Annotated in this window: 213 protein-coding genes and 2 pseudogenes (2 of these 215 only partly in view); 124 read left to right on the forward strand and 91 right to left on the reverse strand. The window is 59.3% G+C overall.

What is annotated here, in order from left to right; genetic code table 11:
• A protein-coding gene (gene pobA / locus C4J91_RS07590; protein WP_177412849.1) for a 4-hydroxybenzoate 3-monooxygenase crosses the window boundary here: on the forward strand, positions 1-349 show its 3' end. Its footprint begins 836 nt before the window's first position; the window shows 349 of its 1185 coding nt (coding positions 837-1185); its start codon lies beyond the left edge, outside the window; it ends in the stop codon at positions 347-349.
• A gap of 66 nt (positions 350-415) precedes the next feature.
• Positions 416-1930 carry an MDR family MFS transporter gene (locus C4J91_RS07595; RefSeq protein WP_256681667.1) on the forward strand — a complete coding sequence of 505 codons (1515 nt, stop codon included), beginning with the start codon at positions 416-418 and terminating at the stop codon, positions 1928-1930.
• Between the two features lie 134 nt (positions 1931-2064).
• On the opposite strand, the gene C4J91_RS07600 is transcribed toward C4J91_RS07595, so the two are convergent.
• The 3 genes from C4J91_RS07600 to C4J91_RS07615 all read right to left on the reverse strand — a co-directional run bounded on the left by C4J91_RS07600 (position 2065) and on the right by C4J91_RS07615 (position 5851).
• Positions 2065-3428, reverse strand: a protein-coding gene (locus tag C4J91_RS07600) for an IS3 family transposase (RefSeq protein ID WP_124361758.1) whose coding sequence is annotated in 2 segments (ribosomal slippage) — positions 2065-2963 and positions 2963-3428 — 1365 coding nt in all. Because the reading frame shifts where the segments join, the coding sequence is not laid out codon by codon here.
• A gap of 737 nt (positions 3429-4165) precedes the next feature.
• Positions 4166-5005 (reverse strand): cache domain-containing protein, encoded by an 840-nt coding sequence (locus C4J91_RS07610; protein ID WP_124361759.1) that lies wholly within the window; start codon positions 5003-5005, stop codon positions 4166-4168.
• 72 nt (positions 5006-5077) lie between these two features.
• Positions 5078-5851, reverse strand: coding sequence for a transporter substrate-binding domain-containing protein (locus tag C4J91_RS07615; RefSeq protein WP_124361760.1), 774 nt, complete (start codon positions 5849-5851; stop codon positions 5078-5080).
• Between the two features lie 206 nt (positions 5852-6057).
• On the opposite strand from C4J91_RS07615, the gene C4J91_RS07620 reads away from it, so the two are divergent.
• From C4J91_RS07620 to C4J91_RS07635, 4 genes are all read left to right on the forward strand, one after another.
• Positions 6058-6657, forward strand: coding sequence for a class I SAM-dependent methyltransferase (locus C4J91_RS07620; protein ID WP_124361761.1), 600 nt, complete (start codon positions 6058-6060; stop codon positions 6655-6657).
• A 122-nt stretch (positions 6658-6779) separates the two neighbouring features.
• A complete protein-coding gene (rnd, locus tag C4J91_RS07625) occupies positions 6780-7913 on the forward strand; it encodes a ribonuclease D (protein ID WP_124361762.1) in 1134 nt (377 codons plus the stop codon).
• Complete coding sequence (locus tag C4J91_RS07630) at positions 7910-8203, forward strand: YcgL domain-containing protein (protein ID WP_124361763.1); 294 nt, start codon at positions 7910-7912, stop codon at positions 8201-8203. The genes rnd and C4J91_RS07630 overlap by 4 nt, the downstream gene beginning before the upstream one ends.
• Before the next feature lie 108 nt (positions 8204-8311).
• Positions 8312-9244: a D-2-hydroxyacid dehydrogenase gene (locus tag C4J91_RS07635; protein WP_124361764.1), complete on the forward strand. Its 933-nt coding sequence runs from the start codon at positions 8312-8314 to the stop codon at positions 9242-9244.
• Positions 9245-9352: 108 nt separating this feature from the next.
• On the opposite strand, the gene C4J91_RS07640 is transcribed toward C4J91_RS07635, so the two are convergent.
• Entirely contained in the window at positions 9353-9937 is a 585-nt protein-coding gene (locus tag C4J91_RS07640) for a nitroreductase family protein (RefSeq protein WP_124361765.1), read from the reverse strand.
• Between the two features lie 153 nt (positions 9938-10090).
• On the opposite strand from C4J91_RS07640, the gene C4J91_RS07645 reads away from it, so the two are divergent.
• Together C4J91_RS07645 and C4J91_RS07650 are read left to right on the forward strand one after the other, a co-directional pair.
• Positions 10091-10540, forward strand: a complete 450-nt coding sequence (locus C4J91_RS07645) for a YcgN family cysteine cluster protein (protein WP_003172524.1) — start codon at positions 10091-10093, stop codon at positions 10538-10540.
• A gap of 13 nt (positions 10541-10553) precedes the next feature.
• The gene (locus tag C4J91_RS07650; RefSeq protein ID WP_124361766.1) at positions 10554-11774 is read left to right on the forward strand and encodes a hypothetical protein; all 1221 of its coding nucleotides are present in this window, start codon (positions 10554-10556) and stop codon (positions 11772-11774) included.
• A gap of 144 nt (positions 11775-11918) precedes the next feature.
• On the opposite strand, the gene C4J91_RS07655 is transcribed toward C4J91_RS07650, so the two are convergent.
• The 4 genes from C4J91_RS07655 to C4J91_RS07670 all read right to left on the reverse strand — a co-directional run bounded on the left by C4J91_RS07655 (position 11919) and on the right by C4J91_RS07670 (position 14019).
• Positions 11919-12269 carry a DUF2892 domain-containing protein gene (locus tag C4J91_RS07655; protein ID WP_124361767.1) on the reverse strand — a complete coding sequence of 117 codons (351 nt, stop codon included), beginning with the start codon at positions 12267-12269 and terminating at the stop codon, positions 11919-11921.
• A 67-nt stretch (positions 12270-12336) separates the two neighbouring features.
• On the reverse strand, positions 12337-12804 hold the full coding sequence (locus tag C4J91_RS07660; RefSeq protein WP_124361768.1) for an RNA methyltransferase: 468 nt from the start codon (positions 12802-12804) through the stop codon (positions 12337-12339).
• A 94-nt stretch (positions 12805-12898) separates the two neighbouring features.
• Entirely contained in the window at positions 12899-13273 is a 375-nt protein-coding gene (locus tag C4J91_RS07665) for a YajD family HNH nuclease (protein ID WP_124361769.1), read from the reverse strand.
• A 59-nt stretch (positions 13274-13332) separates the two neighbouring features.
• Positions 13333-14019: a spermidine synthase gene (locus C4J91_RS07670; protein ID WP_058419598.1), complete on the reverse strand. Its 687-nt coding sequence runs from the start codon at positions 14017-14019 to the stop codon at positions 13333-13335.
• Between the two features lie 78 nt (positions 14020-14097).
• Between C4J91_RS07670 and C4J91_RS07675 the strand changes: the two genes are divergently transcribed.
• Positions 14098-14376, forward strand: coding sequence for a hypothetical protein (locus C4J91_RS07675; protein WP_124361770.1), 279 nt, complete (start codon positions 14098-14100; stop codon positions 14374-14376).
• Here the strand turns inward: C4J91_RS07675 and C4J91_RS07680 are convergent.
• Together C4J91_RS07680 and C4J91_RS07685 are read right to left on the reverse strand one after the other, a co-directional pair.
• Complete coding sequence (locus C4J91_RS07680) at positions 14373-14846, reverse strand: cyclic nucleotide-binding domain-containing protein (RefSeq protein ID WP_124361771.1); 474 nt, start codon at positions 14844-14846, stop codon at positions 14373-14375. The two genes, C4J91_RS07675 and C4J91_RS07680, sit on opposite strands and share 4 nt — an antisense overlap.
• Positions 14847-14958: 112 nt before the next feature.
• Positions 14959-17001, reverse strand: a complete 2043-nt coding sequence (locus tag C4J91_RS07685; protein ID WP_124361772.1) for a S9 family peptidase — start codon at positions 16999-17001, stop codon at positions 14959-14961.
• Positions 17002-17025: 24 nt separating this feature from the next.
• Between C4J91_RS07685 and C4J91_RS07690 the strand changes: the two genes are divergently transcribed.
• From C4J91_RS07690 to C4J91_RS07700, 3 genes are read left to right on the forward strand one after another with little or no spacing between them, the layout of a single operon-like run.
• Positions 17026-17553 carry an MFS transporter gene (locus tag C4J91_RS07690; RefSeq protein WP_124361773.1) on the forward strand — a complete coding sequence of 176 codons (528 nt, stop codon included), beginning with the start codon at positions 17026-17028 and terminating at the stop codon, positions 17551-17553.
• 30 nt (positions 17554-17583) lie between these two features.
• Positions 17584-18360, forward strand: coding sequence for a class II glutamine amidotransferase (locus C4J91_RS07695; RefSeq protein ID WP_124361774.1), 777 nt, complete (start codon positions 17584-17586; stop codon positions 18358-18360).
• A gap of 10 nt (positions 18361-18370) precedes the next feature.
• Complete coding sequence (locus C4J91_RS07700) at positions 18371-18913, forward strand: DUF2937 family protein (RefSeq protein WP_005786113.1); 543 nt, start codon at positions 18371-18373, stop codon at positions 18911-18913.
• 107 nt (positions 18914-19020) lie between these two features.
• On the opposite strand, the gene C4J91_RS07705 is transcribed toward C4J91_RS07700, so the two are convergent.
• Positions 19021-19935, reverse strand: a complete 915-nt coding sequence (locus C4J91_RS07705) for a LysR family transcriptional regulator (protein WP_124361775.1) — start codon at positions 19933-19935, stop codon at positions 19021-19023.
• A gap of 177 nt (positions 19936-20112) precedes the next feature.
• Here C4J91_RS07705 and C4J91_RS07710 point away from each other — a divergent pair, with 177 nt between their 5' ends.
• Genes C4J91_RS07710 through C4J91_RS07720 form a run of 3 tightly spaced genes read left to right on the forward strand, consistent with a single transcriptional unit; the run spans position 20113 to position 22459 of the window.
• Positions 20113-20853: a 5-oxoprolinase subunit PxpA gene (locus C4J91_RS07710; RefSeq protein WP_124361776.1), complete on the forward strand. Its 741-nt coding sequence runs from the start codon at positions 20113-20115 to the stop codon at positions 20851-20853.
• The gene (gene pxpB / locus C4J91_RS07715; protein ID WP_124361777.1) at positions 20850-21554 is read left to right on the forward strand and encodes a 5-oxoprolinase subunit PxpB; all 705 of its coding nucleotides are present in this window, start codon (positions 20850-20852) and stop codon (positions 21552-21554) included. Before C4J91_RS07710 ends, pxpB begins: the two co-directional genes overlap by 4 nt.
• Positions 21551-22459, forward strand: a complete 909-nt coding sequence (locus C4J91_RS07720; protein ID WP_124361778.1) for a biotin-dependent carboxyltransferase family protein — start codon at positions 21551-21553, stop codon at positions 22457-22459. Before pxpB ends, C4J91_RS07720 begins: the two co-directional genes overlap by 4 nt.
• 133 nt (positions 22460-22592) lie before the next feature.
• Here C4J91_RS07720 and C4J91_RS07725 read toward each other — a convergent pair whose 3' ends face one another.
• The 3 genes from C4J91_RS07725 to C4J91_RS07735 form a co-directional block, all read right to left on the reverse strand.
• Positions 22593-23771, reverse strand: coding sequence for a VWA domain-containing protein (locus C4J91_RS07725; RefSeq protein WP_124361779.1), 1179 nt, complete (start codon positions 23769-23771; stop codon positions 22593-22595).
• A complete protein-coding gene (locus tag C4J91_RS07730) occupies positions 23771-24616 on the reverse strand; it encodes a MoxR family ATPase (protein WP_003189627.1) in 846 nt (281 codons plus the stop codon). Before C4J91_RS07730 ends, C4J91_RS07725 begins: the two co-directional genes overlap by 1 nt.
• A 211-nt stretch (positions 24617-24827) precedes the next feature.
• Positions 24828-25904, reverse strand: a complete 1077-nt coding sequence (locus C4J91_RS07735) for a DUF748 domain-containing protein (RefSeq protein ID WP_124361780.1) — start codon at positions 25902-25904, stop codon at positions 24828-24830.
• A gap of 126 nt (positions 25905-26030) precedes the next feature.
• Here C4J91_RS07735 and cysK point away from each other — a divergent pair, with 126 nt between their 5' ends.
• Together cysK and C4J91_RS07745 are read left to right on the forward strand one after the other, a co-directional pair.
• Entirely contained in the window at positions 26031-27005 is a 975-nt protein-coding gene (cysK, locus tag C4J91_RS07740) for a cysteine synthase A (RefSeq protein WP_124361781.1), read from the forward strand.
• Positions 27006-27144: 139 nt separating this feature from the next.
• Positions 27145-28080 carry an aspartyl/asparaginyl beta-hydroxylase domain-containing protein gene (locus C4J91_RS07745; RefSeq protein WP_124361782.1) on the forward strand — a complete coding sequence of 312 codons (936 nt, stop codon included), beginning with the start codon at positions 27145-27147 and terminating at the stop codon, positions 28078-28080.
• 125 nt (positions 28081-28205) lie between these two features.
• Here the strand turns inward: C4J91_RS07745 and acnA are convergent, their stop codons facing one another.
• Positions 28206-30947 (reverse strand): aconitate hydratase AcnA, encoded by a 2742-nt coding sequence (gene acnA, locus C4J91_RS07750; protein ID WP_124361783.1) that lies wholly within the window; start codon positions 30945-30947, stop codon positions 28206-28208.
• Positions 30948-31138: 191 nt separating this feature from the next.
• Between acnA and rlmM the strand changes: the two genes are divergently transcribed.
• A complete protein-coding gene (gene rlmM / locus C4J91_RS07755) occupies positions 31139-32215 on the forward strand; it encodes a 23S rRNA (cytidine(2498)-2'-O)-methyltransferase RlmM (RefSeq protein ID WP_124361784.1) in 1077 nt (358 codons plus the stop codon).
• Positions 32216-32341: 126 nt separating this feature from the next.
• Positions 32342-32587 carry a sulfurtransferase TusA gene (tusA, locus tag C4J91_RS07760; RefSeq protein WP_124361785.1) on the forward strand — a complete coding sequence of 82 codons (246 nt, stop codon included), beginning with the start codon at positions 32342-32344 and terminating at the stop codon, positions 32585-32587.
• A 107-nt stretch (positions 32588-32694) separates the two neighbouring features.
• Here the strand turns inward: tusA and C4J91_RS07765 are convergent, their stop codons facing one another.
• Positions 32695-34098, reverse strand: a complete 1404-nt coding sequence (locus tag C4J91_RS07765) for an MATE family efflux transporter (RefSeq protein ID WP_124361786.1) — start codon at positions 34096-34098, stop codon at positions 32695-32697.
• A 196-nt stretch (positions 34099-34294) separates the two neighbouring features.
• Between C4J91_RS07765 and pdxB the strand changes: the two genes are divergently transcribed.
• The gene (gene pdxB / locus C4J91_RS07770) at positions 34295-35437 is read left to right on the forward strand and encodes a 4-phosphoerythronate dehydrogenase PdxB (RefSeq protein WP_124361787.1); all 1143 of its coding nucleotides are present in this window, start codon (positions 34295-34297) and stop codon (positions 35435-35437) included.
• A gap of 58 nt (positions 35438-35495) precedes the next feature.
• On the opposite strand, the gene C4J91_RS27520 is transcribed toward pdxB, so the two are convergent.
• Positions 35496-35663 (reverse strand): PA1571 family protein, encoded by a 168-nt coding sequence (locus tag C4J91_RS27520; RefSeq protein WP_164484516.1) that lies wholly within the window; start codon positions 35661-35663, stop codon positions 35496-35498.
• Positions 35664-35908: 245 nt separating this feature from the next.
• On the opposite strand from C4J91_RS27520, the gene C4J91_RS07775 reads away from it, so the two are divergent.
• Positions 35909-37675 (forward strand): ABC transporter transmembrane domain-containing protein, encoded by a 1767-nt coding sequence (locus tag C4J91_RS07775; RefSeq protein ID WP_124361788.1) that lies wholly within the window; start codon positions 35909-35911, stop codon positions 37673-37675.
• A gap of 132 nt (positions 37676-37807) precedes the next feature.
• On the opposite strand, the gene C4J91_RS07780 is transcribed toward C4J91_RS07775, so the two are convergent.
• Complete coding sequence (locus C4J91_RS07780; protein ID WP_124361789.1) at positions 37808-39736, reverse strand: transglycosylase SLT domain-containing protein; 1929 nt, start codon at positions 39734-39736, stop codon at positions 37808-37810.
• A 213-nt stretch (positions 39737-39949) separates the two neighbouring features.
• Between C4J91_RS07780 and C4J91_RS07785 the strand changes: the two genes are divergently transcribed.
• Entirely contained in the window at positions 39950-41869 is a 1920-nt protein-coding gene (locus tag C4J91_RS07785) for an ATP-binding cassette domain-containing protein (RefSeq protein WP_124361790.1), read from the forward strand.
• 118 nt (positions 41870-41987) lie between these two features.
• Here the strand turns inward: C4J91_RS07785 and C4J91_RS07790 are convergent, their stop codons facing one another.
• Positions 41988-42428, reverse strand: coding sequence for a universal stress protein (locus C4J91_RS07790; protein WP_104502144.1), 441 nt, complete (start codon positions 42426-42428; stop codon positions 41988-41990).
• Positions 42429-42533: 105 nt separating this feature from the next.
• On the opposite strand from C4J91_RS07790, the gene C4J91_RS07795 reads away from it, so the two are divergent.
• The 7 genes from C4J91_RS07795 to C4J91_RS07825 all read left to right on the forward strand — a co-directional run bounded on the left by C4J91_RS07795 (position 42534) and on the right by C4J91_RS07825 (position 51018).
• Positions 42534-42971 carry a hypothetical protein gene (locus tag C4J91_RS07795; RefSeq protein ID WP_124361791.1) on the forward strand — a complete coding sequence of 146 codons (438 nt, stop codon included), beginning with the start codon at positions 42534-42536 and terminating at the stop codon, positions 42969-42971.
• 572 nt (positions 42972-43543) lie between these two features.
• On the forward strand, positions 43544-45691 hold the full coding sequence (fadB, locus tag C4J91_RS07800) for a fatty acid oxidation complex subunit alpha FadB (RefSeq protein ID WP_124361792.1): 2148 nt from the start codon (positions 43544-43546) through the stop codon (positions 45689-45691).
• A gap of 29 nt (positions 45692-45720) precedes the next feature.
• A complete protein-coding gene (gene fadA / locus C4J91_RS07805) occupies positions 45721-46896 on the forward strand; it encodes an acetyl-CoA C-acyltransferase FadA (protein ID WP_124361793.1) in 1176 nt (391 codons plus the stop codon).
• Between the two features lie 95 nt (positions 46897-46991).
• Positions 46992-47228, forward strand: a complete 237-nt coding sequence (locus C4J91_RS07810; RefSeq protein ID WP_124361794.1) for a DUF1653 domain-containing protein — start codon at positions 46992-46994, stop codon at positions 47226-47228.
• Between the two features lie 114 nt (positions 47229-47342).
• Entirely contained in the window at positions 47343-49964 is a 2622-nt protein-coding gene (topA, locus tag C4J91_RS07815) for a type I DNA topoisomerase (RefSeq protein WP_124361795.1), read from the forward strand.
• A 235-nt stretch (positions 49965-50199) separates the two neighbouring features.
• On the forward strand, positions 50200-50721 hold the full coding sequence (locus C4J91_RS07820; RefSeq protein ID WP_124361796.1) for a DUF6586 family protein: 522 nt from the start codon (positions 50200-50202) through the stop codon (positions 50719-50721).
• Positions 50722-50784: 63 nt separating this feature from the next.
• Positions 50785-51018, forward strand: coding sequence for a hypothetical protein (locus C4J91_RS07825; RefSeq protein ID WP_124361797.1), 234 nt, complete (start codon positions 50785-50787; stop codon positions 51016-51018).
• Between the two features lie 23 nt (positions 51019-51041).
• Here C4J91_RS07825 and sulA read toward each other — a convergent pair whose 3' ends face one another.
• Both sulA and lexA read right to left on the reverse strand, forming a co-directional pair.
• On the reverse strand, positions 51042-51515 hold the full coding sequence (gene sulA / locus C4J91_RS07830) for an SOS-induced cell division inhibitor SulA (protein ID WP_124361798.1): 474 nt from the start codon (positions 51513-51515) through the stop codon (positions 51042-51044).
• Between the two features lie 10 nt (positions 51516-51525).
• Positions 51526-52134, reverse strand: a complete 609-nt coding sequence (gene lexA, locus C4J91_RS07835; RefSeq protein WP_003172575.1) for a transcriptional repressor LexA — start codon at positions 52132-52134, stop codon at positions 51526-51528.
• Between the two features lie 263 nt (positions 52135-52397).
• On the opposite strand from lexA, the gene C4J91_RS07840 reads away from it, so the two are divergent.
• The 3 genes from C4J91_RS07840 (at position 52398) to C4J91_RS07850 (ending at position 57648) form a co-directional block, all read left to right on the forward strand.
• Entirely contained in the window at positions 52398-53105 is a 708-nt protein-coding gene (locus C4J91_RS07840) for a TetR/AcrR family transcriptional regulator (RefSeq protein ID WP_124361799.1), read from the forward strand.
• 135 nt (positions 53106-53240) lie between these two features.
• Positions 53241-54251, forward strand: a complete 1011-nt coding sequence (gene nagZ, locus C4J91_RS07845; RefSeq protein WP_124361800.1) for a beta-N-acetylhexosaminidase — start codon at positions 53241-53243, stop codon at positions 54249-54251.
• 109 nt (positions 54252-54360) lie between these two features.
• A complete protein-coding gene (locus tag C4J91_RS07850) occupies positions 54361-57648 on the forward strand; it encodes a DEAD/DEAH box helicase (protein WP_124361801.1) in 3288 nt (1095 codons plus the stop codon).
• Between the two features lie 278 nt (positions 57649-57926).
• Here C4J91_RS07850 and C4J91_RS07855 read toward each other — a convergent pair whose 3' ends face one another.
• The 3 genes from C4J91_RS07855 to mfd are packed head-to-tail and all read right to left on the reverse strand — an operon-like array spanning position 57927 to position 64654.
• The gene (locus C4J91_RS07855; RefSeq protein ID WP_124361802.1) at positions 57927-60617 is read right to left on the reverse strand and encodes a DEAD/DEAH box helicase; all 2691 of its coding nucleotides are present in this window, start codon (positions 60615-60617) and stop codon (positions 57927-57929) included.
• Between the two features lie 9 nt (positions 60618-60626).
• On the reverse strand, positions 60627-61193 hold the full coding sequence (locus tag C4J91_RS07860; RefSeq protein WP_124361803.1) for a CsiV family protein: 567 nt from the start codon (positions 61191-61193) through the stop codon (positions 60627-60629).
• Positions 61194-61204: 11 nt separating this feature from the next.
• A complete protein-coding gene (mfd, locus tag C4J91_RS07865) occupies positions 61205-64654 on the reverse strand; it encodes a transcription-repair coupling factor (RefSeq protein WP_124361804.1) in 3450 nt (1149 codons plus the stop codon).
• 340 nt (positions 64655-64994) lie between these two features.
• Here mfd and C4J91_RS07870 point away from each other — a divergent pair, with 340 nt between their 5' ends.
• Both C4J91_RS07870 and sthA read left to right on the forward strand, forming a co-directional pair.
• Positions 64995-66458 (forward strand): glyceraldehyde-3-phosphate dehydrogenase, encoded by a 1464-nt coding sequence (locus C4J91_RS07870; protein WP_124361805.1) that lies wholly within the window; start codon positions 64995-64997, stop codon positions 66456-66458.
• A 426-nt stretch (positions 66459-66884) separates the two neighbouring features.
• Positions 66885-68279 (forward strand): Si-specific NAD(P)(+) transhydrogenase, encoded by a 1395-nt coding sequence (sthA, locus tag C4J91_RS07875; RefSeq protein WP_003189670.1) that lies wholly within the window; start codon positions 66885-66887, stop codon positions 68277-68279.
• Positions 68280-68321: 42 nt separating this feature from the next.
• On the opposite strand, the gene C4J91_RS07880 is transcribed toward sthA, so the two are convergent.
• Together C4J91_RS07880 and C4J91_RS07885 are read right to left on the reverse strand one after the other, a co-directional pair.
• Positions 68322-69044 carry a glycerophosphodiester phosphodiesterase family protein gene (locus tag C4J91_RS07880; protein ID WP_124361806.1) on the reverse strand — a complete coding sequence of 241 codons (723 nt, stop codon included), beginning with the start codon at positions 69042-69044 and terminating at the stop codon, positions 68322-68324.
• Between the two features lie 44 nt (positions 69045-69088).
• Positions 69089-69667: a PilZ domain-containing protein gene (locus C4J91_RS07885; RefSeq protein WP_124361807.1), complete on the reverse strand. Its 579-nt coding sequence runs from the start codon at positions 69665-69667 to the stop codon at positions 69089-69091.
• Between the two features lie 94 nt (positions 69668-69761).
• On the opposite strand from C4J91_RS07885, the gene C4J91_RS07890 reads away from it, so the two are divergent.
• From C4J91_RS07890 to C4J91_RS07900, 3 genes are read left to right on the forward strand one after another with little or no spacing between them, the layout of a single operon-like run.
• Positions 69762-71012 (forward strand): lipoprotein-releasing ABC transporter permease subunit, encoded by a 1251-nt coding sequence (locus tag C4J91_RS07890; RefSeq protein ID WP_124361808.1) that lies wholly within the window; start codon positions 69762-69764, stop codon positions 71010-71012.
• 7 nt (positions 71013-71019) lie between these two features.
• Positions 71020-71703: a lipoprotein-releasing ABC transporter ATP-binding protein LolD gene (gene lolD / locus C4J91_RS07895; protein WP_164484517.1), complete on the forward strand. Its 684-nt coding sequence runs from the start codon at positions 71020-71022 to the stop codon at positions 71701-71703.
• Between the two features lie 60 nt (positions 71704-71763).
• Positions 71764-73008, forward strand: coding sequence for a lipoprotein-releasing ABC transporter permease subunit (locus C4J91_RS07900; protein WP_124361809.1), 1245 nt, complete (start codon positions 71764-71766; stop codon positions 73006-73008).
• Between the two features lie 115 nt (positions 73009-73123).
• Here C4J91_RS07900 and C4J91_RS07905 read toward each other — a convergent pair whose 3' ends face one another.
• Complete coding sequence (locus C4J91_RS07905; protein WP_124361810.1) at positions 73124-74470, reverse strand: heavy metal sensor histidine kinase; 1347 nt, start codon at positions 74468-74470, stop codon at positions 73124-73126.
• Positions 74467-75147, reverse strand: a complete 681-nt coding sequence (locus C4J91_RS07910) for a heavy metal response regulator transcription factor (protein WP_124361811.1) — start codon at positions 75145-75147, stop codon at positions 74467-74469. Before C4J91_RS07910 ends, C4J91_RS07905 begins: the two co-directional genes overlap by 4 nt.
• 156 nt (positions 75148-75303) lie before the next feature.
• Between C4J91_RS07910 and C4J91_RS07915 the strand changes: the two genes are divergently transcribed.
• Entirely contained in the window at positions 75304-75816 is a 513-nt protein-coding gene (locus C4J91_RS07915; RefSeq protein WP_124361812.1) for a plastocyanin/azurin family copper-binding protein, read from the forward strand.
• Between the two features lie 67 nt (positions 75817-75883).
• A complete protein-coding gene (gene queF / locus C4J91_RS07920; protein WP_124361813.1) occupies positions 75884-76714 on the forward strand; it encodes an NADPH-dependent 7-cyano-7-deazaguanine reductase QueF in 831 nt (276 codons plus the stop codon).
• A gap of 132 nt (positions 76715-76846) precedes the next feature.
• On the opposite strand, the gene C4J91_RS07925 is transcribed toward queF, so the two are convergent.
• Both C4J91_RS07925 and C4J91_RS07930 read right to left on the reverse strand, forming a co-directional pair.
• Positions 76847-77113, reverse strand: a complete 267-nt coding sequence (locus tag C4J91_RS07925; protein ID WP_124361814.1) for a DUF4404 family protein — start codon at positions 77111-77113, stop codon at positions 76847-76849.
• Between the two features lie 111 nt (positions 77114-77224).
• On the reverse strand, positions 77225-77833 hold the full coding sequence (locus C4J91_RS07930) for an HAD family phosphatase (RefSeq protein ID WP_124361815.1): 609 nt from the start codon (positions 77831-77833) through the stop codon (positions 77225-77227).
• A 196-nt stretch (positions 77834-78029) separates the two neighbouring features.
• On the opposite strand from C4J91_RS07930, the gene C4J91_RS07935 reads away from it, so the two are divergent.
• Entirely contained in the window at positions 78030-78719 is a 690-nt protein-coding gene (locus tag C4J91_RS07935) for a VacJ family lipoprotein (protein ID WP_057722960.1), read from the forward strand.
• Between the two features lie 62 nt (positions 78720-78781).
• Here C4J91_RS07935 and C4J91_RS07940 read toward each other — a convergent pair whose 3' ends face one another.
• Complete coding sequence (locus C4J91_RS07940; RefSeq protein WP_124361816.1) at positions 78782-79078, reverse strand: PilZ domain-containing protein; 297 nt, start codon at positions 79076-79078, stop codon at positions 78782-78784.
• Positions 79079-79354: 276 nt separating this feature from the next.
• Between C4J91_RS07940 and rssB the strand changes: the two genes are divergently transcribed.
• Positions 79355-80536, forward strand: a complete 1182-nt coding sequence (gene rssB, locus C4J91_RS07950) for a two-component system response regulator RssB (RefSeq protein ID WP_124361818.1) — start codon at positions 79355-79357, stop codon at positions 80534-80536.
• Entirely contained in the window at positions 80536-81018 is a 483-nt protein-coding gene (gene rssC, locus C4J91_RS07955) for an anti-sigma factor antagonist RssC (protein ID WP_003172602.1), read from the forward strand. The genes rssB and rssC overlap by 1 nt, the downstream gene beginning before the upstream one ends.
• Before the next feature lie 197 nt (positions 81019-81215).
• Here rssC and tal read toward each other — a convergent pair whose 3' ends face one another.
• The 4 genes from tal to C4J91_RS07975 all read right to left on the reverse strand — a co-directional run bounded on the left by tal (position 81216) and on the right by C4J91_RS07975 (position 85653).
• Positions 81216-82142 carry a transaldolase gene (gene tal, locus C4J91_RS07960; protein ID WP_124361819.1) on the reverse strand — a complete coding sequence of 309 codons (927 nt, stop codon included), beginning with the start codon at positions 82140-82142 and terminating at the stop codon, positions 81216-81218.
• A 331-nt stretch (positions 82143-82473) separates the two neighbouring features.
• A complete protein-coding gene (gene dusA / locus C4J91_RS07965; protein WP_124361820.1) occupies positions 82474-83460 on the reverse strand; it encodes a tRNA dihydrouridine(20/20a) synthase DusA in 987 nt (328 codons plus the stop codon).
• A 351-nt stretch (positions 83461-83811) separates the two neighbouring features.
• Complete coding sequence (locus C4J91_RS07970; RefSeq protein ID WP_124361821.1) at positions 83812-84753, reverse strand: HEPN domain-containing protein; 942 nt, start codon at positions 84751-84753, stop codon at positions 83812-83814.
• A gap of 405 nt (positions 84754-85158) precedes the next feature.
• Complete coding sequence (locus C4J91_RS07975; RefSeq protein ID WP_124361822.1) at positions 85159-85653, reverse strand: hypothetical protein; 495 nt, start codon at positions 85651-85653, stop codon at positions 85159-85161.
• A gap of 449 nt (positions 85654-86102) precedes the next feature.
• On the opposite strand from C4J91_RS07975, the gene C4J91_RS07980 reads away from it, so the two are divergent.
• Together C4J91_RS07980 and C4J91_RS07985 are read left to right on the forward strand one after the other, a co-directional pair.
• The gene (locus C4J91_RS07980) at positions 86103-86468 is read left to right on the forward strand and encodes a DUF6124 family protein (protein ID WP_124361823.1); all 366 of its coding nucleotides are present in this window, start codon (positions 86103-86105) and stop codon (positions 86466-86468) included.
• Between the two features lie 146 nt (positions 86469-86614).
• Complete coding sequence (locus C4J91_RS07985; protein ID WP_124361824.1) at positions 86615-86833, forward strand: hypothetical protein; 219 nt, start codon at positions 86615-86617, stop codon at positions 86831-86833.
• 100 nt (positions 86834-86933) lie between these two features.
• On the opposite strand, the gene C4J91_RS07990 is transcribed toward C4J91_RS07985, so the two are convergent.
• Entirely contained in the window at positions 86934-88121 is a 1188-nt protein-coding gene (locus C4J91_RS07990) for an MFS transporter (RefSeq protein ID WP_124361825.1), read from the reverse strand.
• 482 nt (positions 88122-88603) lie between these two features.
• Between C4J91_RS07990 and mqo the strand changes: the two genes are divergently transcribed.
• Positions 88604-90250, forward strand: a complete 1647-nt coding sequence (gene mqo, locus C4J91_RS07995; protein WP_124361826.1) for a malate dehydrogenase (quinone) — start codon at positions 88604-88606, stop codon at positions 90248-90250.
• 63 nt (positions 90251-90313) lie between these two features.
• On the opposite strand, the gene C4J91_RS08000 is transcribed toward mqo, so the two are convergent.
• The gene (locus C4J91_RS08000) at positions 90314-91150 is read right to left on the reverse strand and encodes a LysR family transcriptional regulator (RefSeq protein WP_124361827.1); all 837 of its coding nucleotides are present in this window, start codon (positions 91148-91150) and stop codon (positions 90314-90316) included.
• A gap of 97 nt (positions 91151-91247) precedes the next feature.
• Between C4J91_RS08000 and C4J91_RS08005 the strand changes: the two genes are divergently transcribed.
• Both C4J91_RS08005 and C4J91_RS08010 read left to right on the forward strand, forming a co-directional pair.
• Entirely contained in the window at positions 91248-92147 is a 900-nt protein-coding gene (locus tag C4J91_RS08005) for a DMT family transporter (RefSeq protein WP_124361828.1), read from the forward strand.
• A gap of 132 nt (positions 92148-92279) precedes the next feature.
• Positions 92280-92609: a YXWGXW repeat-containing protein gene (locus C4J91_RS08010; protein ID WP_124361829.1), complete on the forward strand. Its 330-nt coding sequence runs from the start codon at positions 92280-92282 to the stop codon at positions 92607-92609.
• 27 nt (positions 92610-92636) lie between these two features.
• Here C4J91_RS08010 and C4J91_RS08015 read toward each other — a convergent pair whose 3' ends face one another.
• The 4 genes from C4J91_RS08015 to C4J91_RS08030 all read right to left on the reverse strand — a co-directional run bounded on the left by C4J91_RS08015 (position 92637) and on the right by C4J91_RS08030 (position 95803).
• Positions 92637-93032, reverse strand: a complete 396-nt coding sequence (locus C4J91_RS08015) for a PIN domain-containing protein (RefSeq protein WP_124361830.1) — start codon at positions 93030-93032, stop codon at positions 92637-92639.
• On the reverse strand, positions 93029-93286 hold the full coding sequence (locus C4J91_RS08020) for an AbrB/MazE/SpoVT family DNA-binding domain-containing protein (protein ID WP_124361831.1): 258 nt from the start codon (positions 93284-93286) through the stop codon (positions 93029-93031). Before C4J91_RS08020 ends, C4J91_RS08015 begins: the two co-directional genes overlap by 4 nt.
• Before the next feature lie 170 nt (positions 93287-93456).
• Positions 93457-94830, reverse strand: a complete 1374-nt coding sequence (ppnN, locus tag C4J91_RS08025; protein WP_124361832.1) for a nucleotide 5'-monophosphate nucleosidase PpnN — start codon at positions 94828-94830, stop codon at positions 93457-93459.
• Between the two features lie 148 nt (positions 94831-94978).
• Positions 94979-95803 carry an aspartyl/asparaginyl beta-hydroxylase domain-containing protein gene (locus C4J91_RS08030; protein WP_124361833.1) on the reverse strand — a complete coding sequence of 275 codons (825 nt, stop codon included), beginning with the start codon at positions 95801-95803 and terminating at the stop codon, positions 94979-94981.
• A 273-nt stretch (positions 95804-96076) separates the two neighbouring features.
• On the opposite strand from C4J91_RS08030, the gene fabV reads away from it, so the two are divergent.
• Positions 96077-97270 carry an enoyl-ACP reductase FabV gene (gene fabV, locus C4J91_RS08035; RefSeq protein ID WP_124361834.1) on the forward strand — a complete coding sequence of 398 codons (1194 nt, stop codon included), beginning with the start codon at positions 96077-96079 and terminating at the stop codon, positions 97268-97270.
• Between the two features lie 60 nt (positions 97271-97330).
• Here fabV and C4J91_RS08040 read toward each other — a convergent pair whose 3' ends face one another.
• Positions 97331-98533, reverse strand: coding sequence for an anthrax toxin-like adenylyl cyclase domain-containing protein (locus tag C4J91_RS08040; protein WP_124361835.1), 1203 nt, complete (start codon positions 98531-98533; stop codon positions 97331-97333).
• 210 nt (positions 98534-98743) lie between these two features.
• Between C4J91_RS08040 and C4J91_RS08045 the strand changes: the two genes are divergently transcribed.
• Positions 98744-99367: an HAD family phosphatase gene (locus C4J91_RS08045; protein ID WP_124361836.1), complete on the forward strand. Its 624-nt coding sequence runs from the start codon at positions 98744-98746 to the stop codon at positions 99365-99367.
• On the opposite strand, the gene C4J91_RS08050 is transcribed toward C4J91_RS08045, so the two are convergent.
• Positions 99364-100269 (reverse strand): LysR family transcriptional regulator, encoded by a 906-nt coding sequence (locus tag C4J91_RS08050; protein WP_124361837.1) that lies wholly within the window; start codon positions 100267-100269, stop codon positions 99364-99366. The two genes, C4J91_RS08045 and C4J91_RS08050, sit on opposite strands and share 4 nt — an antisense overlap.
• Before the next feature lie 103 nt (positions 100270-100372).
• Here C4J91_RS08050 and C4J91_RS08055 point away from each other — a divergent pair, with 103 nt between their 5' ends.
• Positions 100373-101542 (forward strand): aspartate aminotransferase family protein, encoded by a 1170-nt coding sequence (locus C4J91_RS08055; RefSeq protein WP_124361838.1) that lies wholly within the window; start codon positions 100373-100375, stop codon positions 101540-101542.
• 134 nt (positions 101543-101676) lie between these two features.
• Here the strand turns inward: C4J91_RS08055 and punR are convergent, their stop codons facing one another.
• Positions 101677-102591 carry a DNA-binding transcriptional activator PunR gene (punR, locus tag C4J91_RS08060; RefSeq protein WP_124361839.1) on the reverse strand — a complete coding sequence of 305 codons (915 nt, stop codon included), beginning with the start codon at positions 102589-102591 and terminating at the stop codon, positions 101677-101679.
• 122 nt (positions 102592-102713) lie between these two features.
• Between punR and punC the strand changes: the two genes are divergently transcribed.
• A complete protein-coding gene (gene punC / locus C4J91_RS08065; protein WP_124361840.1) occupies positions 102714-103892 on the forward strand; it encodes a purine nucleoside transporter PunC in 1179 nt (392 codons plus the stop codon).
• 129 nt (positions 103893-104021) lie between these two features.
• Here the strand turns inward: punC and C4J91_RS08070 are convergent, their stop codons facing one another.
• Positions 104022-104855, reverse strand: coding sequence for a nucleoside-binding protein (locus C4J91_RS08070; RefSeq protein WP_124361841.1), 834 nt, complete (start codon positions 104853-104855; stop codon positions 104022-104024).
• Positions 104856-105012: 157 nt separating this feature from the next.
• Here C4J91_RS08070 and C4J91_RS08075 point away from each other — a divergent pair, with 157 nt between their 5' ends.
• Complete coding sequence (locus C4J91_RS08075; RefSeq protein WP_124361842.1) at positions 105013-106515, forward strand: nucleobase:cation symporter-2 family protein; 1503 nt, start codon at positions 105013-105015, stop codon at positions 106513-106515.
• A 37-nt stretch (positions 106516-106552) separates the two neighbouring features.
• On the opposite strand, the gene C4J91_RS08080 is transcribed toward C4J91_RS08075, so the two are convergent.
• Positions 106553-107485 (reverse strand): proline iminopeptidase-family hydrolase, encoded by a 933-nt coding sequence (locus C4J91_RS08080; protein ID WP_124361843.1) that lies wholly within the window; start codon positions 107483-107485, stop codon positions 106553-106555.
• 93 nt (positions 107486-107578) lie between these two features.
• Complete coding sequence (locus C4J91_RS08085) at positions 107579-108343, reverse strand: LuxR family transcriptional regulator (protein ID WP_124361844.1); 765 nt, start codon at positions 108341-108343, stop codon at positions 107579-107581.
• Positions 108344-108526: 183 nt separating this feature from the next.
• Here C4J91_RS08085 and C4J91_RS08090 point away from each other — a divergent pair, with 183 nt between their 5' ends.
• The 6 genes from C4J91_RS08090 to C4J91_RS08115 are packed head-to-tail and all read left to right on the forward strand — an operon-like array spanning position 108527 to position 114678.
• A complete protein-coding gene (locus C4J91_RS08090; RefSeq protein WP_124361845.1) occupies positions 108527-109414 on the forward strand; it encodes a proline iminopeptidase-family hydrolase in 888 nt (295 codons plus the stop codon).
• Positions 109415-109417: 3 nt separating this feature from the next.
• Positions 109418-110365, forward strand: a complete 948-nt coding sequence (locus tag C4J91_RS08095; protein WP_124361846.1) for an ABC transporter permease — start codon at positions 109418-109420, stop codon at positions 110363-110365.
• Positions 110362-111213: an ABC transporter permease gene (locus tag C4J91_RS08100; RefSeq protein ID WP_124361847.1), complete on the forward strand. Its 852-nt coding sequence runs from the start codon at positions 110362-110364 to the stop codon at positions 111211-111213. Before C4J91_RS08095 ends, C4J91_RS08100 begins: the two co-directional genes overlap by 4 nt.
• Positions 111210-112166 (forward strand): ABC transporter ATP-binding protein, encoded by a 957-nt coding sequence (locus tag C4J91_RS08105; RefSeq protein WP_124361848.1) that lies wholly within the window; start codon positions 111210-111212, stop codon positions 112164-112166. The genes C4J91_RS08100 and C4J91_RS08105 overlap by 4 nt, the downstream gene beginning before the upstream one ends.
• Positions 112163-113182, forward strand: coding sequence for an ABC transporter ATP-binding protein (locus tag C4J91_RS08110; protein ID WP_124361849.1), 1020 nt, complete (start codon positions 112163-112165; stop codon positions 113180-113182). The genes C4J91_RS08105 and C4J91_RS08110 overlap by 4 nt, the downstream gene beginning before the upstream one ends.
• Positions 113164-114678: an ABC transporter substrate-binding protein gene (locus C4J91_RS08115; RefSeq protein ID WP_124361850.1), complete on the forward strand. Its 1515-nt coding sequence runs from the start codon at positions 113164-113166 to the stop codon at positions 114676-114678. The genes C4J91_RS08110 and C4J91_RS08115 overlap by 19 nt, the downstream gene beginning before the upstream one ends.
• 139 nt (positions 114679-114817) lie before the next feature.
• Here C4J91_RS08115 and C4J91_RS08120 read toward each other — a convergent pair whose 3' ends face one another.
• The 4 genes from C4J91_RS08120 to C4J91_RS08135 form a co-directional block, all read right to left on the reverse strand.
• Positions 114818-115558 (reverse strand): YciK family oxidoreductase, encoded by a 741-nt coding sequence (locus tag C4J91_RS08120; protein WP_124361851.1) that lies wholly within the window; start codon positions 115556-115558, stop codon positions 114818-114820.
• A 186-nt stretch (positions 115559-115744) separates the two neighbouring features.
• Entirely contained in the window at positions 115745-116416 is a 672-nt protein-coding gene (gene mupP / locus C4J91_RS08125) for an N-acetylmuramic acid 6-phosphate phosphatase MupP (protein WP_124361852.1), read from the reverse strand.
• A 4-nt stretch (positions 116417-116420) separates the two neighbouring features.
• Entirely contained in the window at positions 116421-117119 is a 699-nt protein-coding gene (gene ubiG / locus C4J91_RS08130) for a bifunctional 2-polyprenyl-6-hydroxyphenol methylase/3-demethylubiquinol 3-O-methyltransferase UbiG (RefSeq protein WP_124361853.1), read from the reverse strand.
• Between the two features lie 29 nt (positions 117120-117148).
• On the reverse strand, positions 117149-118480 hold the full coding sequence (locus tag C4J91_RS08135; RefSeq protein WP_124361854.1) for a TRZ/ATZ family hydrolase: 1332 nt from the start codon (positions 118478-118480) through the stop codon (positions 117149-117151).
• A gap of 109 nt (positions 118481-118589) precedes the next feature.
• Between C4J91_RS08135 and mtnA the strand changes: the two genes are divergently transcribed.
• The 23 genes and pseudogenes from mtnA to C4J91_RS08250 all read left to right on the forward strand — a co-directional run bounded on the left by mtnA (position 118590) and on the right by C4J91_RS08250 (position 146777).
• Positions 118590-119660 carry an S-methyl-5-thioribose-1-phosphate isomerase gene (gene mtnA / locus C4J91_RS08140; RefSeq protein ID WP_124361855.1) on the forward strand — a complete coding sequence of 357 codons (1071 nt, stop codon included), beginning with the start codon at positions 118590-118592 and terminating at the stop codon, positions 119658-119660.
• 424 nt (positions 119661-120084) lie between these two features.
• Positions 120085-122739, forward strand: coding sequence for a DNA gyrase subunit A (gyrA, locus tag C4J91_RS08145; protein WP_124361856.1), 2655 nt, complete (start codon positions 120085-120087; stop codon positions 122737-122739).
• 231 nt (positions 122740-122970) lie between these two features.
• Complete coding sequence (gene serC, locus C4J91_RS08150; protein WP_124361857.1) at positions 122971-124056, forward strand: 3-phosphoserine/phosphohydroxythreonine transaminase; 1086 nt, start codon at positions 122971-122973, stop codon at positions 124054-124056.
• The gene (gene pheA, locus C4J91_RS08155) at positions 124056-125150 is read left to right on the forward strand and encodes a prephenate dehydratase (protein WP_094952927.1); all 1095 of its coding nucleotides are present in this window, start codon (positions 124056-124058) and stop codon (positions 125148-125150) included. The genes serC and pheA overlap by 1 nt, the downstream gene beginning before the upstream one ends.
• Before the next feature lie 9 nt (positions 125151-125159).
• Positions 125160-126272 (forward strand): histidinol-phosphate transaminase, encoded by a 1113-nt coding sequence (gene hisC / locus C4J91_RS08160; protein WP_124361858.1) that lies wholly within the window; start codon positions 125160-125162, stop codon positions 126270-126272.
• A 28-nt stretch (positions 126273-126300) separates the two neighbouring features.
• Positions 126301-128511: a bifunctional prephenate dehydrogenase/3-phosphoshikimate 1-carboxyvinyltransferase gene (locus C4J91_RS08165; RefSeq protein WP_256681686.1), complete on the forward strand. Its 2211-nt coding sequence runs from the start codon at positions 126301-126303 to the stop codon at positions 128509-128511.
• Positions 128508-129197: a (d)CMP kinase gene (gene cmk, locus C4J91_RS08170; protein ID WP_005786302.1), complete on the forward strand. Its 690-nt coding sequence runs from the start codon at positions 128508-128510 to the stop codon at positions 129195-129197. Before C4J91_RS08165 ends, cmk begins: the two co-directional genes overlap by 4 nt.
• A 119-nt stretch (positions 129198-129316) precedes the next feature.
• The gene (rpsA, locus tag C4J91_RS08175; RefSeq protein ID WP_124361860.1) at positions 129317-131002 is read left to right on the forward strand and encodes a 30S ribosomal protein S1; all 1686 of its coding nucleotides are present in this window, start codon (positions 129317-129319) and stop codon (positions 131000-131002) included.
• 158 nt (positions 131003-131160) lie between these two features.
• Positions 131161-131445, forward strand: coding sequence for a hypothetical protein (locus tag C4J91_RS08180; RefSeq protein WP_124361861.1), 285 nt, complete (start codon positions 131161-131163; stop codon positions 131443-131445).
• A 132-nt stretch (positions 131446-131577) separates the two neighbouring features.
• On the forward strand, positions 131578-131874 hold the full coding sequence (gene ihfB, locus C4J91_RS08185; protein WP_003189779.1) for an integration host factor subunit beta: 297 nt from the start codon (positions 131578-131580) through the stop codon (positions 131872-131874).
• Positions 131875-131898: 24 nt separating this feature from the next.
• Complete coding sequence (locus C4J91_RS08190; protein WP_124361862.1) at positions 131899-132135, forward strand: LapA family protein; 237 nt, start codon at positions 131899-131901, stop codon at positions 132133-132135.
• Between the two features lie 419 nt (positions 132136-132554).
• The gene (locus C4J91_RS08195; RefSeq protein WP_124361863.1) at positions 132555-133835 is read left to right on the forward strand and encodes a Wzz/FepE/Etk N-terminal domain-containing protein; all 1281 of its coding nucleotides are present in this window, start codon (positions 132555-132557) and stop codon (positions 133833-133835) included.
• A gap of 294 nt (positions 133836-134129) precedes the next feature.
• Positions 134130-135350, forward strand: a complete 1221-nt coding sequence (locus C4J91_RS08200; protein WP_124361864.1) for a hypothetical protein — start codon at positions 134130-134132, stop codon at positions 135348-135350.
• Between the two features lies 1 nt (position 135351).
• Positions 135352-136599 (forward strand): oligosaccharide flippase family protein, encoded by a 1248-nt coding sequence (locus tag C4J91_RS08205; protein WP_124361865.1) that lies wholly within the window; start codon positions 135352-135354, stop codon positions 136597-136599.
• On the forward strand, positions 136596-137381 hold the full coding sequence (locus tag C4J91_RS08210) for a glycosyltransferase family A protein (RefSeq protein ID WP_124361866.1): 786 nt from the start codon (positions 136596-136598) through the stop codon (positions 137379-137381). Before C4J91_RS08205 ends, C4J91_RS08210 begins: the two co-directional genes overlap by 4 nt.
• A complete protein-coding gene (locus C4J91_RS08215; protein ID WP_124361867.1) occupies positions 137381-138481 on the forward strand; it encodes a glycosyltransferase in 1101 nt (366 codons plus the stop codon). Before C4J91_RS08210 ends, C4J91_RS08215 begins: the two co-directional genes overlap by 1 nt.
• 115 nt (positions 138482-138596) lie before the next feature.
• On the forward strand, positions 138597-139703 hold the full coding sequence (locus tag C4J91_RS08220; RefSeq protein WP_124361868.1) for a glycosyltransferase family 4 protein: 1107 nt from the start codon (positions 138597-138599) through the stop codon (positions 139701-139703).
• On the forward strand, positions 139700-140647 hold the full coding sequence (locus C4J91_RS08225) for an NAD-dependent epimerase/dehydratase family protein (RefSeq protein WP_124361869.1): 948 nt from the start codon (positions 139700-139702) through the stop codon (positions 140645-140647). Before C4J91_RS08220 ends, C4J91_RS08225 begins: the two co-directional genes overlap by 4 nt.
• A 38-nt stretch (positions 140648-140685) precedes the next feature.
• Positions 140686-141702 (forward strand): glycosyltransferase family 4 protein, encoded by a 1017-nt coding sequence (locus C4J91_RS08230; RefSeq protein WP_124361870.1) that lies wholly within the window; start codon positions 140686-140688, stop codon positions 141700-141702.
• 76 nt (positions 141703-141778) lie between these two features.
• A pseudogene (locus C4J91_RS08235) lies at positions 141779-143766 on the forward strand (polysaccharide biosynthesis protein).
• Between the two features lie 233 nt (positions 143767-143999).
• A complete protein-coding gene (locus C4J91_RS08240; RefSeq protein ID WP_124361871.1) occupies positions 144000-145181 on the forward strand; it encodes an acyltransferase in 1182 nt (393 codons plus the stop codon).
• Between the two features lie 285 nt (positions 145182-145466).
• Entirely contained in the window at positions 145467-145799 is a 333-nt protein-coding gene (locus C4J91_RS08245; protein ID WP_124361872.1) for a ComEA family DNA-binding protein, read from the forward strand.
• A gap of 129 nt (positions 145800-145928) precedes the next feature.
• Positions 145929-146777 (forward strand): DUF1989 domain-containing protein, encoded by an 849-nt coding sequence (locus tag C4J91_RS08250; protein WP_124361873.1) that lies wholly within the window; start codon positions 145929-145931, stop codon positions 146775-146777.
• 36 nt (positions 146778-146813) lie between these two features.
• Here the strand turns inward: C4J91_RS08250 and C4J91_RS08255 are convergent, their stop codons facing one another.
• Together C4J91_RS08255 and eat are read right to left on the reverse strand one after the other, a co-directional pair.
• Complete coding sequence (locus tag C4J91_RS08255) at positions 146814-146981, reverse strand: DUF2897 family protein (RefSeq protein ID WP_124361874.1); 168 nt, start codon at positions 146979-146981, stop codon at positions 146814-146816.
• A gap of 111 nt (positions 146982-147092) precedes the next feature.
• On the reverse strand, positions 147093-148457 hold the full coding sequence (gene eat, locus C4J91_RS08260; RefSeq protein ID WP_124361875.1) for an ethanolamine permease: 1365 nt from the start codon (positions 148455-148457) through the stop codon (positions 147093-147095).
• A 412-nt stretch (positions 148458-148869) separates the two neighbouring features.
• Here eat and kdpF point away from each other — a divergent pair, with 412 nt between their 5' ends.
• The 6 genes from kdpF to C4J91_RS08290 all read left to right on the forward strand — a co-directional run bounded on the left by kdpF (position 148870) and on the right by C4J91_RS08290 (position 156940).
• The gene (gene kdpF, locus C4J91_RS08265) at positions 148870-148959 is read left to right on the forward strand and encodes a K(+)-transporting ATPase subunit F (protein WP_003218754.1); all 90 of its coding nucleotides are present in this window, start codon (positions 148870-148872) and stop codon (positions 148957-148959) included.
• 9 nt (positions 148960-148968) lie between these two features.
• Positions 148969-150663 carry a potassium-transporting ATPase subunit KdpA gene (gene kdpA, locus C4J91_RS08270; RefSeq protein ID WP_124361876.1) on the forward strand — a complete coding sequence of 565 codons (1695 nt, stop codon included), beginning with the start codon at positions 148969-148971 and terminating at the stop codon, positions 150661-150663.
• 9 nt (positions 150664-150672) lie between these two features.
• On the forward strand, positions 150673-152736 hold the full coding sequence (gene kdpB / locus C4J91_RS08275; protein ID WP_124361877.1) for a potassium-transporting ATPase subunit KdpB: 2064 nt from the start codon (positions 150673-150675) through the stop codon (positions 152734-152736).
• A gap of 41 nt (positions 152737-152777) precedes the next feature.
• Positions 152778-153323: a potassium-transporting ATPase subunit KdpC gene (gene kdpC / locus C4J91_RS08280; protein WP_124361878.1), complete on the forward strand. Its 546-nt coding sequence runs from the start codon at positions 152778-152780 to the stop codon at positions 153321-153323.
• Between the two features lie 83 nt (positions 153324-153406).
• Positions 153407-156058 carry a sensor histidine kinase KdpD gene (locus tag C4J91_RS08285; RefSeq protein WP_124361879.1) on the forward strand — a complete coding sequence of 884 codons (2652 nt, stop codon included), beginning with the start codon at positions 153407-153409 and terminating at the stop codon, positions 156056-156058.
• A gap of 192 nt (positions 156059-156250) precedes the next feature.
• Complete coding sequence (locus C4J91_RS08290) at positions 156251-156940, forward strand: response regulator (protein WP_124361880.1); 690 nt, start codon at positions 156251-156253, stop codon at positions 156938-156940.
• A gap of 140 nt (positions 156941-157080) precedes the next feature.
• Here C4J91_RS08290 and C4J91_RS08295 read toward each other — a convergent pair whose 3' ends face one another.
• Positions 157081-158118, reverse strand: a complete 1038-nt coding sequence (locus tag C4J91_RS08295; RefSeq protein ID WP_124361881.1) for a patatin-like phospholipase family protein — start codon at positions 158116-158118, stop codon at positions 157081-157083.
• 217 nt (positions 158119-158335) lie between these two features.
• Here C4J91_RS08295 and C4J91_RS08300 point away from each other — a divergent pair, with 217 nt between their 5' ends.
• The 3 genes from C4J91_RS08300 to C4J91_RS08310 all read left to right on the forward strand — a co-directional run bounded on the left by C4J91_RS08300 (position 158336) and on the right by C4J91_RS08310 (position 160309).
• A complete protein-coding gene (locus C4J91_RS08300; RefSeq protein ID WP_003238638.1) occupies positions 158336-158614 on the forward strand; it encodes a hypothetical protein in 279 nt (92 codons plus the stop codon).
• Positions 158615-158659: 45 nt separating this feature from the next.
• Positions 158660-159421: a CHAD domain-containing protein gene (locus C4J91_RS08305; protein ID WP_124361882.1), complete on the forward strand. Its 762-nt coding sequence runs from the start codon at positions 158660-158662 to the stop codon at positions 159419-159421.
• Between the two features lie 90 nt (positions 159422-159511).
• Positions 159512-160309 carry an acyl-CoA thioesterase II gene (locus C4J91_RS08310; RefSeq protein ID WP_124361883.1) on the forward strand — a complete coding sequence of 266 codons (798 nt, stop codon included), beginning with the start codon at positions 159512-159514 and terminating at the stop codon, positions 160307-160309.
• 3 nt (positions 160310-160312) lie between these two features.
• Here C4J91_RS08310 and C4J91_RS08315 read toward each other — a convergent pair whose 3' ends face one another.
• The 5 genes and pseudogenes from C4J91_RS08315 to C4J91_RS08335 form a co-directional block, all read right to left on the reverse strand.
• Complete coding sequence (locus tag C4J91_RS08315; protein WP_124361884.1) at positions 160313-160675, reverse strand: Mpo1-like protein; 363 nt, start codon at positions 160673-160675, stop codon at positions 160313-160315.
• Between the two features lie 183 nt (positions 160676-160858).
• Positions 160859-161266, reverse strand: coding sequence for an Imm50 family immunity protein (locus C4J91_RS08320; protein ID WP_124361885.1), 408 nt, complete (start codon positions 161264-161266; stop codon positions 160859-160861).
• Between the two features lie 2 nt (positions 161267-161268).
• Positions 161269-165972: pseudogene (locus tag C4J91_RS08325) on the reverse strand (RHS repeat-associated core domain-containing protein).
• Between the two features lie 198 nt (positions 165973-166170).
• Positions 166171-167652, reverse strand: coding sequence for a methyl-accepting chemotaxis protein (locus C4J91_RS08330; protein ID WP_124361886.1), 1482 nt, complete (start codon positions 167650-167652; stop codon positions 166171-166173).
• A 95-nt stretch (positions 167653-167747) separates the two neighbouring features.
• Positions 167748-168554, reverse strand: coding sequence for a TatD family hydrolase (locus tag C4J91_RS08335; RefSeq protein WP_124361887.1), 807 nt, complete (start codon positions 168552-168554; stop codon positions 167748-167750).
• Positions 168555-168790: 236 nt separating this feature from the next.
• Here C4J91_RS08335 and C4J91_RS08340 point away from each other — a divergent pair, with 236 nt between their 5' ends.
• The 3 genes from C4J91_RS08340 (at position 168791) to C4J91_RS08350 (ending at position 171316) form a co-directional block, all read left to right on the forward strand.
• Positions 168791-170212: a transglycosylase SLT domain-containing protein gene (locus C4J91_RS08340; protein WP_124361888.1), complete on the forward strand. Its 1422-nt coding sequence runs from the start codon at positions 168791-168793 to the stop codon at positions 170210-170212.
• Positions 170213-170315: 103 nt separating this feature from the next.
• Positions 170316-170750 carry a DoxX family protein gene (locus C4J91_RS08345; protein WP_124357637.1) on the forward strand — a complete coding sequence of 145 codons (435 nt, stop codon included), beginning with the start codon at positions 170316-170318 and terminating at the stop codon, positions 170748-170750.
• A 257-nt stretch (positions 170751-171007) separates the two neighbouring features.
• Complete coding sequence (locus C4J91_RS08350) at positions 171008-171316, forward strand: class I SAM-dependent methyltransferase (protein WP_124361889.1); 309 nt, start codon at positions 171008-171010, stop codon at positions 171314-171316.
• A gap of 17 nt (positions 171317-171333) precedes the next feature.
• Here C4J91_RS08350 and C4J91_RS08355 read toward each other — a convergent pair whose 3' ends face one another.
• The 3 genes from C4J91_RS08355 to C4J91_RS08365 are packed head-to-tail and all read right to left on the reverse strand — an operon-like array spanning position 171334 to position 174737.
• Positions 171334-173073, reverse strand: a complete 1740-nt coding sequence (locus C4J91_RS08355) for a Gldg family protein (protein WP_124361890.1) — start codon at positions 173071-173073, stop codon at positions 171334-171336.
• 15 nt (positions 173074-173088) lie between these two features.
• On the reverse strand, positions 173089-173814 hold the full coding sequence (locus C4J91_RS08360; RefSeq protein WP_124361891.1) for an ABC transporter permease: 726 nt from the start codon (positions 173812-173814) through the stop codon (positions 173089-173091).
• On the reverse strand, positions 173811-174737 hold the full coding sequence (locus tag C4J91_RS08365; RefSeq protein ID WP_124361892.1) for an ABC transporter ATP-binding protein: 927 nt from the start codon (positions 174735-174737) through the stop codon (positions 173811-173813). Before C4J91_RS08365 ends, C4J91_RS08360 begins: the two co-directional genes overlap by 4 nt.
• Positions 174738-174976: 239 nt before the next feature.
• Between C4J91_RS08365 and C4J91_RS08370 the strand changes: the two genes are divergently transcribed.
• Complete coding sequence (locus C4J91_RS08370; RefSeq protein WP_124361893.1) at positions 174977-175990, forward strand: hypothetical protein; 1014 nt, start codon at positions 174977-174979, stop codon at positions 175988-175990.
• A 125-nt stretch (positions 175991-176115) separates the two neighbouring features.
• Positions 176116-176589: a transcription elongation factor GreB gene (greB, locus tag C4J91_RS08375; protein WP_065892558.1), complete on the forward strand. Its 474-nt coding sequence runs from the start codon at positions 176116-176118 to the stop codon at positions 176587-176589.
• A gap of 45 nt (positions 176590-176634) precedes the next feature.
• Here the strand turns inward: greB and C4J91_RS08380 are convergent, their stop codons facing one another.
• Entirely contained in the window at positions 176635-179145 is a 2511-nt protein-coding gene (locus C4J91_RS08380) for an ABC transporter permease (RefSeq protein ID WP_124361894.1), read from the reverse strand.
• The gene (locus C4J91_RS08385) at positions 179145-179828 is read right to left on the reverse strand and encodes an ABC transporter ATP-binding protein (RefSeq protein ID WP_065885127.1); all 684 of its coding nucleotides are present in this window, start codon (positions 179826-179828) and stop codon (positions 179145-179147) included. The genes C4J91_RS08380 and C4J91_RS08385 overlap by 1 nt, the downstream gene beginning before the upstream one ends.
• 10 nt (positions 179829-179838) lie before the next feature.
• Here C4J91_RS08385 and C4J91_RS08390 point away from each other — a divergent pair, with 10 nt between their 5' ends.
• From C4J91_RS08390 to C4J91_RS08400, 3 genes are all read left to right on the forward strand, one after another.
• A complete protein-coding gene (locus tag C4J91_RS08390) occupies positions 179839-180444 on the forward strand; it encodes an arylesterase (protein WP_124361895.1) in 606 nt (201 codons plus the stop codon).
• Between the two features lie 58 nt (positions 180445-180502).
• Positions 180503-180796: a hypothetical protein gene (locus C4J91_RS08395; RefSeq protein WP_057722836.1), complete on the forward strand. Its 294-nt coding sequence runs from the start codon at positions 180503-180505 to the stop codon at positions 180794-180796.
• Between the two features lie 80 nt (positions 180797-180876).
• The gene (locus C4J91_RS08400) at positions 180877-181842 is read left to right on the forward strand and encodes a L,D-transpeptidase family protein (protein WP_124361896.1); all 966 of its coding nucleotides are present in this window, start codon (positions 180877-180879) and stop codon (positions 181840-181842) included.
• Between the two features lie 114 nt (positions 181843-181956).
• Here the strand turns inward: C4J91_RS08400 and oprI are convergent, their stop codons facing one another.
• Positions 181957-182208 carry an outer membrane lipoprotei OprI gene (oprI, locus tag C4J91_RS08405; RefSeq protein ID WP_003172710.1) on the reverse strand — a complete coding sequence of 84 codons (252 nt, stop codon included), beginning with the start codon at positions 182206-182208 and terminating at the stop codon, positions 181957-181959.
• A 612-nt stretch (positions 182209-182820) separates the two neighbouring features.
• Between oprI and C4J91_RS08410 the strand changes: the two genes are divergently transcribed.
• On the forward strand, positions 182821-183102 hold the full coding sequence (locus C4J91_RS08410) for a GNAT family N-acetyltransferase (protein WP_003233387.1): 282 nt from the start codon (positions 182821-182823) through the stop codon (positions 183100-183102).
• Between the two features lie 62 nt (positions 183103-183164).
• On the opposite strand, the gene C4J91_RS08415 is transcribed toward C4J91_RS08410, so the two are convergent.
• Positions 183165-184241 (reverse strand): 3-deoxy-7-phosphoheptulonate synthase, encoded by a 1077-nt coding sequence (locus tag C4J91_RS08415; RefSeq protein WP_124361897.1) that lies wholly within the window; start codon positions 184239-184241, stop codon positions 183165-183167.
• A 131-nt stretch (positions 184242-184372) separates the two neighbouring features.
• Entirely contained in the window at positions 184373-184807 is a 435-nt protein-coding gene (locus C4J91_RS08420) for a PilZ domain-containing protein (RefSeq protein ID WP_124361898.1), read from the reverse strand.
• Here C4J91_RS08420 and C4J91_RS08425 point away from each other — a divergent pair.
• The 5 genes from C4J91_RS08425 to cysB all read left to right on the forward strand — a co-directional run bounded on the left by C4J91_RS08425 (position 184806) and on the right by cysB (position 188728).
• A complete protein-coding gene (locus C4J91_RS08425) occupies positions 184806-185192 on the forward strand; it encodes a thioredoxin (RefSeq protein ID WP_124361899.1) in 387 nt (128 codons plus the stop codon). The genes C4J91_RS08420 and C4J91_RS08425 overlap by 2 nt on opposite strands.
• Positions 185189-186151: a putative 2-dehydropantoate 2-reductase gene (locus C4J91_RS08430; RefSeq protein ID WP_124361900.1), complete on the forward strand. Its 963-nt coding sequence runs from the start codon at positions 185189-185191 to the stop codon at positions 186149-186151. Before C4J91_RS08425 ends, C4J91_RS08430 begins: the two co-directional genes overlap by 4 nt.
• A gap of 15 nt (positions 186152-186166) precedes the next feature.
• A complete protein-coding gene (locus C4J91_RS08435) occupies positions 186167-187084 on the forward strand; it encodes a 5'-nucleotidase (RefSeq protein ID WP_124361901.1) in 918 nt (305 codons plus the stop codon).
• Positions 187085-187149: 65 nt separating this feature from the next.
• Positions 187150-187656, forward strand: a complete 507-nt coding sequence (locus C4J91_RS08440) for a universal stress protein (protein ID WP_124361902.1) — start codon at positions 187150-187152, stop codon at positions 187654-187656.
• 97 nt (positions 187657-187753) lie between these two features.
• Positions 187754-188728, forward strand: a complete 975-nt coding sequence (gene cysB / locus C4J91_RS08445) for an HTH-type transcriptional regulator CysB (RefSeq protein WP_124361903.1) — start codon at positions 187754-187756, stop codon at positions 188726-188728.
• 39 nt (positions 188729-188767) lie between these two features.
• Here the strand turns inward: cysB and C4J91_RS08450 are convergent, their stop codons facing one another.
• Both C4J91_RS08450 and C4J91_RS08455 read right to left on the reverse strand, forming a co-directional pair.
• On the reverse strand, positions 188768-189250 hold the full coding sequence (locus C4J91_RS08450; RefSeq protein ID WP_124361904.1) for a GreA/GreB family elongation factor: 483 nt from the start codon (positions 189248-189250) through the stop codon (positions 188768-188770).
• Between the two features lie 5 nt (positions 189251-189255).
• A complete protein-coding gene (locus tag C4J91_RS08455; RefSeq protein ID WP_124361905.1) occupies positions 189256-189624 on the reverse strand; it encodes a hypothetical protein in 369 nt (122 codons plus the stop codon).
• A gap of 132 nt (positions 189625-189756) precedes the next feature.
• Between C4J91_RS08455 and earP the strand changes: the two genes are divergently transcribed.
• Together earP and C4J91_RS08465 are read left to right on the forward strand one after the other, a co-directional pair.
• Complete coding sequence (gene earP, locus C4J91_RS08460) at positions 189757-190890, forward strand: elongation factor P maturation arginine rhamnosyltransferase EarP (RefSeq protein WP_124361906.1); 1134 nt, start codon at positions 189757-189759, stop codon at positions 190888-190890.
• Positions 190891-190939: 49 nt separating this feature from the next.
• Positions 190940-191512, forward strand: coding sequence for an elongation factor P (locus C4J91_RS08465; RefSeq protein ID WP_003172723.1), 573 nt, complete (start codon positions 190940-190942; stop codon positions 191510-191512).
• 65 nt (positions 191513-191577) lie between these two features.
• Here C4J91_RS08465 and C4J91_RS08470 read toward each other — a convergent pair whose 3' ends face one another.
• The 4 genes from C4J91_RS08470 to C4J91_RS08485 all read right to left on the reverse strand — a co-directional run bounded on the left by C4J91_RS08470 (position 191578) and on the right by C4J91_RS08485 (position 194754).
• Entirely contained in the window at positions 191578-192594 is a 1017-nt protein-coding gene (locus C4J91_RS08470; protein ID WP_124361907.1) for an alpha/beta hydrolase, read from the reverse strand.
• A gap of 25 nt (positions 192595-192619) precedes the next feature.
• Positions 192620-193039, reverse strand: coding sequence for an organic hydroperoxide resistance protein (locus C4J91_RS08475; protein WP_124361908.1), 420 nt, complete (start codon positions 193037-193039; stop codon positions 192620-192622).
• Positions 193040-193269: 230 nt separating this feature from the next.
• Positions 193270-193722, reverse strand: a complete 453-nt coding sequence (locus C4J91_RS08480) for a MarR family winged helix-turn-helix transcriptional regulator (RefSeq protein WP_124361909.1) — start codon at positions 193720-193722, stop codon at positions 193270-193272.
• An 81-nt stretch (positions 193723-193803) separates the two neighbouring features.
• Entirely contained in the window at positions 193804-194754 is a 951-nt protein-coding gene (locus C4J91_RS08485) for a LysR family transcriptional regulator (RefSeq protein WP_124361910.1), read from the reverse strand.
• Positions 194755-194862: 108 nt separating this feature from the next.
• Between C4J91_RS08485 and C4J91_RS08490 the strand changes: the two genes are divergently transcribed.
• Complete coding sequence (locus C4J91_RS08490) at positions 194863-195612, forward strand: sulfite exporter TauE/SafE family protein (RefSeq protein WP_124361911.1); 750 nt, start codon at positions 194863-194865, stop codon at positions 195610-195612.
• Here the strand turns inward: C4J91_RS08490 and C4J91_RS08495 are convergent.
• Positions 195602-196483 carry a LysR family transcriptional regulator gene (locus C4J91_RS08495; protein ID WP_124361912.1) on the reverse strand — a complete coding sequence of 294 codons (882 nt, stop codon included), beginning with the start codon at positions 196481-196483 and terminating at the stop codon, positions 195602-195604. The genes C4J91_RS08490 and C4J91_RS08495 overlap by 11 nt on opposite strands.
• Positions 196484-196553: 70 nt before the next feature.
• Here C4J91_RS08495 and C4J91_RS08500 point away from each other — a divergent pair, with 70 nt between their 5' ends.
• Positions 196554-196760 (forward strand): DUF1127 domain-containing protein, encoded by a 207-nt coding sequence (locus tag C4J91_RS08500; protein ID WP_164487521.1) that lies wholly within the window; start codon positions 196554-196556, stop codon positions 196758-196760.
• Between the two features lie 45 nt (positions 196761-196805).
• Positions 196806-198035: a winged helix-turn-helix domain-containing protein gene (locus tag C4J91_RS08505; RefSeq protein ID WP_124361914.1), complete on the forward strand. Its 1230-nt coding sequence runs from the start codon at positions 196806-196808 to the stop codon at positions 198033-198035.
• Positions 198036-198130: 95 nt separating this feature from the next.
• Here C4J91_RS08505 and C4J91_RS08510 read toward each other — a convergent pair whose 3' ends face one another.
• The gene (locus tag C4J91_RS08510) at positions 198131-199477 is read right to left on the reverse strand and encodes a class II 3-deoxy-7-phosphoheptulonate synthase (protein ID WP_124361915.1); all 1347 of its coding nucleotides are present in this window, start codon (positions 199475-199477) and stop codon (positions 198131-198133) included.
• Between the two features lie 125 nt (positions 199478-199602).
• On the opposite strand from C4J91_RS08510, the gene C4J91_RS08515 reads away from it, so the two are divergent.
• Positions 199603-200358, forward strand: a complete 756-nt coding sequence (locus C4J91_RS08515; protein WP_124361916.1) for a spermidine synthase — start codon at positions 199603-199605, stop codon at positions 200356-200358.
• 101 nt (positions 200359-200459) lie between these two features.
• On the opposite strand, the gene C4J91_RS08520 is transcribed toward C4J91_RS08515, so the two are convergent.
• Positions 200460-201251, reverse strand: coding sequence for a crotonase/enoyl-CoA hydratase family protein (locus tag C4J91_RS08520; RefSeq protein WP_124361917.1), 792 nt, complete (start codon positions 201249-201251; stop codon positions 200460-200462).
• Positions 201252-201675: 424 nt separating this feature from the next.
• On the opposite strand from C4J91_RS08520, the gene C4J91_RS08530 reads away from it, so the two are divergent.
• Positions 201676-203349, forward strand: coding sequence for a DEAD/DEAH box helicase (locus C4J91_RS08530; protein ID WP_017136163.1), 1674 nt, complete (start codon positions 201676-201678; stop codon positions 203347-203349).
• Between the two features lie 89 nt (positions 203350-203438).
• Here the strand turns inward: C4J91_RS08530 and C4J91_RS08535 are convergent, their stop codons facing one another.
• Positions 203439-204206: a class III extradiol ring-cleavage dioxygenase gene (locus C4J91_RS08535; RefSeq protein WP_124361918.1), complete on the reverse strand. Its 768-nt coding sequence runs from the start codon at positions 204204-204206 to the stop codon at positions 203439-203441.
• A gap of 104 nt (positions 204207-204310) precedes the next feature.
• On the opposite strand from C4J91_RS08535, the gene C4J91_RS08540 reads away from it, so the two are divergent.
• On the forward strand, positions 204311-204967 hold the full coding sequence (locus C4J91_RS08540) for a thiopurine S-methyltransferase (protein ID WP_124361919.1): 657 nt from the start codon (positions 204311-204313) through the stop codon (positions 204965-204967).
• A 57-nt stretch (positions 204968-205024) separates the two neighbouring features.
• Here C4J91_RS08540 and htpX read toward each other — a convergent pair whose 3' ends face one another.
• Entirely contained in the window at positions 205025-205912 is an 888-nt protein-coding gene (gene htpX, locus C4J91_RS08545) for a protease HtpX (protein WP_124361920.1), read from the reverse strand.
• 304 nt (positions 205913-206216) lie between these two features.
• On the reverse strand, positions 206217-207428 hold the full coding sequence (locus C4J91_RS08550; RefSeq protein ID WP_065885153.1) for a pyridoxal phosphate-dependent aminotransferase: 1212 nt from the start codon (positions 207426-207428) through the stop codon (positions 206217-206219).
• A gap of 202 nt (positions 207429-207630) precedes the next feature.
• On the opposite strand from C4J91_RS08550, the gene msrB reads away from it, so the two are divergent.
• Both msrB and C4J91_RS08560 read left to right on the forward strand, forming a co-directional pair.
• A complete protein-coding gene (msrB, locus tag C4J91_RS08555; protein ID WP_124361921.1) occupies positions 207631-208023 on the forward strand; it encodes a peptide-methionine (R)-S-oxide reductase MsrB in 393 nt (130 codons plus the stop codon).
• A 150-nt stretch (positions 208024-208173) separates the two neighbouring features.
• Positions 208174-208659: a glutathione peroxidase gene (locus C4J91_RS08560; RefSeq protein ID WP_124361922.1), complete on the forward strand. Its 486-nt coding sequence runs from the start codon at positions 208174-208176 to the stop codon at positions 208657-208659.
• Here C4J91_RS08560 and C4J91_RS08565 read toward each other — a convergent pair.
• Complete coding sequence (locus C4J91_RS08565) at positions 208652-210964, reverse strand: response regulator (RefSeq protein WP_124365121.1); 2313 nt, start codon at positions 210962-210964, stop codon at positions 208652-208654. The genes C4J91_RS08560 and C4J91_RS08565 overlap by 8 nt on opposite strands.
• A gap of 167 nt (positions 210965-211131) precedes the next feature.
• On the opposite strand from C4J91_RS08565, the gene C4J91_RS08570 reads away from it, so the two are divergent.
• Together C4J91_RS08570 and C4J91_RS08575 are read left to right on the forward strand one after the other, a co-directional pair.
• Positions 211132-212022, forward strand: coding sequence for an ATP-binding protein (locus C4J91_RS08570; protein ID WP_124361923.1), 891 nt, complete (start codon positions 211132-211134; stop codon positions 212020-212022).
• Entirely contained in the window at positions 212019-212501 is a 483-nt protein-coding gene (locus C4J91_RS08575) for a GAF domain-containing protein (RefSeq protein ID WP_124361924.1), read from the forward strand. The genes C4J91_RS08570 and C4J91_RS08575 overlap by 4 nt, the downstream gene beginning before the upstream one ends.
• A gap of 209 nt (positions 212502-212710) precedes the next feature.
• On the opposite strand, the gene C4J91_RS08580 is transcribed toward C4J91_RS08575, so the two are convergent.
• The 7 genes from C4J91_RS08580 to C4J91_RS08610 all read right to left on the reverse strand — a co-directional run bounded on the left by C4J91_RS08580 (position 212711) and on the right by C4J91_RS08610 (position 220340).
• The gene (locus C4J91_RS08580) at positions 212711-216346 is read right to left on the reverse strand and encodes a transporter substrate-binding domain-containing protein (RefSeq protein ID WP_124361925.1); all 3636 of its coding nucleotides are present in this window, start codon (positions 216344-216346) and stop codon (positions 212711-212713) included.
• 8 nt (positions 216347-216354) lie between these two features.
• The gene (locus C4J91_RS08585; RefSeq protein ID WP_124361926.1) at positions 216355-216981 is read right to left on the reverse strand and encodes a response regulator transcription factor; all 627 of its coding nucleotides are present in this window, start codon (positions 216979-216981) and stop codon (positions 216355-216357) included.
• Between the two features lie 264 nt (positions 216982-217245).
• Entirely contained in the window at positions 217246-217632 is a 387-nt protein-coding gene (locus C4J91_RS08590) for a response regulator (RefSeq protein ID WP_124361927.1), read from the reverse strand.
• A gap of 167 nt (positions 217633-217799) precedes the next feature.
• Positions 217800-219131, reverse strand: a complete 1332-nt coding sequence (locus tag C4J91_RS08595) for a deoxyguanosinetriphosphate triphosphohydrolase (RefSeq protein WP_124361928.1) — start codon at positions 219129-219131, stop codon at positions 217800-217802.
• Positions 219132-219293: 162 nt separating this feature from the next.
• Entirely contained in the window at positions 219294-219635 is a 342-nt protein-coding gene (locus tag C4J91_RS08600) for a hypothetical protein (RefSeq protein ID WP_124361929.1), read from the reverse strand.
• Positions 219632-220021 (reverse strand): phage holin family protein, encoded by a 390-nt coding sequence (locus C4J91_RS08605; protein WP_124361930.1) that lies wholly within the window; start codon positions 220019-220021, stop codon positions 219632-219634. Before C4J91_RS08605 ends, C4J91_RS08600 begins: the two co-directional genes overlap by 4 nt.
• Positions 220022-220025: 4 nt before the next feature.
• Positions 220026-220340, reverse strand: a complete 315-nt coding sequence (locus tag C4J91_RS08610; protein ID WP_124361931.1) for a YqjD family protein — start codon at positions 220338-220340, stop codon at positions 220026-220028.
• A 344-nt stretch (positions 220341-220684) separates the two neighbouring features.
• Here C4J91_RS08610 and C4J91_RS08615 point away from each other — a divergent pair, with 344 nt between their 5' ends.
• The 4 genes from C4J91_RS08615 to C4J91_RS08630 all read left to right on the forward strand — a co-directional run bounded on the left by C4J91_RS08615 (position 220685) and on the right by C4J91_RS08630 (position 223572).
• On the forward strand, positions 220685-221893 hold the full coding sequence (locus C4J91_RS08615) for an ammonium transporter (protein ID WP_124361932.1): 1209 nt from the start codon (positions 220685-220687) through the stop codon (positions 221891-221893).
• A 67-nt stretch (positions 221894-221960) separates the two neighbouring features.
• Complete coding sequence (locus C4J91_RS08620) at positions 221961-222197, forward strand: glutaredoxin family protein (protein ID WP_124361933.1); 237 nt, start codon at positions 221961-221963, stop codon at positions 222195-222197.
• 75 nt (positions 222198-222272) lie between these two features.
• Positions 222273-222608 (forward strand): transcriptional regulator, encoded by a 336-nt coding sequence (locus C4J91_RS08625; protein ID WP_124361934.1) that lies wholly within the window; start codon positions 222273-222275, stop codon positions 222606-222608.
• A 73-nt stretch (positions 222609-222681) separates the two neighbouring features.
• Positions 222682-223572, forward strand: a complete 891-nt coding sequence (locus C4J91_RS08630) for a pseudouridine synthase (protein ID WP_124361935.1) — start codon at positions 222682-222684, stop codon at positions 223570-223572.
• A gap of 53 nt (positions 223573-223625) precedes the next feature.
• Here C4J91_RS08630 and C4J91_RS08635 read toward each other — a convergent pair whose 3' ends face one another.
• Positions 223626-223847 (reverse strand): YgdI/YgdR family lipoprotein, encoded by a 222-nt coding sequence (locus tag C4J91_RS08635; protein WP_124361936.1) that lies wholly within the window; start codon positions 223845-223847, stop codon positions 223626-223628.
• A 79-nt stretch (positions 223848-223926) separates the two neighbouring features.
• A complete protein-coding gene (mobA, locus tag C4J91_RS08640) occupies positions 223927-224529 on the reverse strand; it encodes a molybdenum cofactor guanylyltransferase MobA (RefSeq protein WP_124361937.1) in 603 nt (200 codons plus the stop codon).
• Between the two features lie 76 nt (positions 224530-224605).
• Between mobA and moaB the strand changes: the two genes are divergently transcribed.
• The 4 genes from moaB to C4J91_RS08660 all read left to right on the forward strand — a co-directional run bounded on the left by moaB (position 224606) and on the right by C4J91_RS08660 (position 227170).
• On the forward strand, positions 224606-225145 hold the full coding sequence (moaB, locus tag C4J91_RS08645) for a molybdenum cofactor biosynthesis protein B (protein ID WP_048729884.1): 540 nt from the start codon (positions 224606-224608) through the stop codon (positions 225143-225145).
• The gene (gene glp / locus C4J91_RS08650) at positions 225129-226355 is read left to right on the forward strand and encodes a gephyrin-like molybdotransferase Glp (RefSeq protein WP_124361938.1); all 1227 of its coding nucleotides are present in this window, start codon (positions 225129-225131) and stop codon (positions 226353-226355) included. The genes moaB and glp overlap by 17 nt, the downstream gene beginning before the upstream one ends.
• Positions 226356-226485: 130 nt before the next feature.
• Positions 226486-226755, forward strand: a complete 270-nt coding sequence (locus C4J91_RS08655) for a hypothetical protein (RefSeq protein ID WP_164484518.1) — start codon at positions 226486-226488, stop codon at positions 226753-226755.
• A gap of 166 nt (positions 226756-226921) precedes the next feature.
• On the forward strand, positions 226922-227170 hold the full coding sequence (locus tag C4J91_RS08660) for a CsbD family protein (RefSeq protein WP_124361940.1): 249 nt from the start codon (positions 226922-226924) through the stop codon (positions 227168-227170).
• A 242-nt stretch (positions 227171-227412) separates the two neighbouring features.
• On the opposite strand, the gene C4J91_RS08665 is transcribed toward C4J91_RS08660, so the two are convergent.
• On the reverse strand, positions 227413-227742 hold the full coding sequence (locus C4J91_RS08665; protein WP_124361941.1) for an EscU/YscU/HrcU family type III secretion system export apparatus switch protein: 330 nt from the start codon (positions 227740-227742) through the stop codon (positions 227413-227415).
• Positions 227739-227933 carry the 3' portion of a flagellar hook-length control protein FliK gene (locus tag C4J91_RS08670; RefSeq protein WP_124361942.1) on the reverse strand. It continues 1383 nt past the right edge of the window, so only the last 195 of its 1578 coding nucleotides appear in the window; its start codon lies beyond the right edge, outside the window; it ends in the stop codon at positions 227739-227741. The genes C4J91_RS08665 and C4J91_RS08670 overlap by 4 nt, the downstream gene beginning before the upstream one ends.

Raw genomic sequence — 227933 nt, forward strand, 5'->3', positions numbered from 1 at the left:
GCGCCTGTTCCTGCTCGGCGATGCCGCGCACATCGTGCCGCCCACCGGCGCCAAGGGCTTGAACCTGGCGGCCAGTGATGTGAACACCTTGTTTCGGATCTTGCTCAAGGTCTATCGCGAAGGGCGCGTGGAGTTGCTCGAGCGGTACTCCGCCATCTGCCTGCGGCGGGTGTGGAAGGCCGAACGGTTTTCCTGGTGGATGACCTCGATGCTGCATCAATTTCCCGAGGCGGACGGCTTCAGCCAGCGCATTGCCGAGAGCGAGCTGGATTACTTCATTAACTCCGAGGCGGGGCGCAAGACCATCGCGGAAAATTACGTCGGGCTTCCTTACGAAGCTATCGAATAGCCTGCTATCGTATTCGGCATTCCCGCAAGCTGCCATTGCCTGCGGGCCCTGCTCGAAGGTTCTGCCGTGACTGCTCTCAATCCGCCCACTCCAACCGTTCCCGCCGTGCGCAGCATCCTCGCCGCGCTGATGCTGGCGATCTTTCTCGGCGCGCTGGACCAGACCATCGTCGCCGTGTCGATGCCGGCCATTTCTGCGCAATTTCATGACGTCAACCTGCTGGCCTGGGTGATCTCCGGCTACATGGTGGCGATGACGGTGGCGGTGCCGATCTACGGCAAACTCGGCGACCTGTATGGGCGGCGGCCGATGATGTTGATCGGCATGGGCCTGTTCACCGTCGCCTCGCTGTTCTGTGGCATGGCGCAAAGCATGGAGCAACTGGTGCTGGCGCGGGTTCTCCAGGGCATCGGTGCCGGCGGGATGGTCTCGGTGAGCCAGGCGATCATCGGCGACATCATCCCGCCCCGCGAGCGTGGGCGTTACCAGGGCTACTTCAGCAGCATGTATGCAGTAGCCAGCGTCGCCGGGCCGGTGTTGGGCGGCTATATGACCCAATACCTGTCCTGGCGCTGGGTGTTCCTGATCAACCTGCCGTTGGGCGCAGTTGCCTGGTACGTGGCCCATCGCACCCTCGTGGGGTTGCCGGTGCCGCAACGCAAGCCGATCATCGATTACCTCGGCACCGTGCTGATGATCATCGGCTTGACCGCTTTGTTGCTCGGTATCACGCAAATCGGCCAGGGCCATGCCTGGCGTGACGATCAAGTGCTCGGGCTGCTGGCCTGTGCGCTGTTGGCGTTGAGCGTGTTCGTATGGCATGAACGCCGCGCGCCGGAGCCGTTGTTGCCCATGCACCTGTTCGTCAACCGCAGCGCGGTGTTGTGCTGGTGCACGATTTTCATCACCAGCTTCCAGGCGATTTCCCTGACCGTGCTGATGCCGCTGCGTTACCAGACCGTGACCGGCGCCGGTGCCGACAGCGCGGCCCTGCACCTGCTGCCCCTGGCGATGGGGTTGCCGATGGGCGCCTATTTCGCCGGGCGTAGGACTTCGGTGACGGGCCGCTATAAACCGATGATCCTCAGTGGCGCGGTGTTGAGCCCCCTGGCGATTTTCGGCATGGCCTACAGCGCGCCTGAGGCAGTCGGGCTGACGTCATTGTTCATGCTGCTGTGCGGGATTGCTGCGGGGATGCAGTTTCCGACGTCGCTGGTGGGGACGCAGAATTCGGTGGAGCAGCGTGATATTGGCGTGGCGACAAGTACGACTAACCTGTTCCGCTCCCTGGGTGGGGCGGTGGGGGTGGCGTGTATGTCGGCGTTGCTGTTGGCGTTGTTGCAGGATGGGAGTTTTGTTCATTTGGCCAGTGGTGCGTTGGTGGGCGAGGGGGGCTCTGGCAATGTGCTGCTTGATGGGCTTAACGCTGCGCCTGGGGCGGCGCGGGATGCGTTGCGGGGGGAGTTGGCGGTGACGTTTCGGCATTTGTTGATGGTGAGTGCGGGGGTGTCGTTGTTGGGGTTGGCGGCGGCGGTGGGGATGCCGGATCGGGTGTTGCGGGGGCTTGGGGATAAGCGCTGAGGGGTTGGGGGCGTGGCGGCCTCTGGGCCGACCAGGTCGTTGGGGGTGACTGAGTACATATCCGTTATTTAGGTAACGGCGGCTTATGGTTCCGCTCTTACATGAACTGCCCCCCAAAAGTTGGACGGGAGACGCTATTGATTTAGTGCCTGGGTCCGAAACTGTACCGGACTCAAGCCATTCAGTCTGAGGCTTATGCGGTCTTGGTTGTAGTAGGCGATGTAATCCTCTATGCCTGATGCCAGCTGCTCCACACTCTCAAATGATTCCAGATAGAAAAACTCGCTCTTGAGCGTGCCGAAAAAGCTTTCCATGGCGGCATTGTCCAAGCAATTACCCTTGCGAGACATGCTCTGCTCGATGCCCTTTTCGGCCAGCATGTGTCGGTAGGTAGGCTGTCTGTACTGCCAACCCTGGTCAGAGTGCAGTATTGGTTTTTCATCTCGACTCAGTCGCCCGAAGGCTTTTTCCAGCATCATCGAAACCATACTGAATTCGGGACGTCGGTTGATCTGGTAAGCCAGGATCTCGCCGTTGTACAAATCCATGAGAGGCGAGAGAAACAGCTTTTGCCCGTTCACCTTGAACTCCGTCACGTCGGTTGTCCATTTCTGGTTAGGGGCTTCTGCCTTGAATTCTCGCTTTAGCAGATCGGGCGCAACAAGCCCTTCAGCACCTCGGTAAGAACGATATTTCTTCACTTTGACCAGCGACTTGAGGCCCATCATCTGCATCAGCCGGTGCACCTTCTTGTGATTGATCAACTCACCACTGTTTCCAAGGGTCACGGTAATGCGGCGGTAGCCGTAACGCCCCTTATGCCCGTGATAGACGCTGCGGATGCGATCTTTAAGGTCGGCATGCTTGTCGGTTAGCAGTGTTTTGCTTTGGTAATAGAAGGTGCTGCGTGCAAGTCCCGCAGCACGTAGCAACAGAGCAAGTGGATGCTCATGCCTCAATCCTTGGACGACCTGCGTTTTTTTAGCTGCGCAGTACGGGGATCCGCTTGGATTAAGGCATCGAGCTTTTTTAGATAGGCATTCTCCGCGCGCAGATAGGCCAGTTCTGCGAGCATTTGTTCAGGGGTCAGTCCTGCGTCCGCAGGAAGAGCAGGACTTGCTTTGGGTTGCCTGGAAGGTTTGCGGGGCATGCTGGGCTCTTTAAGACGATGCGGTTGTAGTGCTCTTACACCGCCTTCATCGTACAGCTTTCGCCACTGCCTGGTACTACTTGGACCACGGATATCAAACCGTATACAGGCCTGTTGGTCCGACAGTCCGTCTTGTTCGATGCACTGCAAAACCTTCAATTTAAACTGGGCATCGTAATGGCTGTACTTGGCAATCAAGCCAGAGGCGCCGTGCTTTTCAAAACCCTTGACCCAGCGCCGCAGCAGCGATGGACTCAAGCCATGCTTGAGGGCCACCTCATGAACGCTACTGGCAGACAGGCACTCTTCAATCAGTGATTGCTTGAGTGCTAGGTTGTATTTCGTCATGGAACACCCTCCCGTGGGGTCAGATGTCCAACATTCGGGGGGCAGTTCAACAGCGGGTCACTTTTGGAAGGACCCAAAAGTAACCAAAAGGTCCTCGCCCCACCACTCGGCACCTCGCTTGGGCTCGGTGTGCCCTCACTCCGGCTTGAATCCGTGGGCCGCCGCCATGCGCCATCCATGGCGCAGGGCGGCTAACCCGGCGTCCTGCCGGGTTACCCACGGATTCAAGCCTGCGTTCGGCCAGCGTGGTTAACGGGGCGACTGAGATCAAGATCCAAAGCAAGAGCAAGAGCAAGATCAAAAGATTGCTGACTTCGTCAGCGTCTGAGGAAGTAGAAGCCACACCGCGCACGCTTCAATGATTAGGTCGGCTCGAAGGCCGCCTCGCTTTTGCTTTTGATTTTGATTTTGATCTTAAGCGCCCCGTTAAACCACGCTGGCCGGAATTCGATAGGGATTTGGGGGGTAAACCGGCAGGACGCCGGTTTAGCCGCCCCGCGCCATGGATGGCGCGTGGCGGCGGCCCCCCAAATCCCTGTCGGATTACGGGCACACCGAGCCTAGGCGAGGTGCCGAGTGGTGGGGCAAGAGCCCTTTGGTTACTTTGGGGCTTTTCCAAAGTGACCCGCCGTAAGGGCGGAACCCTAAGCCGCCGTTACCTGAATAACGGATATGTACTCAATAAAACTCACTACTTGGTCGGCCCAGAGGCCGCCACGAAAAAACGTGCCCCCCAGTCAGGGACTGTAATACCCCACCGCCACCATAAACCGCCCAGCCTTACGCAAATAAGCATGCTTATTCTCAACCCTCCCCGTCACCGGATTCTTCCACCGATATTTGTACTCCCCCTGATCCTGCTCAGTCATCAGCTGAAGAATCGGCTCACCCACAGGCTTCCCATCCGGGTCCTTGACCTTGGCAAAATCCGTATTGATCAAGCGCAGGGTGGTGCCATGCGCCACATAGCGCCGCGTATCCAGGTCCACCACGAACACGTAGAGATCGTCCTGCAGGAAACCACCCTGTAATGAGTTGATCGCCTTGAGCGTCCCCGCTTCATCCTTCACCAGCGCGTTCACCGCTTTGTTGCGCAGCGCCCGTGCCTGTTCCGGCGTAGCCCGTGGCAGGTAATAGCCGACCGCCAGGATGCGCTCGCCCACGCGCTGGTAAAACACGTGCTTATGCTCGACCTTGCCGTCATTCCAGTTCTCCCAGCGGTAATCGGCCTGCTGGATACCCTGGCCTTCGGGCGCGCTGATCGCTTGCTTGAACGAAGCCTGCAGATCAGGCCCAAGTACCTCGGACACGTCTCGACCGATCAGGGCCGAAGAGGGGCCGCCACTGGCCAGCAGCACGCCTTTGGTATCGACCACGAATACGTAGCGGTCCTGGTCGATGAACTCACCTTGGCGGCTGAAAGCGGCCAATGCCTTGTCACCGTTGCTCTGGTAGTACGCCAGGGCTTTTTCCAGCAGCGCCTTGGCCGCCTGGGCCTCCGCATCCTGGGCCGTGGCGGCGTGCACCTGGCTACAGCACAACAGCAACAGCCAGGTGAATCGCAACAGTGTGTTCATTTATCCATCCCTCGATTTTGTTGGAATGACAAGAGCGTAGACGGTCGGCGAGGGAATCGTGGCGCAAGCTGATCAAGGCGCCGCCAGCCACTGACTGACAATGCCGTCATACACCCCGGTCGCCACGCTCAGGTGCAACCATTGGTCGACGTAGCTTTTCCAGGCCACGTCATCGCGCGGCAGCAGGAAGGCTTTCTGGCTGTACTGCATCTGCCGCTCGGGGTTGACCGCGCACAGCCCCGGTTTTTGCTTTTGCTGGTACCGCGCTTCGCTGGCGTCGGTGATCATCACGTCGGCCTTGCCCGCCAGCAGTTCGTCAAAAATCGTCACGTTATCGTGCAGGCGTATCTGCGCCTGGCCCAGGTGGGTGCGGGCAAACACTTCGTTGGTGCCACCCGCCGGCTCGATCACCCGCACCTGAGGCTGGTTGATCTGTTCGACGCTCTGGTAGCGCTGCACGTCGGCGCAGCGCACCAGCGGGATCTTGCCGTCGACGCCGAGCGGCTGGCTGAAGAAGGCTTTTTTCTGGCGTTCCAATGACACCGAAATCCCGCCCACGGCAATGTCGCAGCGTTGCGCCAGAAAATCCGGCATCAGGGTTTTCCAGGTGGTGGGCACCCAGGTGATCGTCGCGTTGAGGCTCTTGGCCAGGGATTCGGCCATGGCGATATCAATGCCTTGATAGTGGCCATCGGCACGCAGCGAGGTGTAGGGCATGTAGTCGCCGGTGGTGCACACCGTCAGCGTGCCACGCTCGATGACCTCATCCAGGCGAGACGCGCTGGTATCGGCCAGGGCGGTGGTTGCCATGCTCGCCAGTACACACAGGGCTAGAGGTGCTTTCATGCGGTCGAATCCTTGGGGCAGGTCGGGTGGTCATTATTGACAGCGCGGGGCAGGGGAACAAGCTGCGCCGGCGGTTTAGCCCAATGGAATGGCGTCCCGAATCTTCAACGGAAGACCCGGCGGGCTTTCGACCTTTTTTTCACGTTGCAGTGGTTAAGCTGCGGACCAAGGTCGTTCTACTTCCGTTATAGCCACATGAGCCCGCGATGTCGTCACAGCCTCCATCCTCCATCGAGACCGAATTCACCGAGCGCCATGACCGTGAGCATGCCAGGGTCTGCGGTGATACTCGTCCGCCCGGGCTGTTGCAGCGCCTGGCCGCATGGCGCGATGCGCGGTTGGTGCGCCATGCGTTGAAGGTCGCCGGGGAGCCGGGGTTGATCCTGGACCTGGCCTGCGGCTCCGGGCGGTTCTGGCCGGTGCTGGGCGAGCACGTCAATCGGGTGATCCTGGCGTCGGACAATTCCCAGCAAATGCTCGACCATGCCCGCACCCACCATCCGGCGGCGCTGCTCAAACGCGTCAAGACATTCCCCGGCTCGGCGTTTTCCATCGGCCTCTCAGCGAATGCGGTGGATTGCATCTTCTGCCTGGAGTTGTTTCGCCATGTGCCCAGCACCGAGGTGCGCCTGGTGTTGCTGCGCGAATTTCACCGGGTCAGTCGCGATACCGTGATTGTATCCGTGGACGCGCGTACGCCGGTTGAGGAGGAGTTCCGCCAGGCGGGCTTCAAGGTTTTGAACCACCGGGAGTTCCTGCCTGGCTCCAAGCTCTGGTGTGTCTACGTCCTGCGTAAGAGGGGATAACTCCCGCCTGTCGGATTATTCGCCGTCTCCTGTCTGAGTTTTCATGGTTGCCTGTGCACTGCGGATGCTCGCAAGCCCCTTTCGCGATATATACTGCGCGCCATTCTTCAAGGGAGAGCCGTGTGGCCATCGATATTCACTGGATCTGCGACAACGATAGCCTCGGCCAGCATTGCGCCGAATGGCAGCAGTTGCCATTCGTCGCCCTCGACACCGAATTCATGCGGGTCGACACCTTCTATCCCATTGCCGGGCTGATCCAGATCGGTGATGGTGTGCGCGCTTACCTGATCGATCCGCTGACCATCGACAACTGGCAACCCTTGGCCGCCTTGCTGGAAGACCCAGGCGTGATCAAGGTGGTACACGCCTGCAGCGAAGACCTGGAAGTGCTGTTGCGCCTGACCGGCAGCCTGCCGGCGCCGTTGTTCGACACCCAATTGGCTGCGGCTTACCTGAACCTGGGTTTCTCCATGGGTTACTCGCGCCTGGTGCAAGCGGTACTCGATATCGACCTGCCCAAGGGCGAGACGCGCTCGGACTGGCTGCAGCGGCCATTGTCCGAAACCCAGGTGAGCTACGCCGCCGAAGACGCCGTGCACCTGGCCGAGGTGTATATCCGCCTGCGCCCGCGTCTGTCGGATGACAAGTACGCCTGGGTGCTGGAAGACGGTGCCGAACTGGTGGCCAACCTGCGTCGCGAAGTCGACCCGTACGAGGTGTACCGCGACGCCAAGCTGGCGTGGAAGCTGTCGCGCGCCCAACTCGCCGTACTGCGTGAACTGTGCGCCTGGCGCGAACAGCAGGCCCGTGCCCGTGACCTGCCGCGCAACCGCATCATCCGTGAACACTCATTATGGCCCCTGGCCAAATCCCAGCCGGATAACCTCGCCGCCCTGGGCAAGATCGAAGACATGCACCCGCGCACCGTGCGTCAGGACGGCCAGTTCCTGCTCGACCTGATCAAGCGTGCGGGCAGCGTGCCCATGGACCAATGGCCGCCTGCGGTGCCTGAACCGCTGCCGGTCGACGCCGCCGCGCTGATCAAGCAACTGCGCGCCCTGGGCCAGGCTGAAGCCGAACGCCTGGACATGGCCCCGGAGCTGATGCTGCGCAAGAAAACCCTCGAAGCCCTGGTTAAAAGTGGCTACCCCGATGGGCCTTACCAATTGCCAGACTCGCTGCGTGGCTGGCGCCGCGAGTTGATGGGCCAGGCGCTGCTCGACAGCCTGGCCACTGCCGGAGAACAGCCTTGAAACGTATCTGCTCCATTTATCGCAGCTTGAAAAAAGACGGCATGTACCTCTACGTCCTCAAAAGTGACGCCCTGGAGCGGGTGCCGGAGCCGTTGATGGTGGCCTTCGGCAAGCCGCATCACGCGTTCGACATGGTGCTGACACCGCAGCGCAAGCTGTCGCGCGAAGACATCGTCGTGGTCCTGGAAAACCTCGACAAGCAGGGCTACCACCTGCAAATGCCGCCGGCCGAGGACGAGTACATCGAACACTTGCCCGAAGAGCTGCTGCGACGCAACGACCCGATGTGATCGGTGGGTGCCCGGTGCCGGGCACATTCTTCAACGCAATCGTATTGAGTTGGCGCTGGCCGTAAGGATGCGGGCGGCCGTCTGCACTGTTTTTGAAAGGTTTGAACCATGCGTGTTCTGATTGCTGAACAGGATCACCCGCTCTACGCCCAATTGCTTCGCGAAGCCGCGCCCGACCTCGAGGTGCTGACCAGCGGCGACTCGGCCGAACTCTCGCGCCTGGCCGCCGATTGCCCGGTGTGGCTGGGCCAGCCGGACCTGCTGGCGACGCTGTTGCGCCAGGGCCATCACCCGCAATGGCTGCAATCGACCTGGGCCGGCATCACGCCGCTGCTGGCTGAAGGCCTGCCGCGTGATTATCGCCTGACCCGTGCGGTCGGTATCTTTGGCCAGGTCATGGCCGAATTCATCCTGACCTACATGCTCGGTCACGAACGTGAAGTGCTGGCGCGGCTGGTCAGCCAGGTCGAGCGCAAGTGGGACAACCGCTTGGGCCAGAGCCTGGCGGGGCGCAAGGTGCTGGTCGTCGGTACCGGCGATATTGGCCAGAGCGTGGCGCAGTTCCTGCTGCCGTTCGGCGTCAAGCTGTATGGCATCGCCAGCCAGGCCCGCGAGCAGGCGCCATTTATTGAAGTCGCCGGGCTCGATCAATTGGGCCGGCTGGTGGGCGAGGTGGATTATGTGATCAACCTGCTGCCCAACACCCCCGAAACCCATGATCTGTACGACGCGGCCCTGTTCAAGCAATTCAAGCCGACCGGGCTGTTTATCAACGTCGGGCGCGGCGTGGCGGTGGTCGATGCCGATCTGGTCGAAGCCCTGAAAGAAGGGCACCTGGCTGGAGCGGTGATCGATGTATGTCGCCAGGAACCGCTGCCGCAGCGCCACCCGTTCTGGACGGCGTGGGGCTTATTGTTGACCGGGCACAGCTCGGCGCCGACCTCGCCGTCGATGATGGTGGAGCTGTTCGTGCAGAACGTGCGTGCCTATCAAGCCAAGCAAGGACTGCGCGGCGAAGTGGATTTCGAGCGCGGTTACTGAACCGCAGCAGTACAAATGTGGGAGGGGGCTTGCCCCCGATAGCGGTGGGCCAGTCAGTACATTAGCCGGCTGACACTCCGCCATCGGGGGCAAGCCCCCTCCCACATTTCAGAGACTGAAATCACCCTCCGAAACAAGCTCGCTCAGCGGCTTGCGCGGGCTCGGCGCCTCACGCCCTTGCAGGTACTCCGGCAGGCTCGATTTATCCCCCAGCTTGCCGATGGCCACGGCGGCATGCAGTGCATACCCTTCTGGAATCTTCAGCTCTTTGCGGGTCAGCTCCTGATCGAAGCCGGCCATGCCGTGGGTGTGCCAGCCGCTCAGGCTGGCTTGCAGGGCCAGGTGACCCCAGGCGGCGCCGGTGTCGAAGGTGTGCCACAAGGCCGGGGTTTCTTCCTTGGCACCGGGGGCGATGAAGTCGGTTTTCGAGGCGATGATCACCAGCGCCGACGCATGCTGCGCCCAGCCCTGGTTGAATTCATTGAGCAGGCCCAGGAAACGCTGCCAATCCGGCGTGTCACGACGGGCATAGAGAAAACGCCATGGCTGCGAGTTGTACGCCGAAGGGGCCCAACGCGCCGCTTCGAAGAAGCTCAGCAGGGTTTCCTGAGGAATGCTCTCGCCGGTAAAGGCGCGCGGCGACCAGCGGTCGATAAACTGGGGGTGGATCGGGTAGTCGGCAACACGGGTCATAAGCAGTTCCTGATCGTCGATTCGGCGCTCAAAACTACTGCGCCGCTACTAGACTGACAAGTGTTGTTACACCGCCAGTCGACAGCGCTTGGCCCCAGGGGGCTTGGGCACTAGACTGGCGGCCTTTTCACCTACCGATACTGATGCAGAGCCATGGCCGCCAAAGTCGAACCTTTCTGGATACGCAAAACCCTCGAACACCTCGACCAGGAGGAATGGGAGTCGTTGTGCGACGGCTGTGGCCTGTGCTGCCTGCAAAAGCTTGAGGATGAAGACGACAACAGCGTCTATTACACCCGCATCGCCTGCAAACTGCTGGACCTGAAAACCTGCCAGTGCACCGACTATCCCAACCGTCGCGCGTCGGTGCCCGACTGCATCCAGCTCACACCCGGCCAGGCCGACCAGTTCAAATGGCTGCCGCCCACCTGCGGCTATCGCCTGGTCAGCGAGCGCAAGGATTTGCCGCTGTGGCACCACCTGGTCTGTGGCGACCGCGACGCCGTGCACCACGAACGCATTTCCCAGTCCGGGCGCATGCTCAGCGAAGGCAGCGTGCCAGAGGACGACTGGGAGGATTACCTGATCTTCCGCGCAGGTTGAACGAGGAATGTGTATGAGGGTGGGATTCAAGCTGGCGACCGCTGCCGTGTTGCTGGCGCTGAGCATGCCGGCGTGGGCCGCCAAGAAAGTCGACCTGGATTACCACGTCAAACTCCTGCCCCAGAGCGATCAGGCCGAGGTGCGCGTGAGCCTGTCCCAGGGTTCCGCCGTGCGCAGCCTGGATTTTGACCTGGGCCAGGACGGCGACTACAGCGACTTCAAGGCCGATGGGCAATGGAAAGTCACTGGCCATCGTGGCCACTGGCAACCCGGCGCCGACAAGGCCAGCCTGACCTACCGCGTACGCCTCACCCAGGCGCGCAAGCCGGGCAGCTATGAAACGCGGATGACGCCAGGCTGGGCGCTGTTTCGTGGCGATGACCTGGTGCCCGCCGCACGGCTGGACCAGCAGGACGGGGTGGAGTTGGTCGCGCGGCTGATGTTCGAACTGCCGCCGGGTTGGAAAAGCGTCGAGACCGCTTGGCCGCGTATCGGCAAGAACCGGTTTCGCATCGACAACGTATCCCGCCTGTTCGACCGCCCCACCGGCTGGATGCTCGCCGGTAACCTGGGCAGCCGCCGCATGCGCCTGGGGGAAACCGAGGTCACCGTGACCTCGCCCAAGGGCCAGGGCATGCGGCGTATGGATGTGCTGACGCTGCTGACTTTCGTGTGGCCGCAGGTGGAAGCCGCATTCCCGCGCCACCCGGCCAAATTGCTGGTGGTGGGCGCCAGCGATCCGATGCGCCGTGGCGCAGTTTCGGCGCGTGACTCGATCTACCTCAACAGCCGCACGCCGCTGGTCAGCGAAGACGGCAGCAGCCCGTTGATCCGCGAAGTGGTGCAGGCCATCGCCCGCTTCAATGACCACGACAGCAGTGACTGGATCAGCGAAGGCCTGGCCGGCTACTACGCCATTGAACTGGTACGCCGCGCCGGGGGCATCACCGATGAGCGGTATCAAGCGATACAGGCGCGCCTGGCGAAAGAGGGCAAGGACGTGACGCGCTTGCGTGGGGAGCACGTCAGCGGCGCGACGGTGTCACGGGCCGTGGTGGTGTTGCAGGAGCTGGACCGAGAGATTCGCGTGAAAACCCATAACAAGCGCTCGCTGGATGACCTGGCGCAGGCGGTGATGCGGGCCGATAGCATTACGACACCGGAGTTTGTGCAGTTGGCCGAGCGCATCATTGGTGAGTCGTCGGTGGTACTCGACAGCAAGTTATTACGCTGAGCCACAGCCCTGCACAAAGCAAAATGTGGGAGGGGGCTTGCCCCCGATAGCGGTGGTTCAGTCATTGGATGCGGTGACTGACACTCTGCTATCGGGAGCAAGCCCCCTCCCACATTTGAATCTCCAGCAGATCTATAGCCGGGATCAGCCAGTGGTTTTAACGGCCTTTTCAGCCGCCACTTCAGCCTTGGTTTTCAAGTTCTGCAGCTCCGCGCCAGCGCGCTCGATTTTCGTGCGGACGCTGTTCATTTCCTGGCGGCCTTGCTCCAGCTTGTCCTTGAGCGAACTGTGCCCGGTGAAACCCCGAGCCAGCGCCACGCCACCAATCGCCACCTGGATCAGCCCGAAGAGCCCGCCACGGCGCAGGCCTTTGCCTACCATCATCACGCCGCCGGCCACCGAGCCGATGCGCTCCCAGCCGTGCACGTTCTGTGTACGCGGGGCTTCAGGCTGCTGATGTTCGATGAAAGGTCGCAGGGTTTTGCTGTCGCTCATGGTCTGTCTCCTACAAAGGCAAGTGTAAGTAGCTGACTGTTCTCGAGGGCCGGATGTTCCCGATATTTCAGTACTTGGGGCCCGAGCGGGTGTTGTTGCCCTTGGCCAGGCGGTCGTAGAGCACCACGTTGACGGTGGCGGCAAGGTTCATGCAGCCGGTGGTCGGAATGTAGACGACGTCTTCGCACCAGTCGCGAATGTCTTTATCCAGCGAGCCGTCTTCCGGGCCGAAGACATACAGCGCGCGGTCGGGGTGGGTGTATTCGGGCAGCGGGCGGGCGCCTTCCACCAGTTCCACGGCGACGGGGATACAGCCCAGGGGCAGAATCTTCTTCAGGTCATCGATGCCGATCAGCGGAATGTCGTGGTGAACCTTCTTGGTGTCGGTGATGAAGTCCCGCGCGCGCTCGTAACGCACGCCGGTATAGAACACCGAAGCCACACCGTAGCAGCCGGCGGCGCGCATCACCGAGCCGACGTTTTCAGGGGATTTGGGGTTGTACAGGCCGATGCAGCTGTAGCGTTTATTGCCCACGGGGGTGCCTTTAAAAAGGCAGCATTATAGCGGCAAGCTGCAAGCTGCAAGTAAAAGCAGGCGGCTTTTTCTTGCAGCTTGCAGCTTGTAGCTTTCAACTGCCTTTCTTCATCAACCCCGCCAACGCCGCAAACGGGTTGTGCGTGGCCTTGGCAATCGTCGGGCTGCTGGTGGAGCCTTCGCCGAAATACTGCTGGTCGGTATAGCGCGAATGTTCGTTGTCATGGCAGTACAGGCAGAGCAATTCCCAGTTGGAGCCGTCCTGGGGGTTGTCGTCATGATTGTGGTTGCGGTGGTGCACGGTCAGTTCACTCAGGCGCTTGCCGGCGAACTCACGAGCGCAGCGGCCGCACACGTGAGGGTACATTTTCAGGGCTTTGTCGCGGTAGCCCATTTCCCGGTCGCGCTGGGCGTCGGCGAGGATGCGGTCCAGCTTGGCGGTGTGGGAGGGCGGATTGGTCGAGCTCATCATGGCTCCTGGCTATTGGGTGGTCACGGACAGGTTGATTCTAGCTAATCACAGCGCAATTAGCCCTTGAGCTTTTCCGCAATCCAGATGGTATGCCGCGTGCCCTTGTTGCCGTGGGCAAACACCTGCACTTCCTCGGCCTTGAAACCGGCCTTGCGCAGTTTGTCGCTGAACAGTTTGTCGGCGCTGGCTGACCACACCGCCAGCACGCCCTTGGGGCGCAGCGCCTTGGCGCAGGCGGCCAGGCCGCCGGCAGAATACAGCCAGCTGTTGGCCTTCTGCGTGAGGCCTTCAGGGCCATTATCGACGTCGAGCATGATCGCATCAAAGCCCTGGGGCTCGGCTTGCAACACCTTGGCCACGTCTTCCAGGCGGATCACCGTGCGCGGGTCAAGCAAAGGGCGGCCGGACTTTTCGCCCAGCGGCCCACGATTCCACTCCACCACGCCCGGGACCAATTCCGCCACCACCACTTCGGCGCTCTTGCCCAAGTGCTTGAGCGCCGAGGCGAGAGTGAATCCCATGCCCAGGCCGCCGATCAGCACCCGAGAGCCTGGGCGCCCCGCGACCTTGCGGCACGGAATTTCCGCCAGGGCGTCTTCGGAACCGTGCATGCGCGTGTTCATCAACTGGCCACCGTCGCCGCCCTGGATCTTGATGACGAAATCCTCGCCATATTCGAACAGGCACAAGGCACCGCCGTTGTCGGGGATCGGAGTGGTGTCCAGCAGAACGAAACGTTTCATGGAAATCTCATTGGGAAGGGCATTCTTGCGCGGTTGGGAGTAGCCTTACGACATTCCGGTCAGGCCATGGAGCCATCGATGAAGTGCAGCATTCTAACGGTCATTGTGCTGGGCGCGCTCACATTGGGTGCGGCGCAGGCACAGGAGTCGCAAACCGTACCGGTCGCCCCCGCACCCACCCCCGGCGCGCCGGGCACGCCAACGCCCACGTTGTACCCGCAGCTCACGCCGCCCGTCGTGCCCAAGACCAACGGCTCGCCGCCTCTGGTACCCATCGTGCTGCCGGCGCCGCCCAAGGACCAGACCGTGCCGGGCCTGCAGCAGAACGACAGCAAGCCGAAGACGCCTGGCGGTTAAAACTGTTGCGCCAGTAATTGCCCGTCAGCCATGCGCAAACGCTTGGACAGGGCGATGGCAATCGCGCGGATGATCTTGGCCGCTACCCTGGGCGCTTCGTTGAGCATTTTCTCCAGGGCGTCCTTGCCCAGGTTCAGCAGCACACAGTCGGTGGCCGCCATGCAGCTGGCCGAGCGCCGTTCGCCGTCGAGCACCGCCATCTCGCCAAAAGCCCGGCCGCTGCGCAGGGTGGCGATGGTCAGGCGTTGGCCCGCGTGGTTGGTTTTCTGCACCGCCACCTGGCCGCTATGGAGGATGCACATGAAGGTGCCGGCATCGCCCTCGAGGAAAATCACCTCATCCTGGGCAATGCTGCTGATATTGAAGTAGCCCGCGGCGATATGAAAATCTTCCGGTAGCAGCGGGTCGAACAGGCCGCAGTCCATCAGCATGTCGCGGATTTCTTGGTTGAGCAGGGTGGGTTCTGACATAGCTGCAATCTTGGTCCATCAATTCGGTAGGCGGTCCTGTGTTCAGACGGGACCGCCTTGCACTAAGTTCTTAAAACAGTGTTCTTAAAACAGTGTTCTTAAATCAACGTTCTTAAATCAGTGCAAGCGCCTTGAACACAAAGGCGTATTCGAGCGCTACGTCACGTAATCCCTGGTAACGGCCACTCATGCCACCGTGACCGGCACCCAGCTCGGTCTTGAGCAGCAGCAGGTTGTCGTCGGTCTTGGTGTCGCGCAATTTGGCCACCCACTTGGCCGCTTCCCAGTACTGCACGCGGCTGTCGTTGTAACCGGCGATCACCAGCAGGTGCGGGTAGGCCTGGGCCCGCACGTTTTCGTAAGGCGCATACGCCTTGATGCGCGCATACACTTCGGGCTGCTGCGGGTTGCCCCATTCGTCGTATTCGGTGACGGTCAGCGGCAGGTCCGGGTCGAGCATGGTGTTGAGCACATCGACAAACGGCACTTCGGCGATCGCCGCCTGGAACAGTTTCGGGCGCTGGTTGAGCACGGCACCGATCAACAGGCCGCCGGCGCTGCCGCCGCTGATCGCCAGTTGCCTGGCGGTAGTCAGGCCCTGGGCGATGAGGTGTTCTGCGCAGGCGATGAAATCGCTGAACGTGTTCTGCTTGTGTTCCTGCTTGCCGTTGCGATACCAGGCTTCACCCAGTTCGCCGCCGCCGCGCACATGCGCGATGGCAAACGCCACGCCACGGTCGAGCAGGCTCAGGCGTGCGTGGGAGAACCACGGGTCGAGGCTTTGGCCGTAAGCGCCGTAGCCATACAGGTACAACGGCGTCGGCTTGCCGAGCTGGTCACGCTTGACCACCAGGCTGATCGGCACCTGGGTGCCGTCGGCGGACGTGGCCCACAGGCGCTGGCTGACGTAGTCGTCGGCATTGAATGCGCCGAGTACCGGGGTTTGCTTGAGCACCTGTTGAGCGCCGCTGGCCAGTTCCAACTGGCGCACCTGGGCCGGGCGGTTCAGGGCTTCATAGCGCAGGCGGACCTTGTCGCTGATAAATTCCAGGCTGTCCTGTACGTAGAGGCTGTAAGCCGCGTCAGGCAATTCCACGCGATAGGCCGGCACGCCCTCGGGGTGCACTTCGATCACTGGCAGGCCACCGATGCGCAGGCTCAAGGTCATGGCGCTGGCATTCAGGCTGATGCCGTCCAGCATCACCTCGTCGCTGTGGGGGATCAGGTTCTGCCAGTCGGCTTCGGTGGGCACCGTGCCGGTGTCGGCGGCAACGAACAGCGCGTAATTGATGCCGTCGCGGTTGCTGCGGATAAACCAGGTCCATTGGCCGTTCAGCTGGCCGTGGTCGACATCGTATTCATGGTCTTCTACCCGTGGCGCCAGGCAGGTAAAACCCAGGTGCGGCTGGTCGGCGTCCAGTGCCCAGATTTCGCTGGTGGTCTTGCTGCCCAGGGCCAGCAGCAACTGGCGCTCGGAGCTGGAACGGTAGCAATGCAGGAAGAAACGTCCGTCGGGTTCGTGGAACACTTCCTGCGCCGCTGTGCCGTCCAGGCGGTAGCGGTAGAGTTTGTGCGGGCGATGGGTGTCGTCCAGTTCGCCGAAGAACAGCGTGAGGCTGTCGTTGGCCCAGGTCATGCTGCCGTCGCAGTTGTCGAACGCCAGCTCGCTGACCTTGTCGGTGGCCAATTCCTTCACGAACAGGGTGTAGATCTCTTCACCGCTGGTGTCGAGGCTGTAGGCCAGGCGCTGATGGTCGGGGCTGATGCTGAACGCGCCGAGGGAGAAAAACCCGCCATTGGCCAGCTCGTTCGGGTCCAGCAGCAGTTCTTCGCTGTGTTCATCTACCTGGTTGCTGTCATCGGCCGGGCGGCGGCAGCGGTAGTGACGCGCGTATTCGTCACCGGCGGTGGTGCGGGTGTAGTACAGATACGGGCCCCAGGGGGAGGGCAGGGACAAGTCGGTTTCCAGGATACGGCCCTTGATCTCTTCGAACAGGCTCTCGCGCAGCGCCTGCTGGTCGGCGAGCTGCGCCTCTTGCCAGGCGTTTTCGGCCTTGAGGTAATCGAGGACGTCGCGGCTGTCACGCTCCTGCAGCCAGGCGTACGGGTCTGGGCCTGGGGCCTTGCGGGCAATCGGTGCGGTCGAAATAGGCATGGATAATTCTCTATCGGGCGGACGGTGGCCGGCATTGCAGCCGCGACACGCAAAAGCCGTTATCATAGCCGCCTCTTTGCCAGCCTTGCCATGGACACCATGACCGAGAACGACTATCTGACCGCTTGGGGCCTTTACGCCTTCGCCGCTTTGGGCTGCCTGTTAGTGTGGTGGCGCATGACCCGCTGGATGTGGCGCTGGCTGCGTGAGCCGTTGCAGTTACTGATGGCGGTGCTGTTGCTCAGCCCCACCATCGTCGACCCGATCAAGACCCAGTTCGCGCCGGCCGTGGCGATCACCGCCCTGGACCTGGTGCTCAAGGTCGGCAATAACGCCTGGCGCGCCATCTCCGACCTGTTCATGTACACCATGATCGTGTTCGGGCTGTACATCGTGTTCGTGCTGATTCGCTGGCCCATCGAGCGCGCCGCCAACGCCCGCCGCGAGCGCAAGGCCGCCACGGATGCCGCATTAGCCGCCGAGCCGGAAGAAGACGAACCGTTCCATCGCCCGGCGCCCGTCGGTGGCATGCGGGTCGAACCGCGCCTTTAACGTTGTCCGCCCTGCAGCGAGAGCCCTGGCATGTGTGAATTATTGGGCATGAGTGCCAACGTCCCCACCGATATCGTGTTCAGTTTCACCGGGCTGATGCAGCGGGGCGGGCGTACCGGCCCGCACCGCGACGGTTGGGGCATCGCCTTCTACGAAGGCCGTGGCCTGCGCCTGTTCCAAGACCCGGCCGCGAGCAGCGAGTCGGAAGTCGCGTTGCTGGTGCAGCGTTATCCCATCAAGAGCGAAGTGGTGATCGGCCATATCCGCCAGGCCAATGTGGGCAAGGTGAGCCTGGCCAATACCCACCCGTTCGTGCGCGAACTGTGGGGGCGCAACTGGTGTTTCGCGCACAATGGCCAACTGGCCGACTTCACCCCCCGCGCCACCTTCTACCGACCGGTCGGCGACACCGACAGCGAAGCGGCATTCTGCGACCTGCTCAACCGCGTGCGCGAAGCCTTCCCCGAGCCGGTGGACATCGAGCACATGCTGCCGGACCTGATCGCCGCCTGTGCCGAATACCGTAGCAAGGGCGTGTTCAACTGCCTGCTCAGCGATGGCGACTGGCTGTTTTGCTACTGTTCGACCAAGCTGGCGCAGATCACCCGGCGCGCCCCGTTTGGCCCGGCCCGCTTGAAAGATGTCGACGTGATTGTCGATTTCCAGGCCGAAACCACTCCCAATGACGTGGTAACGGTGATCGCCACCGAACCTCTGACCGACAACGAAAACTGGACCCGCTACGAACCGGGCCAATGGAGCCTGTGGCGACGCGGTGAATGCGTCAGCCAGGGCGTTACCGAATAAGGAATCGACGATGTTGCTCAGTTATCTGCGGTTGGTGCTGTTTGCCATTGGCTTGTTGGTCGGTGTGCAAGTGCCGGGCTTTATCAACGATTACGCCAAGCGCGTCGAAGCCCACCTGATCGAGGCCCAGACAGGCCTGCGCGGGTTCGAGTCCACCGCGCAGCAGTTCTTCAACGGTGACATGCAAGCTTTGGTGGCGCATTACCGTGCCAGTGACGATCCGGTGTTCCAGAGCGACGCGAGCAGCCTGGGCGCGATGCTCGACCGGCAGCTTGAGTTGGACAAGCAATTCCAGGCCATGCAAGGCCCCTGGTACATCCGCGCCCTGCAAGTGGCGGTGGCCGCCGATCCGGATATTCGCCTGGAAACCTGGAATGGCTACAGCTACCAGATATTGCTCACGCCCGAAGCCATGGGCTGGGGCCTGGGTGGGGCGATGCTGTTGTCGTTCGGTATCGAATGCCTGTATCGCCTGATCGATTGGGTGGTGCTGGGCGGCCGGCGCCTGCGCCAGAGCCGGCCGATCGAAGAGCGGGACCTCAAGGGCCTCTAAAATGTGGGAGGGGGCTTGCTCCCGATAGCGATGTGTCAGTCAGCCTATGTTTGGCTGACCCACCGCAATCGGGAGCAAGCCCCCTCCCACATGTGTATCCGGTTTAGTCAGTTGCTCAGCACCATCCGCTCTTCGCCGACCTCTTCGGCGTAGCGAGCAACGACCTTCTGGCACAACCCCACAATCTCCTCCACCAATTCCACCCCGACCCGCCACGACACCACCACCTGCAGGTTCGGCAGTTGCTGCGCCATCGGCAGCATCACCAATTCCCCCCGTGCCAGCTCTTCGCTGACCAGCACCGGCGGCAGTGCGCCAATGCCAAAGCCATCGCGCAGTAAACGGGTGATGGCCGATACCGAGTTGACGCAATTCATGCGCGGCGCGGCCACGCCGTTGGCCTGCATCAAGCTCAACACATCCTGATGGGGGCAGGAGTTTTTCGAGTAGGTGATGATACGTTCCTGGGCCAATTCGGCGAGGGAGGCGTAGTCGCGGTTATAGATCGACTGGCTGGCGACGATCCACGCCATAGGGTGGCTGCCCAGTTCCAGGCTGCGCACGCTTTCCAGGCGCAGCAGGTCGGTTTGCAGGATCAGGTCCAGGAAGCCTTTTTGCAGCTGATCGCTTAAGTTCAATGCAGTATCGGCGACCAATTCGATTTCTACCCGCGGGAACAGGCTCATCAACTCAGCAACCAACGGGCTGAGCCAGGTGTGAATCACGGTGTCCATCGCGCCGATCCGAATCCGTCCGACCTTGCTGCTGGTGGTCTCCAGGGACTGTTTCAAGCCCTGCATGGTCACCATCATCTGTTCGGCATAATCGAGCACCTTCAAACCTTCCGGGGTCAGGCTTACGCCACGCGAATCGCGCAGGAACAGCTTCACCCCCAACTCGCTTTCGAGCACGGCAATGCGGCTGGAAATCGACGCCTGGGTGGTGAACAGCTTTTCGGCGGTCAGCCGGAAACTCTTGAGCTTGGCCACCCAGACGAAGGTTTCGAGGAACTTCAAATTCATGGGATCAACTTTTTCTTATGCTTGGATCGGTTTTTATTAGTTGGACGCCGCACCGGGCCAGCGCCAAAAATCGAGTCGTTCCACGATAAGCGTCGTTGGGGTTAAGGACAACATCGTTGCGAGATGTTGGTAAAAGATCCCACACTACAAAAAAACAAAGCCTACAGGAGCGACCCCGTGAGCCGCCTGCTATTGAATTGCGACATCGGCGAAAGCTTTGGCAACTGGACGATGGGTCTGGACGCTGAAGTCATGCCGTTCATCGACTGCGCCAACGTGGCCTGCGGCTTCCATGCCGGCGACCCGAGCATCATGCGCAAGACCGTCAGCCTGGCGCTCAAGCACGCCGTGCAAGTGGGCGCACACCCGGCTTATCAGGACCTGCAAGGCTTCGGCCGGCGCTCCATGAACTACACGCCCGAGGAAATCCAGGACCTGCTGCACTACCAGATCGGTGCGCTGGATGGGATCTGCCGGGCACAAGGGGGGCGCGTCAGTTACGTGAAACCCCATGGCGCGATGTACAACGACATGATGGCCAACCCCGCCCAGCTGCGCGCGGTGATCCAGGCCGTGGCCGCTTACGGCGACCTGCCACTGATGTTGCTGGCCACGCGCGACAACAGCGCGGCCCAGGCCGTGGGCGATGAATACGGCGTGACCCTGTGGTTCGAAGCCTTCGCCGACCGCGCCTATGACAGCCAGGGCCATCTGGTTTCCCGCCAACTGCCGGGTGCGGTGCACCACGATACCGAGACCATCGTCAATCAGGCGGTGACTATTTCCCGAGGTGAGGCCCTGACCGCCAGCGACGGCAGCGCTTTGGTCTTGCAGGCCCACACCTTGTGCGTACACGGTGATAACGCCAGCTCGGTGGCCGCGGTGCAGCGTATCCGCCAGGCGTTGAAACCAGCATGAAGCCACGGATTGAAGTGGTGGCCATCGACTGCCTGATGGTGCGGCTGTTCGATGTGATTGCCGAAGCCAACATGCCGTGGATGCTCGCCGCCACCCAGCGGTTGCGCAGCGGGTTCGGCGGTGCCTTGGTCGACCTGGTGCCGTCCTACACCACTTTGATGGTGCATTACGACCTCGCCACCCTGGCCCCGGCCGAGGCGCGGGCGTTGATCGACCAGGCGCTGACCGACCTGCAGCCCCAGGCCCAGGGCGGCGGCCGCTGCCATGTGCTGCCGGTGTGGTACGACCTGAGCGTTGGCCCGGAACTGGCCTTGCTGGCGCAGCGCAGTGGGCTTGCGGTGGCTGAAGTGATCCGTCGCCACAGCACTCACCTTTATCAAGTGTTCGCCCTCGGTTTCGCCCCCGGTTTTGCCTTTATGGGGCTGGTGGATGAAGTCCTCGCCACACCGCGCCTCAGCACCCCGCGCAAACGCGTGACGGCCGGCAGTGTGGGTATCGCCGAGCGGCAAACCGCCGCCTATCCGGTGGTGTCCCCCGGTGGCTGGAACCTGATCGGGCGCACCCCGGCCAAGCTGTTCGACCGCGAGCGCGACGGCTACAGCCTGATGCAGCCAGGCGACACGGTGCGCTTCGAGGCGGTCAGCCACGCGGAGTTCGTCAACCTGGGCGGCGATGACACGCCCTTGGAGGCACAGGCATGAGCCGCTTGTTGATCGAAGCCAGCACGCCGCTGTGCCTGTTGCAGGATGCCGGGCGTTTCGGCGTGCGCCACCTGGGCGTGACCCAGGGCGGCGCGCTGGATTGGGTATCGATGTCGTGGGCCAATTGGCTGCTGGGCAATGCGCTGGATGCGCCCGTGGTGGAAATCACCCTGGGCGGCTTTACCGTGCAGGCCGAGGACTATTGCCTGTTGGCCTTGGCCGGTGCCGACCTTGGCGCCTTTATCGACGAGCGCGCCATCAGCCCGGGGCGCAGTTTTATCCTGCAAAAAGGCCAGCGCTTGCGCTTTACCCAGCCGTTCAAGGGCGCACGGGCTTACCTGGCGGCGCCGGGCGGGTTCGATGCGCCGCAGGTGCTGGGCAGCTGTGCAACGGTGGTGCGTGAGGAGTTGGGCGGCGTCGACGGTTTGGGCAAGGCATTGGTCGAAGGCGGGCGCTTGGCTTATTCCGGCACGGGCGGGGCGATGAAGGTGCTGGCCAACCCGGATTTGCAATCCGGTGCCTCACTGGACGTAATCGTCGGCGCCCAAATAGGCCAGTTCAGCGGGCAGAGTTTATTCGACGCGTTCAACACCGAATGGGCGCTGGACAGCCGCGCCGACCGCATGGGCATGCGCTTGCTCGGCACGCCGCTGCACTATCAGGGGCCGTCGTTGATTTCCGAAGGCATTCCGTTGGGCGCGATCCAGGTGCCGCCGGATGGGCAGCCGATTGTGCTGCTCAATGATCGCCAGACCATTGGTGGTTATCCCCGGTTAGGCGCGTTGACGCCTTTATCCTTGGCACGGCTTGCGCAGTGTCTGCCGGGCGAGAACGTGCGATTGGCACCCGTGGTGCAGGAAACCGCGCACCGGCAGCACATCGACTATTTGCGCCGATTCCAGTAACACTGCAGTCCAAATGTGGGAGGGGGCTTGCTCCCGATTGCGGTGGTTCAGTCACTGATGTATTGACTGACACACTGCAATCGGGGGCAAGCCCCCTCCCACATTTGATCTCCTACAGGGCTTGGGTCTTCATTCACTTGGAGAGAAAACGCATACCTTCTTCCAACCCGCGCAACGTCAGCGGGTACATCTGGTCCTCCACCAACTCGCGCACGATCCCCGTCGACGCCGTATAACCCCAGGTATCCTTGGGATACGGGTTTATCCAGATCAGCTTCTTGTACTTGGCCATGAACCGCTGCATCCATACATACCCAGGCTCCTCGTTCCAGTGTTCGACGCTGCCGCCGGCCTGGGTGATTTCATAGGGCGCCATGGACGCATCGCCGATAAAGATCACTTTGTAGTCTGCGCCATACTTGTGCAGCAGGTCCTGGGTGGAGGTGCGCTCCGAGGTGCGGCGCTGGTTGTTCTTCCACACAGACTCGTACACGAAGTTATGAAAGTAGAAGTACTCCAGGTGCTTGAACTCGGTCTTGCAGGCAGAGAACAGCTCTTCGCAGATCTTCACATGGGCGTCCATCGAGCCGCCGATATCGAACAGCAGCAACAGCTTGATGGTGTTGCGCCGTTCGGGACGCATCTGGATATTCAACAGCCCGGCGTCGCGCGCGGTGTGGTCGATGGTGCCATCGATGTCCAGCTCTTCCGCCGCGCCCTGGCGGGCAAACTTGCGCAGGCGGCGCAGGGCGATCTTGATGTTGCGCGTGCCGAGTTCCACCTGATCGTCGAGGTTTTTGTACTCGCGCTGGTCCCACACCTTCACCGCCTTGCCCTGGCGCTTGCCCGCGTCACCCACGCGGATGCCCTCCGGGTTGTAGCCGCCGGAACCAAAGGGGCTGGTGCCGCCGGTGCCGATCCACTTGTTGCCGCCGGCGTGGCGTTCTTTCTGTTCTTCCAGGCGTTTCTTGAATTCTTCGATCAGCTTGTCGAGGCCGCCGAGGGACTGGATCTGCGCGCGCTCTTCATCGCTCAGCAAGCGCTCGAACTCCTTGCGCAGCCACTCTTCGGGGATCAGCGCCTGCAGGTGATCGTCGAGCTTTTCCAGGCCGTTGAAATAGGCGCCGAAAGCCCGGTCGAACTTGTCGAAATGCCGTTCATCCTTGACCAGGATCGCCCGCGCCAGGTAGTAGAACTCGTCCATGTCGGCGAAGGTCACGCGTTGTTTCAGCGCGTTGATCAGGTCGAGCAGCTCGCGCACCGACACCGGTACCTTGGCGGCCCGCATTTCATTGAACAGGTTGAGCAACATCAGCGATTACCGCGACGGCTCATGAACGCCAGACGCTCCAGCAATTGTACGTCCTGCTCGTTCTTCACCAAGGCGCCTGCCAGCGGCGGGATGGCCTTGGTCGGGTCGCGCTCGCGCAGCACGGCTTCGCCGATATTGTCGGCCATCAGCAGCTTGAGCCAGTCCACCAGCTCGGAGGTGGAAGGTTTTTTCTTCAAACCGGGCACCTTGCGCACGTCGAAGAACACGTCCAGCGCTTCGCTGACCAGGTCTTTCTTGATGTCCGGGTAGTGCACGTCGACGATTTTTTGCAGGGTGGTGCGGTCGGGGAAGGCGATGTAATGGAAGAAGCAGCGGCGCAGGAACGCGTCCGGCAGCTCTTTTTCGTTGTTGGAGGTAATGATGATGATCGGGCGTTTCTTGGCCTTGATGGTCTCGTCGATTTCGTAGACGTAGAACTCCATCTTGTCGAGCTCTTGCAACAGGTCGTTGGGGAACTCGATGTCGGCCTTGTCGATTTCGTCGATCAGTAGGATCACCCGCTCCTCGGACTCGAAGGCTTCCCAGAGCTTGCCCTTTTTCAGGTAGTTGCGCACGTCGTGCACCTTGTCCACACCCAGTTGCGAGTCGCGCAGACGGCTGACCGCGTCGTACTCGTAGAGGCCCTGGTGGGCCTTGGTGGTGGACTTGATGTGCCAGGTGATCAATCTGGCGCCAAAGGACTCGGCCAGTTGCTCGGCGAGCATGGTCTTGCCGGTACCCGGTTCGCCCTTGACCAGCAGCGGACGCTCCAGGGTGATGGCGGCGTTGACGGCCAGTTTCAGGTCATCGGTAGCCACATAGGCCTGGGTGCCTTCGAACTTCATCGGTCATTCCTCGAATTCATCAATGCCCGACTATACCGCGCAGCCCCGGCGACTGTGAACGCAGACGGGCTATTCAGTCTCTGAATGGCCGGTCACGTCAGTCCGGTCAACGCAGTCAATGTGGGAGGGGGCTTGCCCCCGATAGCAGTGGTTCAGTCACCGATGTATAGACTGACACACCGCCATCGGGAGCAAGCCCCCTCCCACAGTTCTAATCGGCGCTGGGCTTGGGTTGTTCATAACGGGCGTTGAACGCCTGGATGAACCCGTTGCGCAGAATCGCGATCACCGCGGAAAACGCACTGACGTTTTGTTGATGCACGCTGCCGCTCAGCTCCACGCGGGTGGCGAACTGGTTTTTGCGCTGGTTCTTCAACACCGTCTCGCTGGCGCCAACCACAGCCTCCCAGATCGAGCGGAAGATGTTCTTGTCTTTGTTTTCCACGTCCTGCTGCCAGTCGAACACCTCGACATCGCGCAGCAGCGGCTTGATATAACCGCTCAGTTGGCCTTTTTCGGCCTGGGCTTCGATCACCACGTCGCCGGTGCCGGCCTTGAAGTCGAACTTGCCATAGGCCGAGGCGAAGTCATTCATGCGCTTGAGTTGCAGGTCGCGGGCGCGCAAGCGAAATTCGAACTCTTCGAAATCGCTCAGCGGGTCAAAGGTGGCGTTGGCTTCCAGGGGCGCCTGGTCTTGCAACAGCGCCTTGCCCTCGAAACGCGCATCGCGCTTGCCTTTGACGTCCACCACGTTGGTCAGGTTGTAGAAACTGGCGTTGACCCCGGTGGCGTTGAGGTTGACCTTGGGCGTGGAGCTGAAGTTATGAAACGAGATCTTGCCGTCTTCGATGCGCACTTCGTTGAGGGTGATCGGCAGCAGCTTGCGCAGTTGTTCCTGCCAGTCGGTGCCTTTACCGGTCTGGGAGGCCTGCTTGTTGGCGCCACCGTCGACGAAATTGACCTCGGGGCGTACGAAATGCCCTTCGGCCACCACCGCATGGTCGTACCACAGCGAATGCCAGCTTACTGCGAACTCGATGAGCGGCGCCTTGATGAACGGCACCGGTACCTTACCGTCCACCTTGACGATCTGCAGACCGTTGATCCGGTAGGCGCCGCGCCATAAAGCCAGGTCCACATCGGCAATTTCGCCACGGTAGTCGCCCATATTGGCGAGCCTTTCATTCAGGTAGTTGCGCACCAGGTAAGGCAGCGCGATGTGCACGGCAACCAGTACCAGCACCAGCCCGGCGAGGGTCCAGAGCGGCCAGCTGTAACGACGTTTCATGGGGCAGTCCTCCTTGCTCGTAGGTGATGGACTGTTGCAAGGGGCGCAACGTTCCTCCGACTGGACGCCTAGGGGCACGAGGCATACCCTTGGGACCTTTCTGGACATTGCCAAATAGGATCCGTCATGAGCCGCATCTTTGCAGACAACGCGCACTCCATCGGTAATACGCCTCTGGTGCAGATCAACCGCATCGCACCGCGCGGGGTCACCATCCTGGCCAAGATCGAAGGGCGCAACCCAGGCTACTCGGTGAAGTGCCGCATTGGCGCCAACATGATCTGGGACGCGGAAAGCAGCGGCAAACTCAAGCCGGGCATGACCATTGTCGAGCCCACCTCCGGCAATACCGGGATCGGCCTGGCGTTCGTGGCGGCGGCACGCGGCTACAAACTGCTGCTGACCATGCCCGCGTCCATGAGCATCGAGCGTCGTAAAGTGCTCAAAGCCCTCGGCGCCGAGCTGGTGCTGACCGAACCGGCCAAGGGCATGAAAGGCGCGATTGAAAAAGCCGCAGAAATTGTCGCCGCCGACCCTGGCACCTACTTTATGCCGGGCCAGTTCGAAAACCCGGCAAACCCAGCCATCCACGAGAAAACCACCGGCCCGGAAATCTGGAACGACACCGACGGCGCCGTGGACGTGCTGGTGGCGGGCGTGGGCACGGGCGGCACCCTCACCGGTGTGTCGCGCTATATCAAGCACACGGCGGGCAAGCCGATTCTGTCAGTGGCAGTGGAGCCGCTCGTGTCGCCGGTGATCACCCAGGCGCTGGCCGGCGAAGAGATCAAGCCCAGCCCGCACAAGATCCAGGGCATTGGCGCCGGTTTCGTGCCGAAAAACCTCGACCTGTCGATGGTCGACCGCGTGGAGTTGGTCACCGACGAAGAATCCAAGGCCATGGCCCTGCGCTTGATGCAGGAAGAAGGCATTTTGTGCGGCATCTCCTGCGGCGCGGCCATGGCGGCGGCGGTGCGCCTGGCCGAGAAGCCGGAAATGCAGGGCAAGACCATCGTGGTGATCCTGCCGGACTCCGGTGAGCGCTACCTGTCGAGCATGTTGTTCAGCGATTTGTTTACCGAGCAGGAAAACCAGGCTTGAGCTCCTACACCACAGGGCGACGGCGTGTTGATTCAGGTCAGCCGGTTGGCCAAGGCCTTCTGCATAATGGCCCAAATGTTTATCATGGCCGGCTGTTACGTCTGCTGTTGGCCAGGCGCTTATTTCCAGGAGTTGCTGCATGACCTTTTCTTTGGCCGCCAAACTGTCGGTGTTGCTGCTGTTTATCGGCAGCACGCTGTACGTGCACCTGCGCGGCAAGGCCCGTTTGCCGATGTTGCGCCAGTTCGTCAACCATTCGGCGCTGTTCGCCCCGTATAACGCCTTGATGTACCTGTTTTCTGCGGTACCGTCCAAGCCCTACCTGGACCGCAGCAAGTTCCCGGAACTGGACGTGCTCAAGGACAACTGGGAAGTGATCCGCGAAGAGGCCATGCACCTGTTCGACGAGGGCTACATCCGCGCCGCCGAAAAGAACAACGATGCCGGTTTCGGCTCGTTCTTCAAGAAAGGCTGGAAGCGCTTCTACCTCAAGTGGTACGACAAACCCCTGCCATCGGCCGAGGCCTTGTGCCCGAAAACCGTGGCGCTGGTCAGCAGTATCCCCAACGTCAAGGGCGCGATGTTTGCGTTGTTGCCGGGCGGCAGCCACCTGAACCCGCACCGCGACCCGTTCGCCGGCTCCCTGCGCTATCACCTGGGGCTGTCCACGCCGAACTCCGACGACTGCCGCATCTTCGTCGACGGCCAGGTCTACGCCTGGCGCGACGGTGAAGACGTGATGTTCGACGAAACTTATGTGCACTGGGTCAAGAACGAAACCGATCAAACCCGTGTGATCCTGTTCTGCGACATCGAACGCCCGCTGAGCAACCGCCTGATGACCCGCGTCAACCGTTGGGTCAGCAAGCAGCTGGGGCGTGCTACCGCGCCGCAGAACCTCGACGACGAACGCGTGGGTGGGATCAACCAGGCGTATGCCTGGAGCAAGACCTTCAGTGACAAGTTCAGCGGCCAGGTCAAGCAGTGGAAGCGCAAGCATCCCAAGGCCTACCGCATTGCGCGGCCGGTGCTGGCGGTGATTGTGCTGGTATTGCTGTGGAAGTGGTTGTTCTGATCGGAGCGCGGTCAAAAATGTGGGAGGGGGCTTGCTCCCGATGGCGGTGTATCAGTCAGCTTATCTTTAGCTGACCCACTGCCATCGGGGGCAAGCCCCCTCCCACATTGGTTTTGCAGTGCTGCTCAGGAAGCGATCAACTGGCGCAGCACGTAGTGCAGGATACCGCCCGACTTGAAGTATTCCACTTCGTTAAGCGTATCGATCCGGCACAGTACCTCGATCTTTTCGCTGCTGCCATCTTCCCGGGTAATCACCAACGTCAGGTTCATCCGGGGTTCGATCTCGGCATTCGTCAGCCCGAGGATATCGATCTTCTCCTTGCCGGTGAGCTGGAGCGACTTGCGGTTCTGGTCCAGCTTGAACTGCAACGGCAGCACGCCCATGCCCACCAGGTTGGAGCGGTGGATTCGCTCGAAGCTTTCCGCGATCACCGCCTTGACGCCCAGCAGGTTGGTGCCCTTTGCCGCCCAGTCGCGGCTCGAACCGGTGCCATATTCTTGGCCGGCGATTACCACCAACGGTGTGCCCGATGCCTGGTATTTCATCGCGGCATCGTAAATCGCCATTCTCTCGCCGGTCGGGATATACAGCGTATTGCCACCTTCCTCGCCGCCGAGCATTTCGTTGCGGATCCGGATATTGGCAAAGGTGCCGCGCATCATCACTTCATGGTTGCCCCGGCGTGAGCCGTAGGAGTTGAAGTCCCGTGGTTCCACGCCTTGCTCGCGCAGGTAGTGGCCGGCCGGGCTGTCGGTCTTGATATTGCCGGCAGGGGAGATGTGGTCGGTGGTCACCGAATCACCGAGCAGGGCCAGTACGTTGGCGCCCTTGATGTCTTCGATCACCGGAAGCGGCCCGGCGATATCGTCGAAGAACGGCGGATGCTGGATATAGGTGGAATCCTTCTGCCACACATAAGTCGCCGCCTGCGGCACCTCAATCGCTTGCCATTGTGCGTCGCCGGCAAATACCTCGGCGTATTCCTTGTGGAACATGCCCGTGCTGACCTGGGCCACCGCGTCGGCGATTTCCTGGCTGCTGGGCCAGATGTCCTTGAGGTACACCGGGTTGCCCTGCTGGTCATTACCCAGGGGCTCGCTGCTGATGTCGATACGCACCGTACCCGCCAACGCGTAAGCCACCACCAGGGGCGGCGAGGCTAGCCAGTTGGTTTTCACCAGTGGGTGCACGCGGCCTTCGAAGTTGCGGTTGCCGGACAACACCGAGGCGACGGTGAGGTCGGCTTGCTGGATGGCTTTTTCAATCGGCTCGGGCAGCGGCCCGGAGTTGCCGATGCAGGTTGTGCAGCCGTAGCCCACCAGGTCGAAACCGAGGGTGTCCAGGTAGTGGGTGAGGCCGGCCGCCTTGTAATAGTCGGTAACCACTTTCGAACCCGGCGCCAGGGAGGTCTTGACCCATGGCTTGCGCGTCAGGCCTTTTTCCACGGCCTTCTTCGCCACTAGCCCGGCCGCCATCATCACGCTGGGGTTGGAGGTGTTGGTGCAGGAGGTGATGGCCGCGATGACCACGGCACCGTTTTTCAGGCGATAGGTGTTGCCTTCGTATTCGTAATCGGCTTCGCCCACCAGGTCGGCATTGCCCACGGCGACGCCGCCACCGCCTTCGCTTTCCAAGCGGCCTTCTTCCTTGCTGGTGGGTTTGAATTGCAGGTCGAGGAAATCACTGAACGCCTGGCCGACATTGGGCAAGGCGACACGGTCCTGCGGGCGTTTCGGCCCGGCGAGGCTGGCTTCGACGCTGCCCATGTCCAGGGCCAGGGTGTCGGTGAAGATCGGCTCCTGGCCGGCGTTGCGCCACAGGCCCTGGGCCTTGGTGTAGGCCTCGACCAGCTTGACAGTTTCCGTCGGGCGACCGGACAGGCGCAGGTAGTCCAGCGTCACCTCGTCGACCGGGAAAAAGCCGCAGGTAGCGCCGTATTCAGGCGCCATGTTGGCAATGGTGGCGCGGTCGGCCAGGGGCAAATCGGCCAGGCCATCGCCATAGAACTCGACGAACTTACCGACCACGCCTTTTTTGCGCAGCATCTGGGTCACGGTCAGCACCAGGTCGGTGGCGGTGATGCCTTCTTTCAATTTGCCGGTGAGCTTGAAGCCGATCACTTCCGGGATCAGCATAGACACCGGCTGACCGAGCATCGCCGCTTCCGCTTCGATCCCGCCCACGCCCCAGCCGAGCACGCCGAGGCCGTTGATCATGGTGGTGTGGGAGTCGGTGCCCACCAGGGTATCGGGGAAGGCGTAGGTGCGGCCGTCTTCATCTTTGGTCCACACGGTGCGGCCGAGGTATTCCAGGTTGACTTGGTGACAGATGCCGGTGCCCGGCGGCACCACGCTGAAGTTGTCAAAGGCGCTCTGGCCCCAACGCAGGAAGGCGTAACGTTCGCCGTTGCGCTGCATTTCGATATCGACGTTTTGCTCAAAGGCGTCGGCGTTGCCGAATTTGTCGACCATCACCGAGTGGTCGATCACCAGGTCGACCGGCGACAGCGGGTTGATGCGCTGCGGGTCGCCCCCGGCCTTGGCCACGGCGGCGCGCATGGCGGCCAAGTCGACCACGGCGGGCACGCCAGTGAAGTCCTGCATCAGGACGCGGGCGGGGCGGTACTGGATCTCACGGTCGGACCGGCGTTCCTTGAGCCAGGCGGCGATGGCCTTGAGGTCGTTGCCGGTGACGGTCTTGGCGTCTTCCCAGCGCAGCAGGTTTTCCAGCAGCACTTTGAGCGACATCGGCAGCTTGTCCAGGTCACCCAGGCTCTTGGCGGCTTCGGGCAGGCTGAAGTAGTGGTAGGTCTTGCTGTCTATTTGCAGGGTTTTAAGGGTTCTCAGGCTATCAAGGGATGACATTACATGACTCCTTTTGATCCGCACGGCCACGGACCTGACGGGACGAACAGAGCGTTCAACTTAGCGCGATTTTCATTAGCAGGCTAATAACTGGACTCTATGCTTAAGTCCAAGGTTCCGAACTCGGCTATCATGCGCGCGTTTTCATGACAGGTATTGCGATAGAGCAATCCCGTTGCCAGGAGATTCAATTGAACACCCTTTTTATGCACTGCCGCCCGGGTTTTGAAGGCGAAGTCTGTTCCGAGATCGCGGAGCACGCCGCGCGCCTGAACGTTTCCGGCTACGCCAAGGCCAAGACCGGCAGCGCTTGCGCCGAATTTGTCTGCACTGAAGAAGACGGCGCGCAACGCCTGATGCACGGCCAGCGCTTCGCCGAGCTGATCTTCCCCAGGCAATGGGCGCGCGGGGTATTCATCGACCTGCCGGAAACCGATCGCATCAGCGTGATCCTCGCCCACCTGCGTGAATTCCCAGTGTGCGGCAGCCTGTGGCTGGAGATGGTCGATACCAACGACGGCAAGGAACTGTCGAATTTCTGCAAGAAATTCGAGGTGCACCTGCGCAAAGCCTTGCTGAACGCCGGCAGGCTGGTGGACGACCCGAGCAAGCCGCGCCTGCTGCTGACGTTCAAGAGCGGTCGCGAGGTGTTCATGGGCCTGGCCGAGTCGAACAATTCAGCGATGTGGCCGATGGGTATCCCGCGTTTGAAGTTCCCGCGTGAAGCCCCAAGCCGCTCGACCTTGAAGCTGGAAGAGGCCTGGCACCACTTCATTCCTCGCGAGCAGTGGGACGAACGCCTGCATGGCGACATGACCGGTGTCGACCTCGGTGCGGCCCCCGGCGGCTGGACGTGGCAGCTGGTCAACCGGGGCATGCTGGTGACCGCCATTGACAACGGCCCCATGGCCGAAAGCCTGATGGACACCGGCCTGGTGCAGCATTTGATGGCCGATGGCTTTACCTTCGTGCCCAAGCAGCCGGTGGACTGGATGGTCTGCGATATTGTCGAGAAGCCGGCGCGCAACGCGGCATTGCTGGAAACCTGGATCGGCGAGGGGTATTGCCGCGAGGCGGTGGTCAACCTCAAGCTGCCGATGAAGCAGCGGTATGCCGAAGTGAAGCGTCTGCTGGAGCGCATCGAAGACGGCTTCAAGGCACGCGGCATTCGGGTGGAGATTGGCTGCAAGCAGCTGTACCACGACCGCGAAGAAGTGACGTGCCACTTGCGTCGACTTGTGGACGTAAAGAAACCCAAGAGACGCTGATACCCAATGTGGGAGCTGGCTTGCCTGCGATAGCGGTATAACTGTCGAAATTTATGTTGAATGTGCCCCCGTCATCGGGGGCAAGCCGCCTCCCACAGAAGGTTGGGTTGGTTTTAGGAGTGAAGTATGAGTCTTGAACTGCCCGTAGACGGCACCCTCGACGCCACCGGCCTCAATTGCCCGGAGCCGGTGATGATGCTGCACCAGCACATCCGCGACCTGCCTGCGGGCGGCCTGCTCAAGGTGATCGCGACCGACCCGTCGACCCGCCGCGATATTCCCAAATTCTGCGTGTTCCTCGACCATGAACTTGTCAGTCAACAGGAAGACGCCGGCACGTACCTTTACTGGATCCGCAAGAAAGCCGATTGACCGCCGAACCCTTGTAGGAGCGAGCTTGCTCGCGAAAAACGCTAACGATCAAGCAGCGCTTCTGGTTTAACGCGGCGCTCTCAGGTTTTTCGCGAGCAAGCTCGCTCCTACAGGGCGCGCGTGAGCGCCTTGTCGGCGTGGATGCGTCGGCGTGCACTGCGCGCCAGGCGCACCAGCAACATGGCTGCCGCGCAGCTCAGGCCGACGATCAGGCCTTGCCACAAGCCGCTTGGGCCGCTGGGTTCGCCCAGCCAGTCGGTCAGCCCCAGGGCGTAACCGACCGGCAAGCCCACGCCCCAGTAGGCGAACAGGGTCAGCAGCATGGTGACCCGGGTGTCCTGATAGCCGCGCAGCGCGCCGGCAGCGGTCACCTGGATCGAGTCGGAAAACTGGAACAACGCCGAGAACACGATCAGCATCGATGCCAGGTGGATGACCACCGGGTCGGGGGTGTAGATCGCCGCAATCTGTTCGCGAAACACCAGCATCAGGCTACAGGACAGGCAGGCATAGGCCAGCGCGGTGCCCATGCCAACGCCGGCGGCGAAGCGGGCTTCACGCGGTTCGCCACGGCCCAGGGCCTGGCCGACGCGCACGGTGACGGCCATGCTCAGGGAGTAGGGGATCATGAACACCAGGGAACTGACATTCAGCGCGATCTGATGGCCGGACACCACGGTAGCCCCCAGGCTGCCCAGCAGCAGGGCGATCACCGCGAAGATGCTCGACTCGGCAAAGATCGCCACGCCAATCGGCAGGCCGATCCCCAGTACACGCTTGATCACCGCCCATTGCGGCCAGTCGAAGCGCTTGAACAATTCGCTGCTCTGATACGCCGGGCCCCAGCGGGTCCACCCGGCCAGGCCGAGCATCATCACCCACATCGCAATCGCCGTGGCCCAGCCGCAGCCTACGCCGCCCATGGCCGGCAGGCCGAGATGGCCGTAGATGAAGATGTAGTTCAGCGGAATGTTCAGTGCCAACCCGCACAAGCCCATGACCATGCTCGGCCGCGTACGGCCCATGCCGTCGCTGAAGCAGCGGAACACGTAATACAGCGCAATGGCCGGCATGCCGGCGGCGATGCCATGCAGGTAGCCCATGGACGGCTCGATCAGTGCCGGCTCGACCTTCATCGCATGCAGCACCGGCTCGGCGCACAGCAGCAGCAGCGCACCCGCGATGCCGACCACCACGGCCAGCCACAATGACTGGCGTACCAATGGCCCGATTTCGCTGTACTTGCCTGCGCCGTAGCGCTGCGCGACTTTCGGCGTGGTGGCCAGCAGGGTGCCAGTCATCAACAGGTAGACCGGGATCCAGATCGAGTTACCCAGGCCAACCGCCGCCAGGTCCTGGGGGCTGACACGTCCGGCCATCACCGCATCGACAAAGCTCATCGCAGTGGTTGCCAGTTGGCCGATGATGATCGGCAAGGCCAGCGTCAGCAGGTCGCGCACTTCCCGGCTGATACGGGCGGGGCGGGTGAGGGGAGCGGTGGCAGTGTTCACGTACAGGTGTCCAATAAAAAGGCAGTCGCAAGGACGGCGGATTCTACGCTTTGACGCAATGGTCAGGAAAAAACCTGTGTTGGGGATTTGTAAACAATCGACTAAACACAACAGATCCCTGTGGGAGGGAGCAAGCCCCCTCCCACATCGGATCCTCACAAGCCTGTACACTGCTGATCCGCCAAAGGAGCCTGCCATGCTGATTGTTGCCGACGAAAATATTCCGCTGCTCGATGCATTCTTCCAGGGGGTTGGCGAGATTCGCCGCGTGCCCGGCCGTTCCATTGACCGCGCCACGGTCGAGCAGGCCGATGTGCTGCTGGTACGCTCGGTGACCAACGTCAACCGGGCTTTGCTCGAGGGCACGACGGTGGGGTTTGTCGGCACCTGCACCATCGGCACCGATCATCTGGACCTTGATTACTTCAGGCAGGCCGGTATCCAGTGGTCCAGCGCACCCGGCTGCAATGCCCGGGGCGTGGTGGATTATGTGCTGGGCAGCTTGCAGACCCTGGCCGAAATCGAAGGCGCCGACCTCAGCCGGCGCACCTACGGCATCGTTGGCGCCGGCGAGGTCGGCGGGCGGCTGGTCAAGGTGCTCAAGGGCCTGGGCTGGAACGTGCTGGTGTGTGATCCGCCACGGCAGATCGCCGAAGACGCTGACTACGTGAGCCTGCAGCAGATTATCGAGCACTGCGATGTGATCAGCTTGCACACGCCGCTGACCAAGTCCGGCAATGGCTCCACCTGGCATCTGTTCGATCGCCAGCGCCTTGCGCAGCTCAAGCCCGGCACCTGGCTGATCAATGCCAGCCGAGGCGCGGTAGTGGACAACGCCGCGCTGCGCGACGTGTTGCTGGAGCGCGAAGACCTGCAAGCCGTGCTGGACGTGTGGGAAGGCGAGCCGCAGGTGGATGCCGACCTGGCTGACCTGTGCGTGCTGGCCACGCCGCATATCGCCGGCTACAGCCTTGACGGCAAGCAGCGCGGTACGGCGCAGATCTACCAGGCGTTCTGTGCGCACCTGGGCCAGGAACCGAGCATTCAATTGCGCGATTTGTTGCCGGCGCCATGGCTGGCCGAGGTGCACCTGAATGCCTCAACCGATCCGGCCTGGGCGCTGGCGACCTTGTGCCGCAGTGTGTACGACCCGCGCCGGGACGATGCGGATTTGCGTCGCAGCCTGGTAGGAACAGTAGAGGAGCAGCGCAAGGCATTCGACCTGTTGCGCAAGCATTACCCGGAGCGTCGTGAGATTGACGGCTTGAAGGTGCGCATCAATGGTGAGTCGGCAGCCCTTTCCAGCATCGTCGCCGCCCTGGGCGCCGAAGCGGTTTAACGCGCATAAAAAACCCGGCCACCTGGGCCGGGTTCGAAAGAGCGTGGGCGCTTGCGCCTTACTGGGCAGGCTTTACCAATTTATCTTCCAGTTCGCTGCAGGCTTGCTGGATCATTTCTTCGGTGATCTGCACCTCGCGGCCCTTGGCGTCGATGTACGAGCACGGCAATAGCTGCGGCTGGCGGATCACTTCAATTTTGGCATCGCTGCTGTTTTGCAAGGTCATGGCCTGTCTCCTCATCAGGTTGTGTACCTACTTTAATTCCCCCGCGTGACCGAGCTATTACAACTCCATACACGACCATCGGTTCGAACACCCAGTCCACCAGAAACCGGCACATATTTCCAGATCAGTCTTAGACCGATAGCCTCTAGCGGCCTCTATCGGCGGGCATAATTAACCTGACTCATTGCTATTTGCTCAAGTTCCCCCAATGTTGATCAATAGTCTCCTCATTGGTGAAGCCCTAAATGTTCTCAGTCCGTCAACGCCGTGCGATTCGCCTGGCCAGCCGCTTCATTGCGCCCTACCGCTGGCAGGCGCTGGGTGCCCTGCTGGCGCTGATCGTTACCGCCGGCATCACCTTGTCCATGGGGCAAGGTATCCGCCTGCTGGTCGACCAGGGTTTCATGACCCAGTCGCCGCACCTGCTCAATCAGTCCATCGCGCTGTTTATGGTGCTGGTGGTGGGCCTGGCGGTGGGCACGTTCGCGCGCTTCTACCTGGTGTCGTGGATTGGCGAGCGGGTGGTGGCGGACATTCGCCGACAGGTGTTCAACCACCTGATCTACCTGCATCCGGGCTTCTACGAAAACAATCGCAGCTCGGAAATCCAGTCACGCCTGACCACCGACACCACCCTGCTGCAATCGGTGATTGGCTCATCGCTGTCGCTGTTCCTGCGCAATGCCCTGATGGTCATCGGCGGTATCGTGCTGTTGTTCATCACCAACCCCAAGCTCACCAGCATTGTCGTGGTGGCGTTGCCGCTGGTGCTGGCGCCGATCCTGATCTTTGGCCGGCGCGTGCGCAGCCTGTCGCGCCAGAGCCAGGACCGCATTGCCGATGTCGGCAGCTATGTGTCCGAGACCCTGGGCCAGATCAAGACCGTGCAGGCCTATAACCATCAGGTGCAGGACGAGCAGCGTTTCGCCCTGACCGTGGAAGAGGCGTTCACCACCGCCCGCAAACGCATCCTGCAACGTTCCTGGCTGATTACCCTGGTGATTATGCTGGTGCTCGGTGCCGTGGGCGTGATGTTGTGGGTCGGCGGGATGGACGTGATCAGCGGGCGCATTTCCGGCGGTGAGCTGGCGGCGTTCGTGTTCTACAGCCTGATCGTCGGCAGCGCTGTGGGCACCTTGAGTGAAGTGCTTGGCGAGCTGCAGCGGGCCGCCGGTGCGGCGGAGCGGATTGGCGAACTGTTGCAGTCGAGCAACGACATCCAGGCGCCGGCCAGCGGTGGCGTACGGCTGCCGGAACGGGTCAGCGGGCGCATGGAGCTGCAAGACCTGCGCTTTTCCTACCCGTCACGGCCAGACAGCTACGCCATCGACGGCCTGAACCTGAGCGTCAACCCTGGCGAAACCCTCGCCTTGGTGGGACCTTCCGGCGCAGGCAAATCGACGCTCTTCGACTTGCTGCTGCGCTTCTATGACCCCCAGCACGGCCGCATCCTGCTCGAAGGGCAGCCGCTGACCGCACTCGACCCGCTGGACCTGCGCCGCCACTTCGCGCTGGTATCCCAAAGCCCGGCGCTGTTTTTTGGCAGCATCGAAGACAACATCCGCTACGGTAACCCGACGGCCACCCGCGCGCAGGTCGAAGCCGCAGCCCGCATCGCCCATGCCCATGACTTCATCCTGCAAATGCCCGATGGCTACCAGACCCACCTCGGCGACGGTGGCCTGGGCCTCTCCGGGGGGCAGCGGCAACGCCTGGCCATCGCCCGCGCGTTGCTGGTAGACGCGCCCATCCTGCTGCTGGACGAAGCCACCAGCGCCCTCGATGCCCAGAGCGAACACCTGATCCAACAAGCCCTGCCGCAATTGATGCAGGGCCGCACCACCCTGGTGATTGCGCACCGCCTGGCCACGGTGAAGAACGCCGACCGGATCGCGGTGATGGACCAGGGCAAATTGGTAGCCGTGGGCACGCATCAGCAGTTGATTGCGAGCAATCCGCTGTATGCGCGGTTGGCGGCGTTGCAGTTCAGTGCAGATCACCAGCGCCAATAGCCTCCACAGAAATACAAATGTGGGAGGGGGCTTGCCCCCGATAGCGGTGGATCAGCAACAAAATTGCTGACTGACACTCTGCTATCGGGGGCAAGCCCCCTCCCACATTGGATATTCGGCAGATTCAGTGCCTTATTGGTCGTCGAAGTACCGTTCATGCCAATCCACCAGCGGCTGCGGTGAATTGAGCTTCTGCCCGTAGATCACCGAATAAGACAGCACGTTCTGCACATACTGACGGGTCTCGTCGAACGGGATGCTTTCCACCCACACGTCGAAACTCAGATGGTCCGCACCGCGTAGCCACTGACGCACGCGGCCGGGGCCGGCGTTGTAGGCGGCGGAGGCGAGCACGCGATTGCCGTTGAATTGGCTGTGCACCTGGCTCAGGTAAGCGGCGCCGAGCTGGATGTTTTTGTCCGGGTCCAGTACCTGGGCCGGGGAGGCGAGGGGAATGCTGAACTTGCGCGCGGTTTCCTTGGCCGTACCGGGCATCAGCTGCATCAGGCCGCTGGCGCCGACGCCGGAGCGGGCGTCGTCCATGAAGGCGCTTTCCTGGCGGGTAATCGCGAACACCCAGCTTGAATGCAGGCCGCGCACCTTGGCTTCGCGCACCAGAGTGTCGCGGTGGGCCATCGGGAAGCGGATGTCCAGATCGTCCCAATACTGCGCCTGGCTGATCGTGCGGATCGCCGGGAAGTACCACTTCATGTCGTAGGCCAGCTTCGCCTGCGCGACCATTTCGTCACGGTTGAAGTGACGGCTGACGTGGTACCACTCGCGGCGGCCATCGACGATCTGGCCACGGGCGTAGAACTCCAGGGCCCGGCGCACGCCTGGGGTATTGCGCACTTTATTGACCAGCGCCTGGCTCATCACCAGCGGCTTGTTGTTCAACTGGTAAGGGGTCTTGGAACGGTCCGCGGCGAGGAAACCGTAGAAATCGCGTTCCTTGGCCACGTTTTTATACAGCACCAACGCCTGCGGGTTTTTCGGTTCGGCCAATTCCAGGCTGCGTGCCTGCCAGTAGCGCCAGCGGTTGGTGGTGGCCAGATCCTGCGGCAGCTTGCGGGTCAACTGGTACGCATCTTCCCAGCGCGCCAGGCGCAACAGCAGGCGCAGGCGCCACTCGGAGACGGTGTTGTCGCGCAGCTCCGGGTCGTACTTGGTCATCACGTCCAACGCGCGAGGATCGTACCGGCGTGCCAGGGTCAGGCCGATTTCCCGCGCAATCGAAACTTTTTCGTCACGGGAGAAGTGCATGCTGCTGGCGTAGCCGTCCAGCAGAGCCATGGCCTTGTCCGGGTCCTGGCGTGCGAGACGACGCAGGCCCAGGCCTACGGCGTCAGACATGGCCTCGGTGGCCGGCAGGAAGCGCGACGGGTCGCTGAGCATATCGGGCTTTTGCGCCACGTCGATCATCAGGCGGCCTTGGGCGCCGAGCGTTGGTAGGGTTTTCACCAGGCTGTTGGCCAGCGCGTAGTTGCGCGCTTCGGCGGCGAGCTTGGCGCGGTCCCAGATTTTTTGTTCGGTCAGCTGACCATCAGAGGCCCACTGGCCAAAGGTCGCATCACAGGCCGCCGGTTGGGTTTTGCCGGTCATCCACAACTTTTCGGTGGTCTTGTAGCCTTCGGCCTTGAGGTTGTGGGTCAGTTGGAACTGGCCGTGCAGGCAGTCCAGCTCGACGAAATTGAGCTTGGCATCGTAGTACTTTTCAAAGGTCTGCCAATCACCGCGTTCGGCCAGCCAGCGTAACCAGCGCAGCTTCATCCAGTTGGCCTGGGGCAGGTCGCCGTTTTTGGCGAGGAACTGTTCGATTTCCTGGTTGCTCGCGGTTTTAAGACGCGCGGTCAGTTCGTCATAGGCCAGGTACGGCGTCAGCGGGTAGTCGGCCAGGGCCTGGCTGTATTGCATGTACGGGCCGCTGTCACCCTTGGCCAGGGCGCGTTTGGCTTCATCGTAATATTGACGTTGGGTGGTGAGGTCCACGGCCTGGGCAGATTGAACGGCGGTGGCGGAGAGAAGCAGGCAGGATAAAAAGTTGAAAAGGCGACTGCGCATGAGACGTCCGTGCAGAGAAATCACGACTAGCACCGGCACCGCCGACACTGATTGCCCCTAGCTTAGCCTTTTGCCAGCGGCCGGCGAAAGCTTTGCCGGCCGGTTGGTTCAAGTTCGCGGCAAATGTCCTGCTGAACGTGTCGGCAGCGAAAATGCTGGCCGCATCCCACCCTCAACTCAGGTAGAATGCGCGCCCAGTTTTTGGAGAAGTGTATGACCCTGCTCAAATTCAGCGATGTGTCCCTTGCTTTCGGCGCTATGCCGTTGTTGGACAAGGTGTCCTGGCAGATCGCCCGTGGTGAGCGGGTGTGCATCATCGGCCGCAACGGCACCGGCAAGTCCAGCATGATGAAGCTGGTAAAAGGCGACCAGAAGCCCGATGAAGGCTCTGTCTGGCGTGCCCCAGGCCTCAAGATCGGCGAATTGCCGCAGGAATTGCCGGTAGCCGACGAGCGGACAGTGTTCGACGTGGTTGCCGAAGGCCTGGACGGCGTGGGCGAATTGCTCGCGCAATACCATCACCTGGCGCAGAACTGCGTCACCGAAGCCGACCTGGACAAGCTGATGCACGTCCAGCAAGACCTCGAAGCCCGTGACGGCTGGCGCCTGCAGCAACTGGTGGACAGCACCCTGAGCCGCCTGCAATTGCCCGCCGACAAGACCCTCGCCCAATTGTCCGGCGGCTGGCGTCGGCGCGTGCTGCTGGCCCAGGCGTTGGTGTCCGAGCCGGATCTGCTGCTGCTCGACGAACCGACCAACCACCTGGACATCGGCGCTATCGCCTGGCTCGAAGAAGCCCTCAAGGATTTCCAGGGCGCCGTGCTGTTCATCACGCACGACCGGTCTTTCCTGCAAAACCTGGCCACGCGCATCCTGGAACTGGACCGCGGTGGCCTGATCGACTGGAACGGCGACTACGCCAGCTTCCTGGTGCACAAGGAAGCTGCACTCTCGGCTGAAGAGACCGCCAACGCCCTGTTCGACAAGAAGCTGGCCCAGGAAGAAGTCTGGATCCGCCAGGGTATCAAGGCGCGCCGCACCCGTAACGAAGGCCGCGTGCGCGCGTTGAAAGCGCTGCGGGTTGAGCGCAGCGAACGGCGTGAACGTACCGGCAAGGCCAATATCCAGCTCGATACCGCCGACAAGTCGGGCAAGCAGGTGATGGTGCTGGAGAACGTCAGCTTCCATCACCCGGACGGCCCGTTCCTGATCAAGGACTTCTCCATGGTCCTGGCGCGCGGTGACCGTATCGGCCTGCTGGGCGCCAACGGTACCGGCAAGACCACCTTGCTCAAGCTGATGCTCGGCGGTCTGCAGCCGACCAACGGCACGGTGGAAGAGGGCACGCGCATCGACGTGGCCTACTTCGATCAGCTGCGCCACCAGTTGGACCTGGAAAAAACCGTGATCGACAACGTTGCCGAAGGCCGCGATTTTATCGACATCGACGGCCAGAGCCGCCACGTACTCAGCTATCTGGGCGACTTCCTGTTCAGCCCGCAACGTGCACGTACACCGGTGAAAGCCTTGTCCGGTGGCGAGCGTGCGCGCCTGCTGCTGGCCAAGCTGTTCAGCAAACCGGCGAACCTGCTGGTACTCGACGAACCGACCAACGACCTCGACGTGGAAACCCTCGAACTGCTGGAAGAGGTCTTGCTGACCTTCAACGGCACCGTACTGATGGTCAGCCACGACCGGGCATTCCTCGATAACGTGGTCACCAGCACCCTGGTCTTCGAAGGCGAGGGCAAGGTGCGCGAGTACGTCGGTGGTTATCAGGACTGGCTGCGCCAGGGCGGCTCGCCGCGCCTGCTGGGCGTAACCGAGAGCAAGTCCGGCAAGGCCGACTTGACCTCCGCAGTGGTTGCTCCCGTGGAAACTGCGGCACCGGCTCAGGAAGCTGCGCCAGCGGCCAAGAAGAAACTCAGCTACAAGCTGCAGCGCGAGCTGGAAGCGTTGCCGGGCGATATCGACGCCAAGGAACAACAGATCGCCGCGGTGGAAGCACAAATGGCTGACGCGGGTTTCTACCAGCGTCCGGCGGCGGAAACCGCTGCGGTCATCGCTTCCCTGGAGACGTTGAACCAGGAGCTGGAAGTGCTGGTTGAGCGTTGGGCCGAGCTGGATGGCTAAGTGACCTTCGCACAATGAAAAAGCCCGGCGCTCTTTTATGAGCGCTGGGCTTTTTTATATGAAATGCGGTCAAAATGTGGGAGGGGGCAAGCCCCCCCACATTGGATCTACGGCGTTCTTACGTATTTTTTACCAGCTTCACCGCCAGCACATCGCACGGCGCGCCGTGCAGTACATCATTGGCAGTAGAGCCCAGCAACAACGCCAAACCGTGACGACCATGGCTACCTACCACGATCAAGTCGCAAGCCTTTTCCTTTGCCAAGTGGTGGATTTCCTGGCGCGGTTGGCCGTATGTCAGGTGGCAGTCTTCCTTTTTCAGGTGCGGGTATTTGAGAATCAAACGATCCAGGCGCTCCTTGGCCTGGTCAAATTGTTGTTGCTGCAACTGGGAAAGGTCCATCGGCACGTCACCGCCAAAGGCCATGGCCATGGGCTCGACGATATGCACCAACGACAGTATGGCGCCATTGGCCAATGCAGATTCCTGCGCGCGCTTGATCACTGGATCGCACTCTTCGGTCAGGTCGACGGCGACCAGAATATGTGTGTAGGGCATGGGGCGTTCCTCCAGGGGACTGCAATAAATTCAGTATGGCTGCTTTCGAGCGGATCGGCTTGCGTCAGATCAAATCCGCTCATCAGGAAATTCGGGGGTACACATATGACGGTCTGGATAGTGGTGTCAATCCTTGTGGTGGTTCTGAGCCCTCTGGCATGGCTGCGCCCGTCGCGCCATCAGAGCGGGCGCATGGCCCTGCGCATGGAGGCGCGCCGCATCGGGCTGGCCATGCAACTGGCGCCCCAGGAGTGGCCGCACTGGCTCAAGCAAGAGCCGCCGAGCCCCTGCGCGCAGTATTGCCGGCCACGACGCGGCAGCACGCCGGCCCTCTGGAGTTACTGGCAGTTGGAGCCGGGGGTGTGGGTCAATCAATGGCGCGAGGTCTGCGTGGATGAAAGGTTGTTGCCGTATTTTTCGACGCTGCCGGCCAACGTGTACAAGGTCGAGGCCGACAAGCAAATGATCGCCTTGTATTGGGGCGAGAAGGGCGAGGCGAGCGTGTTGAAGGATATTGATGCGCTGCTCAAAGCCCTGGCCTGACATAACCCACTCATTGTAGGAGCGAGCTTGCTCGCGAAAAACCTGAGAGCGCCGCGTTAAAGCTGAGGTAGCTGCGTTATGGCTGGCGATTTTCGCGAGCAAGCTCGCTCCTACAGAAAAACCGGAACGCCGGGCAATAAAAAGCCCGACTCATCATCGGGCTGGAGTTGGCCAGGCAGGCCGGTAGATCTTCAAGTTGCCGTTAGCCTAGCCGCCAATCCGTTTCTGTACAGTGCTTTTCCGTATGTTTCCTATTATTGATCTTGTGAATAGTTAAATATTGACGGGTTGCTATCCTGCGCTTCGGGTTCTGAAATGACTGGAAAGTCGCGTTTTTCCTAGCCTTTGGAGCGATTGACAATTGCTCGGAATTGGATGAAGGTGGCGTACCCAAATCAAACGGGCGTATGAATTGAGCGTTTGTCCTACAGGCGACTCTGACATAACCCCGACTATCGCACTGGCGGGTGTGCCTGGCGGATTGGCGTGAGCATTGATGCAGCTGTCAATGTCCAACCAGAGGCCAGCGTCCGGTGTGTACTGTTCAGCTTCCATATCGTGGAGATCAGTTGATGATTTACGAAGGTAAAGCCATCACGGTTAAGGCTCTTGAAAGTGGCATCGTCGAATTGAAATTCGACCTCAAGGGTGAGTCCGTCAACAAGTTCAACCGTCTAACCCTGAACGAACTGCGTCAGGCCGTAGACACCATCAAAGCAGATGCTTCGGTCAAGGGCGTGATCGTCTCCAGCGGCAAGGACGTGTTCATCGTCGGCGCTGACATCACCGAATTCGTCGACAACTTCAAGCTGCCCGATGCCGAGCTGGTGGCTGGCAACCTCGAAGCCAACAAGATTTTCAGCGATTTCGAAGACCTCAACGTACCCACCGTTGCTGCGATCAACGGTATCGCCCTGGGCGGCGGCCTGGAAATGTGCCTGGCGGCAGACTTTCGTGTCATGTCCGCTACCGCCAAGATCGGCCTGCCTGAAGTCAAGCTGGGCATCTACCCGGGCTTCGGCGGCACCGTGCGCCTGCCGCGCCTGATCGGTGCCGACAACGCCATCGAATGGATTGCCGCCGGCAAGGAAAACCGTGCTGAAGACGCGCTGAAAGTCGGTGCTGTCGATGCCGTGGTTGCCCCGGACAAACTGGCCGAAGCCGCGCTGAACCTGCTCAAGGGCGCCATCAGCGGCGAATTCGACTACAAAGCCAAGCGTCAGCCGAAGCTGGAAAAGCTCAAGCTCAACGCCATCGAACAAATGATGTCGTTCGAAACCGCCAAAGGTTTCGTGGCAGGCCAAGCCGGCCCGAATTACCCGGCGCCGGTCGAAGCGATCAAGACCATCCAGAAGGCCGCGAACTTCGGTCGCGACAAAGCCCTGGAAGTGGAAGCGGCAGGCTTCGTCAAATTGGCGAAAACCTCGGCTGCACAGAGCCTGATCGGCTTGTTCCTGAACGATCAGGAATTGAAGAAAAAGGCCAAGGCCTACGACGAAATCGCCAAGGACGTGAAACAGGCCGCCGTACTGGGCGCCGGTATCATGGGCGGCGGTATCGCTTACCAGTCGGCATCCAAAGGCACGCCGATCCTGATGAAAGACATCAACGAGCACGGTATCGAGCAGGGCCTGGCGGAAGCCGCCAAACTGCTGGTGGGCCGCGTTGATAAGGGTCGTATGACCGCTGCGAAAATGGCTGAAGTGCTTAACGGCATTCGTCCTACGCTGTCCTACGGCGATTTCGGCCACGTCGACCTGGTCGTCGAAGCCGTTGTCGAGAACCCGAAGGTCAAGCAGGCGGTATTGGCTGAAGTCGAAGCCCAGGTCAAAGACGACACCATCCTGGCTTCCAACACCTCGACCATTTCCATCAGCTTGCTGGCCAAGGCCCTCAAGCGTCCGGAAAACTTCGTCGGCATGCACTTCTTCAACCCGGTGCACATGATGCCGCTGGTGGAAGTGATCCGTGGCGAGAAGTCCAGCGAGCTGGCTATTGCCACCACCGTTGCCTACGCCAAGAAAATGGGCAAGAACCCGATCGTGGTCAATGACTGCCCGGGCTTTTTGGTCAACCGCGTACTGTTCCCGTACTTTGGCGGTTTCGCCAAACTGGTCAGCGCCGGTGTGGACTTCGTGCGCATCGACAAGGTCATGGAAAAATTCGGCTGGCCAATGGGCCCGGCGTACCTGATGGACGTGGTCGGCATCGACACCGGCCACCACGGTCGCGACGTCATGGCTGAAGGCTTCCCGGACCGCATGAAAGACGACCGCCGCTCGGCGATCGACGCACTCTACGAAGCCAAGCGCCTGGGCCAGAAGAATGGCAAGGGCTTCTACGCCTACGAGGCCGACAAGAAGGGCAAGCAGAAGAAAGTGGCCGACCCGTCGGTGCACGAAGTACTCGCCCCCGTCATCTACGAGCAGCGTGAGGTGTCCGATGAGGACATCATCAACTGGATGATGATCGCCCTGTGCCTGGAAACCGTACGTTGCCTGGAAGACGGCATCGTCGAGACCGCCGCCGAAGCCGATATGGGCCTGGTGTACGGTATTGGTTTCCCTCCGTTCCGTGGTGGTGCGCTGCGTTACATCGACTCGATCGGTGTGGCCGAGTTCGTTGCCCTGGCTGACAAATACGCTGATCTGGGCCCGCTGTACCACCCGACCGCGAAGCTGCGTGAAATGGCCAAGAATGGCCAGAGCTTCTTCGGTTAAGCGCCCAATCGACTAGAGCGAGAATATTTATGAGCTTGAATCCAAGAGACGTCGTGATCGTCGACTTCGGTCGTACGCCGATGGGCCGCTCCAAGGGCGGCATGCACCGCAACACCCGTGCCGAAGACATGTCGGCGCACCTGATCAGCAAGCTGCTGGAACGCAACGTCAAGGTTGACCCGAACGAAGTCGAAGACGTGATCTGGGGCTGTGTGAACCAGACCCTGGAGCAGGGCTGGAACATCGCGCGCATGGCCTCCTTGATGACCCAGATCCCGCACACCGCGGCCGGCCAGACCGTGAGCCGCCTGTGCGGTTCGTCGATGAGCGCGCTGCACACGGCCGCCCAGGCGATCATGACCGGTAACGGTGATGTGTTCGTGGTCGGCGGCGTGGAGCACATGGGCCACGTCAGCATGATGCACGGCGTCGACCCTAACCCGCACATGTCGCTGTATGCGGCGAAAGCCTCGGGCATGATGGGCCTCACCGCAGAAATGCTCGGCAAGATGCACGGCATTACCCGCGAGGCCCAGGACGCGTTCGGCCTGCGCTCCCACCAACTCGCCCACAAGGCGACCGTGGAAGGCAAGTTCAAGGATGAAATCATCCCGATGAACGGCTATGACGAGAACGGTTTCCTGAAGTTGTTCGACTACGACGAAACCATTCGTCCGGACACCACCCTGGAAAGCCTGGCGGCGCTCAAGCCGGCGTTCAATCCCAAGGGCGGCACCGTGACTGCCGGTACGTCGTCGCAAATCACCGACGGTGCTTCGTGCATGATCGTGATGTCGGCGCAACGTGCCCAGGACCTGGGAATCCAGCCGCTGGCGGTGATCCGCTCGATGGCCGTGGCGGGTGTGGACCCGGCGATCATGGGCTATGGTCCAGTACCGGCCACACAAAAAGCCTTGAAGCGCGCGGGCCTGACCATCTCCGATATCGACTTCTTCGAGCTTAACGAAGCTTTCGCCGCACAGGCCCTGCCAGTGTTGAAAGATCTGAAAGTACTCGACAAGATGAATGAGAAGGTTAACCTGCACGGCGGCGCGATTGCCCTGGGCCACCCATTCGGTTGCTCCGGTGCCCGCATCTCCGGCACATTGCTGAACGTGATGAAGCAAAATGGCGGTAACCTTGGGGTTGCAACCATGTGCATTGGTCTCGGCCAAGGCATTACCACCGTCTTCGAACGCGTCTAAGCGTTGGGTTGACGGAAGCCGGGGCCCAGTGCCCCGGTTTTTGTTTTTTGGAATTTTTAATTTTTTTTCAATAAATTTTGTAAGAGGGCCAGAGCATGAAAGTCGAACCCGGGCTCTACCAGCATTACAAGGGGCCGCAGTACCGCGTTTTCAGCGTGGCGCAGCACTCCGAGACCGAAGAAGAAATGGTGTTCTACCAAGCACTGTATGGCGATTACGGCTTTTGGGTACGCCCGTTGAGCATGTTCCTGGAGACCGTCGAGGTTGACGGCGAGCAGGTCCCGCGCTTTGCTTTGGTCCAGGCCGAACCCAGTCTTTTTAAAGGGCAATAACGGCGGGTCGCGCAAAATGCTGCGCTTGACCTCACCTTGTTGCCACTATATATAGCGTTGCCGCGACAGGCGCCAACTGCCTTTCACTTCTCGAATTCAGGAATTTTCCGATCCATGGGCAAATCGCTGGTCATTGTGGAATCCCCGGCTAAGGCCAAGACCATCAACAAGTACTTGGGCAACGAGTACGTGGTGAAGTCGAGTATCGGCCATATCCGAGACCTGCCCACCAGCGGTTCGGCTAGCGCCAGCAAGGAGCCTGCCGCCAAGCGCGGCAAGGCGGCCGCGGGCGAAGGTCCGGTGCTCACGCCTAAAGAGAAAGCGCGCAAGCAGCTGGTCTCGCGCATGGGTGTGGACCCGGATCATGGCTGGAAGGCCAAGTACGAAATCCTTCCGGGCAAGGAAAAGGTCATCGAAGAGCTGCGCCGGCTCGCCAAAGATGCCGACACCATCTATCTCGCGACGGACTTGGACCGCGAAGGGGAAGCCATTGCGTGGCACCTGCGCGAAGCCATCGGCGGTGATGACAGCCGCTACAAGCGCGTGGTGTTCAACGAAATCACCAAGAAAGCCATCCAGGAAGCCTTCTCCAAGCCGGGCGAGCTGGACATCGACCGCGTCAACGCCCAGCAGGCGCGGCGCTTCCTCGACCGCGTCGTGGGCTACATGGTCTCGCCGCTGCTGTGGGCAAAAATCGCCCGTGGCCTGTCCGCCGGCCGTGTGCAGTCGGTGGCGGTGAAGCTGGTGGTGGAGCGTGAGCGCGAGATTCGTGCGTTCAACCCCGAAGAATATTGGGAAGTCCACGCTGACCTCGGCACTGCCAAGGGCAACAACGTGCGCTTTGAAGTGGCCCGCGAAAAAGGCGAAGCCTTCAAGCCGCTGAACGAAGCCCGGGCCATGGCCGCGCTGGAGAAGCTCAAGGCCTCCAGCTACAGCATCGTCAAGCGCGAAGACAAGCCGACCAGCAGCAAGCCGTCGGCGCCGTTCATCACTTCCACCCTGCAGCAGGCCGCGAGCAACCGCCTGGGCTTCGGTGTGAAGAAAACCATGATGATGGCCCAGCGTCTGTACGAAGCCGGCTATATCACTTACATGCGTACCGACTCCACCAACCTGTCGCAAGACGCGGTGGCAATGGCGCGTACTTATATCGAAAGCGAGTTCGGCAAGAAGTACCTGCCGGAAAAGCCAAACGTCTACAGCAGCAAGGAAGGCGCCCAGGAGGCTCACGAAGCGATTCGTCCTTCCGATGCCAACACCGAGCCGAGCAAGCTGAGCGGCATGGAGCGCGACGCCGAGCGCCTCTACGAGCTGATCTGGCGCCAGTTCCTGGCCTGCCAGATGCTGCCGGCGCAATACCTGTCCACCACCGTCAGCGTGGGGGCGGGCGACTTTGAGCTGCGTGCCAAGGGCCGGATCCTCAAGTTCGACGGTTATACCCGTGTAATGCCGCAAATCGCCAAGCCTGGCGACGACGATGTGCTGCCGGACATGGCTCAGGGCGATACGTTGAAGCTGATCAAGCTCGACCCGTCCCAGCACTTCACCAAGCCGCCGGCGCGTTATTCGGAAGCCAGCCTGGTAAAAGAGATGGAGAAACGCGGCATCGGTCGTCCTTCTACCTATGCGGCAATCATCTCCACCATCCAGGACCGTGGCTACGTGGCGCTGCACAACCGCCGCTTCTATTCGGAAAAAATGGGTGACATCGTCACCGAGCGTCTGTCCGAGAGTTTCTCCAACCTGATGGACTACGGCTTCACCGCCGGCATGGAAGAGAACCTCGATGACGTGGCCCAGGGCGAACGCGACTGGAAGAGCGTGCTGGACGAGTTCTACGGCGACTTCAAGAAAAAACTCGAAGTGGCCGAGAGCCCTGAGAGCGGTATGCGTGCCAACCAGCCGGTCATGACCGACATTCCGTGCCTCACCTGCGGCCGGCCGATGCAGATTCGTACAGCGTCCACCGGCGTGTTCCTGGGGTGCTCGGGCTACAGCCTGCCGCCCAAAGAGCGCTGCAAGGCCACCGTCAACCTGGTGCCGGGCGATGAAATCGCGGCGGATGACGAGGGTGAATCCGAGTCGCTGGTGTTGCGTGGCAAGCACCGTTGCCCGATCTGCAGCACCGCGATGGACGCTTACCTGCTGGATGAAAAGCACAAGCTGCACATCTGCGGTAACAACCCGGATTGCAACGGTTACGAGATTGAAGAGGGCACCTACCGCATCAAGGGCTACGAAGGTCCGAGCCTGGAGTGCGACAAGTGCGGCAGCGAGATGCAGCTCAAGACCGGTCGTTTCGGCAAGTTCTTCGGTTGCACCAATCCAACCTGCAAGAACACCCGCAAACTGCTGAAGAGCGGTGACGCGGCGCCGCCGAAGATGGACCCGGTGAAGATGCCTGAGCTCAAGTGCGAGAAGGTCAACGACACCTACATCCTGCGCGACGGTGCTTCGGGCCTGTTCCTGGCAGCCAGCCAGTTCCCGAAAAACCGCGAGACCCGTGCCCCGCTGGTGCTGGAAATCGTACCGCACAAGGATGAGATCGATCCGAAGTACCACTTCCTGTGTGAAGCGCCGAAGAAGGACCCGGATGGTCGCCCAGCCGTGATCCGCTATAGCCGCAAAACCAAGGAGCAGTACGTGCAGACCGAAGTCGACGGCAAGCCTACCGGCTGGAAAGCGTTCTACGACGGCGGCAAGTGGAAGGTCGAGGACAAGCGCCAGGGCGCTTGATAGTCCAATGTGGGAGGGGGCTTGCTCCCGATAGCGGTGTATCAGTCAACATACCTATGACTGATGCATCGCCATCGGGAGCAAGCCCCCTCCCACATTTGGATCTGCCTCATGGCACTTGCAGTTAACGATGACGCGAGAAATCTGATACACAGTGGTGCTCTCAGGTTTTTCGCGAGCAAGCTCGCTCCTACACAGCCAGCATCACGCCTCATTCGTTGTGGAGATTGCCGTCATGGCCAACGAACTCTATACCCGTACCAACCAGAAAATTTACTTCGCGGGGTTGTCCCTGGAAGCCCTTGGTCGTGCCGAGGCAGGCAAGGAGATGAATGCTATCGCGCTGGTCCAGGCGGGGCGTGAAGCCGCTCTGTTTCACCTGTACGGCGCCTTGCTGGGGTTATGCCATGAAATCGCCGGGTTCTACCGCTTGCCCCAGGCCGGTTCGCCCCGCGCGGAAATGATCATGGCCCGAGACGTGCTGGAAACCATGGCTATCCCGGAATTGGCCGAGCTGGTGGAAATGGCCCAGAGCCCGGACAGTTGGGTAGCCCGCCTGCTCAAGGCGCACGCCGACATGTTCCAACCGCCCCGCGTTCCCCATGTACCCAAGGGGGATGTGACGCAGCCATTGATCGTGGCGGTTGCATTGGAGGCGGATGAGCCCAAGCCTTTGAGCCGTGAAGAGCTGGAAAGCTGGCGTCAGGAACTGAAAAAGCTGGCGTTGCGCTTTCGCGAAGGTTTGAGCGAGTGCTGAGCGGGCACGCCTGCACGCGACAACACTGATATAATCCCGCGCTTTCGTGGAGAACAGACTTTTATGCCAACGTCCTTTCTGGAAATTGTTGAACTGCCTGACGGCCGAATCGAGCTGCGCCGGGCTGAGGACGAAGGTTCTCTGGTCATTCTGGACTTTTCCGAAGACGCAAAAGCGTTCCTGCAAGGCCAGCATGTGGAAGTGGCTAAAGCGATGTTGAGCGTTGGCGTGCAAATGGCCGGTCGCCTGGCTGAAGGCGAGCCGGAGAAGGAAGATGGCCCAAAGGTTCTTCACTGAGCCCTGGGTAACCCGCTCACTTCTTACCCCAGTCGAATATTCAAGCTCTGCGCATCGCCCGTGTGCGCGGCGCTGATCAGCTGCTGCTTGGCCGTTGCATTCAACGGGTTCAGCCAGCTCACCACCGTATGGCTACGGCCCAGGCGCAAAGCTTCGCAGGTCAACTGCTGGGCACTTTGCGTGCCCCGTGGCTGCAGCAACAGAATACGCTCACGGTTGAGGCCGGCATCCCGCAGCCAAGCCTGGGTCAGGCTGGCGGGCGGGGCGATCAGCGTCAACCAGCGCGCGTCCTGCTCCTCACTGAGTTCGCGCAGGATCGGCGCCAGCAGGCTCAAGCAGCTCCCGGCAGCCCCACGCAACGACAATTCACTGAATACCTCAGGTTCGCAGCTCCACGGCGCTTCGACCGTTTCTTTGAGGATGGGCGCAAGGGGTTGAGCCATAAAGGCCTCGAACAGCGACAGTTGTGTGTGTTGTGGGGTGTGCAAGAGCTGCATGATGTCTCCTTTAGCGGCGAATGACGCCGACACTCAAGCCTTCGATCACCAGGTCCTGGTCTTTGAGGTTCACTTCAATCGGCGCGAACTCCGGGTTTTCGGCCAGGAGCCAGACCTTGCTGCCTTCACGCTTGAAGCGCTTGACGGTGACTTCATCGCCGATCCGCGCCACGACGATCTGGCCATTGCGGGCTTCGCGGGTGGTGTGAACGGCCAGCAGGTCGCCATCGAAAATACCCACGTCCTTCATGCTCATGCCGTGCACCCGTAACAGGTAATCGGCGCGCGGATGGAAGAAGGTCGGGTTGATGTTGCAGGATTCCTCGACGTGCTGTTGCGCCAGGATCGGCGCACCCGCGGCCACTCGACCGATGATCGGCAGTGTCGATTCGTCGGCCTTGGCTTCGAAGCCAGGGATGCGAATACCGCGCGAAGCCCCCGGGGTCATCTCGATCGCGCCTTTGCGCGCGAGGGCCTTGAGGTGTTCCTCGGCAGCGTTGGGAGACTTGAAACCCAGCTCCAGCGCAATTTCGGCGCGTGTCGGTGGGTAACCGTTGTCATCAAGGCAGCGCTTGATAAAAGCCAGAATCTCAGCTTGGCGTGGCGTCAGTTTTAGCATGTTGATCGCTCTGTCTTTTTATACAGTGACTGGGATTATATACAGTGAACGGCGCTTGGCAATGATCCTTTTGAACGACTCCGCTGGACGGTCATCCATCATCCGTATCGGGGGGCAGCTATAGCACCGCCTACAGGCCATGAAAGATGTGATTAAATAGCGACGAAATAGATGACTGCCCGGCCGGAAAACGGACCCGCAGGCTTGACAAGACATACCCTGAAACGTATGTTTCAAACAAGTGTTTGTCAGGCGGAGTAGCCATGGCCCAGTCGGAAACCGTTGAACGCATTCTCGATGCTGCCGAGCAATTGTTCGCGGAAAAAGGATTTGCTGAAACTTCATTGCGGCTGATCACCAGCAAGGCTGGGGTCAACCTCGCTGCCGTGAACTACCATTTCGGCTCGAAGAAAGCGCTGATCCAAGCGGTGTTCTCGCGCTTCCTGGGGCCGTTCTGCGCCAGTCTCGACCGCGAACTGGAGCGTCGCCAGGCCAAGGCGGATAACAGGCCAAGCCTGGAAGAGCTTTTGGAGATTCTGGTCGAGCAAGCCCTGGTGGTTCAACCGCGTAGCGGTAACGACCTGTCTATTTTCATGCGTCTATTGGGCCTGGCGTTCAGTCAGAGCCAGGGCCACCTGCGTCGTTACCTGGAAGACATGTACGGCAAAGTGTTTCGTCGCTATATGTTGTTGGTCAATGAAGCTGCCCCGCGTATCCCACCCATCGAGCTGTTCTGGCGCGTGCACTTCATGCTCGGCGCTGCGGCCTTCAGCATGTCCGGGATCAAGGCACTGCGCGCGATTGCCGAGACGGATTTCGGCGTCAACACCTCCATCGAGCAGGTGATGCGCCTGATGGTGCCATTCCTCGCCGCCGGCATGCGCGCTGAAACCGGTGTGACCGATCAGGCCATGGCGGTGGCTCAATTGCGCCCGCGCAGCAAGTCCACACCCAGCCTCGCCAAGGTTTGACCGCTGCGGGTGTGCGCGGCCGCTTGCATCCGCTAAGCTAGCCGCCATGCCGATTTCAGCTATTTACGCGCAACCCGTCGTGCTTACCGTAACCGGTAGGGATGACGGGTTGTGCGCGTTATTTAAGGAAGGTTTATGACTGCTGCCCTGCAAGGTTCTTTGATGGTCGACGTTGCCGGTACCTGGCTGACGGCCGAGGACCGCCATCTGTTGCGCCAACCTGAAGTCGGCGGCTTGATCATCTTTGCGCGCAATATCGAACACCCGCGCCAGGTCCGCGAATTGAGCGCGGCGATTCGTGCGGTGCGCCCGGACCTGCTGCTGGCGGTCGACCAGGAAGGCGGCCGGGTGCAGCGCCTGCGCCAGGGGTTCGTGCGCTTGCCGGCCATGCGCGCGCTGGCGGATAACCCCAACGCCGAGTACCTGGCCGAACAATGTGGCTGGATCATGGCCACCGAAGTACTCGCCGTGGGCCTGGACCTCAGCTTCGCCCCAGTGCTCGACCTGGATTACCAGCGCAGCGCCGTGGTCGGCACCCGCTCGTTCGAAGGCGACCCCGAGCGCGCCGCCGTACTCGCCGGTGCCTTTATCCGCGGCATGAACAGCGCGGGCATGGCCGCCACCGGCAAGCACTTTCCGGGTCACGGTTGGGCCGAGGCCGATTCCCACGTCGCGATTCCCAACGACGAGCGCAGCCTGGAACAGATTCGCGCCAATGACCTGGTGCCTTTCGCACGCCTGAGCAAGCAATTGGCCGCCGTGATGCCCGCGCATGTGATCTACCCGCAAGTGGACAGCCAGCCCGCCGGCTTCTCACGCCGCTGGTTGCAGGACATCCTGCGCGGTGAGCTGCAGTTCGACGGGGTGATTTTCAGTGATGACCTGTCCATGGCCGGTGCCCATGTGGTGGGTGATGCGGCCAGTCGGATCGAGGCGGCACTCACTGCTGGTTGTGACATGGGGCTGGTGTGCAATGACCGCGCGGCTGCCGAGCTTGCACTGACTGCAGCCCAGCGGATGAATGTCACACCTTCGGCTCGCATTGCGCGTATGCGGGGGCATGCAAGTGCCTCGACTGACTACAAACAGGATCCGCGCTGGCTGGCAGCCCTTGGAGCGTTGCGAGACGCTCAGCTGATTGAATAAGAAGCTTGATGTAGGTAGCGTTTGAGTGCGGCTGAGACTGTTTCTTGCCGTAGTGTAGGAGTTGCGCTGCTTTAAGCTCCATTACTGGCTGCTGTAGAGTCTTTGTTTCATGAATGATCTGATTGCACGTATCGTCGAGTTGGATTGGCAAGCGTACTTTGAACCTCGCTCGCTGGAGCGTGGGTTTGAGTACGCTGGCGAAAATCGTCTTGAAATAAAAGAATTCGGGCATCACCGGCTGATCGCGCATTGCAGGGGCTCTGGACGTAATGTCTACACCCTGTCGATTACCCTGGAGAGTGCAGCATCCCGTCGGCCGGGCATCATCTGTGTGTGTTCTTGCCCGGTGGCGATCAATTGCAAGCACGCGGCTGCGGTCTTGTTTACGTTAACTGTGCTGTACGAAGAGCTGAACGAGCCGAAGAAGCCGGTGGGTGACCGCCTGAGTCCGCAGCTCGAAAACTGGCTCGAAAGCATCCCCAAGCCCACCCCGCCGGGTGAGGCTCAGCCCAAGAACACCGGCACTTGTTTGCTGTACCAAATCACCCCCGATGTTTATTCCAGTGGCTGGTCATTGGAGGTGTACCGGGCGCGCGTGACGAAACAAGGCGAGTACAGCGATATCAAACCTCTGCACTCGATGGATGAGGTATTACGGCGTGCCCCTGGCTATATGCATGAGCTGGATACCCGCATTGGTCGATTGCTGATGTTAGGCCGATCTTATGGCAGCTATGGCAGCAGTTTTCAGTTGGCCGGTGAGACGGGGGCCGAAATTCTCCAACTGGCGTTAAAAACCCAGCGCCTGTTTCTGGAGCTGGGTGCAGGACTGGCGCTCAACCGCGGCCCGGCCCGCGCTGCTCGCTTCGACTGGGCCGTATTGCCAGATGGCAATTACATTCCCTGCTGGATCAGCGACGGGCGTGAGTTGGACGATGTGTTGCCGCTCAAACCGCTTCACTATCTTGACCTCGACAACATGGAAATCGGGGTGCTCGAGCATGGGCTGGATGAGAACCTGGCCCTGCATCTTTGCGGCTTGCCGATGATTCCAGCTGAGCAAGTCGCGTTATTCAGTCATCGCATCAGTGCGGTGTCCAAGGTGATCCCGCCACCGCGCGAGCTGACCGAGCGCGTCGTGGATACGTTAGAGCCCCAAGGATGCCTTACATTGGGAAGCGACGAAGCCTACGTTTACGGGCGGTTCCACAGGGAGCACCGCGCTGCATTGGCGTTCCGCTATGACACCAGCCTGGCCAGCGGCAAGGGAACCGAGGACATCCTGTTTCTCAATGGCACCGAAACCCAGCGTATCCAACGCAAGCCTGCGGCTGAAAAAGCGCTGCGCAAGGCACTCACGAAAATCGGCTTTAAAGCGGTCAATCGCAAAAGCCGCGCGCTGCCTGAAAACGCTGGGGAAATGTTCGATCTACCCACTGATGAAGCCTGGCTGGGTTTCGTTGAAAGCGATGTGGCGGTTTTGCGTGAAGCAGGGTGGGACGTTGTCATTCAACCGGGCTTTTATTACGACGTGGACGCTGTGGACCACTGGTACGCGGATATCGAAGAAGCGTCAGGTCATGAGTGGTTCAACCTTGAGCTGGGCGTTGAGGTCAACGGCGAGCGGCACAGCCTGTTGCCAATCATGCTCGACTTGATGCGGAATCAGCCCGAGCTGCTCGATGTCGCCTACATGGCTGAGCGTGACGACGATGAGCGCGTGTTGGTCAGTTTGGGCGCGCGCACTCATACAAAGGTTGCGCTGCCTTACGGGCGCATCAAACCCCTGATGGCAACCCTCGGCGAACTCTACCTGCGCGCCCCCCAAGGTGATGCATTGCGGCTGAGCGCGCCCGATGCGGCTCGGCTCAGTCATCTGGACGCCATGCCCTTGGTATGGCGCGGTGGCGAGCGACTGCGTGATTTCGCCCAGCGTCTCAAGGGCTCCACCCATGCCCAGGTCTCTGCCCCCGAGGGCCTGAAAGCAGAACTTCGTGGCTATCAACTCGAAGGCCTGAACTGGATGCAAACGCTGCGCGAGCTGGAAGTCGGCGGGATTCTTGGGGATGACATGGGCCTGGGAAAAACCCTACAAACCCTTGCGCACCTGCTCTTGGAAAAACAGGCAGGTCGATTGCAAATGCCCGCGTTAGCCGTAATGCCTACCAGCCTGATCCCGAACTGGATCGACGAAGCCGCACGATTCACGCCACAGCTCAGAGTCCTGGCGCTGCACGGTGCACAGCGTCAGGCTGACTTCACGCGCTTGACCGATTACGACCTGGTACTCACCACCTACGCGCTGTTGCCCCGAGACCTTGAGGTTTTGCAGCCGCAGCGCTGGAGCGTGCTGATCCTCGACGAAGCGCAAAATATCAAGAATCCCAACAGCAAGGCGGCCCAGGCCGCTCGCCAACTGGATGCCGGCCAGCGGCTGTGCCTGAGCGGGACGCCGTTGGAAAACCATTTGGGCGAACTCTGGTCGCTGTTTCACTTCCTGTTGCCGGGATGGCTGGGCGATAGTAAAACCTTCAATCGCGATTACCGCACGCCGATTGAAAAGCGCGGCAATGCGCAACGCATGCAGCACCTGACGGCGAGGATCAAACCCTTCCTGTTGCGCCGCAAAAAAGAACAGGTGGCCACCGAGCTGCCGCCAAAGACCGAGATCGTGCACTGGGTGGACTTGAGCGACGCCCAGCGTGACGTGTATGAAACCGTGCGTGTGGCGATGGACAAGAAGGTTCGCGATGAGATCACCCGGCATGGTGTCGCCCGCAGCCAAATCATCATTCTCGAAGCGCTGCTCAAGTTGCGCCAGGTCTGCTGCGACTTGCGCCTGGTCAAGACTGCACCCGCCTCCAAACTGGCCCGGGCCGGTACTGGCAAACTCGGCAGTTTGATGGAGATGCTCGAAGAGTTGCTCAGCGAGGCGCGGCGCGTCCTGCTCTTTTCGCAGTTCACCTCGATGCTGGCATTAATCGAAGAGGAACTGAAGCAGCGTCAGGTCGACTATTCAATCCTGACCGGTGAAACCCTGGACCGGCGCACACCGGTGAAGAATTTCCAGGACGGCAAGACGCCGTTGTTCCTGATCAGTCTGAAAGCGGGCGGGACCGGCTTGAACCTGACGGCAGCGGATACGGTGATTCATTACGACCCCTGGTGGAACCCGGCCGTGGAAAACCAGGCCACCGACCGGGCCTACCGGATCGGGCAGGATAAGCCGGTATTTGTCTACAAGATGATTGCCCGAGGTACGGTGGAAGAAAAGATTCAGGCGTTGCAATTGGAAAAGGCAGCGCTGGCCGACGGTGTGCTTGAAGGGGGCGCCAGTGCGGGCTGGAAGCTGGAGCAGCGGGATATCGAGGCGCTGTTTGCGCCGTTGCCTGGCTAACGACCGCAGCGCGCCCTTCGCGGGCCAGCCCCCTCCCACATTTGACCGCTTTTCTTCAGGGTGAACGCGGTCAAGTGTGAAAGGGGGCTCGCGCTAATGCCAGTCAGTTAAGGCTTTTTGTAGGAGCGAGCTTGCTCGCGAAAAACGTCAACGATAACGCGTGCTTCCCGAATAAACGCGGTGCCTGTGAGTTTTTCGCGAGCAAGCTCGCTCCTACAGACGGTGGTGTACGCTTAACTGACTGGCATTAGGGCTTGCCCCCGATGGCGATCCGACAGTCAGCGCTTCTCTTGCTTATTCGGCAGCGGTGCAAACAACGCTTCAATATCCTCATTACCCAACTGCCAATCCCCGGTCGAACGCCCATCCAGCACACCCGCCGCGAGGTCGGATTTTTCCTTCTGCAAGTGCTGGATTTTCTCCTCCACCGTGCCTCGGGCAATCATCTTGTAAACGAACACTGGCTTCTCTTGCCCGATGCGGTAGGCACGGTCGGTGGCCTGGTTTTCGGTTGCCGGGTTCCACCATGGGTCGTAGTGGATCACGGTGTCGGCTTCGGTCAGGTTCAGGCCGACGCCGCCGGCTTTCAGGCTGATCAGAAAAATCTGCAGCTTGCCGCTCTGGAAGTCCTTCACCGGTGTGCGCCGATCGCGGGTCTGGCCGGTCAGCAGGGCGTAGGCGATTTTGCGCTGCTTGAGTTCAGCCTCGATCAGACTCAGCATCGAGGTGAACTGCGAGAACAGCAGGATCCGCCGGCCCTCGGCAAACAATTCCTCGAGCATCTGCATCAAGCTGTCGAGCTTGCCCGAGCTGCTGCCGCGGGCGGGCAGGGCGGCATCGTTGACCAGGCGCAAATCGCAGCACACCTGGCGCAGTTTGAGCAGTGCCTCAAGGATGATGATCTGGCTGCGTGCCACGCCCTTGCGGGTGATCTCGTCGCGGACCTTTTTATCCATGGCCAGGCGCATGGTTTCATAGACGTCGCGCTGCGCTTCGTTAAGGTCGACCCAGTGGATAATCTCGGTCTTGGGCGGCAGTTCCGTTGCCACCTGTTCCTTGGTGCGGCGCAGCAGGAACGGCTTGATCCGACCGTTGAGGTGCTGCAATCGCACCTCACTGGCGCGTTTTTCAATCGGGACGCGGTAATCGCGGTTGAAGCTTTTCACATCGCCGAGCCAGCCCGGCAACAGGAAGTGGAACAACGACCATAACTCGCCCAGGTGGTTTTCCAGCGGCGTGCCGCTCAGGCACAGGCGCTGCCGCGCATTCAGCTCGCGGGCCGCTTGCGCCGCCTTGCTGGTGGGGTTCTTGATGTACTGGGCTTCATCGAGGATCAGCACATGCAAGGGCAGGGCGGCGAGGGTGTCGATGTCCTTGGGCAGCAGCGCGTAGGTGGTCAACAGCAGGTCATAATCCTGCAGATTGGCGAAATGTTTCTTACGCCCTGCGCCGTACAGCGCCTGCACCCGCAATTGCGGAGTGAAATGCGCGGCCTCATCCAGCCAATTGGGGATCAGGCTGGTAGGCATGACCACCATGCACGGTCGATTCAGCCGTCCTGCATTTTTCTCCGTAAGAATATGCGCCAGGGTCTGCAAGGTTTTACCCAGGCCCATATCGTCGGCGAGAATCCCGCCCACCTCCAATTGGCGCAGCGACTGCATCCAGCTCAGGCCTTCCAGCTGGTAAGGGCGCAAGGTTGCATTCAAGCCGTCAGGCGCCACGCAGGTGAAATCCTTGATGTCCCGCAGGCGCTGGGCGAAGTTGCGGATTTTCTCGCCGCCTTCCCACTGCAGTGGCAGATCTTCCAGCGGGTTCAAGCGGACCGCATCGGCCTTGGCCAGGCGTAACGTGGTGGTGCCGGATTCCTGCAGGTAGAACTCGCCGAGGGTCGCCAGTACCGGCTTCAATCGCCCGTAGGGCAGCGCCACTTGCAGCGGACCGTGGCCGTTGGGCAGGCCGGGAATGTTCACCAGGATCAATTCATCATCGCGGCGCCGTGCGAGTTTTTCCGGATTGAGGATTTCGGTGTGGGAGCGCATCAAATTCAGCAGGATGGGCAGCAGGCTCAGCCGTTCGCCGTTGACGATGATACCCAGCTCCAGATCGAACCAGTCCCGCTCGGGGGCTTCATCGACGCTGGCGTACCAGTCGTCCACCGGGCTGAGGTCAAAACCGAAGTCTTCATCGATTTGCAGCTCCCAACCCTCGGCCCGCAGCGCAGGGGACGCGTTGAGGGTGAAATTCAGCCAGGCGCTGTCATTGACCATCTCGAACAGCTCGCCAGCGCTTTCCGGCAAGGCCTTGCTTTGGCGCGTGGCGATCTTGAACCCGAGCAGGCGCAGGTGTTCGCGGTAGGGCTGTTCCAGCTCGGGATGGCGCTTGATCCGCAGGCTCTGGGTTTCCTGGCGCACGATGATATCGGCGTTCTTTTGCCCGCTGACATAGTTACCCAGATAGTTGAACGACAGCGCCGCACGATGCTGGATGTAACGCTGCATCTTGCCATTGCGCGGCTCGAACGCGCTGAACTCCACACTGGCCAGCCACAGGCGCGGCACAGGGCGCACATCCTCCATGACCACCTGCGGCAGCACCACGCGGTTATCCAATACCGCCTGCAATTTTCCCAGCAGCTCGGCATCCTGGGCCGCCGCCGGGTAGGCCAGGGTTTCCTGCACCTTGAGCAGCACGGCGGCAATATGCTTGCAATTGGTGTGCACCGGGCAGGTACAGCGGCTGTCCACCAGAATCAGCATGCCCTTGGCCGATTCGCGCAACGAAATGGTCTGCCGGTAGACGTTGCCGCCCGAACCTTCACAGCTGGCGGTGATGGTGCTGTCGCCGGATTCGACGATGCGCACCCGATTCTCCAGCGCGTAACGCCGCCCGCGCTCCAGGCTTTGCTCTTTGAAGCGATTGGCCCACGAAGGGGCCAGGGGTTTGGTCAGCGACGCTGTCAGGGGCATGGCGCGGGATCAGTCCTGCATGTCGGGCGGTGGTGCGCTGGGGGGCTTGGCGGTCAGCGAAGTGATCTTGATCAGCAGCGCCAGGTGGCCGCCATCCAGGTAATTGAGCTGGTTGTTCTTGGTGCGCACGTCTTTCTGGCTCAGGTGTTCGCTGGCGATTACGCTGCCGTTGCTGTCGAACTGGTTGATCCAGAAGTCGGCGTCGATATCAGTGAAGCGCCCCAGTTGCAGGTTCAGCACGCCCTCGATAGGAAATTGGCCGAATTGCTCCTGGCCGTCGGTGATCGCGATCTTCACTGGCTGTTCGCCGAGGCTCTGTTCCCAGGCCTTGTGCGCAAGCACAGTGTAGTTGGAATCGGCGCGCAGTTTCTCGACGATATTGCCCAGGCGCGGCGGGCTCATTAGCTCGCCCAGGCGCTGCGCACCGCCATCCCAGTTTTCCGGCGCGGCGCGGCTGTTGATCACCGGCTCTGCATTCTGGCGCACGAGGATCATCTCCACCTGGTAGGGGCTGTCGGCAAAGGCCGAAGGCGCGAATACCAGCAACAGCAGGCTCAGAATGCGGAACACGCGCATGGAGGCGTCCTTCAAGCAGATTTCGGAATGAGGCGCTCAAACAGCGCCTCCAGGGTATTGAAGCGTTCTTCGGCGCGTTCCATCGGCACCATGAACTTGAACAGCGTAGCCCCTTCGAACTTGTAGCGGTTGGGCTGGCCCTGGATCAGCTTGATCAGCACCAACGGGTCCACCGGCGTTTGCGCTTCGAATTCGATACGCCCGCCTTGCGGCCCCGCGTCGACTTTCTTGATGCCCAGCTGTTCGGCCTGCAATTTGAGCAGGGTCAGGCGCACCAGGTTCTTGGTCGGTTCCGGCAACAGGCCGAAGCGGTCGATCATTTCCACCTGCAAGTCCTTCAGGCCTTCTTCGTCGGTGGCCGAAGCGATGCGCTTGTACAGGATCAGCCGCGCGTGCACGTCCGGCAGGTAGGCTTCGGGGATCAACGCCGGCAAGCGCAGGTTGATTTCCGGGCCACCGCCCAACGGTTGGTCGAGGTTCGGCTGTTCGCCCTTGCGAATGGCTTTCACCGCGCGCTCGAGCATTTCCATATAAAGGGTGAAACCCACGGCCTGGATCTGCCCGCTCTGGCCGTCGCCGAGCAATTCGCCGGCGCCGCGAATTTCCAGGTCGTTGGTGGCCAGCACGAAGCCGGCGCCGAGGTCCTGGGTGTTGGCGATCGCTTCCAGGCGTTTTTCCGCGTCGGACGTGATCTGTTGGCGTGGTGGCGTCAACAGGTAGGCGTAGGCCTGGTGGTGACTGCGCCCGACCCGGCCGCGCAATTGATGCAGTTGGGCCAGGCCGAACTTGTCGGCGCGTTCGATGATGATGGTGTTGGCGCTGGGTACGTCGATACCGGTCTCGATGATGGTCGAGGCGATGAGCACGTTGAAACGCTTGTGGTAGAAGTCGCTCATCACCTGTTCGAGTTCGCGCTCACGCATCTGCCCATGGCCGATGGCGATGCGGGCCTCCGGCACCAGTTCGGCGAGGTCGGCGGCGCACTTCTCGATGGTTTTTACGTCGTTGTGCAGGTAATACACCTGACCACCGCGCAGCAATTCGCGCAGCAGCGCTTCCTTGACCGTGCTTTTGTTCTGCTCCATCACGAAGGTGCGTACCGACAGCCGGCGTGCCGGTGGCGTGGCGATGATCGACAGGTCGCGCATACCCGACACCGCCATGTTCAACGTACGTGGAATCGGCGTGGCGGTGAGGGTGAGGATGTCGACTTCGCTGCGCAGGGCCTTGAGCTGTTCTTTCTGGCGCACGCCGAAGCGGTGCTCTTCGTCGATGATGACCAGGCCCAGGTTCTTGATCTTCACATCGTCCGAGAGCAGTTTGTGCGTGCCGATCACGATGTCGATCTTGCCTTCGGCAAGGTCGGCAATGGCGGCATTCACTTCCTTGGCGGACTTGAAACGGCTCATCACTTCCACGCTCACCGGCCAGTCGGCAAAGCGGTCGCGGAAGCTGTTGTAGTGCTGCTGGGCGAGCAGGGTAGTCGGCACCAGGATCGCCACCTGCTTGCCACCATGCACCGCAATGAACGCCGCGCGCATCGCCACTTCGGTCTTGCCGAAGCCGACGTCGCCACACACCAGGCGGTCCATCGGCTTTGGCGCGAGCATGTCGGCGCGCACGGCGTCGATGGTGGTTTGCTGGTCGGGGGTTTCTTCGAAAGCGAAGCCGGCGCTGAAGGTGGCGTAATCGGCTTTCGGGTCGGCGAACGCATAGCCTTCGCGGGCCGCACGGCGGGCGTAGATGTCGAGCAGTTCGGCGGCGACGTCGCGCACCTGTTCGGCGGCCTTGCGCTTGGCTTTTTGCCAGGTCTCCGAGCCCAGGCGGTGCAATGGCGCCAGGGCGTCATCGCTGCCGGTGTAGCGCGCGATCAAGTGCAGGCTGGCCACCGGCACGTAGAGCTTGGCGCCCTCGGCGTATTCCATGGTGAGGAATTCGGCGGCCTGGTTGTCGATTTCCAGGGTCTGCAAGCCGAGGTAGCGGCCCACACCGTGGTCGATGTGCACCACCGGCGCGCCTTCACGCAACTCGGTGAGGTTCTTGATCACCGCGTCATTGTTGACGTCGGCGCGTTTTTCACGGCGGCGACGCTGCATCACTCGCTGGCCGAACAGCGGGCTTTCGGCGATCAGCGCCAGGGCCGGGTCGTCCAGCAACAAGCCTTCGTCCAGAGGCGCGATGGTGATCGCCAGGCGCTCTTTGCTTTTTACAAAATCCGGCCAGCTGTCGACGGTCTTCGGGCGCAGCTTGAGGCGTTCAAGCAGCTCCAGCAGGACTTCGCGACGCCCGGCGGATTCGGCGGTGAACAGCACGCGGCCAGGGAAGTCGCCGAGGAAGTTGGACAGCGCTTCCAGCGGCTGCGTGGCTTTCGCCTGGATCGCCAGGTCCGGCAGCGTGCCCGCCGGGAAACGCTCGCGGCCGCTGCCGGCGTCCACATCCTGCTGGCTGGCGACCACACGAGGCCAGTTTTTCAGGCGGGCGAAGCAATCTTCCACCGGCAGGAACAGTTCGGCAGGCGGTAATAACGGCCGGGAGGGATCGACGCGGCGCTCTTCATAGCGGTTGCGCACGTCGTTCCAGAAGTTTTCCGCAGCCTGTTCGATGCCCGGCAGCGAAAACACCTGGGTGTCCTGGGGCAGGTAGTCGAAGAGGGTGGAGGTTTCGTCGAAGAACAGCGGCAGGTAGTACTCGATACCGGCCGGTGTAATCCCGCTGCTCAGGTCCTGGAAGATCGGGCAGCGGCGGAAATCCACGTCGAAGCGCTCGCGAAAGCGTGCCTTGAAGCGCGTGACCGCATCTTTTTGCAGCGGGAATTCCCGCGCCGGCAGCAACTTGATCGACTCGACCTTGTCGATGGAGCGCTGGTTTTCCGGGTCGAAGGTACGCAGGGTCTCGATTTCGTCATCGAACAGGTCGATGCGGTAGGGCAACTTGCTGCCCATCGGGAACAGGTCGATCAAAGCACCGCGGACGGTGAATTCGCCGTGTTCGTACACCGTGTCGACATAGCGGTAGCCGGTGGCCTCCAGGCGCGTGCGCATCTGCTCCACGTCGAGTTTCTGGCCGACATCCAGCACCAGGCTGCTGCCCAGCAGGAATTTGGTCGGCGCCAGGCGATGCAGGGCCGTGGTGATCGGCACCACCAGTACGCCGTGAGCCAGTTCCGGCAAACGGTACAGGCTGGCGATGCGCTGGGAAATGATGTCCTGGTGCGGCGAGAACAGGTCGTAGGGCAGGGTTTCCCAGTCGGGAAAGTGCAGCACCGGCAAATCGGGGGCGAAGAAGCTCAGCTCCTGCTCCAACCGCTCGGCGCTTTGGCTGTCGGCGGTAAGCAGCAGGGTAAAGCGCTTGGCTGCGCTGGCAGCCTCGGCAATGGCCAGGCTCAGGGCGGCACCGGGCAGGTTGCCCCAGTGCTGTTTACCTGCCGCGGCAGGGAGTAGCGGTAGACGCAGAACGGGCACGGAAGGTTGAGCTCCAAGCGTTGCGACAAAGTCGGTAATTGTAGCGGCCAGAGGTGCCGCCTGTCAGTTGCTGACTGTGCCTATTACGGTTTGTTGGAAATGTAGTGGCTAAGACAAACAATCGTCGGTTTTGACTCAATATGTAGTGCCAAAATACGCGAATGTTTAGGAGGGTTACGGACAAGTCGAGCTGCTCGGCAAACTAGTGGCCTTCTGGAACCCGCGTATTTCCTGGGCTGTAGCGGGGTGGTATTTTTTTGCAAGGGGTTTTTGTTGCCTGTCGCGCATTGCTCAACGGGCAGTCGGGCGACATAATGTAGCCCCTTTTTTCTGCCCCTACATGTGGAAGGTTCCCGTGACTCAGAAGCCCGACCAGTGTCTTGGTGAATGGATCGACCGTGAAGCACTCGCAGAAGCGATGATCCCGCTTATCGGCCAGCTGTACCGCAATAACAATGTGGTGAGCTCGATCTATGGCCGCAGCCTGATCAATCAGTCCGTCATCGCGATTCTCAAGGCTCACCGCTTTGCGCGTCACCGTTCCGCCGACGACAGCGAACTCTCCGTCCACGAAACATTCCCACTGCTCAAAGCCATGAGCGAGCTCAAGCTCGGCGCGGCGTCGGTGGACCTGGGCAAGTTGGCGTACAAATTCCGTAAAGAAGGCGCCGGCCGCAGTGCCGAGCAGTTCGTGCGTGAAGAAATGGCCGACGTGGTCGGCCAGCAAAACGCCGCTGCCCGCAAAGGCACCGACGTTGTGCTGTACGGCTTCGGTCGTATCGGCCGTCTGCTGGCGCGCATCCTGATCGAAAAAACCGGCGGCGGCGACGGCCTGCGCCTGCGGGCCATCGTGGTGCGCAAAGGCGCCGAAAACGACCTGACCAAGCGCGCCAGCCTGTTGCGTCGCGACTCGGTCCATGGTCCGTTCAACGGCACCATCGTCATCGACGAAGAAAACAACACCATCACCGCCAACGGTAACCTGATCCAGGTGATCTACGCGAAGAACCCGTCCGAGGTGGATTACACCCAGTACGGCATCAAGGACGCCCTGCTGGTGGACAACACCGGCGTATGGCGTGATGCCGAGGGCCTGGGCCAGCACCTGGCCTGCCCGGGTGTTGACCGTGTTGTGCTGACCGCGCCTGGCAAAGGCAAGCTGAAGAACATCGTGCACGGCATCAACCACACTGAAATCACCGCTGACGACAAGATCGTGTCCGCCGCTTCCTGCACCACCAACGCCATCGTGCCGGTGCTCAAGGCAGTGAACGACAAGTTCGGTATCGTCAACGGCCACGTCGAAACCGTTCACTCGTACACCAACGACCAGAACCTGATCGACAACTTCCACAAGGGCGACCGCCGTGGCCGCAGCGCCGCGCTGAACATGGTGATCACCGAGACCGGCGCTGCCACCGCTGCCGCCAAGGCCCTGCCTGAACTGGCCGGCAAGCTGACCGGTAACGCGATCCGCGTGCCGACGCCAAACGTGTCGATGGCCATTCTCAACCTGAATCTTGAGAAAGCCGCCACCCGTGAAGAGATGAACGAGTACCTGCGCTATATGGCGCTGCACTCCGATCTGCATAAGCAAATCGACTTCGTCAATTCCCAGGAGGTGGTGTCCACCGACTTCGTCGGCTCGCGCCACGCCGGTGTGGTGGACGCCGAAGCGACCATCAGCCAGGACAACCGCGTTGTGCTGTACGTGTGGTACGACAACGAGTTCGGCTACAGCTGCCAGGTGGTTCGCGTGATGGAAGACATGGCTGGGGTTAACCCGCCGGCGTTTCCGCGCTAAGCATCAGCGGTAAATGAAAAAGCCCCGATTGGTTCGGGGCTTTTTTTATGCCTGTGGTTTTGTGGTGTGGTTGAGGGCCTCATCGGGGGCAAGCCCCCTCCCACATTTGAATGTATTCGCAAATCAAACTGTGGGAGGGGGGCTTGCCCCCGATAGCGGTGGTTCAGCCAAAACTTCAACAACTGACACCATCAGCAAAACAGTTGCCGCATAATGCTCATCCCGAAAGCGACGCTGATTGGCGGCCTGTTAGTATGGCAAGACTGGCCTATGACGCGACCAAGGGTTAATGTGCGCGGCGTTGAGCCTTATATAGACTGTGCCCCGGTTCACACACTTGAGCCAAATTGTCCTTCATGCCCGCTGGCCGCGGCATGATTTAGCCAGGCGTCCAACCGTACGCCTGGCCTGTTCTGAGGAGTACGCATGGCTGTCTACAACTACGACGTGGTGGTACTGGGTTCCGGCCCGGCTGGAGAAGGCGCGGCGATGAACGCTGCGAAGGCAGGGCGCAAGGTGGCGATGGTCGATAGCCGTCGCCAGGTCGGCGGTAACTGCACCCACCTGGGTACCATCCCGTCCAAGGCGTTGCGTCACTCCGTGCGCCAGATCATGCAGTTCAACACCAACCCGATGTTCCGGGCCATCGGCGAGCCGCGCTGGTTCTCGTTTCCGGACGTGTTGAAGAGCGCTGAAAAGGTCATCTCCAAGCAAGTCGCTTCGCGTACCGGCTACTACGCCCGTAACCGCGTCGACCTGTTCTTCGGCACCGGCAGCTTCGCCGACGAGCAAACCGTCGAAGTGGTCTGCGCCAACGGCGTGGTCGAGAAGCTGGTGGCCAAGCACATCATCATCGCCACCGGTTCGCGCCCGTATCGCCCGGCGGACATCGATTTTCACCATCCGCGTATCTACGATAGCGACACCATCCTCAGCCTGGGCCACACCCCGCGCAAACTGATCATCTACGGCGCCGGGGTGATCGGCTGCGAATATGCCTCGATCTTCAGCGGCCTGGGTGTGCTGGTGGAGCTGGTGGACAACCGCGACCAGTTGCTGAGCTTCCTCGACTCGGAAATTTCCCAGGCGTTGAGCTACCACTTCAGCAACAACAACATCACCGTGCGCCACAACGAAGAGTACGAGCGCGTCGAAGGCCTGGATAACGGCGTGATCCTGCACCTCAAGTCCGGCAAGAAGATCAAGGCCGACGCCTTGCTCTGGTGCAACGGGCGTACCGGCAACACCGACAAGCTGGGCATGGAAAACATCGGGGTCAAGGTCAACAGCCGTGGCCAGATCGAGGTGGACGAGAACTACCGCACCTGCGTGCCGAACATCTACGGCGCCGGTGACGTGATCGGTTGGCCAAGCCTGGCCAGCGCCGCCCATGACCAGGGCCGTTCTGCCGCCGGCAGCATTGTCGACAACGGCAGCTGGCGCTACGTGAACGACGTGCCGACCGGGATCTACACCATTCCGGAGATCAGCTCGATCGGCAAGAACGAACACGAACTGACCAAGGCCAAGGTGCCTTACGAAGTGGGCAAGGCGTTCTTCAAGAGCATGGCGCGTGCGCAGATCGCCGGTGAGCCGCAAGGCATGCTGAAGATTCTGTTCCACCGCGAGACCCTGGAAGTGCTCGGCGTGCATTGCTTCGGCTATCAGGCGTCGGAGATCGTGCACATCGGCCAGGCAATCATGAACCAGCCCGGCGAGCAAAATACCCTGAAGTATTTTGTGAACACCACGTTCAACTACCCGACCATGGCTGAAGCCTATCGGGTAGCGGCCTACGACGGCCTCAACCGGCTTTTTTGAGCGGCTCCGGCCGGTGGCCTGAGCCGGCCGGGGAGACCGATTTCAGTAATTCCCGAGGGTGGCAGTGGCCAAACCGGGAAAGTCTGTAATCAGGCTATCTACGCCGAAGTCGGCGAGCCTGCGCATCAGCGCAGGTTCGTTGACTGTCCAAACGGATACGTGCAGGCCCTGGCGCTGGGCTTTTTCCAGCCGCTCGGGGGTGCACAACGTCCAGTTCAATGCCAGGAACTCACAACCGTAGTTCTGCGCGACCTTCAACGGGTCGAGCCAGGCGTATTCGGCCACCAGCCCGCGTGACAGGTCTGGGGTGAGGTCAACCGCCGCTTTCAAGACTTCCCGTGAGCTTGAAGTCACTGTGACCTTGTCCATCAGGCCAAACCGCACAGCCATCTCGCGGATCGCCAGCACGGTGGTCGCGGCGCGAGTGCGCGAAGCGCTTTTGACTTCCAGTTGCCAGTGATCGAAGTCGCACTGTTCGAACAACTCTTCCAGGCGCGGGATCGGGCATGGGTTGACCCAGCCTGGGCCGCCTTTGCGTGCGTCCATCTTCACCAGGTCCGCCGCCGAATACTCGACGACTTTGCCGCGCCGGTCAGTGGTGCGCTTGAGGGTCGGGTCGTGGATGACCATCAGCTCGCCGTCCATGGACAGGTGCAGATCCAGTTCGCAGCGGCGCACGCCGTGTTTGAGGCATTCCTGAAAGCTGGTCAGGGTGTTTTCCGGTGCTTCGCCTTTGGCACCGCGATGGCCGTAAATCAGGGTCACAATTGCTCCTTTGCGCCAGGCTCGCTGGCGTCGTGAATACGCATTCAGAGTTCGTCGCTTTGTTCTCGCGCCAGGCGACGTTCCTGGGCCTGTTTCTGCAGGATGTAGCGCGCCAGCAGCTGGCGTTGGGCATCGGTCATGGATTCGAACTCCGTGCCCACGTCAAAGCGCTCGCCCTTGGGATCGCAATGGGTGACCCGCGCGCGCAGCAGCAGGCCGAGGGCCTGGGGCATCAGCACCAGCTTGACCGCCAGGTGCGTGTCCGGGGCCAGCGCCACAGGGTGCTGGAAGTCGATGCCGCCTTCGGAAAGGATCACCGGCTGCGGCGCGCCCACCTCGCCGAGCAGCCCGCGAGCCATGACCTGGCTGAGCAGGTCCAGGCGTTTGTTCTGCACTTTGAGGAACGCCGCCAGGCTGCGGTCTTTTTCGTTGATCTGGCGCAGCAGGTGCTGGGCCTCGAATTCGCTGAGGTGCAGTTCACTGAGCAGATTGAACAGCGGCGAATCATCCAGCAACACTTCCTTGCTCGCCGCGTCGGGGGCCGACAGGGGTTTGATTTGGAGTGCGATCATGTCGTCGATACGGTAGTATTCGCGGCGCTCTTCTTCATCTAATGTCGACATGGCGAACCCCAGGTAACGGTAATGGTCTGAGTGTAAAGCTGCTGACCAGACCCCGCCACCGGGACGTCTTCTTTTCCTCCGAACAAGCCCCGACATGTTCAGACCTCTCTTCGTATTTATTGGCACGCGTTATACCCGTGCAAAGCGTCGCAATCATTTTGTGTCGTTCATTTCCCTGACCTCGATGATCGGTCTCGCCCTGGGCGTGGTCGTGATGATTGTGGTGCTGTCGGTGATGAACGGCTTCGATCATGAGATGCGCACCCGCGTGCTGGGCATGGTGCCCCACGCGACCATCGAGGGCGACGCGCCCATCAGTGACTGGCAAAGCCTGGCCGCCAAGGTCAAGCAGAACCCCAAGGTGCTGGCCGTTGCGCCGTTTACCCAAATGCAAGGGCTGCTGACCAACGACGGCAAGGTGCAGAAAATCCTGCTCAATGCCGTCGACCCGGCCCAGGAGCGCAACGTCTCGATCATCGACAAGTTCATGTTGCAGGGCAAACTCGACGATCTGGCGCCCGGCAGCTTCGGCATCGTCATTGGCGACAAGGCCGCTGCCAAGCTTGGTGTGGGCGTCGGCGACAAGCTGACCTTCGTTGCGCCGGAGGTCACTGTGACCCCGGCCGGCATGTTCCCGCGCATGAAGCGTTTTACCGTGGTCGGCACCTTCCACGTCGGCGCCGGCGAGATCGACGGCTACCTCGGCTTGACCAACCTCACGGACCTGGCGCGCCTGCATCGCTGGCAGCCGGACCAGGTGCAGGGCCTGCGCCTGAAGTTCAACGACCTGTTCGAGGCACCGCGCGGCGCCTGGGAAATCGCCCAGCACCTGGGCGAATCGCAGTATTACGCCCGCGACTGGACCCGCACCCACGGCAACCTGTACCAGGCCATCCGCATGGAAAAAGCCATGATTGGCCTGTTGCTGTTGCTGATCGTCGCCGTGGCCGCCTTCAACATCATCTCCACGCTGGTGATGGTGGTGAATGACAAGAAGGGCGACATCGCTATCCTGCGCACCCTCGGCGCCACGCCGGGGCAGATCATGGCGATCTTCATGGTGCAAGGCACGGTGATCGGCGTGGTCGGCACCCTGATCGGCACCGCCTTGGGGGTTCTGGCCGCACTGAATGTCAGCGCCGCCATCGCCTTGCTTGAAAAAGTGCTCGGCCACAAGTTTCTCAACGCCGACGTCTACTTCATCGACTACTTGCCGTCCCAGGTTCAGGCCCAGGACGTGTTGATGGTGGGCGGCGCCGCGTTGGTCCTGAGTTTCCTTGCCACCCTGTATCCAGCCTGGCGCGCGGCACGCACCCAGCCCGCACAGGCATTACGTTATGAGTGAATCGGGCATGAGTGAAAAAGCAATCCTGAGCTGCCGCAACCTGGGCAAATCCTACGAGGAAGGCCCGGAATCCGTGGTGGTGCTGGCCAACCTGCAGCTTGAACTCCATCCAGGCGAGCGCGTGGCGATCGTCGGCAGTTCCGGTTCCGGCAAAAGTACCTTGCTCAACCTGTTGGGCGGCCTCGATACGCCGTCCCAGGGCAGCGTGTGGCTGGCCGGTGAAGAGCTGTCCGCCTTGAATGAAAAGGCGCGCGGCCAACTGCGCAACCGTTCGCTGGGTTTCGTGTATCAATTCCACCACCTCTTGCCGGAATTCACCGCCCTGGAAAACGTGTGCATGCCGCTGTTGATCGGCAAGACCGCGATCCCGGAGGCGCGCCAGCGTGCCACGGCCTTGCTGGAGCGCGTCGGCCTCGGCCATCGCCTGGAGCACAAACCGGCCGAGCTGTCCGGCGGCGAGCGCCAGCGCGTGGCGATCGCCCGTGCCCTGGTGAACAACCCAGGTCTGGTGATGCTCGATGAGCCCACCGGTAACCTCGACTCCCACACGGCCCAGGGCATCAAGGACTTGATGCTGGAACTGAGCACCCAGATGCGCACCGCGTTCCTGGTGGTGACCCATGACATGAGCATGGCCCGTCAGATGGACCGTGTACTGCACTTGCAGGAAGGTCATCTGGTCGCTATCTGACCTGTTGCAAGCCCGTTTTTTTGAAACCGGGCTTTTTCATTTTTTCAACGGTGCCCGCGAATGTTCAGACCGTTATCGATTTTCATCGGCACGCGCTATACCCGCGCCAAGCGCCGCAACCGTTTTGTCTCGTTTATCTCGATGACCTCGATGATCGGCCTCGCTCTGGGCGTGTTGGCGATGATCGTGGTGCTTTCGGTGATGAACGGCTTCCAGCGCGAAATGAGCTCGCGCATCCTCGGCATGGTGCCCCACGCCACCATCGTGGGGGTGAACCCGATCGATGACTGGCAGCCGGTGGCCGCTGCTGCAATGAAGAACCCGCAGGTCACGGCAGCGGTACCGTTCACCCAGATGGACGGTATGTTCTCCTACAAGGGTGCGATGCAGCCGATTGAGATCAACGGCGTCGACCCGGCCCAGGAAGGCAAGGTGTCGATCGTGGCCCAGCATATCGTGCGCGGCAAACTGGAAGACTTGAAAGCCGGTGAGTTTGGCGTGGTGATTGGCGACATCACCGCGCGTCGCTTTCGCCTGAACGTGGGCGACAAACTGACGTTGATCGTTCCGGAAATCAGCACCGTGCCGGGAGGAATTACCCCGCGCATGCAGCGTTTGAACGTGGTGGGTATCTTCAAGGTGGGTGCCGAACTGGACGGCTCCATGGCCTTGATCAACAAGGCCGACGCGGCCGAAATCCAGCATTGGCAACCCAACCAGGTGCAGAGCGTACGCCTGGCAGTGACAGACCTGTACGCGGCACCCAAGGTCTCGGCCGATATCGCCGCCAGCCTCGGCGCGGCGTATAAGGCGGACGACTGGACCCACACCCAGGGCAGCCTGTTCAGCGCGATGAAAATGGAAAAGACCATGATCGGCCTGCTGTTGCTGATGATCGTCGCGGTGGCCGCTTTCAACATCATCGCCACCTTGATCATGGTGGTGAACGACAAGGGCGCGGACATCGCGATCCTGCGCACCATCGGCGCCACGCCCCGCCAGATCATGGCGATCTTCATGGTGCAGGGCACGGTGATCGGCGTTGTCGGCACCCTGATCGGCGGCGTGCTGGGGGTGATTGCGGCGCTGAACGTGAGCGAACTGGTGGGCTGGCTGGAGCGGGTGAGCGGGCAGCATATCTTCAGTTCGGATGTGTACTTCGTCAGCAACCTGCCTTCGGAGCTGCAAGGTGGGGATGTGTTGCTGATTTGCTCGGCGGGGTTTGTGTTGAGCTTTCTGGCGACCATTTACCCGGCGTATCGGGCGGCGAAGATCGAGCCGGCGCATGCGCTGAGATATTCGTAGTGTTTGAGACCGCTATCGGGGGCAAGCCCCCTCCCACATTTTGCCCTCATTCTTCCTGCAAATGAGGACCACTGTGGGAGGGGGCTTGCCCCCGATAGGGCCTGCCCAGCCTGCATCAATCCCCCTGGGGCAACTCGATCACAAACCGTGTCCACCCCACCCCGGACTCACAAAAAATTCGCCCCCCATGCGCCCGCACAATCGACTGGGTAATCGCCAACCCCAGCCCCGCGTGTTCGCTGCTGCCTTCATGGCGCGCCGGGTCGGCCCGGTAGAACCGATCGAACAACCGCGGTAACAACTGCGCTGGAATGCCTTCCCCGGTGTTCTCAATCGTGAGTGTCACGCCGTCCACCATGCGTACCCGCACTTCGCCACCCGCTGGCGTAAATCGCAGCGCGTTATCGAGCAGGTTCGACAGCGCCCGACGCAACATACCGCGATCACCCATCGTATGTGCTGTACCTTCTCGCACCAGGCTGACGTGGGCGTCTTCAGCCAGCAACGCAAAAAACTCCAACAACGCCTCCACTTCATCGGCCAGCGCCAAAGGCTCGCGCTTGGGCACCAGCAAACCGTGATCGGCCTTGGCCAGGTACAGCATGTCGTTCACCAACTGCGCCATCCACTGCAGTTCCTCCAGGTTGCTGTGCAGCGCCTCGCGGTAGTCCTCCAAGGGGCGCGGCTGGGTCAGGATGACCTGGGTCTGGGTCAGCAGGTTCGACAGCGGTGTGCGCAACTCGTGGGCGATATCGGCGGAGAAGGCCGAGAGGCGTTGGAACGCGTCGTCCAGCCGGCCCAGCATGGCGTTGAAGGTCTGGGCCAGCTCCGCCAGTTCTGCTGGCATTTGCTGCTGCGGCAAGCGTTGCGTCAGGGAATGCGCGGACACGCCGGCGGCGACTTCAGCCATGCGCCGCAATGGCCGCAACCCGCTGCGCGCCGCCCAGGCGCCGAGCAGTGCGGTGGCCAGGGCCGACAGGCCGACGGTCAGCCAGATCAAGCGCTGCATGCGTTGCAGGAAATGCTGGTGGTGGGTGATGTCGAGTATCAAGGTCAATTGCGCCGAGCCGGGTTGGCCAGGGTTCAACGGCGCGTTATACACCCGGTAGGCGGTGCCAGCGTTTTGCAGGCTATGCAGGCCGGGGGCCTCGGGCAACGCCACGCCCGGCGCATCGTCAAGCCAGCGCTGGCCGGCCGCCGTGATGCGCAAGGCGAGGTCGGGTTGATGGCTGAGGTCGGCACGCAGTTGGGGTTCGCGCTGGGCGAAGGCGTGCGGCGAGTCGACCCCCTGCAACGTGCTGCGCAGCGCCACGAGTTTGCTGTCCAATTGCTGCTGGTCCAGCTCGACGAAGTGCGCCTCGCTGGCATGGTTGAACAGCACGCCGGCCAGCAGCGATACCACTGCGGTGCAGGCGGCAAACAGCAGCGCCAGGCGGCTGGCGAGGGACAAGCGCTTGATCAAGTGAAGCGCTCCTCGAGTACATAGCCCATGCCGCGCACGGTGTGGATCAGCTTGTTGGGAAAGGCGTCATCGACCTTCAGGCGCAGGCGGCGGATCGCCACTTCGATGATGTTAGTGTCGCTGTCGAAATTCATGTCCCACACCTGCGAGGCGATCAGCGATTTAGGCAGCACTTCGCCCTGGCGGCGCAGCAGCAGCTCCAGCAGGGCAAACTCCTTGGCGGTGAGGTCGATACGCTGGCCGCTGCGCTCGACGCGGCGACGGATCAGGTCCAGACGCAGGTCGGCCAGTTGCAGGCAGGTTTCCTGCGGTGCACTGCTGCCGCGCCGTAACAGGCTGCGTACGCGGGCGAGCAGTTCGGAAAAGGCGAAGGGTTTGACCAGGTAATCGTCGGCGCCCAGCTCCAGGCCGTGCACGCGATCCGCCACCGCGTCGCGCGCGGTCAGGAACAACACCGGAATGTCCAGGCCGGCACTGCGCACCGCTTGCAGGATTTGCCAGCCGTCACGACCGGGCAGCATCACATCGAGGATCAATAAGTCATAGTCGCCAGTCAGCGCCAGGTGTTGCCCGCTGATACCGTCGGCCACCAGTTCGGTGGTGAACCCGGCTTCGGCCAGGCCCTGGCGCAGGTAATGGCCGGTTTTCGGTTGGTCTTCGACAATCAGCAGTTTCATGGGCGACTCTTGGCAGCGGTGGGCGCCGGGCTTTATACCGTGGGCTTAACGGTAAGGGGGCAACCTGACAAAGTTGTAATCTAGCAGTCAGTTGGCTGGCAGCGAGGCCATCTTAAAGTGCTGGCCAAGCGAGTCACCCCTTTTGGAGAGTCAAAGATGGCGTTGCGTACACCTGTGTTCCTGGCGGGCTGCCTGTTGGCGCTGAGTTTCGATGCCCTGGCCGATGGGGCCCACACCTATGCTTTCGGCCAACCGGCCACTGCGGACAAGGCCACACGCACGGTTGAAGTGACCCTGCAGGACATTTCTTTTTCGCCCAAGTCCCTCGACATCAAGGCCGGTGAGACGGTGCGCTTTGTGCTGGTCAATAAAGGCCGGTTGCTGCATGAGTTCAACCTCGGCGACGCGGCCATGCACGCCGAACACCAGAAGGAAATGTTACAGATGCAGGCCAGCGGCATGCTGACGGCCACCGGTATGGGAGAAATGGACCACAGCAAAATGAACCATGGCGCGATGAAGCACGATGATCCGAACAGTGTGCTGGTCGAGCCCGGCAAAACCGCCGAGCTGACCTGGAAGTTCTCCAAAGCCACTGACCTTGAGTTCGCCTGCAATCTTCCCGGGCATTACCAGGCGGGCATGGTCGGCAAACTGACCGTTGAGTAAGGCGTTCCTTAAGGGCGCGGGCAAAGGCTGGTAGACTTGTGCGGTTTATTTAGCCAGGTTTTCCGCCATGCATCCCGCAGCCGAACATTCGCCGCTGGGCAAGTCCAGTGAATACATCTCCACTTACACCCCTTCGTTGCTGTTCCCGATCCCTCGCGCCGCCAAGTGGGCCGAGCTGGGCCTGAGCGCCGAGACCCTGCCTTACAAGGGCGTGGATTTCTGGAACTGCTTCGAACTGTCCTGGTTGCTGCCGTCCGGTAAACCGGTGGTGGCCATCGGTGAGTTCAGCATCCCGGCCGACTCGCCGAACATCATCGAGTCCAAGTCCTTCAAGCTGTACCTAAACTCGTTGAACCAGACTGCGTTTGCCGATACGCCGAGCCTGGAAGCCACCTTGCGCGCCGACCTCAGTGCCGCCGCCGGCAAACCGGTGGGCGTGCGCATTCGCAGCCTGGCCGAGATCGAGGCTGAGGGTGTGATGGCGTTGCCGGGTGTGTGCATCGATGATCTGGATATCAACGTCAGCAGCTACGAGCACCCGCGTCCGGAATTGTTGCGCTGTGACGATTCGCGGGTAGTGGAAGAGAGCGTGCACAGCCACCTGCTCAAATCCAACTGCCCAGTCACCAGCCAGCCCGATTGGGGCAGCGTAGTGGTGGAGTACCGTGGCGCGGCGCTGGATCACGCCAGTCTGTTGGAATACCTGGTGAGCTTTCGCCAGCACTCGGACTTCCATGAACAGTGCGTGGAACGCATCTTCCTGGACCTGCAGCGCTTGCTCAAGCCTGAGAAGTTGACCGTGTATGCGCGGTATGTGCGGCGGGGTGGGTTGGATATCAACCCGTATCGCAGCACCGAGGATGTGGCGTTTCAGAACGTGCGCCTGGCGCGCCAGTAAGCCTGCGCACAAAGCAAATGTGGGAGGGGGCTTGCTCCCGATGCAGGGGTTCAGGCACAGATGCTGTGACTGACACTCCGCTATCGGGAGCAAGCCCCCTCCCACATTTTGGATCGGTGCTTGGCTGGCAGGTCAGATGCCGATGTTGCCCAGCGTTATCACGATGTTGCGCAGTGTCCCGGCAATGCCTGGATGGTCCAGTTCAAAACCTTCCACTGCGCGGTTTACATCGTCAGCGATGCTGGGGGTCTGGGTGGCCGGCTCCAGTTGTAGCTGCACGTCGAATTTGGCAATCAGCTCTTCAAGGGCTTCACGTTTTTCAGCGGGCAACTCTGGATGATCTTCCAGCTGTTTGCGCACGATATCGGCCTGCTGTTGTAACTTCTCGCGATCAGGCATGACATTCTTTCCTTTTATCGATAGTCACTGGCATAGACCGCGGCACGCCGGGAAAGGTCTACGAACTGACCTGTAGATTAATCCACTGCGGCCAACCGTGCATGATCCTTGTCAGGGCTTCTCGCCTTTGAGCCGGCGCAGGCGGATGTCGGCCAGGCAGGTGCCGAGTTCACCGAGGTGATCGATCACTGAGTGCACGCCTAATCCATAGAGCGCCACGGTGGCCTTGCCGCGCTTGTACTCGCGTTCCTTGTCGCTCAGCTCCTGCCACTGCTGCGGCGCGACGCCGCACAGGGAGCCGCAGGAGGCCAGGCCGATGGTCCACAAGCCGGCATTCAGGCCCGATTGCAGCAGGCGGGGCTCGCCGCTGACCAGCACGCAACCGTCCAGGCGTGTGATATTCAGCTCCATCAAGGCCTGCCAGCAGGCATGGGGCGCCGGCCAGCGGATGGCGGAGGGCGAGGCGGCCTTGAGCCAGGCGGGCAGGGTGGCGGCCAGTGGCGTGGTGATCGAGGGCGGCAATTCATCCAGCCAGGCGCAGGGCACGCCTTGTTCCTTCAGGCTGCGCAGAATTTTCAGGGCCCCGGGTGTGGTCTGGGAATCGAGGGAAGGGGAGTCGCTGCGCGCCTGGGAACCGAAATCCACCAGGCAGCCACTCAAACCAAACAACACGGCAGTCAACGCGGGGGCAGTGGTGACGGCTATCTCGGCATGCGGCATCTGAACGTCCCTGAAATAGTTACAACGCTATCGGGGTGGCATGACAAGTGGATGACACAGGTGGGTATTTGTAGGAATTTTGTCCAAATCATGAAAGTCGTTTCCTTGCGACTGCCTAAATCGACACTTCCGTCATATACTGACGGCCTTATTCAGGGCATAGCGCCCATGACAGACTATTCAAGGAGCAAAAGCTATGCGCTGGAGCCAGTACTTCGCTCAGCTATCGGTGTGTGCCACCGTCCTGTTGGCACCGTTCGCCGCCCAAGCAGCGACCGAAGACGATCCATGGGAAAGCGTCAACCGCCCGATCTTCACCTTCAACGACACCGTTGACACCTACGCCCTCAAGCCAATCGCCCAAGGCTATCAGTTCGTCACCCCGCAATTCGTGCAGGACGGCGTTCACAACTTCTTCCGCAACATCGGCGATGTCGGCAACCTGGCCAACAACGTCCTGCAGCTCAAACCTCATAATGCTGGCGTCGACACGGCTCGCCTGTTGGTCAACACCACATTCGGCGTACTGGGCTTCATCGATGTCGGCACCAAAATGGGGCTGCAGCGCAGCGATGAAGACTTTGGCCAGACTCTCGGCTACTGGGGCGTCGGCAGCGGTCCCTACGTGATGATCCCGTTGCTGGGCCCAAGCACCTTGCGCGATGCGCCGTCCAAATACGTGGACAGCTACACCCAACCGTACCGCTACATGAACGATATCGGCTGGCGCAACAGCACCTTCGGCCTGAACGTGGTCGACACCCGTGCCAGCCTGCTCGACAGCGAGAAGCTGATCAGCGGCGACAAGTACACTTTTATCCGAAACGCCTACCTGCAGAACCGTGAGTTCAAGGTCAAGGACGGCAAGGTCGTCGACGACTTTTAAGCTGAGACGTTTTGAAATGAAAAAGGCGACCTTTGAACGGTCGCCTTTTTTGTGGGCGCATATCAGCGCATTTTCAGGATTCTGAGGCCCAGGTGCTGCTCATCGCCGGCAGCCTTGGTCCACACCACCTCGGTATCGGCCTCAAGGCCCTTGAGTGCGGCGTGCTCTGAATCGATGCGCACGGTGAGCAGGTCGCCCACACTGAACTGGCGAGGTGCCTGCACCTGCATGCCGGAGCTGGACAGGTCCAGGCACACCCCTTCGATCTCCTGGCCAGCGTGGATCAAGGACACATCGGCATCTACCCGCATGCGGATGAAGTCACGTTTTTCGGCGTAGTCGCGCTCGTGTTCGCTCACAGCGTCCATCCTTACTTTGCGTTGTGGTGGTGAGCGTTCTTATAACTCCGGGTGATTTGCGGTGTAAAGACGCCCGGCGACCATCGGCATGAGCTTGAAACCCCTCACGGATGGGAGTACCGTCTGCGCCTTAGAAGGGCACCTCTGCTTTACCGTTGTGCATGGGCGAAATCCCAATGCTTTGTAGGACAGAGAGGCTAGAAAGCGAATCCAGTACGTGAGCACGGCCATTGCCGCGCCGCCTACGCCAACCTAATTCTGGCGCCGTTTGCCCACATGCAAAAAACCAGTGCCACGCTGCTGATAATCGATGACGACGAAGTAGTGCGCGCGAGCCTCGCGGCCTATTTGGAAGACAGTGGCTTCAGCGTCCTGCAGGCCGGCAACGGCCAACAGGGTCTCCAGGTATTCGAGCGCGACAAGCCCGACCTCGTGATCTGCGACTTGCGCATGCCCCAAATGGGCGGCCTCGAGCTGATTCGCCAGGTGACCGAGCGTGCTCCGCAGACGCCGGTGATTGTCGTGTCCGGTGCCGGGGTCATGAATGACGCCGTTGAAGCCCTGCGCCTGGGCGCCGCCGATTACCTGATCAAGCCCCTGGAAGACCTGGCCGTGCTGGAGCACTCGGTGCGCCGCGCCCTGGACCGTGCCCGGCTGTTGCTGGAAAACCAGCGCTACCGCGAAAAACTCGAGACCGCCAACCGCGAGCTCGAAGCCAGCCTGAACCTGCTCCAGGAAGACCAGAACGCCGGTCGCCAGGTGCAGATGAACATGCTGCCGGTCAGTCCGTGGACCATCGACGAATTCAAGTTTGCCCACCAGATCATCCCGTCGTTGTACCTGTCGGGTGATTTCGTCGACTATTTCCGAGTGGATGAGCGGCGTGTGGCGTTCTACCTGGCCGACGTGTCCGGCCACGGTGCGTCCTCAGCGTTCGTCACCGTGTTGTTGAAGTTCATGACGACGCGGTTGCTGTTCGAATCCAAACGCAACGGCACCTTGCCCGAGTTCACCCCCTCCGAGGTGCTGGGCCACATCAACCGGGGCCTGATCAGCTGTAAGCTGGGCAAGCACGTGACGATGGTCGGCGGCGTGATCGATGAAGAAACCGGTCTTTTGACCTACAGCATTGGCGGTCACCTGCCGATGCCGGTTCTATACACTCCTGACAGTGTGCGTTACCTGGAAGGGCGTGGCCTGCCGGTGGGCTTGTTCAATGAAGCCACCTACGAAGACCACATCCTGGAACTGCCGCCGACTTTCAGCCTGACGCTGATGTCCGACGGTATCCTGGACCTTCTTCCAGAGCCTACACTCAAAGAGAAAGAAGCTGCCTTGCCCCAAAAGGTCAAGTCGGCGGGCGGCAGCCTGGATGGTCTGCGGCAGGTTTTTGGATTGGCCACGCTAGGGGAGATGCCGGATGATATCGCCCTATTGGTGTTGAGCAGGAATCTTTGATGAGTACCGGAAGAATCCAATTCGCCGAGCAAGACGGGACCTTCGTCCTGAAATTTGTCGGTGAAGTGCGCCTGACTCTGTGTTCGGCGCTGGATGCGACGATTGAGCGGATCTTCACAGCGCTGAACTTCTCGGCGATCGTGATCGATCTGACCGAAACCCGCAGCATCGATAGCACCACCCTGGGCCTGCTGGCCAAGTTGTCCATTCTGTCTCGGCAGAAGGTTGGCCTGTTGCCGACCGTCGTCACCACCCACGAAGACATCACCCGGCTCCTGCAGTCCATGGGCTTCGACCAGGTGTTCAACATCGTTGACCGCCCGATCCCCTGCCCGGAATGCCTGACCGACCTGCCTTCACAGGATCAGTCCGAGGAAGTCGTACGGGTGAAGGTGCTGGAAGCGCACAAGATCCTGATGGGCTTGAACGAGTCCAACCGCGAAGCCTTCCACGACCTCGTGAACGCCCTGGAACGCCACTGATCCTCAATTGAAATGCGGTCAAATGTGGGAGGGGGCTTGCCCCCGATAGCGGTGTGTCAGTCATGAATAAGCTGACTGACACACTGCCATCGGGAGCAAGCCCCCTCCCACAATGGATCTGTGCCTGGCTTGAAATTGGCAGCACAAAAAAAAGGGCGGCACCCTCCCAGGTGCCGCCCTTTTTGCCGCCTACGCTTTTACAGCTTGGCCGACAACAACGCCTCCAGCTTCTCCTGATCCCGAGCAAACTGGCGAATCCCCTCCGCCAGCTTCTCAGTCGCCATGGCATCTTCGTTGGATTCCCAACGGAACTGCGCTTCAGTCATATGCACCCGCGCTTCACCGGCGTGGCCTGGCGCCAACTTGCGCTCCAGCTTGCCTTCATCGGCCGCCAGCTTCTCCAGCAAATCCGGGCTGATGGTCAGGCGATCACACCCGGCCAATTCTTCGATCTGGCTCAGGTTACGGAAGCTCGCACCCATCACCACGGTCTTGTAGCCATTGGCCTTGTAGTAGTTGTAGATGCGCGTCACCGACTGCACGCCCGGGTCATCGGAACCGGTGTAGTCGTTGCCGTTGGCCTTCTTGTACCAATCGTAGATACGGCCCACGAACGGCGAAATCAGGAACACACCTGCTTCAGCGCACGCCACGGCCTGGGCGAAGGAGAACAGCAGCGTCAGGTTGGTCTGGATGCCTTCTTTTTCCAGTTTTTCCGCTGCGCGGATACCTTCCCAGGTGGACGCGATCTTGATCAGCACACGGTCACGGCTAACACCGGCTTTGTCGTACAGATCGATCAGACGGTGCGCACGCTTGAGGATCGCGTCTTCGTCAAACGACAAACGGGCGTCCACCTCAGTGGAAATACGGCCCGGTACGACTTTAAGAATCTCCTGGCCAACCGCCACTGCGAAACGGTCACTGGCCAGGCCCACGTCGCCGTTGCAGTCCTGCACACATTCATCCAGCAGCTTGGCATAGCCTGCGATGGACGAAGCCTTGAGCAGCAGAGAAGGGTTAGTGGTCGCGTCTTGCGGCTTGAGCTTGGCGAGGGTAGAAAAATCGCCGGTATCGGCTACGACGGTGGTGAATTGCTTGAGTTGTTCCAGCTTGGAAGTCATGGGCGTGCTCTGTCCTGTGGGTCTGATGACATTACCCGAGCGCTGGCAGGCGCTCAAGGGCGCAAATGCGTTAGGTCGTTTGCGAGGGCAACAACCTGAAAACAGCCGTATGAATGGCGGTCGTACTGCTCAATAGGAGGGCAAAACCGCCGCCAGGTTCAACCCAACTGCCCGATAGCGCCTTCATAGCCACTGGGCCTGCCCCAAATAATGTAGGAGCGAGCTTGCTCGCGAAAAACGTCAACGATAACGCGTGCGTTCTGAATAAGCGCGGCGGCTATGGATTTCTCGCGAGCAAGCTCGCTCCTACAAAAGCCCATCAGCTACCCAGTCACCGCCCTTCCAACAATTCCCCAGCCTGATCCAGCAACGCCAGCGGGTCCGCCGCCTTATGAATATCCACCGACAACAACTGCCTGAACCTGCGCGCCCCCGGAAAACCAGTGCCCAACCCCAACACATGCCGAGTAATGTGATGCATCGTCCCACCACTGGCCAAATGCTCAGCAATATAAGGCCGCAACTGCGCCAACGCCTCCGCCCGGCCAATCACCGGCGCCTCACTGCCAAACAACCGCTGATCCACCTGCGCCAACAGATACGGATTGTGATAAGCCTCCCGCCCCAGCATTACCCCATCAAACGTCTGCAAATGCTCCTGGCACTGCTCCAACGTCTTGATCCCGCCATTGAGAATAATCTCAAGCTCTGGGAAATTTTGCTTCAACTGCGCCGCCACGTCATAGCGCAATGGCGGAATATCGCGATTCTCCTTCGGCGACAACCCCTCCAGAATCGCAATCCGCGCATGCACGGTAAAACTGGTGCAACCCGCGTCCTTCACCGTGCCGACAAAATCACACAGCTCGGCATAACTGTCCCGGCCATTGATGCCAATACGGTGCTTCACCGTCACCGGAATCGACACCGCATCGCGCATCGCCTTCACACAGTCCGCAACCAGGGCAGGGTGGGCCATGAGGATCGCGCCGATCATGTTGTTCTGCACACGATCGCTGGGGCAGCCGACGTTCAGGTTCACCTCATCGTAACCGGCCGCCTCGGCCATACGCGCGCAGACGGCCAGATCGGCGGGGACACTACCGCCTAATTGCAACGCCAACGGGTGCTCCGCTTCGTTGTGACGCAGGAAGCGCTCGTGATCGCCGTGGAGGATAGCGCCAGTGGTGACCATCTCGGTGTAGAGCAGGGTGTGCTTGGAGAGCAGGCGTAGGAAGTACCGGCAGTGGCGGTCGGTCCAGTCCATCATGGGGGCGACGGAGAAGCGGCGGGAGAGTGGGGCGGTTTGTAGGGACATGGGGGATCTGAGTCAACGAGGCGAATGGTGCGCAGTTTAACAGGGATGCATCTTGGGTGTGGTGGGAGGAGTGTTCCGTGGTATTCACTACGTGTGGAATATGCCGAGGATCTGCAGGTCACCATTGCATCAGATATCGTGGTCTGACCCCGATATCTGCGCTGGGACTGGCTGGCAAACGCGAATGAACGCCGCTTTGGCTGATTGGCTTAAGACGCACACGCCAGATGAACTGAAGGCCTAAGGTAATAAGCCGCTGATGAGGCGGCTTTTTGCTGTTTTGTGTTTAGCTTTTTCTCAGCGATGGTATAATTAAATCCGCCCCTTTTTTGGTCTATTTTTTAATGACTGTCAGAAAGCTTTTGTAATCCCAAATAATAAACTCCTCATGTGGTCTTCTATTTTTTCGTTTGGTTCACTGAATAGTTTGTGCGTTACAGGGCAGGTTATTATTTTTGAGTATATTTTACGCGCAATTAAATCGCAGTACTCGGCGGTTTCTATAAGTCCTTTTAGGTCTTTTGCTTGAATTACGTCTCCGTGTACGGATTTGGAACGAATGTTGTAAGCTTTTTTTATTTTTGTAAAAGTTTCTAGTCTTTCGTAAGGGTCGTCTGAAAGCGAAAACGCGACGCGCTCCGAAAGTTGATGCGAGAGTTCAGTGCTGGTAGTGCTAAAAAGGGATTCAAAAAAGGAGCAATATGATGCAACTTTCATTGCAAGGTCGCCAGCAGCTCGTGCCATTTGAAGGTGGTAGCTAGAAATGTTAATCCGTCCTGTGGTTTTTATTAATACTGTTTGAGAATCGTTCTCTTGTTCTTTCAATCCTCTGAAGAATTTCTCCGAGTCACTACATATTTTTTCTAGTTCGTCTTGCGTGATGATTGTCGTTTTACTTTTACCGTTTGCGAGGCTGTAATGAAAGGTCAAGTTGTTAGTGTGAAGCTGATCGTTGTCGACGCCTATCGCAAAGCCAGTGTCGCAGTTCGCACTAGAGTCGCGGTTCATCCATAGAGAAATTAATAACGCATGAGCATCCCTAAGAAAGTTTATCAGCTCTAAGTGGGACGCTTCGGCTATCATGGCGTTGCCAGTCTTAAAGAGTACTGGTCGACCGTCAGTGAGGAAGCTGTATTCAAACATACCCATTACCGGTATGTGGTGTTTTGGGATCAAGGTTTTTATGAGTTCTGAGTTGTTGGTTATAAAGGTTTCGGCAGAAATCTTTATCGGCTTTTGAATCTTTGATTTAATTTGAAGTTCGGTTAGTCCTACGATGTAAAGAAAGTTCAAGGTGTGCCTCCGTGCAGGCTTTGATTGTAGAAAACTCAGGGTTAGATAGCGAATAGCCATGTTTAGCCGTGGTAATCGTGAGGCCATGAGTTTTCTAGCGAGTTCGACCTATTTTTTTTGAGTGTGCATAGGCAGTCTAAATAGCTCTGTTCACTCCGATTTCTGCAAGCGACTAAGATGGTAAGCAGCGGCGGTAAACGGGACAAATTTATTTAACTCGTGCTGCTCTAGCTTAAATCTTAAATAAATCCGCCGCGTTTTCCGATCCCGTTTTCCGCGAACCCTTCGGGCTTAACATTGCTTTGTGTGGAGTGTGTTGAGGGTTTGAAGGTGGCTAGTACATTAAATATAGTGGTCTGACCACGATATCCTCGATTTTTTAAATGGTTATGAGTATTAGCCTACTCACAGGCCTAGCTCCTGCTCCACAATGCTTAGAAAGTTCTCCTCGTTAAATTCAGAGGTGTTCTGGCGTGGTCTCCCATTGGGAGGGATTTTTTCAATAAGCCACTCATAGTCGTCAGTGTTGGGCTTGGAACTTGTTTTAATTAAATAGCAGTTAATTTTTTTGCATTTTACATCTATCCGTCCTGTTCCGCCCATAATGAATCGCGCAACTGGTTCAATTGTTAGGGTTTGTCGGTTGGCGGTAATAGATAACTTGTCAATTGAGTAGGTGTATCTATTTTCTGATGAGGGGTTTTCGCGTATGGAGATTGATTTGCGCTCTGTTGTAAGACCAGCTGAAACTAATGGTGCAAGCCACGTTTCGATTTGATCATAAACGCGATAAACCTCCGCAGGCCATTGTGCGATAGCTTTGTCTAAAAGGGCTTTACCTTCGGCTTCACTTTCTAGCTTTTTTCTCAAAGCGTCTGCCAGTTCTTCTGCCTTACTCATTGTGATTTCCTATCTTAGCTTGAGAGTTTCGTGGGGGCGTGTCGGAATGTATCGTAATGGTAGATTTCGAACAACTACGTTGCGGTGTGGTTTTTTGCCATGGATATCGTCAAGTAAAAGAGGCGCGGCCAAATAGCGAGGTCGGGCCACGATAGCGCTTGGGACATTTCCCACACCTTTCTCAGCTTGCCCCTCAGCCCACCCCTAGCTAACCTCCTCAAGCCGCTGCCAATCCAGCGGCCGGATGTGGAAGTCCGACCGAGCTAAGACGCAATCGCCACAAACCTCTACCGGCGTTTTTTTACGCCTGTATCATGTGTTTCGGCGGCTGTGCGCGGGGCACTTCGGTGCGCCGGGTCCTTAGCCCTGGTCTTCCACACCTGCGTACAGCTGCCACCTCTCATGTGGAAGTGAGACTGGTAGTTCCTGAATAGTTAAGGAGCTTCGCCATGTACAAGGTCACACCTAATCCGCCTTATGCTTCAAACTCTGCATCCTCTGATCCCAAGCTGCAAGCCGCAGCCCAGCGAGCAATCCATCATCACTTGCCCCCATCCGACGACGTTGCACCCGCCGAGCGTCCAATCGACAATATCTTCCTCGTCAACCCCACCATCGACCCCGAAACCCTCCTCGCCAACGCCGCCGAAAACCTAGCATCCGCCAACGAAATGGCCGCCACCCTGGCGTTCGACCTCGACGACTCCCAACGAGCCATCGCCCTGGGCATTCAGCAGTTAATCGAGTTGAGTGCGCTCCTCGTAGACCGAGCCCAAGAACAAGTTGCGCCTGTAACCAAACCAGTTAAAGCCTGACAACCAACCCTGCCGCCTTACCCCAAGGCGGCAACCTGAACTCATGCTGTCCCACAGCGAAGTTTCATAATTCCCTGCGTCGTTGAGGTCTACGATTCCCCGCAAGAGAGGACACCAGCGCCTCCAGCCCACAGGGAACTGAAACCATGATTTCGAACCTCGTCAAAGTCGTGATGATCACCGGCACGTTGCTGTTGAGCGCTTGTTCATCTTCACCCGCCGTGAGCAGCGACCCGTGCTTCTCAGGCGGATGCCAGGCATTTGGCGACCATAGCCCCAGCAAAGCCGCCGAGATGAATTTTGGCGGCAGTGGGCTGGGTAGCAGTTATGGGGAGTATGGGGCGGGGTTGTTGCATGATGATTGATGGGGTGGTGGGGCAGTTATTGGTGTATTGACTGGCCTATTGCTATCGGGGGCAAGCCCCCTCCCACATTGGATCTATGATCGGCGCGAAACGTGTGGCGTTAGTTGCCGCCCTTCATACGGCGCGCAATCAGGTAGAGGCCCAATCCGATCAGGGCCGTCACCGCGCCGATGTAGCCGGTGCTGGTCCAGCCAAACCCTGCCGTGATTGCCATCCCGCCAAACCACGGCCCCAGCGCGTTCGCCAGGTTGAACGCGGCGTGGTTGGACGCTGCCGCCAAACTCGGGGCTTCGTGGGCGATGTCCATCAGGCGGATTTGCAACGGCGCCGCCAGGGCGATCATAGTGCCGACGAGGCCGATGCCCAGCAGTACGCTCCACAGCGAACTGGCGGCGAAGGTGAAGAAGATCAGTACGGCCATCGACCACACCAGAATCCAGCCCACCGCGCGAAATTGCATGCGATCAAACAGCTTACCGCCAGCGATGTTGCCGATGATGCCGCCTACGCCAAACGCGGCGAGGCCGAAGGGGATCCATTGCGGTGAAACCTTGGTCACTTCCAGCATGGTCGGCGCCAGGTAGCTGAACACGCAGAACATCCCGGCAAACCCGATCGCCCCGATGGACAGCGCCATCCACACTTGCGGTTTGGTGAAGGCGCGCAGTTCCTTGCGCGGGTCACTGCGTTCTTCATCGTGGCGGTGCGGCACAAATTGCCAGACCAGAGCGATGGTGCACAGGGCGATCACGCTGACCAGGGCGAACGCCGAGCGCCAGCCCAGGTGTTGGCCGAGGAAGGTGGCGATGGGGTTGCCGAGCAGCATGGCCAGGGTCAGGCCCATCATCACTCGGGCCACGGCGCCAGCGCGTTTGTCGCTGGGCACCATGCTGGAGGCAACCACGGCGGCGATGCCGAAGTAGGCGCCGTGGGGCAGGCCGCTGATAAAGCGGAAGGCTACCAGCGAGCCGAAGGTGGGGGTGAAGGCGGTGGCGAGGTTGCCCAGGGCATAGAGGCCCATCAGCAATAACAGCATGTGTTTGCGCAGCAGTTTGGCGCCGAGGATCGCCAGCAGCGGGGCGCCGACCATCACGCCCAGGGCGTAGGCGCTGATGGCGTGGCCGACCTGCGGCTCGCTCAAGCCCAGGTTCTGGGCGATGTCGGGCATCAGGCCCATGATGGCGAATTCGCCGGTGCCGATTGCGAAAGCGCCCACGGCCATGGCCGCTTCCATTTTGGCGGCACTGCGCGCGGGCAGGACGTGCCCGAGTGTTGGGTGGGTAGACATGAATTGCTCTGTTTGGATGAGGTGTACGAAAGACAATCGCCGATGCTACGCATGGGACGGTGAGGGTGTCTAGAACAGCCAGGCGCATGAGAGTTCCGGGCCTGTGACCCCAGGTCGCGGCTGGCAGCCTTGACACCTGCGCGATAAAACCCGCGATTTAAAGGTGTCAATTGGCCAAACGGCGCATAAACGCGGTTTGGCGTGATATTCTGCGCGCCGTCTTGGTCTAGTCTTTCCTTGGTGCGTACACCCGTATACGTCCCAGCGGTTGGCTGTCGCCCAGGTAGCTGAAGCCAATAATGATAAGAAGTCAGCGCAGAAGGGACATAACAGTGAGGTCGATCCATCGGCCTTGTGTGCCCACCCTGCAGTCCTCAAGTGAATGTGTAGGCCCCGCGGTACGTTGCCTGGCGTAGCGTGATCGAGGGTCACCCATGATCAGGGGCGGTAGGGCGGATGGCGTTTTATCATAGGTGCTACTGATGTTTAAGAAAGTAAACACTGCCCTGCTGGGGCTGGCTTTGTCGATGGGGATCACGTCCGTTCACGCGGAAGAGGCAAAGAAAGTCGATGTGCTGCTGATCGGCGGCGGCATCATGAGTGCAACTCTTGGTGTCTGGCTCAACGAGCTGGAACCGGGCTGGTCGATGGAAATGGTCGAGCGCCTCGATGGCGTGGCCGAAGAAAGCTCCAACGGCTGGAACAACGCCGGTACCGGTCACTCGGCCTTGGCTGAGCTGAACTACACCCCGGAAGACAAGAATGGCAACGTTGAGATCCCCAAAGCGGTCGAGATCAACGAAGCGTTCCAGATTTCCCGTCAGTTCTGGTCCTGGCAGGTTCAGCAGGGCGTGTTGAAGAACCCGCGTTCGTTCATCAACTCCACACCGCACATGAGTTTTGTGTGGGGCGATGACAACATCAAGTTCCTGAAAAAACGCTACGAAGCGCTGAAGGCGAGCCCGCTGTTCGCCGGCATGCAGTACTCCGAAGACCCGGCCCAGATCGCCAAGTGGGTTCCGCTGATGATGGAAGGGCGTGACCCGAACCAGAAAATCGCGGCCACCTGGACCCCGATCGGCACCGACGTGAACTTCGGCGAGATCACCCGCCAGTTCGTTGCCCACCTGCAGACCACTCCTAAGTTCGACCTGAAACTGTCGAGCGAAGTGCAGGACATCACCCGTAATGACGACGGCTCGTGGCGTGTGAGCTACAAAAACCTCAAGGACGGCACCAAGACTGAAACCGACGCCAAGTTCGTGTTCATCGGCGCCGGCGGCGGTGCCCTGCACCTGCTGCAGAAATCCGGTATTCCGGAAGCCAAGGAATACGCCGGCTTCCCGGTAGGTGGTTCGTTCCTGGTGACCGATAATCCGACCATCGCCGAGCAGCACCTGGCCAAGGCCTACGGCAAAGCGTCGGTCGGTTCGCCGCCAATGTCGGTTCCGCACCTGGACACCCGCGTGCTGGATGGCAAGCGCGTGATCCTGTTTGGCCCATTCGCGACCTTCTCCACCAAGTTCCTGAAAGAAGGCTCGTACCTGGACCTGCTGACCAGCACCACCACCCACAACATCTGGCCAATGACCAAAGTCGGTATTCGTGAATACCCGCTGGTCGAGTACCTCGCCGGCCAACTGATGCTGTCGGATGACGACCGCTTCAAGGCACTGCAAGAGTACTTCCCGAACGCCAAGCAGTCCGACTGGCGCCTGTGGCAAGCCGGCCAGCGTGTGCAGATCATCAAGCGTGACGAAGAGCAGGGCGGCGTCCTGAAACTCGGCACCGAAGTGGTCAGCTCCGCCGACAACTCCATCGCCGGCCTGTTGGGTGCATCGCCAGGCGCGTCCACCGCGGCTCCGATCATGCTGACCGTGCTGCAAAAGGTGTTCAAGGACAAGGTTGCCAGCCCGGCCTGGCAGGAAAAGCTGCACCAGATCGTGCCAAGCTACGGCACCAAACTGAACGACAGCCCTGAAGCGGTTGCCAAGGAATGGGCCTACACCGCCGGTGTGTTGCAACTGACCCCACCGCCAGCGATTCCGCAACTGGCGGCTCCACAGGCCACCGAGGCTGCCAAGCCTGCGGCTGAGCCAAGCAAGCCGGCGTCTGATTTGGCGCTGTAAGCTACGCGTAAGCAAAAGCCCGCTGAACCGGTGACGGTCAGCGGGCTTTTTTGTGCGCGGCGTTCAGACCCTGAAGTGCCTGACTTGCTCGTACAGATGCAGGGCCAGCGCGTTAGCGGTGTCGCACAGCAGATACAGATGCTGTGCGGGGAGGGCCGGCAGTTGCGTGATTTGCCTCAGCCCTTCGCCCATGCGGCTCTCCTCCATCAGGCCCACGGCTACGCCGCTGCGCACGCAAGCTTCTACCGCTGATGAGTTAGGGCTTTCCAGCAATACGCGATGGTAAATCCCGTGATCTTTCAGCGCCTGTAACGCCGCCGCGCGGTACGGGCAACCGGCGATAGGCACGGTGATCGGCAGCGGCGCGTTGGGTGGGTAACTGAACTGCTCGGCGGCGACCCACAGCGGTTGCACAGGCCCCAGGCGCTCACCCTGTGCCAGTGGGTGTGCACTGACGGTGATGACCAGGTCCAACTGGTTTGCCGTGAACAGATTCAACAGTTCGCCACTGGTCCGCGCCTCGATTTCCAGTTCCAGCAGCGGGTTGTCGGCGATCAGCCCCGGCAAGAATGTGTGCATAAAGGCAGGTGCGTAGGTGTCGGGCACGCCCAGGCGGATCTTGCCCTGCATGCGCTGGGGCATCAGCGAGATCAGCAGGCGGTCATGGCTTTTGAGGAATTCGGTGGTTTCGCCCAACAGTTTCCTGCCGTACAGCGTCAGATCCACGCCCTGGTTACTGCGGCTGAACAAGCGTTGGCCGACTTGGTCTTCCAGCTTCTGAATCTGCGTCGTCACAGTAGACGCGCTGCGGTGCACATGTTCGGCCGCCTCGTTGAAGCGGCCAAAGCGTGCTACGGCGTGAAAGGTGCGCAATAGATCGATATTCAGTTGTTTGGCCATGATTCTACTAATACGAATTGGTGGTGCTAATTATTCAAATATACAGAAGAGTCCTCCTTCCTTAGCCTTGAAGTCAACTACACAGGCTGGAGGCTGCATGAAGCGATCAACCCTGGGATTGCTGCTCTTGCAAGGGGCGTTTGTTCTGTCATGGAGTTCGGGCTATATCGGCGCGAAGCTGGGCACCCAAGACAGCGGTGCGTTCAACCTGCTGTTCTGGCGATTTTTGTTGGTATCGCTGTGCCTGGGAGCGTTCTTGAACGTCAGGTTGCTGAAGGTGACCTGGGCGCAGATTCGCCATTACGCCATCATCGGCTGCCTGTCGCAGTTTCTGTACCTGAGCTGCCTCTATGTGGCGATCCAGAACGGCTTGCCGCCGGGCATTGCGGCGATCATCGCGGCGTTGCAGCCGTTGATGACCGCCGCATTGTCGACAGGCAGTGCAACTGAGCGCAGCGGCGGCTGGCAATGGGTGGGGCTCATGGTCAGCTTTGCCGGCGTAGCGATCGTGATCGCCGGGCAGTACAGCAATGGTGGCGAAGAGGTTGGCCTGGCCATGTATGGGCTGCCACTGGTGGCGGCGCTGGGGCTGACGCTGGCGACCTTGTACGAGCGCCGTTCGCAGCAGAGCACGCAGGCCGGCTTGCTTATGCCGCTGTTTATCCAGTCGCTGCTGACGTTGATCGGCTTCACCGGCGCGGTGCTATATACCGATACCTTGAGCATTCCCCATGACGCCGGCGTACTGGTTTCGATTGTATGGCTGACGGTGTTTTCCACCTTTGCCGCCTACTTGAGCCTCTGGCGGCTGCTGCGCGTGATGACGGCTACTCGGGTTGCGGCGTTGGTCTATCTGGAGCCTCCGGTCACCCTGGTATGGGCGGCGCTGATGTTCGGCGACGAAATCCATGTTTCGACCTATGCCGGCATTGCCGTAGTGATTGCCGGGTTACTGTTGTTGCGCCTGAAGCGACCGACCGTCGCCTGCACGACCTGAGGCCTTGAGGGTTCAGCAATCTGACAGACATCTCCTGTTAAAAAATAACTCAAGCCCAAGCAGGAGCCCGGCTGGAACACAGGGGATTTCTTTCTGATGCAGGTACAGGGCGTTAACGCCCGAGGGTTTTGTATGTTGCTACGTTATGCGGCAATGGCGGCGGTAGTCGTCGCGGCATCCGGGTGTGTGCAAGAGCGCGTCGTGCATGAACGCCGGCCGGTACAACGTGAGTATGTGGAAGTCGTGGCACCGCAACCGCCGCCGGTGCAGGTGATTGAAGTCGAGCCGGCGGTGCGCGAAGGTTATATCTGGTCACGCGGTTACTGGCGCTGGGAAGGTGGGCGCTATGTAGCGGTGCACGGCCATTGGGAGCCGGTACGCGTGGGCTATCGCTATGTGCATCCGCATTGGGTGCAGCGCAACGATGGTTATCATTGGCAGGGCGGTGGTTGGGTTCGCTGACCGAGCGGCCTCTCTCCAAAAGATGGCCTAGCCGATCCGTTTCATGCCCGCTGCCTTGACCGCATTCAGGTCGAAGGTGGCGGTGTACTCGCAGCCGGCCGCGTGGGCGCAGCGTTCGATCAGGCAGTCGGCGAAGTCTGCTTTGTTCGCAACGAACTTGCGCAGTGCCTGCCAGACGACATCGGCGTGCTCGACAGTGAGCTCGCGCGTATGCAAAAGGGTTTCCAGCACCATCACCACATCGCTTTTTGCCGATTGGTAGCAGGCCTGCAGCACCCATACCAATTCCACAAGGGTCACCAGGCTGACAAAGCCCGGTGACGCGGCGCTCAATGATTCGATCAGTCGCGACGCCTTGGCGGATTGAACGGGCTCATCCTGGGTGACATAGCGCACCAGCACGTTGGTATCCAGGCCGATCATCGCGCATTTGCTCCCTGTGCCGCGATGGCCCGGTTCATGTCCTCGATGGACACGGCAGTGGCAGGCTTGCGAATCAGCCCCTTGAGGTCGGTGACGGTTTTACTCGCGGCGATCATGGAAAACTTGCCGTCTTCCATTTCGACGAATTCCACCCGGTCGCCTGTTTCCAGGCCGAGGGCCGTCCTGACCTGGACAGGGATGGTGATTTGCCCTTTTGAAGTAAGTGTGGCGGTTGCCATAGTGAAGACCTCCATCGTGATGCTCCTTACCCTAGGGTAAGGAGTGATCGAGGACAATATCCGTTGGTCCACAGGGTGCTCGCAGAAGTGGATGAGTCGGTACTAAAACCCTAGTCCGAACTCTCGATCCCCACACCTGTGATCACGCGCCAAACCGATACAAACTATGACGGCTCGCCGCTGGCTCACTGCACCACGCGGTAACACGGCACATACGCTGCTCCGCCCGGCAATTTCATCCGGTGCTGGGCGACGAAGGCCTTTAGCAATTCATCCAGTGGTTTCATGATCGCCGGGTCGCCGTGGATTTCGTACGGGCCCTTTTCTTCGATCAAACGAATGCCTTTGTCCTTCACATTACCCGCCACAATCCCCGAGAACGCGCGACGCAGGTTGGCCGCCAGTTCATGGGGCGGCAGCGCATGGGTCAGTTGCAGGCTGGCCATGTTTTCGTGGGTCGGGTCGAAGGGGCGCTGGAAGCCTTCGTCGATCTTCAACAGCCAGTTGAAGTGGAATGCGTCGTTGCGCTCGCGACGGAACTGTTTGACCGCCTTGAGCCCTGCGGTCATCTGGCGCGCGACTTCGGCCGGGTCGTCGATGATGATCTGGTAATGCTTCTGCGCCGCTTCGCCGAGGGTCGCGCCGACGAACGCATGCAGTTGTTCCAAGTAAGGCGCCGCATGTTTGGGCCCGGTCAGCACGACCGGGAACGGCAGGTCGCGGTTGTCCGGGTGCATCAGGATGCCCAGCAGGTAGAGAAATTCCTCGGCCGTACCGGCGCCGCCGGGGAAGATGATGATGCCGTGACCGACGCGCACGAAGGCTTCGAGGCGTTTCTCGATGTCCGGCAGGATGACCAGCTCGTTGACGATCGGGTTGGGCGCTTCGGCGGCGATGATGCCTGGCTCGGTCAGGCCCAGGTAGCGGCCGCCGGTGATGCGCTGTTTGGCGTGGGAAATAGTCGCGCCTTTCATCGGACCTTTCATCACGCCGGGGCCGCAGCCGGTGCACACGTCGAGGCTGCGCAAGCCCAGTTCGTGGCCGACCTTCTTGGTGTATTTGTATTCTTCGGTGTTGATGGAGTGGCCGCCCCAGCACACGACGATCTTGGGTTCGACACCCGCGCGCAGCGTACGGGCGTTGCGCAGCAGATGAAACACGTAGTCGGTGATGCCTTGGGAGTTGCTCAGGTCGATGCGCTGGCTGTCCAGCTCGTTCTCGGTGTAGACGATGTCACGCAAGGCGCTGAACAGCATTTCGCGGGTGCTGGCGATCATTTCGCCATCGACGAAGGCATCGGCCGGGGCGTTGAGCAGCTCCAGGCGCACGCCGCGGTCCTGCTGGTGGATACGCACTTCGAAGTCTTTGTAGGCGTCGAGGATGGTCTTGGCGTTATCGATATGCGCGCCGGTGTTGAGGATCGCCAGGGCGCATTGGCGGAACAGGGCGTAGATGCTGCCGCTGCCGGCTTCACTTAGTTGCTGGACTTCACGTTGGGACAGGGTTTCGAGGCTGCCCTTGGGGCTGACGGAGGCATTGATCACTTGACGTTGGGGCATTCTGATTCCTTGAAAGCACAGCCATCGCATCCGTAAAGGCGCAATGGCTTGAGAATGAGGCGCGCCGTATACGGTCGCACGAGACGGTTATTTACCTCACGCACAAGGCCGAGTGCAAATACCGTCCAGCACCATCATGCCGCAGAACTTACTGGATCAGCTTCCAGTTTTTGTAGAAAACCCGACGCAGGGTGAACACCAGGCCGGCAAACCCCGAGATCACGGCGTTCAACACGGAGGGCACCGGGGTCGGTCGCACAATATCGATGAACAGGCAGTAACGTTTCGCATCGTTCTTGTTAAAGGATGCATGCATCAGCGTGTCATCGAAGATGAACAGCGGGTCGTCGTGCCAATAGTGCTTGTGCTTGCCCACCTGGATATACACGCCCTCGTGATGCGGCGCCGGCGCCATGTTGTAGAGCACGCGGAACATCATGCGCAACGGGCCGAAATGGAAGGACGTCGAGCGATTCTCGTTGAACACCGACACGCCGATGGTCTTCACGAATGGCAGTTTCCTGCGCAGTTGCGGGATGTCCAGGGCGGTTTCGATCGGACGACCGTACCACTGGAAAAACAACATGCCGCGTTTCTTCTCGGCCATGCGTGCGTCCAGGTAGCTGATGATTTCTTCCTTGCGGGCCATGGCGTCGTCGATGACCTGTTGCAGATCTTCGCGCCAGGCGAGCGGCAGGTCGTCCAGGGTGTAGACATGACGGTTGCGGCGGCTCAGCAGGTCGAACAGGGTGTTGAACGGCGCCAGGATCCAGGTGTTGCGGCCGTTGCCGATGAAATATTTCTTGAAGGTAGCGCGGTCATACAGGCCATTACGCAGGAAGTCATACAGACCGCAAACCACCACCAGCAGCAAAAACGCCAGGCTGGTGCGCGGAAAACAGGCGATAAACAGTAAAACGCCGAGCACCCAGGCGAGGGATATCAGCTTTTTACCCACGGCATTTTTGCTCATGAAACGCGGCTCCAGGCCTGAAACATAATGAAACAATTTCGTCATGATAGAGCTTTATGGCGCGCGCAGGCGTTTTAAATAGTTCGAAAATTGTGAAGTCGCTGCACAATTTGTAACTGGCCCCAGAGGCAAGCGGGTTTGGGTGGATTGAATTTTGAGAACGGAAGATTTGCGACTATCGTGACGCTTCGGTTTTTCAGACGTCATAGACCGGTACGATTGAAGTTGAATGGCCACCATTGGCCTTCGGCACCTTGGAAGAGGCAGAATTTTATGATCATCAAACCGCGGGTTCGTGGCTTTATCTGTGTGACCGCTCACCCTGTTGGCTGTGAAGCGAACGTCAAAGAGCAGATCGACTACGTGATTCAGCACGGCGCCATCGAAGGCGGTCCAAAGAAGGTGCTGGTCCTCGGCGCTTCCACTGGTTACGGCCTGGCCGCGCGCATCAGTGCCGCGTTTGGCTGCGGTGCCGACACCCTGGGCGTGTTTTTTGAAAAAGAAGGCGAAGAAGGCAAGCTGAGCTCCGCTGGCTGGTACAACAGCGCGGCGTTCGAGAAGTTTGCCGTGGAAAAAGGCCTGTACGCCAAGAGCATCAACGGCGACGCGTTTTCCGATGAGATCAAGCGCCTGACCATCGACACCATCAAGAAGGACCTGGGCAAGATCGACCTGGTGGTCTACAGCCTGGCCGCGCCACGCCGTACCGACCCGCAAGGCGTGGTGCACACTTCCACCCTCAAGCCGATCGGCAAGGCCGTGACCCTGCGCGGTATCAACACCGACAAGGGCGTCGTGGTCGACACCACCCTGGAGCCTGCCACCCAGGAAGAAATCGACGGCACCGTCAAAGTGATGGGCGGTGAGGACTGGCAGCTGTGGATCGACGCCCTGCGTGACGCCGATGTACTGGCTGAAGGCGCCAAGACCACCGCGTTCACCTACCTCGGTGAGAAGCTGACCCAGGACATCTACTGGAACGGTTCCATCGGCGAAGCCAAGAAAGACCTGGACAAGAAAGTCCTGACCCTGCGCGACAACCTCGCTGCGCTCAAGGGCGACGCCCGCGTGTCGGTACTCAAGGCCGTGGTTACCCAGGCCAGCTCGGCGATTCCGATCATGCCGCTGTACCTGTCGCTGCTGTTCAAGGTGATGAAAGAGCAGGGCACCCATGAAGGCTGCATCGAGCAGGTCTACGGCCTGTTCAAAGACAGCCTGTACGGCAAAGAGCCCAAGCTCGATGCTGACGGCCGCCTGCGCGCCGACCTGGCCGAGCTGGAGCCGAAGGTCCAGGACGCCGTGGCCGCGCTGTGGAACCAGGTGACTGACGACAACGTTAACGAAATCAGCGATTTCGCCGGTTACAAGGCTGAGTTCCTGCGTTTGTTCGGTTTTGAAGTCGACGGCGTGGACTACGACGCGGACGTGAACCCGACCGTCAAGATCAACGGTCTGGTCCAGGCATAAGCGCTATCACTGTGGCGGCTTGATAATCGACTTATCAAGCCGCTTTTTGCTGCTCAGCTGTCAGGCTTGCCTGGAACCAGACAGGCGCTGTTTTGCCAGGGTGAAGTCTGACCGCCTCACATTCACCACCTCCTTCTCCCATAGCGGATTGAGCGGCACGTGATAACCGCTGTCCTTGGCGGTCTTTATCAGCTCAGCCATTTCCCTGCTGTCATGGATGATACTGATCTCATCGAATCTACCTAGCTTTGCCGGCAGGAAGAAAGTCGCCGGGTAGTTTGCTGCCACGTCCGTCGCAGGGCTGCCTGAGTCTGCATTGTGATGGACCACCCGCTCCGCGTCGCCGACCAGCTTTCGATTGATGATTCCGATCATTTCCTCTATTCGCGGCGTGATATTGCCGAGATCGGGGTTTTCCTTGTGGTAGAAATGAGCGGCATTTTCAAAGTCCGCCGATAACTCCCGTGGAACTTGCTGGTAGTGGCTAACCCGATCCCTGAAGACACTGTGGGCGATATCGGGTACCGGCAGCTTATCCTGGGCGCCAAAGTCACTTAGGTGAGGCGCGATCATGTGCAGGTCATAGTCGGCGGTCAAGGCTTTGCCCTCTAGCTGCTTGGCCAGCACGTGCAGCACCTTGCCGTTGTGCGTAATCAGATAGTTGTCGTCGCCAGGCGTGGCGGGATGGGCTTGGAATGCATAATGCTGCCGACTTGGCCCGCGAGCGCTCAATTGCAGCGTGCCATCACCTCCGCGAGCTGCCCGCCCAGTGATTTGGCCAAGTTTTACCAGCTCGTCAATGCGATGACGCGAGAGTTTCAAGGGGATCGGGACTGCATGGCCTTGCTCGATGCAGTCCAGGACCTGCGCGTTGGCGTCAGCCACCGTTTCCGGTGATTTGTGCGCGAACTGTTCGAGCTTGCTAAATGCCTGGTCCGTACAGATCAAGCCGGATTGTGGCCCCCAATTGGCACTTTTGCCTTTGATATGAAAGTCCTTGGTGGGGTGCCCGGCTTCTATCAGCCCTGTGGCCACGGATTCGACCGGGCGTATGCCGATGATGGAGTTGGTAGCTGCCGCTATCCGTTGCAAGGGGGCGAGGTGGCTCGACACTATTCCGGTTCGCGCTTTTGCCTGGTCGATCAGTGCATGCGGGGCATCGACCTCCGACGTAGTGCTGGCCTGCACAAGCGCCTGGTTACGTTGCAGTACTTCCAGACTGAGCGCAGAAGGTGATGTTACAGCGGTAATCATGGCAATCATTGGAATACCTCTACGTCACGTTTTTTTGCGACCGTATTGATGATTCCTTTCAGTCATGGATTTCCCTGAGAGCGAAGCTCACCTTAAACGATGCTTTCGGCGATGTGAGTGGGCGTTTCACTTTTCAGAACGGTCCTACCGTGGCTTACCTTTTGCTGTTTGCTCCGGCATGCAAGACTGCGTCATCCATGTGCGCAAACAGGAGGACCCATGACGATTCGTGCAGTCGTGTTTGATTTCGGCGGTGTGTTGTTTGACTGGAACCCGCAACATCTGTACCGCAAGCTCATTACCGACGAGCAAAAGCGGCAATGGTTTCTCGACAATATCTGCACCCAGGCCTGGAACACCGAACAGGATGCTGGCCGCACCCTCGCCGAAGCCACCCGCCACCTGATTGAGCAACACCCCGAACATCAGAGCCTGATCCAGGCTTATTACGAGCGCTGGCACGAGATGTTGCGTGGTGAGTTGCCCGAAGGTGTCGCAATTCTCACTGCGTTGCATCAAGCGAATATGCCGCTGTTCGGGCTGACCAACTGGTCGGCGGAAACCTTCCCCTATGCCCGCGAACACTACCCGTTCCTCCAGGTTTTCCGCGATATCGTCGTATCTGGCCAAGTGAAACTGGTCAAGCCTGACCCGGCGATCTACCATGCCAGCCTCGATCAGGTGCGCGCCCATTTGCCGGATGTCCAGCCTGGTGAAGTGGTGTTCATCGATGACGTTGCCAGTAATGTCGAAGCGGCCGTCGCTCTTGGTTGGCAGGGGATTCACCATGTGTCGGCCGAGCGTACCGCCGCACGTCTGCGCGAGTTGGGGGTGGGCTTCTAGCGCGCCCACTTCTCCATGGCAAAGTCGACGAAGGCGCGCAGCTTGGGCAAGCGGTAACGGTCCTGGCGATACAGCAGATGCATCGGGCGGCTGGACAGTTGATAGCTGGTCAGCAAGGCTACCAACTTGCCGCTCTCCAGGTCCTGCTGCACCAGGGCATCGGCCAGCATGCTGATGCCCATCCCATTGACGGCCGCCTGGCGCAAGCCCTGCGAGCTGTTGATGGTCAATGAGCCGGAGACCGGAACCTCTACCTCGCCGTCCTCGTCGGTCATGCGCCACAGCTTGTCGGTGTCGCGCCAGTTGTCGTTCGCCGGATAGGCGAACGCCAGGCAGTTGTGGTGCCGCAAGTCATCGGGCGTCGACGGCGTGCCGCGTCGCGCCAGGTAATCAGGCGACGCGCAGAGGGTCAGGGTGTAATCCTGCAGTGGCCGGGCGATCAGGCTGGAGGTTCCCAAGTCGCCGAGACGGATTGCCACGTCGAAGCCGCTGTCGACCAAGTCCATCCGCTCATTGCTCAGCACCACGTACAGGTCGATCTGCGGGTAGCGCTGGGAAAATTCGCTCAAGGCCGGCACCAGGCGTTCGCTGCCGAATACCGGTGGCACGGTAATACGCAGGCAGCCTTTGGGCGTTTCGCTGTGGATCTGCTCCGCCAGCAGTTCGGAGTCGGCCACCAGCCCGAGCACCTCAAGGCAGCGCTGGTAATACTCCCCGCCGAATTCCGTGAGGCTTTGTTTGCGCGTGGTGCGCTTGAGCAGGCTGACCCCCAGGCGCTGCTCCAGCGCGCGTAGGTGATTGCCGACCATGGTGGTCGACATTCCGCATTCCTGTGCGGCGGCGGTCATGCTGCCGGTCTCCACGACTTTCACGTACACCGACATTGCCTGGAACACATCCATTATCAAGCCCTGGTTCAAAGTCATTGCAGGAATGTGCAGTTTATCCAGCACGGGTGGCTAACGATACTGCACCCATCCTCACGATGCACTGGAGCTTGCCACCATGACCGCCGCCTGCCTGATGACCACGTATCAACCTTTGGCCCTGAGCTTCACCCGTGGCCTGGGTACGCGCCTGTGGGACCAGCAGGGCCGTGAATACCTCGACGCGGTGGCCGGTGTGGCGGTGACGAATGTGGGCCACTCCCACCCAAGGCTGGTGGCGGCGATCCGTGAGCAAGCGGGCCTGCTGCTGCACACCTCCAACCTCTACAGCATCGATTGGCAGCAGCAGCTGGCCCGGCGCCTGGCTCAGCTATCCGGCCTGGACTGCGCGTTCTTCAACAACTCCGGCGCCGAAGCCAACGAGACGGCGCTGAAACTGGCACGCTTGTATGGCTGGAAAAAAGGCATTGAAGAGCCGTTGGTGGTGGTGATGGAGAACGCCTTCCACGGGCGTACCCTCGGCACCATGGCGGCCAGTGACGGGCCCTCGGTGCGCCTGGGTTTCCAGCGTTTGCCGGGGGATTTTCTCAAAGTCGGGTTTGGCGATCTGGCGGCCCTCGAAGCCATTACTGAACAATTCGGCACACGTATAGCGGCCGTGCTGCTCGAACCGATCCAGGGCGAAAGTGGCGTGTTGCCCGCGCCGCCCGGCTACCTGAAAGCCCTGCGCGATCACTGCACGCGCCACGGCTGGCTGATGATGCTGGATGAAATCCAGACCGGCATCGGCCGCACCGGCGCCTGGTTTGCCTTCCAGCAAGAAGGCATTACCCCGGACGTGATGACCCTGGCCAAAGGCCTCGGCAACGGCGTGCCCATCGGCGCCTGCCTGGCCCGGGCCGCCGTCGGCCAGTTGTTTACCCCCGGCAGTCACGGCAGCACCTTTGGCGGCAACCCCTTGGCCTGCCGGGTGGGCTGCACGGTGCTGGACATCATTGAAGAGCAAGGCTTGCTGCAGAACGCTGCGCAACAGGGTGCACGGCTGCTGGCGCGGTTGCGGGTGGAATTGAGCGAGCATCCGCAGGTAGTGGCGATTCGGGGGCAGGGCCTGATGATCGGCATCGAACTGGCTCGCCCGTATCGCGATCTGGCCCAGCGTGCGGCGCAGGAGCATGGGCTGCTGATTAACGTGACGCGCGGCAAGATCATCCGCCTGCTGCCACCGCTGACGCTGGATGCCAAGGAAGTCGAGATGATCGTACGGGCGATCACCCGTTTACTTGAGTAAAACCCGATCAAAATGTGGGAGGGGCGGTGCGACGATTCGACTTGCCCCCGCAGGCGGCGTGTCAGTCACCACATTATCGGCTGGCCTATCGCTTTCGGGGGCAAGCCCCCTCCCACAGGAGATCTGCGTCACCTTTATAGATCGTTGCCATTCAGCCATTCCTGGTTCATGGTTTCGGTATCTCCCAGGTATTCCAACAACCACGTCATCGCCGGCGACAGTTTGTTCTGCGCCCACGCCACGCACGAGGGGCTGGCAGGGAAGGGCCGGCGCAATTGCAGCGCCACCAGCTCACCGCGCTCGATCCATGGCAGCACCTGATGCGCCGGGGCCATGCCGACGCACAAGCCATCACGCAGGCAATCGAGCGCCGAGGACCAGTTGGGCACCACCAGGCGCCGCTGGTTATCCAGGGTCCATGTATCGCGCTTGGGCAGGTTGCGTGAGGTGTCGGTCATGCACAGGGATGCATATGGGCGAAGTTGATCGTCACTGAGCAGGCCTTCTATCGCCGCCAAGGGATGCCTGGCGCTGACCACGCACAGCCAGTTCAACAGGCCCATGTCGCGGAATGTGAAGTGGCTGGCCACCGGCACCGCGCTGGTGGCGCCGATCACAATGTCGGTGCGCTCATCCGCCAGGGCGTCCCACACGCCGTTGTACACCTCGTACTCCAGCAGCAATTCCACTTCGGGAAACTGTCGATAAAAATCCAGCACCAGTTGCCGACAGCGCTGCGGCTTGACGATGGAATCCACTGCCACCTTCAATTGCCCGCTCCAGCCATTGGCCACCTGCTGGCACAAGCGCCGTGTGCCGAGCATTTTTTTCATTACGCCACGGGCTTCGTCTATAAACAGCCGGCCGGCGGGCGTCAGCTCCACGTCACGGTGGCGCCGTATGAACAGCGGCACCGCCAGCCATTCCTCAAGCTGACGCACCGTATAGCTGATGGCCGACGGTACGCGATGCAGTTCCTGAGCGGCGGCGCTGAAGCTGCCGTGGCGTGCGACGGCATCGACCACATCCAGGGAGTATTCGGACCACATGGCGGCTGCCTTCAAAATTATTGATAAGAGTGTCCAATTATTATCGCTTCACAGGAAAACTGTCAGCTTCATAATGGGCGCCAGTCAGCAAATAGTTTGATGGCAGGATCCACAAGGCTTCAATGAAAAATTCTTTTGGTTTCACTTGGTATCTGGCGGGGCTGAGCATGCTCGGTTATCTCGCCATGGACATGTATTTGCCGGCGTTTGGCGCCATGGGCGCGCAGTTGCAGATTGGCGCCGGGGCCGTGGGCGCCAGCTTGAGTATTTTCCTCGCCGGGTTTGCGCTAGGGCAGTTGCTGTGGGGGCCGTTGTCCGACCGGCTCGGGCGCAAGCCGGTGCTGCTTACGGGGCTGAGCCTGTTTGTACTGGGGTGCCTGGGCATGTTCTGGGTGCAGACCGCGCCGCAGCTGTGGGCGCTGCGTTTTATCCAGGCGATCGGTGTGTGTTCCGCCGCCGTGAGTTGGCAGGCGCTGGTGATTGATCGCTACCCGGCCGACAAGGCGCACCGCGTGTTCGCCAGCATCATGCCGCTGATGTCGCTATCGCCGGCCCTGGCGCCGCTGTTGGGCGCGATGGTGTTGAATCACTTTGGCTGGCAGGCGATTTTCGGCGTATTGCTGGGCGTGTCGCTGCTCTTGCTGCTGCCGACCGTGTTCCTGGGTAGCGCGCCGAAGCGCCAGACGGACGCACCGGTGCGCCTGGGCTATGCACAGCTGCTCACTTCACGGGTATTTACCGGCAACGTCATGATATTTGCCGCCTGCTCCGCCAGTTTCTTTGCCTGGTTGACCGCTTCGCCATTTATCCTTGGCGGCATGGGTTACAGCCCGAATGACATCGGCCTCAGCTACGTGTTGCCGACCCTGGCGTTTCTGGTCGGCGGCTACAGTTGCCGCAGCGCCTTGCAACGTTTGCCGGGCAAGACCCTGCTGCCGTGGCTGCTCGCGTTCTACTGCCTGAGCATGGTGGCGCTGTATCTGGTTGCAACCCTGACCGTGCCGACCCTTACTACCTTGCTGATTCCGTTCTGCCTGATGGCGCTGTGCAACGGTGCCAGCTACCCGATCGTGGTAGCGAATGCGCTGATGCCCTTTGCGGAAAATTCCGGCAAAGCGGCGGCGCTGCAAAATACCCTGCAGTTGGGCTTGTGCTTTCTTGCCAGCTTGTTGGTGTCCTCCATGATCGAGCAGCCGTTGTTGATTACGGTAATTGTGATGCTGGCGACCGCGCCGCTCGCTGTGCTGGGTTATTGGCTGGCGCGACCGAAGGCTCGGCGTTCAAAACTTGCAAGCGCATGAACTGACAGTACGGTCAAAAATGTGGGAGGGGGCTTGCCCCCGATAGCGGTGTATCAGTGCCAGCTAGGCTAGCTGACCCACTGCTATCGGGAGCAAGCCCCCTCCCACATTTGTATTGTGTTTCTTCAGTTAGAACGTCACTTCCAGATTCACCGTCGGCGTTGATGTGCGGCTCCCCCGGCCACCGTCCACGCCGAACTTGTTATGCCAGTACTCGTAGCCTACGCCCAGGTACAGGTTCGGTTTGACGCTCTTGCCCGGCCGCACCGCCACCATCAGCGCGGTGCGCATCAGGGCTTCCGGCGCTGTATCGCGGCCATGATAATCCTCGCCTTTCTCCCCCACGTAATTGATGAAGCCCTGGAATTTCGCCGCGTGGTTGGCGATCTCGAACGGGCGCATCCATGTCAGGTTGAGCATGTAAGTGTCGTCAAAGGTGTGGTTCGATTCCCGCGCGCCGGGAATGCCTGTGTGGTTCTTTTCTTTGTAGTACATCAGGCTCAGGTCCAGCACGCCGACGGTATTGAATTTCAAGGTGGGGCCGATGACCAGGGCGCGTTTTTTGGCGGAAGCGACGTTGTTGTTGCGGTTGGCATCAAAACCCAGCGTCAGCGCGTAGTCCTTGATCAGCCCGGTGCCCAGCGGCGTGTCGAATACCCGTGAGGCATACAGTTGGTGCCGGTACACCGCGTAGACCTCGCTGCCACCGTGGTCGGTGCCCTTGCGCGGGTCGTTGCTGTCAGACAGGAACACATCGAGATTCAGAAAATGGCTGCCGTACTGGTAGCCGCTGGCGTGGGTGAAGCTGTAGATGCGCTTGCTGAAGTCGTCGGGGTTGTTCGGGTTGGTGAAGTGCTGGCCGTAGCGAAACCCCAGGCTGTTGTTCATCCACTCCACTGCGACAGCCTCGCCGCCGCCGAGAAGGGTCAATGCGACGGTTGCGCCCTGCAATGCCTTTTTCATTCTGTTGGCTCCTTTGGCGTTCTGGCTCATGACGGCCGGATTGTTTTTGTAACGCCGCGGCAGGGTATCTTGTCTGAACAATTGTATACAACTCTATGGACATACAGTCTGAACATTGCATACAGTGAGCGCACAACAAAAACAGAGACCCCTCACCATGACTATCCCGAAGGCGTCACCGCAGCGGCCCGAAGATGAAAATCTAGGCGTCGCCGCCAACATGGCTTACGGCCTGCAGCATGTGCTCACCATGTACGGCGGCATCGTTGCTGTACCGTTGATCGTCGGCCAGGCGGCCGGGTTGTCACCTGCGGATATTGGCCTGTTGATCGCCGCGTCACTGTTCGCCGGCGGCCTCGCCACGCTGTTGCAAACCCTTGGCCTGCCGTTCTTCGGTTGTCAGCTGCCGCTGGTGCAGGGCGTGTCGTTCGCGGGTGTGGCGACGATGGTGGCGATCGTCGGCAGCGACGGGGCAGGGGGCGTGCCGGCGATTCTCGGCGCGGTGATGGCTGCGTCGTTCATTGGTTTGTTGATCACTCCGGTGTTTTCACGCATCACCCAGTTTTTCCCGCCGCTGGTGACCGGTATCGTGATTACCACCATCGGCCTGACCCTGATGCCCGTGGCGGCGCGCTGGGCCATGGGCGGCAACAGCCGCGCGGCGGATTTCGGCAGCATGTCGAATATCGGCTTGGCTGCACTGACGTTGGTGCTGGTGTTGCTGTTGAGCAAAATCGGCAGCGCAACCATCTCGCGCTTGTCGATTTTGCTCGCGATGGTGATCGGCACAGTGATCGCGGTGTTGTTGGGTATGGCCGACTTCTCCGCCGTCACCCAGGGGCCCATGTTCGGTTTCCCCACGCCCTTCCATTTCGGCATGCCGACCTTTCATGTGGCGGCGATTATTTCCATGTGCATCGTGGTGATGGTCACGCTGGTGGAGACCTCGGCGGACATCCTGGCGGTGGGCGAGATCATCGACACTAAAGTCGACTCCAAACGCCTCGGCAATGGCCTGCGCGCCGACATGCTGTCGAGCATGTTCGCGCCGATCTTCGGCTCCTTCACGCAAAGCGCATTCGCCCAGAACGTCGGCCTGGTGGCGGTCACCGGGGTGAAGAGTCGGTTCGTGGTGGCAACCGGCGGGGTGTTCCTGGTGGTGCTGGGCCTGCTGCCGTTCATGGGCCGGGTGATTGCCGCCGTGCCCACATCGGTGCTTGGCGGGGCCGGCATTGTGCTGTTCGGCACGGTGGCGGCCAGCGGTATTCGCACGCTGTCCAAGGTGGACTATCGCAACAACATGAACCTGATCATCGTGGCCACCAGTATCGGTTTCGGCATGATCCCCATCGCTGCCCCCAGTTTCTATGACCAGTTTCCCAGCTGGTTCGCGACCATTTTCCATTCGGGCATCAGTTCGTCGGCGATCATGGCGATCTTGCTGAACCTGACGTTCAACCATTTCACCGCCGGTAACTCGGACCAGCAATCGGTATTCGTGGCGGGGACTGAGCGCAGTTTGTGCTTTCGCGACGTGGCGGCGCTGCGCGATGGGGATTACTACCGAGGTGGGAAGTTGTTCGATGCCGAGGGTAAGGAGATTCCGTTGGTGGCGGATACTTTGAGAAAAGCATCAAAGCCTGAGCCCACCGAGGTCTAAATGTGGGAGGGGGCAAGCCCCCTCCCACATTTGGAATCTAGCCAGCCTTGAGCGCCGTGTGCTGCATTGAGCACACCTCATCCAGAAACTTCACCACTGTCCCCATGCACGCCTGGCGTTCTTCCACGTGGGGCATATGGCTGGAGTCTTCGAACAGCGCCCAGCGTACGTCCGGGATTTCATCCAGGAACGGCTTGACCACCAACGGCGTGGCTTCGTCATGGCGACCGGAGATCACCAGGGTCGGCACCTTGATGGCCGATAGTCGGCCAATCACATTCCAATCCTTCAAGCTGCCAATCACATGGAACTCAGTCGGGCCGCTCATGGCGTGGTACACCGTCGGGTCGGCATCGACCTGGGCGAAGGTGCACGCCACCTCTTCCGGCCATGGGTTGACGCGGCACACGTGCTGGTCGTAGAAAATCCGCGAAGCCGCTTGGTATTCCGGGTCTTGGTAGTTACCGACGGCCTCATGCTTGAGCAGGGTTTCATGCACACCTTCGGGCAACAATTTGCGCAGCCGATTGGCCTCGCTGACCCAGGTGCGCATGCATGTCGGTGAGTTGGCCGGGATAAAGGCACGCAGGCCCTTGGGCTGCAAAATGGCATGTTCGCTGCCGAGCATGCCGCCCCAGGATTGCCCGAGGATCGCGTAGTTGTCGCTGATTTGCAGGTGGTCGAGCAGGTTGTTCAACTCGTCGAGGAACAAACCGATGGTCCAAAAGGAAGAGGGTTTGTCAGGTAAATGCGTCGAGCGGCCATTGCCCAGCTGGTCGTAGTGAATGACCGCATGGCCGCTGGCGGCGACATCCTTGAACGCGTCGACGTAATCGTGGGTGCAGCCGGGTCCGCCATGGATGATCACCAGCGGTGTGCGGCCTGTCGCCAGTTCACCGGTGATGCGATACCACGTCTGATAGGCGCCGAAGGGTGCGTAGCCTTCGCGGACTTTCTCGATGAATTCCATTTCGTACCCTGCTCTGAAAAAAAGGATCAGGGCTACGATAGTCTGCACGCAACGTTTAGGTAACTAGCAAAACAGCTAGGTTTTGCCTAAGGATCAATCGTCCAGCAACCGGTAGTGCGTGGCTCGCACCACCGCCTGCACGCGGTTCTTGGCGCCCAATTTGTGCATGGCCGACGCCAGGTGCAGGGTGACCACCGCCAGCGAACGGCTCAATTGCGAGGCGATCTCGGCCGCAGTCAAGCCATCGGCGGCCCATTTCAGGCACTCGCGCTCGCGTTTGGTCAGGTGGATATGCGGGTAGGTGCGCAACGCTTTGTTGAATAAAGGGTAAGCCGCCTCCTGTAACGCATGGCTGATCACGCTGAAGTCCGACAAGGTTTGCTGCGCATCCTTCAATACCGTGCTCGCCGTACCGGTGCGCAGGCCGGTCAACGAGGCGAAGCCACCGCGGGGCAGGTGGATCGGTACGCTGACGCCGCAGGTCAACTGCTGTTCGTGCAGGTAGGACGAAACGGGTGCATGGCAGGGGTCGATGATCGTTTGCAGGGCAGTCTCGGCCTTGGCCTCATAAGACCAGACAAATGGCGACACACTGTTCAAGGCCAAATGTTGAACCGGGTCGATCTGGTAGAACCCTTCGCTGCACCACAAGGCGTGCCAGTCGGTCGGCGTGTTGCGCAGTTGCAGCACCGAGGGCGTGATCAGCGCACCGTTGAGGTCGATAGGCACTGGCGTGTAGTCGTACACCAGCGCATCGAAGCCCAACTGTTGGGCGAGGATAAACGTATTGTCCATCTGCTCGTCCAGGCTCCTGCCCGGCATCAGACGACTATTGAAGGCAGTTAGCTTGGCCAGCATCCGTTCTGCTCCCGAATTCATTTGAATCTCGACTTGCTGCAAGTAGAATGCCACGCCCCGGCGAAGGACTGCCAGGCCAAACCTATAAGAAACGCTAGGTTATGGACGCGCGGCATCCTCGGTAGTGTTGACGTGATAAACGGCCACTACCTGCCAGGCCGATACAACACAAGGAATGTATGCATGTGGCGTGAAATAGCCCCCGACCAGCGGTACAACGTGCAAGTCGACGGCCATAATCTCGTGGTCTACAGCTTTGGCGACGGCGATGAGGTGCTGCTGTGCCTCAACGGCGGCCCGGGCCTGCCGTGTGACTATTTGCGCGACGCCCATGGCTGGCTCAAAGAACATAACCTGCGAGTGGTTGCATTCGACCAGCTTGGCACCGGCGCATCAGCCAGACCGAACGACGTTTCCCTGTGGGAAATCCGCCGTTATGTCGAAGAAGTTGAAACCGTCCGCCAGGCCCTGGACCTGGGCCGTGTGCACTTGCTCGGGCATTCCTGGGGCGGTTGGCTGGGCATCGAGTACGCCATTCATTATCCCGAAGCGCTGAAAAGCCTGATCCTCGAAAACACCGTCGGCGATATTCCGCACTTGTCCCAGGAGCTTGAGCGCCTGCGCGGCGCCCTTGGCAGTGAAACCGTGGCCATGATGCAACGTCATGAAGCCGTGGGCACCCTCGACCACCCGCAGTATCAAGCCGCTATCACCTTGCTCAACTATCGCCACGTCTGCCGTCTGGATGAATGGCCGGAGCCGGTCAAACGCTCCCTCGGCGACTGGAACATGGGGCCCTACGAAACCATGCAAGGCCCCAACGAATTCCTGTATGTCGGCAACCTCAAGGACTGGAACCGCCTTGCCGAAATGGCCGACTTGCGCATGCCGATACTGATCACCACCGGCCAGCACGACGAACTCACCCCGGCCTGTGCCATGCGCATGAAAATGGCGGCCCGGCATGCCGAATTGCACGTATTTCCCAACAGCAGCCATATGCCGTTCTACGAAGAACCCCAGGCGTATTTCCCGGTGCTGCTGGACTTTCTCGCCCGCCACCGAGGCTGATGGATGAACCTGGCCCGCTACCGTTTCGTGTTGTCCCGGCCCCTGCAGTTGTTGCCGGTGCTGTTGGGCATCAGTTTGATCACCTTCGTGCTGGTACGCTCGATCCCGGGCGATCCGGCGCGTGCGCTGCTGGGCTCGCGCAGCACGCCGGACGCGTTGCTGAAAATCCGCGCCCAGTACGGCCTCGATGAGCCGTTATGGCTGCAATACTTCTATTTCCTGAAGAACCTGCTCAAGGGCGACCTCGGCCAATCGTTGTTGTACAAAGTCGACGCCCTCAAGCTGATCGTCACCCGCATCGAGCCGACCCTTGTACTGGTGCTCGGCAGCGTGGTGCTGGCGCTGTTGATCGCGGTGCCGCTGGCGACGCTGGCGGCGCGCAATAAAGGCGGCTGGCCCGACACCCTGATTCGCGTGTTCACCACGGTCGGCCTGGGCATGCCGGCGTTCTGGCTGGGCCTGATGCTGATCCTGTTGTTGAGTGTGCAATGGGGCCTGTTTCCGGTGTCCGGTTATGGCCGCACCTGGCTGGACAAGGCCCACCATATGCTGCTGCCGTGTCTGACCATTGCGCTCGCGCTGTCGGCGGTGCTGGTGCGTAATCTGCGCGCGAGCATGCTGGTGGAACTGCAGGCCGACCATGTCACCGCGGCACGGGCGCGGGGGCTGTCTGAAGCCGCCGTGTTCCGCCGCCATGTGGTGCCCAATTCGCTGGTGCCGGCGGTTAACCTGCTGGCAGTGAATATCGGCTGGCTGATCAGCGGCACGGTGGTCATCGAAAGCCTGTTCGCCATTCCCGGCATCGGCCAGTTGCTGGTGCGCGGTATTTTTACCCGCGATTACATGGTGGTGCAGGGCGTGGCGATGGTTCTGGCCTGTGCGACGGTGGTGGTCAACTTCGTCGCCGACGTGGTGACGGTGGCCCTCGACCCACGGGTGAAGATGCAATGAACAGCCGCCCATTGGTCGCCCCCTGGCGCCTGCGCCTGGGTTTTGGCAACGGTCGCCTGACTGCCGCATGGGGCCTGTTGATACTGTTTGCATGGTTGACCCTGGCGCTGTTCGCGCCGTGGATCGCCCCCTACGACCCCATCGCGCAGAACACCGAGATGAGTCTGCTCGCGCCCGGCATTGCGCACCCGTTCGGCACGGACAACTACGGCCGCGACATCCTTTCACGGGTGATCTGGGGCGCGCGCATCGACCTGCAACTGGCGATTGTCGGGGTGATCTTTCCGTTCATGATCGGCACCTTCGTCGGCGCGGTGTCTGGCTACATCGGCGGGCGCTTCGACAGTGTGTGCATGCGCGTGATCGATGTGGTGCTGGCGTTTCCGTTCCTGGTGCTGATGCTGGCGATCATGGCCATTCTCGGGCCTGGGCTGCAGAGCTTTTACATCGCCATGGCGCTGGTGGGCTGGGTGTCGTATGCGCGGTTGATCCGCTCGCAGATCCTGGTGCTCAAGGAAAGCGAGTTCGCCCTGGCCGCCAAGAGCCTGGGGTTTGGCCATGGGCGCATCCTGTTCCGGCATTTGCTGCCCAATGCGCTGTTCGGCTCGATTGTGTTTTCCATGTCCGACGCGGTGCTGGTGCTGCTCAACGGTGCGGCCGTGAGCTACCTGGGCCTGGGCGTGCAACCGCCCACCGCCGAATGGGGGACGATGGTCGCTGAGGGCCAGGCCTTTATCACCACCGCCTGGTGGATCTGCACCTTTCCAGGGGTGGCCATCGTGACCCTGGCCATGGGCTTCAGCCTGCTGGCCGATGGTGTGGCGCAGGTGTTGGGGGATCGTTCATGAGCCTGCTTCAGGTGCGCGACCTCAGCGTGATCGCCAATAACGCCGGGCGCGAGTTGTGCCTGGTCGACCGCGTGTCCTTTGACCTGGCCGAAGGCGAGATCCTGGGGTTGGTCGGTGAAAGCGGTTCGGGCAAGACCTTGGCCTGTCGCGCGCTGATGCGCCTGTTGCCGTCGCCCAACCTGCGCGTACAAGGCGGCGCAGTGCAGTTGGCCGGCCAGGACCTGCTGCGCCTGGATGAAGCCGGCATGCGTACCATCCGGGGCGGGCAGTTGGGCATGATTTTCCAGAACCCCAGCAGTCACCTGGACCCGTTGATGCGTATCGGCGAACAGATCGCCGAGGGCATCCGCCTGCATCAGGGCGCCTCGAAAAAAGACGCGCGGCTGCAGGCTATCGACGTGCTGCGCCAAGTCGGCATTCCCGACCCGCAAGCGCGGGTCGACAACTATCCCCATGAATTTTCCGGCGGCATGCGCCAGCGCGCGATGATTGCGGTAGCCCTGGGGTGCAACCCGAAGGTGCTGATCGCGGACGAACCCACCACCGCCCTCGATGTGACGGTGCAGGCGCAAATCCTGCGGCTGTTGCTCGACCTTCGCGACAAGCGTGGCCTGTCGATCATCATGATCACCCATGACCTCGGCGTAGTGGCGCAAAGCTGCGACTCCATCGCGGTGATGTACGCCGGGCGCCTGTGCGAACACGGCAGCAAATACGAACTGCTCGCCCACCCCCGGCATCCTTACACCGCCGGCCTGATCGACTGCCAGCCGGCCCACAGCAGCGGTCATGCATTGCTGCGCACTATCCCTGGCCAGCCGCCACTGCTTGACGCACTGCCTGACGGCTGCCGCTTCAACCCCCGCTGCCCGCAGGTCGGCGCGCTGTGTACGACGCTGTTGCCGGAAGGCGCACGGGTGGCGTGTCACTATCCCCTCGGAGAACGCCCATGAGTCTGCTGCAGATCAAGGACCTGGAGGTGCGCTTTGCCGCGTCCGGCACAGGCCTGTTCGGGTTGAACAAGCAGTGGGTGAGGGCGGTGAACGGGGTTTCACTGAACCTGGCGGCCGGTGAAACCCTCGGGCTGGTGGGCGAGTCCGGCAGCGGTAAAAGCACGTTGGGACGGGCGATCTTGCACCTGAACCCGATCAGCGCCGGGCAGGTGTTGTTTGACGGTGTCGACATGGCCCAGGGCAGCGCCATCGATATTGCGCGGTTGCGCCAGGAAACCGCGATGATTTTCCAGGACCCTTACGCCGCCCTGAACCCGCGCCACACCCTCGGCGAAACCCTCGCCGAAGTGTTGCGGGTGCAGCGCAAGGTCGCACCGGAAAACATCCGCGCCCGGGTCGATGAGCTGCTCGAGCTGGTCGGCCTGCGGCCTGAATTGGCGTCGCGCAAGCCAGGCTCCCTCAGCGGCGGCCAGTGCCAGCGCGTGGGGATCGCAAGGGCGCTGGCGGTGGAGCCGCGCTTGATCATCGCCGACGAATGCGTGGCGGCGCTGGATGTGTCGATCCAGGGCCAGATCATCAACTTGCTGCTGCAATTGCAACAGCGCATGAACCTGGCGATCTTGTTCATCGCCCATGACCTGGCCATCGTGCGGCGCCTGTGCGACCGCGTGGCGGTGATGTACCTGGGCAAGATCGTCGAGGAGGGGCCGGTGGAAGCGGTGTTCACTGCACCGCGTCACCCGTATACGGCGGCGTTGATCGAAGCGATTCCACAGATTGACCCGCATCGTCCGTTACCGGCGCAGCCGCTGCCCGGCGAACCACCCAGCCCACTGAACCTGCCCACAGGTTGCGCGTTTCACCCGCGTTGCCGGTATGCCCGCGCCATGTGTTCCGTGGTGTTGCCGCCCACCCATTCGCTGCATGAGCATCGATACAGTTGCGTGCTTGAACAACCTTTGACCCTTCCTGCCCATCATGAACAAGGAGTTATGACATGCAATCGCGCCATTTGAAATTGCTCGCCGCCGCCACGCTGACCGTCTGGTCCCTCACTGCCGGCCTGGCCCAGGCCGCCGGCGTCTTGACCATCGGCTGCCGTGAAGACAGCACCACCTTTGACCCGATCAAAAGCGCGCAGAACCGCGATACCTGGGTGTTCGCCAACGTCTACGACACCCTGGTGCGCGTGGATAACCTGGGCACCAAAATGGAACCGGGCCTGGCACAAAGCTGGGAGATTTCCAAGGACGGCCTGACCTACACCTTTAAACTGCGCGAGGCGAAGTTTTCCGACGGTTCGCCGATCACCGCCAGCGATGCGGCGTTCAGCCTGTTGCGCATCCGCGATAACAAGGCGTCGCTGTGGAGTGACCCGTTCAGCCTGATCGACACCGCCAGGGCCAGCGATCCGAAGACGCTGGTGGTCACCCTGAAAACCCCGGCGGTGGCGTTTCTCTCGCAACTGGCCTCGCCAACGGTGTCGATCCTGTCGGAAAAAGCCATGACGGCGATGGGCGAAGACGCCTACTCGGAAAACCCGGTGACCTCCGGCGCGTTCACCGTGGACGAATGGCGCAAGGGCGACCGCGTGATCCTGAAGAAGAACCCGAACTTCTGGCAGGCCAGTAAGGTCAGCCTGGACGGCGTGGAATGGGTGTCGGTCACCGACGACAACACACGCATGCGCATGGTGCAGAACAACGAACTGGACACGGCGATCTTCGTACCCTTCTCCCGTGTCGAGGAGCTGAAGAAAGACCCGAACGTGGTGATCCACGCCGACCCGTCCACCCGCGAAGATCACCTGCTGATCAACCACGCGCACGGCCTGCTGGCCAAGCCGCAGGTGCGTGAAGCGCTGGACATGGCCATCGACAAACAATCGTTGGTGAAGACCGCCACTTACGGGCAAGGCACCGTGGCGTATTCCTACATCCCCAAAGGCTCGCTGTATCACTACGCCAATAACCTGCAGCGCCCATATGACCCGACTGCGGCCAAAAAGCTGCTGGCAGAGGCAGGCGCCAAGGACTTGAAGCTCAACTACGTGGTCAATGCCGGCAATGAAGCTGACGAGCAGATTGCGGTGATCATCAAGGACCAACTGGCCAAGGTTGGCGTCACCGCCAACCTGCAGAAAGTCGACCCGACCCAGAGCTGGCAGATGCTGGTGGACGGTGAGTACGATATTTCGGTGATGTACTGGACCAACGACATCCTCGACCCGGACCAGAAGACCACCTTCGTGCTGGGCCACGACACCAACCAGAACTACATGACCCGCTACCAGAACGACAAGGTCAAGGCGCTGGTGGCACAAGCGCGCATCGAGGCCGACCCGGCCAAGCGTGAGCAGATGTATGTGGAATTGCAGAAACTGGCGAAGCAGGATGTGAACTGGATCGATCTGTATTACAGCCCGTATATCAACATCTCACGCAAGAATGTGAGCAACTTCCTGCAGAACCCGCTGGGGCGCTTCACCCTTGAGGAAGTGGTGAAAAACTAAGTTCCGCAGAACAGCACTATACAAATGTGGGAGGGGGCTTGCTCCCGATAGCGGAGTGTCAGCCAACAGATTAATTGGCTGATCCACCGCTATCGGGAGCAAGCCCCCTCCCACATTTTGATTTAGGTTGTGTCAGGGGTTATTGCGCATCAAACGCCTGCCCATTGATGCCCGCACTGTCCGGCCCCATCAAATACAGGTACACCGGCATGATCTCTTCCGGCGCCGGCCTTTCCATCGGGTTTTCCCCTGGGTACGCCTGGGCTCGCATACTGGTGCGCGTACCGCCCGGGTTGATGCTGTTGGCGCGCACGGCGGCCACATCCTCCAGCTCATCGGCCAGGGTTTGCATCAAGCCTTCGGTTGCAAATTTTGACACGCCATAGGCGCCCCAATACGCCCGGCCCTTGCGCCCGACGCTGCTGGAGGTGAACACCACCGACGCATCCTGGGACAGTTTGAGCAGCGGCAGCAAGGTGCTGGTCAGCATGAACATCGCGTTGACGTTCACGTGCATCACCCGCATGAAATTCTCGCCGGACAACTGTTCGATCGGTGTACGCGGGCCGATGATCGAGGCGTTGTGCAGCAGGCCGTCGAGGCGGCCGAATGCCTTTTCGATCATCGCCGCCAGCTCATCGTATTGATGGGGCAGGGCGGTCTCCAGGTTGAACGGGATCACCACCGGCTGCGGCTGGCCCGCCGCTTCGATCTCGTCATACACCTGGGCCAGGTTGGCTTCGGTCTTGCCCAGCAGCAGTACGGTGGCGCCGTGGGCCGCGTAGGTTTTCGCCGCAGCGGCGCCGATCCCACGGCCGGCACCGGTAACCAGGATGATGCGGCCTTTGAGCAGTTCTGGCGGTGCAGAGTAATCAAACATAAATAGCCTCGACAAAATTCAACAAGTCAGCATCCAATTTGAGCTCACTGGAGATCCAAATGTGGGAGGGGGCTTGCCCCCGATAGCGGAGGATCAGCCAACACATGCAGTGGCTGACACACTGCAATCGGGAGCAAGCCCCCTCCCACATTTTGGATCTTCATCGGTCAGCAGCATCGCGAACAATCAGCAACTGCACAGCGCATTATCCAGCACCTTGCGCAGCTCCAGCGGGTGGTCCACCACCACATCCGCGCCCCAGTGACGCGGGTTGTCATCCGGGTGGATGTAGCCATAGGTGACTGCCGCCGTACGCGTACCGGCGTCGCGGCCGGATTCGATATCACGCAAATCATCGCCCACGAACAACACGCTGGCCGGGTCCAGGTTCAGCAGCTTGCACGCCAGGAGCATCGGCTCCGGGTCCGGCTTGCTGTTTTTCACGTGGTCCGGGCAGATCAGCACGGCCGAGCGTTCTGCCAGGCCCAGTCGCTGCATGATCGGCTCGGCAAAGCGCACCGGCTTGTTGGTGACCACGCCCCAGATCAGCTTGGCCTTCTCAATGTCTTCCAGCAATTCGGCCATACCGTCGAACAGTTTGCTGTGCACCGCACAGTCCTTGAGGTAGCGCTCGAGGAATTCCTGGCGCAGTGCTTCAAAGCCTGGCGACTCCGGGTCCATCGAGAAGGTCACGGCGACCATGGCCCGTGCGCCACCGGAGATTTCATCGCGGATATGCTGCGGGTTGACCGGTGCCAGGCCACGCTCGGCGCGCATGGCCTGGCAGATGGCGATAAAGTCTGGCGCGGTGTCCAGCAGGGTACCGTCCATGTCGAAGAGAACCGCTCGCAACTTCACAGGCTTACTCCTCGCGCAGGGTCTGGATCATGTAGTTGACGTCAACGTCGCTGGCCAGCTTGTAGTGCTTGGTCAGTGGGTTGTAGGTCAGGCCGATGATGTCTTTTACGCTGAGGCCGGCCTGACGGCTCCAGGCCCCCAGCTCGGACGGGCGGATGAATTTCTTGAAGTCATGGGTGCCGCGCGGCAGCAGCTTCATGATGTATTCGGCGCCAATGATCGCGAACAGATAAGCCTTGGGATTGCGGTTGATGGTGGAGAAGAACACCTGGCCGCCGGGCTTGACCATGCGGAAACAGGCGCGGATCACCGAAGACGGGTCGGGCACATGCTCGAGCATTTCCAGGCAGGTGACCACGTCGAACTGCTCGGGCATTTCCTCGGCCAGGGCTTCGGCGGTGATCTGGCGGTACTCCACGCTCACGCCGGATTCCAGCTGGTGCAGCTGGGCCACGGCCAGCGGCGCTTCGCCCATGTCGATGCCCATCACGGTAGCGCCACGCTGGGCCATGGCCTCGCTGAGGATGCCGCCGCCGCAACCGACGTCCAGCACCTTCTTGCCGGCCAGGTTGACGCGTTCGTCAATCCAGTTGACTCGCAGCGGGTTGATGTCGTGCAGGGGCTTGAACTCGCTTTCACGGTCCCACCAGCGGTGGGCCAGGGCTTCGAATTTGGCGATTTCGGCGTGGTCGACGTTGCTCATGGTGAATCCTCTGAATCTGATAAATCGGTTTATTCGCTGTGCCCGCTGATGCGCTGGCCCCAGCCAATGGCCGTGGCGGTCAGCTGTTGTTCATCCATGCGGGTCAATCGTCGGTCGTCGAGCAACTGCTTGCCGGCGACCCAAAGGTGTTTCACGCAATCGCGACCGGTAGCGTAGATAAGCTGTGAGACCGGATCGTAGATCGGTTGTTGCGCCAGCCCCGAAAGGTCGAAGGCGACGATATCTGCGGCCTTGCCGACTTCCAGCGAGCCGATCTGGCTATCCAGGCCCATCGCCCGCGCGCCATTGAGGGTCGCCATGCGCAGCGCGCGATGGGCGTCCAGCGCGGTCGCCGAACCAGCGACCGCCTTGGCCAGCATGGCGGCGGTGCGGGTTTCGCCCAACAGGTCGAGGTCGTTGTTGCTGGCGGCGCCGTCAGTGCCTATAGCCACATTGACGCCAGCCTGCCACAGGCGTTCAACCGGACAGAAGCCGCTGGCCAGTTTCAGGTTCGATTCCGGGCAATGAATGACGCTGGTGTTGCTTTCTACCAGCAAAGCCAAGTCATCCTCGCTGATTTGGGTCATATGAACGGCCTGGAAGCGCGGGCCCAGCAAGCCAAGGCGACCCAGGCGTGCCAATGGCCGCTCGCCGGTCTGTTCCACGGCCTGCTGCACTTCAAAGGCGGTTTCGTGCACATGCATATGAATTGCGGCGTCCAGCTCTTCGGCGATCACCCGGATTTTCTCCAGGTTGTCATCGTTGACGGTGTAAGGCGCGTGGGGGCCGAACGTGATCTTGATGCGGGGATGGTGCTTGAGGTCGCCGAACAGCTCGATACCCTGGCGCATTGCCTCATCGGCGCTGCTTGCGCCAGGAATCGGAAAATCCAGGATCGGGATGGCGATCTGTGCGCGCATGCCGCTGTTGTGCACGCAGTCGCTGGCGACCTTGGGGTAGAAATACATATCGGAGAAGCAGGTGATGCCGCCCTTGAGCTGCTCGGCGATGGCCAGGTTGGTGCCATCGCGCACGAAGGCTTCATCGACCCACTTGGCTTCGGCGGGCCAGATGTGTTTTTCCAGCCAGGTCATCAACGGCAGGTCATCGGCCAAGCCGCGAAACAGGCTCATCGCCGCATGCCCATGGGCGTTGATCAGGCCCGGGCTGAGCAGCATGCCGGGCAGCTCGCGCACCTCGCTGGCCTCAAGCTTGAGCGCCGCCGCCCGCGGCCCGATAAACACGATGCAGCCGTCACGAATACCCAAGCCATGCTCCTTGAGCACTACGCCAGCAGGTTCGACGGGGACCAGCCAGGTCGGCAGGAGCAATAAGTCGAGCGGGGCGGCAGTGGGCGTCATCGCAGGCTTCTTCCTGGGCAGCTATAAAAGAAGGGCGAAGTATACCCGAGCGTCCTGGCTGGCGGATCGCTATAATCGGCGGCTTTTGTTCATGAGTACGGGGAAAGGGATGCGCGACCGACTGTTGGCTGCAGAGAAGGTGAAGGCCATCGATTGGCGTGATGGCGTGCTGCACCTGCTCGATCAGCGTGCGCTGCCGGCCCGGGAATGCTGGGTGGCGTGCTCGACCGTCGGCGAGGTGGCCGCCGCCATCCGCTCGATGGTGGTACGCGGCGCGTCGGCCATCGGCATCAGCGCGGCCTACGGGCTGGTGCTGGCTGCTCGCGAGCGCATGGCCGAAGGCGGCGACTGGCAGGCGGCCTGGGAAGAAGACTACGCACTGCTGGCCGATACCCGACCCACTGCATCGAACCTGTTCTGGGCGCTGAAATGCATGCGCGACCGCCTCGACCGTCTCAAGCAGCACGCTGACCCACTGGCGGTGCTGGAAGCTGAAGCCATTGCGATCCATGAAAGCGACCGCGAGGCCAATGTGGTCATGGCCCAATTGGGTATGGAGCGGATTCGCAAGCACCAGGGCAACGCCCAGGCGATCCTCACCCATGGCAACGCCGGCGCATTGGCCTCGGGCGGTGTCGGCACGGCCCTCGGGGTGATTCGTGCGGCGTTCCTGGAGGGGCTGGTCGAGCAGGTCTATGCCAACGAAACCCGTCCCTGGCTGCAAGGCTCGCGCCTGACGGCGTGGGAGTTGGCGGGCGAGGGTATCCCGGTGACGGTCAATGCCGACTCCGCCGGGGCGCATATCCTCAAAACCAAAGGCGTGACCTGGGTGGTGGTCGGCGCTGACTGCATCGCGGCCAATGGCGATGTGATCAGCAAGATCGGCACGTATCAGTTGGCCGTGTGCGCCATGCACCACGGCGTGCGCTTTATGGTGGTGGCGTCGAGCTCGACCCTCGACCTGATGATGGCCACTGGCGATGATGTGGCCCTGGAAGAGCGTGATGTGGCTGAGTTGCTGGAGGTGAATGGCCAGCGGCTGGAGGTGCAGGCCTTCAACCCGGTTTTCGATGTCACCCCGGCCGACCTGATCGACGTGATCGTCACCGAGAAAGGTGTGGTGGAGCGGCCGGATGCGGCGAAGCTGGCTAAGCTGATGTGCCGTAAGCGGCTGCATTGAGGGTTGTGTCGTTGGTGAAATTGCTATCGGGGGCAAGCCCCCTCCCACACTTGAGTTGTGAATACATTCAAAATGTGGGAGGGGGCTTGCCCCCGATTGGCCCTCAAAGTCAATAAAACCCTCGGATCCACCCCCAAAAAACAGCACCACCCCATCTCTGAGCCTCTCTCGTCCTCCTCAAGCCTGTCATTCATCAAATTACTAGCCTCCATGCGCATCAGGGGGATAGGTGCGTGGCGGCGATTGTGATAACATCCGGCGGTTTCCAGGGCCGCCCCGAGGGGTTGCCCATAACGTGCAGATCCGTGTCATAACTCGTTGATTTGTCGTAAGTCGTTGTCAGGCACCGTGCCGGCAGCGGCGAGCTTCGTTCGGCCCATCTGGACGTGACGAAGTTTCACCCGAAAAAGGAATCAGGCTTCTCATGGGCGAACTGGCCAAAGAAATCCTCCCGGTCAATATCGAAGACGAGCTGAAACAGTCCTACCTCGACTACGCGATGAGCGTAATTGTCGGTCGGGCACTGCCTGATGCGCGCGATGGCTTGAAGCCCGTGCACCGGCGTGTGCTGTTCGCGATGAGCGAGCTGGGTAACGACTGGAACAAGCCGTACAAGAAATCTGCCCGTGTTGTCGGTGACGTGATCGGTAAGTATCACCCTCACGGCGACACTGCGGTGTACGACACCATCGTTCGGATGGCCCAGCCGTTTTCCCTGCGCTACCTGCTGGTAGACGGCCAGGGCAACTTCGGTTCGGTCGACGGCGACAACGCCGCAGCCATGCGATACACCGAAGTGCGCATGACCAAGCTGGCGCACGAGCTGCTGGCCGACCTGCATAAAGAAACCGTGGACTGGGTGCCGAACTACGACGGCACCGAAATGATCCCGGCCGTCATGCCCACCCGTATTCCCAACCTGCTGGTCAACGGTTCCAGCGGTATCGCCGTGGGCATGGCCACCAACATCCCGCCGCACAACCTCGGTGAAGTGATCGACGGTTGCCTGGCCCTCATCGACAACCCCGAGCTGACCATCGATGAGTTGATGCAATACATCCCCGGCCCGGACTTCCCGACCGCCGCGATCATCAACGGTCGCGCCGGCATCATCGAAGCCTACCGCACCGGTCGCGGCCGCATTTACATGCGTGCCCGCTCGATGATCGAAGACATCGACAAGGTCGGTGGCCGCCAGCAGATCGTCATCACCGAACTTCCGTACCAGCTGAACAAGGCGCGCCTGATCGAAAAGATCGCCGAGCTGGTTAAAGAGAAGAAGCTCGAAGGCATCACTGAACTGCGCGACGAGTCCGACAAAGACGGTATGCGCGTAGTGATCGAGCTGCGTCGTGGCGAAGTGCCTGAGGTGATCCTCAACAACCTCTACGCCCAGACCCAGCTGCAAAGCGTGTTTGGTATAAACGTGGTTGCGCTGATCGATGGCCGCCCGCGCATCCTGAACCTCAAGGACTTGCTGGAAGCCTTCGTGCGTCACCGTCGCGAAGTCGTCACCCGTCGTACCGTGTTCGAACTGCGCAAGGCCCGCGAGCGCGGCCACATCCTGGAAGGCCAGGCAGTTGCGCTGTCGAACATCGACCCGGTGATCGCCCTGATCAAGGCCTCGCCAACCCCGTCGGAAGCCAAGGAAGCGCTGATCAGCACGCCTTGGGAGTCCAGCGCTGTGGTCGCGATGGTTGAACGCGCCGGCGCCGACTCGTGCCGTCCGGAAACCCTGGATCCGCAATACGGCCTGCGCGAAGGCAAGTACTTCCTGTCGCCGGAACAGGCCCAGGCCATCCTGGAACTGCGCCTGCACCGCCTGACCGGTCTGGAGCACGAGAAGCTGCTGGCCGAGTATCAGGAAATCCTCAACCAGATCGGCGAGTTGATCCGCATCCTCAACAGCGCCGTGCGCCTGATGGAAGTGATCCGCGAAGAACTCGAAGTGATCCGCGCCGAATACGGCGACGTGCGCCGTACCGAAATCCTCGACGCGCGCCTCGACCTGACCCTGGGTGACATGATTCCGGAAGAAGAGCGCGTGGTGACCATCTCCCACGGCGGCTATGCCAAGACCCAGCCATTGGCGGCCTACCAGGCCCAGCGTCGTGGCGGTAAAGGTAAATCGGCTACCGGCGTTAAGGATGAGGACTACATCGCTCACCTGCTGGTTGCCAACAGCCACACCACGCTGCTGCTGTTCTCCAGCAAGGGCAAGGTGTACTGGTTGAAAACCTACGAAATCCCTGAAGCCTCCCGCGCTGCCCGTGGTCGCCCACTGGTCAACCTGCTGCCGCTGGACAGTGATGAATACATCACCACCATGCTGCCGGTCGATGAATACACCGAGGGTCACTTCATCTTCATGGCCACCGCCAAAGGCACCGTGAAGAAGACCCCGCTGGAATCCTTCAGCCGTCAACGCAGCGTGGGCCTGATTGCCCTGGAACTGGATGAAGGCGACGTGCTGATTTCGGCGGCCATTACCGATGGCGAGCGCGAAGTCATGCTGTTCTCCGACGGCGGCAAGGTCACGCGCTTCAAGGAATCCGACGTTCGCGCCATGGGCCGTACTGCCCGTGGTGTGCGCGGCATGCGCCTGCCGGAAGGGCAGAAGCTGATTTCCATGCTGATCCCGGAAGAAGGCAGCCAGATCCTCACCGCGTCCGAGCGTGGCTACGGCAAGCGCACCGCCATCAGCGAGTTCCCGGAGTACAAGCGTGGCGGCCAGGGCGTGATCGCCATGGTCAGCAACGACCGCAACGGTCGTCTGGTCGGCGCGGTGCAGGTGCTCGACGGCGAGGAAATCATGCTGATTTCCGACCAGGGCACCCTGGTACGTACCCGCGTGGCAGAAGTCTCGAGCCTGGGCCGTAACACCCAGGGCGTGACTTTGATCAAGCTGGCCAAGGACGAGAAGCTGGTCGGTCTTGAGCGTGTGCAAGAGCCTTCGGAAGTTGAAGGTGAAGAGCTGGAAGGCGAGGAATTCGACGGCGAGGTAATCGCAGCCGGCGATGACCACGTCGACGAGCCAACCCTCGATGCTGCCGCAGACGAAGAAGAACCGCAGGAATAAGCGGACATACAGGGGGCGGATGAAGATTCGCCCCCTTGTTGTTTGTCCGGATGGAAATATCGACAGCGATGAAAATCCAACTGTGGGAGGGGGCTTGCTCCCGATTGCGGAGTGTCAGCGGCACATAAGCTGACTGACCCACCGCTTTCGCGAGCAAGCCCGCTCCCACACGGGATCCGGTGTCGGCTGATATGTTTGCGTGACTACCACCAGACCAGAGTGAGATTGGATGTGAGCAAGAGAGCCTATAACTTCTGTGCCGGTCCCGCGGCGCTTCCTGAAGCAGTCCTGCAGCGCGCGCAGGCTGAACTCCTCGACTGGCATGGAAAAGGCCTCTCCGTGATGGAAATGAGCCATCGCAGCGATGAGTTCGTATCCATCGCCACCAAGGCCGAGCAGGACCTGCGCGACTTGCTGGGCATCCCTTCCCACTACAAAGTGCTGTTCCTGCAGGGCGGCGCGAGCCAGCAGTTCGCCCAGATCCCGCTGAACCTGCTGCCGGAAGACGGCACGGCGGACTATATCGACACCGGTATCTGGGGGCAGAAGGCCATTGAAGAGGCCTCCCGCTATGGTCACGTCAACGTGGCAGGCACCGCCAAGCCTTATGACTACTTCGCCATTCCGGGTCAGAACGAATGGAAATTGTCGAAGGACGCGGCCTACGTGCACTACGTCGCCAACGAAACCATCGGTGGCCTGGAATTCGACTGGGTGCCGCAGGTGGGCGACGTTCCACTGGTGTGCGACATGTCTTCGGACATCCTCTCGCGCCCGATCGATGTGTCCAAGTACGGCATGATCTACGCCGGCGCACAGAAAAACATCGGCCCGAGCGGCATCCTGGTCAACATCATCCGTGAAGACCTGCTGGGTCGCGCCCGCTCGCTGTGCCCGACCATGCTCAACTACAAGGTCGCGGCCGATAACGGCTCGATGTACAACACTCCGCCGGCGTTCGCCTGGTACTTGTCCGGCCTAGTGTTCGAATGGCTCAAGGAGCAGGGCGGCGTGGCGGCCATGGGTAAGCTCAACGAAGTGAAGAAGCGCACCCTGTACGACTTCATCGACGCCAGCGGCTTGTACAGCAACCCGATCAACCTCAGCGACCGCTCGTGGATGAACGTGCCGTTCCGCCTGGCTGACGACCGCCTGGACAAGCCATTCCTGGCCGGCGCCGAAGCGCGTGGCCTGTTGAACCTCAAGGGCCACCGTTCGGTCGGCGGCATGCGCGCCTCCATCTATAACGCTGTCGACATCCACGCGATCAACGCGCTGGTTGCCTACATGGCAGAGTTTGAAAAGGAACACGGCTAATGTCTGAGCAAGAACTCAAGGCCCTGCGTGTACGCATCGACAGCCTGGACGAGAAAGTCCTCGAGCTGATCAGTGAGCGCGCACGCTGCGCCCAGGAAGTGGCGCGGGTGAAAATGGCGTCCCTGGCCGAAGGCGAAGTGCCGGTGTTCTACCGGCCCGAGCGAGAAGCCCAGGTGCTCAAGCGCGTGATGGAACGCAACCAAGGCCCGCTGGGCAACGAAGAAATGGCGCGGTTGTTCCGTGAAATCATGTCCTCGTGCCTGGCCCTGGAGCAGCCGCTGAAAGTGGCGTACCTCGGCCCGGAAGGCACCTTCACCCAGGCGGCGGCCATGAAACATTTCGGCCACGCCGTGATCAGCAAGCCGATGGCGGCGATCGACGAAGTGTTCCGCGAAGTGGCGGCCGGTGCGGTGAATTTTGGCGTGGTGCCGGTGGAAAACTCCACCGAAGGCGCGGTCAACCACACGCTGGACAGCTTCCTGGAACACGACATGGTGATCTGCGGTGAGGTCGAGCTGCGCATCCACCATCACCTGTTGGTGGGCGAGAACACCAAGACCGACAGCATCAGCCGGATCTATTCCCACGCCCAGTCCCTGGCCCAGTGCCGCAAGTGGCTGGATGCGCATTACCCGAATGTCGAGCGCGTGGCGGTCTCCAGCAATGCCGAGGCGGCCAAGCGGGTCAAGGGCGAGTGGAACTCGGCGGCGATTGCCGGCGATATGGCGGCGGGCTTGTATGGCTTGACACGCCTGGCCGAGAAAATCGAGGACCGCCCGGACAACTCCACGCGTTTCCTGATGATCGGTAGCCAGGAAGTGCCGCCCACCGGCGACGACAAGACGTCGATCATCGTTTCCATGAGCAACAAGCCCGGCGCGCTGCATGAGCTGCTGGTGCCGTTCCACGACAACGGCATCGACTTGACGCGCATCGAGACGCGTCCTTCGCGCAGCGGTAAATGGACCTACGTGTTCTTCATCGACTTCATCGGGCATCACCGCGACCCACTGGTCAAAGGCGTGCTGGAGAAAATCAGCCAGGAGGCCGTGGCACTCAAGGTGCTGGGCTCTTACCCGAAAGCGGTTTTGTGAGGCTTTAACATGAGTGGCAACTTCCTCGCCCTGGCGCAGCCGGGCGTGCAACAACTGTCGCCTTACGTTCCGGGCAAGCCTGTGGACGAGCTGGCGCGTGAGTTGAATCTGGACCCGTCCAGGATCGTCAAGCTGGCGAGTAACGAAAACCCGCTGGGCCCGAGCCCCAAGGTGCTGGCGGCGATTCGTGAAGAGCTGGCTGAGCTGACCCGTTACCCCGACGGCAACGGCTTTGCCCTCAAGTCGCTGCTGGCGCAAAAATGCCGGGTCGAGCTGAACCAGGTGACCCTGGGCAACGGTTCCAATGACATCCTCGAGCTGGTCGGTCGCGCTTATCTGGCGCCGGGCCTGAATGCGGTGTTCAGTGAGCATGCCTTTGCGGTCTACCCGATCGTGACCCAGGCCGTAGGCGCGGATGCCCGCGTTATACCGGCAAAAGAGTGGGGCCATGACCTGCCGGCGATGCTGGCGGCCATCGACGCCCAGACCCGCGTGGTGTTCATTGCCAACCCGAACAACCCCACCGGTACCTGGTTCGACGCACAGGCGCTGGAGCACTTCCTGCAAGGCGTGCCCGAGCACGTGCTGGTGGTGCTGGACGAGGCTTACATCGAGTACGCCGAAGGCAGCGACCTGCCGGATGGCCTGGACTTCCTGGCGGCCTACCCGAACCTGCTGGTCTCGCGCACGTTCTCCAAGGCCTATGGCCTGGCCTCGCTGCGGGTCGGCTACGGCTTGTCCACGGCGGTGGTTGCCGATGTGCTGAACCGCGTGCGCCAGCCGTTCAACGTCAACAGTCTCGCCCTGGCGGCGGCCTGTGCGGCGATCAAGGATGCCGGCTATCTGGCAGAAAGCCGTCGCGTCAACGAAAGCGGCATGCAGCAATTGCAGGCAGGTTTCCGCGAGCTGGGCCTGGGCTGGATTGCGTCCAAGGGCAACTTCATCTGTGTCGACCTCGGCCAGGTAGCCGCCCCGGTCTTCCAGGGTTTGCTGCGCGAAGGCGTGATCGTGCGTCCGGTGGCCAATTACGGCATGCCGAATCACCTGCGTGTCACCATCGGTTTGCCGGCTGAGAACAGCCGCTTCCTGGAGGCGTTGGCCAAGGTTCTGGCCCGTGGTTGATGTCACTGCATTGCAACCTGCTGTGCCTATGATCGGTCGCCTGGTGGTGGTCGGTCTTGGGTTGATCGGGGGTTCCTTCGCTAAAGGCCTGCGCGAGAGCGGCCTGTGCGGCGAAGTGGTCGGCGTGGACCTGGACCCGCATTCGCGCCAGTTGGCGGTAGAACTGGGGGTGGTAGACCGTTGTGAGGCGGACCTGGCCATCGCGTGCCAGGGCGCCGACGTAATCCAGCTGGCGGTACCGATCCTGGCCATGGAAAAGCTCCTGGCGATTTTGGCCAGCCTGGACCTGGGCAGCGCGATTCTCACGGATGTCGGCAGTGCCAAGGGCAATGTGGTGCGCGCGGCGCAACTGGCGTTTGGTGAAATGCCGCCGCGCTTCGTGCCGGGCCATCCGATTGCCGGTTCCGAGCAGAGTGGGGTGGAAGCGTCCAATGCGCAGTTGTTTCGTCGGCACAAAGTGATCCTGACCCCGCTTGCGCAGACCGACCCCGCGGCGTTGGCCGTGGTGGATCGGCTGTGGCGGGAGCTGGGGGCGGACGTGGAGCATATGCAGGTCGAACGCCACGACGAAGTGCTCGCTGCTACCAGTCATCTGCCCCATCTGCTGGCGTTTGGCCTAGTGGATTCGTTGGCCAAGCGTAACGAAAATCTGGAGATTTTCCGCTACGCCGCCGGAGGTTTTCGCGACTTCACGCGGATTGCCGGCAGCGATCCGGTGATGTGGCACGACATCTTCCTCGCCAATCGCGAAGCGGTGCTGCGCACTCTGGATACCTTCCGCAGCGACCTCGATGCCCTGCGTGATGCGGTGGATGCAGGTGATGGTCACCAATTACTGGGCGTGTTCACCCGTGCGCGGGTGGCGCGTGAGCACTTCAGCAAGATCCTGGCGCGCCGGGCCTATATGGAAACCGCAGTGAGCGCCGACGAGCAGACGTTCATCGCCAGCCCGGGTGGCCGCTTGAGCGGGCGCATCCGGGTGCCGGGTGACAAGTCGATCTCCCATCGGTCGATCATGCTGGGCTCACTGGCCGACGGCGTGACCGAAGTTGAAGGCTTCCTGGAGGGCGAAGATGCCCTGGCGACGTTGCAGGCGTTCCGCGACATGGGCGTGGTGATTGAAGGGCCGCACCATGGGCGGGTGACGATTCATGGCGTGGGTTTGCATGGCTTGAAGCCGGCGCCAGGGCCGATTTACCTGGGTAACTCCGGAACGTCCATGCGCCTGTTGTCCGGGTTGCTGGCGGCGCAGCGCTTCGACAGCGTGCTGACGGGCGATGCGTCGCTGTCCAAGCGCCCGATGAATCGCGTGGCTGAGCCGTTGCGGGAAATGGGCGCAGTGATCGAGACCGGGCCGCAAGGGCGTCCGCCGCTGACCATTCGCGGCGGCCAGGCGCTGAAAGGCTTGAATTATGTACTACCGATGGCCAGCGCCCAGGTGAAATCCTGCCTGTTGTTGGCCGGGCTGTATGCCGAAGGTAAAACCTGCGTGACCGAGCCTGCACCGACCCGCGACCATACCGAACGCATGTTGCGCGGTTTTGGCTATCCGGTGGGTGTGGAGGGCGCGACGGCGTCGGTTGAATCCGGGCATGCGTTGACCGCTACCCATATAGAGGTACCGGGAGACATTTCCTCGTCGGCTTTTTTCCTGGTCGCAGCCACGATTGCCGAGGGTTCCGAGCTGTTGCTGGAACATGTCGGTATCAACCCGACCCGCACCGGGGTGATCGATATCCTGCGCCTGATGGGTGCAGACATCACCTTGGAAAACCCGCGTGAAGTGGGTGGTGAACCGGTCGCCGACCTGCGTGTACGCGCGGCTGTACTCAAGGGTATCGAGATTCCCGAAGCGCTGGTGCCGCTGGCGATCGATGAGTTCCCCGTGCTGTTCGTCGCCGCCGCCTGCGCGCAGGGGCGAACCGTACTGCGCGGCGCCGAGGAGTTGCGGGTGAAAGAGTCCGACCGTATCCAGGTCATGGCCGACGGTCTGTTGGCGCTGGGTGTGAAGTGTGAACCGACGCCTGATGGGATTATCATCGACGGCGGCCCGATAGACGGTGGCGACGTGCATGCCCATGGCGATCATCGGATTGCCATGGCGTTCAGCGTGGCGTCCTTACGAGCGGCGGCGCCGATTCGTATCCGTGATTGCGCCAACGTTGCTACGTCTTTTCCGAATTTTCTTACACTGTGTGCCCACGTCGGCATGCGTGTTGCCCAAGAGGCTCAATTGTGAATATCAAAGCACCGGTGATTACCATCGACGGGCCAAGCGGCTCGGGCAAAGGCACGATCGCCGGCATCCTGGCCAAGCGCCTGGGCTGGTGCCTGCTGGATTCCGGCGCGCTGTATCGCCTGCTGGCGTTCGCTGCGCGTAACCATGGTGTCGACCTGACCAACGAAGAGTTGCTGACGAAAATCGCCGCCCATCTGGACGTGCAGTTCATCGCGGCGACCGACGGTCAATTGCAGCGCATCATCCTCGAAGGTGATGAAGTCAGTGACGTGATTCGCACCGAGAGTATCGGCGCCGGCGCGTCCCAGGTGGCGGCTCTGCCAGCGGTTCGCGAGGCTTTGCTGCAGCGCCAGCGCGCGTTTCAGGAGCCGCCGGGCCTGGTGGCCGACGGCCGCGACATGGGCACGGTGGTGTTTCCCGAGGCGCCGCTGAAGATTTTCCTGACCGCCAGCGCCGAGGAGCGTGCCCGCCGCCGCTACTTGCAGTTGAAGGGCAAAGTCGATGGTGTTAGTCTGTCGAGTCTGCTAGATGAGATCCGTGCACGCGATGAGCGTGATACCCAGCGTGCGGTAGCCCCGCTCAAGCCGGCGGCTGACGCCATACAGCTGGATTCCACGGAGTTGTCCATCGAGCAGGTGCTGGAACGCATCATGAGCGAGATCGCCATTCGCGATATCGCCGGGTGACCAAGAAGGTTGCAGGGGACCAGTCATAGTCCTGCGGCGCTTCTTTTAATTGAAACTGACCCACGCCGTCTGGGGTGTGGAGATGGGCGTATTCTTCGCCCTTATCAACAGGAATTAAAATGAGCGAAAGCTTTGCGGAACTCTTTGAAGAAAGCCTAAAAACCCTGAACCTTCAGGCAGGCTCCATCATCACCGGTGTTATCGTTGATATCGATTACCAAGCTCGCTGGGTAACCGTTCACGCTGGTCTGAAGTCTGAAGCTCTGATCCCGCTGGAACAGTTCTACAACGATGCTGGTGATCTGACAATCAATGTCGGTGACGAAGTTCACGTTGCTCTGGACTCGGTTGAAGACGGTTTCGGTGAAACCAAGCTGTCCCGTGAAAAAGCCAAGCGCGCTGAATGCTGGATTGTTCTCGAAGCAGCCTTCGCAGCTGAAGAAGTGGTCAAGGGCGTTATCAACGGTAAGGTTAAAGGCGGCTTCACTGTCGACGTTAACGGCATCCGTGCGTTCCTGCCAGGTTCTTTGGTCGACGTTCGTCCAGTGCGCGACACCACGCACCTGGAAGGCAAAGAACTCGAATTCAAGGTCATCAAACTCGACCAGAAGCGCAACAACGTTGTCGTTTCCCGTCGCAGCGTGCTGGAAGCAGAGAACTCCGCCGAGCGTGAAGCTCTGCTGGAATCCCTGCAGGAAGGCCAACAAGTCAAAGGTATCGTCAAGAACCTCACCGATTACGGCGCATTCGTCGATCTGGGTGGCGTCGATGGCCTGCTGCACATTACCGACATGGCTTGGAAGCGTATCAAGCATCCATCGGAAATCGTCAACGTTGGCGATGAGATCGATGTCAAGGTTCTGAAATACGATCGCGAACGCAACCGTGTTTCCCTGGGCCTGAAGCAACTGGGTGAAGATCCATGGGTCGCTATCAAAGCCCGTTACCCAGAAGGCACCCGCGTGACCGCGCGTGTTACCAACCTGACTGACTACGGCTGCTTCGCTGAGCTGGAAGAAGGCGTTGAAGGCCTGGTACACGTTTCCGAAATGGACTGGACCAACAAGAACATCCATCCTTCGAAAGTCGTACAAGTCGGCGACGAAGTGGAAGTTATGGTTCTGGACATCGACGAAGAGCGTCGTCGTATCTCCCTGGGCATCAAGCAGTGCAAATCTAACCCATGGGAAGATTTCTCTGGCCAGTTCAACAAGGGCGATAAAATCTCCGGCACCATCAAGTCGATCACCGATTTCGGTATCTTCATTGGTCTGGACGGCGGCATCGACGGCCTGGTTCACCTGTCCGACATCTCCTGGAACGAAGTTGGCGAAGAAGCTGTTCGTCGTTTCAAGAAGGGCGACGAGCTGGACACCGTTATCCTGTCGGTTGACCCAGAGCGCGAGCGCATCTCCCTGGGTATCAAGCAACTGGAAAGCGATCCGTTCTCCGAGTACGTTCAAGAGAACGACAAAGGCGCCATCGTTAAAGGTACAGTGAAAGAAGTTGACGCCAAAGGCGCCATCATCACTCTGGCCGACGATATCGAAGCGACTCTGAAAGCCTCCGAAATCAGCCGTGACCGCGTTGAAGACGCGCGCAACGTTCTGAAAGAAGGCCAGGAAGTAGAAGCCAAGATCATCAGCGTTGACCGCAAGAGCCGCGTAATCCAACTCTCCATCAAGTCCAAAGACGAAGTGGAAGAGAAAGAAGCTATCCAGAGCCTGAAAGAAGCTCCGGCAGCTGCAACTGGCGAGACCACCATGGCCTCCCTGCTGCGCGAAGCAATGGCTAAGCAGAACTAAGTTCTGTAAAGCTGTAGGAAAAGGGCGACTTCGGTCGCCCTTTTTTGTGCCTGAAATTTGATGAATCAACACCGCCGAACCAAGGCATTCAGCCTGCGGTCAGAACTGGCTATAGTCTTTTAAAGATATTCCGTGTTACTGATTCGATAAGGGTTTGAATGAACAGGATTCTCGTAGTGCTCGCGTTAGTCATACTGGCCGGCTGCTCTAGCACTAGCGCCAAGACCCATGCCAAGCGCGGCGTCAGCGGTATTGAGATCGACTGCTCTGGCCTGGGCAACAAATGGGAGAAGTGCGAAAAACGCGCTGCTCGTGAATGCAAAATGCAGGGCTACAAAGTCCTCACCCGTTCCAGTGATGCGGCGGATGAGGAGGGCGACTATCCGTTTGGCTGGAATCCCGCCGGCGCAGTAACGCGCACGATGTTGGTAATCTGCAACTGAGGTTTCGATGTGCTCATTGCGGGCGTTTATTTAAGCGGCAGATAAGTTGATATACGGGCTGTTCAAATTCATCAAGTCATGCTAAAACCTTCGAAGCGCTTTTCCTAGCTGCTTGAAAAAGAAGGGAAAAATATGACGAAGTCGGAGTTGATCGAACGAATTGTCACCCATCAAGGGCTGCTCTCATCCAAGGATGTGGAGCTGGCTATCAAGACCATGCTTGAACAAATGTCCCAATGCCTGGCCACCGGAGATCGTATCGAAATCCGCGGCTTCGGCAGCTTCTCCCTCCACTACCGCGCTCCGCGCGTAGGCCGCAACCCAAAGACCGGCCAATCCGTCAGCCTCGACGGAAAGTTCGTTCCTCACTTCAAGCCGGGCAAGGAATTGCGCGATCGGGTGAACGAAGAAGAGGAAGAGGGCGTCTGAGTGTTTTTGGAGTAGGAGATGGTTATGCATGGGGTTAAGCGCGTTGTCGCGGTATTCGCGGTGCTGGTTGCTGCGCTGGTGGTATTGGCGTTTGTGCTCGAGAATCAGCAGGGTGTTGCGCTGTCGTTCCTGGGGTGGAGTACTGCGCAGATGCCGGTGGCGGTGTTTGTAGTGGTGGGGTTGATTGTGGGGATGTTGATTGGGCCGCTGTTGGGGGTTTTTGTGCGCGGCCGGCGTGTTAGGGCTACGACGAAGGGGTAGGAGATAGGGTGTGCCTCTACAGCCTCAACGAGTATTTTATGACCGTCTATCAGATAAAATTCCCTTAGTAGCGCCTTTTTTTTATTGCGAGATCACATCGATTAACCACCCTTTTAAGGCCGGGCCCAAGCATTTACGACTGAGTGCTGTCTTGTCTATTCCAATATTCTGCGATCTGACTCCTCAGACGTCGCAGAATGAGCCATTTCCTTGGCTTATTAGGACTTTTCTTACAGATGTGTCAAGTCTTGTAATATGCCAAAGAGATGGCAAAATGGAATCTGTTCTCGATAACGGTCATTTTGTGCGCTCAAATCTGGCAGAGACGCTGGGTTTTGGCGGTCATCCAATTAGAATAAAAACACGCAAATTGTCTGCATAACGAGCCCGCAGTTTCTCTTTGAAGGCAGGTTTTTGTTGTGAGTAGTAGCCTACGCTCCGCCCTCGTTCCCCAGCATAAAGAATTTAATTCGTTCGGAATTATAAAAAATCTCTGGGATCAGAAAATCATTATTTTTTTAACTGCCGCGGTGATTGCATCAGCTTTTGCAGCCTATGCATTTTCGGTCACGCCAGTATACAAGGTGAGCAGTATACTTCGGCCTGCTGCGATTAATGAACTGGATGCGCTCAATCGCTCGGAAGTTTATGTTTTACCTCCTAGCGAGGCACTGGTAAGAGTCGGTATGGCCTTAGAGTCTTATGAGATTCGTATGGGGTTTTTTAGGTCCAATCAGAAATTATTTGAGGGGTTTGTGCGTCCTGGACAAACTCTGCAGCAAGCATTTGAGGAGTTTAATAAAAAATCAATTAACTTAATATTGGCTAATAAGGATAAGGTTGACGCGCTTGGTTCTTATCTGGAGCTTGAGCTAAATTATCCAAAAGGAATAGATGGAGTTTCAATACTCAATGGATTTATCAAGTATGCAATAGCAAATGAGCGTGATCAGATATCTGCAGACTTGACGGTTATTGTAAATAATCGATTAAAAGAAATTGACGGTAGACTCGCCACAGCCCGCTCAGCTTATGATACATGGAAAGAAGCAAAGATAGCGTCTCTGACTGAATCAGACAATATTCGCCGAGCTCAGTTAAAAGATGAACTTCAGGGGCTGCGTATACAACTTCATAGCTTAAGTTCAAATCGAATTGCTGAGCTGGATGAAGCGATAGCAATTGCCAAAAAACTGAATATCAGAATGCCGGCTTCGCCTACGTCTGTCGGTGATGATGCACACTCTGGTTCTATCACTATGCGAACAGAAATTAACAATCAGCAGATTCCCTTATATTTTATGGGGGTCAGTGCGCTTGAGGCTGAGCGTACGGCCTTGCTACAGCGAAAATCGAATGACTTTACTGAAAGACGTATCGCCCAAATTGCGAAAGAATTAAAGCTGTTGGAGTTTAATCGAGAAATAGAGGTCTTGAAAAGTCGAGTGAACGACGAATTATTTTTGAATGATGTACAGCCATTGCGTGCAGAGAAAGCACGCCTGCTGACGGTAAATAAAGATATGAGTCATCTTAAGCTCGTAGTCATTGACAAACAAGCATTAGAGCCCACCACCCCAATTAGTCCAAATCGCTTTTTGCTCATTACAGGCGGAGGGTTGCTAGGCCTTATTATCGGATGTGCCCTCGCTTTTTTTCGTACGGTCATTCATAGGCTGCGCGATCCGAAAGTTCTGTGAACTCTTCACTCATGATGTAGGCGATTGTTAGCTGAGCCTATGCTCGTTCGGAAGCGAGTGAGTGATCCGAAGTCGATTAACCTGAAGGCAATTTGCCATCTGTTATAATGTCGTATTTTGACTGTAAGCCCAGCAGATGATCCTAGATGAAAGCCTCCGTTGCAGTGTAAAATTGTGCTTTTAGTCGCTGCGGGCTTATGGCTCGTTTTGGTAGTCCCTTCCTCTAATCGGTACCTGAGAATGGCTCGATTGGTAACCGGCACACGCTTTAGTTGAGCTTATTCTGAGGTCGATATGAAAATTAATAAACGCTACGCGTTCTTGGCAGTGCTTGCGGCCAGCGTACTCGTGACCTTGGGCGATACCAGGAATATTATCGGCTCACTTAACTACTGGTTATTATGGGGGGGCGTATTTGCACTTGGGATTTACGGTTGCGGCGGACGGTTGAAGCTGACGCCGGAGGGAAGTGCTATCATGCTGGGTTTCACATTGATGGCACTTGCTTTTATGATTTCAGGAGTAGCTAATTCTGATATATATACAGCTTACCAAGGTGTGAAGTTTATAGCGATTTTTATACTGTTTTTGGTGATATACAACTGTTCCAGTTTGCTGGAGTTGAACGATTTTTACAGGATTGCTTCAATTTCGATTATTGTAGGACTTGTAGTATTTGTCTTGTCAAAATTTGTGTTTGTTGAGCTCTATGTTCAATTAGGCGATGGCCGCCAAGGGAGCGAGTTCGCCTATCCCGGAGTAATGTGGAAAGTATGTGCTTTTTTTGCGCCTTATATAATTGCAACACTGCTTTCGGCGGGCATGAAAAAAGCATTTTTTGCTGGCGTAATTTTAATTGCAGCGGTGTATATATTGCTGGCCGATTCCAGTAGAACAGGATTTCTCTGGTTTGCGATTGTAATATTATCTTTCTTTCTCTTGCGGTTTTTGATTTTTCCTATCAGGACGTTGATGATTGCAATTGTTTGTTTGATTGCAGGAATTTGTGTGCTTCTATCTTCAAACTTTGATTTTGCAAATCATGATTCATTGCTTGTTTTAAATCGTTTGCTTGAGGGGGATCCAGTTAGATCTGTCATGATACAGGATGGAATAAGTAACGTTCAAAAGTGTTTTCCATTCGGTTGCGGATTTGGCAGTTCATTTAGTGTAGTGGATGGCGAAAATATTGTTATCCATAATGTATACTTAGGTATGCTGGGCGACGTAGGTGTACTCGGTGAGTTAGCACTTTTGTTTTTGATATTAACGCCATTTATTTTTTTCTTTTTGTCGCTCGTGGAGAGTGCCAGTTTAAATAAAAATATTTTCTTTAAGTTTGCCGCTGCGCTGGGAGGGCTTTGTTATATTTTTATCATGCTCTTTCATCCGCTGAGTACCGAGATGTCAGAATGGGGTTATTGGATTTTGATGGTGTCTTGGCTTTCTCGTACTTATAAGTATGAAGATTTAAGTTTGAATAAAATAAAACATGACAAGCACATAGGATCATAACGTGTTTACCGTATTTAAAAATATGAGCCTGCTTTTCGTCGTACAGCTTTTTGGGTATTTGGTGCCTATCTTGGAAATACCTGTATTAGCACGTTCGTTGGGCGTTCAGGAATACGGCAAGGTAGTACTTGTCCAATCGATTGCCCTTTTGTCCTCACTTGTTGTGGAGTATGGGTTTTCGTTAAGTGCTGCTCGGCAAGTTTCGTTAGTCAAGACTGATGTGTCGACTCTGTCGAAAGTTTTTGGCGAAGTGCTTTCTGCAAAAGTTATAATCTCTTCTATCATAAGTTTCACAGCGTTTATTTTGTATATGTTTTTTTATTCGAATACTTTCGAGATTGAGGTTGTAGGCCTGGGGTTTTTGTACTTTTTAGCTTTCGGATTTAGCCCGTTTTGGTTTTTTCAAGGGCTTGAAAAAATTGCACTTGTTGTGTTTTTGGAAGTGGCGCTACGTATCTCTAGCCTTTTATGCTTGTTTATTTTTATTCGACATCCAAGTGACGCTTTATTCGCATTAGCTATTTTAGCGACATTTGCATTGGCAAACACGCTGATTGGGAATTATATATGTTACCGAGGCGGATGCAGGATTCGGTTTAGCTTGTTAGGCGGGTGGCTTCAGATCCGCAAGGGCTTTCACGTTTTTATATATAAGAGCTCAAACAACATTTTGCTTAGCGCCGGCCCTGCTCTTGTAGGATTACTTTGTGGGAAAGTCGCTGTTTCAGGATATGTTCCTGCCGAAAAAATCATAAGAGGATTTGTAGGTTTTATAAATCCTGTACTCATTGGTTTTTTTCCATATTTAAATAGACAGTATCTTTCCTCAGCAAAAGCTGCATCTAAGCTATCTTGGATCATCGTGGGGCTGATGTTCTTGCTGGGTTGCGTAAGCGCATTGGCCATTTCCGTAGCCGGTGGATTTCTAATAAACAAACTATTGGGCGCTGATTTTGAGCAGGCAACGACGACGTTGCAGGTTTTCGTATGGATAATCCCTTTCAGAATGGCTAATCAAGCATTGGGCCTATGCATGCTGATACCTCGGGGCATGGATAAAGTCGCTAGTTCTGCGATGCTATTGTTTTCGGTGATGTCTATACTCGTTGCGAGTCTATTATCAATTAAGTACTACGTTAACGGCATTGTTCTCGGGTTTGTCTTGGCGGAAATTATGTTATGCGTTACGTTACTTATATTGTCTTGCCGGTATAAGCCAGTCACTTATATTGAGGAGCGTACTGAGTGATCACAATTTTAACGGCAACATATAATCGCTTTACAACGCTTCCTCGGTTGCTAAAGAGCCTGCGTGAGCAAAGCTCAAAAGAGTTTGAGTGGGTGCTGATAGACGATGGTAGTTCTGATGAGACACAAAATTTTGTCAATGAGCTAAAAGAAACCAATTTAGGTTTCGGGCTAACGGCGGTCAGGCAGAATAATGCTGGAAAGCACGCGGCTATTAATAGCGGAGTGGTGGCAGCAAAAGGAAATTGGATCTTCATTGTCGACAGCGATGACGCACTACTGCCTGATGCTGTCGAAACTGTTTTAGCGTCAGTCGCGGCCGCGACTAGTAGCACAGTTGGCTTGTGCTATCGGAAAGCTTATTTTAGTGGGGAGCTGCTCGGCAATGAGATAAAGACTGCGGAACCGAGCCTTATCTCCACACCGACGGAAGCCGGTAAATTATTCAAGGGCGATTTAGCTTATATATTTAGAACTGAAGTTATGTCTAAGTTTCCGTTTCCAATTTTTGAAGCTGAGAAGTTTGTTCCAGAGTTATACATTTGGAATAAAATAGGTGATGTGGGAGATGTGATATTTTTCACGAGAAAAGTAATTTATCTCTGCGACTATCTGGAAGATGGATACAGCCGAAACTTTTCACGCCATTTAAGAGCTAATCCAAAAGGATTTTTTATTTATTATTGGTCGCAGTTCTTGCGCGAAAAAACCTTGTTTTACAAGTTTAAGAACCTAATTAGGTCTGCCCAATGCCTTTTGTATATGGTTCTAGGGAGGCCTTGATGAACATAATGTTTTTTATCACAGGGTTGGGCATGGGTGGCGCCGAGAGACAAGTCGTGGATCTTGCTGATCGCATGAGTGCACGGGGACATAACGTCGTTATTGCTTATTTGACAGGCAAGCAGGAAGTGCTTCCTGGGGAGCCCAGGGTATCTGTTGTAGCGTTGAATGGTGATAAAACGTTATGTGGGATGGTGCGCGCGATAAATAATCTGATTAAACTAATTAGACGATTTAAACCCGACGTGCTACATAGTCATATGGTGCACGCGAACTTGATAGCTAGGGTGATTCGTTTCGTTATCAAAATACCTAAGCTTATTTGTACGGCACACAGTTCAAATGAAGGTGGTAAGCTGAAAATGCTGGCTTACCGTCTGACTGATTTTCTAGCTGATCTTACGACAAATGTGAGCCAGGAAGCCGTTGATATACTTATTGCAAAGGGTGCCTCATCTGCCGGGCGTATGATCTTTGTACCTAATGGGATAGATACGGAGCGCTATGTTTTTGATGAGCAAGTGCGTGATCAGGTTCGTGCCAGAGAGTCAATAGACTCTTCTATCAAAGTTATATTGGCTGTAGGGCGGCTCGTCGAGGCAAAAAACTATCCCTGTTTATTAGATGCATTTAAGCTGATCTCGCAGGATGATGAAAACGTGCGTCTGTGGATAGTGGGCGACGGTCCTTTGGCTACTGATCTGGCGCTCCGCGTCAACGAAGCCCACCTTGACGAGAAGATAAAATTTTTTGGACGACGCAATGACGTACCGTCATTTTATTGTGCTGCAGATGTGTATGTATTGTCTTCCGCATGGGAGGGTTTCGGGCTTGTAGTGGCCGAGGCGATGTCATGCAAAACCTTAGTGGTTGCGACAGACTGCGGAGGGGTGAAAGAGGTGCTAGGTGGCAGCGGCTATCTTGTTGAACCGTTTAATCCTGAAGCATTACGTCAGAGTATCACACTAGCACTGAGCCTACCTCCAGAGGAAAAGAACTCGCTAGTCACCTCTGCCAGGTCGAGAGTGGTTGATAACTTTTCCATAGACTCTGTGATTAGTACATGGGAGCGGTTATATACCCAACCAGAAAGCTCATAATTTCGGTTTTCAGCAATTTCCGAACGGTTTTTAGTGAGAGTATGGCGACGCGATACGGCCAATCTCTAAACCTGGTAAGTTTGGCTTGGGCTAGGATTTAAAAAAGGGACGCAGTGTGAAAATTGTTTATGTCATAACCCGTTCAGACGTTATAGGCGGTGCTAGTGTACACCTCCTTGATTTGGCACTGGGTTCTTTTCAAGCGGGACATAGTGTCGATATTCTCGTTGGCGGCGAGGGCGTCTTTAATTCCCGAGCGCGGGATTTAGGTTTGTCGTGCTTCCCATTGAAGTATCTTGTTCGCGAAATTAATCCTAGAAAAGATATTCGCGCCTTTTTTGAGTTAAGGAAAATGCTTTCCAAGCTAAAACCTGACCTCGTCCACTTGCATTCCTCCAAGGCTGGTATTCTTGGAAGACTCGCTGCTAAAAGTCTTGGCTTGCCAGCAATTTTTACGGCACATGGTTGGGCTTTTACAGAGGGGGTGTCTGCCAAGCGTCGTTTCTTATACCGTAATATTGAAAGGATCATGGCCCGTTTTTCAGAACAGATCCTTACGGTTTCTGAATTTGACAGGCAACTCGCCTTGAAGGCTAAGGTAGGCGATGAAGCCAGCGTTCTAACGATTCATAACGGTATGCCCGAGGTCAGTTCTAATATAGTTAGCCTTACCGAGTCTGATAAAGTACGCTTAATCATGGTCGCAAGGTTCGAAGTTCCAAAAAACCAAAAGTTTCTTTTGGAAGCGCTTGCAAAAGTGGCACCAAAGAACTGGGAGCTTGAACTGGTAGGCGATGGCCCTTCGTTTTCTAGCGTTCAGACGTTGGCAGCGCATCTGGGAATAGGCGAGAAGGTGGTTTTTTCCGGGGCTTGTGATGACGTCCCGATCAGGCTTTCGCGGTCGGATGTTTTCGTCTTGATCTCTGACTGGGAAGGGTTGCCGCTGACCATATTGGAAGCTATGCGAACTGGGCTTCCGGTAATAGCATCTAACGTGGGAGGCGTATCTGAGCTGGTGGCAAACGGTGAGAACGGTTTCGTGGTGGAGCGCGGGGACCAGAAGGGATTGATGGATGCACTGACACAGTTGATTAATTCCCCCGAGCTTCGAAAAAAACAAGGTCTTTTAGGGCAGCACATATATCGCACAAATTTTACTTTCGATATCATGTTGGATAAAATCCTGAAAATTTACCAGAAAGTGTTAGACAGGGCTAAATGAAAATCCTTATTACCGGTGCTAATGGCTTTATTGGGCGGGCGTTGTCTAAGCATCTTGTTAGCCTAGCTAAATATTCAGTTGTCGGTACTTGTCGCAAACCTTCTGATGTTGCTTCAGATATCCAAATGGTCTCGACGGGGGAAGTAGATGGTAATACGGGCTGGGATCAGGCTCTACAAGGAGTCGACACCGTTATCCATCTCGCAGCACGCGCGCATGTATTAGACGCCGGGAGCGAAGATCCAGTATTGGAATTTGAACGGATTAATGTTCAAGGTGCTGTCAATTTAGCGCAGCAAGCGGTAAAAGCAGGTGTCCGTCGTTTTATATTCATCAGCTCAATTGGTGTCAACGGTTCGGAGACCCATGATGGCGCTTTCACTGAGAGTGATGAACCCAAGCCTCATGCAGAATATGCTCGCTCCAAGTTGAAAGCAGAGCGCGAGCTCTCGGAATTGCTCGCTGGCGAGACCATGGAGCTGATAGTTATTCGTCCTCCGTTAGTTTATGCCGCTGAGGCGCCTGGTAATTTTAATCGTCTGTTAAAATTGATCGCTACGGGAGTGCCACTGCCGTTCGCCGCCGTAGAAAATAAGCGTAGCATGATAGCACTGGAGAACTTGGTAGATTTTATTGAACTATGTATTGGGCACCCGTCAGCTGCAAATGAATTGTTTTTAGTTTCTGATGGAACTGATTTTTCCATTAGTGAAATTATCAATTTGTTGGCGTTGGGTATGGGCCGAAAAGAAAGACTGTTCCGCGTTCCTGACGCCTTAATCCGTTCAGTCGCCAGTGCTGTTGGGAAGCGATCGTTATATACGCAGTTGTGTAGATCATTAGTTGTCGATAATAAAAAATCCAGAGCATTATTGAACTGGGCCCCTGCGAGAAAAGCTCATGATGCTTTGGTCGAATCAGGCGAAAGATTCCGTTTATTATAGCGATTAATTTCGAAATTATTGCAGGTAGGGACAGGCAGATGGCTTTCTGGATAGCGATTACTTCAATAGCGAGCTCCATGTTTTTAACCGGATTGTTGCGTCGGTATGCGCTCCAGCGAAATGTGTTGGATATCCCTAATAGCAGAAGTTCACATTCGGTACCGACTCCTCGCGGCGGCGGTGTGGCAATTGTGCTAGGGTTTTTAATATCATTGGGTTTAATGCGTTGCTTTGGGCTGATTGATCACGCTTTTTTCCTTGCATCGTTCGTGGCTGGCATAATCGTAGCCGCTTTGGGATTTCTGGATGACCATGGCCACATTCCTGCGCGCTGGCGATTATTAGGACATTTTTTTTCAGCAATATGGGCGTTATATTGGATCGGTGGGGTACCGTCGATTACGATTTTTGGATTACCAATCCATCTAGGTTGGATTGGCGGAATTCTAGCTGTTTTGTATGCCGTATGGATGTTGAATCTTTACAACTTCATGGACGGCATTGATGGACTGGCGAGTGCTCAAGCTATTTGTGCTTGCTCTTCCGCCGCTTTTATCTATTGGTTCTTAGGATATGAAGAGCTGTTATGGCCGCCTATTTATTTGGCTTTGGCAACAGCAGGTTTTTTCTACTGGAACTTCCCCAAAGCCCGAATTTTTATGGGGGATGCGGGGAGTGGTTTTCTAGGTATTACATTGGCCATGATATCGCTTGAAGCTGTATCTTTTTCTTCAACACTTTTATGGGTGTGGCTGATTTTATTAGGCGTATTTATTGTAGACGCGACATTGACATTGCTTCGCAGGCTGGTACGTGGCGAAAAAGTATATGAGGCACATCGGAGTCATGCTTATCAGTATGCCTCTCGCATTTTTAATGCACACATACCTGTCACTTTGTGCATAATCGTAATAAATTTCATATGGCTTTTCCCAATTGCATTGCTTGTTGCATTTGACAGGCTTGACGGTGCTGCCGGTTTGTTGATCGCTTACACGCCGCTCATCATTCTGGCTCTGAAATTTAAGGCCGGTATTAAAGAAGTAAATTATTAATGCGAAAATCCTGAGAGCTTGGTGTTGTACATTTATTCAGGTTTAGGTTGTTAGAGCTGCGAGAGGTTTAGAAAATATGAACTCACTAAGATCTGGATTATTAAGTCTCCCGCGTAGATATAAACGTGTTCTGCAGGTGGTTACAGACGTTTTTTTAGTTTGGTTTGCGCTTTGGTTAGCTTTTGTCGTGCGCATAGGCCTCGATGAGATGATCAACCCGTTCGTGCTGCACACATGGCTATTTTTAACGGCGCCTATTGTGACTATTCCACTGTTTATACGTTTTGGCATGTATCGCGCGGTTTTACGTTACTTTGGAAATGATGCGCTGATCGCGATAATTAAGGCTGTCAGCCTTTCCTCCCTTATTATTGGAGTGGTCGTTTATTGGTACAGTAACCATCAAAATGTAATTCCTCGTTCTATCATCTTTAACTATTGGTGGTTAAGCCTGATTATGATAGGAGGATTGAGGTTAGCGCTGCGTCAATTCTTCCTGGGGGATTGGTTTACGGCGGCTCAATATGTGCCTTTCACTAACCGTGATGACGGCTTGCCACGTGTGGCTATTTATGGCGCGGGATCTGCTGGGAATCAGCTAGTTGCGGCATTACGCATGGGCCGCTTAATGAGACCTGTAGCGTTTATTGACGATGATCCTACTATTTCTGATAGGGTAATCTCTGGGCTGCAGGTTTATAAGCCTAAACATATCCAACGAATGATCGACACCACGGGCGCCCAAGAGATCTTGTTGGCGATACCTTCATCGACGCGTGGTCGGCGTCGGGAGATTCTCGGGTTTCTTGAGGGTTTTCCTCTGCATGTACGTAGTGTCCCCGGCTTCATGGACCTTGCAAGTGGGCGCGTCAAAGTCGACGATATCCAAGAAGTAGATATTGCAGACCTATTAGGGCGAGATCCAGTACCTGCACAAGAAAATTTGCTGGAACATTGCATACGGGGCCATGTAGTAATGGTTACCGGCGCGGGAGGTTCTATTGGATCTGAACTCTGCCGCCAAATCCTCGAGCTGCAACCAACAATACTGATTCTCTTTGAACACAGTGAATATAATTTATACAGTATTATGTCGGAACTGGAAGCGCGCATACTTCGGGATTCGCTGGCGGTAAAATTGCTTCCGATCCTGGGATCTATACGTAACCAGGATAAGTTGGTTGATGTTATGAAAACTTGGCATGTAAATACGGTCTACCATGCGGCCGCTTATAAGCATGTGCCGATGGTAGAACATAATATATCGGAAGGGTTTCTGAATAACGTTATCGGCACGTTAAATACTGCTCAAGCAGCTATTATTTCAAATGTTGCTAATTTTGTACTTGTTTCGACTGATAAGGCGGTGCGTCCTACGAATGTAATGGGGAGCACCAAACGTCTCGCTGAAATGACGCTTCAGGCACTCAGCCGTGAATTAGAACCGGCTCTTTTTAACACGACCTCTCTAGCCCTCAATCGTACTCGCTTCACAATGGTCCGATTTGGAAATGTTCTGGGTTCTTCTGGTTCAGTAATTCCTCTTTTTCACAAACAGATTAAGTCAGGTGGGCCCATCACGGTGACTCATCCGAAAATAACCCGGTATTTCATGACTATCCCGGAGGCTGCTCAGCTTGTTATTCAGGCAGGCTCAATGGGGCAGGGGGGGACGTATTTGTATTGGATATGGGCGAACCGGTTAAAATCACGGAATTGGCAGAAAAAATGATTCATCTGTCAGGCCTAAGCGTCCGCTCAGAAAAAAAGCCCCTCGGAGATATCGCTATCGAGTTTACAGGACTTCGGCCCGGAGAGAAGCTCTACGAGGAATTACTCATAGGTGACAATGTCGATGCCACGCAACACCCAATGATTATGAGTGCTAATGAAGATTATCTATCTTGGAGCATATTGAAGCCAAGATTAGTGGAATTGCTGAGTGCGATAGAAAGTCATGATTATATTGAGGTACGTAAGTTGTTACGCGAAACTGTGAGTGGTTATGCTCCCGATGGCGAAATTGTTGACTGGTCTTATCAACAAAAAAGACTTGAGTTGTAGTGTGATTTTTGGTTTGGATAACAGCAGTTTATGCTGTTATCTCAGCTTTTATGCCCGTATTTTCTTCCCTATGCACCTCTGACAGAATACAATTCACCTGCGGCAACGCACCATGATTTTTCCGTGCGCACTGCTCGTGATAAACGGACGGCATAGTTTTCACGCTTCGTCATCCATGGAGCGTCTTCAACATAGCCTAAAGCAGGATGGCATTGCATGAGTAATCCTTTTAAATGAAAACTGAATATTCGCTTGAAGTTATCATGCTCACCCTCTCAATTATATTAATGTTCATTGCTTTTTCGTCGATTTTCAGATCGAAAATTGAAAGTGCGGAAGTTCAGCATGAATATAAATTCATCAATGGTCTGCGTGGTCTTGCTGCTATATTCGTATTTGTTAATCATGCGCCGTTTGTGCTAATAAATTTGGGTGTAAAAAATACCTTTTTTTCTGCCTGGGGACAGATTTACCCGAACCTTGGATCTTTCGGTGTACAGATTTTTTTCTGTATTACAGGCTTTCTTTTTTTTGATAAAGTCATCAAGAATAAGAATATTGACTGGGGTGATTTTTTTGTATCTAGAATTAGAAGGGTTGCTCCTCTCTACTATCTAACATCGATTTTGGTGTTTTTTATTGCGGCTTTTTTTGCAGGCTTTGATTTTCTGGATAAAGAGTCTATTACTACTATTGCGGGTTTAATAACGTTCAATTTCATCGATAACCCGATGAGAATTGGAGGTGTATCTCTTGTACCTCTGAGTTCCGTGACATGGACTTTGGTTCATGAGTGGCGTTTTTATGCAGTGTTGCCAATGGTAGCAATTTTTTACAGATCCCAATATAAGTTTATCATACTGACGGTGGCGATAATTATAGCTGCCATTGACCTGGGCACCTCCGCCGTCGTCTGTTGGGCCTACTTTCTGTCAGGCATGGCAGCAGCAGTTATTCATAAAGCAAATATTACAAGTAGGTTCGTCAAATTTGTTTCTACTGTAGTTGCAATATGCATATTTGTGTGGATGTGCGGACTGGTTGATGTTCCTGGCTACGGAGCTTTTAGATTTGCTCTGGCGACCATATTTTTCATATGTGTTACTGTTTCTAATCCTCGTTTCTTGCATTATCAGTTCCTTAACAGGCTAAGTGATATTAGTTATAGTATTTATTTGCTTCACTTGCCTGTACTGTTTCTATCCTTCAAGGTGTTGTCTGTATTCTTTGATTTAGCTGTTCTTGATAAAGTGACCTTTTGGCTTGTGAACTTTGCGACTATTCCCGTTATTGTCGCCTTGTCGACCTTTACCTTCGTTCATGTAGAAAAAAGGTTTATGCGCAAGAAACGGGTAGAAGAGATTAATGTACCCGAGGTTGACCGCACCTTGGACAGAACAAATGCCGCGGTGTGAAGATGCTTACCTCAAGCTCTCGCACGCAACTGGGTACTGATGCTTTCGATAGCATTCGTATGTAGCTCAATTTCGCATCGTTGGGGGGCACGCCGAATTGGATGATTCGATCATGTGGGAGAACCAAGTCTTTCCACACGGCAGTCCATCAGCGCCCACACAAAAAACGACTTTCTCTCACATCCTGCAATATCCCCGCTTTGACACCCTCCATCCGTCGCCTAAGGTAGAAAAGCAGCTTCGGAAAAGCTGCTTTTCTCTTACCGATGTCATGGAGCGTCACCAATGCAAAACCTCTACATCTCCTCTCTAATCTTCGCCTTCCTCACCAGCCTCTCTGTCGCCACCACCGCAGCCCCGTCCGCTAAACCTGAGGTCCCGACCCCAATCTCCGCACAAATGACCAAAACCGAGCAATCCGCCAAGGTCAACCTCAACGCCGCCGATGCTGAAACCCTGCGACGTGATTTGTTCGGTATCGGCGCCTCCAAAGCGAAGGCGATCGTCGCCTTTCGCGAAAGCAATGGGCCCTTCACCTCGGTGGATGAGTTGTTGGAAGTAAAGGGCATCGGCAAGGCTTTGCTGGAGAAGAATCGCGACAGGCTGGTTATCAACTAAACGACGTCACCCAGGGGCCGATCAATGATCGGCCTTTTATCATGTGTTTTTAGCCCAGCCCTGGCATGAAATGTGGTTACCTCAAGATCATCGATTGTTCAACAGTCACCCTTGATGGAGGTTCGCCCCATGTACAAAGACTATCCAGCCGCTTACCAAGTCAGCAAAGGCTCGGCGTTACAGGTGGATACTGCGTTCTATGAACGTATCCGTGATCGCAAAGATCAGCGCACTCTGACCGAGCAGTTCGAGGTGCCGATCCGCACGGGCAGGGCGTGGAAAGTGCCGGCCGGGCATGTGTTCCGGGTGACCACGCCTGTAGGCCCCCAGGTGGGCGACTTCAATGTGTGGAATGCCAATGACCCGCGCGAACGCTTGTGGGCGGCGCGCACTCGGCAACTTCAAGGCGCCCACGTCAGCACTCACGACCGCTTGTGGTCGAACCTTCCATTTCTACGACCGTTAGTCACTATTACAGACGACAGCCTCGCAAGCTACGGCATCGATGAGCACGGCGGGCGCCTGCACGACTTGCTCGGCACACGCTGCGATCCCTATGTAAACCGTATGCTCACTGGCGAGGACTTTCATCACCACTGCCACTCAAACCTGACTCGCGCGATATTGCCTCACGGTCTGACGGAATTCGATGTGCACGACGTGCTGAATATTTTCCAGTGCACCGGCCTTAATCACGACGACATGTATTTCATGAAAGCCTGCCCTGCGCAGAAGGGCGATTACCTGGAGTTTTTCGCCGAGATTGATTTGCTGTGTGCGCTATCGACATGCCCAGGTGGGGATTTGTCGTTGCCGATGTGGGGGCCGGAGGCGCAGGACCCGCTGACGGTGTGTCGTCCGTTGGGGGTTGAAATCTACAGGCTGGAGGACGAATTGCTGAGTGGCTGGAGTCAGCCGGAGCGTGCCGCGTATAAGGGGCAGCACGGGTTGCATATTGCCAAGGCGGAATGGGAGTAGGGGGCTGCTTCGCAGCCCGGCGGGAGCTACCACCATCTAGCGATCCTGTGCATCCTTGGCATCGGCCTGGGCATTGCGCTCGGCCACGCGTTTGCGTTGTTCGTCGGTGAGTTCCACTTTGTTGGCGCTGTCACGCAGCATCATCAACCCACCGACGATCGACCCGATCGCAATTACCATAATCAACCACGCGTACCACGGCATAAGGCTCTCCTTGAGGCAGATAGCCGGGGGAGAATTTTCCCACGGTAATAACTGCTTTGAGTTACGGGCTTTCTGAGTAGTTCATTGTAGGCCCGTTCTGCCTCGTAAACCCTATAGTCCGGTCAACATCGCATCTGCTGGCGCATCGGCGCGGTCTTGGGCGGTCAGTTGGAAGTAGATGAAGCCCACGGCCATGAAGCCGATGAAGATCAGCCCGATCAGCGTGTTAAACCAGGCCATCGCTACCAGGCACACCACTGCCAGAGCCAGCGCGATGCCCGGCACGACGGGGTAACCGGGTGCGCGGAAGGTGCGTTCAAGCAGCGGTTCGGTTTTGCGCAGTTTGAACAGGCTGAGCATGCTCATGATGTACATGACGATGGCGCCGAATACGGCCATGGTGATCATCGCGGCGGTCAGGGTCATGCCGCCCAGGTTGATCAGACCGTCACTGTAAATGGCCGCAATGCCGACCACGCCACCGGCGAGAATGGCTCGGTGGGGCGTCTGAAAACGTGACAGTTTGGCCAGGAAAGACGGCAGGTAACCGGCGCGGGCCAGGGCGAAGAATTGGCGCGAGTAGCCGAGGATGATGCCGTGGAAGCTTGCCACCAGGCCGAACAGGCCAATCCAGACCAGCATGTGCAACCAGCCGGAGCTTTCGCCTACGACGGTTTTCATCGCCTGGGGCAGTGGGTCGTTGATGTTCGACAGGGTGCGCCAGTCGCCCACGCCGCCCGCGAAGAACATCACGCCCATGGCCAGGATTACCAGGGTCAGGATGCCGCTGATGTAGGCCTTTGGAATGGTGCGCTTGGGATCTTTCGCTTCTTCGGCTGCCATGGCTGCGCCCTCGATGGCGAGGAAGAACCAGATGGCGAAGGGGATCGCTGCGAACATGCCGGCAATCGCCGGGGCACCGAAGGTGTCGGAGCCGGCCCAACCGTTCAGGGCGAAGTTGCTGAAGCTAAATGCCGGGGCAACGACGCCCATGAACACCAGCAATTCGGCGACGGCGAGTACGCACACCACCAGTTCGAAGGTAGCAGCGAGTTTCACGCCGAGGATATTCAGGCCCATGAACACGAAGTAGGCGCCGACGGCGGCGTGTTTCGGGTCCAGCGCTGGAAACTGCACGTTGAGGTAGGCACCGATGGCCAAGGCGATGGCGGGTGGGGCGAAGACGAATTCGATCAGGGTCGCCAGGCCGGCAATCAAGCCGCCTTTTTCGCCGAAGGCGCGGCGGCTGTAGGCGAAGGGGCCGCCAGCATGGGGAATCGCGGTGGTCAGCTCGGTGAAGCTGAAAATGAAGCAGGTGTACATCGCGGCGACCATCAGTGAGGTCACCAGGAAGCCCAGCGTGCCGGCCACGCCCCAGCCATAGCTCCACCCGAAGTACTCGCCGGAAATCACCAGCCCGACGGCGATGCCCCAGAGATGGAGGGTGCCCAAGGTGGGTTTGAGGTGTGTGTTCATTGTGTGGTGCTCCCTGAACGGTTTGGAATGATTCAAGGTGTTGCAGTGGACATGCCACTTCCCAAAGCCGTGTCGTAAAGCACGTCCACTGTCGCCTGGAAGATGGTTTGGCGTTTGAATAGTGGCGACGTCGCACCAGATAAGTGCGAGGGTGTCTTGACTGGCGCCATCGGGGGCAAGCCCCCTCCCACACTTGACCGAGTTGTCATGCCGAGCGCAGATCAACCTGTGGGAGGGGGCTTGCTCCCGACAGCGCCCGCCCAGGCGCCGAAATCATTCATATAAACCCCGCATAAAGCCACTCTTTACGCCATCTTTACGCCCCGCGCCCCGCCTCGCTCTCGTTCCTTTACACCCCTTCTGCGGACAATTGCCCCACACGCGGCACTCGCCGTTAAACGGAGAAACTTCCATGAGCGTTCTGGACGGGGTGTCACTGCTATTGGCTGTGGCGCTGTTCATTTATCTGCTGGTTGCGCTGTTACGCGCGGATCGGAACTAGGAGCAGGCTATGCACAGTTATGACTATTGGCTGATCATCGCCTTCTTCGCCGTGGTACTGGTGCCGGCACCGTTTCTGGGGCGGTTCTATTACAAGGTGATGGAAGGCCAGCGCACCTGGCTGACGCCGGTGCTGGGGCCTGTGGAGAAAGCCTGTTATCGCCTTTCAGGTGTGGACGATCAACAGGAGCAAAGCTGGCAGAAATACATGCTGGCCTTGCTCGCATTCAACCTCGCGGGTTTTTTGCTGCTGTTTGCAATCCTGTTGTTCCAGAACTATCTCCCACTCAACCCGCAAAAATTTCCGGGCCAGGAATGGACGCTGGCCTTCAACACCGCGGTCAGTTTCATGACCAACACCAACTGGCAGAACTACAGCGGTGAAGCTTCCCTGAGCTACCTCAGCCAGATGGTCGGCCTCACTGTGCAGAACTTCGTCAGTGCCGCCACCGGCCTGGCAGTTCTGGTCGCGCTTTGCCGTGGGATCGGTCGCAAATCCTCCAAGACCTTGGGTAACTTCTGGGTCGACATGACCCGCGCCACCCTCTACGGCTTGCTGCCGTTATGCCTGGTGCTGGCGTTGTTTCTGGTATGGCAGGGCGTACCGCAAACCTTCGCCCATTACGTTGATGCCGTGACGATGCAAGGCGTGGATCAGGTCATTCCCCTCGGCCCGGCGGCCAGCCAGATTGCGATCAAGCAATTGGGCACCAATGGCGGCGGCTTCTTTGGGGTGAACTCGGCGCATCCGTTCGAAGACCCGACAGCCTGGGCCAACCTCTTCGAAGTGGCCTCGATCATTCTGATCCCGGTGGCCTTGGTGTTTACCTTCGGCCATTACGTCAAAGACCTGCGTCAGAGCCGCGCCATTCTCGCCTGCATGCTGGCCTTGTTCCTGATCGGTGGCGCGACCTCGCTGTGGGCCGAATACCAGCCCAACCCAACCTTGAACAACCCGGCCGTTGAGCAAACCGCGCCGCTGGAAGGCAAGGAAACACGGTTCGGCACCACCGGCACGGTGCTCTGGTCGGTGACCACCACCGCAGCGTCGAACGGCTCGGTCAATGGCATGCAGGACAGCCTTAACCCTCTGAGCGGGATGGTGGCGCTGGTTAACATGATGGTCGGCGAAGTGATCTTCGGCGGGGTCGGTGCCGGTATGTACGGCATGTTGCTCAACGTGTTGATCGCGGTGTTCCTCGCCGGCCTGATGATCGGCCGCACCCCGGAATACCTGGGCAAAAAACTTCAGGCCAAGGAAGTGCAACTGCTGGTGGTGACCCTGCTGGTGATGCCGGTGGGTGTGCTCGTGCTGGGTGCCATTGCCGCCAGCCTGCCAGGCCCGGCCGGCGCCATCAGCAACCCTGGCCCCCACGGCTTCAGCCAGTTGCTCTACGCCTACACCTCGGCCAGTGCCAACAACGGTTCGGCGTTTGGTGGGTTCAGCGGCAACACCGCGTTTCACAACCTGATGCTTGGCCTGGGCATGTTGATCGGCCGTTTCGGCTACATCCTCCCGGTACTGGCCCTGGCCGGTAGCCTGGCGATGAAGAAGACCGCACCGATTGGCCAGAACAGTTTCCCGACCCACGGCCCGTTGTTCGTGACCTTGTTGACCGTGACCATCTTGCTGGTGGGCGGCCTGACTTTCCTGCCGACGCTGGCGCTGGGCCCTATTGCTGAACACCTGAGCATGGGCTTCTAACCAAGGGATATGAAAATGAATATGCCTGTAAAAAATGCGGCCCCGGTCAAACCCCAGGAACCTGCCAAAACCGCGATCTCGGCCCTGTGGCGCGCGGCGTTGGTCCAGGCGTTCGTCAAGCTGGACCCACGCCAACTGCAACGCTCGCCGGTCATGTTGGTGGTCGAGCTGACCGCCATCCTCACCACCGTGCTGTGCTTTGTGCCCGACACCGCCGTGCCGACCTTCGTGGCTGTGCAAATTGCTGTGTGGCTGTGGTTCACCGTGTTGTTCGCCAATTTCGCAGAAGCCTTGGCCGAAGGCCGTGGCAAGGCCCGCGCCGACAGCCTCAAGGCCGGCAGTGAGGGCTTGAGCGCTCGCCGCAAGGAAGCTGACGGCAGCTTCAAGGTGGTACCGGCGACCAGCCTGCGCAAAGGTGACGTGGTGCGCGTCGCCGCAGGTGAAATGATTCCTGGCGACGGCGAAGTGATCGAAGGTATCGCTGCCGTCAACGAAGCGGCGATTACCGGCGAATCCGCTCCGGTGATCCGCGAATCCGGCGGCGACCGTTCCGCCGTCACCGGCAACACCCGCCTGGTGTCGGACTGGCTGCTGATCCGCATCACCGCCAACCCCGGTGAGTCCACCCTGGACCGCATGATCGCCCTGGTGGAAGGCGCCAAACGCCAGAAAACGCCCAACGAAGTCGCGCTGGATATCCTGCTGATCGGTCTTACCCTGATCTTCCTGCTGGTGGTGGTGACCCTGCAGCCGTTCGCTCACTTCGCCAATGGCAGCCTGCCCTTGGTGTTCCTGGTCGCACTGCTGGTGACGCTGATTCCTACGACCATTGGCGGTTTGCTGTCGGCCATCGGCATCGCCGGCATGGATCGCCTTGTGCGGCTCAACGTGATCGCCAAATCTGGCCGCGCGGTGGAAGCGGCAGGGGACGTGCATGTGTTGCTGCTGGACAAGACCGGCACCATCACCTTCGGTAACCGTCGTTGCTCGGCATTGGTTGCGGCGCCCGGTGTCAGTGGTCGGGAAGTGGCGGAAGGTGCGCTGTTCGCCTCCCTGGCGGATGACACCGCCGAAGGCAAGTCCATCGTCGAATACCTGCGCGCCTTGCACCCCCAGGCAGAGCCGACGCCGGACGAACTGACTGCGGTCCCCTTCAGCGCCGAAACCCGTTTGTCCGGTGTCGACTATCAGGGCCGCGTATTCCGCAAGGGCGCGGTGGACTCGCTGCTGGCGTTTATCGGCCAGCAGCGCGGCGACCTGCAGCCGGCGTTGTCGCGGGAAATCGACAAGATCGCCCAAAGCGGCGGCACGCCGTTGCTGGTGTGCGCCGATGGCAAATTGCTCGGTGCGATCCATCTGAAAGACGTGGTCAAGCCCGGCATCCGCGAGCGTTTTGCCGAGCTGCGCAAGCTCGGGATTCGTACCGTGATGGTCACCGGCGACAACCCGTTGACGGCCGCCGCGATTGCCGCTGAAGCTGGCGTGGATGACGTGCTGGCTGAAGCCACGCCTGAGAAAAAACTCGCACGTATTCGCCATGAGCAGAACGACGGCCGCCTGGTCGCCATGTGCGGCGACGGTGCCAACGACGCGCCGGCACTGGCCCAGGCCGACGTCGGCATGGCGATGAACGATGGCACCCAGGCCGCACGCGAAGCCGCCAACATGGTCGACCTCGACAGTGATCCGACCAAGCTGCTGGACGTGGTACAGATCGGCAAGGAGTTGCTGGTGACCCGGGGCGCGCTGACCACCTTTTCCATCGCCAACGACGTGGCCAAGTACTTCGCGATCCTGCCGGCGCTGTTCGCCTCGATCTACCCGCAATTGGGCGTGCTCAACGTCATGCACCTGCAGAGCCCGCAGAGCGCAATTCTGTCGGCAATTGTGTTCAACGCGCTGATCATCGTGGTGCTGATCCCGCTGGCCCTGCGCGGTGTGCGCGTGCAGGCGGCGAGTGCGGCGGCCTTGTTGCGACGCAACCTGCTGATCTACGGCCTGGGTGGGCTGCTGGTGCCCTTTGTGGGCATCAAGGCGATCGACATGCTGCTGACGGCGCTGCACCTGGTGTAACCCTGCGGTCTTTTGTGGCCCGATTTATTGAGGATTTGACGATGACTAATACAATCCGCCCGGCCCTGAGCCTGCTGGTACTCATGACCCTGATCACCGGCGTGGCTTATCCGCTGGTGGTAACTGGCGTCGCTCAGGTTGCCTTCCCGGATCAGGCCAATGGCAGCCTGGTGCGCGATGTCAGCGGCAAGGTGCGCGGCTCCAGCCTGATCGCCCAGGATTTCAGCGGTGACGGCTGGTTCCATCCGCGTCCCTCGGCCGGGGCGTTCGCGACGGTCTCCAGCAGTGCCAGCAACCTTGGTCCGAGCAATCCTGCGCTGGCCACGCGCATCTTCGATGACGCGGATAAACAACAGATGCCCGGCCAGGGGCCCGTACCGTTGGCCTCGCTGACGACCTCCGGCAGCGGACTTGATCCACACTTGCCACCCGCGGCAATTGTCTATCAACTGGCGCGAGTGGCGGCAGCACGGAATGTGCCGGTGTCGACCTTGCAGCGGATATTGGATGAACACATCGAAAGCCCGTTGGTGGGGCCGCCGGTAGTCAACGTACTGGCACTGAACATGGCCTTGGAAAAACTCTGAACCCCTGTGGGAGGGAGCAAGCTCCTCCCACATGTGATTGACATTGAACCTGACTGCTTTGATACCTGAAGGACACTACCCGCATGAGCGACTCCGGCCGCGCCGATGCCTTGTTAGCCGATCTACCCCGCAACGGCCGTGGCCGGCTCAAGGTTTTCCTCGGCGCCGCGCCCGGCGTGGGCAAGACCTACGCCATGCTCCAGGCGGCCCACGCCCAACTGCGCCAGTGCGTCCCGTTGATTGCCGGGGTGGTCGAGACCCACGGCCGCGCCGAGACGGAAGCCTTGCTCAGCGGCCTGCCGCAACAATCGCTGTTGCGCAGCGAATACCGTGGCGTGATGCTCGAAGAAATGGACCTCGACGGCCTGCTCGCGGCCAAGCCCAAGCTGGTGCTGGTCGACGAACTGGCCCATAGCAACGCCCCCGGCAGCCGGCATGAAAAGCGCTGGCAGGACATTCAGGAATTGCTCGCTGCCGGCATCAACGTATTCACCACCGTCAACGTCCAGCACCTGGAAAGCCTCAATGACCAGGTGCGGGGCATTACCGGTGTGCAGGTGCGTGAAACCCTCCCGGACTGGGTGCTGCAAGAGGCCGACGAGTTGCTGCTGATCGACTTGCCGTCCCGCGAACTACTGGAGCGCCTGCGCGACGGCAAGGTGTATGTGCCGGAACAGGCGCGGGCGGCCATCGATGCGTTTTTCACCCAGACCAACTTGATGGCCCTGCGCGAACTGGCCATGCAGACCGCGGCCGCCCACGTCGACGACGATCTGGCCCAGGGTTACCGCCAACTCGGGCAAGCTGCGCCGGCGGTGCGGGGGCGTTTGCTGGTGGGGGTCGATGGCGACGCACAGGCCGAACGCCTGGTGCGCCATGCCAGCCGGGTCGCCCAGCGGCGGCATTTACCCTGGAGCCTGGTGCATATCGACAACGGCCACGCGCGAGATGAACAGTCACGGCTACGCCTGCAAAATGCCCAGCAACTGGCGGAGCGTCTGGGCGGCGAGGTGGTGTTGCTGCGGGCGGGCGAGGTGGCTAAAACGTTGATCCAGCATGCCGCCGAGCGCCGCGCCAGCCTGGTCCTGGTCGGGCAGTCGCGCATGCGCTGGCGTCGACGGCTGTTCGGCGGTGGCCTTGCTGCACGCTTATTGCGCAGTGCGCGGGGCCTGGAAATCAACGTGCTCGACAGCGACGACATGCCTGCTCCGCCGCGCTTGCCGGATGCGCGTGGGTTGCGCTGGTTCGACTACGCCTTGGCCGTGGTGGCAACCGTTGTTGCGGCCGGCTTGGCCTGGGGCGTGTCCAGTGTATTGCCGCTGCCGAATATTTCACTGGTGTTTCTCGCAGCGGTGCTGCTGGTGGCGGTGCGCAGCAGTTTGGGGCCCTCGCTGGTATGCGCCGCGTTGTCGTTCATGACCTATGACTTTCTGTTTATTCCGCCGAATTTCTCCTTTGCCATCCAGCGTGAAGAGGATGTGCTGACCCTGTTGTTCTTCCTGTTGATGGCAGCGCTCACGGGCAACCTGGCTGCGCGCCAGCGTCGCCAGTTGCAGGCGCTGCGCGATACCCAGGAAGAAACCAGCGAGCTGCTCGACCTGTCGCGCAAGCTCACTGCAGCCACGGATCGCCAGGCCGTTATCAGTGCGGCGGCTCACCACCTGCAAGGTTGGAATGACTTGGATGTATGCCTGGTCAATCGCGACGGCGAGGGCGGCTGGACAATCGAGACCGGTGGCCCGTTGACCCTTACCGAAGCCGAACGCGCTGCCGCCGATTGGGCCTGGCAGCACGACCAACCTGCCGGCATGGGCACTGGCACCTTGCCGTTTGGGCGCTGGTGGTGGTGGCCGTTGTCGGGCGAAGAGGGGCCCTTGGGTTTGCTCGGTGTCAGTGCCAAGCCGGGCTTGGAGTTGAGCGGGCAACGCCGCCGCCTGCTCACCGCCTTGAGCCAGCCGCTGGCCCAGGCGCTGGCGCGGGCGCAGTTGGGACAGGAGTTGGAGTCGGCGCGTTTGCACGGCGAAACCGAACAACTGCGCAGCGCCTTGCTCGCCTCCGTATCCCACGATCTGCGCACGCCGCTGACCTCCATGCGTGGCAGTATCGACAGCCTGCTGGCGCTGGGCGAGGCGATTCCTTTGGAGGATCGCCGCGAATTGCTCGAAGGCACCCGCGATGAAGCCGAGCGCCTCGACCGCTACATCCAGAACCTGCTGGACATGACCCGCCTGGGCCATGGCGCGTTGAAGCTGGCGCGCGATTGGGTCTCGCCCGGCGATATCGTCGGCAGCGCCCTTGGGCGTTTGCGCGCGGTGCTGGCGCCGTTGCAAGTGAGTACCCATGTGCCGTCGGAGCTGCCGTTGCTCTACGTGCACGCTGCGTTGATCGAGCAGGCGTTGGTCAATGTAATGGAAAACGCCGCACGTTTTTCACCGCCCCAGGGCCGTTTGCAGTTGAGCGCCGGCGTAGCGGACAACCAGTTGTTTTTCGCCGTGGCCGATGAAGGGCCGGGGATTCCCGAGGATGAGCGTGCGAAGATCTTCGACATGTTCTACACCGCTGCCCGTGGTGATCGGGGCGGGCAGGGCACCGGCCTTGGCCTGGCGATCTGCCAGGGCATGGTCGGCGCACATGGGGGGCATATCAGCGTGGCGGATGGCATTGAGGGTCGCGGCACCTGCATCACCCTGTTTCTGCCGCTACAATCTCAGCCGGGCTTGGACACTGACCTTTGAAAACGTATGCCTACCGTGGCGAGGGAGCTTGCTCCCGCTGGGCTGCGCAGCAGCCCCAAAACCATTCGGTCGCGACGCATCACCTGCCTGACTAGTTTGTGACCGCTTCGCACTCCAGCGGGAGCAAGCTCCCTCGCCACAACAGATTCGTTTCTACAATGGTTTGTTTTTAATGGATTTTAATTGGACACCATGAGCCAGACCGCGACGATTCTAGTCATTGATGACGAACCGCAGATCCGCAAATTCCTGCGCATCAGCCTGGCCTCCCAGGGCTATAAGGTGATCGAGGCCGGCACCGGCACCGAAGGCCTGGCCCAAGCGGCATTGAGCAAGCCGGACCTGCTGGTGCTGGACCTGGGCTTGCCCGACATGGACGGCCAGCAAGTGCTGCGCGAGTTTCGCGAGTGGTCGACGGTGCCGGTGCTGGTGCTGTCGGTGCGGGCCAGCGAGAGCCAAAAGGTCGATGCCCTCGACGGCGGCGCCAATGACTACGTGACCAAGCCTTTCGGTATCCAGGAGTTTCTCGCCCGTGTGCGTGCGTTGTTGCGCCAGGCACCGACGGGCGAGTCTCAGGAAGCCGCCCTGAGTTTCGGCCCGCTGACGGTAGACCTGGCCTACCGCCGCGTTCTGCTGGACGGTGCCGAGGTGGCGTTGACCCGCAAGGAATACGCGGTACTGGCGCAACTGGCACGGCATCCTGGGCGAGTGATTACCCAGCAGCAATTGCTCAAGGATATCTGGGGGCCGACCCACACCGAAGACAGCCACTACCTGCGCATTGTGGTGGGGCATTTGCGGCAGAAGCTGGCGGATGACCCGACGCAGCCGAGGTTTATCGTGACTGAGGCGGGGGTGGGGTATCGATTGCTGAATACTTAGGGTGGATAGAGTTTCGCTGCCTCAACAAGCGTCATCGCGGGCAAGCCCACTCCCACATTCGACCGCATGCTCATGTTGAACTCAGTCTAATTGTGGGAGTGGGCTTGCCCGCGATGGGGTCGTCAGCAACGCCTACAATCTCAAGACTGCTCACTCTCATACCGATCCAACGTATCACTGGCAATTTCCCGCCCCAACGCGATCAACTCCGGCGCCTTGTAGAACTCGAAAAAACGGCACACCCGCTTGGGCACGTTGATCAGCACATCCGGCGGGTAGCCGGCGATTTTGTACTGTGCCAATGACGTCTGCATCACCTCGAAACTCTGGTTGATCAGGTCCAGCAGCGACGCAGGCCCGACGTTATCGATAATGAACGAGCCTGTGGCCGACTTCGGCGTGCCGGGTTTTTCCGGCGCGGCGGCGGGTTGCTGGGATTCGGGCTCGGCCGACTCCAGCCATGGGTTGATCTCGGCGGCCTGGGCCTGCAACGCTTCCTGCTCGAGCTTCATCAACTGCTCGGCCTGTTTGCGTCGAAACGGCAGGTGCGAACCCAATGATTTTGCCAGGCTGTTGAAGCGGCTCTTGAATGCCGGCGGGCGCTGGATCACCGGCAAATGATAGTGCTTCTGGTTGGTGGCGTTGAGGTTGACCGCGATGATCAAGTCACAATGGCTCGACACCACCGGCACGATGGGCAACGGGTTGAGCAAGCCGCCATCCACCAGCATGCGGTTGCCCTGCATCACCGGCGTGAACAGGCTGGGGATCGCGGCCGACGCGCGCATGGCCTGGTGCAGGCAGCCTTCCTGGAACCAGATTTCCTGCTGGTTGGTGAGGTCGGTAGCCACGGCGGTGTAGGGGATGCGCAACTCTTCGATATTGATTTCGCCGACGATCTTGCGGATCTGCCCGAACACCTTTTCACCGCGAATCGCGCCCAGGCGAAAACTCACATCCACCAGGCGCAGCACGTCGAGGTAATCGAGGCTTTCGATCCAGTTTCGGTACTCGTCCAGCTTGCCGGCGGCATAGATTCCGCCGACCACGGCGCCCATCGAGCAGCCGGCAATACAGGCGATGTCATAGCCGCGTCGTTCGATCTCTTCGATCACCCCGATATGGGCGTAGCCCCTGGCTCCGCCGGAGCCCAGCACTAAGGCAACACGTTTCTTCATGACCAGATCCTTCGTGAAACAGGTGCCCACAATGCACCCATCAAGGGGGCCGCTACAATCCTCGGTAAGCCTTGGCAATATTTTTCCAGAATCGCGTCTAGGCTCGGGTATGCTCTGGCAATGGGCACTACTGATTTCAGGCTAAGGACAAGGCACTTTTCCCTGTAGGCAACGTCTACAGGCTACGACAGATTTTGTATATTTTGAGGTGTCATCGATGAAAGCCTGGATGTGTGTTCCCGTGATCCTGTTGGCCTTGGCTGGCTGTGCCGGGAAAACCGCGTATCGCGACAGCTGCGGGTCGCAGTTGGATGCCGCCTGGAAAGAACTGGACCTGGCCAAGGCCGAGGGCTTCGCGGGCACCGTCAGCTACTCCAAGGCTTTGTCGTTGTTGACCGGGGCCAAGACCCAACAGCAATTCGAAGCGTTCGAAGGGTGCTCCAACAAGGCCGAGAAAGCGCGCTTCTATATCCGTGAGTCACGCGCCGGGCGTTGATTCGCTAGCCTCGAGTAGGCTGTTTCATCACACAGGGAGGGCGGGATGTCAGCGCTGGTCAATCAGTTGGTCGCTCAGGTCATTGGCCTGGAAGTAGGGTTACTGAGCTGTCAGGCGCGTCTTGCCGCCGTCACCGATGATGAAGCCTTGCATGATCTGCGCACTACCGTGCGCCGCTTGCGCAGCCTGCTGCGCCCCTTGCGCGGGTTACCGGGTGTCGAACAGCTTGAATCGGCCGCCCGTGCGGTCGGCCAGTTGACCACACCGTTGCGTGATCGTGAGGTGCTGGCGGCGTACTTGCAGCAGCAAGGTCATTATGAGGCGGCTGAGCGGCGTCTGCGCCTGCAGCCTGAGGCCTATCGCCAGGTGGCGCAGAGCTCGCAGCTCGCACACTTGTTGCAGATCCTCGATGCGTTTCCACGGTTCATCCGCGCTTCCCAACGCCAGAAATTGCTCAAGGGCCTGCGCTCGCGCATCCAGAAACGCCTGACCAAGCAATGGAAGGTTCTCGATCATGCGCTGAAGGACCCCGAGCATGATCGCCACCGTTTGCGCCTGTTGATCAAACGCGTGCGCTACGCCGCCGAGGCGTATCCCGAACTGGACAAACTGCCTGCCAGCACGCTGTCACACCTGAAAAAAGCCCAGGGCGCCCTGGGGGACTGGCATGACTGCTGGCAGTGGTTGCTCCAGGCTGAGCAACAGGCTGATCTCAAGCCCTGCGTCGCGACTTGGCGTCAAACCATGGTCAAGGCCGAACGGCAAGCGGACCGGGTACTGGACAAGCTCAGCGCCGATTGTTTCTGAGCCGGTCCGGTTTTTGGCCGGAATAGGTGCTGTATCTGGCGGGCTTGGTGGTTAAGATCCCCTCATCGATTTTCTTGATGTGAGGTCGCCATGCGCTTTAGTGATTTGCTCGACGCTGCCCGTCAAAACCCACAGGATGTCACCATTCCTGCCGAATGGGCCCAAGGCCGCGCCACCTTTGGTGGCCTGGTCGCCGCGTTGCAATACGAAGCCTTGCGCGCCCACGTGCCGGCAGGCCGGCCGCTACGCTCACTGGCAATCACCTTCGTTGGCCCGGTAGCACCGGATGTACCCGCTAGCTATCAGGTTGAAGTGCTGCGCGAAGGCAAGGCTGTCAGCCAATTGCTGGGCCGTGTGGTGCAGAACGGTGAAGTGGCGACCTTGGTCCAGGCCAGTTTCGGTGCGCCCCGCACCTCGGAAATTGACGTCGCGAGCGAGCCGCCACCCATGTTCAAACATTGGGATGAATGCCAGGAGCTGCCCTATATCAAGGGCGTCACCCCTGAATTCATGCGGCATCTGGCAATGCGCTGGAGCGTCGGCGGCCTGCCGTTTACCGGCAATAAATCCCGCGACATGGGCGGTTGGGTACGGTTGCGTGGGGACGTGAAAGAAGAGCCTCTGACCGAGGCGCACATCCTCGCACTGGTCGACGCCTGGCCGCCGGCGTTACTTCCGCATTTGAAGAAACCGGCGCCGGGCAGCACCCTGACCTGGACCATCGAATTCATCCAGCCGTTGCAGCACCTGACCACCCTCGACTGGTGCCAATACCACGTCAACATCGAACACGCCCGCGACGGCTACGGCCATGCCGCCGCCGCGCTCTGGAGCCCGACCGGCGAGTTGATCGCCCTCAGTCGCCAGACCGTGGTGGTCTTCGCCTGACCCTCAATGCCGGTGACGCTGGCGCCACGCCCGCCACCAGCCGCCGCTGAGCACAAAGCGCGGAAACGTCACGAACTGCTCGACCACCAGGCGCTGCACCGCGTCGTTACGATCACTGAACGGCTCGCTCGCCTGGGCTTCCAGGCTGTGACCGTGACGCTGCAGCGCCAAGCCCGCCAAAATGCCGATCACGCCTACGGCAAAACTCACCAGGCTCAGGCTGAACACACCGGAAACGATCAACAGAAAGCCGATGATGAACAGCGGCACGGCAATCAGGTGCAAAGCCAGATTGGTCGGGTGTTGATGGTTTTGTGGGTAATTACGCCATTGCCAGGCGGGTAGATTGGGGTGACGTTTGCCCATGGTGGTGAATCCTCTGTCCGTTTAAACAACTTGGATAGAGTGTAGGTTGGGGGGGACGGGCCGGCGAATTGGGGATGGCTATGGAGTCCATAGAGCCACCTTTTATGTAAAAATGACTTCTCAGGTGACTCAACGGGGTGCCGCGATTTGAGATTGCTTTCAATTTGTGATGGTTATGTTGGGTTATTTAAAGTAGTAGTCGTCCGGTCCGTTGATGTAAACACTAGGGCCTTTAAGTGAAATAAATTTTGCGTTGAATGTTATGGAGGCGCTGTCGCTGATGGCTTCAAATGTAAAATGATCGCTGGCTCTTTTGATGCGTGCGGTAAACACCTCATGGGCAGGAATATTTAAGATTTTTAGGTTGTCAATGTCATTGCAAGTTAGGCCAACTCTGCACGTGTTATATCCTTTATTTCTCCATTTTTCTGGCAGGTCGTCTGGGAATTCAGGTATGTCAAAACCCATGCCTATTGATGGTTGATCATTTTCTATAGTTATAGAAAACAAAGCTATTTTTCCAATTTCAACTGGAGAGTTGAAAAGTTTACTAAAAAATATGCTTCCATCTAATTCGTTCCAATGCTTCATACTTATTTCCTGAATGGATAGTGTTTCTTTGCGCCTTCAAGATAGCCTTTTCGAGGCTTTTCGATCGGGCGTAAGTTGAAGTGTGACGAATGGTCCCCAACACCATCTACTCTGCCGAATTTATGTCCTGCTGAGTGATCTTGGATAAGAACCTTAGAGCCATTTGATCTTGTAAATTGATAAACCTTAGTTTCGATGGATCTCCCTGCATCATCCAGAACTGTTTTTCCGTTTTTGTCCGTCATTTTTTCAGTGACGTATTGTTTAGTTTTTCCTGTGTCTAGGTCTACTACCATATCTGGGTTTTGAACCATCGGTATCCCGGCGTCTCTCTTCGCTTGTCTGAAGGCACCTTTGCGTGAAACATCGGGTGCGTCGGGTTCATTTGGTGTTTTACAGGCTGAATGATGCCTGCCTTTAGGCGGGCAGTTAGCGCTCAGCCCTAACGGGTCCACCCATCCAGTAGGGTTAGGCACGTACAGGTACGCGTTGATCCCACCCGCCAGCTTCACCGGATCAGGCGTCAGGTAACGACCAATATCCGGATGGTAGTAGCGATGGCGGTTGTAGTGGAGGCCGCTTTCCGGGTCGAAGTATTGGCCTTGAAAACGAAGCGGGTTGTCGATTTTGCCTACGTCGAGGCGGCTGATTTCGCCGTAGGGACGGTAGTGGGCGGACCAGACGATTTCGCCCTCAGGATCGGTGAGTTCCTGCGGTGTGCCGAGGTGGTCGAGTTGGTAGTGGTAGGGCTTGGTTTCTTCTGGGCCGAAGCCTGCCAGCAGTGCCAATGGGTGGAAGCTGTCCGGTTCGTAGATGTAACTGCGATGACGATCCGCGTGGTGCTCAGCGACGATTTTGTCGCCTTGCCAGAAGAACTCGGTGGTTTTCCCATCCACGGTTTTGCTAATGCGCCGACCGAACGGGTCATAGCGATAACTGGCGGTTTGGCCGTTAGGCTTGGTGATGCCGATCAACCGGTGCTGGAAGTCGTAGCGGTATTCGGTGACGAGCGAGTGACCTTTACCACGTCGTTCTCGGATGAGGTTGCCGAAGGCGTCGTAGTCGTAATGGTGATCGCCTTGGATCATCAATCGATTACCCGCGACGATGTCCGGGCCCGGCCTGTCCTGCATCAGCAGGTTGCCGGCCGGGTTGTGGTCGAAGCGATCCTGGACGTCTTGCGAGTGATCGGCGCGGGTCATGCGGTGGAGCGGGTCGTAGCGGTAAAGGTGTTCGCCTTTGCGGGTGTCGTGCAGGCGGGTGAGGTTGCCGGTTTTGTCGTAGTCGTAGTGGCGTTGGTAGAGGTGGTTTTCCTGCTGGGTGACGGCGTGGGTGTGTAGGCGATTTTGCTCGTCGTAGTGGTAATGGCTGAGCAGTTGGCCTTGTTGGCGTTGGTGTTCGCGGCCGGCTTTGAACAGGTGGGAGGTCAGCAACGCACCGTTCAGTTCGACGGTGGCGAGGTGGCCGCCTTTGTCGTGGTTGAAGGTGAGGCGGTTGTTGTCGGGCAGGCGTAAATGTTGAAGTTGGCCGCAGGCGTCGTAGCCGTAGCGCAGCGTGCCCCAGCCTTGGTGTTCGGCGGATAGGCGGTTTTGGCGGTCGTACTCGTAGGCCAGGAACCAGTGGCCGTCATCGACGCTGAGGAGGTTGCCTTGGCGGTCGTAGGCATAGTCGACAATACTGCCATCGGGCAGGGTTTTTCTTACGAGGCGGCCGGCATAGTCGCGCTGGTATTGAGTGACGAGCTGACTGCCGTCGTCGCCGTATTCGGTTTTCTCCAGCAGGTTGCCGTTGAGGTCGTAGGCATACGTAGTGCGTTGGCCGTCAAAACCGGTTTCCTGTTGGATCAGGCCGTTGGGGTGGTAGTCGAGTTGGTAGGTTTCGCCGACTTCGTTTTCGATGGCGGTCAGCAGTAAGCGGGCGTTGTCGTAGCGGTAGTTGACCTGGGTGCCGTCGGCATTGATGCGGCGGCTGATCAGGTGCAGGCCGTCGGCGTATTCGTAGCGGGTGACGTAGCCCAGCTCGTCGCGCTCGGCGATGATTTTTCCGTAGGGGTTGTAGCTGAATTCTCGCGTGGCACCGTCCGGCAGTACCAAGCGAGTTAACCGTCCTACGGCGTCCCATTGATACTGGGTCAGCGCGCCTTGTTCGTCCTCACGCGCAATCTGCCGGCCCAGGTCGTCATAGCGGTAGCGCTTGATCCCGCCATTCGGTAACTGCTCTTCAACGAGCTGCCCGCGCTCATTCCACACCAGCCGATGACAACTGTGATCCGGATACCAAACCCCGGTCAGTTGTCCCTGTTTGTCGTAGCTGTAGTCGGTCGCATTGCCATCCGGATTGATCTGGCGAATGACATCGCCCTGTTCATTACGCTCGTATTTCCAGACCGCCTCACCGCGCCTTACAACCCGTACGAAACCGTTGTCATGCTCGTAGGACGTCGGCTCATCATCCCCCGGAAACAGCGCGGCCAAGCGTCCGGCGTCGTCGTATTGATAGGCCGTCACCGCACCCAGCGGGTCCTGCTCGACGGTCAGGCGGCCCTTGTCATCGTAGGTTTTGAAATGCTGGGCGCCGTCGGGATCGATGCGCTGTACCAGCCGCGCCCGCTGGTCATGTACGTAAACTTCCTGGCTGCCGTCGGCGTTATGCACGGTGACGCGCCCGTCATCGCCCCAGGCATACCGCGTGTCCATCTGCGAAAAGCTGGCCCAATGCCGGACACAGCGCGCCGCCTTGCCAGCGCGCTCCCATTCCCAGAAGAAACTCGCCCCACCAGCCAGCTGGCGCTCAAGAATGACGTGTTGTTCGTCGTACCGATAACGCTCACATTCACCGACAGCGTTGGTCGCTGACACCAGTCGTCCGGCACCGTCATAGGCGTAGGAAACGACGTTCTGCTCGGTCACCCAGACGAAGGGTTCATGCCCTGTGGCGCGATGAACCTGGTAGTCCACCGCCACGATGCGGTCGAATTCATAACGCAAAAGAAGCGAACGGCCCACGCCGTTGTCCAGCCGCTCAATCCGTCCCAACCGATCCCGAACAACCAACAACCGGTTGTCATACGCATCGCTGATTGTCGTCAGTACACCGTCGCGAAAGTGGTAGAAACGCGAACCCTGGGCCAGCACCAACTCGTCAGGAACCGAGCCCAAATAGATCGCCGCTTCCGCCAGGCTGTTGGTAATCGCCGGCCGGGCCACCGTCGGCAAGGGCAGGGTGGTCGCGCGATTTTCGTGGTCCGTCCACACCACCGAATCGCCCACAACCACAAGCCGCTGCGCCAGCGCATGGCTCCAACCAAACCCCAAGCCACAGTCCACTTCCACCGCACTGCTGCGATACAAGCGCGTTCACTCGAACGGCAAGACCCCATCCAGCGCGCCATCGGTGAGCGTCAGCAGTTCCTCGCCGGTGACCATCGACACCGGGCAACCGTTCGTAACGGTTTTATCCGCCGGAGCCGCCGCATCGCCCTTCGGGTTCGAAGCCACGGCAGGCACATCATCCACCGCCTCCTGCCGCACCAACGCGGTACGCTGGGTCTTGCTGCGCACCGCTGGCACCGGGTTCGAAACCAGCGTGTCACCCGCCTTCAACGGCGCTACCGGCACCGCCTTGATAGCCGTCGCCGCACTGTTCAGCAGTAACGGCTTGGCCGCCTCCACATGCGCTTCCAGCCCAGGCCCCACAACCTGTTTGGCCAGCAGTTCCAACAACGCCCGCCCGGATTTGACCTGGCTGAGTACCTGAGCCCCCAACCGAAGCTGTACCCCAATCCCCCGCGTCGCCCATATCAGCAGCAGATTGATCAACACTTCGCCGGTAATCTCACCCAGCAGTTCATACATCTCGGGCGGTGGCAGCATGCGTATCCAGGCCACCACCGCCGATAAGTAAATGAACAACAGCGGCTCATCACTGAGCACCAGCAAACCCTGGGCGAGCGTGTCTTTACCCAGCTTGAGTAACTGATCCAGTTCGGCTTGGGAGATGTACTTCAACAACCGTTCGCTGTTGGACTTGAGGTTCGCCAGCAGGTCGTACAGCTCGGTAATGTTGTCCCACAGGTTGTAAAAGGCCTTGCCAATCCCGGTTGCAAAGGCCGCGCCCTGTTTCGCGCTGCGCGTGAAGGGCGGGGCTTTTGCAAAATCTGTCCACTGAAGCTTGAAGCGCTCGTTCCATTGCTGGCGCAGGTCAGCTTCCAGCCCGGCGATCACCGACTGGTAGGACGCATACAGCGCCTTGACGTGATCCTTGGAAACGTTGGGGTAAAAGGTGACCTGGTACTGCTGGTCGCGAGTGCATTCTGGGACTTCAAGAATGCCGCTGGGGCCGATGGTTCGCTGCAGCGGCGCGCCAATGGGAGTGCCGTCCTTGGCGATGGCTTGCAGCGTGACCGGCGTGTTGCCGATCGGCACGAACCGCGTGCTTTCGAACAGGTGCACCAGGGTCAGCCCACCCTGGGCTTTGCACATGGCGACGGTGCGACTGGGCATGTCGGATGAGATCGGCGCGATCAGTGCGACGTCTTCCCCGACCTTGAAAATCTGCTCCACTTCCAGTGCCGAGCCACTTAAAAAGCTGTCGGCCCAGTCGTCGAACGTATTCAGGCAGTCGCGAAAATTCCGAAGAATGCTTTCAACATCCGGCGCTTCGGGGTCCATGGGGGCCAGCACAAAGCTGGCAATCACCGGAATCAAAAGACGGCCCCGGCGACCTGGGCCCTAACGAAAAAAACCATCTGCACTCCCTCGCACTGTTTGATCAGGCGAGGGACTTTGCAGAGGTTCGTCGGTAAAAGAAGTCGGCGTTATTCGCGGGAGTGGCGAGGAAGTTTCGTCTTAATCTCAGGTAGGCCGTGGCTTGGTCGTAGGAATCGGATTACGGTCTGAACGGTCCTACAGCTTCAACTGCCCGATCGCCTTGCTCAACTCTCCCGCCAACGCCGCCAGTGCATGGCTGGTGGTCGCCGAATCCACAGTCTGCCGCACGGTGTTCTCGGTTACATCACGAATACTCACCACTGCGCGGTTCATCTCTTCGGCGACATGGCTTTGCTGTTCGGCGGCCACCGCGATCTGGGTGTTGCTCTCGCGCATCTGCGCCACGGCGCCGGTGATGTCGGCGAGCGCGGCACCGGCTTCCTGGGCCTGTTTTACGCAGTCGTCCGCCTTGAACGAGCTTTCCTGCATGAAGTCCACCGCGTCGCGGGTGCCGGCTTGCAGCGCCGAGACCATGCGGGTGATTTCGTCGGTGGAGCTTTGTACGCGCTTGGCCAGGTTGCGCACTTCGTCGGCGACCACCGCAAAGCCACGGCCCATTTCTCCGGCGCGGGCAGCTTCGATGGCGGCGTTGAGGGCGAGCAGGTTGGTCTGTTCGGCGATGCTGTGGATCACCCCGACCACGCTGTTGATTTTCTGGCTGTCTTCGGCAAGTTTCTGGATCATCTCAGCGGTCTGTTGCACGCCGCTGGACAGCCCGGCAATCGAACGCTGCACGCGGATGACCACTTCCTGGCCGCTGCCGGCGAGGGTGTCGGCGGTTTGCGAGAGGTCGCGGGTGGCGCCCGCGTGCTGGGCAATGTGGTAGACGGTGGCGGTCATTTCGTTGATCGCCGTGGCGGCCTGGTCGGTCTCGCTTTGCTGGCCGAGCATGCCGCGCTGCACCTCGTTCATGCTGCTGGCCAGCCGCGCGGCGCCCTCGTCCAATTGCCTGGCAGTATGGGCCACGGTGTTGACCACCCGCTGGTAGCCGGCCTGCATGGCGTTGAAGGCGCTGGCCATCTGCCCGACTTCATCCTTACAGGCCAGGGGCACGCGGGCGGACAAATCGCCGGTCTTCTCCACATGCAGCATCACGTCCTTGAGAGTATTGAGCTGGCTGAGCAGGAAGCGGATCAGCAGTTGTGAGGCGCCAAGCATCGCGAGCATCAGGATCGCCACCGCCAGCGCATAGTTGACGAAACGTTCGCCGAACACCTGGCGCAGGCTTGGCGCGTAGGCGAGTACGGCGACCTGCTGTCCGTCGGCACGGCGGATGACCTCGGCGCCCAGCAGCGGATTGACGCCGAACAATGGCAGGTGACTGAGCTCGATCCAGCCGCTCGCGTCTTGCAAGGCTGACAGGTCCTCGCCTGCGCGTTGTGGGACTTGGCCACGGGTGAAGGTCAGCCAGTTCTCGCCGGTGGGCAGTGGCTTGTCAGCCGGCCAAGCGTTGAGCAACTGCGCCTGGGCCTGGGCCGACACCTGGGACGCATGGCTGCGCGCCTGTTGTTCGAGGTGGACGGCATACAGCACCAGCAGCAGGGTAGTGATGAAGGCCACCGCGTTGACGGCCCAGAATTTGTATTTAAGCGAGATATTGCTAAGCCAGGCACCCATGGAAGGTTTTCTCTGATAGCGGAACAGCATTGGCAAGGTGCCATTATTGTGCCGCTACTCAGGAAAGCGTTTTTGACATGGGTCAATGCGCCGCATCACTCCACGGCAGGCAGGCCGAAAAAGGCGCGGGCACAGGCGGTGCTGTGCATCGCCAGCTCTTGCATCGTTTCATTGCGATGCAGGGCAACCTCGCGCAGCACTTCGGTCAGGAACGCGGGTTCATTGCGGCCGTTCTTCGGCTTGGGGCGCAGCGTGCGGGGCAGCAGGTAGGGCGCGTCACTTTCCAGCATCAGACGGCCACGGGGAATTTCCCCGACCAACGGGTGCAGATGTGTCCCGCGGCGCTCGTCGCAGATCCAACCGGTGATGCCGATGTGCAGGTCAAGGTCGAGGTAGCTGAAGAGCGCCGCTTGTTCGCCAGTGAAGCAATGCACCACGGCGGCGGGCAGGTGGTCACGGTAGTCCTTGAGAATCTCCAGCAGGCGTTGGTTGGCATCGCGCTCGTGAAGGAACACGGGAAGTTTCAGCTCGACGGCCAGCACCAGGTGTTCCTCGAGGACTTTTTCCTGCTGTGGTCGCGGCGAAAAATCACGGTTGAAATCCAGTCCGCACTCGCCTACAGCGCGCACGCGTGTTTCGCTGAGCAGACCGCGCAAACGTTGGGCACTATCGCGGTTCCAAGCGCTAGCGGAGTGGGGATGGATACCGGCGGTGCTGAACAGGCGTTGTGCGCTTTCATCGAGTTTTACGCACAGTTCCAGGGCCTGCTCGCTGCCTTCGACGCTGGTGCCGGTGAGCACCAGTTGTTGCACGCCAGCGGCGTAGGCACGCTCGAGAACGGCCAAGTGCCTCTCGTCGAAACTGGGGTTGGTCAGGTTGACGCCGATATCAATGAGTTGCATGGTGCTATCTCCGCCTGCGGCCGGAAAGCATATCAGAGCTGTAGATTTATAAGAAAAACGAAGAACTACAACGCGTTATCGCTGTCTTTGAACGTCGCAAGCGACATTGTGCCGGGCCCGCTGCCTCTCACCGTGTCGCCGTTGCGCGCCTTGCCAGCGCTTAAAGCGCTCTGTTTCTGACGCCCAACACCTCGCTTTTCACGAAGGCGTTGGCCAGTATTCTTTCCGGAGAGCGGATGATCCGACCCTCGGCTTTGCTTGTAGTGTGCGTGACGTTGCTGCTGCCCATGGCGGCGGTCGCGCGTCTGGATGGGCCGCTGGAAGTGACAAAGCCCGGCAAGGTGCGTGACCTGGCAGACATTCGTTCCAGTCGCACCCTGCGTGTACTGGTCAACCAGAGCCGTAACAGCTCCGGTGAAGTGCAGGGCCAGGCCATCGGTGTCGAATACCACCGCCTGCGTGCATTCGAGCAATACCTCAATGGCCATGCCCGTGATGGCCAGCAAATCAACCTCAAGATCATCCCCAAGGCCAAGGAGCAGTTGCTTGGCGCACTGGCCCGTGGCGAAGGCGACCTGGTTGCCCCTGGCGAATTGCTGGACGTGAAGGCCGCGCACAAGATCAGCGCCAGTGCCCCGATCGCCAGCGATGTGCCGTTGTGGCTGGTCGGCGTCAAGGGTGAACGCCGGTTTACCAGGTTGGAGCAGTTGTCGGGCCGTACCCTGACGCTGACCACCGGCAGCGCGGCGGCGGATGCGATCAGCCAGGTCAACCAGAAGCTGGCCCTGCACAAGCAGCCGCCGATCAAGGTGGAATGGGTCGACCCAAGCCTGGCGGTGGAAGACGTGCTGGAGATGGTGCAGGCCGGGATCTTTCACTTGACCATCGTTGAAAAGCCGATTGCCGAACGCTGGTCGAAAATCCTGCCCAAGTTGCGCTTTGACAAGCAGGTGGCCATCAGTGAGCCGGGTGACGAGTACTGGTTCGTACGCCAGGATGCGTCAATGCTGCGGGCGAGCATCGATCGCTTCCTCAAGACCTATCACACCCCCTCCGACCAGGATGTGGCGTTCCAGCGTATCTATCGACGTCTCTATCAAGTGCGCAACCCGTTGGCCCGCGCCGATCGTCAACGCCTGGAGAAACTGCGCCCGATCCTGCAAAAGCATGCGCGCGAGCAAGGCATGGACTGGTTGAACCTGGCTGCGCTAGCCTTCAAGGAGTCTGCGCTGGACCCTGGCGCACGCAATAGCGGTGGGCCTACCGGTTTGATGCAGATCACGCCTTCGGCGGCGCAGCGGGTAGGCGTCAACAATATCGAGAATCTGGACAGTAATGTGCAGGCGGGTGCGCGCTACCTGGCGATGATCCGGCGTAAGTTTTTTGCCAGCCCCAAGCTCAATGAGCGCGAACGCATGGCCTTTGTGCTGGCGGCGTATAACATGGGACCGGAGCGGGTGCAGGGCATGCGCACCGAAGCCAGGCGCCGGGGGCTCAACCCCAATCAGTGGTTTTTTCAGGTTGAACGCATTGCCATGGAGCAGGTGGGGATGGGCGGCGTCAGCTATGTTAATAGTGTCAACAAATACTACCTGGCGTTCGATCGGGAGCGGGAGTCCCTGGAGCCGCCAGCGCCGAAAGTGGCGTCTCGCAAATAATCGATTTTATCGATGTTGATAAGGCAATTTTTCGGCTTTTATCATTGTTTAAACTGATTAATATAGCGGCCAACCAACCCCTACCTGAAAAAGGATTTACCCCATGAGCCCACTGATCACCCGCGTCCTGTCGACCCGTGCCGGCTACGGCCTGACTGTTCTGCGCATCTTCGTCGGCATTATCTTCGCTGCCCACGGCTCGCAAAAACTTTTCGGCTGGTTTGGCGGCGGTGGTCTGGCGGGAACCGCCCAGTGGATGGAAAGCATCGGCCTGGCACCGGGCACGCTGATGGCCGTGCTGTCGGGTGGCACCGAGTTCTTTGCCGGCCTGGCGCTGATCATCGGCCTGCTTGCACGCCCAGCAGCATTGGGCCTGACCTTCCTGACACTGGTGGCGATTTTTTCGGTGCACATTCATAACGGGCTGTTCATGGCCAACAATGGGTATGAATTCGCCCTGGCCCTGCTTGGCGGCTCGCTGGCGGTGCTGTTCGAAGGTGCCGGCAAACTGTCGGCCGACCGCGCCATCGCCAACTGAGCGTTTCGCACCTCATGAGAGGCCCGCCCTGTGCGGGCCTTTTTCGTTGCTCGGGATTCTTGACACTGCCCCGCCAGCTTCTCTAGGATGCTGCTCATGCGCCGATTTAAACAGCTAATTGCGGGGCGCCACTGGACTCGATGCAGTCCGACAGAACCATGCACTCGTCAGGAGGCACGGGTCGAAATACCGCTAAAGCGCTGGTTCGGTGTTGCCTCTCACCTGCCCGCAGACTTTTGAGGCAGAGACACGACACGATGAATGCACTACGCCCCCTGATACGCCTGGCCCCGATCACTGCGGACCTGATTCAACGCAACCCGAAAATCCTCCTGGGCGGCAAGCACCAGCCGACGCTGCTGCGTTACCTGGACGGCTGGCCACGTCGCACCGGGCGGCCTTCGGCGTTCTTGATCCAGTTCGTGGAAGACGGCGACTCCCTGGCCCGCTTCGCCAGCAACAGCTTTGACCTCGCGGTGATCCAGGCGCCGAGTGCAGACAACGCCGAAGAAGTGATCCGCCAACTGACGCGTATTGCCCGGCAAGGGCTGATTGCCCGTCGCTGATTTCCAACCCCAAATGTTCAGCTGAAGCCCGCGGGCGGCCATCGGCGTCGACACAGCCAGCGATAACGTACCCAGGCGATCAGGCATAACACCAGCGGTACCGTTACGATCATCAGCAGCTTTAGGTTCCGCTCGAAGCGGTGCAGCGGCGCGTACGCCTGAGTCTTGAGGGCATGGAGTTCCATGGGCAGGCGCAGGCGCTCTTTGTTGAGCGCTTGCAATTGGGTATTGGTGTCCACGGCCTGGGTGCCCAAGCGTGTGGCCTGTGGATTCAACCGCCGCCACGCTTGCTCGGTACGCTCAAGACGACGTTCCAGTTCTGCGGCCGTTTCCCGATAGGCCTGTGCGGCGGCTTCGCGCATGGGTTCCAGGGTACTGAGTGAATGCGAAGTGAGGCGCGGACGAATATTCGCCAGTTCTGCGGGAGCCGCCAGGTTATCCAGGGTATTCAATACGAACTGCACGTTGCTGTTGGCCGTTGTCTGGCTGACAGCGTCCGCGAGTAAATCGGTATCGGCAACTACCACCACCTCGATTCGGGCAGCCTTTTGTAAGCCTGGCGGCTGCCCCCTGAGACCGTCAGGAAATGCCGAGTAGGCCGGCCCCTCCAGGCGAGCGGCGATCACATGGCGCTGACCTGAGGTGGAAGCTTCGTCGATGAGTGAATCGAACGCCGTCGCTGAAGCGAAACGCCCGGCGTCCAGCAGCGCAGACTGCCGGGAGCTTTGTAGCAGCGGGGTAAACGTCATCCGGCTTTTTCGAGTGCGCAAGAGTGCGCCACTGCTTGATACGCTCAGGCTGTCGAGTTTCCAGGTGCTGACGTCGTGCGCGGTCATTGCCAGGCGTGGCAGTTTCAACCTGGCTGGGTGCAATACGGTAGGCAAGCCTGGCCCGGGCGAGGCCGAGGAGGCGTAAAGGCTGTCAACCAACAGCTTGTTCGCGGGCATCCGTATGCCCCATGTGGTCAACAGGCCATCCAGCTCGGAGTCTACCGCTACGGTTTCAGCCCCCATCTCGCTCACCGGGTCGATGAAAATCATCAGCTTGCCGCCGCTTAAGGCAAATTGCTCGATGGCGTAAAGCGTTTGTTCGGCTAGCGCCCGCGGCTGTACCACCATCAAGCTACCTACAGATGTAGGCACCTGGGTAATGTTCGATGCCAACTCCACCAGGTTGAAATGCTCGCGCATTTGCTCCAAAAGGCGTCCGGCGGACTCATTCAACGGCAACCCGGACAGGAGGCCGACGCTGGAACGCTGGGGGTGCATCAATTTATGGATCAGCTGGCTGATTTGATACTCGAGCAACGGCTCGTCGTCGGGGTTGAACGCTTCGATACGTTGCGTGCCCTGGCCGGCACGCGTGCCGATAAGTCCGAGGTATCCCTGTGTGTCATCCAAGCCGAATAAGCTGGCTTTGTAGGCGTCTTCTGAAAAAGGAGTGGGGTCAATAATGTGCAAATTGATCATGCCCTCGGCGGCTGCTTCGAATTCCTGGAGCACGTCTTCTACGCGTTGGCCGAAGCGTTTCATAATGTGGCTTTTCTTCGGTGCAGTAAGCGAGTTGAAATAATACAAGTCCAGCGGGCTATCAAGTGTTGCGAGCAGTTGCCGCGTGGAGGGCGATAAGGTGTGAACTTTCTGTTGTGAAAAGTCCCAGCGAATATCGGATAGTTTGTTTATCCAGACCAGATTGAATGCCAGGAACAATAATGATATGACGATCAATGTCATACCCGTACGAAGAGCGGATCGCATCAGCGACTTTCCTTCTCAGCTGTTTTTATAGTTGAGTGTGACAATGGATGCAGAGAGAAAAGCAAGGATCATGCTGACAAAATATAAACAGTCATGAAGTGTTATTTTGCCGTTGTCCATTGAGCTGAAGCGGGAAATCGGGTCAACCCTCATCACGCTATCAACTATCCAGATCGGTGCCTGATGTTCCAGTGCATCCAGGATTGAAGAAAGCCCGCTGATGGTCAGCAGCAAGCCCATCGTCAATAGGAAAATAACAAGGCGCTGGTGCGTGAGTACACAGATAAAACAACCGGCAGCTAGATAACTTCCTGCCAGCAGCCAGCTTGCCAGAAACTGTGATGCGATCACCCCGTTATCAGGCGTTCCAAGATAATGGGCGGCGATCACTATAGGAAAATTCAACAACAGCGCAGCACTGCATACCGCCCAGGCTGCCAGGAATTTTCCGATCACTCGTTCTGCTGAGGTGACGGGCAGGGTTTTGATCATATTGGAAAATCCGGCGCTGTGTTCATCGGACCACATTTGCATGGATAAGCTGGGTATCAGTAGCAGATAGAGCCAGGGGTGCAGCTCGAAAAAAGCCTGCAAGTCGCTGCTGTCTCGCTCCATCCAGCGGTAGGTGTGCAATCCCAGCGCCGCACATAGCACCAGGAAAAACGCCACGCTCAGGTAAGTGATGGGGGTGCTGGCATAACTGGCGAGTTGGCGTTTGAAAATGAGGGGCAGCAGGTTCAAGGCGATACCTCGTGGCTCAGAGGGTGAACGACATCGTTCAAGCGACCTGGCTCCAGATGCAGTGACGTTATGTTCCAGCCGCGATGGGTAATGAGCGAATTGATGGCGGGGAAGATGGCGTGCCCGGGCATGGCCAGAACCGTCACTTTGCCTGGGTTTAGACGGTCTTCTTCGATGCCTGCAACCCCAGGTAATACCGCAAGCGCGAGTAAATCCAGGGGCGGATCCGCTGCGAGTGTCACCGCCTGGAAGTGCCGGGAACTGCGCTGCAAATCCTCCAGCGAAGCGTCGATAATCAATCGCCCGCTTGCGATGACCAGGGCGCGGGTGCAGATGTCGGACAGCCAGTCGTAATGGCGGGAGGCAATGATGACGCTCATTTCCTCGTTAAGGGACTGAACAAGCGCCCTGAATTTGAGCCGTTGCTCGGCGTTCATCCCTTCCATGGGCTCGTCCAGCAGGAGCACGCTGGGGGAATGCACAATGGCTTGCGCAATCGCGACTCTGCCCTTCAAGTCCTGGCTGAGCACATCGATGGGGCAGTTGAGTACGGGAAGTAGCTCCAGTCGTGTGGCGACCCGGTCCACGTGCCTGCGTTTTTCGGCGCCGCTGAACCCTCGAGCGGCGGCAACGAAGTTGAGGATGCTTTTGACCGACAGCGTGTGATGGGTGATTCCCCCCTGAAGCTGGTAGCCAACGGCTTGCCTGGCGAGAACTGAATCGGTCCGGGTACTGAAACCCTGAATACTGATATGCCCACTGGTGGGCTTGATCATGCCGGAAAGCAAATTCAGCAACGTTGTTTTACCGGCGCCATGCTCTCCCAGTAAACCCACGCATTCCTTGCGTTGGGCACAGAACGAAAAGTCGCTGATCACGCTTTTTTTGCCCAGGTACTTTGTCAGGTTGCTGACCTCGATCATAGGATTACCGAATCTATTGGGCGATGCCTGAAGAAAGTTTCGTTAGTGTGTGGCGGTGCCTTAAAAAGACTACGTTCAATACCCGTGCTTGGGAACGCCGGGTGCACTTAATAAGTAAAGTCCTACGTTTGAGTTGATTACGTACTGAAACAATTGTTGTGTGCTGAGTACTTAATAATGGTCGGATATTTGTCTGATATTTATATAAGGTTTTCTTTTTATAATGAGGCCTGACTGCCATGATGCTTCTACGTACCCTTGTTCTTGAGCGCAGCGGCGAGAATGCCCCGGTCAACGGCGCACTGCTGTGTGGGTTCGCTGTCGAACAGACTGCTTCCAACTTCCTGGTGTATAGCCTTGATGAAGAAGCCGAGCCTGGTCATTCCAGGGTGTATATCGCGGCCTTGCGCAAAAAGCTCGAGCGGTATTTCCTTGGTGGCGTCGAGACCAAAGAGGATTTGCAAATAGCGATGCAAGTCTTCAAGCAAATCCTGATGATGGCGGCGGCATCGGGCAATAAGGACAGCGCCCTCAGCGAATCTCAGGTTCCGTTTCATTTCATTGACCTGAAAGGCTGCAGGTTGCCGCCTGCCAGGCCCGAGGACCATCACTCAGTGATCGTCAAGAAAGCGCTGGTGATGAAGGTGATTACATTGGGCATGTCCGCCCCTGCTGCGCCTGCGATCGAAAGCAGCGCAGTCATCGTGCCGTCCATTCGCTTTTCATCGCAAATGGTTGCACCGCCCCGAGGCAAGAGCCCGCCCAAGTCCGCCCCGCCGCCAGTGGAAGAAGCCCTCGTTGATGAGCCACCTCATTCACAGGTCACGGAACCCGAGGTGCCGGAGGTACCGCCGGTGCCAGCCGAACCCCTAGCGCAGTCCGTTCAGGCAGAACACCTCCAAACCCCGTCGTCCTCCCTCTCTCCGAGAGAGCATACCTCCATGCTCGAGATAGACAGTACGCTGAGCAATCTCGCAAGGGTTGCCCAGGAACTGACGCAGAAAACACAGGCCGTTACCGAACGCGAAGAGATGCTTGAACAGTGGCAGGCTCGACTGCAACAACAGCAGACCCAGCAGGATGAAAAAAGCCGGGCGTTGGACCAACGCCATTCGCGACTGCAGGAGCAAGAACTGGAGGTGAGTCAAAAGACCGAAAAAATGGTGCTGATGATGTCGCAGCTATCGCTGATGCGACAGCGCCTGCAAGGCACGCTCGTTGAACTGGACCAGGTACTCGATGGACAGGGCTGAGTCGATGAGCCTGTCGATCTGGAAACTTTGCGCCGTTGATTTATCATCGCTCCCCGCCAGACGACGCCAGGGTATGATGCCGTGGCCTGTCGACACTAATGGACATTGCCTGGGGATGTGCGCGTTTGAGTACCAAGCTGATTACCAAAGAAGGCCATGAAGCGCTGAAAAAGGAGCTGGACTACCTTTGGCGTGAGAAGCGCCCGGACACGACGCGCAAGGTGACGTGGGCGGCTTCTCTGGGAGATCGCAGCGAAAACGCGGATTACCAGTACAACAAGAAGCTGTTGCGTGAGATCGATCGGCGCGTGCGCTACCTGCGCAAACGCCTCGAAGATATGCGCGTGGTGGAATACATGCCCGAGCAGGAGGGCAAGGTGTTTTTTGGGGCGTGGGTCGATGTCGAGAACGAGCAGGGTGAGACCAAGCGTTTTCGCATTGTGGGATATGACGAGATCTACGACCGGATGGATTACATCTCTATCGACTCTCCCATGGCGCGTGCGCTGCTGCGCAAGGAGGTGGACGATGAAGCCATCGTGCAGACCCCTGGCGGTGAGGTGTGCTGGTGGATTACCCGGATTGAATATGTGAAATAGCAACGAATGGCGCTTGTTCCCAGTGGAGCAAGCGCCATTCGTGTTTCAGCCCTCGCGCAGCACCGTCAGCGGGCTGGCGTTCAACGCACGGCGTGTACCGAACACCCCGGCGCCACCGATCAGCACCGCACCGATCACCGGCAGCAGCAACAGCCAGGGGTGAGGGTGCCAGGCCAGATCGAAGGCATAGCGGTACAACACCCAGGTCACCAGTTCCGTGCCCAGTGCCGCCAGCAAACCACTGACCGCCCCCAGCAGGCCGAACTCGATGCGCCGGGCCTTGATCAGCAGCCTGCGCTCGGCCCCCAGTGCACGCAGCAGCGCACCCTGGCGGATTCGCTCGTCCAGCGTGGCCTGCAAACCGGAAAACAGCACGGCCATGCCCGCGGCGAGCACGAACAGCAGCACGTATTCCACCGCCAGGGTCACCTGGGCGAGGATGCTGCGCAGCTGTTCCAGCAGGGCCTCGACCTGCAGGATAGTGACGGCCGGGAAGGCTCGGGACAGGTCGACGATCTGTTGGTCATGCCCAGGCGCCAGGTAGAAGCTGGTCAGGTAGGTGGTCGGCAAATCCTTCAAGGTGCCCGGTTGGAAGATCATGAAGAAGTTGGGCTGGAAGTTGTCCCAGTTGATGGTCCGCAGGCTGGTGACCCGTGCCTCGCGATTCTCCCCGCCGATGGTGAATACCAGATGGTCGTTGAGCTTGAGTTTCAGGCTTTCAGCCACCTTGGCTTCCACCGACACTCCGGGAATGTCATCGCCCGGTTGCGCGGTCCACCAGGTACCCGCCGTCAGTACGTTACCTGGGGGCAAGTCGGCGGCCCAGGTCAGGCTCAGGTCCCGTTGCACGGCGCGATCACCGCTGGAGTCCTTGCTGACAATCTCTTGTACGGGTTCGCCGTTGATGCTGATCAGCCGACCGGGCACGACGGGATAGAGCGGTGCCGATTGCGCCTGGACTTCCAGAAGGCGGGCGCCAAAGGCGTCTTTGTCGGCTGGCAGGATATTGAGCGCGAAGTAGTTGGGCGCATCCTTGGGCAATTGGTTCTGCCAGGTGTCGAGCAGTTCACCGCGTAGCAGGGCGATCAAGCCCATGGACAACAGGATCAAGCCAAACGCCAGGGACTGGCCGGCGGCCGCCAGTGGATGTCGCAGCAATTGGCCCAGGCCCAGTCGCCACGGCAAGGAGGCGCGCGCAAGTAACCGGCGCAGGCTTTGCAATAACAGCAGCAACAACCCGCCGAGGATCAGTGCGGCTACCACGCCGCCGCCCAATAACGCGAAGGTCAACACCAGGTCGAGGCTCAGGCGCCACATGATCAGGCCCAGGGCGAAGAGCGCCGCCCCATAAACCATCCAGGTGCTCGAGGGGACAGGCAGCAGGTCACGACGCAGTACCCGCAGCGGCGGCACCCGGCCCAGTGCGGCCAGGGGCGGGAGGGCGAAGCCAGCGAGGGCGACCAGCCCGGTGCCGATACCTGCAACGGCCGGTAGCATCCCGCCGGGTGGCACGTCTGCGGGCAACAGGTCGTGCAGGAAGTAGAACAGACCAAATTGCGCGAGCCAACCGAGCAAGGCGCCGGCCAGGCTCGCCAACAGGCCCAGTACGCTCAGTTGCAGGCTGAACAGCAGCATGGTTTCGCGTCGTGACAACCCCAGGCAGCGCAGCAGGGCGCTGGCGTCGAAGCGGCGGCTGGCAAAGCGGTTGGCCGACAGCGCCACGGCCACGCCGGCCAGTAACACCGCCACCAGGCTGGCCATATTCAGGTAACGCTCGGCCTTACCCAGGGCACCGCCGATCTGTTGGTTACCATCGCGCGAGTCCTGCAGGCGCTGGTTGGCCGCCAGGCCCGGCTTGACCAAGTCGCGATAGGTTTGCAGTGCCGTGCTGCCGGGCGGTGCGCGCCACAGTTCGCGGTAGCTCACGCGGCTGCCAGGCTGGACTACGCCGGTGGCGTCCAGGTCCGCCAGGTTGATCATTACCCTGGGCGTGAGGCTGTAGAAATTGCCGGCGCGGTCGGGCTCGTACGTCAGTATGCGTACTAGGCGCAGGGTCTTCATGCCCACGTCGATGCTGTCGCCGACCTTCAGGTCCAGCGCGGTCAGCAGCCGTGCTTCCACCCAGGCTTCACCGGGTTTGGGGCCGCCGCCTGGGGTTTCGGCGCCAAAGGGCTCAGCCGTGCTTTTGAGTTCGCCACGCAGCGGGTACTGCTCGTTGACCGCCTTGATACTGGAGAGCTGGATGCCGTTGTCCGCAGCGATAACGCTGGAAAATTCCACGATGCGCGCATGATCCAGGCCCAGCTCGGTGCCGGACCTGACTTGCTCGGGGCGGGCCGGCGAACTGCCTTCGAGTATCAGGTCCGCGCCCAGAAACTCGGTGGCGCGCAGCAGCATGGCGCCGTTGAGGCGCGCGCCGAAATACCCGATAGCGGTGCTGGCGGACACGGCCACCAGCAGGGCGAAGAACAATACACGCAGTTCACCGGCGCGGGCATCGCGCAGTAATTGGCGCATGGCAAGGCTGAACAGACGTAACAACGGCAGGCGTGCCATCAAGGCTCCAGGGGCGCGACCATCAGGCCGGCTTCAAGGCGGATCAGGCGTCGGCAACGATGGGCCAGGCGCTCGTCGTGGGTGACCAGTACCAAGGTCGTGCCGCTCTCTTTATTGAGTTCGAACAGCAGGTCGCTGATGCGCTCGCCGGTGTGGCTGTCGAGGTTGCCGGTGGGCTCGTCGGCAAACAGTACGTCCGGCTCGGCGGCAAACGCGCGGGCAATCGCCACACGTTGCTGCTCGCCGCCGGACAGCTGGCGCGGCGAATGGGTCAGGCGCTTGCCAAGGCCGACGCGCTCCAGTAAGTGCGTGGCGCGCTCGCGGGCATCTTTGCGGCCGTCGAGCTCCAGTGGCAGCATGACGTTTTCCAGCGCATTGAGGCTGTCGAGCAACTGAAAGGACTGGAACACGAAGCCCACGTGTTCGGCACGGATGCGCGCGCGCTGGTCTTCGTCGAGGCTGCTCAACGCTTGACCCGCCAGGGTGACTTCACCGCTGCTGGGCAGGTCAAGGCCGGCCAGCAGGCCGAGGAGGGTGGATTTGCCGGAACCGGAGCTGCCGACGATAGCCAGGCTATCGCCCTTGTTCAGTTCCAGGCTCAGTTCGTGCAGGATAGTCAGTTCACCTTCCGCGCTGGGAACCACTTTGCTGAGGTTTCGCGCGGTGAGAATGCTTGCGCCCATGGAGAATCCGATGCGAATGTGGTTTTTGAGTGCTGGCCTGGCCTTGATGTGCATGGCCCAGAACGCAGCGGCGGGTACAGTCCTGATCGTTGGCGATAGTATCAGTGCCGGTTTCGGCCTGGATACCCGCAAAGGGTGGGTTGCTCTGCTGGAGCAACGGCTCAAGCAGGAGGGTTTCGACGATAAAGTGGTGAATGCTTCGATCAGTGGCGACACCAGTGCCGGAGGCCTCGCGCGGTTGCCTGCGGCGCTTGCAGCGCATAAACCGGATGTGGTGGTGATCGAGTTGGGCGGCAACGATGGGCTGCGTGGTCAGCCGCCGGCGCAATTGAAACAAAATCTTGCTTCGATGATTCAGGCGTCTCAGGACAGCGGTGCCAAGGTGCTGCTGCTGGGCATGCAGATTCCTCCCAACTATGGCAAGCGTTACGTCGAAGCGTTCGCCAAGGTATTCGGCGAGGTAGCAGAGGAAAAAAAGGTACCGCTGGTGCCGTTTTTCCTGGAGGGGGTGGGTGGACATCCCGACCTGATGCAAGCGGACGGCCTGCACCCGGCAGTCCCCGCCCAGAGCAAGTTGCTGGAAAATGTCTGGCCAACGCTAAAACCGCTGTTATGACGCTTTTCTACCGGCAGGCTTTCGGCTAAGGTGGCGCCCCCCCGATTTGGAGCCCCTGATGTCGCGTCCTGCCTGGTCCCTGTTTAATTACCAACTGATCGAGCCGGACGAACAGCTGGATCTGTTCGCCTGCCAGGAAGTCCGGGTGCATCTGGTGGCGCGTCAACTGGAGTTGGGCGGCTCGATTGACCGCACGCTTTGCGGCACCTTATTGCCGGCGCAACCGCTCTGGTCCTCGGTGGATCGTTCGATCTTTCAGGACCAGCGGCTGTGCCCGTTGTGCAGGGCGATTCTCGAGTCGCAAAAGCGCGGTACACCGCCGATCTGGCCAGAGCTGCGCTTCGAACTCTAGCGCGGCCGGCTTGATGCCAGGCGCTCGCTTCACGTATACAATCAGTTTTTTCCTACCGTCGTCTGCGAAGGATTTTCCGGATGTTGTCGCGCCTCTCCGTCGTTACCTGCTGCCTGTCTCTTGCCGCGCTCTGTGCGGCCGGCGCGGCGCACGCCTTGCAGTTGCCGTTGCCGCCCCCTGGTGAGGACATCGTCGGCCAGGTCCAGGTGATCAAGGCCAAATACGAAGATACGTTTGCCGACCTGGGCACCACGTATGACCTGGGTTATTCGGAAATGGTCGCGGCCAACCCGGGCGTCGATGCCTGGCTGCCAGGTGCGGGGACGGACATCGTGCTGCCGACGCGTTTCATTCTGCCGCCGGGCCCGCGTGAAGGCATTGTGATCAACCTTGCGGAATATCGGCTGTATTACTACCCCAAGGGCCAGAACGTGGTCTACACCTTTCCGTTGGGGATTGGTCGTGAAGGCTGGGGATCGCCCATCGCCCATACCAGCATCATCGCGAAGACGCCGAACCCTACCTGGACACCGCCTGCCTCGATCAAGGCCGAACACGCCGCCAACGGTGACCCGCTGCCCAACGTGGTGCCTGCCGGCCCCGACAACCCGTTGGGCCCGTTCAAGTTCACCCTGGGCACGCCGGGTTACCTGATTCACGGCTCCAACATGAAATTTGGTATCGGCACGCGTACCAGCCACGGTTGCTTCCGTATGTTTAACAACAACGTGTTGGAAATGGCCAGCATGGTGCCGGTCGGCACCTCGGTACGCATCATCAACGACGCCTATAAGTTCGGCAGCGCTGGCGGCAAGGTCTACCTGGAAGCCCATACACCGTTGAACGATGATGGCACGCCGTCGGTGGTCGACAAGCACACGGCGGTGATCAATGCCTTGCTCAAGCGTGAAGACCTGGCCAATAGCCTGCGGGTGAATTGGGATCAGGTGCGTGATGTGGTGGCGGCGGAGGATGGTTTGCCGACTGAAATCGGTGTGCCTGGCGTCGCGCCTGTAGCGTCCAGCGCGCCGGTGGACTTTCAATAAAACCCTGAAGCCGGCGCTTGCTCAAGCCCGCGCCTGCCGTCAAGCGCAGCGGATTTCAGGTAAAAAAAAGCCGACCCATAAATGGATCGGCTTGATAACAACCCCGAGGGATTATTACTTGCGGCTTGCTTTTTCAAGCATGCGCAGAGCGCGCTCGTTAGCTTCGTCAGCAGTCTGTTGTGCTTTTTGAGCAGCAGCCAGCGCTTCATCAGCTTTACGGTAGGCTTCGTCTGCACGAGCCTGGGAGCGAGCTGCTGCGTCTTCCGTTGCAGTCAGACGAGCTTCGGTTTCTTTGGAGACGCTGCTGCAACCGGTAGCCAGAACTGCGGCCAGAGCCAGAGCAGAGAATTTCAGAACGTTGTTCATCGTGTTCCCCTTCAAGGACTTTCTATTAGATGGCTACTGTCTCAGAGTGAGCTAATAGCCGGCGTACATACTACCCATTACTTGTAGTAAGTAAACTGACGTAGCGCAAGAAGCAAAAAAAATTCTTGCACCGAATCTATTTTGGCTAATCTTTTGAAGGTTTGTATAAAAACCCTCCAGATTTTTTCATTCTGCCGAAGATTGGATCCAGGCTGAAAGGGCCGGCCCGCATGCGTCGAGCGGTGTATATAGATGAAATTTTATATATCCAAGCCGGCACTTCCGTTGCGGCGGGTTGTCTCGCACCGGGCATCTTTTGCTCATCTAGAGGTGACTTTAACGGCGCCAGTTCGTCTCACGCTTCAACTGCCGGCAATGTTCAGGCGTTCGGTCACCGGGTGATCGAGGCCCTTTCTAATATTCCACCTGTGGCAGGGGATGACGAGTGTGCCTTGAGCAATTGCTGGATTGGTGCCTACTATTCCCTACGTGCAGGTGTGAGCGCTCAGGGTTTTCTCGTTGTCGAAACCGGCACGGGGTGGCGTAGATGTTCCTTCGCCGGAAAAACATCGGTAAGGTAGGGTCAATATTCAAGACCCGCGAGGAGTAGTGATGAGCGAGGCGTTGTCCATCCACCATGACCAGGCTGGTCATCAGTTCGAGACCAATGTGGACGGTCATCGTGCCTATCTGACCTACATGGACCTCGGGAAACAGACCCTGGATATCTATCGTACGTTCGTGCCCAACGCGTTGCGTGGGCGTGGCATTGCGGCCGCGTTGACTGAAGAGGCGTTGAAGTTCGCCGAAGAGTCAGGCTACACGGTCATCCCGTCCTGTTCTTATGTGGAACGCTACATGGAGCGCCACCAGCGCCATGCCGCAAAGCTCTGAACGAGCAGCCATAAAAAAACGCCGGGTTTAGCCCGGCGTTTTTGTGTGTGCCTGATTCAGCTTCAGGTGCGTTTGCGATTGGGCAATACGTCCTTGAGCTTGGCGTGCATGCTGCGCAGGGTGTTCTCGGTAGCGGCCCAGTCGATGCACGCATCGGTGATCGACACGCCGTACTGCAAGTCGGCCAGGTCTTTTGGAATGGCCTGGCAACCCCAGTTCAGGTGGCTCTCGACCATCAAGCCGATGATCGACTGGTTGCCTTCGAGGATCTGGTTGGCAACGTTTTCCATCACCAGCGGCTGCAGGGCCGGGTCCTTGTTGGAGTTGGCGTGGCTGCAATCAACCATGATGTTGGGCTTGATCCCGGCCTTGTTCAGCGCCTGTTCGCACAGTGCGACGCTGACCGAGTCATAGTTGGGCTTGCCGTTGCCGCCGCGCAGTACCACGTGACCGTAGGCATTGCCCTTGGTCGTGACGATGGACACGCCGCCTTCCTGGTTGATGCCCAGGAAGCGGTGAGGGCTGGAAACCGATTGCAGCGCGTTGATCGCCACCGTCAGGCCGCCGTCGGTGCCGTTCTTGAAGCCCACGGCCGAGGACAGGCCGGACGCCATTTCGCGGTGTGTCTGGGACTCGGTGGTGCGGGCGCCGATGGCCGACCAGCTGATCAGGTCCTGCAGGTACTGCGGGGAAATCGGGTCCAGCGCTTCGGTAGCGGTGGGCAGGCCCATTTCCGCCAGGTCCAACAGCAGTTGACGACCGATGTGCAAGCCGTCCTGGATCTTGAACGAGTCGTCCAGATACGGGTCGTTGATCAAGCCTTTCCAGCCGACCGTCGTGCGCGGCTTCTCGAAATACACGCGCATCACCAGGTACAAGGTGTCGGACACTTCCGCCGCCAGCACCTTGAGGCGTTCGGCGTATTCGTGGGCCGCCTTGAGATCGTGGATCGAGCAAGGCCCGATCACGACGAAGAGGCGGTGGTCGGTGCCGTCGAGAATGTCACGGATGACTTCGCGGCCCTTGGTGACGGTCTGCAGGGCAGCGTCGCTCAGGGGGATTTCGCGCTTGAGCTGATCGGGCGTGATCAGGGTCTCGTTGGATTCAACGTTAAGGTCATTGATCGGTAAATCAGCCATCGTGTTACTCGTCAGGGTCACGGGTGCCGGCCGCCAGCCATCCCCGTGCGGCGGAGCACAGCATGATTTGGATGCAGGGGGGAGGAACCTTAGCGCGTAACACGGGCCCGCGACAATGGGCAAAGCCCGCTTTAATCCAGCACTGGCTGCACAACCGTCTCATGGGAGAACTCATTGGCGTGGCGCGATACCCAGTCGCGAGCCAAGGCTTCGAGTTGCTCGGGCGTGGGCTCGGCGGCGTCGTGCAGGCGGCAGTAGCGTTCGATCTGGCACACTTGCTCACCCATTCGTGCGCCGAACAGTGCATGTTCGTCGGCAAAACAGATGCCGATGCGATAGCCGGCCTCCACCCTGCGGCACCACGCGACATAGCCTGGATAGCGGGCGCTGGCGCCCAGGGAGGGGATATGCAGGTCGACCGCCGTGCCAGGGCGCCAGGCACGCGGCCAGTTGCAGGCAATGCCACCACGGCCGATAGTGCGCAGGCGTTGGGAGGGCAGGGCAGGAGAGGGACGTTGGATCAACTCGACAGCGACATCATCAGGGTGAGGTAGAAAACGACCCATGTACACGGACTCCGAACACCGTCCAATGGACGGCAGTGGCAGCAGTATAGTGAAGCAACTGGAATTGACCGACCTGGATATCGACCAGCAATTGCTGGGGTTACCAGGGTGTTCTCTGGTCGTGTTTACCAGTGTCGGTTGTTCCAGCTGCCGCTGGGCGCGCCAGCAGTTGCCGGGCTGGCGCTTGCCGGTGGACCGGCTGTGCTGGGTGGATGCCGGGCACAACGGCGGCGCGGTCGAACGTTACCAGATCTTTCATTTGCCCGCGTTGTTCCTCGTGTGCGAGGGTCAATTTCTTGGGCAATTACAGACGCGTCTTACACCGCCCGACCTTGTCGACGCGATAAACCAGGCGCTCACCCGCACACCAGAGGATTTGCCATGACCGCACTTGCACACCCTTCGCCACGCATTGGCATCATTGGCACCGGTGCCATTGGCGGTTTCTACGGCCTGATGCTGGCGCGTGCCGGGTTCGATGTGCATTTCCTGCTGCGCAGCGAATACGCGGCGGTCCGCGAGCACGGCCTGCGCGTCAACAGTAGCGTGCATGGCAACCTGCACCTGCAGCCAGTGCAAGCGTATGCCAGCCCTGCCGACATGCCGCCGTGTGATTGGCTGTTGGTGGGGACCAAATCCACTGGCAACCCCGAACTGGCGCCGACCATTGCCCAGGTCGCTGCGCCGGACGCCAAGGTGGTGCTGCTGCAAAACGGACTGGATGTGGAAGACAGCCTGCGCGAGCACCTGCCATCGTCGCTGCATTTGCTGGGTGGCCTGTGCTACATCGGCGTGCATCGCGCCGCGCCGGGCGTCGTCGAGCATCAAGCGCTGGGGCGGGTCAATCTTGGCTATCACAGTGGCATGGCGGCCAACGATCAAGCGCGCCAGCAAGCGATTGTCGAAGAAGGGGCCGCTCTGTTTCATCAAGCGGGCATCGAATCCCAGGCCATGGCCAGCGTGCATCAGGCGCGCTGGCATAAGTTGGTGTGGAACGTGCCGTTCAACGGCCTCTCCGTCTTGCTGGGCACGGGGACCCGCGCGCTGATGGCGGATGAGTCCAGCCGCGCGCTGATTCAAGCGCTGATGGCCGAAGTGGTTCAGGGCGCTGGCGCTTGCGGCCATGACATTGCGGCAAGTTATGCCGAGCAGATGTTCGCCATGACCGAAACCATGGATGACTACCTGCCCAGCATGTACCACGATCACGCGCACAAGCGCCCGTTGGAACTGGAGGCCATCTACGCCCGACCGCTGGCTGCCGCCAAAGCAGCCGGCTGCGAATTACCGCGCATGCAGGCGCTTTACCAGGCCTTGAGTTTTATTGATCGGCACACTCGCTGATTCGGGGGCAAGCACATGGCGACAGGATTGAGCGACAAACTGGTGCTGGCGATTTCATCGCGGGCCTTGTTCGATTTGAGCGAGAGCCACACGGTGTACCTCGCCGAAGGGGTTGAGCCCTATCGCAAATACCAGATCGAGCACGAGGAGGAAATCCTCGAACCCGGCGATGCCTTTCCGCTGGTCAAGAAACTGCTGAGCCTCAACGCCAGCCTCGGGCGTGCCCGTGTCGAGGTGGTCTTGGTGTCACGCAACAGCGCCGATACCGGCTTGCGAGTGTTCAACTCGATCCAGCATTACGGCCTGGATATTTCCCGCGCCGCTTTCGTCGGAGGGCGTAGTCCCTATCCGTATCTGGCCGCCTTTGGTTGTCATCTGTTTCTATCGACCCATGCCGAGGATGTGCGCAGTGCCCTCGACGCCGGTTTTGCGGCGGCGACTATTTTGTCCGGTGGTGCGCGCCGGGCGTCGAGCGAGGAATTGCGCATCGCCTTCGATGGTGATGCGGTGCTGTTTTCCGACGAGTCCGAGCGCGTCTACCAGGCTGGCGGGTTGGAAGCATTCCAGGCCAGCGAGCGCGAGTCGGCGCGCCAGCCCTTGCACGGTGGCCCGTTCAAGGGTTTCCTCGCGGCACTCAACCTGTTGCAGCGTGAGTTTGCTGATGAGGCCTGCCCGATTCGCACCGCACTGGTCACCGCGCGCTCGGCGCCGTCCCACGAGCGGGTTATTCGTACGTTGCGCGAATGGGATATCCGCCTGGATGAATCGTTGTTCCTGGGTGGCCTGGATAAATCCGCGTTCCTGGAAGCATTCGCCGCCGATGTGTTCTTCGATGACCAGGCCGGCCATTGCGAAAGAGCCAGGCAGGTCGTGGCCACCGGGCATGTGCCGCACGGCATCAGTAATGAGTTGAAAATCCAGGGCGAGCGCTGAGTCGTACCCCCTGGGCGCTGCTAAGCTGATTTAATCTCCGCCATCCTGGCAGTCCAGGGGGTTCTATGATTCGTTCGATACTGTACGCCACGGATCTTGGCCTGTATGCGCCGTACGTCATGCAACATGCCCTGGCGTTGGCGCGAACGTTCAAGGCAGATTTGTATGTGATTCATGTGGTGGAGCCCATCGGGCTGTTCGCAGAGTCGGTGTTGCAGAGCTACCTTGATGAAAAGGCGCTCAGCGAATGGCAGAGCCAGGGGCTGAGCACGGTCATGGCAACGATCGAGCAGCGGGTGCTCGACAGCTTTCGCGAGGAGTTGGGGGACGGGGAGCAGGACTTGAAGTTTATTCGTTCGGTGCGGGTGATCCAGGGCGACCCTTGCGAGGTGATTCTCGACCAACTGCATAAACTTTCCGTGGACCTGTTGATCGTAGGGAGTCATAGCCAAGCCAGCGCGGCGGCGACACCGCTCGGGCGTACCGCCGCACGGTTGCTGCAGCTGGCGAGCGTGCCGGTTTACCTGGTGCCGTCGCTGCAACGTCGACGCAGCGATGATATGGATCGGTAAAAAACGATAAAAAGTTCTAGATTTATATATCTTACCTTTAATATAGTTATATACCGTCGCTGATACCCGTGGCGTCTATCTGCTTTGAGGGATTCATATGAAGCTTCAACAACTGCGCTACATCTGGGAAGTGGCGCACCACGACCTCAACGTTTCCGCTACCGCTCAAAGCCTTTACACGTCGCAACCCGGTATCAGCAAGCAGATCCGCCTGCTCGAAGACGAGCTGGGCGTCGAAGTGTTCGCGCGCAGCGGCAAGCATCTGACCCGCGTCACCCCGGCCGGCGAGCGCATCATCACCACCGCCGGTGAGATTCTGCGCAAAGTCGAAAGCATCAAGCAGATCGCCCAGGAATTCTCCAACGAGAAGAAGGGCACCCTGTCGATTGCCACCACCCACACCCAGGCACGCTACGCCTTGCCGCCGGTGATCCGTGATTTCATCAAGCAATACCCGGACGTGGCGTTGCACATGCACCAGGGCTCGCCGATGCAGATCGCCGAGATGGCCGCTGATGGCACCGTCGATTTCGCGATCGCCACCGAAGCCCTGGAGCTGTTCGGTGATTTGGTGATGATGCCGTGCTACCGCTGGAACCGTTGCGTGGTCGTGCCCCAGGGGCACCCACTGGCCAAGTTGCCGAAGTTGACCCTGGAAGCCCTGGCGGAATTCCCCATCGTCACCTACGTGTTTGGTTTCACCGGCCGTTCGAAGCTAGACGAAGCCTTCAGCCACCGTGGTCTTACGCCGAAAGTGGTGTTCACCGCAGCCGACGCCGACGTAATCAAGACTTACGTGCGCCTGGGCCTGGGCGTGGGCATCGTCGCCAAGATGGCGGTCGACACCCAGCTCGATAAAGACCTGGTGGTGCTCGACGCCAGCGAGCTGTTCGAGTCCAGCGTGACCAAGATCGGCTTCCGCCGTGGCACCTTCCTGCGCGGTTTCATGTGCGATTTCATCGAGAAATTCGCCCCGCACCTGACCCGCGAAGTGATGGCCAAGGCGATCCAGTGCCACAACAAGCAGGAACTCGAAGAGCTGTTCGACGGCGTTGAACTGCCGGTTCACTGATCCCTCTAGCGAGGGCGCCAGCGCCCTCGCTATCGCGCCCTATTTGGCCTCGGTCACCGTGAAATGTTGCCGGGTGCCCGCCACCAGAATCTCTACCTCATCCTCGACACGCTTGCCCAGCAGGCTTTTGCCCAAGGGCGAGCGCGGGGTGATGACGGTTACCGGCTGGCCGACCACTTCAACCTTCAAGCCCGCGGCATCCGGCGCCAGGAACAGCCATTGCTGGCGACCGTTCTCGTCTTCCAGGCCCAGCAGCGTACCCACTTCGATCCCGCGTTGGTCATCGTACGCACGCACCTGCAGGTTCTGGCACAGCGCCAGCGACTGCTTGATCTCTTCGACCCGCTTGGCCTGGCCGGCCGCCAGATACGAAGCCTCCAGCCCCAAGGTGTCGTACTTGTTTTCTGCGATGTTCTCCTCGTGTGTCGCCGTCTCGTAGGCGGTCTGCGCGGCGCGCTGGGCGATGTCGAGGTCGGCGGAGAGTTTTTCCAGGATCAGTTGGAGGACGGCGTGTTTATTCATGATCTCTAATCGCAGAATTGCAGGACATTGGCTTTGGATTTTTCATTTGGAGCGTTCTGATCCTGTTGCAGCCAGAACTGGCATTTGGGGTTGGCCAGGTTGCGCGCATTGCTTCGGGCCTGGTCCAGGGCTTGTTGCTGCTCCTGCTTTTGCAGGTTCTGCTGGTACTGCTCGAACATACGGTTCGGCGGCTCAGGCGTGACGACGGTCGGCTTACCCAGTTGCTGCACCGCCTGGGCCACGGGTGCGAGGCTCTGCGGGAACAGGTAGCGCGATGCCAGCCAGCTGGTCAGTGCGATGGCGATAAACCCCAGCCACACGCCTGCGGCAATGGCGATACACAGCTTGAACAGCGACAGCGGACGGTCAGACATGGTGGCCTCCTGGCAGGCATTGACGGCGTGGCAGCGATTGTCGCACAGCCACTGCGCAGAATAATCGCGATCAAGCCTTCTGCATCGGCGCATTTATGCGGACAATCGAGCCTTTGAGTCGTGGAGCCCGGAATGAAAGCCCGCTGGGATATTTTTTGCAGCGTCGTCGATAACTACGGCGACATCGGCGTGACCTGGCGCCTGGCCCGGCAATTGGTCGCGGAGCACGCCTGCGATGTGCGCCTGTGGGTCGATGACCTGCGCGCCTTCGAGCGCATGTGCCCACAGATCGATGTAAACCTGGCGCAGCAATGGCAAGCGGGTGTGGATGTGCGCCACTGGCCGTTTGACTGGTCGACAACGCCTGCGGCCGATGTGGTGATTGCCGCGTTCGCTTGCCAGCTGCCGCCTGACTACATGGAAGCCATGGCCGCGCGTGAACGCACGCCGTTGTGGATGAACCTGGATTACCTCAGCGCCGAGGACTGGGTGGTGGGCTGTCACCGCCTGCCGTCGGTGAAGTTCAAGGGTGTGCAGAAGTACTTCTTTTTTCCGGGCTTTCGTCCAGGCACCGGCGGGCTGTTGCGTGAGGCGGGGTTGCTGCAACAGCGTCAGGTTTTTCAGCAAGATGCCGATGCGCAGCGACAATTCCTGCAAAGCCTGGGCGTATTTCCGCTTGCCGATGCGCGCCTGATCTCACTGTTCGCCTACGAAAACGCCGGGCTCGGCAGTTGGCTGGACGTGTTGTCGACAGACGGGCGTGCCACTCATCTGTTGGTGCCGGAAGGGCGCATCCTGGGTGACGTGCAGCGCTGGCTGGGCGAGGAGGGGTTGACGGCAGGGGCTGTTCACCAGCGCGGGGCCTTGACCGTGCAAGTGCTGCCGTTCGTGCGCCAGGCCCAGTACGACCTATTGCTGTGGTGCTGTGACATCAATGCCGTGCGTGGCGAAGATTCGTTCGTGCGCGCCCAGTGGGCCGGGCGCCCGTTGCTGTGGCACATCTATCGTCAGGACGAAGACATCCATCTCGACAAGCTCGATGCGTTCCTCGAGCTGTACACCGCCGCCTTGTCGCCGGCGGCCAAGGCGGCGCTGGTTGCACTCTGGCAAGCCTGGAATACCGAGGGCGATATGGCCCAACCCTGGAAAATGCTGCTGGAGCACTGGCCGGAACTCAGCCAGCATGCGCAAGACTGGTGTCTGGAACAGGGCTTGCAGGCCGATCTTGCGACGGCGCTGGTACAGTTTTATGAAAGTTGGATATGATACGCCACCTTGATTTTTGTAAATCCCATCCAAATTTCGGATATATGCAATGAAAACTGGTAAAGAACTGAAACCCGGTACAGTGATCCGTCTCGAAAACGACCCTTGGCTGGTTCAGAAAGCTGAGTTCACCAAGTCTGGTCGTAACAGCGCCATCATGAAGACCAAGCTGAAGAACCTGCTGACCGGTTACAAGACCGAGATCGTCTACAGCGCCGATGACAAACTGGACGACGTGATCCTCGACCGCAAGGAAGCGACCCTGTCCTTCATCAGCGGCGACACCTACACGTTCATGGATACCACCGACTACACCATGTACGAGCTGAACGCTGAAGATATCGAAGCCGTTCTGCCGTTCATCGAAGAAGGCATGGAAGACGTCTGCGAAGCGATCTTCTTCGAAGAGCGCCTGGTTTCCGTAGAGCTGCCGACCACCATCGTGCGTAAAGTGGCCTACACCGAAGGCTCCGCTCGCGGCGACACTTCCGGCAAGGTGATGAAGCCTGCCAAACTGAGCAACGGTACCGAGCTGCAAGTAGCCGATTTCATCGAAATCGACGACCTGATCGAGATCGACACCCGCGAAGGTGGTTCGTACAAAGGTCGCGCCAAGAAGTAATTCCGGCCCTGCCTTACGAATGGAAAAGCCCGACCATGCGTCGGGCTTTTTTGTGCCTGCGGGGTTTACTTCAGGTGCTGCTTGAGTTCGTCCGACGCTTGCAGCAATGCCGAGCGCACCGCCGGTACCTGGCTGACCACGTTCAGCAAACCGTAGTCGTGGATCATGCCGTTGTAGCGTACGGCAGTCACCGGCACGCCGGCCTGATCCAGCTTGCGGGCGTAGGCTTCACCCTCGTCACGCAGTACATCGGCGCCAGCGGTTTGCACCATCGCAGGTGGCAACCCCTTGAGTTGATCAGGGGTGGCTCGCAGTGGCGATGCGTAGATCTCGGCGCGCTGGTTGGCGTCGGTGGTGTAATTGTCCCAGAACCATTTCATCATGTTCCGGGTGAGGAAGTGCCCCTCGGCGTACTGGTTGTAGGAGCCCGTGTCGAAGTTGGCATCGGTCACCGGCCACAGCAGCAGTTGGAACTTGATCGCCGGCGTACCCTTGTCCTTGGCCATCAGGCTGACCACCGCTGCCATGTTGCCCCCGACACTGTTGCCCGCGACCGCCAGGCGCTTGCCATCGACGTTGATCTCTTTTCCGTGCTCGGCCACCCATTTTGTTGCGCCATACGCTTGGTTGATCGCCACGGGGTAATGCGCTTCTGGTGACGGCGTGTAGTTGACGAACACCGCCACTGCCCCCGAACCCACCACCAGGTCCCGCACCAGGCGTTCATGGGTGGGGTAATCCCCCAGCACCCAGCCACCGCCGTGGAAGAACATGAACACCGGCAAAGCGCCCTTGGCCCCGGCTGGACGCACAATGGTCAGGTCCAGCGGCTGGCCATCGACCTGAATGGTCTTCTGGCTCACGTCTGCCCTGGGCAGGCTCAACTTCACCCCGGCCTGGGCACCTGTCAGCACCGCACGGGCCTGCTGGGGCGTCAATTGCTCGATCGGCTTGCCGGTGCCGGCGTTCAGCGCATCCAGGAAACCCTGGGTGCTGTGCTCCACATCACCGGTAGCGGCGAAGGCGGTGCTGATTGACAGGGCAAGCAGGCTGCCGGTGAGCGCTTTAGCAAAGGTGTTCATGGTCTTCTCCGATCAGGGCGCGAGGTTAAACGGTTACGTGCAGGCGCACATCAACGTTGCCGCGAGTGGCGTTGGAGTACGGGCAGACCTGGTGAGCAGCTTCGACCAGGCTTTGCGCATCGTCTTGCGCCAGGCCTGGCAGACTGATGTGCAGGTCGATGTCCAAGCCGAAGCCACCAGGGATCTGGCCGATGCCCACATGGGCGGTGATCGAAGCGTCATCCGGGATCTTGCGTTTGGTCTGGCTGGCGACGAATTTCAGCGCGCCGATAAAGCAGGCCGAGTAGCCGGCAGCGAACAGCTGTTCAGGGTTGGTGGCCTGGCCGCCAGCGCCGCCCAATTCCTTGGGGGTCGAGAGTTTGGCGTCGAGGATGTTGTCGCTGGAGACAGCGCGACCATCACGGCCGCCGGTGGCGGTGGCTACTGCGGTATAGAGCGTTTGCATGGTGTCGTCCTCTGTGTTGTTAGCGCTAAATGTTTGTGCGCTAAGTAGTTGGTGAGGTGAATGTATAGCGCTAATGTTTAGCGCGCAAGATAAATTTATAAATATTTTTTTGCGATGGGAAAACAATGTGGGAGGGGGCTTGCTCCCGATGGCGGTGGGCCAGCCACTCAATGCGTATATGGCTCACCGCTATCGGGAGCAAGCCCCCTCCCACATGTTCAGTAGCGTCTTTAGATTGCGTTCTGCAGGTTGCTGCGCAAAGCAACCAAATCGGCCTGCAGCTTGCGTAATTGTTCCAGTTCCAGTCCGCTGGCACCCAGGATGCACTGGGGAATGTCCATCGCCCGGTCCTGCAACGCCCGTCCGGCGTCGGTCAACTCCACTACCACCACGCGTTCGTCTTCGCGGCTGCGGGTGCGGCTCAACAGGCCTTCGGCTTCAAGGCGCTTGAGCAGCGGGGTCAGGGAGCCGGGGTCGGTGAGCAGGCGATTGCTGATTTCACCGACGGTCAAACCATCCTCTTCCCACAGCACCATCATGGCCAGGTACTGCGGATAGGTCAGGCCGAGCGCCTGGAGGAGAGGCTTATAGACCTTGGTCATCAGCAGCGAGGTGGAATGCAACGCGAAACATAGCTGGTTATCCAGCATCAAGGATTCGCAGGGTGTGGGATTCTTGCTCATGGCGGTGCCTCGAAAAAAGCCTGTATGGGCTGGAATCTAGCGGGCAAATCTTTAATGCACCAGATAATTCTACGCGGACGGTCAGACCATGGTGCTTCGCAGGGCCAGATCCCAGGGTGGCACCGGGCTGAAACGGGACTTCAGGTATTCCAGCAGCAATCGGCTGCGCGCATTGGGTCGTTGTTCCAGGCGTAGCGCGTAAATGCCGGTGGTTTCCGGGCTGGGCAAGCCGTTTTCACAAAACAGGGGCAAGAGTTCACCGCGCACCAGGTATTCGCTGGCCAGCCATGTCGGCAGGTGAGCAATACCCAACCCTGCCAGGGCGCCGCTGAGCAGGGCTTCGGCGTTGTTGGCACTCATGCGGATACGGCGAGGGCGGTAGATGGCACGGCGCCCGTCCAGTTCGAAGCGCCAGGCGAACATCGGCGCCAACCCGTCCCAATCCAGGCCGTCATGTTCGCCCAGCTCCCGCGGGTGCGTCGGCGTACCGCGGCTTTTCAGGTAGCCCGGACTAGCGCAGGCGATGCGCACAATACTGGCGAGCGGCGTGGCGATCAGCCGGGTGTCGGCAATATGCCCGGCGCGCAGCACCAGGTCAACCTTGCCCAAATGCGCGCCCTGCATATCAACAAAGCTGTCGATCAAATGCAGGTGCACATCCAGCCCAGGGTACAGCTTCAGGAAATCTGCAATCACCGGCGCCAGGTGCCGTCGCCCGAAAGCCGCCGGTGCATCCATGCGGATCAGGCCTTCCGGCGCATGGCTCAACGACACTGCTTCGGCGCGCGCCAGTTGCAATTCACTCACAATCCGTCGCGCCCGCTCGGCAAAGGCCAGGCCAGCCGGGGTGGGCACCACGGCATGGGTGCTGCGCTGGAACAGGCGGCTGTTGACTGAGTTTTCCAGGCTGTCGATACGCCGTGCCACGGCCGAGGGGGTCAGCGGATGGCGGCGTGCAGCGGCGGAAAAGCTGCCGGTTTCGAGTACATCGAGAAACAGGCCCAGTTGGTCGGTCAAGGTATTGGGATTCATCGGCTCATGCTTATGCGAGGTTGGCACAACCATTGTGCGTTGCTGTGCGTTTCCGTGCCAGGGCCGACTGCGTAGCATGCAAGGCTTGGGATGACGGAGTAGCGAGCGGTGTTGGATTTAGCGATGTACCTGGTATTGGGCGCGGCCCTTGGCACAGTGGGCGGCTTGTTTGGCATTGGAGGCGGGCTGATTGCCATCCCCGTGCTGGGGGTGCTGTTCGGCCTGGACCAGCAGATCGCCCAAGGCACCGCGCTGGTCATGGTAGTACCCAACGTGATGCTGGCCCTGTGGCGCTATCACCAGCGCAACCGCATCGAGCTGCGCCACGCCTTGCCGCTGGGTGTGATGGGCTTCAGCTTTGCCTGGTTGGGATCGATCTGGGCGGTAGGCCTGGATGCCGGGGCGATGCGGATTGGGTTTATCGTGTTTTTGGTGGTGCTGGCGGCCTATAACCTGTTGCGCATGTTCACCCGTAACGCACCGCCGACCGCGCAAATGCGTTATTCCTGGCCCTGGTTGGGCGTACTCGGCGCAGCGTCGGGCTCCATGGGCGGATTGTTTGGTGTGGGTGGCGCGGTGGTGGCCACGCCGGTGCTGACCAGCGTTTTCGGCACCACCCAGGTCGTCGCCCAAGGCTTATCCCTTGCGTTGGCGCTGCCCAGCACCGGGGTAACGTTGGTCACCTACGCCTGGCACCACCAGGTGGACTGGCTGATCGGCGTGCCGTTGGCGCTGGGAGGCCTGCTCAGTATCAGCTGGGGCGTGAAAGTCGCTCATGCGCTGCCCGAGCGCGTATTGCGTGGCCTGTTCTGCGGCTTCCTGGTGGTGTGCGCGGTAATGCTGACGTTTAAAGTCTGAAGCCTTCGAGGATGTAGTCGGCCAGGCATTCGGTGATAGGCGACGTCATCTGCGGATTGCGCAACAAGCGCAGGTGCATCGACGGCAAGGGTGGGAAGCCTTCGTCGCTGCCGAGTACGCGCAGGTCCTGGGGCACCAGGCTTTCCATGCTGATCATCGCCGCCAGGCCGGCACTGACGACTGCCAGGATCGCCGCGCCGTTGGAGCTGTGATAGGCCAGGCGATAATCCCGCCCGGCCGCATCCAGTGCCGCCCGCGCCCACTGCGTGTAAACGCAGTCGTCGCCGGAAACCGCCAGCGGCATGGCGTCATGCTCGTCCACGCAGAAACACGGCGAGGCGGCCCACACCATACGCTCAGTGCGCAAGAATTCACCGAGATCATTGCCGGGCTCGCGGCTGATCACGGTCAATGCCAGGTCCCGACGCTGCACCAGCACCGTTGACGACTCGCAGTGCAGTTCGATCTGGATCAGCGGGTAAGCCTTGGAAAACTGCTTGAGGATGCCCGGCAGGAAGCGCATCACGTAGTCGTCCGGCGTGCCGATGCGCACCAGGCCCACCATATGCGGCTCGCGCAGGGTGTTGAACACTTCGCTGTGCAATTTCAGGATGCGCCGCGCATAACCCAGCAACACTTGGCCCTCGGGGGTCAGCCGCACCTGACGGCCATCGCGTTCGAACAGCTTGCGCTGCAGCACGTCCTCTTCCAGGCGTTTCATCTGCATGCTCACCGCCGACTGGGTGCGGTTGACCAGCTCGCCGGCCCGGGTAAAGCCGCCCTGATCGGCGATGGCGACGAAGGTGCGCAGCACTTCGGTGTCGATGCTGGGGTACGTGGACAATTGATCAATCTCCGAGATGTATTTCATAAGAAACATTCGTTGGATTGATCATAAGCCCAGGCACACACTGGCGTCATCCCCACTGGAGGGCGAGAAGATGAAAGGTCAAACAGATGTTGTATTGATGGCAAAGTGGCCGCTTTCTGGGCTTCTTCATACGATTTCGCGTTGGCAGGCGCTGCATCGTGAACGCCAGATGCTGGCGGGCATGAGCGACGACGCACTCAAGGATATCGGTCTTAACCGTATCGATGTCGAGCAGGAAATCCATCGACATTTCTGGGAAGACCCGCTGCGAAAGTAACCGGGAATACAGTAGGGTAGGACGCGCGTATTCAAGGAGCTACCCATGCCCGCCGTCCTGTCCTTTTCCCTCAAGCAAGCACGACGCATGGCGCTGGCAGCCCAGGGGTTTTCCGGGCGCCAGCCGCCAGCACAGATAAAAGCCGCGCACCTCAACCGTGTGATCGAGCGCCTCGGTGTGCTGCAGATCGATTCGGTCAATGCCGTGGTGCGCTCCCATTACCTGCCGCTGTTTTCCCGGTTGGGCCGTTATTCTCCCTTGATGCTCGAACAGGCCGCCTGGAGCCAGGGGCGGCAGCGCTCGCTGTTCGAATATTGGGGGCACGAAGCCTCGTTGCTGCCCATGGCGCTGTACCCAATGATGCGCTGGCGCATGGAGCGGGCCAAACAAGGGCAGGGGATCTACGCGCAAATGGCGCGATTCGGGCGTGAGCAGCAGAGCACTGTCCAGCGCGTACTGCGCGCCGTTGAAGAGCAGGGCGCCTTGGGCGCGGGCAGTTTGTCGACCCGCGAGGTGCGTGCCGGGCCCTGGTGGGATTGGAGCGACGAGAAGCACGCGTTGGAATGGCTGTTCGCGGCCGGTCTGGTCACCGTTGCCGGGCGGCGTGGCTTTGAACGCCTCTATGACTTGCCCGAACGGGTACTCCCCGCCGAAATCCTTCAAGCCAACCTGAACGAAGCCGAGGCCCAGCGGGGCTTGTTGTTGCACAGCGCAACCGCCCTGGGAGTGGCCACTGAAAAAGACCTGCGCGATTACTTTCGCCTCGAACCCGTCGACAGCCGCCAGCGCCTGGCCGAGCTGATCGAGGATGGACAGTTGCTGAACTGCCAGGTGCAAGGGTGGAAGCAGCCGGCGTATTGCTTGCCGGCACCCAAAGTGCCACGCAACGTGCCGGCCAGCGCCTTACTGTCGCCCTTTGATTCGTTGATCTGGGAGCGTGCCCGTACCGAGCGCCTGTTCGATTTCCGTTACCGGCTGGAAATTTACACCCCGCAACACAAGCGGGTGTACGGCTACTACGTGCTGCCGTTTTTGCACAACGAGCGGATCGCTGCGCGCGTCGATTTGCGCGCCGAACGAGCCAACGGTTGCCTGGCGGTGCATGCGCTGCACGAGGAAGAGCCGGGCCTGGATGAGCGGGGGATGTCGGCGTTGGCGCTGAACCTGCGGCAGATGGCCGATTGGTTGGGGCTGCAACAGGTCGTGCTCAATTGCCAGCGGCCGAGCGCCGCGCGGTTACGGGTGGCAATGCTCGGTCTGGAGGCTGGTCTTTAGGGCGCCATCGGGGGCAAGCCCCCTTCCACATGTGAAATGCATTCCCTGTGGGAGGGGGCTTGCCCCCGATTGGCGTCAGTCCAGTCGACAACAATCTAACGCTTGACCTGTTTCAAGGTTTCGGCAATCAAAAACGCCAATTCCAGCGACTGATCAGCATTCATCCGCGGGTCGCAGTGGGTGTGATAGCGGTCCGACAAGCCGTCCTCGGTGATCGGCCGTGCGCCGCCAATGCACTCGGTGACGTTCTGCCCGGTCATCTCGATATGAATGCCGCCGGCATAGCTGCCTTCAGCCTGGTGTACCTGGAAGAACTCCTTCACTTCGCCGAGGATCTGCGCAAAGTCGCGGGTCTTGTAGCCGCTGCTGGCCTTGATGGTGTTGCCATGCATCGGGTCGCAGCTCCACAGCACGTGCTTGCCTTCGCGCTGCACGGCGCGAATCAGGTCTGGCAGGTGGTCGCCGACCTTATTGGCGCCCATGCGTGCGATCAGGTTCAAGCGGCCAGGGTCGTTGTCCGGGTTAAGGATGTCGATCAGGCGGATCAGGTCGTCCGGGTTCATGCTCGGGCCGACCTTGACCCCGATCGGGTTGTTCACCCCGCGCAGGAATTCGACGTGGGCGCCATCCAGCTGACGAGTACGGTCGCCGATCCAGAGCATATGGGCCGAGCAGTCGTAGTAGTCGTTGGTCAGGCTGTCACGGCGCACGAAAGCTTCTTCATAGTTGAGCAGCAACGCTTCGTGAGCGGTGAAGAAGCTGGTCTCGCGCAGTTGCGGCGAATCGTCCATGCCGCAGGCGCGCATGAAGGCCAGGGTCTCATCGATGCGGTCGGCCAGTTGGCTGTACTTTTCGGCCAGCGCGGAGTTGGCAATGAAGTCCAGGTTCCACTTGTGTACCTGGTGCAGGTCCGCGAAGCCACCCTGGGCAAACGCGCGCAGCAGGTTGAGGGTGGCGGTGGACTGGTGGTAGCTCTGCAACAGGCGGTCCGGGTCCGGGACGCGGCTCTTTTCGTCGAAGCCGATGCCATTGACGATATCGCCGCGGTAGGCGGGCAGGGTGACACCGTCGATGGTTTCATCGTTGGACGAGCGCGGCTTGGCGAACTGGCCGGCCATGCGCCCGACTTTCACCACCGGGCAGCCGGCGGCGAAGGTCATGACGATCGCCATCTGCAGCAGCACCTTGAAGGTGTCGCGGATTTTCGCGGCGGAAAACTCGGCAAAGCTCTCGGCACAGTCACCGCCTTGCAGCAGGAAGGCGCGACCCTGGGTGACTTCGGCAAACTGACGACGCAATTCGCGGGCTTCCCCGGCAAACACCAGCGGCGGGTAACTGGCCAGGCTCTGCTCCACTTGCAGCAGATGCGCGGCATCCGGGTACCGGGGTTGTTGCTGGATCGGCAGGGCACGCCAGCTGTCGGGGCTCCAGGGTTGGCTCATCATGCACTCGTTGGGTAGGTTGACGTTCGGGCGTCAATGTTAGCAGCAATTAGTGCGTGACCTGCTGCCGTCGCTTGGCCGACAATCGCGCACTTTGCCCCGCAGCCAACCCGTTAGGAGTAGTGATGAGCGAGGAGCGTGTCGAGCGCCTGCTGGCCGAAGTCCATGATGATTTCGGCATGATCCGTGTGTTGGAAGTGGCCGATTACCGTTTTCTCGAATTTGGTGATGCCATCGAGCAAAGCTGTGTGTTCACTGCCGACCCAAGCTGGCTGGAGTACGACTACACCCGCGCCATGTTGGTCGGTGCGTTGTGCCATGAACAGCCGGAGAGCGCGCTATTCCTTGGCCTTGGCGCCGGCACGTTGACCCAGGCCTGTCTCAAGTTCCTGGCGCTTGAGGACGTCGAAGCCATCGAGCTGCGCCCCGACGTACCGCGCCTGGCGATTGAATATCTGGGCCTGGATGATGATCCACGCCTGTATATCCGTATCGGCGATGCCCTGGAGTTGCTCGACAGTGCCGAATCGGCGGACCTGATCTTCGTCGACCTGTACACCGACGTGGGGCCTGGCGTCGGCCATCTGGCCTGGACGTTCCTGGAGAACTGCCAGAAAAAGCTCAATCCCGGCGGCTGGCTGGTGATCAACCAGTGGGCCACCGATGATGGCAAGCCGCTGGGCGCGGCGCTGTTGCGCGGGTTGTATCACCGGCATTACTGGGAACTGCCGGTGAAGGAGGGCAACGTGATCCTGCTGGTGCCTTCGGAGCTGGATCAGGAGCTGGACCTGGAGACGCTGTCCTTACGGGCTGAAGTGCTGGCGCCGCGACTGGGGTATTCGTTGCAGGCGTTGATCAAGGTGATTCGGCCGGCGACCTAGGCGTCTGTTCGGACGCCATCGGGGGCAAGCCCCCTCCCACATTTGGAACACATTTCAACTGTGGGAAGGGGCTTGCTCCCGATGAGGCCGGCACTGCCCACTCAAATACCCTTGAACACCCCAGGCCGCTTCTCGATCATCGCCCGCACGCCCTCCTTGGCGTCTTCGCTGTTCAGCAACTTGTCCACCATCGGCGGCAACGCGGCGGCCGCCACGGTCTCGCCTTCCTTGTGCGCCAATCGCGCCGACATCAACGTTGCCTGCACCCCAAGCGGCGCCTGGCGTGCGATGCGATTGGCCAGCTCGATGGCGCGCGGCAGCAGGTCTTCGCTGGCCATCACTTCCTGCACTAAGCCCAAGCGCAGGGCTTCATGGGCGTCGAACTCGTCGCCGGTCAGCAGCCAGCGCATCGCATTGCCCCAGCCAGCGATCTGATGAAAGCGTAATGTCGCGCCGCCAAACGGAAAGATCCCACGCTGCACTTCCATCTGCGCAAAGCGCGTGTTGCTCGCGCAAAGATTGATGTCCGCTGCCAGCATCAGCTCGATGCCGATGGTCAGGCAGTAGCCATGGGCGGCCACGATTACCGGTTTATTGACCCTGGGACCGGCGAACACGCCCCAGGGGTCGCAGCCGCCCAGGGGCGGTTGCCAACCTCCCGCCATGACGCCGCTGACATTGGCCAGGTCGAGCCCGGCGGTGAAGTGGTCGCCATGGGCAAACACCACGGCAACGCGCGCGTCATCGTTTCGATCAAAATCGCCATAGGCCATGCTCAGTTCGTTGAGCAGGTCGAGGTCGAAAGCATTGCGCTTTGCCACTCGGTCCAGCCCCAGCAGCAGGACATGGCCCTGGAGTTCACGGGTGACGCGGCTGGTGCTGGCTTGATTCATCTGGGGTGCCCTCGGGGCGCGGATTAAGGTTTCAGACCAAGGGGCAGGCCTGGACAGGTGAACCGTTTAAGCGTGATGACCAACAGGGCCGGGCCTTTGCAAAATAGACCCTGGCGCAGTTATCTGCAAAGGCTGTGACGCAGCACGGTTTATCGGTGCTTTGCGATAAAAAAAGCTCCCTTTTTCAGCTATTTCCGGTATAGTGCGCGCCGGCCTTTAACCGGGCCGCGTTTAGGTAGCGCAATTCCCCGAAGTCAGCTTCGGCTGCACGTCCGCACAGCGGACTCTTCCTTGACGAATCTTTTTCATTCATTCGTTTTCGCAAATCCCCGCCGACAAAGCAGCCAGGGCGACTCTTGAGTCTCAACACGGCATGCGCAGCTTTGGAGCATGGGTCTTTGCGGATGCACTTAGAGGCAGACCCATGACCCAGGAAACCGGCGGCTTCGCCGCTTTTAATCTTAATCCGAACATTCTCGCCGCCGTCATCGCGACTGGCTACGAAGAACCTTCGGCTATTCAGCAGCAATCGATCCCGATCATCATGGCCGGCCAGGACATGATTGGCCAGGCGCAGACCGGTACCGGTAAAACCGCCGCGTTCGCCCTGCCTATCCTGCACTGCATCGATCCTGCCAAGCGCGAACCGCAAGCCCTGATCCTGGCGCCAACCCGTGAGTTGGCGCTGCAAGTAGCAACCGCTTTCGAAACCTACGCCAAGCAAATGCCAGGTGTAACCGTTGTGGCCGTTTACGGCGGCGCGCCTATGGGCCCACAACTGAAAGCCATCCGTAACGGCGCACAGATCGTTGTCGCCACCCCGGGCCGTCTGTGCGACCACCTGCGTCGCGACGAGAAAGTCCTGTCGACCGTGAACCACCTGGTTCTCGACGAAGCCGACGAAATGTTGAAGCTGGGCTTCATGGATGACCTGGAAGTCATCTTCAAGGCACTGCCACCAACCCGTCAGACCGTATTGTTCTCGGCCACCCTGCCGCAGTCGATCCGTGCCATTGCCGAACGCCACCTGCGCGATCCGCAACACGTGAAGATCCAGACCAAGACCCAGACCGTTACCGCGATCGAACAGGCTCACCTGTTGGTTCACGCTGACCAGAAGACCTCGGCTGTATTGAGCCTGCTGGAAGTCGAAGACTTCGACGCCTTGATCATGTTCGTGCGCACCAAGCAAGCGACCCTGGACCTGGCCAGTGCCCTGGAAGCCAAAGGCTACAAGGCCGCTGCGCTGAACGGTGACATCGCCCAGAACCAGCGTGAGCGCGTGATCGACTCCCTCAAGGATGGCCGCCTGGACATCGTTGTAGCGACCGATGTTGCTGCTCGTGGCCTCGACGTTCCACGTATCACCCACGTGTTCAACGTTGACATGCCTTACGACCCAGAGTCCTATGTTCACCGTATCGGCCGTACCGGCCGTGCCGGTCGCGAAGGTCGCGCATTGCTGCTGGTGACTCCACGTGAGCGCCGCATGCTGCAAGTGATCGAGCGTGTAACCGGTCAGAAAGTTGCCGAAGTCCGCCTGCCGGATGCCCAGGCTGTTCTCGATGCCCGCATCAAGAAACTGACCAACAGCCTGTCGCCGCTGGTGGCTGACGCTGAATCGACCCACGGCGACCTGCTGGACCGCCTGACTGCCGATATCGGTTGCACCCCGCGTGCCCTGGCTGCAGCCCTGCTGCGCAAGGCTACCAACGGTCAGGCCCTGACCCTGGCAGCCATCGAGAAAGAACGCCCACTGGTACCGAACAACGCGCCACGCGGTGATCGTCCAGAGCGTACCGGCGACCGTCCGGACCGTGGTGATCGTGAGCGTCGTGCTCCGGTTCCATTGGCTGAAGGTCGTGCTCGTTGCCGTACTGCGCTGGGCGCGCGTGACGGTATCGCTGCCAAGAACCTGCTGGGCGCTATCCTCAACGAGGGTGGCCTGGCACGTGAAGCCATCGGTCGCATCCAGGTCCGTGACAGCTTCTCCCTGGTGGAGCTGCCGGAAGACGGTCTGGAAAAACTGCTGGCCAAGCTCAAAGATACACGCGTTGCCGGCAAGCAGCTGAAGCTGCGTCGCTACCGCGAAGATTGATCCGCCCTTGGGTTGATTGATCACACATAAAAAATCCCCGACTGGTTCGGGGATTTTTTTTGCCTGGGATTTCAGGCAGTGCACCTGTGTTAGCCAAAGCGATAGATGTCCATGCCCAAGGCGCCGAGGGTGAAGCCCTGATGCGCCACACTGAAATCACCGCCGGCACCTCGCGCAAAGTAAAGCGGCAACAAATGCTCGTCGCTGGGGTGGCTGCGCACTGCATGGGGCGCCAGGAGGCGATAGTCATGCAAGGCTGTTTCGTCACCGGCAGCGAGTTTTTCGACTACCCAGTCGCGAAAGGCTTGCGCCCATGGCGTGATGGTTTCCGGCCCGGCGCGCCAGTCCAGCTCACCGAGATTATGGGTGATGCTGCCGGAGCCGATCAGTAGCACACCTTGATCGCGCAGACTGCAGAGGGCATGTCCAACCCGGGTTTGAAAAGCCGGACCCATACGGCTTGGCAAGGAGACTTGCACCACCGGAATATCCGCCGCCGGGTACATCAGCGACAGGGGCACCCAGGTGCCATGGTCGAAGGGCCGTCGGTTGTCGACCTGTGCAGTCAGGCCGTCAGCCTGCAATAACTCGGCAATTTCATTCGCCAGCCGTGGATCACCCGGCGCAGGGTATTGCACCGCAAACAGTTCGCGAGGGAAGCCGCCGAAGTCGTGCCAGGTTTCGGGCGCGGCGCTGCCACTGACCAGCAGTCCTTGGCTTTCCCAATGCGCCGATACCACCACAATCGCCTTGGGCCGTGGCAGCGCGGCTGCCAGAGCCTGCAGCGCCGGGCCGCTGGCACCGGGTTGCAGAGCCAGCATCGGGGAGCCATGGGAGATAAACAGGCTGGGGAACATAAGAAGAGTCCTGAAGATTAATATCGGGCTATCTTCATTCAGATCATTAATCGAGATCTAATATAAGATTTAGTGTCTTTTGATCGATTTTTTCAGGGTGATGCATGGACGCAAAAATTTGGCAGGAACGCTGGGCAACCAATCAGATCGGTTTTCATCAGACCGACGTTAATCCTTACTTGCAGCGGCATTGGTCAACGTTGGCCCTGGTCGATGGTGCCAGGGTTTTCGTGCCTTTGTGTGGCAAGAGCCTGGACATGAAGTGGTTGGCGGATCGCGGGCATCGCGTGATGGGTGTGGAGGTGTCGGATAAAGCCGTTGAGGCATTCTTCAGCGAACAGGGATTTACACCGCAGATCGATCACAGAGGCGTGTTCAAGGTGTATCAGGCGGGCCTGATCGAAGTGTGGTGCGGTGACTTCTTCGCCCTTGACGCAAGTGCTGTGGCTGATTGCGTGGCGTTGTATGACCGTGCGGCACTGATCGCCTTGCCGCAGCCAATGCGCTCGCGATACACCGAGCATCTCGATACCCTGCTGACCCCCGTCTGTGAGGGGCTGTTGATCACTGTCGACTACGACCAGGCGCAAAGGGCTGGCCCGCCCTTCGCTGTTCCGGATGAGGAGGTGCAGTCGCTGCTGGGCCCGCACTGGAATGTGGTCACGCTGCAAGAGCGGGACATTTTGAGTGAAAGCAGCAAATTCAGGGCGGATGGCGTTACTCGGCTTGATGAGCGTGTTTATCGGCTGACCAGGCGGTAAATCACGCCCACGAAAAAGGGGCGATCCAATCGCCCCTTTTTGTGTTGCCCTGAGCTATCAGCCGCGACGACGCAATGCGTCAATCCGCTCTTCCAGCGGTGGGTGGCTCATGAACAGGCGAGCCAAGCCCTGCTTGACGCCACCGTTGATGCCGAAGGCGGTCAGGCTGTCCGGCATGTGCACCGGCAGGCCTTGTTCGGAGCGCAGGCGTTGCAGTGCGCCGATCATCGCGCTGGTACCCGCCAGGCGTGCGCCGGCTTCGTCTGCGCGGAACTCACGTTTACGCGAGAACCACATCACGATGGCGCTGGCCAGGAAGCCCAGGACCAGCTCGGCGAAGATGGTTGCCACGAAGTAGGCGATACCGCGGCCTTCTTCGTTCTTGAAGATTACCTTGTCGACGAAGTTGCCGATGATTCGCGCAAAGAACATCACGAAGGTGTTCACCACGCCCTGGACCAACGCCAGGGTGACCATGTCGCCATTGGCCACGTGGCCGATCTCGTGGGCCAGCACCGCCTTGACTTCGTCGGGCGAAAAACGCTCCAGAAGCCCCTGGCTGACAGCGACCAGCGCGTCGTTCTTGTTCCAGCCGGTGGCGAAGGCGTTGGCCTCATAAGCAGGGAAAATCCCCACCTCGGGCATTTTGATGCCTGCTTCTTGAGACAACTGCTCCACGGTTTGCATCAGCCATTGTTCATGGCGAGTGCGTGGTTGAGTGATGATCTGGGTGCTGGTGCTCATTTTCGCCATCCACTTGGAGATGAACAGCGAGAACAGCGAACCGGCAAAACCGAAGACCGCACAGAAAATCAGCAGCTGATTGAGGTTCAGATCAACCCCGTTGGCCGCCATGAACCCGTCGAAGCCAAAAAGGCTCAGGGTGACGCTGGCAATCAATACGACCGCCAGGTTAGTGGCCAAGAACAGCAGGATGCGCATCATGGTTGTAGAGTTCTCCTCATGCTTAATATGTCGCTTACTGCGGGGTATATAAGGTGCGGCATGGGGTGATTCAACCGAGCGACTATTTCAAACTGTGTCCTACAGCGAAAATGTAGCGCCTTGAAGGGTTTTTCCCACAACAATTACCCTTGCCGGTTAGCCGTCAAGCGTGTCGCACCCCCGTTAACACTAGGGGCAGAGCGGCTGGCGTGGTGCTATCACCCGTTCAAGGCCGCCCGTGCCAGAGAAGTGTTGCCAGATAATCGCCGTACGACCAAATGCAGGCCGTACGGGATCATTTGCGTTACTGGCGATAGGACTTCAGGAAGTTGCCGATGCGACCGATCGCCATATCCAGCTCATCCACGCGTGGCAACGTCACCACGCGGAAGTGATCCGGCCACGGCCAGTTGAAGGCGGTGCCTTGCACCACCAGCAGCTTTTCCGACAGCAGCAGGTCGAGCACGAACTTTTCGTCGTTGAGGATGGGGCAGACTTTCGGATCGATCCGCGGGAACGCGTACAACGCACCCATGGGCTTCACGCAGCTGACGCCCGGGATCGCGTTGAGCAACTCCCAGGTGCGGTTACGTTGCTCCAGCAAACGACCTTGGGGCAGTACCAGGTCGTTGATGCTCTGGTAGCCGCCGAGGGCGGTCTGGATCGCGTGCTGGCTCGGCACGTTGGCGCACAGGCGCATGTTGGCCAGCATGTCGATGCCCTCGATATAGCTCTGGGCGTTGTGCTTGGGCCCGGAAATGGCGATCCAGCCGGAGCGGAACCCCGCCACCCGGTAGGACTTGGACAGGCCGTTGAAGGTCAGGCACAGCAGGTCTGGCGCCAGGGAGGCGGTGCACACGTGGACGGCGTCATCGTAGAGGATCTTGTCGTAGATCTCGTCGGAGAACACCACGAGGTTGTGTTGGCGCGCCAGTTCGAGCATGCCCAGCAGCACTTCCCTGGAGTACACGGCGCCGGTGGGGTTGTTCGGGTTGATGATCACCAGAGCCTTGGTGTTCGGGGTGATCTTGGCCTTGATATCGGCCAGGTCCGGGAACCAGTCGGCCCCTTCGTCGCACAGGTAGTGCACCGGGTGGCCACCGGCCAGGGTCACGGCGGCGGTCCACAACGGATAATCCGGCGCCGGCACCAGCACTTCGTCGCCGTTGTTGAGCAAGGCCTGCAGCGACATCACAATCAGCTCGGACACGCCATTGCCTAGGTAGATGTCTTCAATCCCGACACCTTCGACCTGTTTTTGCTGGTAATACTGCATCACCGCCTTGCGCGCGCTGAACAGGCCCTTGGAGTCACTGTAGCCTTGGGCCGTGGGCAGGTTGCGGATCACGTCCTGGAGGATTTCGTCTGGCGCTTCGAAACCAAAGGGCGCCGGGTTGCCGATGTTCAGCTTGAGGATGCGATGGCCTTCCTCTTCCAGGCGTTTGGCGTGCTTGAGCACCGGGCCGCGAATGTCGTAGCAGACGTTGGCGAGCTTGTTCGATTTGCTGACCTGCATGGTGATGTGATCCTGAAAATGAACGATCCAGACGGCACAGGCACTACCGTACTGTGAATCCCGTGCGGCGCGCACCCATAAATAGGTTTGAATGGTGATGGCGCGGGTGCCAGACTGGCGTTTTGAAGAGGCGCAATCATACGTGCCGCCTGATCCACGGAAAAGACACAGATCAGAGTTTTTCAGTTGCCGAGGTGTACCGATGGAAAAGCTGCAGAAACCCATTGAAGAATGGAAAGCGATGCTCGACCCGGAGCAATACAACGTGTGTCGGCTCAAAGGCACCGAGCGGCCGTTCTCCGGCAAGTACAACGAGACCAAGACCGACGGCGTGTACCACTGTATTTGCTGCAATGAACCGTTGTTCGATTCCAGGGCCAAGTTTGACTCGGGCTGCGGCTGGCCCAGCTTCTACGAGCCGATTGCCGATAACGCGATGGTCGAGATCCGTGACATCAGCCACGGCATGATCCGCACCGAAGTCACCTGCGCCAAGTGCGATGCGCACCTGGGGCATGTATTCCCGGACGGTCCGCCACCGACCGGCCTGCGTTACTGCATCAATTCGGTATGCCTGGACCTGGTGCCGCGCTAGGCGAGTACCCGCGCGGTCAAAATGTGGGCGGGGCTTGCTCCCCCACGTTAGGCCCTGGGTTGATTGCACATCATCATTGCCGTCAATTGAGTTGACGCTATTGAATGGCAAGCTACCTTTCTGCTTCTTCTCTTAATCAAAGGCACTGCCATGAGCGACAACTTGCTGAGCATCCCTTGCACCACCATCAAGGGTGAGCAAAAGACCTTGGCCGATTTCGCCGGCAAGGCCATTCTGGTGGTCAACACCGCCAGCAAGTGTGGTTTCACCCCGCAGTACAAGGGCCTGGAGCAACTCTGGCAGCAATACAAGGACCAGGGCCTGGTGGTGCTGGGCTTTCCGTGCAATCAGTTCGGCAAGCAGGAGCCGGGCAACGAAGGCGCGATCGCCGAGTTCTGCGAGTTGAACTTCGGCGTCAGTTTTCCCTTGTTCAAAAAGATCGACGTCAATGGCAGCGATGCCCACCCGCTGTTCGTGCAGCTCAAAAAGGCGGCGCCAGGGCTGCTGGGCTCGAAGAACATCAAGTGGAATTTCACCAAATTCCTCATCGGGCGTGACGGCAAAGAGGTCAAGCGTTTCGCCCCAACCACCAAGCCCCAGGACCTGAGCCAAGAGATCGAAGCCCTGCTCAAATGAGACTCGTCGTCTCAGGCACCCACAGGTCCAGCAGGGCCTTGAGTTCTTCGCGGCGAAACGGCTTGGCCAGGTAATCATTCATCCCCGCTGCACGGCAACGCTCACGCTCTTCGGACAGGGCATTGGCGGTCAAGGCGACGATGGGCAGGTCCGGCCAGCGACCGCTCTGGCGAATCTGCCGGCTGGCCTCGTAGCCGTCCATCACCGGCATGTTGCAGTCCATCAAGACCAGATCGAAACGCTGGTCCTCGAGGAACTTGAGGGCTTCGCCACCATGGGCGGCCACGATGACCTCGCAGCCGAGCTTGCCGAGCATGCCCTTGGCCACCAGTTGGTTGACCGGGTTGTCCTCCACCAGCAGGATGCGCGCGCGATGGCTGAGGGGCGCGGCGTCGATTTGGACCGGGTCCAGAATCGGTTGCGTGTCGCTGCGCAAATTACGCTGCAGGATTTGGTACAGCGCGTTACGGCTCAGCGGGCGGGCTTGTTGCTGCAGCGGTGCCAGGGCGACGACTTCTTCGCTGGGCATGAAATTGCCATAGGCGGTCACGACCAGAATCGGCGCGCTGATGCCCGGCCTCAGGCGGAACAGGCACTCCGGGCAGTCGGTGATCAACAGGTCGGGAGACTGTCCGCTCAGGTCGTCTTCCATGGAGTAGCAACGCGGCGCCAACCCCCAATGGGGCAGCAGGGTCGTGAGCAACTCCCCCAGGCCGCTGCTGTGGTGGGTGATGACGATCACATCGCCCGCCAATGGAATTCGGGCTGCCGCCGGCAGGTGGGTGGGCAACGGCAGGTCGGCGCAGAACTGGCTGCCGAAGCCGACCTCCGAACTGATGCTCAAGCGGCCCTGCATGGCTTCGCAGAGGTTATGGGTCAATGCGAGCCCCAAGCCGGTGCCGCCGAATTGGCGCGTAATACCAGCGCCGGCCTGGGTGAACGGCTGGAAAATCTTGACCTGTGCATCCTGGGCAATCCCGATACCGGTATCACAGACTTCAATGCGCACTCCGTCGCCGTGGTGGCGCAGGCGCACATCCACCCGGCCGAAGCGGGTGAACTTCAAGGCATTGGACAGCAGGTTACTGACGATTTGCCGTACCCGCGTCGGGTCGCCAATGACTTGGGCAGCAAATAGCGGGTCGATCAGGCAGGTCAGTTCCACGCTGGGCGCGGCGTTTTGTGACAACAGGTTGGCGGTGTCTTCCACCAGTGAGCCGAGGTCGAACGGGATTCGTTCAAGCTCCAGTTGGCCCGCGTCGAACTTGGACAGGTCGAGGATATCGTTGAGTAACTCCACCAGTACCTTGCCGGAGTCATGGGCAATGGACAGTTGCTGGCGCTGCTCGGCGTTGAGCGGGCTGTCCAGCGACAGGGCAATCATGCCCAGCAGGCCATTGAGCGGGGTGCGGATTTCATGGCTCATATTGGCCAGGAACGCCGCCCTAGCCTGGGCCATGCCCAGGGCGGTCATCCGCGCTGCTTCCAGCTCATCATTGATCTGGCTCAAGCGTTGGTTGCTGGTCTTGAGCTCAAGGGTGCGGGCAGAAACGATGTCTTCCAGTTGGCCCAGGTATTCGGTGAGACGATCTTCGGCATGGCGACGCTGCTGGATCTCGGTTTCCATGTTTTCGAATTGCTGGTTGGCAACGTTGACCAGCACGCCGATTTCGTCGTGCTCATGCCCTGGCGGGCAGTCCAAGCGCGCCTGTTTGCGCGTGCTCAACGCGCGAATAATGCGCACCAGCGGCTGGGTGAGCATGATGTAGAACAAGCCCAGCAAGATCCCGGTCAGCAGCAGGCTGCGCACAAAACCATTGAGCAACGTGACCTCGGCGCGGCGCAGGAAACGGCTGCCAAACGCGTAGGTATCGACATCAAGGCGCAGCACTCCCAGGGATTCGTTGGGCATATGGCTGAGGTACAGACGGTCTTCGAATTGACGGTTGGCACCGAACAGAAAATCGCTGACAGGCCGATAATGGCTTTCCTTGCGCGGCCGGTCGACGTCGGCCAGCACCATGCCGTTGTTGTCGACCAGCTGTGCGTGGGCAATGGCAGGAGAGTGCAGCAGGCCCAGGGTCAGTTCCTGGGCAAGTTCGGCATCGATGTTGTAGGCAATACGCGAGGCAGGGTTATGGCTGATTTCGATCAGCGAGCGTATTTCGCGGTTGATGGATGCGTCTTCACTGGCATAATCAATGCCGATTTGGATAAAACTGAGCAAGGTTCCCAAGACGAAACCGACCAGCACAGTCAATCTGGCTTGTTTATAAGACAAGCGGTGGGCGAACTTGATATCCATCGAGTGTTGAACCACTTCACGTTTCCCTTCGCCCGGCAAGCATAGCTGAACATCCCACCAGCGCTGACCTGCCCGGCATAAATCGATTTTCTTGACGCAGCCTTGTGCGGTCTGCCACAGGGTTGCCAATACGCCATCTTTTACAAGAACTTGCCAGAGGAATAGATGTGGATTCTCGATTGAATGCCTTTCTTGAGCGGGCTGACGCCGTGCTGGCGCGCCTGGAGCCCCTGTTACCCGCACCACGCCAAGCCATCGACTGGAACCAGTGCCTGGCCGCCCGCTGGCAGCGCGAAGGCCGTACAGGCTTCCTGTTGCCGCTGGAAGTCAGCCTGGACATGCGCCTGTCGGACCTGATTGGCGTCGACAAGCAGCGTGAACAGCTGGCGCGTAACACCCAACAGTTTCTCGACGGCTTGCCTGCCAACCATGCGCTGCTGTGGGGTTCGCGTGGCACCGGGAAATCATCCATGGTACGCGCCTTGCTCGCCCAGCACGCCAAGGCCGGCCTGCGCTTGATCGAAATCGAGCGTGACCACCTGGCCGACCTGCCGCGCGTGGTCGAACAACTGCTCAAGCTGCCGCAGCGTTTCATTCTGTTCTGCGACGACCTGTCGTTCGATGCCGGGGAAGGCGACTATCGCGTGCTCAAGAGCGTGCTGGATGGCTCCCTGGAGCAGGCGCCGGAAAACGTGTTGCTGTATGCCACCTCCAATCGTCGTCACCTGGTGCCGGAGAACCAGAGCGACAACGACAATTGGAAGCGCGTGGATGGCGAACTGCACCCGAGCGAGGCGGTAGAAGACAAGATTGCCTTGTCCGACCGTTTTGGCTTGTGGCTGTCGTTCTACCCGTTTACCCAGGAGCACTTCCTGAATGTGGTGGAGCACTGGATCGGCGAATTGGCCGGCAAGACCGGCCTGCAGTGGCAGCGTGATGAACAACTCGACATTCTCGCCGTGCGCTGGGCGACCGGGCGCGGCAACCGCAATGGCCGCTGCGCCTATCAGTTCGCTCGTTACTGGGTGGGTCTCAAATTGCTGGAGCGTCAACCATGATCGATTTACAACAGGCCGGCACCGGCCTCGAGGGCTATGCGCTGCTCTGCGCGCAACTGGAGTCGCTGCTGGCGGATGAGCGGGATTTCATCGCCAACAGCGCGCAATTTTCCGCGTTCCTGTTCAATCAGTTGGACGACCTGAACTGGGCGGGTTTCTACCTCAATCGCAATGATGAGCTGGTTCTTGGACCCTTCCAGGGCCAGATCGCCTGCGTGCGCATCCCTTTTGGTCGTGGCGTGTGTGGTGCCGCCGCGGCGTCCCGGCAAACCCAGCGAGTGGAAGACGTGCATGCGTTTGCCGGGCACATTGCCTGTGACAGCGCCTCCAACAGTGAGTTGGTGGTGCCGCTGGTCAAGAACGGCCAATTGATTGGCGTGCTTGACCTCGACAGCCCGTCGCTGGCGCGTTTTACGCCTCAGGACCAGGCGGGTATCGAACAACTCGCGGCTATTTTCCTGCGCTTGACCGATTGCTGAGCGAGCGAGGCGGGGGGCAAGCCCTAATGCCAGTGAGTTAAGAAGTAGAAAGGGTAAAAAGTAACCTCTGGCGAGGGAGCTTGCTCCCGCAGGACTGCGCAGCAGTCCCATCTTTGGGGCCGCTTCGCGGCCCAGCGGGAGCAAGCTCCCTCGCCACAGGTACAGTGTTCGCCCTTAACTGACTGGCATTAGGGCGAACCCCCTGCCTCCTATTGGCCGTCCAGGTCATGCAGTTGAACCTGCAGTGCCCGTTCCAGCTCCAGCATGAGCTTTTCCAGGGATTTGACCCCCGTTTCGATCACTCGCCGATCATCGTTGCGCGAGCAGGCCTGCTCCAGTGTTTCGCACTGCCCGGCCAAGGCATTGGCTTGGACGATGCGTGCGGCCCCCTTGATCTTGTGGGCCTGTTCGATGATGTCGGTGGATGAAGCCTTGCGATCCAGCAGCGCAATGAGTGCCTGACGATCATCAACGCTGCTGGTCAGCAGTTCTTCGAGCAGGCGTCGACTCAATTGCGAATCCCCTCCGGTCAGCGCGTCCAGGCATCCCAGGTCCAGCTGCGGGCTCGTGGGTTGGGGGATGATCTGTGCCAATTGCCGCTCCAGCACGGTGAGGCTGATAGGTTTGAACAGGCAGTCGTCCATGCCCGCTTCCATGCAGCGTTGTCTTTCCTCCGGTTGTGCATTGGCGGTAAACCCCAGTACCACGCAGTGCGCCAACTGTTCGCGTTGCTCGTACTCACGGATGGAACGGCTCAACTCGTAGCCATTCATGATGGGCATGTTGCAGTCGGCGATCACCAGGTCGAACTGTTCCTGGCGCCAGGCCTGGAACCCGGCGGCACCATGCTCGGCGGCAGTGAATTGATGGCCCAGGTAGCCCAGTTGCTGGCACATCAGCAGGCGGTTCGCCGGATGGTCGTCTACCACCAGCACATTGAGCACCGGGGTGGAGGCCGGCTTCGCAGGCGTGTGCTCACCTTGGGTGGTGATCGGATGCAGGCGCGGCATTTTCAGGCTGATGTGCACCTGGGTGCCGACCATGGGCACGCTGCTCAGGCTCAGTTGGCCGCCCATCATCGCGCAAAGGCTGCGGCAGATCACCAGGCCCAGGCCGGCACCGCTTCTGGCCAGGTGCCCGGAATTATCGGCCTGGGCGAACGGCTCGAACAGACGCAGTTGGTCGTCCCGGTTGATGCCGATACCGGTGTCTTCCACGACCAGCTTCACGTCGACCTGTTCCTGGGTCTGGCTCGGTTGCACCTCCACCTTGATCTTCACCTGCCCATGTTCGGTGAACTTGATGGCGTTGCTCACAAGATTGGACAACACTTGCTTGAAGCGCAGCGGGTCTATGAGGACTTCGATGTCGTTCAGGTCGGGCTTGAACTCCAGTAGCAGGCTGAGGGTTTTCTGGCGCGCAAGACCGTCAAACACGCGTACCACGGACTCGATCACCTCGCGCAGATTGACGCGTTCCGGCGCCAGGCTCAGACGGCCGGACTCAATGCGCGCGATGTCGAGAATGTCGCCTATCAGCTCCAGGAGATCCTTGGCCGAGTTGTAGGCCACTTCTATCGCCGGACGGTCGAGATGCCCTTGGTCGGCCCGCTTGAGCGTCAGTTCGAGCATGCCGATCACGGCGTTCATGGGGGTGCGGATCTCGTGGCTCATGGTGGCAAGGAACGTGCTTTTGGCGCGGTTGGCCTCGTCGGCGCGCTCTTTGGCGGCGCGCAGTTCATCGAACAACTGACGCCGTTCACTGATGTCGATCCAGCCGCCGATGATGCCCTGGACTTCGCCAGTGGAATCGCGGTAGGGCAGGATCCAGTGGTAGATCGTCAGCTTCCTCTCCTCGATATGCAGGGTGCGGTCCAGAATCAATGGATTGCCCTCAGCCACCACCCGCAGGTAGTCGGCATGGTACTGCGCTGCTTCGGGCGCCAGGGCCATGCTCATCTGGGTCACGCTTTTGCCGATCACGTCCTCCCGCTTGACGTCGAAGGTCTGCAGATAACTGTCGTTGCAGGTTTGCAGCAAACCATTACGGTCGCGTACATAGATGGGGTGTGGTGTTTCGTTGACCAGCGCGCGCATGAACTCGAACTGATCGTTGAGGGCGCGCTCGGTCATTTTTCGTTGCCTGATCTGGCGCCGCATGTAGGCATTCCAGGCCAGGGAAATCAGGAGCAGCAAACCGGTACCGATGACGATCCTGGCAATCAGTTGGTTGTAATTGCGCCAGTAGCTATCGGATTCGACCGTGTAGCCACGCCAGCGACTGTTGATCACGCTCATTTCATCCGGGGCGATACTGAGCAGCGCTTTGTCGAGGATCGAACCCAACTCGGTGGCATGGCGCGAGGTGGCCAGCGCGAACGTCGCCGGCGTTGTGCCGATACTGGTGGTGATCTGCAGCTTGCCCTGGAAAACCTTCGAAGACAGGAAATAGTTAGCGATCAACAGTGTGTTCACAGCGCCGTCCACTTGCCCTTGTGCAAGCAACTCGGCTGCCCTGAAGGCATCGCCGGTTTCCACCAGTTGAATCTGGGGAAAGTCCTTGCGCAGGGCCTCGGCCAGCGGAGTGCCCAGGGTTATCGCCAGGCGCTTGCCCGCCATCTGCTCCAGGTTCAGCGGTGCTCCGGGCTCTTTGCGGGTCAACAGCACATACGAATTTTCCAGGTAGGGACGGCTGAAATTCAGCTGCGCCTCGCGTTGGTTACTCGGCACAATGGCCCCGATCATATCGACTTTTTGCGTGGCAACCTGCGCGATCATATCGTCGATTTCACGGCCGCGCTGCACCGCAAAACGCAAGCCGGTCCGCAAGCGAATGAGTTCAAGAAGGTCGGCGGTGATGCCGCGAAAGTTGCCTTCCGCATCGAAGAAGGTGAGCGGGGCAAAGGTTTCATTGACGATGACGGTTACCACCGGGTGCGCCTTCAACCAGCGTTCTTCGCGCGGGGTCAGTTGCAGTTTCTTGTCGGTCAGCAAGATATCGCTGCCGGCGCTCCAACGCTTGGCGATGCTGTCCCGTTCGTTGATGGGCACAGCCGCCAGCACCGTGTCGACAATGCTCAGGAGAACGAGGTTGTCGTGGCGCAATGCAAAGCTGAAACCATAGGCTTCATGCTTGCCGAAATTGGCCATGCGGATGTTTTTGAGGTAGCCCTTGTTAATCATGAAATGCGTGGAAATCGTGTCGCCAAGAAAAACATCCGCCTGGTCGAATGCCACTGCATTCAGCGCATTTTGATAAGAGGGGTAGGTGTGGATATCTGCCTTGGGGTACAGCTTCTCCACTTCATCGAGCGGCAGGTAATGATAGACGAGGCTCAAGCGCAGCCCTTCAAGGCCATCGCTGAGACTACGGGTTTCCCCCTCGCGAGTGACCAGTACCGGCTGGTCCACGGCGTAAGGTGCCGACAATCTGAGATTGGGGTTCGCGGCCTCAAAGCCATTGGAGGAGCCCAGCAAATCGATGTCGCCAGCCTCGAGGGCTTGAATGGCGGCCACCCGGGTAGGGTAGCGCAGGACCCTCACCGGTATGGCCAGTGCCTTGGCCAGCAGGCCTGCATAATCTGCGGTAAGGCCTTCGTAATCGCGACCACTGGAGGTGAGGTCGAACGGCGGGTAGTCAGGCGCGGCAGTACCCAGGACCAGTTCGCGCTTGTATTGCAGCCACTGGCGCTGGGTCCTGTCCAGTTGAGTGTCCAGTTGAACGATTCCGGCGCGGCTCAGTAAGGTGAGGTGTTGCGGGTTGGTGGAGTCGTCCGCAAGCACGGTAGTGCTGAAGTACAAACCGGCACTCAATATGATCAAATAGTCCTTGATACGGCTGGGCATCCGTTTTCTCACACTAGCGCGTTTCGTTTTGCCATCTCGATGAGCTCGACTAAAGACTGAGCTTTTAGTTTTTGCATTAGTCGCTTTTTATAAGTGCTGACTGTTTTGTTACTCAGGAACATGCCCTTGGCTATTTCTTTGTTGGTGCGGCCTTGTGCAAAAAGTTGCAAGACCATGAGTTCTCGGTCGTTAACTGCCTTGAACAAGTCCAGCTCCTGCGTTTCCATACCTTCCGCTCCATTTGCATTCAATGCCTGGCTGGGGAAGTAGTTGTATCCGGATAGTACGGCGCGGATAGCACTTAGTAGTTCACTCAGGTCGCCTTCCTTGCAGACGTAACCGTCCGCACCCGAACGCATGCAGCGCGTGGCAAACAGCGTCGGGCATTGGGCGGTAAGCACCAGAGTTTTCATCGAAGTGTTCATGGCATTGAATCGGCAGAGAACTTCGAGGCCGTCAAGTTTCGGAATGCTGATATCCAGGATTACCAAGTCCGGCAGGCATTCGCGGACCATTTGTATGGCGTCGCATCCGTTATCCGTTTCTCCAACGACTTTGTAACCTTCATGTTCCAGTAACATTCTGATGGCGAGCCGTATGACGGGGTGGTCGTCGATAATAAAAACGGTGTTCATAATCACATTCCATGCAGGTGCAAATAAAGCGTTCACATTAGCGCAGAAGAAGAGGCAGCAGCATGAAGCGTGGGGGGGACAAGCGCAAAACAGGAAGTTTCCTACATAAAGAAAGGTATAGGCCTACGAGTAGCTAGGTAATTGTGACACTAAGTGTGTGTGTTTTCAGGGCAGTTGGCGTAGCCAACGGTCACGGGTATTTTGCGACAGCTCTCACCTTGTTTTTCGCGATTGCTAAGGTTTAAATTCCTACACTTATAATGATTAAGTTGAATTCATTAAACTCGCAAGTTCAGCTTTGTTTAACGGCTTTGATAAACAACCCAGGAGTGGCAGATTGCGCTGCGCAGCTTGTGCGGTCAGTTTGAGCAATTCCGTGGTTGGTAGCCCGCTCAATAGAATCGCTCGCATAATGAACTGACCACGGCTGGCGATTTCTACCAACTCAAGTCCGGGCAGATCGGGCAGGCATTGGTCGCATAACATCAAGTCGAAGGGGAATTCAGACTGGGTCATGGTGCGTATGGCCTGTTCGGCATTTTCGACGGGAGTGAGTTGGTGGAAACCGAAGCTTCTAAGCAAGCATTGGGTGGCGAGGAGTTGAAAAGGGTGATCCTCCACCAAGAGAATACGAAGGGGATAGTTGGGCATAGAGAGTACACAGTGAGTCAAGCGTCGATGGGAGCGTAGGAATTGCTCGTCTTGTCTGCGATGGCGCGCGTGATTATTCCTCGGGAATATGTACGAATTCGATCAGGCCGCTCTGTTCCCATCGTAGGGCAATTCGTTTCAGGCAACAGGGCGACTCGATCGAGTCGTTATTGAGGGCTGGAGCGCCCGGTCATCTCTCGCGCCATCTCGGTGGCATAGCTGTCGGTCATGCCGGCGATGAAATCGATCATGCGCAGGAACGAGGCGTGCAATGGCCAGGCAGGGTCCGGCGCGCTGTTGCCCAGCAAGTCGAGAATGCGCCGGTGCTTGAACGACGGCGTACGCCCGCCGTGCTGCTCCAACGCCGCACCGCAAAAAGCGTTCAGCAGAATTTCCAGGGTGGTGTAGGCGCCGATTTCATGCAGGGTCTTGCGTTTGTCCTGGAAGATTTTCTTGCGCGCCATGTCCTTGGCATCCAGTACGCAACGCTTCGCCGGACCGTGCATATGCTCAACCAGGTCGCCAGGCAGGGTGCCGGCAAGCAGGGCGTCCTGTTGTTCGACAAATGCGCGCGCCGCTGCGTTGGTCAGGTGCTCGATGGCCTTGCCGCGCAGGATCGCCAGCTTGCGCCGACGGGAATCCTGCGGGCCCAATTGCCGATACGTCTGCGGCAGGTCATCACCCACCAGGTCGAGCAGCAGTGACTCGACTTCGGCGTACTCCAGCAAGTCCATCTCCAGGCCATCTTCCAGGTCAATCAGCGCATAGCAGATGTCGTCGGCGGCTTCCATCAAGTACACCAACGGGTGGCGGGCCCAGCGTTGCTCCTCCAGTTGAGGCAGGCCGAGTTTATGCGCGATCTGTTCCAGAATCGGCAACTCGCTCTGGTAGCAGCCGAACTTGTGTTTCTTGTAGCCCAGCGAGTCCGCGTGGCGGGCAGTCCAGGGGTACTTGAGGTAAGTGCCCAAGGTGGCATAGGTCAGCCGCGTGCCGCCGTCGAATTGATGATATTCAAGCTGGGTCAATACGCGGAAACCCTGGGCGTTGCCTTCAAAGTTGAGGAAGTCATTGCGCTCGGCGTTGCTCATGTCATCCAGCCAGCCGCGCCCGGCGGCCTGCTGGAACCAGTGGCGAATGGCGTCTTCGCCGGAGTGCCCGAATGGCGGATTGCCGATGTCATGGGCCAGGCAGGCCGATTGCACCACCATGCCCAAATCGCTTGGATCGCACCAGTCGGGCAGGGCGCCGCGCAACGTTTCACCGACGCGCATGCCAAGGGAGCGGCCCACACAGCTGACTTCCAGCGAGTGGGTCAGGCGCGTGTGGATATGGTCATTGCTCGAAACCGGATGCACTTGGGTCTTGCGGCCCAGGCGACGGAAAGCGCCGGAAAAAATAATGCGATCATGGTCTTTGTGAAAAGGGCTGCGGCCCAGCTCTTCAGGGCTGTGCAGGGGCTTGCCAAGACGTTCGCGGGTCAGCAGGGTAGGCCAATCCAAGGCAGGTACTCTCCGTACGGTGAATGACACCTGCAGCTTCCCGTTTCCGCGCGGGCGGGGCAAGCGGAAATCTTCAGGTCGACAGCGGCTGATAACAGGCGCTGACCGCCGTTGCGCAGTTGCCCGGCGGTCAGGTTGTAGCGTGGGACCAGCGAGCGGGGCTTATTTTCTGCGAGAAGCGCCTTGCATGGCCAGTTTGATCAGCGGGATCAACCCTGCCCCCAGCCGCACCAGGCGCGTCACGCTGCTGATGCTGCCGCCCTTGGCGCCCTTGCCGGTAAAGAACCCCATCAGTGTCACCGCCGCCACGCCCCACAGTGGTGCGTGCTTGATGCCCAGGCTGTCTTGCCAGTTGTGACGCAGGTCGCGCACTTTGTGCAGCGGCGCCATCAGTTGCTGGGACTCGTGACGAATTTCCTGACGGTGCATTTCCATGCGCAGGCGGATCAACGCCTTGCGCATCTCCCGACGGGACGAGTTTTGCGGGATTTCAGGCAGGCTCATGGCAGCAGGCGCTCCCGGTCATTGGCCAATTCTTCGAGGGTGGCGTGGAAGGGTGTGGACTCATCGAACACGGCCGCCTTCAAGCGTACCCCGCAGAATGCTGCGGCCAGGCTGTAAAACACGCACAGACAGATGATCCCGGTCAGGCGGTAGCCGGTGTCCCATACCAGGATCATCACCAACGTCGATAGGCCTACCAATAACAGCAGGGCAAACACTAACGCCAAGCCGGCAAACAGCAGCAAGCTGACCGTACGTGCCTTCTGTTCCTGTAACTCGATGCCAAACAGTTCAACATGGCTGTGCAGTAAGCCGAGCACGGCAGCGCCCAGGCGGCGGGAAGTGGTACCTGCGCCCTTTGACGAGCTGAATTCGTCGATAGCCATGATATTAGCGCCTGGTAGCCAGCAGACCGATCAAAAAGCCCACGCCCGCCGCAATGCCGACAGACTGCCATGGGTTGGCCTGCACGTAATCTTCGGTTGCGGTAATGGCCGCCTGCCCGCGCTCGCGCAGGGAGTCTTCGGTCAATTGCAGGGTTTCGCGGGCCTTGAGCAGACTTTCGTGGATCTTGGTGCGCAGCTCATCGGCCTGGTCACCGGCCAGGATGGCAGTGTCGTCCAGCAACCTTTCGGTATCGCTGACGAGGGTCTGAAAATCCGCCATCAGTATTTCTTGAGCAGTCTTTGCTGTTTTGCCGGCCATGGTTATCTCCGTGTGTGGCTGTTCTGTACGTGTGGTTTCGAGTCGCCGGGTTCGCCGAAGGTTCACTGCGATTGTGTGGTACAGCTTTTGCTTTGCCTTGGTGCGCATGCCCTGGGGCCTGCGCTGAATCCGGGCGGTCTAGGTGAAAACCTTGAAAAACCTTACCCTAATTAACTGAAACTCGCGCAAATACCCCGTCGGGGAGCGCCGGTTGTGTTGATCGCTGCGCTAAAGCAGTTCACGTCCTCTGAAGAACGACGGCGGCTTTGGTGACAATTTGGTGCGAGCAACCCGGCTTGAACCGCTTTGGTGCTGTTTGCCTTACCGCAGGCCTGCCAACCTCCATGGAAAATCTGCAAAGTGCGGTGGACACCCTTGTCCATAGCTCCAATACCCTGTTCATCCTGATTGGCGCGGTCATGGTCCTGGCCATGCACGCCGGTTTCGCCTTTCTGGAAGTCGGTACGGTGCGCCAGAAGAATCAGGTCAACGCGTTGTCGAAAATCCTCAGCGACTTCGCGATCTCTACCCTGGCTTATTTCTTTATAGGCTATTGGATCTCCTATGGGGTCAGCTTCATGCAGCCGGCGGCGGTGATCAGCGCGGATCATGGCTACGGCCTGGTGAAGTTTTTCTTCCTGCTGACCTTTGCCGCCGCGATCCCGGCGATCATTTCCGGGGGGATTGCCGAGCGCGCGAAGTTCGCGCCGCAGTTGTGCGCGACGGCATTGATTGTGGCGTTCATCTACCCGTTCTTCGAAGGCATGGTGTGGAATGGCAACTTCGGTATGCAAGCCTGGCTGCTCGCGACTTTTGGCGCCAGTTTCCATGACTTCGCCGGGTCCGTGGTGGTCCATGCCATGGGCGGCTGGCTGGCGTTGGCGGCGGTGCTGTTGCTCGGCCCGCGCAACGGACGTTACCGCGAAGGGCGCCTGGTGGCGTTTGCTCCCTCGAGCATTCCGTTCCTGGCGCTGGGCTCGTGGATCCTGATCGTGGGCTGGTTCGGTTTTAACGTGATGAGCGCGCAAACCCTCAATGGCGTAAGCGGTCTGGTGGCGGTCAACTGGTTGATGGCAATGGTCGGCGGCACCGTCGCCGCGCTGGTGATCGGCCGCAATGACCCCGGCTTTCTGCACAACGGCCCGCTGGCCGGGCTGGTGGCGATCTGTGCCGGTTCCGACCTGATGCATCCGGTGGGCGCGTTGGTCACCGGCGTGGTCGCGGGGGGCTTGTTCGTCTGGTGCTTCATGGCGGCCCAGGACCGTTGGAAAATCGATGACGTGCTGGGCGTATGGCCACTGCATGGCCTGTGTGGGGTATGGGGCGGCATTGCCTGCGGCATCTTCGGGCAGACGGCGCTGGGTGGGTTGGGCGGTGTGAGCCTGGTCAGTCAGTTGATCGGCACCGCCCTCGGCGTCGCCGTGGCGCTGGGTGGCGGCCTGCTGGTGTACGGTGTGATCAAGCGCGTGTGCGGGCTGCGCCTGAGCCAGGAAGAGGAGTATTACGGGGCGGACTTGTCGATCCACAAGATCGGCGCGGTCAGCCAGGATTGATCGGCGCGCCGGTTGCCCAATGTTGGGTTTAGAATGGTGGCGTGTTTTCCATTCGAGTTGATTTGCCATGCTTCCTGAATGCCAGCTGTTCGGCACCCTGGGTTGCCATCTGTGTGAAATTGCCGAAGCCGAAATCATGCCGCTCGTCGAACACGGGTTACTCGTGGAGCTGGTGGATATCACTGATCCCGACGACTTGACCGAGGTGTACGGCCTGCGGATTCCGGTGCTTAGACGGGTGGACACCGGGGCTGAACTGGATTGGCCGTTCGACACTGACCAAGTGGTTGCTTTCCTGCGCTGACGTTTTAGGCCATGGCGGGTTTCGCAATATTACGTTACTGTATGTTTGTACAGCGATTGAATAGAGGGAACGCCCGTGGTGAATGTCGAACAACTGAAAAGCAGCGTCAATCGCATGTCCGCCGACGTCGTGCGCGATGCGGTGAGCGAGCTGCGCCTCGATGGCCTGGTCACGGAAGGCAAGACGCCCTTCAACAAAGTGCATTTCAATACCTGCTTTGCGGAAATCGAGGCGCTGTTCCAGCGTGCCGGTTATCACAAGCAGTTGGACGTGGTGGGTTACCAGGGCTTGCTCTACGCCCTGTACGATTCTGGCCGTTGGGAGGCCGTAGACGTACTGCGCTGGCTCAAGGAGTTTACCGAGGCGGCGAGCGCTTCGAAGGTTTTGCGCGCGCAATTGGTCAAGGCCTGAGATCTCTCCTAGGCTCAATCCCGCGCCATGCGGGATAATGCCCGCCTGTTTATTCCAGGCTTTGAGCATCTGCATGTCCACTCCCGGTTTTTCCCCGTCACAGCACCAAGCCAGCACCTTATACCTGCCGCCTGGCCCGTGGGCGACGGTGCTCGATTGCCTGTGCGATCATTTCCCGGCAATCGCCCGTGAACACTGGCTGGACCGCATTGCCCGTGGCCGGGTGCTGGATATCAACGGTCGCCCCATCCGCCTGGACCTGGCGTACAAGGAAGGCCTGTGCATTTATTACTTTCGCGAAGTGCCCAACGAGAAAGTGATCCCGGTACAGGAAACCATCCTGTACGCCGATGAACACTTGGTGGTGGCCGACAAACCGCATTTTCTGCCGGTGACCCCCGCCGGCGAATACGTCGAACAAACGCTGCTGCGCCGTTTGATCCGGCGTCTGGACAATCCCGCCCTGGTGCCCCTGCACCGCATCGACCGGCATACCGCAGGGCTGGTGCTGTTCTCGGCCAATCCCGACAGCCGCACGGCCTATCAGCAGCTGTTTCCCACGCGGCGCATCGATAAATTCTACGAAGCCATTGCTCCGGCGTTACCTGGCCTGACCTTCCCGCTGGTGCACAAGAGCCGGCTGGTGGACGGCGAACCGTTCTTCCGCATGCAGGAAGGCCCCGGTGCCAGCAATACCGAAACGGCGGTGGAAGTGCGCGAGAAGCACGGCGATTTATGGCGCTATGGCCTCTTCCCGGTCACCGGCAAGAAGCACCAGTTGCGCGTCCACATGACTGCGCTCGGGGCGAGCATCTGCAATGACCCGTTCTATCCCAACGTGATCAAGGACGCGGTGGACGATTACGCCAACCCGCTCAAGTTGCTGGCCCAGGGCGTACGTTTCATCGACCCGGTCAGCGGCCAGCAACGCACCTTTCGCAGTGAAATCACCCTGGACTGGTAAACGCCATAAACAACAAGGCCCGCGCGAGGCGGGCCTTGTGTGCAAGCGATGGCTTACAGGTCTTTAACGGTACGAACCTGATCTTTGTTGATACGGGTGTGTTTGCCGTCCAACTGTTCGAATTCGTAGAAGCCCGAATCTTCATCGAATTTCGGGGTGTCGACGGCCTGGATTTCGCGACCGTCATTCAGGGTGATCACTGTTGGCGAAGCGCAACCGGCGAGGGTGGCGAGGCCCAGTGCAAGCATGAGAGCGGCGATGGTCCGTTGAGTCATGAGTGTGTCTCCGAGAGAATACTTTTGAAATGCTGACCTTGTGACGTGTGCAACGCCGGCAAAGTTCCTGATGCAAGGCTCATTCTGACACGCCAGCCTGTGGGTGCAACAGCTCGGGGGTATTAAGATTGGCCAGGCGCGGGTCATCGGTGGCGCATTCGAGCGCCACGCCACCCAGTTGCAGGAAGATTTTCCGCGGGCTGCGTTCGCCCGCTTGCCAGGCTCGTTCCACTTGTTCTTTCAGGACGGTGGGGAGGATGCAGAGCAAGGGTTCCCAGAACTCGCCGTGGCGAATCATCACCGGAACCTGCGGGTTGCAGCGCGCTGTGGCACGCAAGTCGGCCAGCAGTCGTGCATCGATGCGCGGCACATCGCAGGGCAGGATCAGCAGATGCCCATGGCGTGCGGCGAACAGTCCCGCGCGGATGCCGGCAAGTGGCCCGGGAAAGTCCGGGCTATCGTCGCTCACCAGTTGGTCGGCATAGGGCGCATACCGCGCGTGGTTGCGATTGCACGAGATGATCAGGTCGTCCGTCAGCGGCCGCGCCAGGCGTTGCAGATGCGCAATCAAGGGCTCGCCGCGCCATTCCAGCAGCCCCTTGTCCTGGCCGCCCATGCGTTGGCCACGCCCACCGGCCAACAATAAAATCGAGCAAGGCAGGGGTGACGATTCAACAGACATGGCGGTTCCGCTGCGGCATGGAAATAGGGGCCTGTGATATAACATCGGGCTGTTCCTTCGACAACCGGACCGTGCCATGAACGCCAAGGCCGATGCGCCCTTCGTACCCCTGAATATCGCTGTATTGACCGTCAGCGACACCCGTACCCTGGACACCGACACGTCGGGCCAGGTCTTCGTCGACCGCCTGACCGCCGCCGGCCACACCCTGGCCGAGCGTGTGCTGCTCAAGGACGACCTCTACAAAATTCGCGCCCAGGTTGCCCATTGGATCGCCGAGGACGTGGTGCAGGTCGTGCTGATCACCGGCGGCACCGGCTTCACCGGCCGCGACAGCACGCCCGAAGCGGTGAGCTGCCTGTTGGACAAGCAGGTCGATGGTTTCGGCGAGCTGTTTCGCCAGATATCTGTAGCCGACATCGGCACGTCCACGGTTCAGTCCCGCGCCTTGGCCGGCCTGGCCAATGGCACCCTGGTGTGCTGCCTGCCGGGTTCCACCAATGCGGTGCGCACCGGTTGGGACGGCATCCTGGCGGAACAGCTGGATAACCGTCATCGGCCGTGCAACTTCGTCCCCCATCTGAAACAGGCCGAGCCTTGTGAATCGCGTGGATAAGCCCGGCAAGTCCGGTGCCTTGATGCCGGTGGAAGTGGCCTTGCAGCGTTTATTGGACATGGCCGACGCGTCGCCGATCCGCGAGCACGAAAGCATGCGCCTGGCCGAGTGCGATGGCCGCGTATTAGCGCAAGACCTGGTCTCCACCCTCGACCTGCCGCCCTGGCCCAACAGCGCCATGGACGGCTACGCGCTGCGCGTGGCGGATTGGGCCGGCGAACCCTTGCCGGTCAGCCAACGCATTTTCGCCGGCAATGCGCCAGAGCCTCTAGCGGCCGGCACCTGCGCGCGCATCTTTACCGGCGCGCCGGTGCCCCAAGGTGCGGACTGCGTGGAAATGCAGGAAAACGCGACCCTTCACAGCGATGAGCGCGTGAGCTTCAGCGAGCGACTGCAAGCGGGCCAGAACATCCGCCCACAAGGCCAGGAAACCACGGTCGGCGAGTTGGTGTTGCCCGCGAGCACGCGCCTGGGCCCGATCGAGTTGGGCCTGGCCGCTTCGCTTGGGCGCGATCGCCTGGACGTGGTGCGCCGGGTGCGGGTGGCCGTGCTGTCGACCGGCGATGAGCTGATCGAGCCCGGTTTGCCGCTGGGGCCAGGCCAGATCTACAACAGTAACCGCCGCGTGCTGTGCAGTTGGCTGACGCGAATGGGCTGTGAAGTGATCGATGCCGGCATCTTGCCGGACGACCTGGAACAGACGCGCACGCGATTGGCTGGCGTGGGCGGCGTCGACTTGATCCTGTCCACTGGCGGTGTGTCGGTGGGTGAGGCGGATTTCCTCGGCATTGCCCTGCGTGAAGAGGGCGAGCTGGCGTTGTGGAAACTCGCGATCAAACCGGGCAAGCCGCTGACCTTCGGGCACTTTCGTGGCGTGCCGGTGATCGGCCTGCCGGGTAACCCCGCGTCGACCCTGGTGACGTTCGCCCTGTTGGCACGGCCTTACCTGCTGCGCCGCCAAGGTGTGCAAGACGTTGCGCCGCTACGTTTCAATGTGCCGGTGGGGTTCGTATGGCCCAAGCCAGGCAACCGCCGTGAGTATCTGCGGGGGCGTATCGAGCAGGGCCAAGCGGTCATCTACGGCAACCAGAGTTCCGGCGTATTGCGCAGTGCAGCGTGGGCGCAAGGGTTGGTGGAGGTGCTGGAAGGGACGACCTTGGCGGTGGGCGACCAGGTCAACTTCATTCCGCTGAGTGACGTCCTGAATTGAGACCCGAGCTGAAAATCGCTCACCCTGTTTCGACGCAGCAAAAATTTGAACCGCCCGTGAATGCGCTTACCTAATGATTAGCTTGTGACGAATCGCACAGGCAATTTGCCAATATCGGCATATCCGAGAGGTGGGCAACGTGGCTAAAGACGAGAAGAAAAGCAAAGGTGAAGATTCGAAAGCCAGCAAGGAATTGAAAGACAAAAAGTCTTCACCGGCAAAAAAATCCGCAGCGGCATCGGCTCTTTCAAAATCTTCGGAAAAGAAAGACAAGAAAAAAGATGCCGAACCCAAGAAGTCCGTAAAAAAAGCTGATAGCAAGCCAGAAAAGGCGAAGAAGCCGGAGAAGGCAGAGAAGAAGTCAGAGAAAGCAGAAAAGCCGGCGAAAAAGAAAAAATGATACCTGCTAGGGCCTTGCGCCCTAGCTTCTCCACGCTCGGGGCCTTCGATTCCGGAGGCTCATCAACTTTGAACTAATCATAATGCCCGTCCCCCTAACGCGGTGCAGATAATCCCTGGCTTGGGTCGATCCTGGGCTGATCAATGACACGCAAAGGTGGTGAATCATGAAGAGTGAACAAGTAGAAGGTGTGGCTGAAAAACTCGCCGGCAAGGCACAAAGTGCGGTCGGAAAGTTGTTGGGTGATTCGAAGATCGAAGCAGAAGGTGCTGGACGACAAGCTGCCGGTCAGCTGACCCAGACCTATGGCGACGCACTGGACAGCGTATCTACGTTCGTTAAAGAAAAACCAGTCGCCGCACTCGCGATTGGTGCGGTAGCCCTGCTGGTGCTCGACCGTCTGCTGCGCCGCTGAGGTTTATCGGCTGGGTCCGATAGCGGAGGTTCAGGTGACTGATACACCGCTATCGGGGCAAGCCTCAACGCCGATCAGTTAAGCGAAAGGGGCTCATTGTAGGAGTGAGCTTGCTCGCGAAAAACGTCCAGGCAACGTGTTCATTCTGGATAAACGCGGGGGCTCTGAGTCTTTCGCGAGCAAGCTCGCTCCTACATAGCAAGCCCCCTCACACATTTGAATCGGTGTTGGCCTGGCTTTATTCAGTAGTCGTCGCCGCGCTCCGTCACATCCCGCTCCACCGGCAGCGCATCGGGGTCATAGCCCACTGGGAACTTGCCTTTCAGGGTCCAGGCAAACGCGATGATTTCGGCGATCGTGCGGTACAACTCCTCCGGAATACTGTCCCCCAATTCCATACGCGCCAGCAGCTTCACCAATTCGGCGTTTTCATAGATAGGCACTTCATTTTCTCGCGCCAGCTTGAGGATCGCTTCGGCCAGGGCCTCATCGCCCTTGGCGGTCAGGGTGGGGGCTTGCTGGCCGTCGTACTTGAGGGCGATCGCCTGGCGGGGAGGTGAGGGGTTCTTCATGCGGTCTCATCCACCCAGCGTTGTTCCAGTCCGGTTTTGGGCCCGCGCGGCGGGGTGCCGAGGTGGCAATCCAGGTCGCCAACGTTAAGCCCGGACGCCACCAGGCGTTCGCGCAGGCTGCCCAGGTGGTTTTCGATCAGGCTGGCGGTAAAGGGCCGGGTCGCCCATAACTGGCTGGAGAGTTTGCCCTG

This window comes from Pseudomonas sp. R3-52-08 (assembly GCF_003851745.1).
Classification (GTDB): domain Bacteria; phylum Pseudomonadota; class Gammaproteobacteria; order Pseudomonadales; family Pseudomonadaceae; genus Aquipseudomonas.

Coding starts and splice junctions, on each gene's coding strand:
- C4J91_RS08075 (WP_124361842.1), top strand. CDS start 105,013: ATGACTATCCCGAAGGCGTCACCGCAGCGGCCCGAAGATGAAAATCTA.
- C4J91_RS07745 (WP_124361782.1), top strand. CDS start 27,145: ATGACCTTTTCTTTGGCCGCCAAACTGTCGGTGTTGCTGCTGTTTATC.
- C4J91_RS08000 (WP_124361827.1), bottom strand. CDS start 91,150: ATGGCCAAACAACTGAATATCGATCTATTGCGCACCTTTCACGCCGTA.
- msrB (WP_124361921.1), top strand. CDS start 207,631: ATGGAAAAGCTGCAGAAACCCATTGAAGAATGGAAAGCGATGCTCGAC.
- C4J91_RS08380 (WP_124361894.1), bottom strand. CDS start 179,145: ATGGCACGCCTGCCGTTGTTACGTCTGTTCAGCCTTGCCATGCGCCAA.
- C4J91_RS08250 (WP_124361873.1), top strand. CDS start 145,929: ATGTACAAAGACTATCCAGCCGCTTACCAAGTCAGCAAAGGCTCGGCG.
- C4J91_RS07785 (WP_124361790.1), top strand. CDS start 39,950: ATGACCCTGCTCAAATTCAGCGATGTGTCCCTTGCTTTCGGCGCTATG.
- kdpB (WP_124361877.1), top strand. CDS start 150,673: ATGAAAATGAATATGCCTGTAAAAAATGCGGCCCCGGTCAAACCCCAG.
- C4J91_RS08535 (WP_124361918.1), bottom strand. CDS start 204,206: ATGTTCCCCAGCCTGTTTATCTCCCATGGCTCCCCGATGCTGGCTCTG.
- C4J91_RS08580 (WP_124361925.1), bottom strand. CDS start 216,346: ATGCCCAGCCGTATCAAGGACTATTTGATCATATTGAGTGCCGGTTTG.
- C4J91_RS07980 (WP_124361823.1), top strand. CDS start 86,103: ATGTACAAGGTCACACCTAATCCGCCTTATGCTTCAAACTCTGCATCC.
- C4J91_RS07640 (WP_124361765.1), bottom strand. CDS start 9,937: ATGACCCGTGTTGCCGACTACCCGATCCACCCCCAGTTTATCGACCGC.
- C4J91_RS08345 (WP_124357637.1), top strand. CDS start 170,316: ATGAGCCCACTGATCACCCGCGTCCTGTCGACCCGTGCCGGCTACGGC.
- rssB (WP_124361818.1), top strand. CDS start 79,355: ATGCAAAAAACCAGTGCCACGCTGCTGATAATCGATGACGACGAAGTA.
- C4J91_RS07850 (WP_124361801.1), top strand. CDS start 54,361: ATGAATGATCTGATTGCACGTATCGTCGAGTTGGATTGGCAAGCGTAC.
- C4J91_RS08440 (WP_124361902.1), top strand. CDS start 187,150: ATGATTCGTTCGATACTGTACGCCACGGATCTTGGCCTGTATGCGCCG.
- C4J91_RS08080 (WP_124361843.1), bottom strand. CDS start 107,485: ATGGAATTCATCGAGAAAGTCCGCGAAGGCTACGCACCCTTCGGCGCC.
- C4J91_RS08010 (WP_124361829.1), top strand. CDS start 92,280: ATGTTGCTACGTTATGCGGCAATGGCGGCGGTAGTCGTCGCGGCATCC.
- C4J91_RS08135 (WP_124361854.1), bottom strand. CDS start 118,480: ATGACGCCCACTGCCGCCCCGCTCGACTTATTGCTCCTGCCGACCTGG.
- mtnA (WP_124361855.1), top strand. CDS start 118,590: ATGCGCGACCGACTGTTGGCTGCAGAGAAGGTGAAGGCCATCGATTGG.
- pheA (WP_094952927.1), top strand. CDS start 124,056: ATGTCTGAGCAAGAACTCAAGGCCCTGCGTGTACGCATCGACAGCCTG.
- C4J91_RS07790 (WP_104502144.1), bottom strand. CDS start 42,428: ATGCCCTACACACATATTCTGGTCGCCGTCGACCTGACCGAAGAGTGC.
- oprI (WP_003172710.1), bottom strand. CDS start 182,208: ATGAACAACGTTCTGAAATTCTCTGCTCTGGCTCTGGCCGCAGTTCTG.
- C4J91_RS08540 (WP_124361919.1), top strand. CDS start 204,311: ATGGACGCAAAAATTTGGCAGGAACGCTGGGCAACCAATCAGATCGGT.
- C4J91_RS08665 (WP_124361941.1), bottom strand. CDS start 227,742: ATGAAGAACCCCTCACCTCCCCGCCAGGCGATCGCCCTCAAGTACGAC.
- C4J91_RS08015 (WP_124361830.1), bottom strand. CDS start 93,032: ATGATCGGCCTGGATACCAACGTGCTGGTGCGCTATGTCACCCAGGAT.
- C4J91_RS08055 (WP_124361838.1), top strand. CDS start 100,373: ATGACCGCCGCCTGCCTGATGACCACGTATCAACCTTTGGCCCTGAGC.
- pxpB (WP_124361777.1), top strand. CDS start 20,850: ATGAAGCCACGGATTGAAGTGGTGGCCATCGACTGCCTGATGGTGCGG.
- C4J91_RS08305 (WP_124361882.1), top strand. CDS start 158,660: ATGTCAGCGCTGGTCAATCAGTTGGTCGCTCAGGTCATTGGCCTGGAA.
- fadB (WP_124361792.1), top strand. CDS start 43,544: ATGATTTACGAAGGTAAAGCCATCACGGTTAAGGCTCTTGAAAGTGGC.
- lolD (WP_164484517.1), top strand. CDS start 71,020: ATGAGTGAAAAAGCAATCCTGAGCTGCCGCAACCTGGGCAAATCCTAC.
- C4J91_RS08365 (WP_124361892.1), bottom strand. CDS start 174,737: ATGATCGAGGTCAGCAACCTGACAAAGTACCTGGGCAAAAAAAGCGTG.
- C4J91_RS08230 (WP_124361870.1), top strand. CDS start 140,686: ATGGCTTTCTGGATAGCGATTACTTCAATAGCGAGCTCCATGTTTTTA.
- C4J91_RS08335 (WP_124361887.1), bottom strand. CDS start 168,554: ATGCAACTCATTGATATCGGCGTCAACCTGACCAACCCCAGTTTCGAC.
- C4J91_RS07910 (WP_124361811.1), bottom strand. CDS start 75,147: ATGAAACTGCTGATTGTCGAAGACCAACCGAAAACCGGCCATTACCTG.
- C4J91_RS07655 (WP_124361767.1), bottom strand. CDS start 12,269: ATGAGCGACAGCAAAACCCTGCGACCTTTCATCGAACATCAGCAGCCT.
- C4J91_RS08565 (WP_124365121.1), bottom strand. CDS start 210,964: ATGGATATCAAGTTCGCCCACCGCTTGTCTTATAAACAAGCCAGATTG.
- C4J91_RS08330 (WP_124361886.1), bottom strand. CDS start 167,652: ATGGGTGCCTGGCTTAGCAATATCTCGCTTAAATACAAATTCTGGGCC.
- C4J91_RS08215 (WP_124361867.1), top strand. CDS start 137,381: ATGAACATAATGTTTTTTATCACAGGGTTGGGCATGGGTGGCGCCGAG.
- C4J91_RS08520 (WP_124361917.1), bottom strand. CDS start 201,251: ATGAATCAAGCCAGCACCAGCCGCGTCACCCGTGAACTCCAGGGCCAT.
- C4J91_RS08550 (WP_065885153.1), bottom strand. CDS start 207,428: ATGCAGGTCAGCAAATCGAACAAGCTCGCCAACGTCTGCTACGACATT.
- hisC (WP_124361858.1), top strand. CDS start 125,160: ATGAGTGGCAACTTCCTCGCCCTGGCGCAGCCGGGCGTGCAACAACTG.
- dusA (WP_124361820.1), bottom strand. CDS start 83,460: ATGTCCCTACAAACCGCCCCACTCTCCCGCCGCTTCTCCGTCGCCCCC.
- tal (WP_124361819.1), bottom strand. CDS start 82,142: ATGACTTCCAAGCTGGAACAACTCAAGCAATTCACCACCGTCGTAGCC.
- C4J91_RS07705 (WP_124361775.1), bottom strand. CDS start 19,935: ATGAATTTGAAGTTCCTCGAAACCTTCGTCTGGGTGGCCAAGCTCAAG.
- C4J91_RS08030 (WP_124361833.1), bottom strand. CDS start 95,803: ATGAGCAAAAATGCCGTGGGTAAAAAGCTGATATCCCTCGCCTGGGTG.
- C4J91_RS07730 (WP_003189627.1), bottom strand. CDS start 24,616: ATGAAGTTCGAAGGCACCCAGGCCTATGTGGCTACCGATGACCTGAAA.
- C4J91_RS07870 (WP_124361805.1), top strand. CDS start 64,995: ATGTGGAAGGTTCCCGTGACTCAGAAGCCCGACCAGTGTCTTGGTGAA.
- C4J91_RS08470 (WP_124361907.1), bottom strand. CDS start 192,594: ATGAACACCTTTGCTAAAGCGCTCACCGGCAGCCTGCTTGCCCTGTCA.
- sthA (WP_003189670.1), top strand. CDS start 66,885: ATGGCTGTCTACAACTACGACGTGGTGGTACTGGGTTCCGGCCCGGCT.
- C4J91_RS07985 (WP_124361824.1), top strand. CDS start 86,615: ATGATTTCGAACCTCGTCAAAGTCGTGATGATCACCGGCACGTTGCTG.
- C4J91_RS07915 (WP_124361812.1), top strand. CDS start 75,304: ATGGCGTTGCGTACACCTGTGTTCCTGGCGGGCTGCCTGTTGGCGCTG.
- C4J91_RS07670 (WP_058419598.1), bottom strand. CDS start 14,019: ATGAAACGTTTCGTTCTGCTGGACACCACTCCGATCCCCGACAACGGC.
- C4J91_RS07900 (WP_124361809.1), top strand. CDS start 71,764: ATGTTCAGACCGTTATCGATTTTCATCGGCACGCGCTATACCCGCGCC.
- C4J91_RS08045 (WP_124361836.1), top strand. CDS start 98,744: ATGACGATTCGTGCAGTCGTGTTTGATTTCGGCGGTGTGTTGTTTGAC.
- C4J91_RS08115 (WP_124361850.1), top strand. CDS start 113,164: ATGCAATCGCGCCATTTGAAATTGCTCGCCGCCGCCACGCTGACCGTC.
- pdxB (WP_124361787.1), top strand. CDS start 34,295: ATGCTGATTGTTGCCGACGAAAATATTCCGCTGCTCGATGCATTCTTC.
- C4J91_RS07925 (WP_124361814.1), bottom strand. CDS start 77,113: ATGCCTGATCGCGAGAAGTTACAACAGCAGGCCGATATCGTGCGCAAA.
- gyrA (WP_124361856.1), top strand. CDS start 120,085: ATGGGCGAACTGGCCAAAGAAATCCTCCCGGTCAATATCGAAGACGAG.
- C4J91_RS07890 (WP_124361808.1), top strand. CDS start 69,762: ATGTTCAGACCTCTCTTCGTATTTATTGGCACGCGTTATACCCGTGCA.
- C4J91_RS08040 (WP_124361835.1), bottom strand. CDS start 98,533: ATGATTGCCATGATTACCGCTGTAACATCACCTTCTGCGCTCAGTCTG.
- C4J91_RS08340 (WP_124361888.1), top strand. CDS start 168,791: ATGATCCGACCCTCGGCTTTGCTTGTAGTGTGCGTGACGTTGCTGCTG.
- C4J91_RS08660 (WP_124361940.1), top strand. CDS start 226,922: ATGAAGAGTGAACAAGTAGAAGGTGTGGCTGAAAAACTCGCCGGCAAG.
- C4J91_RS07610 (WP_124361759.1), bottom strand. CDS start 5,005: ATGAACACACTGTTGCGATTCACCTGGCTGTTGCTGTTGTGCTGTAGC.
- cysK (WP_124361781.1), top strand. CDS start 26,031: ATGAGCCGCATCTTTGCAGACAACGCGCACTCCATCGGTAATACGCCT.
- C4J91_RS08315 (WP_124361884.1), bottom strand. CDS start 160,675: ATGGGCAAACGTCACCCCAATCTACCCGCCTGGCAATGGCGTAATTAC.
- C4J91_RS08390 (WP_124361895.1), top strand. CDS start 179,839: ATGCGAATGTGGTTTTTGAGTGCTGGCCTGGCCTTGATGTGCATGGCC.
- C4J91_RS27520 (WP_164484516.1), bottom strand. CDS start 35,663: ATGACCTTGCAAAACAGCAGCGATGCCAAAATTGAAGTGATCCGCCAG.
- C4J91_RS08070 (WP_124361841.1), bottom strand. CDS start 104,855: ATGAAAAAGGCATTGCAGGGCGCAACCGTCGCATTGACCCTTCTCGGC.
- C4J91_RS08095 (WP_124361846.1), top strand. CDS start 109,418: ATGAACCTGGCCCGCTACCGTTTCGTGTTGTCCCGGCCCCTGCAGTTG.
- C4J91_RS08240 (WP_124361871.1), top strand. CDS start 144,000: ATGAAAACTGAATATTCGCTTGAAGTTATCATGCTCACCCTCTCAATT.
- C4J91_RS08435 (WP_124361901.1), top strand. CDS start 186,167: ATGGCGACAGGATTGAGCGACAAACTGGTGCTGGCGATTTCATCGCGG.
- C4J91_RS08245 (WP_124361872.1), top strand. CDS start 145,467: ATGCAAAACCTCTACATCTCCTCTCTAATCTTCGCCTTCCTCACCAGC.
- C4J91_RS08455 (WP_124361905.1), bottom strand. CDS start 189,624: ATGTCTGACCGTCCGCTGTCGCTGTTCAAGCTGTGTATCGCCATTGCC.
- C4J91_RS07735 (WP_124361780.1), bottom strand. CDS start 25,904: ATGAAACGTCGTTACAGCTGGCCGCTCTGGACCCTCGCCGGGCTGGTG.
- C4J91_RS07825 (WP_124361797.1), top strand. CDS start 50,785: ATGCCAACGTCCTTTCTGGAAATTGTTGAACTGCCTGACGGCCGAATC.
- C4J91_RS07990 (WP_124361825.1), bottom strand. CDS start 88,121: ATGTCTACCCACCCAACACTCGGGCACGTCCTGCCCGCGCGCAGTGCC.
- C4J91_RS08320 (WP_124361885.1), bottom strand. CDS start 161,266: ATGAAGCATTGGAACGAATTAGATGGAAGCATATTTTTTAGTAAACTT.
- C4J91_RS08350 (WP_124361889.1), top strand. CDS start 171,008: ATGAATGCACTACGCCCCCTGATACGCCTGGCCCCGATCACTGCGGAC.
- C4J91_RS07975 (WP_124361822.1), bottom strand. CDS start 85,653: ATGAGTAAGGCAGAAGAACTGGCAGACGCTTTGAGAAAAAAGCTAGAA.
- C4J91_RS08105 (WP_124361848.1), top strand. CDS start 111,210: ATGAGCCTGCTTCAGGTGCGCGACCTCAGCGTGATCGCCAATAACGCC.
- C4J91_RS08630 (WP_124361935.1), top strand. CDS start 222,682: ATGTCCACTCCCGGTTTTTCCCCGTCACAGCACCAAGCCAGCACCTTA.
- C4J91_RS08415 (WP_124361897.1), bottom strand. CDS start 184,241: ATGGCTGATTTACCGATCAATGACCTTAACGTTGAATCCAACGAGACC.
- C4J91_RS08190 (WP_124361862.1), top strand. CDS start 131,899: ATGCATGGGGTTAAGCGCGTTGTCGCGGTATTCGCGGTGCTGGTTGCT.
- queF (WP_124361813.1), top strand. CDS start 75,884: ATGCATCCCGCAGCCGAACATTCGCCGCTGGGCAAGTCCAGTGAATAC.
- C4J91_RS08420 (WP_124361898.1), bottom strand. CDS start 184,807: ATGGGTCGTTTTCTACCTCACCCTGATGATGTCGCTGTCGAGTTGATC.
- rssC (WP_003172602.1), top strand. CDS start 80,536: ATGAGTACCGGAAGAATCCAATTCGCCGAGCAAGACGGGACCTTCGTC.
- lexA (WP_003172575.1), bottom strand. CDS start 52,134: ATGCTAAAACTGACGCCACGCCAAGCTGAGATTCTGGCTTTTATCAAG.
- C4J91_RS07840 (WP_124361799.1), top strand. CDS start 52,398: ATGGCCCAGTCGGAAACCGTTGAACGCATTCTCGATGCTGCCGAGCAA.
- C4J91_RS07795 (WP_124361791.1), top strand. CDS start 42,534: ATGACGGTCTGGATAGTGGTGTCAATCCTTGTGGTGGTTCTGAGCCCT.
- C4J91_RS08575 (WP_124361924.1), top strand. CDS start 212,019: ATGATCGATTTACAACAGGCCGGCACCGGCCTCGAGGGCTATGCGCTG.
- kdpF (WP_003218754.1), top strand. CDS start 148,870: ATGAGCGTTCTGGACGGGGTGTCACTGCTATTGGCTGTGGCGCTGTTC.
- C4J91_RS08355 (WP_124361890.1), bottom strand. CDS start 173,073: ATGCGATCCGCTCTTCGTACGGGTATGACATTGATCGTCATATCATTA.
- C4J91_RS07680 (WP_124361771.1), bottom strand. CDS start 14,846: ATGTCAGAACCCACCCTGCTCAACCAAGAAATCCGCGACATGCTGATG.
- rpsA (WP_124361860.1), top strand. CDS start 129,317: ATGAGCGAAAGCTTTGCGGAACTCTTTGAAGAAAGCCTAAAAACCCTG.
- C4J91_RS07720 (WP_124361778.1), top strand. CDS start 21,551: ATGAGCCGCTTGTTGATCGAAGCCAGCACGCCGCTGTGCCTGTTGCAG.
- C4J91_RS08515 (WP_124361916.1), top strand. CDS start 199,603: ATGAGCGAGGAGCGTGTCGAGCGCCTGCTGGCCGAAGTCCATGATGAT.
- C4J91_RS08410 (WP_003233387.1), top strand. CDS start 182,821: ATGAGCGAGGCGTTGTCCATCCACCATGACCAGGCTGGTCATCAGTTC.
- C4J91_RS08615 (WP_124361932.1), top strand. CDS start 220,685: ATGGAAAATCTGCAAAGTGCGGTGGACACCCTTGTCCATAGCTCCAAT.
- C4J91_RS08560 (WP_124361922.1), top strand. CDS start 208,174: ATGAGCGACAACTTGCTGAGCATCCCTTGCACCACCATCAAGGGTGAG.
- C4J91_RS08310 (WP_124361883.1), top strand. CDS start 159,512: ATGCGCTTTAGTGATTTGCTCGACGCTGCCCGTCAAAACCCACAGGAT.
- mqo (WP_124361826.1), top strand. CDS start 88,604: ATGTTTAAGAAAGTAAACACTGCCCTGCTGGGGCTGGCTTTGTCGATG.
- eat (WP_124361875.1), bottom strand. CDS start 148,457: ATGAACACACACCTCAAACCCACCTTGGGCACCCTCCATCTCTGGGGC.
- C4J91_RS08200 (WP_124361864.1), top strand. CDS start 134,130: ATGAAAATTAATAAACGCTACGCGTTCTTGGCAGTGCTTGCGGCCAGC.
- fabV (WP_124361834.1), top strand. CDS start 96,077: ATGATCATCAAACCGCGGGTTCGTGGCTTTATCTGTGTGACCGCTCAC.
- mobA (WP_124361937.1), bottom strand. CDS start 224,529: ATGTCTGTTGAATCGTCACCCCTGCCTTGCTCGATTTTATTGTTGGCC.
- C4J91_RS07675 (WP_124361770.1), top strand. CDS start 14,098: ATGAAGTGCAGCATTCTAACGGTCATTGTGCTGGGCGCGCTCACATTG.
- C4J91_RS07615 (WP_124361760.1), bottom strand. CDS start 5,851: ATGAAAGCACCTCTAGCCCTGTGTGTACTGGCGAGCATGGCAACCACC.
- C4J91_RS08635 (WP_124361936.1), bottom strand. CDS start 223,847: ATGACTCAACGGACCATCGCCGCTCTCATGCTTGCACTGGGCCTCGCC.
- C4J91_RS07685 (WP_124361772.1), bottom strand. CDS start 17,001: ATGCCTATTTCGACCGCACCGATTGCCCGCAAGGCCCCAGGCCCAGAC.
- C4J91_RS07860 (WP_124361803.1), bottom strand. CDS start 61,193: ATGCGCGTGTTCCGCATTCTGAGCCTGCTGTTGCTGGTATTCGCGCCT.
- punC (WP_124361840.1), top strand. CDS start 102,714: ATGAAAAATTCTTTTGGTTTCACTTGGTATCTGGCGGGGCTGAGCATG.
- nagZ (WP_124361800.1), top strand. CDS start 53,241: ATGACTGCTGCCCTGCAAGGTTCTTTGATGGTCGACGTTGCCGGTACC.
- C4J91_RS07645 (WP_003172524.1), top strand. CDS start 10,091: ATGGCCGCCAAAGTCGAACCTTTCTGGATACGCAAAACCCTCGAACAC.
- ihfB (WP_003189779.1), top strand. CDS start 131,578: ATGACGAAGTCGGAGTTGATCGAACGAATTGTCACCCATCAAGGGCTG.
- C4J91_RS08370 (WP_124361893.1), top strand. CDS start 174,977: ATGATGCTTCTACGTACCCTTGTTCTTGAGCGCAGCGGCGAGAATGCC.
- acnA (WP_124361783.1), bottom strand. CDS start 30,947: ATGTCATCCCTTGATAGCCTGAGAACCCTTAAAACCCTGCAAATAGAC.
- C4J91_RS08585 (WP_124361926.1), bottom strand. CDS start 216,981: ATGAACACCGTTTTTATTATCGACGACCACCCCGTCATACGGCTCGCC.
- C4J91_RS08450 (WP_124361904.1), bottom strand. CDS start 189,250: ATGAATAAACACGCCGTCCTCCAACTGATCCTGGAAAAACTCTCCGCC.
- C4J91_RS08110 (WP_124361849.1), top strand. CDS start 112,163: ATGAGTCTGCTGCAGATCAAGGACCTGGAGGTGCGCTTTGCCGCGTCC.
- C4J91_RS07775 (WP_124361788.1), top strand. CDS start 35,909: ATGTTCTCAGTCCGTCAACGCCGTGCGATTCGCCTGGCCAGCCGCTTC.
- fadA (WP_124361793.1), top strand. CDS start 45,721: ATGAGCTTGAATCCAAGAGACGTCGTGATCGTCGACTTCGGTCGTACG.
- C4J91_RS08005 (WP_124361828.1), top strand. CDS start 91,248: ATGAAGCGATCAACCCTGGGATTGCTGCTCTTGCAAGGGGCGTTTGTT.
- topA (WP_124361795.1), top strand. CDS start 47,343: ATGGGCAAATCGCTGGTCATTGTGGAATCCCCGGCTAAGGCCAAGACC.
- C4J91_RS07700 (WP_005786113.1), top strand. CDS start 18,371: ATGTTGCTCAGTTATCTGCGGTTGGTGCTGTTTGCCATTGGCTTGTTG.
- C4J91_RS08120 (WP_124361851.1), bottom strand. CDS start 115,558: ATGTTTGATTACTCTGCACCGCCAGAACTGCTCAAAGGCCGCATCATC.
- C4J91_RS07650 (WP_124361766.1), top strand. CDS start 10,554: ATGAGGGTGGGATTCAAGCTGGCGACCGCTGCCGTGTTGCTGGCGCTG.
- C4J91_RS08610 (WP_124361931.1), bottom strand. CDS start 220,340: ATGGCCGGCAAAACAGCAAAGACTGCTCAAGAAATACTGATGGCGGAT.
- C4J91_RS07665 (WP_124361769.1), bottom strand. CDS start 13,273: ATGAGCTCGACCAATCCGCCCTCCCACACCGCCAAGCTGGACCGCATC.
- C4J91_RS07620 (WP_124361761.1), top strand. CDS start 6,058: ATGTCGTCACAGCCTCCATCCTCCATCGAGACCGAATTCACCGAGCGC.
- C4J91_RS08085 (WP_124361844.1), bottom strand. CDS start 108,343: ATGCTGGCCAAGCTAACTGCCTTCAATAGTCGTCTGATGCCGGGCAGG.
- C4J91_RS08285 (WP_124361879.1), top strand. CDS start 153,407: ATGAGCGACTCCGGCCGCGCCGATGCCTTGTTAGCCGATCTACCCCGC.
- C4J91_RS07725 (WP_124361779.1), bottom strand. CDS start 23,771: ATGTTGCTCAACCTGTTCAATGAAATGCGGGCCGCCAAGGTACCGGTG.
- C4J91_RS08255 (WP_124361874.1), bottom strand. CDS start 146,981: ATGCCGTGGTACGCGTGGTTGATTATGGTAATTGCGATCGGGTCGATC.
- ubiG (WP_124361853.1), bottom strand. CDS start 117,119: ATGAGCAACGTCGACCACGCCGAAATCGCCAAATTCGAAGCCCTGGCC.
- C4J91_RS08290 (WP_124361880.1), top strand. CDS start 156,251: ATGAGCCAGACCGCGACGATTCTAGTCATTGATGACGAACCGCAGATC.
- C4J91_RS07695 (WP_124361774.1), top strand. CDS start 17,584: ATGTGTGAATTATTGGGCATGAGTGCCAACGTCCCCACCGATATCGTG.
- sulA (WP_124361798.1), bottom strand. CDS start 51,515: ATGCAGCTCTTGCACACCCCACAACACACACAACTGTCGCTGTTCGAG.
- C4J91_RS08495 (WP_124361912.1), bottom strand. CDS start 196,483: ATGAAATACATCTCGGAGATTGATCAATTGTCCACGTACCCCAGCATC.
- moaB (WP_048729884.1), top strand. CDS start 224,606: ATGAACGCCAAGGCCGATGCGCCCTTCGTACCCCTGAATATCGCTGTA.
- C4J91_RS08500 (WP_164487521.1), top strand. CDS start 196,554: ATGAAAGGTCAAACAGATGTTGTATTGATGGCAAAGTGGCCGCTTTCT.
- C4J91_RS08465 (WP_003172723.1), top strand. CDS start 190,940: ATGAAAACTGGTAAAGAACTGAAACCCGGTACAGTGATCCGTCTCGAA.
- C4J91_RS07820 (WP_124361796.1), top strand. CDS start 50,200: ATGGCCAACGAACTCTATACCCGTACCAACCAGAAAATTTACTTCGCG.
- C4J91_RS08395 (WP_057722836.1), top strand. CDS start 180,503: ATGTCGCGTCCTGCCTGGTCCCTGTTTAATTACCAACTGATCGAGCCG.
- C4J91_RS07810 (WP_124361794.1), top strand. CDS start 46,992: ATGAAAGTCGAACCCGGGCTCTACCAGCATTACAAGGGGCCGCAGTAC.
- C4J91_RS08530 (WP_017136163.1), top strand. CDS start 201,676: ATGACCCAGGAAACCGGCGGCTTCGCCGCTTTTAATCTTAATCCGAAC.
- tusA (WP_124361785.1), top strand. CDS start 32,342: ATGAGTCTTGAACTGCCCGTAGACGGCACCCTCGACGCCACCGGCCTC.
- C4J91_RS08475 (WP_124361908.1), bottom strand. CDS start 193,039: ATGCAAACGCTCTATACCGCAGTAGCCACCGCCACCGGCGGCCGTGAT.
- C4J91_RS08165 (WP_256681686.1), top strand. CDS start 126,301: ATGATCGGTCGCCTGGTGGTGGTCGGTCTTGGGTTGATCGGGGGTTCC.
- C4J91_RS08605 (WP_124361930.1), bottom strand. CDS start 220,021: ATGGCTATCGACGAATTCAGCTCGTCAAAGGGCGCAGGTACCACTTCC.
- C4J91_RS08430 (WP_124361900.1), top strand. CDS start 185,189: ATGACCGCACTTGCACACCCTTCGCCACGCATTGGCATCATTGGCACC.
- C4J91_RS08090 (WP_124361845.1), top strand. CDS start 108,527: ATGTGGCGTGAAATAGCCCCCGACCAGCGGTACAACGTGCAAGTCGAC.
- C4J91_RS08510 (WP_124361915.1), bottom strand. CDS start 199,477: ATGAGCCAACCCTGGAGCCCCGACAGCTGGCGTGCCCTGCCGATCCAG.
- punR (WP_124361839.1), bottom strand. CDS start 102,591: ATGTGGTCCGAATACTCCCTGGATGTGGTCGATGCCGTCGCACGCCAC.
- C4J91_RS07885 (WP_124361807.1), bottom strand. CDS start 69,667: ATGTCGACATTAGATGAAGAAGAGCGCCGCGAATACTACCGTATCGAC.
- cysB (WP_124361903.1), top strand. CDS start 187,754: ATGAAGCTTCAACAACTGCGCTACATCTGGGAAGTGGCGCACCACGAC.
- ppnN (WP_124361832.1), bottom strand. CDS start 94,830: ATGCCCCAACGTCAAGTGATCAATGCCTCCGTCAGCCCCAAGGGCAGC.
- C4J91_RS07780 (WP_124361789.1), bottom strand. CDS start 39,736: ATGCGCAGTCGCCTTTTCAACTTTTTATCCTGCCTGCTTCTCTCCGCC.
- C4J91_RS08590 (WP_124361927.1), bottom strand. CDS start 217,632: ATGCCCAACTATCCCCTTCGTATTCTCTTGGTGGAGGATCACCCTTTT.
- C4J91_RS08295 (WP_124361881.1), bottom strand. CDS start 158,118: ATGAAGAAACGTGTTGCCTTAGTGCTGGGCTCCGGCGGAGCCAGGGGC.
- C4J91_RS08485 (WP_124361910.1), bottom strand. CDS start 194,754: ATGAATCCCAATACCTTGACCGACCAACTGGGCCTGTTTCTCGATGTA.
- C4J91_RS08300 (WP_003238638.1), top strand. CDS start 158,336: ATGAAAGCCTGGATGTGTGTTCCCGTGATCCTGTTGGCCTTGGCTGGC.
- C4J91_RS07855 (WP_124361802.1), bottom strand. CDS start 60,617: ATGCCCCTGACAGCGTCGCTGACCAAACCCCTGGCCCCTTCGTGGGCC.
- C4J91_RS08400 (WP_124361896.1), top strand. CDS start 180,877: ATGTTGTCGCGCCTCTCCGTCGTTACCTGCTGCCTGTCTCTTGCCGCG.
- kdpC (WP_124361878.1), top strand. CDS start 152,778: ATGACTAATACAATCCGCCCGGCCCTGAGCCTGCTGGTACTCATGACC.
- kdpA (WP_124361876.1), top strand. CDS start 148,969: ATGCACAGTTATGACTATTGGCTGATCATCGCCTTCTTCGCCGTGGTA.
- C4J91_RS08385 (WP_065885127.1), bottom strand. CDS start 179,828: ATGGGCGCAAGCATTCTCACCGCGCGAAACCTCAGCAAAGTGGTTCCC.
- C4J91_RS07635 (WP_124361764.1), top strand. CDS start 8,312: ATGCGTGTTCTGATTGCTGAACAGGATCACCCGCTCTACGCCCAATTG.
- C4J91_RS08505 (WP_124361914.1), top strand. CDS start 196,806: ATGCCCGCCGTCCTGTCCTTTTCCCTCAAGCAAGCACGACGCATGGCG.
- C4J91_RS08180 (WP_124361861.1), top strand. CDS start 131,161: ATGAACAGGATTCTCGTAGTGCTCGCGTTAGTCATACTGGCCGGCTGC.
- earP (WP_124361906.1), top strand. CDS start 189,757: ATGAAAGCCCGCTGGGATATTTTTTGCAGCGTCGTCGATAACTACGGC.
- C4J91_RS08425 (WP_124361899.1), top strand. CDS start 184,806: ATGTACACGGACTCCGAACACCGTCCAATGGACGGCAGTGGCAGCAGT.
- C4J91_RS07935 (WP_057722960.1), top strand. CDS start 78,030: ATGCGCTGGAGCCAGTACTTCGCTCAGCTATCGGTGTGTGCCACCGTC.
- htpX (WP_124361920.1), bottom strand. CDS start 205,912: ATGATGCGCATCCTGCTGTTCTTGGCCACTAACCTGGCGGTCGTATTG.
- C4J91_RS08225 (WP_124361869.1), top strand. CDS start 139,700: ATGAAAATCCTTATTACCGGTGCTAATGGCTTTATTGGGCGGGCGTTG.
- C4J91_RS08620 (WP_124361933.1), top strand. CDS start 221,961: ATGCTTCCTGAATGCCAGCTGTTCGGCACCCTGGGTTGCCATCTGTGT.
- C4J91_RS08050 (WP_124361837.1), bottom strand. CDS start 100,269: ATGGATGTGTTCCAGGCAATGTCGGTGTACGTGAAAGTCGTGGAGACC.
- C4J91_RS08100 (WP_124361847.1), top strand. CDS start 110,362: ATGAACAGCCGCCCATTGGTCGCCCCCTGGCGCCTGCGCCTGGGTTTT.
- C4J91_RS08020 (WP_124361831.1), bottom strand. CDS start 93,286: ATGGAGGTCTTCACTATGGCAACCGCCACACTTACTTCAAAAGGGCAA.
- C4J91_RS08480 (WP_124361909.1), bottom strand. CDS start 193,722: ATGAGCAAGAATCCCACACCCTGCGAATCCTTGATGCTGGATAACCAG.
- C4J91_RS08600 (WP_124361929.1), bottom strand. CDS start 219,635: ATGAGCCTGCCTGAAATCCCGCAAAACTCGTCCCGTCGGGAGATGCGC.
- C4J91_RS07930 (WP_124361815.1), bottom strand. CDS start 77,833: ATGCCGCATGCCGAGATAGCCGTCACCACTGCCCCCGCGTTGACTGCC.